The organism is Phaeobacter sp. G2, from assembly GCA_025163595.1.
Lineage (GTDB): Bacteria > Pseudomonadota > Alphaproteobacteria > Rhodobacterales > Rhodobacteraceae > Pseudophaeobacter.
In genome coordinates this window covers 457,587-685,534 of sequence record CP104100.1, presented here as the reverse complement: position 1 = coordinate 685,534, position 227,948 = coordinate 457,587, and the positions used below count along the sequence as shown (strand labels likewise).

At 59.2% G+C, this 227,948-nt stretch carries 229 protein-coding genes, 2 tRNA genes and 1 pseudogene (2 of these 232 cut by a window edge); 121 read left to right on the top strand and 111 right to left on the bottom strand.

Annotated features, from left to right (window positions below):
• From N1037_03305 to rpsL, 5 genes are all read right to left on the bottom strand, one after another.
• On the bottom strand, positions 1-419 hold the 5' portion of the coding sequence (locus N1037_03305; protein UWS80069.1) for a hypothetical protein. 181 nt of this gene lie to the left of the window's left edge; 419 of the gene's 600 nt are visible here — the first part of the coding sequence; it begins with the start codon at positions 417-419; its stop codon lies beyond the left edge, outside the window.
• Positions 420-680: 261 nt separating this feature from the next.
• Positions 681-1,856 (bottom strand): elongation factor Tu, encoded by a 1,176-nt coding sequence (gene tuf / locus N1037_03300; GenBank protein ID UWS80068.1) that lies wholly within the window; start codon positions 1,854-1,856, stop codon positions 681-683.
• A 63-nt stretch (positions 1,857-1,919) separates the two neighbouring features.
• Positions 1,920-4,037 carry an elongation factor G gene (gene fusA / locus N1037_03295; protein UWS80067.1) on the bottom strand — a complete coding sequence of 706 codons (2,118 nt, stop codon included), beginning with the start codon at positions 4,035-4,037 and terminating at the stop codon, positions 1,920-1,922.
• Between the two features lie 21 nt (positions 4,038-4,058).
• Positions 4,059-4,529, bottom strand: a complete 471-nt coding sequence (gene rpsG / locus N1037_03290; protein UWS80066.1) for a 30S ribosomal protein S7 — start codon at positions 4,527-4,529, stop codon at positions 4,059-4,061.
• A gap of 15 nt (positions 4,530-4,544) precedes the next feature.
• A complete protein-coding gene (gene rpsL, locus N1037_03285; GenBank protein UWS80065.1) occupies positions 4,545-4,916 on the bottom strand; it encodes a 30S ribosomal protein S12 in 372 nt (123 codons plus the stop codon).
• Positions 4,917-5,280: 364 nt separating this feature from the next.
• Between rpsL and N1037_03280 the strand changes: the two genes are divergently transcribed.
• Positions 5,281-6,090, top strand: a complete 810-nt coding sequence (locus N1037_03280; GenBank protein UWS80064.1) for a putative rhamnosyl transferase — start codon at positions 5,281-5,283, stop codon at positions 6,088-6,090.
• Between the two features lie 9 nt (positions 6,091-6,099).
• Here N1037_03280 and N1037_03275 read toward each other — a convergent pair whose 3' ends face one another.
• From N1037_03275 to rplK, 8 genes are all read right to left on the bottom strand, one after another.
• Positions 6,100-6,966, bottom strand: a complete 867-nt coding sequence (locus N1037_03275) for a DMT family transporter (protein ID UWS80063.1) — start codon at positions 6,964-6,966, stop codon at positions 6,100-6,102.
• 3 nt (positions 6,967-6,969) lie between these two features.
• Positions 6,970-7,776 carry a putative rhamnosyl transferase gene (locus tag N1037_03270; protein ID UWS80062.1) on the bottom strand — a complete coding sequence of 269 codons (807 nt, stop codon included), beginning with the start codon at positions 7,774-7,776 and terminating at the stop codon, positions 6,970-6,972.
• A 120-nt stretch (positions 7,777-7,896) separates the two neighbouring features.
• Complete coding sequence (rpoC, locus tag N1037_03265; protein UWS80061.1) at positions 7,897-12,138, bottom strand: DNA-directed RNA polymerase subunit beta'; 4,242 nt, start codon at positions 12,136-12,138, stop codon at positions 7,897-7,899.
• A 55-nt stretch (positions 12,139-12,193) separates the two neighbouring features.
• Entirely contained in the window at positions 12,194-16,330 is a 4,137-nt protein-coding gene (gene rpoB, locus N1037_03260; protein UWS80060.1) for a DNA-directed RNA polymerase subunit beta, read from the bottom strand.
• A 265-nt stretch (positions 16,331-16,595) separates the two neighbouring features.
• A complete protein-coding gene (gene rplL, locus N1037_03255; protein ID UWS80059.1) occupies positions 16,596-16,967 on the bottom strand; it encodes a 50S ribosomal protein L7/L12 in 372 nt (123 codons plus the stop codon).
• An 81-nt stretch (positions 16,968-17,048) separates the two neighbouring features.
• On the bottom strand, positions 17,049-17,567 hold the full coding sequence (gene rplJ / locus N1037_03250) for a 50S ribosomal protein L10 (GenBank protein ID UWS80058.1): 519 nt from the start codon (positions 17,565-17,567) through the stop codon (positions 17,049-17,051).
• 430 nt (positions 17,568-17,997) lie between these two features.
• Positions 17,998-18,696, bottom strand: coding sequence for a 50S ribosomal protein L1 (gene rplA / locus N1037_03245; protein UWS80057.1), 699 nt, complete (start codon positions 18,694-18,696; stop codon positions 17,998-18,000).
• Position 18,697: 1 nt separating this feature from the next.
• Positions 18,698-19,123: a 50S ribosomal protein L11 gene (gene rplK, locus N1037_03240; protein UWS80056.1), complete on the bottom strand. Its 426-nt coding sequence runs from the start codon at positions 19,121-19,123 to the stop codon at positions 18,698-18,700.
• 313 nt (positions 19,124-19,436) lie between these two features.
• Between rplK and N1037_03235 the strand changes: the two genes are divergently transcribed.
• The gene (locus N1037_03235; GenBank protein ID UWS80055.1) at positions 19,437-20,105 is read left to right on the top strand and encodes a MarC family protein; all 669 of its coding nucleotides are present in this window, start codon (positions 19,437-19,439) and stop codon (positions 20,103-20,105) included.
• A 110-nt stretch (positions 20,106-20,215) separates the two neighbouring features.
• On the opposite strand, the gene nusG is transcribed toward N1037_03235, so the two are convergent.
• The 4 genes from nusG to N1037_03215 all read right to left on the bottom strand — a co-directional run bounded on the left by nusG (position 20,216) and on the right by N1037_03215 (position 23,168).
• Positions 20,216-20,749: a transcription termination/antitermination protein NusG gene (gene nusG, locus N1037_03230; protein ID UWS80054.1), complete on the bottom strand. Its 534-nt coding sequence runs from the start codon at positions 20,747-20,749 to the stop codon at positions 20,216-20,218.
• Positions 20,750-21,028: 279 nt separating this feature from the next.
• The gene (gene secE / locus N1037_03225) at positions 21,029-21,226 is read right to left on the bottom strand and encodes a preprotein translocase subunit SecE (GenBank protein ID UWS80053.1); all 198 of its coding nucleotides are present in this window, start codon (positions 21,224-21,226) and stop codon (positions 21,029-21,031) included.
• A 72-nt stretch (positions 21,227-21,298) separates the two neighbouring features.
• Positions 21,299-22,099, bottom strand: a complete 801-nt coding sequence (locus N1037_03220; GenBank protein UWS80052.1) for a hypothetical protein — start codon at positions 22,097-22,099, stop codon at positions 21,299-21,301.
• Positions 22,086-23,168: a GSCFA domain-containing protein gene (locus N1037_03215; GenBank protein UWS80051.1), complete on the bottom strand. Its 1,083-nt coding sequence runs from the start codon at positions 23,166-23,168 to the stop codon at positions 22,086-22,088. The genes N1037_03220 and N1037_03215 overlap by 14 nt, the downstream gene beginning before the upstream one ends.
• Positions 23,169-23,425: 257 nt before the next feature.
• Between N1037_03215 and N1037_03210 the strand changes: the two genes are divergently transcribed.
• A complete protein-coding gene (locus N1037_03210) occupies positions 23,426-25,651 on the top strand; it encodes a tetratricopeptide repeat protein (protein UWS80050.1) in 2,226 nt (741 codons plus the stop codon).
• 42 nt (positions 25,652-25,693) lie between these two features.
• Here the strand turns inward: N1037_03210 and N1037_03205 are convergent, their stop codons facing one another.
• Entirely contained in the window at positions 25,694-26,857 is a 1,164-nt protein-coding gene (locus N1037_03205) for a hypothetical protein (GenBank protein UWS80049.1), read from the bottom strand.
• 98 nt (positions 26,858-26,955) lie between these two features.
• Between N1037_03205 and N1037_03200 the strand changes: the two genes are divergently transcribed.
• Positions 26,956-27,216, top strand: a complete 261-nt coding sequence (locus N1037_03200) for a hypothetical protein (GenBank protein UWS80048.1) — start codon at positions 26,956-26,958, stop codon at positions 27,214-27,216.
• Positions 27,217-27,284: 68 nt separating this feature from the next.
• Here the strand turns inward: N1037_03200 and N1037_03195 are convergent.
• A tRNA-Trp gene (locus N1037_03195) sits at positions 27,285-27,360 on the bottom strand.
• Between the two features lie 142 nt (positions 27,361-27,502).
• Here N1037_03195 and N1037_03190 point away from each other — a divergent pair.
• A complete protein-coding gene (locus N1037_03190; protein ID UWS80047.1) occupies positions 27,503-28,198 on the top strand; it encodes a DUF374 domain-containing protein in 696 nt (231 codons plus the stop codon).
• 49 nt (positions 28,199-28,247) lie between these two features.
• Here the strand turns inward: N1037_03190 and N1037_03185 are convergent, their stop codons facing one another.
• From N1037_03185 to parC, 4 genes are all read right to left on the bottom strand, one after another.
• Positions 28,248-28,988 carry a hypothetical protein gene (locus tag N1037_03185; protein ID UWS80046.1) on the bottom strand — a complete coding sequence of 247 codons (741 nt, stop codon included), beginning with the start codon at positions 28,986-28,988 and terminating at the stop codon, positions 28,248-28,250.
• Between the two features lie 197 nt (positions 28,989-29,185).
• Complete coding sequence (gene tuf / locus N1037_03180; protein ID UWS80045.1) at positions 29,186-30,361, bottom strand: elongation factor Tu; 1,176 nt, start codon at positions 30,359-30,361, stop codon at positions 29,186-29,188.
• 143 nt (positions 30,362-30,504) lie between these two features.
• Positions 30,505-31,125 (bottom strand): hypothetical protein, encoded by a 621-nt coding sequence (locus N1037_03175; GenBank protein ID UWS80044.1) that lies wholly within the window; start codon positions 31,123-31,125, stop codon positions 30,505-30,507.
• 140 nt (positions 31,126-31,265) lie between these two features.
• Positions 31,266-33,611, bottom strand: a complete 2,346-nt coding sequence (gene parC / locus N1037_03170) for a DNA topoisomerase IV subunit A (GenBank protein UWS80043.1) — start codon at positions 33,609-33,611, stop codon at positions 31,266-31,268.
• 313 nt (positions 33,612-33,924) lie between these two features.
• On the opposite strand from parC, the gene N1037_03165 reads away from it, so the two are divergent.
• From N1037_03165 to N1037_03140, 6 genes are all read left to right on the top strand, one after another.
• On the top strand, positions 33,925-34,668 hold the full coding sequence (locus N1037_03165) for an SH3 domain-containing protein (GenBank protein UWS80042.1): 744 nt from the start codon (positions 33,925-33,927) through the stop codon (positions 34,666-34,668).
• 53 nt (positions 34,669-34,721) lie between these two features.
• On the top strand, positions 34,722-35,552 hold the full coding sequence (locus N1037_03160; protein UWS80041.1) for an SDR family NAD(P)-dependent oxidoreductase: 831 nt from the start codon (positions 34,722-34,724) through the stop codon (positions 35,550-35,552).
• A gap of 71 nt (positions 35,553-35,623) precedes the next feature.
• Positions 35,624-35,830: a twin transmembrane helix small protein gene (locus tag N1037_03155; protein UWS80040.1), complete on the top strand. Its 207-nt coding sequence runs from the start codon at positions 35,624-35,626 to the stop codon at positions 35,828-35,830.
• A gap of 2 nt (positions 35,831-35,832) precedes the next feature.
• Positions 35,833-36,405 (top strand): cob(I)yrinic acid a,c-diamide adenosyltransferase, encoded by a 573-nt coding sequence (locus N1037_03150; protein ID UWS80039.1) that lies wholly within the window; start codon positions 35,833-35,835, stop codon positions 36,403-36,405.
• Between the two features lie 369 nt (positions 36,406-36,774).
• Entirely contained in the window at positions 36,775-37,533 is a 759-nt protein-coding gene (locus N1037_03145; GenBank protein UWS80038.1) for an electron transfer flavoprotein subunit beta/FixA family protein, read from the top strand.
• Entirely contained in the window at positions 37,533-38,462 is a 930-nt protein-coding gene (locus N1037_03140) for an FAD-binding protein (GenBank protein ID UWS80037.1), read from the top strand. Before N1037_03145 ends, N1037_03140 begins: the two co-directional genes overlap by 1 nt.
• Before the next feature lie 156 nt (positions 38,463-38,618).
• Here the strand turns inward: N1037_03140 and N1037_03135 are convergent, their stop codons facing one another.
• The gene (locus tag N1037_03135; protein UWS80036.1) at positions 38,619-39,434 is read right to left on the bottom strand and encodes a DUF6473 family protein; all 816 of its coding nucleotides are present in this window, start codon (positions 39,432-39,434) and stop codon (positions 38,619-38,621) included.
• A gap of 157 nt (positions 39,435-39,591) precedes the next feature.
• Here N1037_03135 and N1037_03130 point away from each other — a divergent pair, with 157 nt between their 5' ends.
• Positions 39,592-40,467: a 3-hydroxybutyryl-CoA dehydrogenase gene (locus N1037_03130; protein ID UWS80035.1), complete on the top strand. Its 876-nt coding sequence runs from the start codon at positions 39,592-39,594 to the stop codon at positions 40,465-40,467.
• Positions 40,468-40,710: 243 nt separating this feature from the next.
• On the opposite strand, the gene N1037_03125 is transcribed toward N1037_03130, so the two are convergent.
• From N1037_03125 to N1037_03095, 7 genes are read right to left on the bottom strand one after another with little or no spacing between them, the layout of a single operon-like run.
• On the bottom strand, positions 40,711-41,604 hold the full coding sequence (locus tag N1037_03125) for a lysophospholipid acyltransferase family protein (GenBank protein ID UWS80034.1): 894 nt from the start codon (positions 41,602-41,604) through the stop codon (positions 40,711-40,713).
• Positions 41,605-41,637: 33 nt separating this feature from the next.
• A complete protein-coding gene (locus tag N1037_03120) occupies positions 41,638-41,907 on the bottom strand; it encodes an HPr family phosphocarrier protein (protein UWS80033.1) in 270 nt (89 codons plus the stop codon).
• Complete coding sequence (locus tag N1037_03115; GenBank protein UWS80032.1) at positions 41,908-42,315, bottom strand: PTS fructose transporter subunit IIA; 408 nt, start codon at positions 42,313-42,315, stop codon at positions 41,908-41,910.
• A gap of 21 nt (positions 42,316-42,336) precedes the next feature.
• Positions 42,337-43,197, bottom strand: coding sequence for an RNase adapter RapZ (gene rapZ, locus N1037_03110; protein ID UWS80031.1), 861 nt, complete (start codon positions 43,195-43,197; stop codon positions 42,337-42,339).
• A 14-nt stretch (positions 43,198-43,211) separates the two neighbouring features.
• Positions 43,212-43,670 (bottom strand): HPr kinase/phosphatase C-terminal domain-containing protein, encoded by a 459-nt coding sequence (locus N1037_03105; protein UWS80030.1) that lies wholly within the window; start codon positions 43,668-43,670, stop codon positions 43,212-43,214.
• Positions 43,671-43,676: 6 nt separating this feature from the next.
• Complete coding sequence (locus N1037_03100; GenBank protein ID UWS80029.1) at positions 43,677-45,392, bottom strand: sensor histidine kinase; 1,716 nt, start codon at positions 45,390-45,392, stop codon at positions 43,677-43,679.
• A gap of 33 nt (positions 45,393-45,425) precedes the next feature.
• The gene (locus tag N1037_03095; GenBank protein UWS80028.1) at positions 45,426-46,130 is read right to left on the bottom strand and encodes a response regulator transcription factor; all 705 of its coding nucleotides are present in this window, start codon (positions 46,128-46,130) and stop codon (positions 45,426-45,428) included.
• A gap of 356 nt (positions 46,131-46,486) precedes the next feature.
• Here N1037_03095 and N1037_03090 point away from each other — a divergent pair, with 356 nt between their 5' ends.
• Entirely contained in the window at positions 46,487-48,085 is a 1,599-nt protein-coding gene (locus tag N1037_03090; GenBank protein UWS80027.1) for a phosphoenolpyruvate carboxykinase, read from the top strand.
• A gap of 86 nt (positions 48,086-48,171) precedes the next feature.
• Here the strand turns inward: N1037_03090 and dgt are convergent, their stop codons facing one another.
• The 3 genes from dgt to N1037_03075 all read right to left on the bottom strand — a co-directional run bounded on the left by dgt (position 48,172) and on the right by N1037_03075 (position 51,347).
• On the bottom strand, positions 48,172-49,518 hold the full coding sequence (dgt, locus tag N1037_03085) for a dNTP triphosphohydrolase (protein UWS81298.1): 1,347 nt from the start codon (positions 49,516-49,518) through the stop codon (positions 48,172-48,174).
• Between the two features lie 91 nt (positions 49,519-49,609).
• Positions 49,610-50,506: a cation diffusion facilitator family transporter gene (locus N1037_03080; protein ID UWS81297.1), complete on the bottom strand. Its 897-nt coding sequence runs from the start codon at positions 50,504-50,506 to the stop codon at positions 49,610-49,612.
• Between the two features lie 73 nt (positions 50,507-50,579).
• On the bottom strand, positions 50,580-51,347 hold the full coding sequence (locus N1037_03075) for a sulfite exporter TauE/SafE family protein (protein UWS80026.1): 768 nt from the start codon (positions 51,345-51,347) through the stop codon (positions 50,580-50,582).
• A 161-nt stretch (positions 51,348-51,508) separates the two neighbouring features.
• Between N1037_03075 and N1037_03070 the strand changes: the two genes are divergently transcribed.
• Both N1037_03070 and N1037_03065 read left to right on the top strand, forming a co-directional pair.
• The gene (locus N1037_03070) at positions 51,509-53,194 is read left to right on the top strand and encodes an acyl-CoA/acyl-ACP dehydrogenase (GenBank protein ID UWS80025.1); all 1,686 of its coding nucleotides are present in this window, start codon (positions 51,509-51,511) and stop codon (positions 53,192-53,194) included.
• A gap of 217 nt (positions 53,195-53,411) precedes the next feature.
• Positions 53,412-54,131, top strand: a complete 720-nt coding sequence (locus N1037_03065) for an SGNH/GDSL hydrolase family protein (protein UWS80024.1) — start codon at positions 53,412-53,414, stop codon at positions 54,129-54,131.
• A 2-nt stretch (positions 54,132-54,133) separates the two neighbouring features.
• Here N1037_03065 and recO read toward each other — a convergent pair whose 3' ends face one another.
• The 12 genes from recO to folK all read right to left on the bottom strand — a co-directional run bounded on the left by recO (position 54,134) and on the right by folK (position 63,762).
• Positions 54,134-54,868, bottom strand: a complete 735-nt coding sequence (gene recO / locus N1037_03060; protein ID UWS80023.1) for a DNA repair protein RecO — start codon at positions 54,866-54,868, stop codon at positions 54,134-54,136.
• Positions 54,869-54,975: 107 nt separating this feature from the next.
• On the bottom strand, positions 54,976-55,305 hold the full coding sequence (locus N1037_03055; protein ID UWS80022.1) for a DUF1491 family protein: 330 nt from the start codon (positions 55,303-55,305) through the stop codon (positions 54,976-54,978).
• 124 nt (positions 55,306-55,429) lie between these two features.
• Positions 55,430-56,335: a GTPase Era gene (era, locus tag N1037_03050; GenBank protein ID UWS80021.1), complete on the bottom strand. Its 906-nt coding sequence runs from the start codon at positions 56,333-56,335 to the stop codon at positions 55,430-55,432.
• On the bottom strand, positions 56,332-57,018 hold the full coding sequence (rnc, locus tag N1037_03045) for a ribonuclease III (GenBank protein UWS80020.1): 687 nt from the start codon (positions 57,016-57,018) through the stop codon (positions 56,332-56,334). The genes era and rnc overlap by 4 nt, the downstream gene beginning before the upstream one ends.
• Positions 57,015-57,851, bottom strand: coding sequence for a signal peptidase I (gene lepB, locus N1037_03040; protein UWS80019.1), 837 nt, complete (start codon positions 57,849-57,851; stop codon positions 57,015-57,017). Before lepB ends, rnc begins: the two co-directional genes overlap by 4 nt.
• A 61-nt stretch (positions 57,852-57,912) precedes the next feature.
• Positions 57,913-58,368 (bottom strand): holo-ACP synthase, encoded by a 456-nt coding sequence (acpS, locus tag N1037_03035; GenBank protein ID UWS80018.1) that lies wholly within the window; start codon positions 58,366-58,368, stop codon positions 57,913-57,915.
• 81 nt (positions 58,369-58,449) lie between these two features.
• Positions 58,450-58,980 (bottom strand): hypothetical protein, encoded by a 531-nt coding sequence (locus tag N1037_03030; GenBank protein UWS80017.1) that lies wholly within the window; start codon positions 58,978-58,980, stop codon positions 58,450-58,452.
• 17 nt (positions 58,981-58,997) lie between these two features.
• Positions 58,998-59,747 (bottom strand): pyridoxine 5'-phosphate synthase, encoded by a 750-nt coding sequence (locus N1037_03025; protein ID UWS80016.1) that lies wholly within the window; start codon positions 59,745-59,747, stop codon positions 58,998-59,000.
• Positions 59,748-59,831: 84 nt separating this feature from the next.
• Positions 59,832-60,539, bottom strand: coding sequence for a DUF2062 domain-containing protein (locus tag N1037_03020; protein ID UWS80015.1), 708 nt, complete (start codon positions 60,537-60,539; stop codon positions 59,832-59,834).
• Between the two features lie 32 nt (positions 60,540-60,571).
• Complete coding sequence (locus tag N1037_03015; GenBank protein UWS80014.1) at positions 60,572-62,704, bottom strand: bifunctional (p)ppGpp synthetase/guanosine-3',5'-bis(diphosphate) 3'-pyrophosphohydrolase; 2,133 nt, start codon at positions 62,702-62,704, stop codon at positions 60,572-60,574.
• A gap of 41 nt (positions 62,705-62,745) precedes the next feature.
• Entirely contained in the window at positions 62,746-63,099 is a 354-nt protein-coding gene (gene rpoZ / locus N1037_03010; protein UWS80013.1) for a DNA-directed RNA polymerase subunit omega, read from the bottom strand.
• 93 nt (positions 63,100-63,192) lie between these two features.
• On the bottom strand, positions 63,193-63,762 hold the full coding sequence (gene folK, locus N1037_03005; protein ID UWS80012.1) for a 2-amino-4-hydroxy-6-hydroxymethyldihydropteridine diphosphokinase: 570 nt from the start codon (positions 63,760-63,762) through the stop codon (positions 63,193-63,195).
• A 136-nt stretch (positions 63,763-63,898) separates the two neighbouring features.
• On the opposite strand from folK, the gene N1037_03000 reads away from it, so the two are divergent.
• Entirely contained in the window at positions 63,899-64,471 is a 573-nt protein-coding gene (locus N1037_03000; GenBank protein ID UWS80011.1) for an NYN domain-containing protein, read from the top strand.
• Between the two features lie 402 nt (positions 64,472-64,873).
• Here the strand turns inward: N1037_03000 and N1037_02995 are convergent, their stop codons facing one another.
• The gene (locus tag N1037_02995) at positions 64,874-67,087 is read right to left on the bottom strand and encodes an ATP-binding protein (protein UWS80010.1); all 2,214 of its coding nucleotides are present in this window, start codon (positions 67,085-67,087) and stop codon (positions 64,874-64,876) included.
• Positions 67,088-67,389: 302 nt separating this feature from the next.
• Here N1037_02995 and ispH point away from each other — a divergent pair, with 302 nt between their 5' ends.
• The 5 genes from ispH (at position 67,390) to N1037_02970 (ending at position 70,882) form a co-directional block, all read left to right on the top strand.
• Complete coding sequence (ispH, locus tag N1037_02990) at positions 67,390-68,364, top strand: 4-hydroxy-3-methylbut-2-enyl diphosphate reductase (GenBank protein UWS80009.1); 975 nt, start codon at positions 67,390-67,392, stop codon at positions 68,362-68,364.
• 150 nt (positions 68,365-68,514) lie between these two features.
• Positions 68,515-69,129 carry a LysE family translocator gene (locus tag N1037_02985; GenBank protein ID UWS80008.1) on the top strand — a complete coding sequence of 205 codons (615 nt, stop codon included), beginning with the start codon at positions 68,515-68,517 and terminating at the stop codon, positions 69,127-69,129.
• 44 nt (positions 69,130-69,173) lie between these two features.
• On the top strand, positions 69,174-69,767 hold the full coding sequence (locus tag N1037_02980; protein ID UWS80007.1) for a class I SAM-dependent methyltransferase: 594 nt from the start codon (positions 69,174-69,176) through the stop codon (positions 69,765-69,767).
• Positions 69,760-70,227 carry a ribonuclease HI gene (gene rnhA, locus N1037_02975; GenBank protein ID UWS80006.1) on the top strand — a complete coding sequence of 156 codons (468 nt, stop codon included), beginning with the start codon at positions 69,760-69,762 and terminating at the stop codon, positions 70,225-70,227. Before N1037_02980 ends, rnhA begins: the two co-directional genes overlap by 8 nt.
• 31 nt (positions 70,228-70,258) lie before the next feature.
• A complete protein-coding gene (locus N1037_02970; protein ID UWS80005.1) occupies positions 70,259-70,882 on the top strand; it encodes a trimeric intracellular cation channel family protein in 624 nt (207 codons plus the stop codon).
• 31 nt (positions 70,883-70,913) lie between these two features.
• Here the strand turns inward: N1037_02970 and N1037_02965 are convergent, their stop codons facing one another.
• The 7 genes from N1037_02965 to def (N1037_02935) form a co-directional block, all read right to left on the bottom strand.
• Positions 70,914-71,348, bottom strand: a complete 435-nt coding sequence (locus N1037_02965; GenBank protein UWS80004.1) for a hypothetical protein — start codon at positions 71,346-71,348, stop codon at positions 70,914-70,916.
• 96 nt (positions 71,349-71,444) lie between these two features.
• The gene (locus tag N1037_02960; GenBank protein UWS80003.1) at positions 71,445-71,681 is read right to left on the bottom strand and encodes a GlsB/YeaQ/YmgE family stress response membrane protein; all 237 of its coding nucleotides are present in this window, start codon (positions 71,679-71,681) and stop codon (positions 71,445-71,447) included.
• A 12-nt stretch (positions 71,682-71,693) separates the two neighbouring features.
• Positions 71,694-71,930, bottom strand: a complete 237-nt coding sequence (locus N1037_02955; GenBank protein UWS80002.1) for a hypothetical protein — start codon at positions 71,928-71,930, stop codon at positions 71,694-71,696.
• Positions 71,931-71,979: 49 nt separating this feature from the next.
• Complete coding sequence (gene fmt / locus N1037_02950) at positions 71,980-72,927, bottom strand: methionyl-tRNA formyltransferase (protein ID UWS80001.1); 948 nt, start codon at positions 72,925-72,927, stop codon at positions 71,980-71,982.
• 18 nt (positions 72,928-72,945) lie between these two features.
• Positions 72,946-73,443 (bottom strand): peptide deformylase, encoded by a 498-nt coding sequence (def, locus tag N1037_02945; protein ID UWS80000.1) that lies wholly within the window; start codon positions 73,441-73,443, stop codon positions 72,946-72,948.
• Positions 73,440-73,949, bottom strand: coding sequence for a peptide deformylase (def, locus tag N1037_02940; GenBank protein ID UWS79999.1), 510 nt, complete (start codon positions 73,947-73,949; stop codon positions 73,440-73,442). The genes def (N1037_02945) and def (N1037_02940) overlap by 4 nt, the downstream gene beginning before the upstream one ends.
• Positions 73,950-73,954: 5 nt before the next feature.
• On the bottom strand, positions 73,955-74,473 hold the full coding sequence (def, locus tag N1037_02935) for a peptide deformylase (protein ID UWS79998.1): 519 nt from the start codon (positions 74,471-74,473) through the stop codon (positions 73,955-73,957).
• Positions 74,474-74,679: 206 nt separating this feature from the next.
• Here def (N1037_02935) and N1037_02930 point away from each other — a divergent pair, with 206 nt between their 5' ends.
• Entirely contained in the window at positions 74,680-75,852 is a 1,173-nt protein-coding gene (locus N1037_02930) for a pyridoxal phosphate-dependent aminotransferase (protein ID UWS79997.1), read from the top strand.
• Positions 75,853-75,854: 2 nt separating this feature from the next.
• Positions 75,855-76,409 (top strand): L,D-transpeptidase family protein, encoded by a 555-nt coding sequence (locus N1037_02925; protein ID UWS79996.1) that lies wholly within the window; start codon positions 75,855-75,857, stop codon positions 76,407-76,409.
• 159 nt (positions 76,410-76,568) lie between these two features.
• Here the strand turns inward: N1037_02925 and N1037_02920 are convergent, their stop codons facing one another.
• Positions 76,569-76,937: a hypothetical protein gene (locus N1037_02920; GenBank protein ID UWS79995.1), complete on the bottom strand. Its 369-nt coding sequence runs from the start codon at positions 76,935-76,937 to the stop codon at positions 76,569-76,571.
• 331 nt (positions 76,938-77,268) lie between these two features.
• Here N1037_02920 and N1037_02915 point away from each other — a divergent pair, with 331 nt between their 5' ends.
• The 4 genes from N1037_02915 (at position 77,269) to N1037_02900 (ending at position 81,546) form a co-directional block, all read left to right on the top strand.
• Entirely contained in the window at positions 77,269-78,243 is a 975-nt protein-coding gene (locus N1037_02915; protein UWS79994.1) for a glutathione S-transferase family protein, read from the top strand.
• Between the two features lie 174 nt (positions 78,244-78,417).
• Positions 78,418-79,392: a threonine-phosphate decarboxylase CobD gene (gene cobD / locus N1037_02910; protein ID UWS79993.1), complete on the top strand. Its 975-nt coding sequence runs from the start codon at positions 78,418-78,420 to the stop codon at positions 79,390-79,392.
• Positions 79,389-80,336, top strand: coding sequence for an adenosylcobinamide-phosphate synthase CbiB (gene cbiB, locus N1037_02905; GenBank protein UWS79992.1), 948 nt, complete (start codon positions 79,389-79,391; stop codon positions 80,334-80,336). The genes cobD and cbiB overlap by 4 nt, the downstream gene beginning before the upstream one ends.
• Before the next feature lie 40 nt (positions 80,337-80,376).
• The gene (locus tag N1037_02900) at positions 80,377-81,546 is read left to right on the top strand and encodes a lytic murein transglycosylase (GenBank protein ID UWS79991.1); all 1,170 of its coding nucleotides are present in this window, start codon (positions 80,377-80,379) and stop codon (positions 81,544-81,546) included.
• 109 nt (positions 81,547-81,655) lie between these two features.
• On the opposite strand, the gene N1037_02895 is transcribed toward N1037_02900, so the two are convergent.
• The 3 genes from N1037_02895 to N1037_02885 form a co-directional block, all read right to left on the bottom strand.
• The gene (locus N1037_02895) at positions 81,656-82,123 is read right to left on the bottom strand and encodes a YbjN domain-containing protein (GenBank protein ID UWS79990.1); all 468 of its coding nucleotides are present in this window, start codon (positions 82,121-82,123) and stop codon (positions 81,656-81,658) included.
• 175 nt (positions 82,124-82,298) lie between these two features.
• Positions 82,299-85,754 carry an AAA family ATPase gene (locus N1037_02890; GenBank protein ID UWS79989.1) on the bottom strand — a complete coding sequence of 1,152 codons (3,456 nt, stop codon included), beginning with the start codon at positions 85,752-85,754 and terminating at the stop codon, positions 82,299-82,301.
• Positions 85,755-86,174: 420 nt separating this feature from the next.
• Positions 86,175-87,686, bottom strand: a complete 1,512-nt coding sequence (locus tag N1037_02885) for a PLP-dependent aminotransferase family protein (GenBank protein UWS79988.1) — start codon at positions 87,684-87,686, stop codon at positions 86,175-86,177.
• Between N1037_02885 and N1037_02880 the strand changes: the two genes are divergently transcribed.
• The 4 genes from N1037_02880 to N1037_02865 all read left to right on the top strand — a co-directional run bounded on the left by N1037_02880 (position 87,685) and on the right by N1037_02865 (position 91,907).
• Positions 87,685-88,935 (top strand): hydroxymethylglutaryl-CoA reductase, degradative, encoded by a 1,251-nt coding sequence (locus N1037_02880; GenBank protein ID UWS79987.1) that lies wholly within the window; start codon positions 87,685-87,687, stop codon positions 88,933-88,935. The genes N1037_02885 and N1037_02880 overlap by 2 nt on opposite strands.
• Positions 88,936-88,961: 26 nt before the next feature.
• A complete protein-coding gene (dctP, locus tag N1037_02875) occupies positions 88,962-89,999 on the top strand; it encodes a TRAP transporter substrate-binding protein DctP (GenBank protein ID UWS79986.1) in 1,038 nt (345 codons plus the stop codon).
• 94 nt (positions 90,000-90,093) lie between these two features.
• On the top strand, positions 90,094-90,585 hold the full coding sequence (locus tag N1037_02870; GenBank protein UWS79985.1) for a TRAP transporter small permease subunit: 492 nt from the start codon (positions 90,094-90,096) through the stop codon (positions 90,583-90,585).
• Complete coding sequence (locus tag N1037_02865; protein UWS79984.1) at positions 90,585-91,907, top strand: TRAP transporter large permease subunit; 1,323 nt, start codon at positions 90,585-90,587, stop codon at positions 91,905-91,907. Before N1037_02870 ends, N1037_02865 begins: the two co-directional genes overlap by 1 nt.
• 74 nt (positions 91,908-91,981) lie before the next feature.
• On the opposite strand, the gene N1037_02860 is transcribed toward N1037_02865, so the two are convergent.
• Both N1037_02860 and N1037_02855 read right to left on the bottom strand, forming a co-directional pair.
• Complete coding sequence (locus N1037_02860) at positions 91,982-93,523, bottom strand: alanine:cation symporter family protein (GenBank protein UWS79983.1); 1,542 nt, start codon at positions 93,521-93,523, stop codon at positions 91,982-91,984.
• A 9-nt stretch (positions 93,524-93,532) separates the two neighbouring features.
• On the bottom strand, positions 93,533-93,970 hold the full coding sequence (locus N1037_02855) for a universal stress protein (GenBank protein UWS79982.1): 438 nt from the start codon (positions 93,968-93,970) through the stop codon (positions 93,533-93,535).
• Positions 93,971-94,138: 168 nt separating this feature from the next.
• Between N1037_02855 and N1037_02850 the strand changes: the two genes are divergently transcribed.
• On the top strand, positions 94,139-94,588 hold the full coding sequence (locus N1037_02850; protein ID UWS79981.1) for an Lrp/AsnC ligand binding domain-containing protein: 450 nt from the start codon (positions 94,139-94,141) through the stop codon (positions 94,586-94,588).
• Between the two features lie 125 nt (positions 94,589-94,713).
• Here N1037_02850 and N1037_02845 read toward each other — a convergent pair whose 3' ends face one another.
• Positions 94,714-95,484: an FCD domain-containing protein gene (locus N1037_02845; GenBank protein UWS79980.1), complete on the bottom strand. Its 771-nt coding sequence runs from the start codon at positions 95,482-95,484 to the stop codon at positions 94,714-94,716.
• A 250-nt stretch (positions 95,485-95,734) separates the two neighbouring features.
• Between N1037_02845 and N1037_02840 the strand changes: the two genes are divergently transcribed.
• Positions 95,735-96,943 carry a PLP-dependent aminotransferase family protein gene (locus tag N1037_02840; GenBank protein UWS79979.1) on the top strand — a complete coding sequence of 403 codons (1,209 nt, stop codon included), beginning with the start codon at positions 95,735-95,737 and terminating at the stop codon, positions 96,941-96,943.
• Between the two features lie 9 nt (positions 96,944-96,952).
• Here N1037_02840 and N1037_02835 read toward each other — a convergent pair.
• Positions 96,953-97,075 (bottom strand): annotated as a pseudogene (locus N1037_02835) (IS5/IS1182 family transposase).
• Positions 97,076-97,169: 94 nt separating this feature from the next.
• Positions 97,170-98,102, bottom strand: a complete 933-nt coding sequence (locus N1037_02830; GenBank protein ID UWS79978.1) for an IS5 family transposase — start codon at positions 98,100-98,102, stop codon at positions 97,170-97,172.
• A gap of 83 nt (positions 98,103-98,185) precedes the next feature.
• Here N1037_02830 and N1037_02825 point away from each other — a divergent pair, with 83 nt between their 5' ends.
• Positions 98,186-98,965 (top strand): helicase RepA family protein, encoded by a 780-nt coding sequence (locus N1037_02825; GenBank protein ID UWS79977.1) that lies wholly within the window; start codon positions 98,186-98,188, stop codon positions 98,963-98,965.
• Between the two features lie 253 nt (positions 98,966-99,218).
• Positions 99,219-99,878 (top strand): DNA-packaging protein, encoded by a 660-nt coding sequence (locus tag N1037_02820; GenBank protein ID UWS79976.1) that lies wholly within the window; start codon positions 99,219-99,221, stop codon positions 99,876-99,878.
• Between the two features lie 111 nt (positions 99,879-99,989).
• On the opposite strand, the gene N1037_02815 is transcribed toward N1037_02820, so the two are convergent.
• The 10 genes from N1037_02815 to N1037_02770 form a co-directional block, all read right to left on the bottom strand.
• On the bottom strand, positions 99,990-100,442 hold the full coding sequence (locus N1037_02815; GenBank protein UWS79975.1) for a hypothetical protein: 453 nt from the start codon (positions 100,440-100,442) through the stop codon (positions 99,990-99,992).
• Positions 100,443-100,755: 313 nt separating this feature from the next.
• Positions 100,756-100,830 (bottom strand) — tRNA-Phe (locus tag N1037_02810).
• An 82-nt stretch (positions 100,831-100,912) separates the two neighbouring features.
• Positions 100,913-101,116, bottom strand: coding sequence for a DNA gyrase inhibitor YacG (gene yacG / locus N1037_02805; GenBank protein UWS79974.1), 204 nt, complete (start codon positions 101,114-101,116; stop codon positions 100,913-100,915).
• Positions 101,113-102,135, bottom strand: a complete 1,023-nt coding sequence (locus N1037_02800) for a ribonuclease E/G (protein UWS79973.1) — start codon at positions 102,133-102,135, stop codon at positions 101,113-101,115. The genes yacG and N1037_02800 overlap by 4 nt, the downstream gene beginning before the upstream one ends.
• Positions 102,132-102,713 (bottom strand): Maf family protein, encoded by a 582-nt coding sequence (locus N1037_02795; protein UWS79972.1) that lies wholly within the window; start codon positions 102,711-102,713, stop codon positions 102,132-102,134. Before N1037_02795 ends, N1037_02800 begins: the two co-directional genes overlap by 4 nt.
• A 177-nt stretch (positions 102,714-102,890) precedes the next feature.
• Complete coding sequence (infA, locus tag N1037_02790; protein ID UWS79971.1) at positions 102,891-103,109, bottom strand: translation initiation factor IF-1; 219 nt, start codon at positions 103,107-103,109, stop codon at positions 102,891-102,893.
• Between the two features lie 84 nt (positions 103,110-103,193).
• The gene (locus tag N1037_02785) at positions 103,194-104,072 is read right to left on the bottom strand and encodes a carbon-nitrogen hydrolase family protein (GenBank protein UWS79970.1); all 879 of its coding nucleotides are present in this window, start codon (positions 104,070-104,072) and stop codon (positions 103,194-103,196) included.
• Positions 104,073-104,597: 525 nt separating this feature from the next.
• The gene (locus tag N1037_02780) at positions 104,598-105,056 is read right to left on the bottom strand and encodes a low molecular weight phosphatase family protein (GenBank protein UWS79969.1); all 459 of its coding nucleotides are present in this window, start codon (positions 105,054-105,056) and stop codon (positions 104,598-104,600) included.
• Positions 105,057-105,059: 3 nt separating this feature from the next.
• A complete protein-coding gene (locus N1037_02775; GenBank protein ID UWS79968.1) occupies positions 105,060-105,539 on the bottom strand; it encodes a UPF0262 family protein in 480 nt (159 codons plus the stop codon).
• Positions 105,540-105,763: 224 nt separating this feature from the next.
• Positions 105,764-106,636: a LysR substrate-binding domain-containing protein gene (locus N1037_02770; protein UWS79967.1), complete on the bottom strand. Its 873-nt coding sequence runs from the start codon at positions 106,634-106,636 to the stop codon at positions 105,764-105,766.
• Between the two features lie 105 nt (positions 106,637-106,741).
• Between N1037_02770 and N1037_02765 the strand changes: the two genes are divergently transcribed.
• From N1037_02765 to N1037_02735, 7 genes are read left to right on the top strand one after another with little or no spacing between them, the layout of a single operon-like run.
• On the top strand, positions 106,742-107,857 hold the full coding sequence (locus tag N1037_02765; protein ID UWS79966.1) for a spermidine/putrescine ABC transporter substrate-binding protein: 1,116 nt from the start codon (positions 106,742-106,744) through the stop codon (positions 107,855-107,857).
• Positions 107,858-107,915: 58 nt separating this feature from the next.
• Positions 107,916-108,797 carry an ABC transporter permease gene (locus tag N1037_02760; GenBank protein ID UWS79965.1) on the top strand — a complete coding sequence of 294 codons (882 nt, stop codon included), beginning with the start codon at positions 107,916-107,918 and terminating at the stop codon, positions 108,795-108,797.
• A gap of 3 nt (positions 108,798-108,800) precedes the next feature.
• Positions 108,801-109,619, top strand: a complete 819-nt coding sequence (locus tag N1037_02755; GenBank protein ID UWS79964.1) for an ABC transporter permease — start codon at positions 108,801-108,803, stop codon at positions 109,617-109,619.
• The gene (locus tag N1037_02750) at positions 109,619-110,737 is read left to right on the top strand and encodes an ABC transporter ATP-binding protein (protein UWS79963.1); all 1,119 of its coding nucleotides are present in this window, start codon (positions 109,619-109,621) and stop codon (positions 110,735-110,737) included. The genes N1037_02755 and N1037_02750 overlap by 1 nt, the downstream gene beginning before the upstream one ends.
• The gene (locus tag N1037_02745; GenBank protein ID UWS79962.1) at positions 110,734-111,996 is read left to right on the top strand and encodes an amidase family protein; all 1,263 of its coding nucleotides are present in this window, start codon (positions 110,734-110,736) and stop codon (positions 111,994-111,996) included. The genes N1037_02750 and N1037_02745 overlap by 4 nt, the downstream gene beginning before the upstream one ends.
• Before the next feature lies 1 nt (position 111,997).
• Positions 111,998-112,897 (top strand): polysaccharide deacetylase family protein, encoded by a 900-nt coding sequence (locus N1037_02740; protein ID UWS79961.1) that lies wholly within the window; start codon positions 111,998-112,000, stop codon positions 112,895-112,897.
• Positions 112,894-113,586, top strand: coding sequence for an urea carboxylase-associated family protein (locus N1037_02735; protein UWS79960.1), 693 nt, complete (start codon positions 112,894-112,896; stop codon positions 113,584-113,586). The genes N1037_02740 and N1037_02735 overlap by 4 nt, the downstream gene beginning before the upstream one ends.
• A gap of 74 nt (positions 113,587-113,660) precedes the next feature.
• On the opposite strand, the gene N1037_02730 is transcribed toward N1037_02735, so the two are convergent.
• A complete protein-coding gene (locus N1037_02730) occupies positions 113,661-114,329 on the bottom strand; it encodes an NAD(P)H-dependent oxidoreductase (GenBank protein ID UWS79959.1) in 669 nt (222 codons plus the stop codon).
• Positions 114,330-114,463: 134 nt separating this feature from the next.
• Here N1037_02730 and N1037_02725 point away from each other — a divergent pair, with 134 nt between their 5' ends.
• A complete protein-coding gene (locus tag N1037_02725) occupies positions 114,464-115,363 on the top strand; it encodes a LysR substrate-binding domain-containing protein (GenBank protein UWS79958.1) in 900 nt (299 codons plus the stop codon).
• A gap of 67 nt (positions 115,364-115,430) precedes the next feature.
• Here N1037_02725 and N1037_02720 read toward each other — a convergent pair whose 3' ends face one another.
• Entirely contained in the window at positions 115,431-115,892 is a 462-nt protein-coding gene (locus N1037_02720; GenBank protein UWS79957.1) for an Rrf2 family transcriptional regulator, read from the bottom strand.
• A 123-nt stretch (positions 115,893-116,015) separates the two neighbouring features.
• On the opposite strand from N1037_02720, the gene N1037_02715 reads away from it, so the two are divergent.
• The 7 genes from N1037_02715 (at position 116,016) to N1037_02685 (ending at position 123,703) form a co-directional block, all read left to right on the top strand.
• Positions 116,016-117,635: an ATP-binding cassette domain-containing protein gene (locus tag N1037_02715; protein ID UWS79956.1), complete on the top strand. Its 1,620-nt coding sequence runs from the start codon at positions 116,016-116,018 to the stop codon at positions 117,633-117,635.
• A complete protein-coding gene (locus N1037_02710; protein UWS79955.1) occupies positions 117,632-119,281 on the top strand; it encodes an ATP-binding cassette domain-containing protein in 1,650 nt (549 codons plus the stop codon). The genes N1037_02715 and N1037_02710 overlap by 4 nt, the downstream gene beginning before the upstream one ends.
• Positions 119,282-119,413: 132 nt before the next feature.
• The gene (locus tag N1037_02705; protein UWS79954.1) at positions 119,414-121,027 is read left to right on the top strand and encodes a cytochrome ubiquinol oxidase subunit I; all 1,614 of its coding nucleotides are present in this window, start codon (positions 119,414-119,416) and stop codon (positions 121,025-121,027) included.
• Positions 121,028-121,032: 5 nt separating this feature from the next.
• On the top strand, positions 121,033-122,196 hold the full coding sequence (gene cydB, locus N1037_02700) for a cytochrome d ubiquinol oxidase subunit II (GenBank protein UWS79953.1): 1,164 nt from the start codon (positions 121,033-121,035) through the stop codon (positions 122,194-122,196).
• Between the two features lie 11 nt (positions 122,197-122,207).
• Positions 122,208-122,345: a cytochrome bd-I oxidase subunit CydX gene (gene cydX, locus N1037_02695; protein ID UWS79952.1), complete on the top strand. Its 138-nt coding sequence runs from the start codon at positions 122,208-122,210 to the stop codon at positions 122,343-122,345.
• Between the two features lie 105 nt (positions 122,346-122,450).
• On the top strand, positions 122,451-123,407 hold the full coding sequence (locus tag N1037_02690; protein UWS79951.1) for an SLAC1 anion channel family protein: 957 nt from the start codon (positions 122,451-122,453) through the stop codon (positions 123,405-123,407).
• Positions 123,404-123,703, top strand: coding sequence for a hypothetical protein (locus N1037_02685; GenBank protein UWS79950.1), 300 nt, complete (start codon positions 123,404-123,406; stop codon positions 123,701-123,703). Before N1037_02690 ends, N1037_02685 begins: the two co-directional genes overlap by 4 nt.
• Positions 123,704-123,777: 74 nt before the next feature.
• Here N1037_02685 and N1037_02680 read toward each other — a convergent pair whose 3' ends face one another.
• Positions 123,778-124,269 carry a MarR family transcriptional regulator gene (locus N1037_02680; GenBank protein ID UWS79949.1) on the bottom strand — a complete coding sequence of 164 codons (492 nt, stop codon included), beginning with the start codon at positions 124,267-124,269 and terminating at the stop codon, positions 123,778-123,780.
• A gap of 218 nt (positions 124,270-124,487) precedes the next feature.
• On the opposite strand from N1037_02680, the gene ectA reads away from it, so the two are divergent.
• From ectA to N1037_02660, 4 genes are all read left to right on the top strand, one after another.
• The gene (gene ectA / locus N1037_02675; protein UWS79948.1) at positions 124,488-125,018 is read left to right on the top strand and encodes a diaminobutyrate acetyltransferase; all 531 of its coding nucleotides are present in this window, start codon (positions 124,488-124,490) and stop codon (positions 125,016-125,018) included.
• Between the two features lie 66 nt (positions 125,019-125,084).
• Positions 125,085-126,371, top strand: a complete 1,287-nt coding sequence (gene ectB, locus N1037_02670; protein ID UWS79947.1) for a diaminobutyrate--2-oxoglutarate transaminase — start codon at positions 125,085-125,087, stop codon at positions 126,369-126,371.
• Positions 126,372-126,375: 4 nt separating this feature from the next.
• Entirely contained in the window at positions 126,376-126,774 is a 399-nt protein-coding gene (locus N1037_02665) for an ectoine synthase (GenBank protein ID UWS79946.1), read from the top strand.
• Positions 126,775-126,860: 86 nt separating this feature from the next.
• Positions 126,861-127,526 (top strand): GntR family transcriptional regulator, encoded by a 666-nt coding sequence (locus tag N1037_02660; protein UWS79945.1) that lies wholly within the window; start codon positions 126,861-126,863, stop codon positions 127,524-127,526.
• Between the two features lie 95 nt (positions 127,527-127,621).
• On the opposite strand, the gene N1037_02655 is transcribed toward N1037_02660, so the two are convergent.
• Positions 127,622-128,842, bottom strand: coding sequence for a helix-turn-helix domain-containing protein (locus N1037_02655; GenBank protein UWS79944.1), 1,221 nt, complete (start codon positions 128,840-128,842; stop codon positions 127,622-127,624).
• Here N1037_02655 and N1037_02650 point away from each other — a divergent pair.
• The 17 genes from N1037_02650 to N1037_02570 all read left to right on the top strand — a co-directional run bounded on the left by N1037_02650 (position 128,841) and on the right by N1037_02570 (position 148,466).
• Positions 128,841-129,911, top strand: a complete 1,071-nt coding sequence (locus N1037_02650) for an alpha/beta fold hydrolase (GenBank protein UWS79943.1) — start codon at positions 128,841-128,843, stop codon at positions 129,909-129,911. The genes N1037_02655 and N1037_02650 overlap by 2 nt on opposite strands.
• 236 nt (positions 129,912-130,147) lie before the next feature.
• Positions 130,148-130,732 (top strand): ANTAR domain-containing protein, encoded by a 585-nt coding sequence (locus N1037_02645; protein UWS79942.1) that lies wholly within the window; start codon positions 130,148-130,150, stop codon positions 130,730-130,732.
• Positions 130,729-131,907 carry an ABC transporter substrate-binding protein gene (locus N1037_02640; protein UWS79941.1) on the top strand — a complete coding sequence of 393 codons (1,179 nt, stop codon included), beginning with the start codon at positions 130,729-130,731 and terminating at the stop codon, positions 131,905-131,907. The genes N1037_02645 and N1037_02640 overlap by 4 nt, the downstream gene beginning before the upstream one ends.
• Positions 131,908-132,140: 233 nt before the next feature.
• Positions 132,141-133,508: an ABC transporter substrate-binding protein gene (locus tag N1037_02635; protein UWS79940.1), complete on the top strand. Its 1,368-nt coding sequence runs from the start codon at positions 132,141-132,143 to the stop codon at positions 133,506-133,508.
• Positions 133,509-133,583: 75 nt separating this feature from the next.
• The gene (locus N1037_02630) at positions 133,584-134,657 is read left to right on the top strand and encodes an ABC transporter permease (GenBank protein ID UWS79939.1); all 1,074 of its coding nucleotides are present in this window, start codon (positions 133,584-133,586) and stop codon (positions 134,655-134,657) included.
• A gap of 5 nt (positions 134,658-134,662) precedes the next feature.
• Positions 134,663-136,339, top strand: a complete 1,677-nt coding sequence (locus tag N1037_02625; GenBank protein ID UWS79938.1) for a nitrate ABC transporter ATP-binding protein — start codon at positions 134,663-134,665, stop codon at positions 136,337-136,339.
• A gap of 3 nt (positions 136,340-136,342) precedes the next feature.
• On the top strand, positions 136,343-138,769 hold the full coding sequence (gene nirB, locus N1037_02620; protein UWS79937.1) for a nitrite reductase large subunit NirB: 2,427 nt from the start codon (positions 136,343-136,345) through the stop codon (positions 138,767-138,769).
• On the top strand, positions 138,766-139,101 hold the full coding sequence (gene nirD / locus N1037_02615) for a nitrite reductase small subunit NirD (protein ID UWS79936.1): 336 nt from the start codon (positions 138,766-138,768) through the stop codon (positions 139,099-139,101). Before nirB ends, nirD begins: the two co-directional genes overlap by 4 nt.
• Positions 139,098-141,689, top strand: coding sequence for a molybdopterin-dependent oxidoreductase (locus N1037_02610; GenBank protein UWS79935.1), 2,592 nt, complete (start codon positions 139,098-139,100; stop codon positions 141,687-141,689). The genes nirD and N1037_02610 overlap by 4 nt, the downstream gene beginning before the upstream one ends.
• Positions 141,686-142,642, top strand: a complete 957-nt coding sequence (locus tag N1037_02605; protein ID UWS79934.1) for a glycosyl transferase family protein — start codon at positions 141,686-141,688, stop codon at positions 142,640-142,642. The genes N1037_02610 and N1037_02605 overlap by 4 nt, the downstream gene beginning before the upstream one ends.
• Before the next feature lie 164 nt (positions 142,643-142,806).
• Positions 142,807-143,616 carry a uroporphyrinogen-III C-methyltransferase gene (gene cobA, locus N1037_02600; GenBank protein ID UWS79933.1) on the top strand — a complete coding sequence of 270 codons (810 nt, stop codon included), beginning with the start codon at positions 142,807-142,809 and terminating at the stop codon, positions 143,614-143,616.
• 345 nt (positions 143,617-143,961) lie between these two features.
• Entirely contained in the window at positions 143,962-144,321 is a 360-nt protein-coding gene (locus N1037_02595) for a polyketide synthase (protein ID UWS79932.1), read from the top strand.
• Positions 144,322-144,384: 63 nt separating this feature from the next.
• On the top strand, positions 144,385-145,224 hold the full coding sequence (locus N1037_02590; GenBank protein ID UWS79931.1) for a metallo-mystery pair system four-Cys motif protein: 840 nt from the start codon (positions 144,385-144,387) through the stop codon (positions 145,222-145,224).
• On the top strand, positions 145,224-146,351 hold the full coding sequence (locus tag N1037_02585) for a di-heme enzyme (GenBank protein ID UWS79930.1): 1,128 nt from the start codon (positions 145,224-145,226) through the stop codon (positions 146,349-146,351). Before N1037_02590 ends, N1037_02585 begins: the two co-directional genes overlap by 1 nt.
• 9 nt (positions 146,352-146,360) lie before the next feature.
• Positions 146,361-146,828, top strand: a complete 468-nt coding sequence (locus N1037_02580; GenBank protein ID UWS79929.1) for a copper chaperone PCu(A)C — start codon at positions 146,361-146,363, stop codon at positions 146,826-146,828.
• A gap of 454 nt (positions 146,829-147,282) precedes the next feature.
• Complete coding sequence (locus tag N1037_02575) at positions 147,283-147,999, top strand: Crp/Fnr family transcriptional regulator (GenBank protein ID UWS79928.1); 717 nt, start codon at positions 147,283-147,285, stop codon at positions 147,997-147,999.
• A gap of 248 nt (positions 148,000-148,247) precedes the next feature.
• On the top strand, positions 148,248-148,466 hold the full coding sequence (locus tag N1037_02570) for an iron-containing alcohol dehydrogenase (GenBank protein ID UWS79927.1): 219 nt from the start codon (positions 148,248-148,250) through the stop codon (positions 148,464-148,466).
• Positions 148,467-148,551: 85 nt separating this feature from the next.
• Here N1037_02570 and N1037_02565 read toward each other — a convergent pair whose 3' ends face one another.
• From N1037_02565 to N1037_02555, 3 genes are all read right to left on the bottom strand, one after another.
• Positions 148,552-148,923 (bottom strand): hypothetical protein, encoded by a 372-nt coding sequence (locus N1037_02565; GenBank protein ID UWS79926.1) that lies wholly within the window; start codon positions 148,921-148,923, stop codon positions 148,552-148,554.
• A 70-nt stretch (positions 148,924-148,993) separates the two neighbouring features.
• The gene (locus N1037_02560; protein ID UWS79925.1) at positions 148,994-149,215 is read right to left on the bottom strand and encodes a TetR family transcriptional regulator; all 222 of its coding nucleotides are present in this window, start codon (positions 149,213-149,215) and stop codon (positions 148,994-148,996) included.
• An 87-nt stretch (positions 149,216-149,302) separates the two neighbouring features.
• Positions 149,303-150,265, bottom strand: a complete 963-nt coding sequence (locus N1037_02555; GenBank protein ID UWS79924.1) for a hypothetical protein — start codon at positions 150,263-150,265, stop codon at positions 149,303-149,305.
• 63 nt (positions 150,266-150,328) lie between these two features.
• Between N1037_02555 and N1037_02550 the strand changes: the two genes are divergently transcribed.
• The 6 genes from N1037_02550 (at position 150,329) to N1037_02525 (ending at position 156,448) form a co-directional block, all read left to right on the top strand.
• Positions 150,329-150,715, top strand: coding sequence for a hypothetical protein (locus tag N1037_02550; protein UWS79923.1), 387 nt, complete (start codon positions 150,329-150,331; stop codon positions 150,713-150,715).
• Positions 150,716-151,141: 426 nt separating this feature from the next.
• The gene (locus tag N1037_02545; protein UWS79922.1) at positions 151,142-152,263 is read left to right on the top strand and encodes an extracellular solute-binding protein; all 1,122 of its coding nucleotides are present in this window, start codon (positions 151,142-151,144) and stop codon (positions 152,261-152,263) included.
• A 75-nt stretch (positions 152,264-152,338) separates the two neighbouring features.
• A complete protein-coding gene (locus N1037_02540) occupies positions 152,339-153,439 on the top strand; it encodes an ABC transporter ATP-binding protein (protein ID UWS79921.1) in 1,101 nt (366 codons plus the stop codon).
• A complete protein-coding gene (locus tag N1037_02535) occupies positions 153,436-154,860 on the top strand; it encodes an ABC transporter permease (GenBank protein ID UWS79920.1) in 1,425 nt (474 codons plus the stop codon). The genes N1037_02540 and N1037_02535 overlap by 4 nt, the downstream gene beginning before the upstream one ends.
• Positions 154,857-155,744 (top strand): ABC transporter permease, encoded by an 888-nt coding sequence (locus N1037_02530; GenBank protein ID UWS79919.1) that lies wholly within the window; start codon positions 154,857-154,859, stop codon positions 155,742-155,744. Before N1037_02535 ends, N1037_02530 begins: the two co-directional genes overlap by 4 nt.
• On the top strand, positions 155,741-156,448 hold the full coding sequence (locus tag N1037_02525; protein UWS79918.1) for a hypothetical protein: 708 nt from the start codon (positions 155,741-155,743) through the stop codon (positions 156,446-156,448). Before N1037_02530 ends, N1037_02525 begins: the two co-directional genes overlap by 4 nt.
• Positions 156,449-156,559: 111 nt before the next feature.
• Here the strand turns inward: N1037_02525 and N1037_02520 are convergent, their stop codons facing one another.
• Positions 156,560-157,108, bottom strand: coding sequence for a tetratricopeptide repeat protein (locus N1037_02520; protein ID UWS79917.1), 549 nt, complete (start codon positions 157,106-157,108; stop codon positions 156,560-156,562).
• Positions 157,109-157,202: 94 nt separating this feature from the next.
• On the opposite strand from N1037_02520, the gene N1037_02515 reads away from it, so the two are divergent.
• Together N1037_02515 and N1037_02510 are read left to right on the top strand one after the other, a co-directional pair.
• On the top strand, positions 157,203-158,123 hold the full coding sequence (locus tag N1037_02515) for a CehA/McbA family metallohydrolase (GenBank protein ID UWS79916.1): 921 nt from the start codon (positions 157,203-157,205) through the stop codon (positions 158,121-158,123).
• A gap of 339 nt (positions 158,124-158,462) precedes the next feature.
• A complete protein-coding gene (locus N1037_02510; protein ID UWS79915.1) occupies positions 158,463-159,128 on the top strand; it encodes a metal-binding protein ZinT in 666 nt (221 codons plus the stop codon).
• A gap of 339 nt (positions 159,129-159,467) precedes the next feature.
• Here the strand turns inward: N1037_02510 and N1037_02505 are convergent, their stop codons facing one another.
• The 5 genes from N1037_02505 to N1037_02485 all read right to left on the bottom strand — a co-directional run bounded on the left by N1037_02505 (position 159,468) and on the right by N1037_02485 (position 162,175).
• Positions 159,468-160,028 (bottom strand): F0F1 ATP synthase subunit B, encoded by a 561-nt coding sequence (locus tag N1037_02505; GenBank protein ID UWS79914.1) that lies wholly within the window; start codon positions 160,026-160,028, stop codon positions 159,468-159,470.
• Positions 160,029-160,032: 4 nt separating this feature from the next.
• A complete protein-coding gene (locus N1037_02500) occupies positions 160,033-160,581 on the bottom strand; it encodes a F0F1 ATP synthase subunit B' (protein UWS79913.1) in 549 nt (182 codons plus the stop codon).
• 87 nt (positions 160,582-160,668) lie between these two features.
• Complete coding sequence (locus tag N1037_02495; protein UWS79912.1) at positions 160,669-160,905, bottom strand: F0F1 ATP synthase subunit C; 237 nt, start codon at positions 160,903-160,905, stop codon at positions 160,669-160,671.
• Between the two features lie 86 nt (positions 160,906-160,991).
• Positions 160,992-161,792, bottom strand: coding sequence for a F0F1 ATP synthase subunit A (locus tag N1037_02490; GenBank protein UWS79911.1), 801 nt, complete (start codon positions 161,790-161,792; stop codon positions 160,992-160,994).
• A 38-nt stretch (positions 161,793-161,830) separates the two neighbouring features.
• On the bottom strand, positions 161,831-162,175 hold the full coding sequence (locus N1037_02485; protein UWS79910.1) for an AtpZ/AtpI family protein: 345 nt from the start codon (positions 162,173-162,175) through the stop codon (positions 161,831-161,833).
• Between the two features lie 266 nt (positions 162,176-162,441).
• Between N1037_02485 and N1037_02480 the strand changes: the two genes are divergently transcribed.
• Entirely contained in the window at positions 162,442-162,810 is a 369-nt protein-coding gene (locus tag N1037_02480; protein UWS79909.1) for a metalloregulator ArsR/SmtB family transcription factor, read from the top strand.
• 10 nt (positions 162,811-162,820) lie between these two features.
• On the opposite strand, the gene N1037_02475 is transcribed toward N1037_02480, so the two are convergent.
• Both N1037_02475 and N1037_02470 read right to left on the bottom strand, forming a co-directional pair.
• Entirely contained in the window at positions 162,821-163,726 is a 906-nt protein-coding gene (locus tag N1037_02475) for a DMT family transporter (protein ID UWS79908.1), read from the bottom strand.
• On the bottom strand, positions 163,723-164,601 hold the full coding sequence (locus N1037_02470) for a LysR family transcriptional regulator (GenBank protein ID UWS79907.1): 879 nt from the start codon (positions 164,599-164,601) through the stop codon (positions 163,723-163,725). Before N1037_02470 ends, N1037_02475 begins: the two co-directional genes overlap by 4 nt.
• Before the next feature lie 152 nt (positions 164,602-164,753).
• Here N1037_02470 and N1037_02465 point away from each other — a divergent pair, with 152 nt between their 5' ends.
• Positions 164,754-165,335 carry an NAD(P)H-dependent oxidoreductase gene (locus N1037_02465; GenBank protein ID UWS79906.1) on the top strand — a complete coding sequence of 194 codons (582 nt, stop codon included), beginning with the start codon at positions 164,754-164,756 and terminating at the stop codon, positions 165,333-165,335.
• Between the two features lie 145 nt (positions 165,336-165,480).
• The gene (locus tag N1037_02460) at positions 165,481-166,242 is read left to right on the top strand and encodes an aspartate/glutamate racemase family protein (GenBank protein UWS79905.1); all 762 of its coding nucleotides are present in this window, start codon (positions 165,481-165,483) and stop codon (positions 166,240-166,242) included.
• Positions 166,243-166,251: 9 nt separating this feature from the next.
• Here the strand turns inward: N1037_02460 and N1037_02455 are convergent, their stop codons facing one another.
• Together N1037_02455 and N1037_02450 are read right to left on the bottom strand one after the other, a co-directional pair.
• On the bottom strand, positions 166,252-166,779 hold the full coding sequence (locus tag N1037_02455; GenBank protein ID UWS79904.1) for a prolyl-tRNA synthetase associated domain-containing protein: 528 nt from the start codon (positions 166,777-166,779) through the stop codon (positions 166,252-166,254).
• 263 nt (positions 166,780-167,042) lie between these two features.
• Positions 167,043-168,254, bottom strand: coding sequence for a hypothetical protein (locus tag N1037_02450; GenBank protein UWS79903.1), 1,212 nt, complete (start codon positions 168,252-168,254; stop codon positions 167,043-167,045).
• 234 nt (positions 168,255-168,488) lie between these two features.
• Between N1037_02450 and N1037_02445 the strand changes: the two genes are divergently transcribed.
• The 9 genes from N1037_02445 (at position 168,489) to rimM (ending at position 174,536) form a co-directional block, all read left to right on the top strand.
• On the top strand, positions 168,489-169,001 hold the full coding sequence (locus N1037_02445) for a hypothetical protein (GenBank protein ID UWS79902.1): 513 nt from the start codon (positions 168,489-168,491) through the stop codon (positions 168,999-169,001).
• Between the two features lie 269 nt (positions 169,002-169,270).
• On the top strand, positions 169,271-170,800 hold the full coding sequence (gene ffh / locus N1037_02440) for a signal recognition particle protein (protein UWS79901.1): 1,530 nt from the start codon (positions 169,271-169,273) through the stop codon (positions 170,798-170,800).
• A 1-nt stretch (position 170,801) separates the two neighbouring features.
• Positions 170,802-171,344: a GNAT family N-acetyltransferase gene (locus N1037_02435; GenBank protein ID UWS79900.1), complete on the top strand. Its 543-nt coding sequence runs from the start codon at positions 170,802-170,804 to the stop codon at positions 171,342-171,344.
• Positions 171,341-171,868, top strand: coding sequence for a GNAT family N-acetyltransferase (locus N1037_02430; GenBank protein UWS79899.1), 528 nt, complete (start codon positions 171,341-171,343; stop codon positions 171,866-171,868). The genes N1037_02435 and N1037_02430 overlap by 4 nt, the downstream gene beginning before the upstream one ends.
• Complete coding sequence (locus N1037_02425) at positions 171,865-172,470, top strand: GNAT family N-acetyltransferase (protein UWS79898.1); 606 nt, start codon at positions 171,865-171,867, stop codon at positions 172,468-172,470. The genes N1037_02430 and N1037_02425 overlap by 4 nt, the downstream gene beginning before the upstream one ends.
• 22 nt (positions 172,471-172,492) lie before the next feature.
• Positions 172,493-172,789 (top strand): chorismate mutase, encoded by a 297-nt coding sequence (locus tag N1037_02420; protein UWS81296.1) that lies wholly within the window; start codon positions 172,493-172,495, stop codon positions 172,787-172,789.
• Positions 172,790-172,829: 40 nt separating this feature from the next.
• The gene (gene rpsP / locus N1037_02415) at positions 172,830-173,189 is read left to right on the top strand and encodes a 30S ribosomal protein S16 (protein ID UWS79897.1); all 360 of its coding nucleotides are present in this window, start codon (positions 172,830-172,832) and stop codon (positions 173,187-173,189) included.
• Positions 173,190-173,235: 46 nt separating this feature from the next.
• The gene (gene bluB, locus N1037_02410) at positions 173,236-173,871 is read left to right on the top strand and encodes a 5,6-dimethylbenzimidazole synthase (GenBank protein UWS79896.1); all 636 of its coding nucleotides are present in this window, start codon (positions 173,236-173,238) and stop codon (positions 173,869-173,871) included.
• Positions 173,872-174,020: 149 nt separating this feature from the next.
• The gene (gene rimM, locus N1037_02405) at positions 174,021-174,536 is read left to right on the top strand and encodes a ribosome maturation factor RimM (GenBank protein UWS79895.1); all 516 of its coding nucleotides are present in this window, start codon (positions 174,021-174,023) and stop codon (positions 174,534-174,536) included.
• A 9-nt stretch (positions 174,537-174,545) separates the two neighbouring features.
• On the opposite strand, the gene N1037_02400 is transcribed toward rimM, so the two are convergent.
• The gene (locus tag N1037_02400; GenBank protein ID UWS79894.1) at positions 174,546-175,574 is read right to left on the bottom strand and encodes an aminoglycoside phosphotransferase family protein; all 1,029 of its coding nucleotides are present in this window, start codon (positions 175,572-175,574) and stop codon (positions 174,546-174,548) included.
• A gap of 68 nt (positions 175,575-175,642) precedes the next feature.
• On the opposite strand from N1037_02400, the gene trmD reads away from it, so the two are divergent.
• From trmD to N1037_02375, 5 genes are all read left to right on the top strand, one after another.
• Positions 175,643-176,476, top strand: coding sequence for a tRNA (guanosine(37)-N1)-methyltransferase TrmD (gene trmD, locus N1037_02395; GenBank protein UWS79893.1), 834 nt, complete (start codon positions 175,643-175,645; stop codon positions 176,474-176,476).
• A gap of 120 nt (positions 176,477-176,596) precedes the next feature.
• On the top strand, positions 176,597-178,054 hold the full coding sequence (locus N1037_02390) for a M20 family peptidase (protein UWS79892.1): 1,458 nt from the start codon (positions 176,597-176,599) through the stop codon (positions 178,052-178,054).
• Positions 178,055-178,385: 331 nt separating this feature from the next.
• Positions 178,386-178,760, top strand: a complete 375-nt coding sequence (gene rplS / locus N1037_02385) for a 50S ribosomal protein L19 (protein ID UWS79891.1) — start codon at positions 178,386-178,388, stop codon at positions 178,758-178,760.
• Positions 178,761-178,771: 11 nt separating this feature from the next.
• On the top strand, positions 178,772-178,993 hold the full coding sequence (gene rpmE / locus N1037_02380) for a 50S ribosomal protein L31 (protein ID UWS79890.1): 222 nt from the start codon (positions 178,772-178,774) through the stop codon (positions 178,991-178,993).
• Between the two features lie 239 nt (positions 178,994-179,232).
• Entirely contained in the window at positions 179,233-180,042 is an 810-nt protein-coding gene (locus N1037_02375) for a division plane positioning ATPase MipZ (protein UWS79889.1), read from the top strand.
• A gap of 152 nt (positions 180,043-180,194) precedes the next feature.
• Here N1037_02375 and N1037_02370 read toward each other — a convergent pair whose 3' ends face one another.
• Both N1037_02370 and N1037_02365 read right to left on the bottom strand, forming a co-directional pair.
• Positions 180,195-181,451: an adenylate/guanylate cyclase domain-containing protein gene (locus tag N1037_02370; GenBank protein UWS79888.1), complete on the bottom strand. Its 1,257-nt coding sequence runs from the start codon at positions 181,449-181,451 to the stop codon at positions 180,195-180,197.
• A gap of 20 nt (positions 181,452-181,471) precedes the next feature.
• On the bottom strand, positions 181,472-181,954 hold the full coding sequence (locus N1037_02365; protein UWS79887.1) for a MarR family winged helix-turn-helix transcriptional regulator: 483 nt from the start codon (positions 181,952-181,954) through the stop codon (positions 181,472-181,474).
• 70 nt (positions 181,955-182,024) lie between these two features.
• On the opposite strand from N1037_02365, the gene hmgA reads away from it, so the two are divergent.
• The 7 genes from hmgA to maiA all read left to right on the top strand — a co-directional run bounded on the left by hmgA (position 182,025) and on the right by maiA (position 189,130).
• Positions 182,025-183,380, top strand: a complete 1,356-nt coding sequence (gene hmgA / locus N1037_02360; protein UWS79886.1) for a homogentisate 1,2-dioxygenase — start codon at positions 182,025-182,027, stop codon at positions 183,378-183,380.
• 132 nt (positions 183,381-183,512) lie between these two features.
• Positions 183,513-184,775 (top strand): fumarylacetoacetase, encoded by a 1,263-nt coding sequence (gene fahA, locus N1037_02355; protein ID UWS79885.1) that lies wholly within the window; start codon positions 183,513-183,515, stop codon positions 184,773-184,775.
• Between the two features lie 68 nt (positions 184,776-184,843).
• On the top strand, positions 184,844-185,794 hold the full coding sequence (locus N1037_02350) for an MBL fold metallo-hydrolase (GenBank protein ID UWS79884.1): 951 nt from the start codon (positions 184,844-184,846) through the stop codon (positions 185,792-185,794).
• Positions 185,795-186,024: 230 nt separating this feature from the next.
• Positions 186,025-187,638 (top strand): FAD-dependent oxidoreductase, encoded by a 1,614-nt coding sequence (locus tag N1037_02345; GenBank protein UWS79883.1) that lies wholly within the window; start codon positions 186,025-186,027, stop codon positions 187,636-187,638.
• A 5-nt stretch (positions 187,639-187,643) separates the two neighbouring features.
• The gene (locus N1037_02340; GenBank protein ID UWS79882.1) at positions 187,644-187,856 is read left to right on the top strand and encodes a DUF2783 domain-containing protein; all 213 of its coding nucleotides are present in this window, start codon (positions 187,644-187,646) and stop codon (positions 187,854-187,856) included.
• A complete protein-coding gene (locus tag N1037_02335) occupies positions 187,853-188,395 on the top strand; it encodes a VOC family protein (GenBank protein ID UWS79881.1) in 543 nt (180 codons plus the stop codon). The genes N1037_02340 and N1037_02335 overlap by 4 nt, the downstream gene beginning before the upstream one ends.
• A gap of 93 nt (positions 188,396-188,488) precedes the next feature.
• Positions 188,489-189,130: a maleylacetoacetate isomerase gene (gene maiA, locus N1037_02330; protein ID UWS79880.1), complete on the top strand. Its 642-nt coding sequence runs from the start codon at positions 188,489-188,491 to the stop codon at positions 189,128-189,130.
• Between the two features lies 1 nt (position 189,131).
• Here the strand turns inward: maiA and N1037_02325 are convergent, their stop codons facing one another.
• A complete protein-coding gene (locus N1037_02325) occupies positions 189,132-190,055 on the bottom strand; it encodes a DMT family transporter (protein UWS79879.1) in 924 nt (307 codons plus the stop codon).
• Positions 190,056-190,257: 202 nt separating this feature from the next.
• On the opposite strand from N1037_02325, the gene N1037_02320 reads away from it, so the two are divergent.
• On the top strand, positions 190,258-191,025 hold the full coding sequence (locus tag N1037_02320; protein ID UWS79878.1) for an aspartate/glutamate racemase family protein: 768 nt from the start codon (positions 190,258-190,260) through the stop codon (positions 191,023-191,025).
• A gap of 75 nt (positions 191,026-191,100) precedes the next feature.
• Here the strand turns inward: N1037_02320 and N1037_02315 are convergent, their stop codons facing one another.
• The 7 genes from N1037_02315 to N1037_02285 all read right to left on the bottom strand — a co-directional run bounded on the left by N1037_02315 (position 191,101) and on the right by N1037_02285 (position 199,404).
• A complete protein-coding gene (locus N1037_02315) occupies positions 191,101-192,381 on the bottom strand; it encodes an ABC transporter permease (GenBank protein ID UWS79877.1) in 1,281 nt (426 codons plus the stop codon).
• Entirely contained in the window at positions 192,378-193,298 is a 921-nt protein-coding gene (locus N1037_02310; GenBank protein ID UWS79876.1) for an ABC transporter permease, read from the bottom strand. Before N1037_02310 ends, N1037_02315 begins: the two co-directional genes overlap by 4 nt.
• An 11-nt stretch (positions 193,299-193,309) precedes the next feature.
• Positions 193,310-194,422, bottom strand: a complete 1,113-nt coding sequence (locus tag N1037_02305) for an ABC transporter ATP-binding protein (GenBank protein UWS79875.1) — start codon at positions 194,420-194,422, stop codon at positions 193,310-193,312.
• Between the two features lie 161 nt (positions 194,423-194,583).
• Entirely contained in the window at positions 194,584-195,708 is a 1,125-nt protein-coding gene (locus N1037_02300; protein ID UWS79874.1) for an extracellular solute-binding protein, read from the bottom strand.
• A gap of 282 nt (positions 195,709-195,990) precedes the next feature.
• Entirely contained in the window at positions 195,991-196,830 is an 840-nt protein-coding gene (locus tag N1037_02295; GenBank protein UWS79873.1) for a hypothetical protein, read from the bottom strand.
• A gap of 62 nt (positions 196,831-196,892) precedes the next feature.
• Entirely contained in the window at positions 196,893-198,596 is a 1,704-nt protein-coding gene (locus tag N1037_02290; protein ID UWS79872.1) for a Na/Pi cotransporter family protein, read from the bottom strand.
• A 1-nt stretch (position 198,597) separates the two neighbouring features.
• Positions 198,598-199,404 (bottom strand): DeoR/GlpR family DNA-binding transcription regulator, encoded by an 807-nt coding sequence (locus N1037_02285; GenBank protein ID UWS79871.1) that lies wholly within the window; start codon positions 199,402-199,404, stop codon positions 198,598-198,600.
• A gap of 218 nt (positions 199,405-199,622) precedes the next feature.
• Here N1037_02285 and N1037_02280 point away from each other — a divergent pair, with 218 nt between their 5' ends.
• Both N1037_02280 and N1037_02275 read left to right on the top strand, forming a co-directional pair.
• A complete protein-coding gene (locus tag N1037_02280; protein ID UWS79870.1) occupies positions 199,623-201,179 on the top strand; it encodes a sulfatase-like hydrolase/transferase in 1,557 nt (518 codons plus the stop codon).
• Positions 201,180-201,317: 138 nt separating this feature from the next.
• Positions 201,318-202,583 (top strand): DUF4147 domain-containing protein, encoded by a 1,266-nt coding sequence (locus N1037_02275; protein ID UWS79869.1) that lies wholly within the window; start codon positions 201,318-201,320, stop codon positions 202,581-202,583.
• A 21-nt stretch (positions 202,584-202,604) separates the two neighbouring features.
• Here the strand turns inward: N1037_02275 and hpaR are convergent, their stop codons facing one another.
• Positions 202,605-203,039 (bottom strand): homoprotocatechuate degradation operon regulator HpaR, encoded by a 435-nt coding sequence (gene hpaR / locus N1037_02270; GenBank protein ID UWS79868.1) that lies wholly within the window; start codon positions 203,037-203,039, stop codon positions 202,605-202,607.
• Between the two features lie 143 nt (positions 203,040-203,182).
• On the opposite strand from hpaR, the gene hpaD reads away from it, so the two are divergent.
• From hpaD to N1037_02235, 7 genes are all read left to right on the top strand, one after another.
• The gene (hpaD, locus tag N1037_02265; GenBank protein UWS79867.1) at positions 203,183-204,163 is read left to right on the top strand and encodes a 3,4-dihydroxyphenylacetate 2,3-dioxygenase; all 981 of its coding nucleotides are present in this window, start codon (positions 203,183-203,185) and stop codon (positions 204,161-204,163) included.
• 74 nt (positions 204,164-204,237) lie between these two features.
• Positions 204,238-205,647, top strand: coding sequence for a pyridoxal-dependent decarboxylase (locus N1037_02260; GenBank protein UWS79866.1), 1,410 nt, complete (start codon positions 204,238-204,240; stop codon positions 205,645-205,647).
• 200 nt (positions 205,648-205,847) lie between these two features.
• Positions 205,848-207,023 (top strand): substrate-binding domain-containing protein, encoded by a 1,176-nt coding sequence (locus N1037_02255; GenBank protein ID UWS79865.1) that lies wholly within the window; start codon positions 205,848-205,850, stop codon positions 207,021-207,023.
• A 155-nt stretch (positions 207,024-207,178) separates the two neighbouring features.
• Positions 207,179-207,955 carry an ABC transporter ATP-binding protein gene (locus N1037_02250; protein ID UWS79864.1) on the top strand — a complete coding sequence of 259 codons (777 nt, stop codon included), beginning with the start codon at positions 207,179-207,181 and terminating at the stop codon, positions 207,953-207,955.
• The gene (locus N1037_02245) at positions 207,948-208,670 is read left to right on the top strand and encodes an ABC transporter ATP-binding protein (protein UWS79863.1); all 723 of its coding nucleotides are present in this window, start codon (positions 207,948-207,950) and stop codon (positions 208,668-208,670) included. The genes N1037_02250 and N1037_02245 overlap by 8 nt, the downstream gene beginning before the upstream one ends.
• An 86-nt stretch (positions 208,671-208,756) precedes the next feature.
• Positions 208,757-209,788 (top strand): branched-chain amino acid ABC transporter permease, encoded by a 1,032-nt coding sequence (locus tag N1037_02240; protein ID UWS79862.1) that lies wholly within the window; start codon positions 208,757-208,759, stop codon positions 209,786-209,788.
• On the top strand, positions 209,785-210,855 hold the full coding sequence (locus tag N1037_02235) for a branched-chain amino acid ABC transporter permease (GenBank protein UWS79861.1): 1,071 nt from the start codon (positions 209,785-209,787) through the stop codon (positions 210,853-210,855). Before N1037_02240 ends, N1037_02235 begins: the two co-directional genes overlap by 4 nt.
• Positions 210,856-211,190: 335 nt before the next feature.
• Here N1037_02235 and N1037_02230 read toward each other — a convergent pair whose 3' ends face one another.
• From N1037_02230 to N1037_02215, 4 genes are all read right to left on the bottom strand, one after another.
• Positions 211,191-212,855 (bottom strand): mucoidy inhibitor MuiA family protein, encoded by a 1,665-nt coding sequence (locus N1037_02230; protein UWS79860.1) that lies wholly within the window; start codon positions 212,853-212,855, stop codon positions 211,191-211,193.
• A gap of 278 nt (positions 212,856-213,133) precedes the next feature.
• Positions 213,134-213,511: an aspartate-semialdehyde dehydrogenase gene (locus tag N1037_02225; GenBank protein UWS79859.1), complete on the bottom strand. Its 378-nt coding sequence runs from the start codon at positions 213,509-213,511 to the stop codon at positions 213,134-213,136.
• A 128-nt stretch (positions 213,512-213,639) separates the two neighbouring features.
• Entirely contained in the window at positions 213,640-214,662 is a 1,023-nt protein-coding gene (locus N1037_02220) for an aspartate-semialdehyde dehydrogenase (protein UWS79858.1), read from the bottom strand.
• Between the two features lie 79 nt (positions 214,663-214,741).
• A complete protein-coding gene (locus N1037_02215; GenBank protein ID UWS79857.1) occupies positions 214,742-215,914 on the bottom strand; it encodes an MFS transporter in 1,173 nt (390 codons plus the stop codon).
• A gap of 140 nt (positions 215,915-216,054) precedes the next feature.
• On the opposite strand from N1037_02215, the gene N1037_02210 reads away from it, so the two are divergent.
• A complete protein-coding gene (locus tag N1037_02210) occupies positions 216,055-217,203 on the top strand; it encodes a DUF3095 domain-containing protein (protein UWS79856.1) in 1,149 nt (382 codons plus the stop codon).
• Positions 217,204-217,264: 61 nt separating this feature from the next.
• Here N1037_02210 and N1037_02205 read toward each other — a convergent pair whose 3' ends face one another.
• Positions 217,265-217,915 carry a carbonic anhydrase gene (locus N1037_02205; protein ID UWS79855.1) on the bottom strand — a complete coding sequence of 217 codons (651 nt, stop codon included), beginning with the start codon at positions 217,913-217,915 and terminating at the stop codon, positions 217,265-217,267.
• A 175-nt stretch (positions 217,916-218,090) separates the two neighbouring features.
• Here N1037_02205 and N1037_02200 point away from each other — a divergent pair, with 175 nt between their 5' ends.
• The 3 genes from N1037_02200 to N1037_02190 all read left to right on the top strand — a co-directional run bounded on the left by N1037_02200 (position 218,091) and on the right by N1037_02190 (position 220,949).
• Positions 218,091-218,450: a hypothetical protein gene (locus N1037_02200; GenBank protein UWS81295.1), complete on the top strand. Its 360-nt coding sequence runs from the start codon at positions 218,091-218,093 to the stop codon at positions 218,448-218,450.
• A 328-nt stretch (positions 218,451-218,778) separates the two neighbouring features.
• Positions 218,779-220,179, top strand: a complete 1,401-nt coding sequence (locus N1037_02195; GenBank protein ID UWS79854.1) for a leucyl aminopeptidase family protein — start codon at positions 218,779-218,781, stop codon at positions 220,177-220,179.
• Positions 220,180-220,184: 5 nt separating this feature from the next.
• Entirely contained in the window at positions 220,185-220,949 is a 765-nt protein-coding gene (locus N1037_02190) for a C40 family peptidase (GenBank protein UWS79853.1), read from the top strand.
• Between the two features lie 18 nt (positions 220,950-220,967).
• On the opposite strand, the gene N1037_02185 is transcribed toward N1037_02190, so the two are convergent.
• The 3 genes from N1037_02185 to N1037_02175 form a co-directional block, all read right to left on the bottom strand.
• Positions 220,968-221,306, bottom strand: coding sequence for a DUF2794 domain-containing protein (locus N1037_02185; GenBank protein UWS79852.1), 339 nt, complete (start codon positions 221,304-221,306; stop codon positions 220,968-220,970).
• Between the two features lie 84 nt (positions 221,307-221,390).
• Positions 221,391-221,816, bottom strand: coding sequence for a hypothetical protein (locus N1037_02180; GenBank protein ID UWS79851.1), 426 nt, complete (start codon positions 221,814-221,816; stop codon positions 221,391-221,393).
• Between the two features lie 279 nt (positions 221,817-222,095).
• Positions 222,096-222,797, bottom strand: a complete 702-nt coding sequence (locus tag N1037_02175; GenBank protein ID UWS79850.1) for a metalloregulator ArsR/SmtB family transcription factor — start codon at positions 222,795-222,797, stop codon at positions 222,096-222,098.
• A 309-nt stretch (positions 222,798-223,106) separates the two neighbouring features.
• Here N1037_02175 and N1037_02170 point away from each other — a divergent pair, with 309 nt between their 5' ends.
• The gene (locus tag N1037_02170) at positions 223,107-223,646 is read left to right on the top strand and encodes a cytochrome c (GenBank protein ID UWS79849.1); all 540 of its coding nucleotides are present in this window, start codon (positions 223,107-223,109) and stop codon (positions 223,644-223,646) included.
• A gap of 191 nt (positions 223,647-223,837) precedes the next feature.
• On the opposite strand, the gene N1037_02165 is transcribed toward N1037_02170, so the two are convergent.
• The gene (locus tag N1037_02165; GenBank protein UWS79848.1) at positions 223,838-224,464 is read right to left on the bottom strand and encodes a TetR/AcrR family transcriptional regulator; all 627 of its coding nucleotides are present in this window, start codon (positions 224,462-224,464) and stop codon (positions 223,838-223,840) included.
• 615 nt (positions 224,465-225,079) lie between these two features.
• Between N1037_02165 and N1037_02160 the strand changes: the two genes are divergently transcribed.
• From N1037_02160 to sthA, 3 genes are all read left to right on the top strand, one after another.
• A complete protein-coding gene (locus N1037_02160; protein ID UWS79847.1) occupies positions 225,080-226,009 on the top strand; it encodes an AEC family transporter in 930 nt (309 codons plus the stop codon).
• 136 nt (positions 226,010-226,145) lie between these two features.
• Positions 226,146-226,979, top strand: a complete 834-nt coding sequence (gene fghA / locus N1037_02155) for an S-formylglutathione hydrolase (protein UWS79846.1) — start codon at positions 226,146-226,148, stop codon at positions 226,977-226,979.
• A 27-nt stretch (positions 226,980-227,006) separates the two neighbouring features.
• A protein-coding gene (sthA, locus tag N1037_02150; GenBank protein UWS81294.1) for a Si-specific NAD(P)(+) transhydrogenase crosses the window boundary here: on the top strand, positions 227,007-227,948 show its 5' portion. It continues 588 nt past the right edge of the window; only the first 942 of its 1,530 coding nucleotides appear in the window; its start codon is at positions 227,007-227,009; its stop codon lies off the right edge, out of view.

The following is a 227,948-nucleotide window of genomic DNA, read 5'->3' as shown; positions in this document are numbered from 1 at the left end:
GCAATTCTTTGAGCGAGTTCCGGTTTTTGTGTCGCCCAAACTAGGTGCAGGTGGCTCTGGCCCTTTTCGAAGGTACGAAACCAAGGGTCAACTTTTAGCTCGATGTCAAAGTTGGGTGCAGAGTAGACCCGCTCTTGATCAACTACTTCTATATGTTTGGCCTTCCCAAACTTTGCCATAAAGTTCTCAAAAGCAGCTCTATTATACTTACGTTCCGCTTCTTTAGTTGGCGTCTCCAAAATTTCTTCGATTTCTTCAGGGGAAGCACCCTCAATATGTTGATGAATGGCCTTCTTCAAAGACCAATGGAAATTGTGACCAACACCTGGACTATTCAGCATGGTGTCAAGTGCACCTGCCAACTCGACCTGATCGAAATGGCAAAGCTTAATGAAGGTTTGAAGGCGCATCTTAAGCATTTCACTCTCCCATTAGATCAGTTCAGTATCACCCCAAAATTCGAAACAAGTAAAGGAAACTCGATTTCGTTCCTGAAAGGCCGGAGTAGCAATTGTTGAATTGGGTTATGTAAGGATTGGAAATTTAGGATTTCTCACAAGCAAAAAGGGCGCCCCTGGGGCGCCCTTTTGTCGAATTCACCTGTGTGATTTTCGGGACATTCGCGCCTTGGCGCGAATACCCTGTCACCGCGGGCCAGAGTTTCCTATGGAAACTCGGCCTTACTCGGTGATTTTGGACACAACGCCGGCACCAACGGTGCGGCCGCCTTCGCGGATGGCAAAGCGCAGACCGGCTTCCATCGCGATGGGGGCGATCAGTTCAACGTCGAACTTCAGGTTGTCGCCTGGCATAACCATTTCGGTGCCTTCGGGCAGGGTCACGGTGCCGGTGACGTCAGTTGTACGGAAGTAGAACTGAGGACGGTAGTTGGCGAAGAACGGCGTATGACGACCACCTTCATCCTTGGTCAGGATATAGGCTTCGGCTTCGAATTTGGTGTGTGGGTTCACCGACTTAGGTGCACACAGAACCTGGCCACGCTCAACAGCTTCACGGTCGATACCGCGCAGCAGGGCGCCGATGTTGTCGCCAGCTTCACCGCGATCCAGCAGCTTGCGGAACATTTCAACACCGGTACAGGTGGTGGTCTGGGTGTCTTTGATGCCAACGATTTCGATGCTGTCGCCAACATTGATCACGCCACGCTCAACACGGCCGGTCACAACGGTACCACGACCAGAGATCGAGAACACGTCTTCAACAGGCATCAGGAAGGGCTGGTCAACGGCACGTGCAGGAGTAGGGATATACTCGTCAACGGCTTTCATCAGCTCTTTGATTTTCTCTTCGCCGATTTCAGGGCTGGTGCCTTCCATCGCCGCCAGAGCGGAACCTGCGATGATAGGAATATCGTCGCCAGGATATTCGTAGCTGGACAGCAGCTCACGGATTTCCATTTCAACCAGCTCGAGCAGCTCTTCATCGTCGACCTGGTCAACTTTGTTCATGAAGACAACCATGTAAGGGATGCCAACCTGGCGACCCAGCAGGATGTGCTCACGGGTCTGAGGCATTGGGCCGTCAGCCGCGTTCACAACCAGGATGGCGCCATCCATCTGCGCCGCACCGGTGATCATGTTTTTCACATAGTCAGCGTGGCCGGGGCAGTCGACGTGCGCGTAGTGGCGAGTCTCGGTTTCATACTCAACGTGCGCCGTCGAGATGGTGATGCCGCGGGCTTTTTCTTCTGGTGCGCCGTCGATCTGGTCGTAGGCTTTGAAGTCACCAAAGTATTTGGTGATCGCTGCGGTCAGAGTGGTTTTACCGTGGTCAACGTGGCCGATGGTGCCGATGTTGACGTGTGGCTTATTACGTTCAAACTTTTCCTTAGCCATGATGGCCTCCTTTGTTATTGAGGAAGGCTCGCAATAATTGCGACCCTTCCAATGTCTTGTCGCTTACGCGAATTTTGCCTGGATTTCGTCCGAGATGTTCTGCGGTACGGGATCGTAATGCGAGAACTGCATGGTGAACTGGGCGCGGCCCGAGCTCATCGAACGCAGGGTGTTAATGTAGCCGAACATGTTCGCCAGCGGCACGTTTGCTTCGATCGCAATCGCGTTGCCACGGGGTTCCTGGCCGGACACCTGACCACGACGGGAGGTCAGATCACCAATGATACCACCAGTATACTCTTCTGGCGTGATCACTTCCACCTTCATGATAGGCTCAAGCAGCTTGGCGCCAGCAAGACGCATGCCTTCACGCATACACATCCGAGCGGCGATTTCAAAGGCCAGAACCGAGGAGTCCACATCGTGGAACTTACCGTCGATCAGAGCAACTTTGAAGTCGATCACAGGGAAGCCTGCAAGCGGGCCAGAATCCATCACCGAGTTGATGCCTTTTTCGACACCTGGGATGTATTCTTTTGGAACCGCGCCGCCAACGATGCGGGATTCGAAGGAATAGCCTTCGCCTGCTTCGGTGGGGGAGATGATCATCTTCACTTCGCCGAACTGACCCGAACCACCCGACTGTTTCTTGTGGGTGTAGGTATGTTCAACTTCGTGACCGATGGTTTCACTGTAGGCAACCTGAGGCGCACCAATGTTGGCTTCAACCTTGAATTCCCGCTTGAGACGGTCAACCAGGATGTCCAGGTGCAGTTCGCCCATGCCCTTCATGATGGTCTGACCGGACTCGATGTCGGTCTCCACACGGAAGGATGGATCTTCAGCAGCCAGACGACCCAGACCTTGAGACATTTTCTCTTGGTCGGCTTTGGTCTTGGGCTCAACCGCGATCTCGATAACCGGATCGGGGAAGGTCATGGTTTCCAGAACCACCGGATCGTTGACGGCGCAGAGCGTGTCACCTGTGGTGGTGTCTTTCAGACCTGCCAGCGCGATAATGTCGCCCGCGAATGCTTCCGTGATTTCCTCACGGTCATTCGAGTGCATCATCATCATCCGGCCAACCCGCTCTTTACGACCTTTGGTCGAGTTCAGCAGGGTGTCGCCTTTGTTCAGAACACCGGAATAGATCCGGGTGAAGGTCAGCGAGCCAACAAAGGGGTCGTTCATGATTTTGAACGCCAGGCCAGAGAAGGCCATGTCATCATCCGCGCGGCGGGGGATGTCACGGGTTTCTGTTTCGTCACCTGGTTTGAAGCCCATGTAATCAACAACGTCCAGCGGGCTGGGCAGATAGTCGATCACAGCATTCAGCAGCGGCTGAACACCTTTGTTTTTGAAGGCAGACCCACCCAGAACAGGCACAAATGCCAGCGCCAGAGTACCCTTGCGCAGCAGTTTACGCAGAGTTGGAACGTCGGGCTCTTCACCTTCCAGGTAGGCTTCCATGGCGTCGTCGTCTTGCTCGACGGCGTTCTCGATCATTTTCGCACGCCATTCGTCGGCCAGCTCTTTCAAGCTGTCGCGGATGGGGGCTTTGATCCAGGAGGCACCAAGGTCTTCACCCTGCCACAGCCATTCTTCCATGGTGACCAGGTCAACCAGGCCTTCCAGCTCGGTTTCTGCACCAATCGGGAAAGCAACCGGAACAGCAATTGCACCGGTACGGTCTTCGATCATGTGAACGCAGTTGAAGAAGTCCGCGCCGATTTTGTCCATCTTGTTGACAAAAACCATACGTGGAACCTTGTAGCGGTCAGCCTGACGCCACACGGTTTCGGTCTGGGGTTCAACACCGGCGTTGGCGTCCAGAACACAGACAGCACCATCGAGAACCGCCAGCGAACGCTCAACTTCAATGGTGAAGTCAACGTGGCCGGGGGTGTCGATGATGTTCAGACGGTGCTTGGCGCTGTCCGCATTTTCGCCGTCTTCGGTGCGTTCCCAGAAGGTGGTGGTCGCAGCCGAAGTAATGGTGATACCGCGTTCCTGCTCCTGCTCCATCCAGTCCATGGTGGCTGCACCGTCGTGCACCTCACCAATGTTGTGGGACTTGCCTGTGTAATACAGGATGCGCTCGGAACAGGTGGTTTTACCTGCATCGATATGCGCCATGATGCCGAAGTTACGGTAATGGTTGAGTGTATACTCGCGTGCCATTGGTCTAATGTCCTTTGGAAATTACCAACGATAGTGGCTGAACGCTTTGTTCGCTTCGGCCATCTTGTGGGTGTCTTCGCGCTTTTTAACAGCAGTACCACGCGATTGAACAGCATCCATCAGCTCGCCTGCGAGGCGCTCTTCCATGGTGTTCTCATTGCGCTTGCGTGCTGCAGTGATCAACCAGCGAATGGCCAATGCTTCGCGACGCTCAGGGCGAACTTCGACGGGAACCTGGTAAGTTGCACCACCCACACGGCGGGAGCGAACTTCGACCGAAGGTTTGATGTTATCAAGAGCTTCGTGGAAAACTTCCACTGGAGCGCGCTTGATCTTGCCTTCGACGCGGTCAAATGCGTTGTAGACAATTTTCTCTGCAACCGACTTCTTACCGTCGATCATCAGGTTGTTCATGAACTTGGTCAGAACGCGGTCACCAAACTTGGCGTCTGGCAGTACTTCGCGTTTTTCAGCGGCGTGACGACGTGACATATCAGCCTCTCCTTCTTACTTAGGACGCTTCGCGCCGTACTTCGAACGACGTTGTTTACGGTCTTTGACGCCCTGGGTATCCAGAACACCGCGCAGGATGTGGTAACGGACACCGGGAAGGTCTTTTACACGACCGCCACGGATCAGAACCACAGAGTGCTCCTGAAGGTTGTGGCTTTCCCCTGGGATGTAGGAGATCACTTCAAAACCGTTGGTCAGGCGAACCTTGGCAACTTTCCGCATCGCGGAGTTCGGTTTCTTAGGTGTGGTGGTGTAAACACGTGTGCATACGCCGCGTTTCTGCGGGCACTGCTCCAGGTGCATCGACTTGGAGCGTTTGATTTTTGGCTGGCGCGGCTTGCGGATCAGCTGTTGGATCGTTGGCATTCCGGTTCTTTCCCCGTTTCGCAACTTTGGTCATGCATGCCCGAATGAGCATACGGCTAGGTCTTCCTGCGCTTGAGCGTCCGCAAGCGCAAAAACCGCAATCGCTTCCATTCCGAGGTAAGCGACGCGGTGGTTTTTCAGAGGGTCCGGGTGATAAAAGTTCCCGGACCTTGGTCCACAACAATATAGATTTCGGCTATAGGGGCGACCCCCGAGTTGCCGGATAAGCGCGCGTATATGGGGAGTCGCGGGGCTTGTCAACTCCACCGCAGCCCCCGCTGCAGGAAGAGCCGCTTGCGCCACGGCCTTTGCCATGCATAGTTGTGCTGACTGCCAAAAAATACAGCCTTTCAGGACATCGCACATGCAGGTTATTGGTCTTTGCCGTTTTTCCTACCCTGCCATCGGCGGTTTTCAGGTGGAACACGACTCTATCGAAGAACGCATTGCCTTTCTCTACGCCGAAGCGCGTCTGGAAGAGCGGTTTCAGCTGATGGAGGCCATCGCCCTGCCCTGCCTGCGGACGCAGACCGATCAGGATTTTGAGCTGATCATCGTGATTGGCGACAGCCTGCCTGCCCATCACGTCTCGCGGCTGCGCGATCTTTGCGCTGATATACCCCAGATCACCATCCATGCCGAGCCCCCGCGCAGGCAGCGCCAGGTGATGAAAGAGATCCTGAATGCAGCGCGGCGCGACCCGCAGGCGCCATGCCTGCAGTTTCGCCATGATGACGATGATGCCATCTCGGTGGATTTTATCGAACGCCTGCGCCAGACCCTACAGGACTGTCCTGGCCTGGTTGCAAAAAGCAAAACCCTGGCCGTTGATTTTAATCGCGGCTATGTCGCCGAATTAGGCGCTGCCGGGATTGCGGCAACGGAAATTCACCGGCCCTATTATGTCGCCTCCTTGGGGATGTATGTGCAGGGGAACTGTCCGCTGACCATCATGAACTTTGCCCACGAAAAGATCCTGCGCTTCATGCCCACGGTCACCATTAGCGATGCGCCGATGTTTGTGCGCAGCCACAATGGCTTTAATGACTCGCGGCAAAAGAAGGTGAAGCCGGTTCCGGTCACCCCGATAGATGACGCGCTTGCAGCGGATTTTGAGGCCCGGTTTGCCCTGCGCCAGGATGATGTCCGCCGGATCTTTGCAGCCAAGAGCTAGCTGCCGGCCCTAGCCACTGGTCTGCTGCCGTTCCCGGTACAGGGTGAACAGGCCAGCTGCCACCACCAGGGTGGCACCCATCAGGGTCAACTGGTCCGGCCAGTCACCAAAGACCAGCCAGCCCAGGATCAGCGCCCACAACAACCCGGTGTAGCGAAACGGCGACACCACCGCGACATCGCCAACCCGCATTGCCATCACCGAGCCAAGATAGCCCAACAAAATGATGCAGGCCGCGCCGGCCAACAGACCCACCTGCCCGGTGGAAACAGGCACCCAGTCCTGAAAGAAACTATAGCCGATGCCAAATCCCAGCACCGAAAAGGAGGCCAGAACCGTCACCGTCATCGAGGGCACATTTGCAGACATCCGCCGCGTTGACAGATCCCGCAGGGTGACACAGGCCACCGCCCCCAGCGCATAGACCGAGGCCGGTTCAAAGCCGCCCGGTCCCGGCCGCACAATCATCAACATACCGCAAAAGCCAACCAGGATCGCCACCATGCGGCGCCAGCCCACTGGCTCTTGGAACAACAGGGATGCGCCTAGGGTGACGGTCAGGGGCAACATCTGCAAAACTGCGGTGATATTGGCAATTGGCATCTGCATCAGCGCCGTCAGGAACAGGAAGGTGGCGCCGCCTTCGGCCAGACAGCGCAGGCCCACCAGGCCCCAGTCCCGGCGGCTCAGCCGAAAACGCAGGCTGCCCTGGTAACGGGCAAAGGCATAGATCAACAGCGAGGCCATGGCGCCGCGCAGAACCAGGATCTGCGACAGCGGCAGCGCGTCTCCCACCCCCTTGACCAATGTGTCGTTAAAGGTAAAGGCCGCCATGGCCCCCATCATGAACAGCGCGCCTTTGTGATTGGGTGTCATGGCTCAAAGCCCCTTTAAGGCCGCGAGGCTCTGGCCAAAATGGGCCTGTAGACTGGCGTCGATTTCGTCGGGGTCCATCCGGCCAGTAATGCCGGTTTGCGCCGGTTCGGATTTGTTATCCCCATGGATCGTACGGATATAGGCAGGCACCTGCATATCCGAATAGAGATTATAGTGCCGCGCCAGTCTGCGGTGGTTGAACCTATAGGGATTGGCACCGCTCTCCACCGGGGTCACCAGCGCGGTGCCCGCTGACAGGGGCGCTTGCTCAATGGCATCAAACACCTGCGGGCCATCTGGGGTGGCTTGCAAATAAAACCCGCGATTATGGGCGATCACAAAAGAGGTCTCGGCTGGTTGCAACGGCAGCAGCCCCGCGGCCAACCGACGGGTGCGGCGGACAAAATCCAGGTCCACCGCGTCATCATCATCCAGGCGAAACAGAATGCGGTGGCTGGCGCCCTGTGACGGCACCGAGTCATAGCCCTGTTTCAACAACCGGTAGTGGTTGCGCGTCCCCACAGGGCGCAGGTGGATATTGTCATAAGGCGCCAAAAGATCAGCCAACCGATTGAGGTAGAGCTCGGGCATTGCCTTGGCGGTCAGCACCACCAGATCAAAATTCGGATCACTCTGGCGCACCAGCGATGGCAGGCAAAGGTTCTCAAAAACGCTGAAACGCAGCTCCATTCGGTCCGGGTTGAACAGATGCCGAGCGGTCTGTTTCAGGTTGGCAAACCGTTCAGAGTAATAGGTCGGCGTCAGCACTGAAAAACGCACCAGTCCCACCATGTTCATGCTCTGCATCATCGCGCCCCTTGCCCCTGCAGTGTCTAAATAGCCCATGGGGCTGGCAAGCACAAAAAGAAACCCCCGCACCAAAGCGCGGGGGTTTCAATCTCATTCGTCAGTGCCGTAGGGCGCCTGAGCTCAATCGCGGCTTTCCGGTGTCTCCACCAGATTGTCGAAGGTATCGCTTGCCAGGTCGCTTTCCGCCACAGGCGCTGCCAGTGCGGCGGCGGCTTCGGCTTCTTCGCGACGGGCCTCAAGAACCACATTGTCGCGACCCTGAGCGATCGTGCGAACGCGCTGGGTTGCCCCACCTGTCCCGGCTGGGATCAGACGGCCAACGATGACGTTCTCTTTCAGGCCAACCAGTTTATCCTTCTTACCCTGAACCGAAGCTTCGGTCAGAACCCGGGTGGTCTCCTGGAAGGAGGCCGCCGAGATGAAGGAACGTGTCTGCAACGATGCCTTGGTGATCCCAAGCAGGATCGGCGCGCCCTTGGCAGGACGCTTGTTGCGCGACAGCGCTTTTTCATTGGCTGCGATGAACTCTGCCTTATCCACATGTTCGCCTTTGAGCAGTGTGGTTTCACCCGAGTCCGAGATCTCCCATTTCTGCAGCATCTGGCGCACGATGACTTCGATGTGCTTATCGTTGATCTTCACACCCTGCAGGCGATACACGTCCTGCACTTCGTCGATCATGTAGTTCGCCAGGGCTTCGACACCCATGATGCCAAGGATGTCATGCGGTGCTGGGTTACCGTCCATGATGTAGTCACCCTTCTGGACAAAGTCACCTTCCTGAACAGGAATGTGCTTACCCTTGGGCACCATGTATTCGACGGCATCCAGCGACTCATCCGCAGGATCAATGGCGATGCGGCGCTTGTTCTTGTAGTCGCGGCCAAAGCGCACGTAACCATCCAGTTCGGCGATGATGGCGTGATCCTTGGGACGACGGGCTTCGAACAGTTCCGCAACCCGTGGCAGACCACCGGTAATGTCCTTGGTCTTGGCGCCTTCACGCGGGATACGCGCAACAACGTCACCAGCCTGAACCGCTTCGCCATCCTCAACCGAGAGAACCGCATCCACAGACATCGGGTAGGTCACAGGGTTGCCATTGTCGAGACGCATAGGCTCGCCATCGCTGTCCACCAGAATGATCTCAGGCTTGAGTTCGCTGCCTTTGGGGGCGGCGCGCCAGTCGATCACGATCTTCTGGGTCATACCTGTTGCTTCATCGGTTTCATCGCGCACAGCGATACCCGAAACCAGATCGACATATTTTGTCGTACCGGATTTTTCGGCGATGATTGGCAGAGTATAGGGATCCCATTCGAACAGTTTGTCACCACGGGCAATCTGCTGACCGGCCTTGACGAAGAGTTTGGAACCGTAGCTCAGCTTGTGGCTGGCGCGTTCTTCACCGTGTTCGTCCTGGATGATCATCTTCATGTTACGACCAACAATCAGAACGTCTCCATCGGAGTTCTTCAGAGTGTTTTCGTTTTCATAAACGATCTTACCGTCGTGGCTGGCTTCCTGGAAGGACTGCTGACCACCCTGAGCAACGCCGCCAATGTGGAAGGTCCGCATTGTCAGCTGTGTACCGGGTTCACCAATCGACTGCGCGGCGATAATGCCGACAGCTTCACCGGTGTTGACCATGGTACCACGTGCAAGGTCACGACCATAGCACATGGCGCAGACGCCCTCTTCGGCCTCACAGGTCAGAGGCGAACGAATGCGCATGGTCTGAACACCGGCTTCTTCGATGGTGTCGGCCAGACGTTCGTCGATCAGTTGACCGGACGCCGCAAGGATTTCCTCGGTGCCTGGACGTTTGACGTCTTCAGCAGTGACACGACCCAGGATGCGCTCACCAAGGCTGGCAACCACTTCACCGTCATTGACCGCAGCAGAGGCCGTGATCGAGTTTTCGGTGCCACAGTCCCGATCGCGCACGATGCAATCCTGTGCCACGTCAACCAGACGACGGGTCAGATAACCCGAGTTCGCAGTTTTCAGAGCCGTATCCGACAGACCTTTACGGGCACCGTGGGTGGAGTTGAAGTACTCCAGAACCGACAGGCCTTCTTTAAAGTTCGAGATGATCGGTGTCTCGATGATGTCGCCGTTTGGCTTGGCCATCAGGCCCCGCATACCGCCCAGCTGTTTCATCTGCGTAACCGAACCACGGGCACCGGAGTGGGCCATCATATAGACCGAGTTTGGTTCCGCCTCAGAGCCGTCGTCATGGCGCTTGGAGGTCGAAATCGTGGTCATCATGGCGTCCGTGACGCGGTCGTTACATTTAGACCAGGCATCCACAACTTTGTTGTACTTTTCACCCTGAGTGATCAGGCCGTCCATGTACTGTTGTTCAAAGTCTTTCACCAGACTGCGGGTCTCGTTGACGATGGGCCATTTGGTTTCAGGAACAACCATATCGTCCTTGCCGAACGAAATACCTGCCTTGAAGGCCTCGCGGAAACCCATGGTCATGATCTGGTCACAGAAGATAACCGACTCTTTCTGACCACAGTAGCGGTAGACAGTATCGATGACCTGCTGCACCTCTTTCTTCCGCAGAAGACGGTTCACCAGCTCAAACGGCGCCTTGGCGTTCTTGGGCAGCAATGCGCCCAGCAAAACACGACCCGGCGTGGTTTCAAAGCGCTGAAGCACTTCGTTGCCTTCGTCGTCAATCTGGGTGATCCGCGCAGTGACGCGGGAGTGCAGGTGAACTTCACCGGCGTCCAGCGCGTGCTGCACTTCTTCGATGGTGCCAAAGACCTTGCCTTCACCGATCATGCCTTCGCGGTCCAGGGTCACATAGTAGAGACCCAAGATCATATCCTGCGACGGAACGATGATTGGCGCGCCGTTTGCAGGCGACAGAACGTTGTTGGTCGACATCATCAAAACGCGTGCTTCCAGCTGGGCCTCAAGGCTCAGCGGCACGTGAACAGCCATCTGGTCACCGTCAAAGTCAGCGTTGAAAGCCGAGCAAACCAGCGGGTGCAGCTGGATGGCCTTGCCTTCGATCAGCGTGGGTTCAAACGCCTGGATACCAAGACGGTGCAGTGTTGGCGCCCGGTTCAGCATGACAGGGTGTTCGCGGATGACTTCGTCCAAGATATCCCACACTTCGGGACGCTCTTTTTCCACCAGCTTCTTCGCCTGCTTCACGGTTGAGGACAGACCTTTGGCCTCAAGACGCGAATAGATGAAGGGTTTGAACAGCTCCAGCGCCATCTTTTTGGGCAAGCCACACTGATGCAACTTCAGCTCGGGGCCGGTCACAATGACCGAACGACCGGAGAAGTCGACGCGCTTACCCAAAAGGTTCTGACGGAAGCGACCCTGTTTGCCTTTCAGCATATCGCTGAGCGATTTCAGCGGACGCTTGTTGGCACCGGTGATGACCCGGCCACGACGGCCGTTGTCAAACAGCGCATCCACAGATTCCTGCAACATCCGCTTTTCGTTACGAACGATGATGTCAGGGGCGCGCAGCTCGATCAGGCGCTTCAGACGGTTGTTCCGGTTGATTACCCGACGATACAGATCGTTGAGGTCAGAGGTCGCAAAACGGCCCCCGTCCAGCGGCACCAGCGGGCGCAGCTCTGGCGGAATAACCGGGATCACGGTCATGATCATCCATTCTGGGCGGTTGCCGGATTCCAGGAAGGATTCCACAACTTTCAGACGTTTGATGATCTTCTTGGGCTTCAGCTCACCAGTGGCCTCGGCCAGCTCGGCGCGCAGGTGCTCTGCCTCGGAATCCAGATCAATGGCCGCCAGCATTTCGCGGATTGCTTCGGCGCCGATATTGGCGGTGAAAGCATCCATGCCATAGGCATCCTGGGCGTCCATGTACTCTTCTTCGGTCATCATCTGGCCATAGGTCAGATCGGTCAGACCGGGTTCGATAACAACGTAGTTTTCAAAGTACAAAACCCGCTCCAGATCGCGCAGGGTCATGTCCAGCATCAGGCCGATCCGGGAAGGAAGCGACTTGAGGAACCAGATGTGCGCAACTGGGGCTGCCAGTTCGATATGGCCCATGCGCTCGCGGCGCACTTTCTGCAGGGTAACTTCAACACCACATTTCTCGCAGACAACGCCGCGATACTTCATGCGCTTATATTTACCACAGAGGCATTCGTAGTCTTTGATCGGGCCAAAGATACGGGCACAGAACAGCCCGTCGCGCTCGGGCTTGAAGGTCCGGTAGTTGATGGTTTCTGGCTTTTTGATTTCGCCATAAGACCAAGACAGGATCCGTTCCGGCGACGCCAGGGAGACTTTGATTTCATCAAAGACCTTGGTCGGCGTCAGCGGGTTGAACGGGTTGTTGGTGATTTCCTGGTTCATTTGTGTTTCCTCAAATTTGTGCGGAAGGGGGGAGTGGAAGTAAGGGCGGGCGCCCTTACTCCTCTTCCTCCGCATCCAGGAGTTCCATGTTCAGACCGAGGCCACGGACTTCTTTGACCAGAACGTTGAAGCTTTCGGGCACGCCCGCTTCAAAGTTGTCCTCGCCTTTGACGATCGATTCATAGACCTTGGTCCGACCGGCAACGTCATCCGATTTGACGGTGAGCATTTCCTGCAGGGTATAGGCGGCGCCATAGGCTTCCAGAGCCCAGACTTCCATTTCCCCGAAACGCTGACCACCAAACTGCGCCTTACCACCCAATGGCTGCTGGGTAACCAGCGAGTATGGGCCTGTGGAACGGGCGTGGATCTTGTCGTCAACCAGGTGATGCAGTTTCAGCAGATACTTCATGCCGACGGTCACAGGGCGGGCAAACTGCTCACCCGTACGACCATCATACAGAACCGACTGACCGGAGGTGTCGAACCCGGCACGCACCAGCGCGTCGTTCACGTCAGCCTCTTTGGCACCATCAAAGACAGGTGTCGCAATTGGCACACCACGGGTCACATTGCCTGCCGCCTCAAGAAGATCCTCTTCGGACATGTCCGCAAGGCCTTCTTCATAGACGTTTTCACCATAGGCATGTTTCATCGCATCACGCACGGGGGTCATATCGCCGGAGCGACGGTATTCCTGCAGCGCATCATCCACCTGGATGCCCAGACCGCGTGCGGCCCAGCCCATATGCGTTTCAAGAATCTGACCAACGTTCATCCGCGACGGAACACCAAGCGGGTTCAGACAGAAATCGACAGGGGTACCATCCTGAAGGAACGGCATGTCCTCCATGGGAACCACTTTCGAGATCACACCTTTGTTGCCGTGACGACCAGCCATTTTATCACCAGGCTGAAGCTTACGCTTCACGGCGATAAAGACTTTGACCATCTTCATCACACCGGGTGGCAGATCGTCACCACGGCGGACTTTTTCGACCTTGTCTTCAAAACGGGCGTCGAGCGCGCGTTTCTGCGCTTCGTACTGCTCGTTCAGGGCCTCAACAACCTTGGCGTCCTCTTCTTCTTCGAGGGCAACCATCCACCACTGGCCACGGCTCAGCTGTGACAGGGCATCTTCGTCAATGGGGGTCCCGGTACGGATACCTTTGGGGCCTTTGACGGCCACTTTACCCAGCAGCATGCTGCGCAGACGGGCGTAGATGTTGCGGTCCAGGATCGCCAGCTCATCGTCGCGGTCACGGGCCAGACGTTCGACCTCTTCCCGTTCGATCTGCAACGCACGTTCGTCTTTTTCGACGCCGTGACGGTTGAAGACGCGGACTTCGACGATTGTGCCGTAGTCACCAGGCTTCACCCGCAGCGAGGTGTCGCGAACATCCGAAGCTTTCTCACCAAAGATGGCGCGCAGCAGTTTTTCTTCTGGCGTCATCGGGCTTTCGCCCTTTGGTGTGATTTTGCCGACCAGGATATCACCGGGTTCAACATCAGCGCCGATGTACACGATGCCCGCCTCGTCGAGGTTGCGCAGCGCTTCTTCACCAACGTTGGGGATGTCACGGGTGATCTCTTCTGGGCCCAGCTTGGTATCACGGGCGGCGACTTCGAATTCCTCGATGTGGATCGAGGTAAAGACGTCGTCCCGGGCGATACGCTCGGAGATCAGAATGGAGTCTTCGTAGTTGTAGCCATTCCAGGGCATGAAGGCCACGACGACGTTTTTACCCAGCGCCAGTTCACCGATATCGGTGGAGGGGCCATCGGCAATAACTTCGCCCTTGCGGACTTCCTGACCCACACGCACCAGCGGACGCTGGTTGATGCAGGTGTTCTGGTTCGAGCGCTGGAACTTGCGCATGCGGTAGATGTCTACGCCTGCGTCGCCTAGTTCCAGGTCAGAGGTGGCACGGATAACGATACGCTGGGCATCGACCTGGTCGATGACGCCACCGCGTTTCGCCATGATCGCCGCACCAGAATCCCGCGCCACAACTTCTTCGATACCGGTGCCCACCAGTGGGGCCTCGGCACGCAGAAGTGGAACCGCCTGACGTTGCATGTTCGAGCCCATCAAGGCCCTGTTCGCATCGTCATTTTCCAGGAACGGGATCAAAGACGCCGCAACCGAGACCAGCTGTTTGGGCGACACGTCGATCAGATCAACGCTTTCGCTTGGCGCCAGCGTGTAGTCACCGGACTGACGGGTCGATACCAGATCATTGGTGAACTTGCCGTTTTCATCCAGCGAGGCGTTGGCCTGCGCCACAGTGTGGCGCATTTCTTCGGTCGCCGACATGTAGTGCACTTCGTCAGTGACCTGACCTTCGTTCACAACCCGGTAGGGTGTTTCGATAAAGCCATACTTGTTGACGCGGGCAAAGGTCGCCAGAGAGTTGATCAGACCAATGTTCGGGCCTTCCGGCGTTTCAATGGGACACATCCGGCCATAGTGGGTCGGGTGCACATCTCGCACTTCAAAACCGGCACGCTCACGGGTCAGACCGCCAGGCCCAAGCGCCGAGAGACGGCGTTTGTGGGTGACTTCCGACAGCGGGTTGGTTTGGTCCATGAACTGCGACAGCTGCGAGGAGCCAAAGAATTCACGTACCGCAGCCGCGGCGGGTTTGGCGTTGATCAGATCCTGTGGCATCACAGTGTCGATCTCAACAGAGGACATCCGCTCTTTGATCGCGCGCTCCATGCGCAACAGACCAACGCGGTACTGGTTTTCCATCAGTTCGCCAACAGAACGCACACGACGGTTGCCAAGGTGGTCAATGTCATCAATGCCGCCACGGCCGTCACGCAGATCAACCAGGGCCTTGATGCAGGAAACGATGTCTTCCTTGCGCAGGGTCCGCTGGGTGTCTTCGGCGTCCAGCGCCAGGCGCATGTTCATTTTCACCCGACCAACGGCCGAGAGATCATAGCGTTCGCTATCAAAGAACAAGGTGTCAAACAGCGCCGAGGCTGCTTCGACGGTGGGGGGTTCGCCCGGGCGCATCACACGGTAGATATCCATGAGCGCGGTGTCGCGACCCATGTTTTTATCCGCCGCCATGGTGTTGCGCATGTAGGGGCCGACATTGACGTTGTCGATGTCCAGAACAGGGATGTCGGTGATCCCGGCATCCATCAGTTCCTTGACGGTGCCACCAATGATGTCGCCGCCTTTGTCGTATTCCATGGTCAGCTCATCGCCGGCCTCAACGTAGATCGCACCGTTTTCTTCGTTGATGATATCCTTGGCGACAAACTTGCCGATGATATTTTCAAACGGAACCAGAAGATTTTTGATCGCGCCCTCGTCGATCATTTTCTTCACAGCGCGCGGCGTGACCTTTTTACCGGCTTCGGCAAAAACCTCACCCGAGGCCGCATCAACCAGATCATAGGTCGGACGGGTGCCACGGACACGATCGGGGAAGAAGGGGGTCACCCAACCACGGCTCGGATCGAGCGAGTAGTTCACCGTGTTGTAATAGGCATCCATGATGGCTTCCTGGTCCAGCCCCAGCGCATAAAGCAGGGTGGTCACAGGCAGTTTACGGCGACGGTCAATCCGGGCAAAGACGATGTCTTTGGCGTCGAATTCAAAGTCCAGCCAGGAGCCGCGGTACGGGATGATGCGGCAGGCAAACAGCAGCTTACCAGAGGAATGCGTCTTACCCTTGTCGTGGTCAAAGAACACGCCGGGCGACCGGTGCATCTGGGAGACGATAACACGCTCGGTGCCATTGACAACAAAGGTGCCGTTGGGGGTCATCAGAGGCATGTCGCCCATGAAGACGTCCTGCTCTTTGATGTCCTTGACCGACTTGGCGCCTGTATCTTCGTCGGTATCAAACACGATCAGACGCAGAGTAACCTTCAGCGGTGCTGAATAGGTCATGTCGCGCTGCATGCATTCTTCGACGTCGTACTTGGGTTTCTCAAACGCGTATTTCACGAACTCCAGAACGGAGGTTTCGTTGAAATCCTTGATCGGGAAAACCGACTGGAATACGCCCTTGATGCCCTCGCCGTCGAGCGGCTCTGGGGAATCTCCGGAACGGAGAAACAGGTCGTAGGACGATTTTTGAACCTCAATGAGGTTCGGCATATCCAGCACTTCGCGGATTTTGCCATAATATTTGCGTAGACGTTTCTGGCCAAGGAACGTTTGAGCCATGTCAGATGTCACCTTTCGAGTTCTCACCGGTCAAGACTGCTGCCGGGCCACAGCATCTTGCCCATACGAGACAGCGTGGTTGGATCTATTCATGGCCACCGTCCCGAATGGCGGCCTCCCGATCCGTTGAACCGCGCCTGAGAAAGGACCGTTAACAATGGCCCTTTCTAAGACAGATTCGGCTGGACCCGAATTTCTTCGGATCCAGCCTGAAATATATAAGGAAGGGTCAGGGAAACCTGACCAAATCCCCAGACAAAATGGCTTAGGCCACTTCGACTTCGGCGCCAGCTGCTTCCAGCTTGCCTTTGACGTCTTCGGCTTCGTCTTTCGACACGCCTTCTTTGATCTTGCCGCCAGCTTCAACCAGCTCTTTGGCTTCTTTCAGGCCAAGACCGGTGATGCCGCGAACTTCTTTGATCACGTTGATTTTGGATGCGCCGGCGTTCTTCAGAACGACGTCGAATTCAGTTTTTTCTTCTTCGGCAGCGGCGCCATCGGCGGGGCCTGCCATCATCACTGCGCCGCCAGCGGCGGGCTCGATGCCATACTCGTCTTTGAGGATGGTTTTCAGTTCTTGTGCTTCCAGCAGGGTCAGACCCACGATGCTTTCTGCGAGTGCTTTCAGATCAGCCATTGTATCAGCTCTTTCCGTGTTCAGTGTATGTGTTCCAACGCATGGGATATTTCCCCACGCCAGTCATTCAGTGCTAACCGCTTACGCAGCTTCCGCCTTCTCTTCGATGGTCGAAAGAATGCTTGCGATATTGCTTGCAGGTGCGCCAATGGCCCCAGCGATGTTGCTTGCAGGTGCGCCGATGCAGCTTGCGATCTGAGCAATAAGCTCGTCGCGCGAAGGCATTTTCGACACAGCTGTAACACCAGCCCGGTCCAGAGCGTTCTCACCCATTGCGCCGCCAAGAATTTCGAATTTCTTGTTCTCTTTGGCGAAATCTTCGGCCACTTTGGCAGCTGCCACAGGGTCCTCAGAATAGGTCAGAACGGTCATCCCCGTCAGCAGGTTAGAAATGCTTTCACATGACTTACCCTCGAGGGCGATTTTGGCGAGCCTGTTTTTGGCAACACGCACGGCACTACCAGCATCGCTTGCGCGCGCTCGTAGGTCCTGCATATCAGCAACTGTAAGACCGGCGTAGTGAGCAACCACCACGACGCCAGAGCTTTCGAAGATCTGGCCGAGTTCCTCGACCAATTTCTCTTTCTGGGCTCTATCCACAGTTCTCTCCAAATTTGGGGTGTAAACACCCCGGCTCATTGATGTGCCAGACAAAACTGCCTGACGTTCAAGTCCGTTTTACAGGGATAGCCAACGTCGCCCGAAGGTATAAAAGAACCCTCGATCTTTTTTGTCTCTCCCGTCTCAGGAGGGAAATTAAGACCCGATCGACAGGTCACCCACCATCTTGGACGAAATGAAATAAAGCGCACGACGAATCGCACGCTTTACCTCTTGGTCGTATTACTGCCAATTCGAGGGATTTCCAAGTGGTAAATCACACACCACGGGACAAGACCCATATAACCGCCAAACAAACCCTATCTTGCGCCGCCCCTCACACGGCACAGCGCGACAGAAGCGGCCCAATAGAAAATGGGCGGACCTTGCGGCACCGCCCATCTTCAATTCACATCGACAAAATGCGATCTCACTCAGAGACAGCAGCGTCCACGTCCAGGGTTACACCGGGGCCCATTGTCGAAGTCAGTACGATCTTCTTCATGTAGGCACCTTTGGCACCCGATGGGCGCGCCTTGGCAACTGCATCAATAAAGGCAGAGACGTTTTCGACCAGCTTGGCTTCATCAAAAGATGCTTTGCCAACACCGGCGTGTACAACGCCACCTTTTTCAGCTTTGAACTGAACTTCGCCGCCTTTGGCCGCTTCAACAGCGGTTTTGACGTCCATGGTCACGGTGCCAACTTTGGGGTTTGGCATCAGGTTGCGTGGGCCAAGGATCTTACCCAGACGACCAACGATGGGCATCATGTCAGGGGTGGCAATGCAACGATCGAAATCGAGGTTACCAGCCTGGATGCTTTCCATCAGGTCTTCTGCGCCGATCACATCTGCGCCAGCCGCTTTGGCTTCGTCAGCCTTGGGGCCACGTGCGAATACCGCAACGCGCATGGATTTGCCGGTGCCGTTTGGCAGACCAACAACGCCACGAACCATCTGGTCCGCGTGACGGGTGTCAACGCCCAGGTTCAGAGCAATCTCGATGGTCTCGTCGAACTTCGAGGTTGCGTTGGCTTTCACCAGAGCAACGGCTTCAGCAACGGTGAGGTTGGCTTTGCCAGCGACTGCTTCGCGCGCGGCGCGGGTACGTTTTCCGAGCTTTGCCATCTTACTTCACCTCGATGCCCATGGAGCGGGCGGAGCCCAGGATGATCTTCATCGCCGCTTCGATATCGTTGGCGTTCAGATCTTTCATTTTTGCTTCGGCGATTTCTTTCACCTGAGCAGCGGTCACGGTACCAACGGTTTCACGCGAAGGAGTCTTGGCGCCGGATTTAACTTTGGCAGCCTTCTTCAGGTAATAAGACGCAGGTGGCGTCTTGATGTCCATGGTGAAGGACTTGTCCTGATAGTAGGTGATCACGGTTGGGCAAGGCGCACCTGGCTCCATGTCTGCGGTCTTGGCGTTGAACGCCTTGCAGAATTCCATGATGTTGATGCCGCGCTGACCCAGTGCGGGGCCAACGGGTGGAGATGGGTTTGCCTGACCTGCAGGAACCTGCAGTTTCATCGAACCAACAAGCTTCTTAGCCATGTGGTTGTCCTTTCAACGGAGGATGAGACGCGTCCCATCCGGTTTGCTGTTGCGTGGTCCGACCGAAGATCGCGATCCCCGAATCTCCCACGAGAGAATCTCGCCCAAAGACGATAAGGGCGGCTCGTATAGCACAAAGCCCTGCGAGACAAGCACAGAAGTGCTATCGATGCGTCCAACGCCGCCCAAGCCTTCAGCATCCCCCGTCAGATCTTCACCACCAGGCACTGGACGCAGGCCGCGCCACTTGCCTTATGTGCCTGACCTCCCCCATATGCGCAGGAACCGCAGCACCGCAAAGGAAAACACCATAATGGACTGGACCTCCCTCGTCAGAGAATTTGTGACACTCTTTGTTGTCATCGATCCAGTGGGAACGATCCCGGTTTTCCTGTTTGCAGTGCAAGCCGTGCCAGCAAAACTTCACCGCCGATTTGCCATGCGGGCTGTGGCGATTGCCGCCCTAGTCTTGCTCCTGTTTCTCGTGGGTGGCCAATTCCTGCTAGAAACGCTGGGCCTCAGGCTGGGCTCCTTTCAGATCGCGGGTGGGATCGTTTTGTTCCTGTTTGCCCTCACGATGATTTTTGGCGAAGCCAAACCGGTGCATGAGATCCAGGAAGCCGAGCGCGATCACCTGGCCGGGGCGGTGTTCCCGCTGGCCATGCCCTCCATTGCCTCCCCCGGTGCGATGCTGGCCATTGTGATCCTCACGGACAACCACACCGAAACCATCGCCGATCAGGCGATCACCGCCGGATTGCTGCTGTTGGTTCTGTTGCTGACACTGGTCCTGCTGCTGATGGCGGGGGTCATCAACCGGATCATTGGCCGAACTGGCGCCAGCGTCATCAGTCGGGTGATGGGGATAGTTCTGGTGACCATCGCGGTGGATTCGATCATGGGCGGCATGGAAATGCTTGGCATTCTCGACCTTGCACCAGCCGGAACGGATTCCCCCCTCACACAGGCCACAGGCAGCTAAGGCCTACCAAATGCAAAACGCCGCGAGCCTTTGGGCACCGCGGCGTTTTCAATTCTGGATCACATCTGGATCGGCCCGTTCATATCAACCAGCCAAAATCAGTTGGACGATCAGCTCTGTTTGGTAACCTGAGTAAAGTCCAGCTCGACCGGGGTTTCGCGGCCAAAGATCGACACCGAAACTTTCAGCTTCTGGGTGCCGTCATCAACGCCTTCAACCATACCGTCGAAGTCTTCAAACGGACCATCGTTGACCTTGACCTTGTCGCCGATCTCAAAGGAAATCAGGGTACGTGGGGCTTCGATGCCCTCTTCGACGCGGCCCAGGATGCCCTGAACTTCGGCGTCACGCATTGGCATCGGACGGCCCTGCGGGCCAAGAAAGCCGGTGACCCGGTTGATCGAGGAAATCAGGTGATAGCCCCGGTCGGACATTTCCATATGCACCAGCACATAGCCGGGCATAAAGCGCCGCTCGGTCGAGACTTTCTTGCCGCGACGGATCTCGATCACCTCTTCGGTGGGGACCAGGACCTCGTCGATGTCATCCTCAAGCCCCTGCTCGGCAACCGAGGTGCGAATCTGCTCTGCGATTTTCTTTTCGAAGTTCGAAAGAACGCTGACCGAATACCACCGTTTCGCCATGAACTTGACCGTCCTTAGTTTTGCCGCGCGAAAGAAAATCAACGCCGTCAGTAAAAATTATTTCCGCCGTGGTCCTGTCAAACACATCAAGCGTTTTAACAAAAATCGGCGCGCAACACGATTCGCCGCACGCCCACGTCAGAGGTTCTGGCTCAACTACCCGCCAACGGGGGCAAGATCAAGAGCCGGGTCCGGTTTTGTGCAAACAGGGCTCCCACCTATCTGCGCACAGGCCTGGGGCGCATATCGCAGGCCCCCAGCCGGCACAGGTTTGACTGCTTAGCCAAACATGCCAAGCAGGTTTTGCAGGCCAAAGCGGATCACAATATCAACCAGGGCAAAAAACACGGCCGTCAAAGCCGCCATGATAAAGACCATCACTGTGGTCAGCAGAACTTCGCGACGGGTAGGCCAAACGACCTTGCTCACCTCGGCACGGACTTGCTGGATGAACTGAACGGGATTGAGTGTGGCCATGTGCCTTGTGTCTCTCTGCTAGCAGGGTCTGCGGCATTTAACGCCAACAGAGCCCGAATTCAAGCCCTAGGGTTACTTCTGCACCGCGCGCAACGCGCCCAGCGCCTGATTCAGGATCAAGGCCCCATAGGCGCCATTCTTATGAACGCTGTCATCGCCCTGATCGCCAAGGCTGGTTGCAAACGCGGCCCGGGTCAACCCACCGCGGGTCACGGTTTCCTCTGGCTGGCGGATCAGCTGGATGTTGTCCTCATTCATCGCTTTGGCAATCTGGTCCCAGAGCATGTCCCGCTCGGCCTCTGTTGCCGCGGTGTTGACCGTCCGGGCCACCTCGTCCTCGCTGACGATCCCGTCATTGAGAAACCCCGCCGGTGAAAAGAACACCGGGCGCTGTTTGGCAAATTCATGTGCTGCGCGGTACCAGCGGCAACCTTCCAGCCAACGTGTCAGCATCAGATCGCGCACCGCTTGGCTCAGATAGCCCAGCGCCCCTGGCTGACTGGCCAGCACGGGCACCAGGAAGTCAGAGGCGCGCAACCGGCAGCCAATGAACAAGAAGCCGTCAAACGCCTGCGGCTCCAGCCCTGCGCTGCGCGCCGGATTGATCTTCGCCAGGCTGTCGCGGGCTGCCGCACTGGTGCCGACAAAACGCCCGTCCTCCAGGTGCAGATCGCGAAACTGCGGCCCCGGTGCGCCCCAGAATTCCAGCTCAGCCCCTTCCAGGTCCAGCAGCCCCTCATCCAAGGCATGTTTGACACAGGCAATATGGCTGTCGCCAAAGACACAAAACCGCAGGTTCCGCCCTGGTGAGGTTTTGTTGGTCTTGCTGCTTTTGCTGGCTTTCTTGCCCGCGCTTGGCTTATCCAAAGGCATCCAGGAACTCCTCGTCGCATTTGACCGCCCGCGCCTTTGCGGCTGCGGCCTTACCGCCGCCCGACGGCTGTCCGCCCCGTTTCGATTTGCGCGCCAGCCAGGGGAAGGCCTCGCTCTGGCAGGCAAAGAAGCTTTCCATCACATGGTTGACCCCCTGGGCCACCACGCTGCGCTGATTGGGCGCGTAGAACATGCCGCGATAGGCGGGATGGGTAATGATTTCATAGGATGGGAAATAATCAACATGGCTGAACTCTACCGCCAGCTCCCCCGCCACCGCCCGCAACACCGATTTGGAATGGGATGTCGCCGTCAGCACGTGCTCGCCAGAGGCGGTTGCGGTCAGCGGCACTGGTGAGACGGTCAGCAGCACCTTCAGCTTGGGGTTGGCCTGGCGCAGAATTTTCAGCGCCGCCCGCATATCGCGGCGAATGCCGATGAAGCTTTGGTTTACAAACTCATGCTGGTCCGCATCAAAGCGGCCCGCCAGAGTGCCGGGACACATGGCATATTCCAGGCCACTTTCCCGGTCGCGCCAGCATTCCGTCAGCCCCATGGTAAAGACAAAGACATCCGCCTCCGTGACAGCGCGGCGAATCGCGGCCATCGTGGCCCTGCGGGAGGCCTCCAACTCGGCCGGATCAGCAAAGCCGTTTGGCTCAATCCCCGGGCGCAGCGGATCATAATACCGCCCCTCCGTCTGCCAGCATTCCGCTGGGGGCTCTTCGCCTTCAAACGCATAGCCCAACCATTGCCGCAGCATCCGTGCGGTGTAGATATTGCCAGTGCGAAACGAAAAGATCCCGTAGTGATAGGCCTGGGCCTGATCTTCGCTCAGCAGCTTTGGTGCGGGTTCCGCATCCAGCCAGCCATAGCCCCGCGCCACAAGCGCCCGGCTAAAATGCTGCGCAAAACAGGATCCCGCCGTGATCACCTTATGTTTGCGCGCCACCGGGAATTTCGGACGCCATAGTTGCGAAATCTCCAGCGGGTTTCGTGCCGCCACCGCCCGCTTCCAGAAAGCCGTTTCCGGCAAGCCCACATAAGGGTTTGAAGAGTGCTCGCTCATCGTGTCTGCCTGCTATCGTTTTTCTAAGCCTAGGCGGGCTGGAACGGGAAAACAATTCCCTTGCGCCAGGAAACCATTTTGCACTGTCCAGAAATGACCCCACCCCGGATGCAGATGCCGACGCCTGCCGCTGTGGAACACAACATCAATTTGTCGAAACTCAATCTTAATTCCCTTGCAATAGCGTCAGAACACGCAGCCTCAAAGTCTCAGAACGATGACCGGCTGCTCTGTGCGTGACTATGAGATAGGATTCCATGAATATCGCTGTATCCATGACCAAAGCAAACCGACTGGAACGGAAAAAGAAACATGAGGACGCCGCCAAGATCTATGGCGACATTCTTGCCAAGTTTCCCAAAAACGCCCGCGCTCAAGCGGCGTTGGCCAGCTTACAAAAGAAGATCGCGCAAGATCTCAACCCTCCACTGGAACAGCAAAAAGAACTGGCTGCTGCGTTTGAACGCGGCGATTACGCCAAGGTTGCAAGCGCCTGCACCACCCTTCTCACCACGCACAAAAGGTCTTCCTTTCTCTGGACCCTCCTTGGCAAATGCCATCTCCAGTCAAAAAATCTGGATGAGGCAGCAACCATTCTGAACATGGCTTGCGAACTGAATCCAAAGGATCCGTCCGCCCTCTCCGCCTTCGGCGATGTGCGCCGTGCACAGGGGGAAACTGACAATGCCCTGGAGCTCTATCACAAAGCCCTTTCGCTGGATGGCACCAATCTGGGCGCCCTGAATAATATGGCAAACACGCTTATGGATCTGGGCCGTATCGCCGAGGCGGAGCCACTGTTGGAAAAAGCCACCAAGCTGGCACCCGAAAACCCGGTAATTCTGTTCAACCACAGCACTGTATTGCTCAAAAGTGGTCGCATGGAGCAGGCAAAGGCCTTGCTGGAGAAGGCCACCAAACTGGCCCCAGAGCTACGGAGTGCTCAATACAACCTGGCGCAGCTGCAATCTCTGGATGGGGACAAACAGGCCGCCATCAAACGATTTGAGACCATCCTAAACGCCGATCCCGGCGACGATCGCACCCGGGCCGATAAATTGCACGTGCAGGCACATCTGAATGACTGGAGCTGGATTGAGGAATATCAACGGGTGCGTCGTCAGCTTGGGCTGACGAGCAAGGCTTGCTCTGCCTTTGCCTCACTCACCTTTGAGGACAACCCAGACCTCTTGCGCTTGCGCACCCAGGCCTATGCAAACACGCTCCTTCCCAAGGTCGCCCCTGCAAAGCCTCTGCCTGTTGAACTCATGGGGGCCGAGCGCCCCGACCGGCTGCGCATCGGTTATTTCTCTTCCGACTATCATGATCACGCTACGATGCGTCTGATGGCAGGACTGTTTGAGGCCCATGATCAAAGCCGTTTTGACATCATTGCCTATTCTTTTGACCCAGAACCCGAAGACGCCATGCGCCGCCGCGTCAGCCAGGCCGTCACCAGATTCAAGGACATCAGCAAACTCTCTGACGCCGCGGCAACTGAGCTGGTGATCGCAGATGGGTTGGACATCGCCATCGACCTGAAGGGGTTCACCGGCAACAACCGCACAACCCTGTTTGCCAATCGCCTGGCCCCAACCCACATATCCTATCTTGGCTTTCCAGGAACCCTGGGCAGCACCGCCATAGATTACTTTATTGGCGATCACGTCACCTGCCCTGTCGGCAGCGAGCGCTATTTCGAAGAACATCTCATCCGCCTGCCGCACAGCTATCAGGTCAATGATGACAAACGGCCGCTGTCGGGTCACCAGTACACCCGCAAGGACTGCGGCTTGCCAGACGGTGGCTTTGTGTTCTGCTCCTTCAACAGCAGCTACAAGATCACCCCAGTCGAATTTGACATCTGGATGCGCCTGCTTGACCAGGTTGAGGACAGTGTTCTTTGGCTGCTGGACTGCAGCGACAGCTCCAAACAGAATTTGCGCCGCGAAGCCGCAGCGCGCGGCCAGGATCCTGACCGTCTGATCTTTGCCCCCCGCATCGCCCAGGAAGAACACCTGGCCCGACACCAGGCCGCAGATCTGTTTCTCGATACCTTTGTGGTCAACGCCCATACAACAGCCAGTGATGCGCTCTGGGCCGGACTGCCAGTCCTGACCATGCCAGGGCGTCAGTTCGCCTCGCGGGTTGGGGCCAGCCTGGTCAGCGCCATGGGGCTGCCGGAGATGATCACCAAATCCGCCGCCGAATACGAGGCCCGCGCTCTGGAGCTGGCCAGAGACCCGGACGCACTGGCCGCTCTGCGCAGCAAGCTGCAGCGCAATCGCCGCTCTGCGCCCCTGTTTGACACCACAGGCTTCACCCGGAGTCTGGAGCAGGGGTTTGACATGGCCCATGAGCGCTATCTGCAGGGGCTTCCGCCTGCCCATATAGATGTGACAGACTCACCTGCCTTGGGTGCAACACCACCTCATTGGCCCTTGCGCACACCATCCGTCGCACCGGCTGTTTCCGCCCCCTGAGGGGAATACAGATAGACTTGTAGCCGCGCCTTTTGTTGCGCATTAGTCGGGCGCGAGCACACGCAACAGTTTGGGGCGAATAACACGCGCCGCCGGGACACAATCGCTGTCGCGCAACATCTGTTTCGTCAGGCGCAACTGCTTGCGGCGCCTTTCGGGATCGGATGAAAGCAGCGCCTCCAGCGCATTGCGCGCCTGAGCAGTCATGCCCTGATGCAACTCTGGCGAAAAATGCGGCATAAGGCTGGTCAGCTGCGAAACGGTTTCAGGCGAAGAATCCGCCAGGAGGTCTGCGACATCCGCCCCGCACTTCCACGTTGTGGCATCGCCCTCACGCAACACCATATCGACGCCAGGAAACAGGGCATTGAGACGCGCAACCATTCCCCGGTTCACCTTGGCCACTGCGCCGCAGGCTGCCCCTGACAGAGCCGGCTTGTGTCCAATCATCTCGACCTTATTCAACTGCAGAAACCAGCGAATGTAGCGCCCACTGATCGGGTGTAGCTTACCATCGTGATCAGGCAACACGGAACGTCTCAGGTTCTGCAGAACAATCATTTGCTCTGCTGAGAGGGACCGGTTGCGCGCCGTCTGCGGTAATGCAATCTCTCGCCCCGTGAGCTCCTGCAGAACGCCTGCGAAATCCTCGGTCACATCTCCTCCCGCCAGGCGTTTGCGATCAAATGGCCGCACCCAAAACTCCGAAACAAACGGAAAGTCACGCCATGCGCTCAGAAACCGGTCCAATGGCCGATGAAAGCTTTCAGGTTTCGGGAAATATCGATTCCCTTTCAGCGCCTGTTGCGCATAAGACAAATACATGTCCGTTGGTGCGCGCACGTAGGCGATCACCTTGATCTCAGGGTCTTCGGGGGAGATCTGCCTAAGAATGGGCAAAAACTCTTCGGGGGGCAGGGCCAGCAGGTTTTCAGCCGAGAGCAAAACCGTCTGATCCTTTTTCAAAGTGGCGCGAAGGCTTTCAACGATTTCTTTGCCACGCACGAGCGACTCTTCGAGGTTGCCCCGGGAGTGCGGACGGACAAGCCGGACCAAATCGATATGATTGGATCCAGAGCTGCCTGTTTCATAAACCAGCCCATTTTCCAACAACGACGCGCGCGCCTGCTTTAAGCTGCCTTGAATCGAAGTGCTGCCACATTTGGCATCGCCCACGTGAAGAATAAACTTGGCCATTTCGCCCACTTTCCAAGGTTTTGCCACCGAACGGCATCGCGTCATAACGCGTAATAGAACCCGATAAACCAATTTTCCCCAAGTAGAATGCCGCCGTTGTGAGGTTGATGACTGATTTCGTGGCAATCAAGCCTCGTTGGCGCGCCGCACCAGTTTCCGGGAGACTGGAGCGCAAGTGGAGCACGGTTTCTGGTTACGGCGTTGGGGGCTGCACAGATTTCGGTTTGATCAGAACATGTACCGACCATCAAATCGCTGCCATCACGGGGCACAAAATTTTGTCCATGATCCAGAAGAATTCACGCGGCGCGAGTCAAAAAATCCTAGCCAAGCAGGCTAAAGCACTGCGCGAACAGAACAAAACGTGACCGCGGGAAACTTTGTGGGAAGCTGTTTTTTAGGACAGATCGAAAAGGGCCGTAAGCCCTTATTTTACTGGCAGGGGCATCAGGGTTCGAACCCGAGACCTACGGTTTTGGAGACCGTCGCTCTACCAACTGAGCTATACCCCTGCAGTGCCGGTGTTCCTAAGCCACCTCTCGCTGACTCGCAAGAGGGAAATCAGCAGAAACCCTTGGCTTTTTGCCCCAATGCGCAACCAGACTGGCTCTTGCCGGTTCAGTATTCTATGACAGTCGAAAAAGGGATCGACTTTTGAGCCTACGAAAGAAAATTGCCGACAGCCCTCGTTTCAATCGGATGATTGAAGGGCTCTTTGCCCGCTATGTTAGCTTTGCCTTCCGGACATCGCGCTGGCAGCGCTCTGGCTGTGAAGACATGGATGCGGCTGTGGCCAGCGGCGCGCCGGTGATTTTTGTGCTTTGGCATCAGCGGTTGATTATGGCGCCCTTTATCTTTGACACCTCTTTGGGCCGCATCTGCGCCCTGACATCCGCGGCACGCGCCGGGCGGTTGGCCGGGCAGATCCTGGTGCGCCTGGGGTTTGAAACCATCCCGATGTCGAGCCACAAACGCCATGTTGCCCTGTCTCGCGAAGTGCTGCGCCGTACCAAAGAGGGCTGCTCCATCGGCATTGCCGCAGATGGCCCCCGTGGCCCTGCGCGTGTCAGCTCTGGGGTTCCCATCACCTGGGCGCGGATGACCGGCTGCCGGGTCTTTACCGTCGCTTTTGCCGAACGCCGGGTGCTGAAAATGCCCACCTGGGACAAACAGATGTTGCCCCTGCCCTTTTCGCGCGGCGTGTTGATCTGCCAGGAATGGACCGACCCGGTGCCGAAGAAGCCCAGCGAGGCCGAGGCCGAGGCCCTGCGGCTCAGCCTGCAAGCCGCGCTGGATGAGATCACCGATCGGGCCGATCTCGCAGTCGGGCGCCCCCCCGAACCAAGATAGCAGAGCAACCTCAGGAAGCCCCCTTAGCCTCAACCTAAGAGGTTCGACTTCAAGAGCTGCCAATGCTGACCTTGCCCGCGGCAGATCGGCGCTTTTGCACAAGCTTTACAGTGCCAAAGACAAGGCTGAGGCCCGCCAGGACCATCAACACACGCGCCCAGAATCTATTGGCTTCCGCTGCCCGCACCAATTCTGCGCGGCGCCCGTCCAGATAGGGGCTGATGAGGACCAGATGCTCCCCAATCTCGTAACCCAAGCGATTGAACCTGCTGCGATAGCGCTGTAACTCCTTTTGCACGCGCTGGTCGGTAAAAGGCACGTTGTCATAGCGCCCATGCAGCGGCAGCTGCGCCCCTGCCTCTAAACCTGCGCGAACCAGATGCAACAGCTGCTCGCGCTCGCTCTTTCCGGCAAAGGCGAGCCCCGCAATCCGATCCTCGGCGGTGGACAACAGTGGGAGCACTGTGAAGTCCATAACGGATACCCCATCAAAAGCGATGGCGGGCAGGTCCTCGGACCATCTGGCCTGAACCAAAATTTCATTCATCGGACCAAGATCTCGACTGGCGTCAAAGTCTTCGACCAATACAAGCGGCGCGCGTGGGGAATCGGTATCAGCGACGACATTCTCCATCGCAATTTGGTATTTTGCGTACTCTGGCCCCATGAGCCTTAGCAGGAAATAGGCCAGAAAAAAGAAGGCCCACCATGGCACACGTTTGAACAGCCAGATCACCAGGGCGCCTTGCCACCCCACCAGAATCCAGAACAGAAACTTTAAAACCTGCATTTAGTCTTCCCCTCGGGAACCGTCGACGTCCTGTTCCTGCTCCCTATGCTGCCCCCCACCTGCTGCGGTAGCAATGCAAAAGGGCGCCCCTTGGGGCGCCCTTTTGTAGAATTCACCTGTGTGGTTTTCGGGACATTCGCGCCTTGGCGCGAATACCCTGTCACCACTGGCCAGAGTTTCCTATGGAAACTCGACCTTTACTCGGTGATTTTGGACACAACGCCGGCACCAACGGTGCGGCCGCCTTCGCGGATGGCGAAGCGCAGACCGGCTTCCATCGCGATGGGGGCGATCAGTTCAACGTCGAACTTCAGGTTGTCGCCTGGCATAACCATTTCGGTGCCTTCGGGCAGTGTCACGGTGCCAGTGACGTCAGTAGTCCGGAAGTAGAACTGAGGACGGTAGTTGGCGAAGAACGGCGTGTGACGACCACCTTCATCCTTGGTCAGGATATAGGCTTCGGCTTCGAATTTGGTGTGTGGGTTCACCGACTTAGGTGCACACAGAACCTGGCCACGCTCAACAGCTTCACGGTCGATACCGCGCAGCAGGGCGCCGATGTTGTCGCCGGCTTCACCGCGATCCAGCAGCTTGCGGAACATTTCAACACCAGTACAGGTGGTGGTCTGAGTGTCTTTGATGCCAACGATTTCGATGCTGTCGCCAACATTGATCACGCCACGCTCAACACGGCCGGTCACAACGGTACCACGACCAGAGATCGAGAACACGTCTTCAACAGGCATCAGGAAGGGCTGGTCAACGGCACGTGCAGGAGTAGGGATGTACTCGTCAACGGCTTTCATCAGCTCTTTGATTTTCTCTTCGCCGATTTCAGGGCTGGTGCCTTCCATCGCCGCCAGAGCGGAACCTGCGATGATAGGAATATCGTCGCCTGGGTACTCATACGAGGACAGCAGCTCACGGATTTCCATTTCAACCAGCTCGAGCAGCTCTTCATCGTCGACCTGGTCAACTTTGTTCATGAAGACAACCATGTAAGGGATGCCAACCTGGCGACCCAGCAGGATGTGCTCACGGGTCTGAGGCATTGGGCCGTCAGCCGCGTTCACAACCAGGATGGCGCCATCCATCTGCGCCGCACCGGTGATCATGTTTTTCACATAGTCAGCGTGGCCGGGGCAGTCGACGTGCGCGTAGTGGCGGGTCTCGGTTTCATACTCAACGTGCGCCGTCGAGATGGTGATGCCGCGGGCTTTTTCTTCTGGTGCGCCGTCGATCTGGTCGTAGGCTTTGAAGTCACCAAAGTATTTGGTGATCGCTGCGGTCAGAGTGGTTTTACCGTGGTCAACGTGGCCGATGGTGCCGATGTTGACGTGCGGCTTATTACGTTCAAACTTTTCCTTAGCCATTCTCTAGGCGCCCTTTTGAAAGAGAGGGCCGACAACCGACCCAAAGATTTCCTCTGCGCGGGCCGCATATTTGGTTTGGAGAGGAAAATCAACCCGTACCTGATTGATCAAGCAGCTTTTGGCGATCTTCGGCTCGCCTGTTTTTACTCTGCAACAGGCGCTGTGTCAGGAGTAGCTTCAACCTGGTCTGGCACAGCTGCGGAATCGGTGTTTTCCTCAGCGGCACTGTCCCCGCCAAACCAGCCTTTTTCGACACGTTGCTTGGCCATGTATTCTTCCAGACCATCAACGATTTTGAGCGCCAGCCCGTCGATCTGCTCAGCCTTGGTGCGGCTGTAGCCCGATCCAATGATGGCGCTCTCGCCGGTGGTGTCCTCAAAGATCTTCATTTGATGCTCTTTCAGGAGATAGGTCTTGGTGCTGACATCATAGACAAAGACATTCACTACGGCGGCGCTTTTGGGGTTCACCAGCACCGGAATGCCGCCGGTGGCCAGCAAAAAGCCCTCAAGGGTGATGGCCACATCGTACTTTCCGCTGCCCGAGTAGCGCCCCAAACGGGCCTCAAGAGCGCGCTCGATGGGCTCATTCCATTCCGAAGGCTCGGCGGCGCGGGACAGCGGCCATTGCAGCGCCTTCTCGGTATAGACAAATGAGACCCGCATATTGAAGTCGCCAAGATCTTCTTTGGCCTCGTTCAATTGGGTTTCTTCGCAGGCAGCCAGCAGGACCATAGAGGCCAAAAGAGCAAGGATTCGGAACATCAAGGGCCTCATCAGGTAGGAACTATGGGTTTTGATCTAGCATCAGATAGACCAGAGCCGCCCAATCGGTAAACCGAAAGCGGCGGCTCTGGCAGGGTCGGTGGCCTAAGGGTCACAGATCATAGGCGAAAAACGTCCGATCATTTGAACTTGTAGTCCCGCGGGAAGCCATAGGGTGGGCGCTTGCCGATACCGGCACGTTTGCCCAGCCACTGGCTAAGGTCGGTTTCATGGCGCGTCTTGCCACCGCCCATTTCCCAGGAAATACCCTCGTCCCAGTTGAAGGTGGTGATATCGCTGAGCCCACCGTCCAGTTCAAGCGAGCCCTGCTTGCCGCGCGCCATATTGTATTTCTGCAACCGCACGCCCTTGCCACGGCTGAGTTCTGGCATCTCCTCCACCGAGAAGACCAGGAATTTGCCGTTTTCCGAGACAATCGCCACGTGATCGCCGGTCACCGGGATACAGATCTGCGCGCGATCGTCATCTTTGACGTTCAGCACCTGTTTGCCGCTGCGGGTCTGCGCCACGATCTCTTTTTCCGCGCAGATAAACCCATTGCCCGCCGAAGAGGCCACCAGCAGGCGTCCTTCGGGATTGTGGATCAGAATGTCGACGATCTCGACCTCATTGGGCAGATCCACAATCAGACGCAGGGGCTCGCCCATGCCACGTCCGCCGGGCAGATTGGCGGCGCTGACGGTGTAAAAGCGGCCATTGCTGCCAAAGACCAGCAGCCGATCGGTGGTTTCCGCATGAAAGATGAAGCGAGCACCATCGCCATCTTTGAACTTCAGCTCGCGATTGAGGTCGATATGGCCGGTCATCGCCCGGATCCAGCCCATCTGCGAACAGACAACGGTGATCGGTTCGCGGTCGATCATCGCCTCCAGCGGCACCTCTTCGACCTCGCCGGCCTCGCCAAACCGGGTGCGGCGGGCTCCACCGACATAGTCTTTGCCAAATTGCTTTTTGGTGGCGCGCAGCTGCTCGGTGATCTTGCTCCACTGCAGATCGTCGGAGCCCAACAGCTCAACCAGCCCAGCGCGCTCTTCGCGCAGGGCGTCGCGTTCCTTGGTCAGCTCCACCTCTTCGAGACGACGCAACGAGCGCAGCCGCATGTTGAGAATCGCCTCCGCCTGGACTTCGCTCAACTGGCCCTCCCCGGCGGCGGGGGTGACGTAATCCGACTCTTCATAGGCGCGCGGATGGTCCAGATCCCAGTTTTCCCGCATCAGGGCGGATTTGGGATCCTCGTCATAGCGGATGATATCAATCACCCGGTCCAGATTGAGGAAGGCGATGATAAAACCATCCAGCACTTCCAGCCGGTGATCGATCTTGCCCATGCGGTACTCGGACCGGCGCTGCAACACGTCGCGCCGGTGATCCAGGAAGGCGCGCAGCACCTCCTTCATCGAGCAGACCTTGGGGGTCACGCCGTCGATCAGAACATTCATGTTGAGGCTAAAGCGCAGCTCAAGATCCGAGTTGCGGAACATCATGTTCATCAGCACGTCCGGATCGACGTTCTTTGATTTGGGTTCCAGCACGATGCGGATGTCTTCGGCCGATTCGTCGCGCACATCCGCCAGGATGGGCACCTTCTTGGTCTGGATCAGCTCGGCGATCTTTTCGATCAGTTTGGACTTTTGCACCTGATAGGGGATTTCGGTGACAACAATCTGCCACTGGCCCCGGCCCAGATCCTCGACCTCATGGGTGCAGCGCAGCCGGAAGGAGCCGCGCCCGGTGCGATAGGCCTTGGCGATATTGTCGCGGGGTTCGACAATGATGCCACCAGTGGGGAAATCCGGTCCCGGCACATATTTCAGCAGGGTGTCATCATCGGCCCCTGGTGATTTGATCAGGTGGATACAGGCGTCAATCAGTTCCGCAATGTTATGCGGCGGAATATTGGTGGCCATGCCCACGGCAATCCCGGCGGCACCATTGGCCAGGATATTCGGGAAGGTTGCCGGTAGAACGGCGGGTTCCGTCAGGCGGCCATCATAGTTGTCGCGAAAATCAACCGAATCCTCAGCCAACCCTTCGAGCATCGCCTCGGCGACAAAGGTCATACGCGCCTCAGTATAGCGCGAGGCCGCCGGGTTATCGCCGTCGATATTGCCAAAGTTCCCCTGGCCATCGACCAGCGGGTAGCGGACGTTGAACTCCTGCGCCAGACGCGCCATGGCATCATAGATCGCCGCATCACCATGGGGGTGGAAATCGCCCATGGTATCGCCGGAAATCTTCGCCGATTTCAAAAATCCGCCGGTCGAGCTGAGCCGCAGCCGACTCATGGCGTAGAGGATCCGCCGGTGCACCGGCTTTAGCCCATCGCGCGCATCGGGCAAGGCCCGGTGCATGATGGTGCTCAGCGCATAGGTAAGATAGCGCTCACCAATGGCGCGGCGCAGGGGTTCAAGGATCTCGCCGTTTTGCGGCAGCGGGGCATTGGTATCATCTTGGGTGTCGCTCATGCTTTGGTGATACTTCTCCCATCTGCTGCGGTAAAGCGATGGTTCATATTTATCCACCGGCTTGCGCCAGGTGGTGCATTTCCAGCATGCCGCCCCCCTGCTCCCGCCCTGGTTTTGGGGTTGAGCGCACAAAAGGGGGAGAAGCCCCGGCAGTCTCCCCTGTGCTCCGTCGCGCTTTGAACTATATTAACGGGATCAGTTTAGGCTATGGCGGCCTTTGGTGCTGCCGCGGTGGTCCGATGTCTTGTTCCAGATCATTTGGACTCGCTGCCAATATTTGCCGCTATTGATTTATTGTTCAGGGGGATGCGCTATGTCGCGCTTGGTTATTGTGTCTTTTGCCTTTTTGGGCTGGGGGTTTTACGAGTTCAGCGGCGGCGGCGATTTTGTAGCGCCCGAACGCCCGCCTGAAAACCTGCTCAAAGTCGCCAGCACATCTGCGACCCTGGACACTCCCACACCGGCAGCCAGCACATTCCAACGCAGCGCAAAAATTCGCGCCGCAACTCTGGTCACAGCGCCTGTGCTGCAACCGGGCCTGCAGCAGGCAGCGGCCTCTCCCTCCCAGCCAGAGCCCAATTCCCGGCCCATACCGGATCCGGCCCATCGTCAGGCTGTTGCCCTGGACAAAATCGCCTCCGCCGGGGCTAGCCTGCACAGCTCTACCAGCGCCTTTGCTCCGACGGCTGAAACCGGCCTGTTGCACATGGACAATATCCAGGGTGGACTAGCCGCGATGACAACCCGCCCTGCCGCTGGTGGAAATCTTGGTGGCACCAATGGCGGGGTCGTGCTGAACACCGGGCTGACAGGAGCGGAACCCGCGCAGCCGTTGATCCCGGTTGAAAGCTATCTTGATATTCGCGAAATCCGCGCCTCGCGCGTCAACATGCGCCAGGGTCCGGGCACCATCTATCCTGTCACAGCGCGGCTCTTGGCTGGCGATGAGGTTCTCATCATGGAGGACAGCGGCACAGGCTGGCTGCAGCTCAGAAACCGTGCCGGCACCAAGGTGGGGTGGGTTGCCGCTTCCCTGGTGAGCAAGAAACGCTCATAACCCTCTGAACTGGGCCTGTCTCAAGGCCGGACATTCAGAAACAGGGTCACCAGATGCACAAATCAATTCTGATCACCGGCTGCTCCTCTGGGATTGGCCTGGACGCCGCCCGTGCCATGCGGGATCGCGGCTGGCGGGTCTTTGCCTCCTGCCGTCAACAGGCGGACTGCGACAGGTTGCAGGCCGAAGGCTTTGACAGCCCGCGCATCGACTACGCCGACGAACACAGCATCACCTCCGGGCTGGCAGAGGTCCTGCAGGCCACGGGTGGCACATTGGATGCACTGTTCAACAATGGCGCCCACGGCCTGCCGGGCGCGGTAGAAGATCTCGCCACCGAGGGTCTGCGCGAGATCTTTGAAACCAATGTCTTTGGCTGGCACGACCTGACCCGGCAGGTGCTGCCAGTGATGCGGGCGCAGGGCCATGGCCGCATCGTGCAGAACTCATCCATTCTGGGGCTGGTCTCTTTTCCCTGGCGCGGCGCCTATGTGGCGACAAAATTTGCCATTGAAGGGCTCACCGACACGCTGCGGGTGGAACTGCTCGACACGGATATCAAAGTCGCCCTGATTGAACCCGGCCCGGTGACCTCAAAATTCCGCGAAAATGCCATCCCCCATTTTGAACGCTTCATCGACTGGCAGAATTCGCCCTTTCGTCCCCTCTATGAGAAAAAGTTGCTCAAGCGGCTCTATGAGAGCACCGGGCCGGATCAGTTCGAACTGCCAGCGAGCGCGGTGACTGCCAAGCTGATCCACGCCTGCGAATCGCCGCGCCCCCGGCCGCGCTATTATGTAACCACCCCGACCTATGTCGCCGGTGTGCTGCGCCGTATCCTGACAACTCGGGCAATTGACCGCATCCTGGCGCGGCTTAAATAGGCAATTGGCTGTCGCCAAGGCTGGCGGCACAGGCTAGACCAGAGCCCAGGCAAACGCGAAGGAAAACATCAATGGGTGATCCGCTTTATATTCTGGCCGTGCTGGCGATAGCGGCTGTGGTTGTGGTGCTGATTCTCGGGCTTGGCGGCTTTGGCAAAGGCGGCGCCTTCAACCAGAAATACGCCAACAAGCTGATGCGGCTGCGGCTGTTGTTCCAATTCATCGCCGTGGCGCTTTTGGTGGCCTATGTTTACCTGCGCGGCCAGGGAGGGCAGTAATCATGGTTGTTCTGAACAAGATCTACACCCGCACGGGCGATAAGGGCGATACCGCGCTTGGCAATGGCGCACGCGTTGCCAAACATGATGCCCGGGTGAACGCCTATGGCACCTCGGATGAGCTAAACGCCTTTATCGGCGTCGCCCGTCTGGAGGCCAGCGGTGACATGGATGCCGCCCTGTCGCGCATTCAGAACGATCTTTTTGATCTGGGCGCCGACCTGTGCCGCCCCGAAATGGCAAAAGACGCCGAAGCCGAGTACCCGCCCCTGCGCGTTGTGCAATCCCAGGTCGATCGGCTCGAGAGCGAGATTGACGGAATGAACAAAGCACTGGCGCCACTGCGCAGCTTTGTGCTGCCCGGCGGCAGCGCCCTGGCGGCGCATCTGCATGTCTGTCGCACCGTGGCCCGCCGCGCCGAACGGCTGACAACAGAGCTGGCCATGGTCGAAGAGATCAACCCGGTGGTGGCGACCTATCTGAACCGCCTGTCTGACTGGTTCTTTGTTGCCTCCCGTCAGGCCAATGACAATGGCGCCAAGGATGTGCTTTGGGTGCCCGGCGCCAATCGCTGAGCCCCCCCCGGCGCGGGCTGCGGCCCGTCCTGCAGCAAAAGCACCCTGCGTCACATGCTGCGCCGCAGCGTCACCTTGGGGTAAACCCCATCGACAGCAGGGGCGATTCGCGCCTACCAAATCCCTGCTCCGGGACTGTCACACCGGAGCAAACCGCCAGCTTGGTTTCGGGCTATCTTGCAAAATGTAAGCCGCCATCACGAAACATTCTTGCAAGATTGTCGTGTCAAAAGACAAAACACGACGTCTGCGACCTGCAACGTGACGATTTTTCTCTGTTGTGCCCGGGACTGACCCGGTATCAACAGCGCGAGAGCATAGAGGGTGCCCGTTTCGGCGGCGTGCCGTTTGTTAAGGAGAGAACGCAAAATGAAGGTACTCGTGCCTGTCAAACGCGTGATTGACTATAACGTGAAAGTCCGCGTCAAAGCGGATGGAAGCGGTGTCGATCTCGCCAACGTCAAAATGTCGATGAACCCCTTCGACGAAATCGCTGTCGAAGAGGCCATCCGCCTCAAGGAAGCAGGAAAGGCTGAAGAAGTCATTGCTGTATCCATCGGCGTGAAGCAGGCTCAGGAAACCCTGCGCACGGCTCTGGCTATGGGTGCCGACCGCGCCATCCTGGTTGTTGCTGCTGACGATGTTCACAGCGACATCGAGCCGCTCGCGGTTGCCAAGATCCTCAAAGCCGTCGTCGAAGAAGAGCAGCCCGGCCTGGTTCTGGCTGGCAAGCAGGCGATCGACAACGACATGAACGCCACTGGTCAGATGCTCTCCGCCCTGCTGGGCTGGTCGCAGGGGACCTTTGCCTCTGAGCTGGACATCGATGGCGACAAGGCCGTTGTGACCCGCGAAGTGGACGGCGGTCTGCAGACCATCAAGGTGAACATGCCCGCCATCGTCACCGTTGACCTGCGCCTGAACGAGCCTCGCTATGCTTCGCTGCCAAACATCATGAAGGCGAAGAAAAAACCAATGGCCGAAAAGACTGCCGCCGATTACGGCGTCGATGTCACGCCGCGCCTGGAAGTGGTTTCCACCTCTGAGCCAGCGGCCCGTGCCGCCGGTATCATGGTTGGTTCTGTTGATGAACTGGTCGAGAAACTCAAAGAAGCGGGGGCTGTGTAATGGCTGTTCTTCTCCTTGCTGAAGTCACCGATGGCGCCCTGGCGCTGGACGCAACCGCAAAGGCTGTGACAGCTGCTGCGGCTCTGGGTGACGTGACCGTTCTGGCCGCTGGCGCATCTGCTGCCGCTGCCGGTGCCGAAGCTGCCAAAATCGCTGGCGTTTCACGCGTTCTGGTTGCCGAAGACGCATCCCTGGGCCACCGCCTGGCGGAACCCACAGCGGCGCTGATCGCCTCGCTGGCTGGTGACTACGAGCACATCGTTGCCCCTGCCACCACCGATGCCAAAAACGTTCTGCCCCGCGTCGCCGCACTGCTGGACGTGATGGTGATCTCGGATGTGACAGCTGTTGTTGACGGCTCCACCTTCGAGCGCCCCATCTACGCAGGCAACGCCATCCAGACCGTCAAATCCTCGGATGCAAAGAAAGTCATCTCTTTCCGCACCGCGACCTTTGACGCCGCTGGCGAGGGTGGCTCCGCCTCTGTTGACACCATCGGTGCTGCAGAAAACCCCGGCCTCTCTGAGTGGGTCGAAGACAAGGTTGCCGAATCCGACCGCCCCGAGCTGACCTCGGCTGGCGTTGTTGTGTCCGGCGGTCGTGGCGTTGGTTCCGAGGAAGACTTCAAACTGATCGAAGGTCTGGCTGACAAGCTGGGCGCTGCGGTTGGGGCCTCGCGGGCAGCGGTCGATTCCGGCTACGCGCCCAACGACTGGCAGGTTGGCCAGACCGGTAAGGTCGTGGCGCCTGATCTCTATGTCGCCATCGGTATCTCTGGTGCGATCCAGCACCTGGCCGGCATGAAAGACTCCAAAGTGATCGTCGCGATCAACAAGGACGAAGAAGCACCCATCTTCCAGGTTGCTGACTTTGGCCTGGTTGCCGACCTCTTTGCAGCCGTGCCTGAGCTGACCGAAAAACTCGGCTAAGCGAACAGTTGCAGTCTGGGGCGATCCCAGACTGCATCACCACAACAAACGGGGCCCGCACTGAGTGCTGGCCCCGTTTTTGTTTGCATGTTCTGAAACCCGGCCCCTGTCACCCACCGATGTCGCCCGCTGCTATCAGCACCCGCGCTCCAGAGATCAGCGCAGGCTCTGCAGCTTCTCAGCCAGGGCGCAGCCAATGCGCGCGTGTTCATTGGGGCCCAACATGTGCTGGGCCGCAGGAAAGTCCAGCGCGCCCATAGTCATCCCGTCAAAATCATCCAACAGACCAGCGGGCGCCACATCGACCTCCACCACGCCTTTGGTGCGGTCCTGCAGCGCCTGGATCATGCTGTTCTCCACCAGCACCGGCTCGTGGTTGAAGGTAGCATTGCCTTTCAGACGATAGCGCACCCAGAGCAGCACAACCCGCCCTTCCAGTGTCGCAATCACCTGCGCCATGCGATCAACCCAGGTGTCTTGAAGATGCCGACGCACCTCTGCAAACCGCTCCTCAGAAAGCGCTTGCAGGGTGGTGAGCAAATGTTTGTTAAAGTGGAACTCGGTATAGTCCACCTCAGGGAACAGCGTCTTGAGCGCAGGCTGCGCCTGCAAAAAGCGGTCATTGCGCCGTGGATGCACCCGGTAATAGCGGTTTGAGACATTCTGCGCCCCCAACACCTGCACCACAGAGAGGTCCGCCCCCCGCGCAACCTCCATCAGCACCTTGTCGCTGGCAAAGGTGTCCAACCCTGCGTTCACCGCAGCCAGATTGACACAGGGTGTTTTTAACAAAGATTCGCTAACGTCTGAAAAGGGAGTCTTCACAAACCGTCCAAATACCTCTGTCCCACCAAGAAAAGCGATATATGGACTGTCTAATTCTCTTTGGGGGCCACGTACTGGCAAGCGTGATCCCGCATAGCAGCACGTTCCACCCGAAAGCGCACCTGCGCTTTTGGCTTCGTAGCTCATAGTTCCCACCGTTTTATTCACCCAAGGATCACTTTGGGGGCGAAAGATTGCAAATTCCCTAAAGTTAAATTTCACCTAAAATTCCAGGCGTGCAGCCTTGTGTCTGCCCCAAGGCCACCGATAAGGTTGCCAAGCAGGCAAACTGGGAGCCACTGGCATGGATATCAAAAAGATCGGCATCATTGGCGCGGGCCAGATGGGAAATGGCATTGCACATGTCACCGCATTGGCAGGCTATGATGTTGTTTTGAATGACATTAACCAGCAATCTCTGGATGCTGCGGTTAGCGCGATTCACAAAAACATGGCGCGTCAGGCCAGCCGTGGAAAAATCTCCGAAACAGATGTCACCGAGGCTCTGGCCCGGATCACCACAACGCTGACACTGGCGGACGTCGGCGCCACCGATCTGGTGATCGAGGCCGCAACCGAGCGTGAAACCGTCAAGCAGGCGATTTTTGAGGACCTGCAGCCGCATTTGCTGCCGCATACGATTCTCACCTCCAACACCTCATCCATTTCGATTACCCGCCTGGCCAGCCGGACGGATCGCCCCGAACGCTTCATGGGCTTTCATTTCATGAACCCGGTGCCCGTGATGCAACTGGTGGAACTGATCCGCGGCATTGCCACCGATGAAGAGACCTTTGCCAGCTGCAGGACTGTGGTTGAACGCCTCGACAAAACTGCGGCCAGCGCCGAAGATTTCCCGGCCTTTATCGTCAACCGCATCCTGATGCCGATGATCAACGAGGCGGTCTATACGCTTTACGAAGGCGTTGGTTCGGTCAAATCTATCGATGAGTCGATGAAACTTGGCGCCAACCACCCGATGGGCCCGCTGGAACTGGCTGACTTCATCGGCCTGGACACCTGCCTTGCCATTATGAACGTCCTGCACGAAGGTCTGGCCGATACCAAATACCGGCCCTGCCCACTGCTCACCAAATATGTCGAAGCAGGCTGGCTGGGGCGCAAAACCCAACGCGGGTTCTATGACTATCGCGGTGAAACCCCCGTTCCAACCCGCTAATCCCCCGCCTGAGCTGCTGCTTCGGAGCCCTCATCGCCTGACACTCGCAGGACGGCGGCGCGGACAGGGCACAAGCCAAATTGCGGAGGCTCCGCGCCCTTTGGGCGTGGACACCGTCATTTTGCTTGGGACAGGGCCAAGCCGCTGTCACGCAGGGATCAGGCTATGGGGGCTTTGACGTTGCTGCTTTGGTGACTCAGAAGCTGAAAGGCCCCCGGCAAAGACAGACTAAGCTCTATGAGCTCAGCTCTTTTGACCAAGATCCAGCGTATACTCTCGCAGCCAGGCCATGAACCCACGCGGATCGCTTTGCAGCCGCTGCATCTGTTCCTCGGTCAAAGCCTCACCCACGACTGGCGCCTGGGGCTTGTTGCAAGAGCGCACAATCTCATGCAACAGCAGCCCCTGCCGTAAGATCGGCGAGATCTTATTGGCGATCTGATAGCTGCGTGAATTGCGCCCGGGGAAAAAGATCGGCACCACCCGGGCGCCAGAGCGGCGGATCAGCTGCGCGGTAAAGACATTCCATTCCTGCTCGATCGCAGGACCAAACCAGGTCTCGGATGACATCACCACTCCCGACGGGAACAGCGCCACAACCCCGCCGGCTTTTAGATGGGTCATGGTCTTGGCGCGCATCTCGACCATTTTCTTTTGCGCATCCGGGTCATGTGGAAAGGGCACCGGAATCATAAAGGAGGTCGCAGCCTCATCGAGACCAGTCAGCACTGACCGGGTCAAAATCCGGTAATCCTGGCGCACCCGACCGATCAGATCGGCAAAGATCATGCCGTCCACCATGCCATGGGGGTGATTGGCGACAATCACCACCGGGCCATCGCTGGGGATGCGTTTGATCTGCTCTTCCGGGGTCATCAGATCGATGCCCATGATATTGAGCGCCCCGCGCCAGAACTTCTGACCGCGATATTCCGCGTTTTGATTTTCGAACTTTTTGACCATGCGCAGAATGGTCAGCTTGCCGGTCACCCACTCGATGGCTTTGATGGCCAAAGAGGTCCAACGATCATCAAAAGAATTGGCATAGGTCAGGGTGCGGCGGTCATAGACCTCACCGATGTCCTTTTTGCTCTCCGGTGCAACACCGGTGTTCTGCTCATGTGCCGTATCCGCCACCGTGCCATTCCTGTCAATTGAGGGAAGCCGAGTTTAGAACCCCTCGCCGAATTTGTCAGCCACCAGGGCCTCTACCGCATCAGCCAGAGCACCAGCATCCGGCCCCGAAGTCTCGACGTCAATAGTCGTTCCTTTCGAGGCTGCCAACATCAAAAGCCCCATGATACTGTCCCCAGAGGCAGACATTCCGTCTTTTGAGACCTCAGCCGTTGCGTCAAAGCCTTCGACAACCTCTACCAGTTTGGCGGAGGCACGGGCATGCAGCCCCTTTTCATTTACGATTTTTAATGTCTTCAAAGCCATTTATTGCGCCTGCTCCCCGTCGGGATTGATGTTTAGAGAATTAATATACTTACGCCCCGCTTCCATCGCGTGGCGTACGGCTTCCCCCACCACAAGATCTCGGGATTTGGTGAGCTTGATCAAAAGCGGCAGATTTGCTCCGTACAATATGCGCCTGCCAGAAGGTTTACAGGCCCGCAAACTGAGGTTCGAGGGCGATCCACCATAGAGATCCGTCACCACGACAACGCCGTCACCAGTATCCACCTGGTCCGCTGCCGCGCAGATTTCGCGCTGCTTGTCTTCACGGTCATCATCAGGTGCGATGGCAATGGACAAAAGGTTGGGCTGAGGCCCTACGACATGCTCGACCGCGGCCAGGTATTCCCCGGCCAGCCCGCCATGTGCCACGATCACGATCCCGATCAATCCTGTAACTCCGTATCCCTGCTAGCTTTGCAGCTCGCGGTGTCTAATTGACACCTGCTGGCCCCGTTCTGCAAGGGCTTTTGCAAGGGTTTCTGCCAAGGTCACCGAGCGATGTTGCCCGCCCGTACAGCCAAAGGCGATCGACAGATGCGATTTCCCCTCCTCGCGGTAGGCCGGAAGCAAAAACTGGGTGATGTCCAGCACCCGCGCAAAGAAGCCCTCATAGCGCGGATCCGCCTGCACATGCGCCTGCACAGAGCCATCGCGCCCATCCTGCCCCCGCAGGCTCGGATCCCAGTAGGGGTTGTTCAGAAACCGGCAGTCAAACACCATATCAACACTGCGCGGCACCCCGCGTTTATAGGAAAAGCTCTGGATCGACAGCGCCAGGTTGCGGCCTGTGGGAACAAAGAGATGCTCGATCTCCGCCTTGAGCTGATGCACATTCATATCCGAAGTCTCCAGCAACAGGCTGGCCCTGTCGCGGATCGACCCCATCAGGCTCAGCTCTCGTTGCACCCCCAGTTCAGGCGTTTCCCCCGGCGACAGCGGATGGCGTCGCCGGGTTTCCGAATAGCGCCGCAACAGCACCTCAGGACGGGCATCCAGATAGAGCACCGACAGATCACAGCCCTCACGCGCTTCCAGCATATCAATGACTTCCAACAGCGCTGCCGGGGAAAAATCCCGGTTGCGACTGTCCAGCCCCAGAGCCATCGGCCCCGCACCGTCCGCCGCTGAAACCAGCCCCGGCAACAGCCGCAGAGGAAGGTTATCAATGGCCTCATAGCCAAGATCTTCGAGCACGTTAATCGCAGTTGTACGCCCGGCGCCCGAAGGCCCAGTTACCAGTACAATCGGGGTCACCTTGGGTTCAGGCATTGGTGTTCCGCCAGTCAGGGGTTTGCATCAGAAAGCTTGGCATCGGGATCCAAAGCGCCCGATTTGAGAAACTGTATCAGGGCTGCTGCGAAATGGCTGCACTCTCCGCGATGAAACACCTGGATCTGCTGCCCCAGCAGCGCCTGGTGCCGTTTGGGAGGCAGGCGCTCGGTCTCCACCTGATCCAAGTCGACGATCGCGCAGATCGCGGTCTCTTTGGCGGCGGCAACGGTCAAAATCCCAACAAATCGCGCCTCAATAAGGCCCTCAGCTGCCGGAGATCTGGCCCAGACGTCCCGCCCCTGCTGCCAGATCTGCACCTGGTCATCCGCCACCAGATCCGCCCCATAGGCCATCAACTGCAAAGCAAGGGCGGATTTTCCGCTGCCAGACGCGCCCCGGATCAACAGCCCGCGCGCGCCCCATGTCACACAACTGGCGTGCAGAGAGAGGCAGGGTTCGACCGGTGCCATCACAGCTCAGACGGGCAGGCCAACAACAAATCGTGCGCCCAATGGTTCAGAGGTGACATCGGCCTCGGTGGGTCGGATGTTTTCGGCCCAGACCACACCCCCATGGGCTTCGACGATCTGTTTGGAAATCGCCAGCCCAAGGCCGGAGTTATTGCCAAAATGCTCATCGGGGCGTTGCGAGTAGAACCGTTTGAAGATCTTTGCCAGCGCCTGTTCGGGAATGCCGGGGCCAGTGTCTTCGACCACGATCAGCACCCTGTTGTCGCGGCGGCGGGCCCAGACGCGGATCGCATCGCCTTCTTCACAAAAGGAGATCGCATTGGTGATCAGATTGACAAAGACCTGCGCCAGACGCGCCTCCAGGCCCTGGATCATCACCGGGCGCTGGGGCAGATCGGTGATATAGTCGATCTGCTTGGCCCGTGCGTCTTCGCCAAGATACTGATTGAGATTGGTGAGCATCTGCAAGAGATCGAATTCGTCCTCTTCCTCTTTCACCAGCTCGGCATCCAGACGCGACGCATTGGAGATGTCGCTCACCAAGCGGTCCAGGCGGCGCACATCATGTTCGATGACCTCCATCAGCTTTTCGCGCTGATCTTCACGTTTGACCATCCGCAGGGTGCCGACGGCAGATTGCAGACTGGCCAGCGGGTTTTTGATTTCATGGGCCACATCGGCTGCAAACTGTTCGTTGCTGTCGATCCGACTATACAACGCCGTGACCATACCGCGCAGCGCCCGGCTTAACCGGCCGATCTCATCGGGGCGCGCTGACAGGTCGGGAATACGAACACGACCCGCATGAGCCTTGCGAGAATTCCGTTCGCGGCCCAGCTCGGCAGCCTCAGCCAGATCCGCCAGCGGATTGGCGATGGTCGAGGCCAACACCAGGCTCAGCCCGACAGAAACCAACAGGGCAATAATGAAGATTTGCAAAACCCGTTCGCGTTCGCCGCGTACCAGGGCGTCGATTTCACCGGAGGGCGAGGCCAGCGCGACGACCCCGATGGCGGTGCCATTGCTGAGGATCGGTGCCACTGCCGACAGAACCGTTCCGCCGCTGGTCTCTCCGACCACTTCGATCTTGGCCCCTTCGGTCAAGGACTGTCGCACTAGGCTCTGCAGCTGATCACGCAGCGGCTTGATGGGGCCCCCTTCGACAGGTTCGGATTGGAACGCCCCCCCCAACGTCGTCCAGAGCCTCGACAATCCGTCGGAAATCAACGTGCGGTTCTTGGAGCCCTCGTTCAGCGCATTCAACGCGTCCGGCCGGTTGACCCCGGTCACCTGCGCCACCAACACGCCGGAGGTATCAAAGACAAAGGCTTCGACCCCGCCGCGCAGGGTCACCCCTTCCAGCACGTCCAGCGGGTCAATGCCATCGCCCGTTGTCAGGCTGACAGCCCCCGAGGAGGGCAGCACCGCTTCAAAAACATCGGCAATCAACGACACTTCGGCCACCAGAGCCCCGGCCCGCTGCTTTACCAGACTCTGACGCGAGGAGTTCAGGTAGAGAATGCCGGCAACCAGAATGATCAGAGCAATCAGGTTGAAGGTGATGATCTTTCGCGTCAGAGGCGAGCCTTTCAAAGAGAAAAACCCGCGACGCGCCCGTTTCACCTGCATTTCGGCCGCAACGGTCTGGTCTGGTGCGACCCAATCGTCGCCCAGAACCACATCTCCATCTTGCCGACTCGGTGTCAGGCCAGTGTCACGCATTGTTGCACGCCCCCCTGGGAAAGACTGCGGGTCTTACTCTTCATTATAGCGATACCCGATCCCGTAGAGGGTCTCGATCGCTGCAAAGTCACCATCGGCTGTCCGCATCTTCTTGCGCAGCCGTTTAATATGGCTGTCGATTGTCCGGTCATCCACATAGACCTGATCGTCATAGGCCACATCCATCAACTGATCGCGGCTTTTGACAAAACCCGGGCGCTGCGCCAGGGCCTGCAACAACAGGAATTCAGTCACCGTCAGCGACACGTCCTTGCCCTTCCAGCTGACCGCGTGACGCAGCGGGTCCATCCGCAGATTACCCCGGTCCATCACTTTAGTCTCTGGGGCCTCGGTTCCGGCCTCATCACTGTTGAGCGCCTCTTGGCGGCGCAACAATGCGCGGATGCGCTCTACCAGCAGGCGCTGCGAGAAGGGTTTTTTGACGTAATCATCCGCCCCCATGCGCAGCCCCAGAACCTCGTCGATTTCATCATCTTTGGAGGTGAGGAAAATCACCGGCATCTGGGTTTTCTGCCGCAGCCGCTGCAACAGATCCATCCCGTCCATGCGGGGCATTTTGATGTCCAGCACCGCCATGTCAGGCAGCTTCTTGTTAAAGGCATCCAGCGCGGCCTGCCCGTCGTTGTAGGTCTCCACCTCAAACCCTTCGGCTTCCAGCGTCATCGCCACAGAAGTCAAAATGTTGCGGTCATCATCCACCAAAGCAATCTTCGACATTGGATTTGCCCCTAAATCTGCTCTTTTATATTGTCAGTATTTTTTCCCTTTCATCGCCCGTCTTGCGCGACGAATCAATCCCCATTGGCGAATCAGGTCTCTCTTTGGCCACAATTAGGGCAAAAATGTCTTATCAACCGCTGAACAGTGAACAGCGATCCACCCTCGCGACAGATGGTTGCGCTAAACTCCGCCTTGATGGCGCTAACTGCGCCAAACCGTCCTGTTCAGTCATGGAAACGTCATGTTATGAGCTGCCTCACCGGTGTCGATACCGGACCCTATGCCCCGATCTGCCTTTGGGGCGCAGCTTTTAATCTATGCGGCACACCAAGCCGGCACAGGAGAGAGAACACATGGCATCTGGACGGGTTAACCCGAATTTCCGCCTCGAGGATCAAGGTATCGAGGGTCTGGGCAATGTCCATTACAACCTCATGGAGCCTGCCCTTGTCGAAGCAGCGGTAAAGCGCAACGAAGGCACCCTGGGCAATGGCGGCGCGTTCCTTGTGACCACCGGCAAGTTCACCGGTCGCTCCCCCAAGGATAAGCACGTCGTCAAATCTGACAGCGTCAAAGACACCATCTGGTGGGAAAACAACGCCGAGATGTCGCCCGAAGGGTTCGACAATCTCTATGTCGATATGCTGGAGCACATGAAAGGTGGCGACTACCACGTGCAGGATCTGGTTGGCGGCGCCGACCCCAAGCATTCGATCAATGTGCGCATGGTCACCGAGCTGGCCTGGCACGGGCTGTTCATCCGCACCATGTTGCGGCGCCCCGAGCGCGAAGACCTGAACGATTTTGTTGCAGACTTCACCGTCATCAACTGCCCCAGCTTCCAGGCCGCCCCCAAGCGTCACGATTGCCGTACCGAGACCGTCATTGCGATGAACTTTGATCGCAAGATGATCCTGATCGGTGGCACCGAATATGCCGGTGAAAACAAAAAATCCGTCTTTACCCTGCTGAACTACCTGCTGCCCGAAAAAGGCATCATGCCGATGCATTGCTCGGCCAACCACGCCAAGGGCAACCCTGTCGACACCGCCGTGTTCTTTGGCCTGTCCGGCACCGGCAAGACCACGCTTTCTGCTGACCCTGACCGCGTTCTGATCGGCGATGATGAGCACGGCTGGGCCGATAATGGCACCTTCAACTTTGAAGGCGGCTGCTACGCCAAGACCATCAGCCTCAACCCCGAGGCCGAGCCAGAGATCTACGCGACCACCACAAAGTTCGGCACCGTGATCGAAAACATGGTCTTTGACGAAGAGACCAAAGAGCTGGACTTTGAAGACGACAGCCTGACGGCAAACATGCGCTGCGCCTATCCGCTGCACTATATCTCCAACGCCTCGGAAACCGCGCTTGGCGGCCACCCCAAGAACATCATCATGCTGACCTGCGATGCCTTTGGTGTGCTGCCTCCGATTGCCCGTCTGACCCCGGCGCAGGCGATGTACCACTTCCTGTCTGGTTTCACCTCCAAGGTGGCAGGCACCGAGCGCGGCGTGACCGAGCCCGAGCCCACCTTCTCCACCTGCTTTGGCGCGCCGTTCATGCCACGCCGCCCCGAAGTCTACGGCAACCTGCTGCGTGAAAAGATCGCCGCCCATGGGGCAACCTGCTGGTTGGTCAACACCGGCTGGACCGGTGGCGCCTACGGCGTTGGCTCGCGGATGCCGATCCGCGCCACACGCGGGCTGCTGACCGCCGCCCTCGAAGGCACCCTGGCCGAGGTCGAGTTCCGCAAGGACAGTAACTTTGGCTTTGACGTGCCTGTTTCGGTGCCCGGCGTTGCCGAAGTCCTGCTGGACCCACGCCGCACCTGGGACGATCAGGCCGCCTATGACAAACAGGCCGCCAAACTGGTTGAAATGTTCTCCAACAACTTCGAACAGTATCTGCCCTATATCGACGAAGACGTAAAAGCCGCCGCGATCAGCTAAGGCCCGCGTCACCGCGAAATAGAAAACCCGGCCAGTGGCCGGGTTTTTTTGTGTCTATCCTGCTGGGGTGGAGCCTTTTGGCCAGCTTAGATCCGCCCTGCCACCATGTCGCGCACCTTCACCGCGTAGCGGTCGGTCATGCCAGAGACAAAATCCCCCAGGCTATGCATGGCGCTGTATTCATCCGTAATGCCGCGCAGATCCAGATCCACCGCCCGCACCAATTTGGCCCAATAGCCATGGCGCGCCAGAAACGCCTCAACATCCCAGTCACAGGCGCGCAGATCGCCATAAAGCCCGTGGAAATGATCCAGCACCGCAAAGATCACCTGACGCCCGGCAATCTCCAGCTCGGTCTTGCGCCGTGCCGTAAAGATCCGCGCGTTTGAAATCTCTTTCATCTGATCAAAGGCAGCCGCCTTGGAGGAGACCTCCATCAGACCGTCGTTGAACTCACCCGCCATGATAGCATCATAATTATCCATGAAGGCGGCAACTGCGGCTATGATCGCCTGATGGATGGCGCTGGCCCGGCGCATGGCGACAATTTCGCGCGCCGTCATCGCCGTATCATCCGCCCGGTTGGGCTTACCTGCGATCATTTCCAGACAGTCGATCACCTGGCCAGTGCTCAGGTCGCCCACCGTGGCGGCGTCTTCCAGATCCAGGATCCGATAGCAGATGTCATCTGCCGCCTCGACGAGGAAGGCCAGCGGGTGGCGCCGCCAGTATTTCCCCGGCCCGGCGCCATCATTGTGCAGCCCCGTTGCCTCGGCCACCTCGGCAAACAATGCCGCCTCTGAGCCAAAGACACCAAATTTCTTGAGCCCCACATAGCCGGGAGTGGCCAGGTGCCGGGCCTCGGCGGTGCAGGGGTATTTCATGAATGCCGCGAGCGTCGCATAGGACAGGCGCATGCCGCCATCGCGCCTAGCCATTTCCAGGGCCGCTGCAATGCGAAAGCCCTGGGCATTGCCCTCAAAGGCCTCAAACTCAGCCTGCTGGGCTGCAGGGACCGCTCCGGCAACACCGTTCTTCGTCTGAAACTGCGTCGCAAACCACTGGCCAATGCTGTCTTCGCCGGAATGGCCAAAGGGCGGGTTGCCAATGTCATGCACCAGACAGGCCGCCTGAACCGTGCCGGCAATCACATCGCGCTGCGCCTCGGTGATATAGCCCTGCTTGAGCATCGCCTGCCCCGCCAGCACCCCAAGCGAGCGCCCGGCGCTGGCGGTTTCCAGCGAATGGATCATCCGGTGGTGCACATGGTCATGTTCATAAAGGGGATGCACCTGGGTCTTTTGCGCCAGGCGACGGAAAGGCTCTGAGAACAGGATGCGATCATAGTCCTGCAGGTAGGCCGGACGGCCTGGATCCTCGGGATAGTCCGGGCGGCACAGACGCCCCGCATTCAACAACCTGTCCCATTCCATCGCCATCGCCCATCGCTCCCGTGACTGCCGCTATTGTTGCGGGTGGTTAAACGGGAGCGCGGGTCAAAATGCAATTGCTTCACCGGTGGGTTTACACCGGGGCGATGCCCGATGGTTCCAGTTTATGTTCCGGTTCGACATGAATGGTGACCTGCGCCTCTGGAAAGCTGGCCTGGATGCGGTCTTCGATGCGGTCACAGATCGTGTGAGAGGCCTGCACCGTCATCGTGCCTTCCACCACCATGTGGCATTCGACAAACAGGGCGACACCCGCGCGGCGGGTTTTCAACCCATGCACCTGCAGTGCCCCCGCAGCCGCATGATGCAGCAGCTCTTCGATCCGGGCGCGCTCTTCCTTGGGGGCGGCGGAATCCATCAGCCCATTCACCGAGGAGGCGACAACACCGTAGCCTTCGCGCAGGATATTCACCGCCACAAACAGCGCCAACAGCGGGTCCAATATGGCCCATCCGGTGACCATCGCCAGCACCAGCCCCAACAAAACCCCAACCGAGGTCCAGACGTCGCTCATCAAATGACGCCCGCCGGCGGTCAGCGCCGGAGAGTTCAGCGCCCCGCCCCGGCTAATCAGTAGCCGCGCCCACAGTAGGTTCAACACCAGGGCCGCCCCATTGACCAGCAGCCCGGCGCGCCCCCAGGTCACCGTCTCGTTCAGGTTGCCAAGCGCCTGTACCGACTGCTGAACAATCAGCAGCGCAGCAATAATGATCATGATGCCTTCAAGAACCGCCGAGAAATACTCGGCCTTATAGTGGCCAAAGGGGTGACCGGCATCTGCGGGCTTTTTGGCGTAATGCACCGCCATCCAGGCCATCACCGCCCCGCCGACATTGACCAGCGACTCCAGCGCGTCCGACAGCAAGGCCACCGAATCTGTCAGCCACCAGGCCACCAGTTTCAGGCCCAGCACCAATACGGCAATCAGGATGGTGCCCAGAGCCAGTCGTTCTGCGTTCATCCCCTGCATCGCGCTTTTGTGTTCCTTGGTTACGCCAGCTTGCCAGATTGGCCAGTCGTCCAACACAGCCAACTCGGCCAGCCTACAACATCAACCCGCGGCGCAACAGATTGAGCCCGGCCAGAAGCAGAACAATTAGCGTAGCTTGCTTAAAAACTCTTTGATCAATGCGGTCATGCAACATGCCGCCAATCCACATGCCCAGCACAGCCGGCACAATCAGCAGGATCGAAAACGGCAGGGTCGCGGGGCGCATCACGCCCGACCCAATATGGGCAAACAACAGCGCAAAGGCGCCCATGCCGTAGATCACCCCCTGCACCCGGATCTGTTCGCTCTTTTCAGTGCCTAGTGCGGTCAGATAGGCCACCGTTGGTGGCCCCCAAACACCAGAGATCCCGCCGATCAACCCGGCAAAAGCCCCGACCATGACTTCGACCCGTGGCGTCGGCTTGGCCAGAGTGAGAGGCACCCCCATCAGCTGCAGCAAGACAAACAGGGTCACCGGGCCACCAATCGCCAGGAACATCACCTGCTGCGGCAGCACCCGCACCATCTGGGCGCTGAGCAGCAAAAACACCAACCCCGCCAGCAGGAACAGGCGAAAGCGCTTGAGCGAGGCAAAGGCCGCGCCGCCGCCCTGTCGCAGCGCCTGCATCCAATTGGTCACCAGTGTCGGCAGGATCAACCCCGCCAGCGCCAGCTCGGGGGCGATAAACAGGCTCAACCCCGAGACCAGAATCATTGGCAGCGCAAAGCCAACCATGCCCTTCACCGTGCCGGCAAGCAGCGCGATCCCAAAGGCGATCGCCAAATCATTGGCGGAAATGAGTGAAAAAAATGCGTCCATGTAGTCTGCCCTATCATCCCATTCCCGCAAGGAGAACCACCGCAGAGCGCCAAATTCCGTCACGCAACTTTTTATCACTTTGCCGCAGCGCGGCGTATTTTTGTTGCGCTGCACCTGCAAAGTGATTTACCACCTTAGCGACCCAAGAAGGACGTGATTCAATGGCTCATGACGGACAGGACCTGCAAATGAAACCGATTGTGCTCCCCGAACTGCTAGCGCTCACTGGCGCAGCAATTGCCCCCCTCGAAGCGACCCTGGAGGCCGCCCGGGTTGCGGTGCGCAACCAGGTCACCCAGGAGGGTCGCGTTTCCGGCCAGTTGATCGAAGCCAACCAGACCGCAGCGCACGGGCTGTCCTGGCTTGCCACCTATGTCTATGCGCTGCGCCAGATGCAGGACTGGGCTGACAAGCTGCAAAGCGATGGCGGCTTCCATGAGATGGAGCAGCTGATCCACCAGATCGCCTTTGGCGAATATCTGGCGCAGGTTCAGGGCGGCATTCAGATGAACCAGGGTGAAATTCTGCGGCTGCAGGATCTTGGCCTGGGTCAGGACGCCATGGAGGCGCTGCGCACCGAGGCGGTTGTGACCCTCACAGAGGCTGGCAATACCCAGGCTGCACGCAGCCGCCTGGCCGAGCTGATGCAAGAGCAGGCCGGCGCCACCATGTTCGGCGCCTCGGGTCTGGAAGAAGAGCTGGAAATGATCCGCGATCAGTTCCGCCGCTATGCATCAGACAAGGTTGAGCCCCACGCCCATGACTGGCACCTGAAGGATGAGCTGATCCCGATGGAGGTCATCGAAGAGCTGGCCGAAATGGGCGTCTTTGGCCTGACCATCCCCGAAGAATTTGGCGGTTTTGGCCTCTCCAAGGCCTCGATGGTTGTGGTCTCCGAAGAGCTGTCGCGCGGCTACATCGGTGTCGGCTCCCTCGCCACCCGCTCGGAAATCGCCGCTGAACTGATCCTTTGTGGTGGCACCGATGAGCAAAAAGCCCAGTGGCTGCCCAAAATCGCCAGCGCCGAAATCCTGCCCACGGCTGTGTTCACCGAGCCAAACACCGGGTCCGACCTTGGCTCATTGCGCACCCGTGCGGTCAAAAACGAGGCCGGCGATTATGAGGTCACCGGCAACAAGACCTGGATCACCCATGCGGCCCGCACCCATGTGATGACCCTGCTGGCACGCACCGACCCCGACACCACCGATCACCGGGGCCTGTCGATGTTCCTGGCGGAAAAAACGCCTGGCACCGATGCCGAGCCCTTCCCCACCCCCGGCATGACCGGCGGCGAGATCGAAGTGCTGGGCTATCGCGGCATGAAGGAATACGAGCTGGGCTTTGACGGATTTGCCGTGAAACAGGCAAACCTGCTGGGCGGCGCCGAGGGCAAGGGCTTCAAACAGCTGATGGAGACCTTTGAAAGCGCCCGGATTCAGACCGCGGCCCGCGCCATCGGCGTGGCCCAGTCGGCGCTGGATATCTCCATGCAATACGCTCAGGATCGCAAACAATTCGGCAAGAGCCTGATCAACTTCCCCCGCGTATCCGGCAAGCTGGCGATGATGGTAGTCGAGATCATGGTGGCGCGTCAGCTCACGTATTTCTCGGCCTGGGAAAAGGATCACGGCCATCGCTGCGATCTGGAAGCCGGCATGGCAAAACTGCTGGGTGCCCGGGTGGCCTGGGCCGCTGCTGACAACGGTTTGCAGATCCACGGCGGCAATGGCTTTGCGCTGGAGTATAAAATCAGCCGGGTGCTGTGTGATGCGCGGATCCTGAACATCTTTGAAGGCGCCGCAGAAATTCAGGCACAGGTTATTGCCCGCCGCCTTCTGGCCTGATCCTTTTACAACAAGATCCCCAAAAGCCCGGCCATTGGTCGGGCTTTTTTGTTCCTGGTGTTAGCGCAGTCTTATCTCGGCATAAGCCCCGCATCAGGCCTGTTGCCCGATAATTCCCCGGCTTTGCCTTACCGCCTGCCCTGATGTTTATTGATTTACAACATCCGGTATAATTGCATTTAAAATTCGATTTACTCTCCAAGTGAGCCCTGTGCCCATGCTTCAATTTCTGCCCCGGTTATCTTGCATTTTCTGTGCTTTTCTTACCCTATTCGGCTGTGGCGAGCGCGCGCCCCAGAACCCGGAGGGCGGAGTTTTGGTAATGGGCGATTCGCTGATGGCCTGGAATGGCACCTCCCAGCGGGCGGTCTCAGACGTGATGGAGGAACACCTCCAAGTCGAGGTCACTGATCGCTCCCTTTCTGCGGCGCGCATGATCTATCGCCTGCCCGTCAGTGGCGCGGCCGGGTTGAGTATTCCCAAACAAATGCCCAAGGGCGACTGGAATGCGGGCGACTGGAACTGGGTGGTGTTGAATGGCGGCGGCAATGACCTGTGGCTGGGGTGCGGCTGCACCGCATGTGGGCGCAAAATGGACCGGTTGGCCACCAGAGATGGCAGCAGCGGCGCTATTCCCGATCTGGTGAACCGGCTGCGCAGCAAGGGGGCCAAGGTGATCTACACCGGCTATCTGCGCAGCCCCGGACTTGGCTCTCCCATTGAACACTGCAAGGACGAAGGCGAGAAGCTGGATCGACGCGCGGCCCGGATGGCAGCCCGAGACGAGGGCGTCTTTTTCCTGTCTCTGGCCGACCTGGTGCCACATGGGGATCGCAGCTACCACGCGTTTGATATGATCCACCCCTCGGTCAAGGCAAGCGATGCTATTGCAACCCGCATTGTGAATTTGATCACCGAAGAAACACAGGCGGAGTAGCCTCAGCTGTCCGGCAATCGCCGCATGAAGGCATCAACAAACCTGCTGCGGGCTTCGGGCAGCGGTTGATTTCCCAGACTGGGCGCCAACCGCTCTGCCAGAAAAAATCCGGTGGTCTGCAGCCCCTGCGCCACCTCATGGTCTGCAGCATCACCGATCCCGCGCAGGACCGGCGGCAACGGCAACAGGCGGCTGACCCATTGCCCCGCCTCCTGAACGGACACCGCCCGCCCCGTCCGAGGCGAAATATAGGCCAGATCTTCGTTGCGCCCGGACACCGCGCAGGCGCTGAGATCAAGCCCAAAGCCCATTTCTTTGAGCAGGGCCATTTCCCAGCGCAGATAGGCTAGGGGCCAGACCTCCGCATGCTCCAGCAGGTCCAGCAATTGTTCGGACTGTTTGTAAAGCACCGGGTAGGCTTCGCGCTCGGGCAGGCAAAACCCCAACAGCGCCGTCACCGCATTCAGCCCTGCCAAGGCCATACGACCGGAAAAGGCCGCCGCCGCGCGACTGCGCAGAGGTTCGGCCTGATAGCTGCCCAGGTGATCCTGCAGCCGGGCCCGCCACAACAGATCCAGCTGCGCACCGGGTTGTAGCACCGGCGCCTTTTTACGACTGGCGCCCCCATGCACGATACCGGCGTGGCGGCCGTGATGTTCAGTAAAAACATCAATAATTGCAGCCCCTTCGCCGTGACGCCGTCGGGACAACAGAATGCCATGATCACGCCATTCCACTGATGTTCCCCCCTGATTGCGCGCTGCGGCCCTGACTATCAGACCCTAACAGCCCCCCAACGGCAAGCCTTGCCTCAGCCCTTGGGGCTTGGGTCTTTAAACCAAGATCATTCCAGCCCTGGTTCATCCAGCAGGTGACGCCCGGCGCGGTCCTCAATCTCAATCACCCAGAGATCGGGGTCAAACTCTTGCTGGCGTCGGATCGCGGCGTCCACATCCGCCTCGACACCGCTGGCATGTTCGATCCATTTGCGTGCGCCGCTCATCAAATCGTAGGAGCGGTGAAACGACTGCGCCTGCCCGTCCAGGGTGTTCAGCTTGACCAGCACCGCGCCTGCAGTGTCATCGCCATGGGCGGTGACAAACCCCGGGATATCCTGAAACCGCAGGCGGGCAAGATAGGCATCAACCCAGAAGCGGGCGGTCAGTCGGGGCATTGCGGGGCCTCTGGTGTGATCCCCGCCGCAGGCCGCCGCATCTGTGGCAGCTGCCGGAGCCTCCGGCGGAGATATTTAGGGAAAGATGAAGGGTGGTACGCGCCCTGTGCACCGGGCGCTTCCCTTAGTTGCCGTCTTTGAAGTCCAGTCCCATTTCCGAGTAACGCTCGGCCTCTTCCAGCCAGTTGGGGCGCACTTTGACCTGCAGGAACAGATGCACCTTGCGGCCCAGGAACTCGGTCAGTTCTTCGCGGGAGGATTGCGACACGGATTTAATGGTTTCACCGCGCTTGCCCAGAACGATGCCTTTGTGACCATCGCGGACCACATAGATCACCTGGTCGATCTTGGCCGAGCCATCTTTGCGCTCTTCCCAGTTTTCGGTCTCGACCGTCATCTGATAGGGCAGTTCCTGGTGCAGGCGCAGGGTCAGCTTTTCGCGGGTGATTTCCGCCGCTATCATCCGCATTGGCAGATCAGCGATCTGGTCTTCAGGGTAAAGCCAGGGACCTTCGGGCAGTGTTTTGGCCAACCAGCTGCGCAGCACCTCGACCCCGTGGCCACGCTCGGCCGAGATCAAAAAGGTTTCGGCAAAATCAAAGCGATCGTTCAGATCCTTGGTGAGGCCAAGCAGCACCTCGGATTGCACCCGGTCGATTTTGTTGATCACCAGAGCCACGGTCCGGCCCTGAGCCACATCCGCGAGACCTTCGAGAATGCGCTCCACCCCTTCGGTGATGCCCCGGTGGGCCTCTATCAGCAGCAGCACAATTTCAGCATCGGCAGCGCCGCCCCAGGCGGCTGCCACCATGGCGCGATCCAGACGGCGGCGGGGCTGAAACAGGCCCGGCGTGTCGACAAAAACGATCTGGCTTTCGCCTTCCATCGCCACGCCGCGCACCCGGGCGCGGGTGGTCTGGACCTTATGGGTGACGATCGAGACCTTGGCCCCGACCATTCGGTTAAGAAGAGTGGATTTGCCCGCGTTGGGCTCTCCGATCAGGGCGACGAAACCGGCGCGTGTTGTCATGTTGAATGCTCCAAACGTGCCAAGAGCGCCTTGGCTGCGGCCTGTTCTGCGAGACGTTTTGAGCCCGCAGTTGCGCGCTCTTCGGTGCCATCTTCCAGCCGAACAGCAATGGTAAAAATAGGTTGGTGATCCGGACCTTCGCGTGCCACCTGCACGTAGTCCGGTGGATTCTGGCGGCGCGCCTGGACATATTCCTGTAACGCGGTTTTGGGATCTCGGGCGTCGGCCTCTACCTGATGAATGCGCGCGCCCCAGAGCCGCAGGATCATCGCCTGGGCGACTTCGAACCCGGCGTCTTTGTAGACGGCGGCAATCACCGCTTCCATGCCATCACCCAACAGGGCCAGCTTGCGGCGCCCGCCGGACATCATTTCCGAACGCCCCAGTTTCAGCACCTCACCCAGTTCGATCTCGCGGGCGACATCGGCGCAGGCTTCTTTGCGCACCAGCGCGTTAAAGCGTGGCGCCAACTGGCCTTCGCTGGCCTCTTTGTCATGCTCCAGCAGGGCTGTTGCCATGACCAGGCCAAGCACACGATCCCCGAGAAACTCCAGACGCTGGTTATCCTTGCGGTTTGGAGAAGACACCGAGGGGTGGGTCAAGGCGCGCACCAAAAGCTCCGGCCGGGCAAACTGGTGCCCGATCCGCTGCTCAAAGACGCGCATTTCTTTCGATAGTTTCACTCGATCCCCTTGAAGTAGCGGTCAGAACGCCAGGTCCAGAAAAACAACATTGAGCGGCCAGCAGACGAGAACATGATGCGATCCGCGCGCCCGATCAGATTTTTGAGTGGCACAAAGCCAACCCCGCCAGCGGTCTGTACCAGACGGCTGTCACTGGAATTATCGCGGTTGTCGCCCATGAAGAAAAAATGCCCCTCAGGCACCTTATAGACGCCCGTGTGATCCGCAGATTGGTTGCCAATATTGAGGATGGCATGGGTGTTGCCATTCGGGAAGGTCTCAATCTGGCGCGATTTGAGGCAGGCCCCACCCAGACCAACAGGCGCGTTTTCACAGCGGGGGCGAGAGCCCTGTGGCCCCTGCGGCGCCATGGCTTCCTCAAAGTTGCCCGCATCCTCCAGCCCAACGGCTGTGCCGTTGATGAACAGCACCCCATCTTTGACCTGGATACTGTCCCCCGGCAGGCCAACCAGCCGTTTGATAAAGTCGGTGCCAGTCACCGGGTGGCGGAAGACAACCACATCGCCGCGTTCGGGATCAGAGCCCAGCAAACGGGTGTTATCATTGTCGAGAAAGCCGCAGATGTCTTCGGCATCGATATTCAGCCCGATAGCGCCGATGCGCACACTGGGACAAGAGGCATAGGAATAGCCATAGGCCATCTTGTTGACGAAGAGGAAATCACCAATGAGCAGCGTCTCCTTCATCGACCCCGAGGGGATCCAGAAGGGTTGAAAAAACAGGGTCCGAAAGACCCCAGCAATCAAAAGGGCATAAACAATGGTCTTTACCGTTTCGAGGATCGATTGTCCGGCCGTGGGTTTTGCCGTCATCAGGCTCTCCGGGTTATGAATTTAAGGGTCCGGCGCTACATGAGCGCGTGAGGGGCGCGAGTCAAGCTTCACTGGCGGTTTCAGAGGGCTGATCCGCAGACTGATCCACGGGCTGAGCGTGAATTGGCCGGGCCTCAATGACCACAAAGGCCTGCGCCCAAGGGTGATCATCGGTCAATGTCACGTGGATAATCGCGCTGTGGCCAGCGGGTGTCATTTCAACCAGGCGCTCGGCGGCCCAGCCAGTGACCTGCATTACCGGCTGGCCACTGCGCAGATTGCTGACCGCCATGTCCTTCCAGGCGATGCCCATCCGCAGCCCGGTGCCCAGCGCCTTGGAACAGGCTTCTTTGGCGGCCCAGCGTTTGGCATAGGTGCCCGCCACATCGCGGCGTCGCTCTGCCTTGCGCTGCTCGACATCGGTAAACACCCGATTGCGGAACCGATCCCCAAACCGATCCAGGGTGCCCTGAATGCGTTCGATATTGGCAAGGTCGGTTCCGATACCAAGGATCATGGTAGGCCTCTCAGGAGTTCAAGGGCGATGCCCCGGGTGCAAGGCGACACAATTGTCCAAGGGCGCTCTTGCCAAAGGATGTTACTTCTTTGCCCCCTGAGCGCCAGATGAGGGGGCAGAAGTCGGCGCAGAAGTCGGGGCTGCAGAGGCCGCCTCCAGGGTCACTTGACCCGAGGCTTGATTGATCCGGATCGACAAAGGCCGGATGCCTGCCCTGTCCACGCCCCCGGTATCCGGGTCAAACCCGCCAACGGGAATGGTCACCAGCAGGCCCCTGCCAGCCTCATAGCGGCTGCTGCTCTCTTCCAGGAACACCTGGCGAAACCCGGTTCCAGGCTGGTTAGACAGGACATGACAGGCCTGGCCATATTCAGGGTCCGGCGACAGGATAAGTAAATGACTGGAACAACAGGCGGGCTCGCCGCCAGTGTCCAGCAGGGCGAGACGCACCGCACCATCCCCATAGGTGCGACTGGTCTCTTCCCAGGGTTCGACCAGATTGGCAGCTGAGGCCACCCAGTCGCAGCTTTGCAGGCTTTGCGCCCCAACAGCAGACGCCCCTGACACAGCGATCACCGCACTGCCAAAAAGTACTGAAAAGAAACGGCGCATCCTGGGTCTCCTCAGTTTCAATTCTGGCGTGCCAGATCCATCTGACGGCGCATTTCGGCCAGGGCGGCGGGCAGGCCGACAAACATCGCCTCTCCCATCAGGAAATGACCGATGTTGAGCTCCTTGACCTCTGGCAGGGCAGCAATCGGGCCAACGCTGTCATAGGTCAGACCATGGCCCACATGCACCTCCAAGCCCAGTTCACTGGCGTAGGCAACCATTTCGGTAATCTTGGCCAGTTCCGCGTCGCGCGCGTCCCAGCGGCCTTCGGCCCAGGCGTCGGCATAGGCGCCCGCATGCAGTTCGATCACCGGCGCGCCGATTCTGTGGCTGGCCTCGACCTGCGCCTTTTCGGCACCGATGAACATCGACACCCGGCTGCCGGCCTCGCGCAGAGGGGTGATATAGTCAGCAAGCGCATTGTCATTGCCCGCCACGTCCAGCCCACCCTCAGTCGTGCGTTCTTCACGTTTTTCCGGCACCAAACAAACCGCATGGGGTTTGTGGCGCAGGGCGATGGCCTGCATTTCTGCCGTGGCGGCCATCTCGAAATTCAGCGGAATGCGCAGGGCCGCCATCAAGCCGTCTATATCGGCGTCGACAATATGGCGGCGGTCTTCACGCAGATGGGCAGTGATGCCATCGGCGCCTGCGTTCTGTGCCAGGATCGCTGCCCGGACCGGATCCGGGTTATCGCCGCCCCGCGCATTTCGTACGGTGGCCACGTGGTCAATATTCACACCCAATCGCAACGCGTTCTGAGCCATGTCATCTATCCTGAGATCAGTATCTGTTGCCGCGAGATTAGACAGCAGACCGCCAAGAGCAACCCCCCGCGACGAGGCGGCGGGCTATTTCACTTTGCGCACCCGTGGCAGGGCCAGTTTGGGTTTGTTTTTTTTGGTCTCGGCAGCCGGTGTGATCCCGGCGGCCTCCATCTCGGCGCGTTTCTTGATCGCTTCAAATTTGGCCTTGATGCGCGACCGCCGGTGCTGCTGATAGGCGCGGATCACCGGCAGGCTGATCATGTAACAGATGGTTGCGGTGATGACACCGGGCAGAACACCACCAACCAGATAGGGAAAAAACACCTCATCGTAGAACAACGACAGCCCGTGCCAATCGGCCGGCTGATCATGGAACAGCGCAAAGAGATTGTCTTTCAGATCTTTGCCCGCATCCAGGAACTTACCGACCAGCGAGCGGTCTACCTCTTCGTATTCGGTGCCCAGCAGCCAGTGCCCGGTCTGCAAGGCAGCCACACCAATCGGCACATAGGTCAGCGGGTTGCCAAAAAAGGTTCCGCTCAGCGCCGCCAGAATATTGCCGTTCATCAAGCGGGCAATCAGTGCCGCAACGACAAAATGCATGGCATAAAACGGCGTAAAGGTGGTGAAGACCCCAGCCCAGACCCCGCGGGCGATGCGTTCAGGCGAATCAGGCAGACGGCGGACCCGGTGCTTTACGTATAGAAATGCCCGCTTCCAACCCCCACGGGGCCAGATGAAATCCGCAACCGCGCGATGAAGCGGGCGTCTATCACGGCGCCTGAATACCAAAGCCCTGCGTCCTTCCTAGTTCCAACCGAGCCTCAGCCCGAAATCAAACGTTTCTCCGGCTGCTCCCGGAAACGCGCAACCTCGGCGACGTTACTCTCGGCCTCCAATGTTAACATCAGAGAATGCAGTTGCTCTACATCCCGAAGTTCAACATTTATCATCAGCCGGTAAAAGTCTGGTTTCCGGTCGACAAATTCAAGATTGGAAATATTGGCCTTTTTTTCACCAATCAATGTGCAAATTCGTCCCAGCACACCAGCATCGTTGCCAATGGTCAACCCCAGGGTGACGCCGTAGGCCGCCGGGTGGGTGCCACTGTGCCAATGCACATCAACCCAGCGTTCCGGCTGTTCCTCAAACTCGCCCAACCGATCGCAATCAGCCGCATGAACCACAACACCGCGGCCCCGGTAAGTGATGCCGATGATCCGCTCCCCCGGCAGGGGCTGACAACAGGGTGCGCGCTCAAAACTCTGGCCCGCTTCCAGGCCAATAACCGCACGGCGGGGCGAAATCACCTCACCCTCTTGTGATGACAGTTCCGGGTAAACCGCCTGCACCACATCATGGGTGGTGATCTCGGCAGCGCCCAGGCGCGCCAACAACTCGTTCACCGATTCGATGCGTAATGCTCTCGCGGCGGTTTCCAGTGTCTTATCGGTGGATTTACGCCCCACATGTTCAAATGCAGAGCGCGCGAGTTCGCGCCCCAGTTTGACAAACCGCGCCCGGTCTGCTTCGCGCAGAGCGCGGCGAATAGCGGTGCGGGCCTTGCCGGTAGTGGCGATTTCCAGCCAGCTCACCTGTGGGGTCTGCCCCTCGGCGGTGATCACCTCGACCGATTGACCGTTGCGAATACGCGTCCACAGGGGCACCCGAATGCCGTCGATCTTGGCGCCAACGCAGGCATGGCCAATCCGGGTGTGAATGGCATAGGCAAAATCAATTGGAGTTGCGCCCTTGGGCAGCTTGGTTACATCGCCTTTGGGCGTGAAACAAAAGACTTGGTCGGAATACATCTCCAGCTTGACCGCTTCGAGGAACTCGTCGTGATCCTCCTCCGCGTCGAACTGCTCCGTGAGCGAGGCGATCCATTTTGCCGGATCCACCGCAAAGGGGTTCTGCGAGCGAACACCATCGCGATACGACCAGTGGGCAGCGACGCCGGTCTCTGCCACATCATGCATCTGGCGGGTGCGGATCTGCACCTCCACCCGTTTGCCGTCCCGGCCTGAAACCGTGGTATGGATCGAGCGATAACCATTGGATTTTGGCTGGCTGATATAGTCCTTGAACCGTCCCGGCACCGCCCGCCAGCGCTGGTGAATACAGCCCAGCGCCCGGTAGCTGTCTTCTTCGCATTTGGTGATGACACGGAACCCGTAGATATCTGACAGCCGCGAAAAGCCCTGATCCTTGGCCTGCATCTTGCGCCAGATCGAATAGGGTTTCTTGGCGCGGCCAAAGACTTCGGCCTCGATGCCGGCTTTTTCCAGCTCTATCCGCATATCACCGGTGATCCGGTGGATCACATCGCCGGTTTCCCGTTGCAAGGTCACAAAGCGGCGGATGATCGACTGGCGGCCCTCGGGGTTGAGCACCTTGAAAGCCAGGTCTTCCAGCTCTTCGCGCATCCATTGCATCCCCATGCGACCCGCAAGCGGCGCGTAGATATCCATGGTTTCACGGGCTTTTTGCGCCTGCTTTTCCGGCCGCATTGCCTTGATGGTGCGCATATTGTGCAGACGGTCAGCCAGTTTGACCAGAATGACCCGCAGATCCTTGGACATCGCCATGAACAGCTTGCGGAAGTTCTCCGCCTGTTTGGTCTCACGGCTGGACAGCTGTAGATTGGTCAGTTTGGTGACCCCATCCACCAACTCGGCCACCTCTGTACCAAAGCGGCTGACCACCTCTTCATAAGAGGCCTTGGTGTCTTCGATGGTGTCATGCAACAGCGCGGTGATGATGGTGGCATCATCCAGTCGCTGTTCCGTCAGCAGGGCCGCAACGGCCACGGGATGGGTGAAATAGGGCTCGCCCGAGTGACGGAACTGGCCTTCATGCATCTCTTCGCCATAGGCAAAGGCCTCGGCGAGTTTGTCTGCATTGGTTTTGGGATTGTAGTTGCGGACCAGAGCAATCAGGTCTTCTGGTGAAATCATATCCGGTCCGCAGCCTCAATATTGGGAGTGAATGGCTGATGTCAGCCCTGCCCCTGCGCCTCCATGAGTGCACGCAGCAGTTTCTCTTCTGACATATCGTCGTCAGCGGGCTTGTCGTTTTCGGCGCCCATCAACAGAGCCATCGAGTCTTCTTCGGGCTCATCGACTTCGATCTGGTTCTGATTGTTTTCGATCAGACGCTCGCGCAGATCATCCGCGCGCTGGGTCTCATCCGCAATTTCACGCAGCGATACGACAGGGTTCTTGTCGTTGTCACGATCAACCGTGATCTCTGCTCCGGCAGCAATTTCGCGGGCACGATGGGCCGCCAGCATGACCAACTCAAAGCGGTTTGGTACTTTATCTACGCAGTCTTCAACCGTTACGCGGGCCATAGGCGACTCTCCAAAATCAGTGTGGGTCCGGAAGAGCGACTTTTACGCCGATATCTTTTTGTTGACAAGCGCAGAAAGCGCTTCAACCGGGGATTACAGCGGCAGAACCGCCTCTAGGTCTGATTTTGGCAGTGCAGCACAGAGTTCCGCCGACGTTTTTCCCAAAATGGGGTGGCGCCACTCGGGGCAAATATCGCACATCGGCACCAGAACAAAGGCGCGGTCCTGCATCCGGGGATGCGGGAGAATCAGTTGTTCAGGTGTTTGTGACATTTGTTGTTCAAGGGGCAGGTCACGCCAATGTTGATGAATGGCAGGATCAGGGAACACTCTTTCGCCCAAAGAAATCAGATCCAGATCCAAAGTTCGCGTCCCCCAGCGCTGCTTTCGCACCCGCGAGAATTTCTGCTCAACACTATGTAAGCATTGCAATAATTCTTCGGGGTCTAGGGCAGTCTCAATCGCCATGGCCGCATTGACAAAATCGGGGCCGGCACCTGCCGGAAAACAAGGGGTTTGAAAAAGCCGAGAAACTTGGCATTGTTCACCTATAAGGCGAGAAACTTCCTGAGTTGCAGCCAATAGTGTTTTTCGTGGCGACATTTCGCCCAAGGGTAGGTTGCCACCCAAAGAAATGATCGCTTTTGATCGTATGTTGGTCACTTTTGACCCCACTTAGGAAAACCCGTACACTTGAAGCAGGTGCCAAAGTACTTACAATATGTCCACCCGTTTCGCCGCCCAAAATTCACTCACGGACTAAATGGCGCAAACGGACTTACCGGAAGGACACTTTAGGATGTTTTACAAAGACGAACGGCTTGCGCTGTTCATAGACGGTTCGAACCTATACGCCGCAGCCAAGGCGTTAGGGTTTGATATCGACTACAAGCTTCTGCGGCAGGAATTCATGCGCCGCGGAAAGCTCTTGCGGGCCTTTTATTATACGGCTCTGCTGGAAAATGATGAGTACTCCCCCATCCGCCCCCTTGTTGACTGGCTGCATTATAATGGTTTCACCATGGTGACCAAACCTGCCAAGGAATACACCGACAGCATGGGCCGCCGCAAAGTCAAAGGCAACATGGACATCGAACTTGCAGTCGATGCTATGGAACTGGCGCCACGCGTTGATCACATTGTTCTGTTTTCAGGCGATGGCGATTTCCGCCCGTTGATTGCCAGCTTGCAGCGGCAGGGTGTACGCGTCTCTGTGGTGTCCACCATTCGCAGCCAGCCGCCTATGATCTCTGATGAGTTGCGTCGTCAGGCCGACAACTTCATCGAGCTGGAAGAGCTGAAAGATGTGCTTGGGCGCCCCCCGCGGGAGCATCCCGCTGACACAAGGTCCGTGTCTGCCGTTCCGGGTTAAACAAATGTGCGACGGCGTGGCCTGTATTTGGGGCACACTGGTTGCATTCCCGAGGGACCTTCTGCCGGATCGGTCTGCTCTTTGCGCTTGTGTTAGGATTAAGCGTCAGAACCTGCCCGATCAATAACAGCACTCAGCTGTTCCCAGTCGTCTTCAAAGGGAACAGCTGTCAGCAGAAGTCCCGCCGACAGAAGACCTGATCGTGATGCCCCCTGCCCCGAGGCAACAGCGCCCCCAGGGTAGCAGCCTCTGGCAGTTGGTTAAAAAAAACAGACGGTTCAAAACGGGTAGCCACTCACTCAGCCCGTTTTGAACCCCTGCTACAAAGCCCAAAAGCGCAAAATCCAGCAGCCTCACCAGGTCTGGCCCTGTAGGTTCGCCCTACACTGCCTTGTGCTGCCCTTAACCTCGTTGAGCCGCAGCCCATCGCCGGGTTTCTGCACTAACATCGGAGGCAGGCAATTGCTGTCGGATCACCGCTTCCAAACCAGCTAATGTCACGGGTTTGGAAACAAAAGCATCCATTCCCTCGGCCAGGCATTTCCCAATCTCCCCCTCCAGTGCGTTTGCCGTAACTGCCACAATCGGCGTATGGCGCAGCCCCTGCTCGGTTTCGATCTGGCGAATAGCGCGTGTCAGCTCAAACCCATCCATCACCGGCATCTGGCAATCCGCCAGAACCATGTCAAAGTTACCGTTGTTCCAGGCCGAAAGACATTCTGCCCCGTCACGCGTCATGGTCACCGTGCACCCCAGCAGCCCCAGCTGGCTCTCAATAACCGCGCGGTTGATTTCATTGTCTTCAGCCACCAGGATCCGCCCCCCCGTCATATTCAGTGCGGTCGCGCGGTCTTTGGTTCCCGAATGGGTCTGGGGCTCTTTGTTGGTGCCATATCCCACCAAGTTTTCCAGGGCGTCCCACAGCTCGCTGGGCAGCACCGGCCCGGATTGCACCACAGCCCAGCGGTTGCTTGAGCTCAGCTGCAACATGTCAGCGCAGGATTTGAACTCAAGAACTTTCAGGTCTGGAAGCTCTTTTTCGATACGGGTGCGACACCAGCCGGACCGCTGATCATCTTCAATCTCATCCGGCAGCACAAAAATGGACTCCCGTCCAGCAAGACGGGCAAGCCCGATAAACTCTTCCCGGCTGGACACCCATTTCAGATCACAGTCAGCAGCCAGGACATAAGTGGGCCAGTTACACTCCCGTCCCTGCTCTGGCAGCATTGCCACAACTTTTGTCCCTGCCAACCGCGGCCCCTTAATCGGGCCGGAGGGTTCCAGAACGGGCAGCCGGACCGTGAAGGTGCTGCCTTCACCCAAGGTGCTGTCCACCGAAACAGTGCCCCCCATCTTGGAGACCAATTGCTGCACAATCGTCAATCCCAGGCCATTGCCCTTGATCATCCGCTTGGCCACCACTGCTGAACGTTCAAAGGGGGCAAAGATCGCCTCCTGGACCTCTGGCTCAATGCCGATGCCGTTGTCCTCAACGACAAAATCAATCCAGCCGGGCTCGCAGATCTCCACACGCAAACGCACCCGTCCGGCAGCTTCGCCGGCCAGCGGTTCAGAGAATTTGATCGCATTGCCAATGAGGTTGAGCAAAATCTGACGCAGGCGCCCCGCATCGCCCCTCAGCGTATCCGGCAGATCTGCCTGTATCGTCAGGGCCAGGTCCACATCCATCTGGCTGGCATGGGGCCGCAGGGTTGCCGCCGCCCCCTCGACCAGCGGTAACAGGCGCATGGGCGTTTCAAACAACTCCATTTTGCCTGCTTCGATACGAGAGACATCCAGGATGTCGTCAATAATCCACAAAAGCGAGGTCGAAGACTCTTTGATGGTGTTCAGAAGGCGCTGCTGTTCAGGGATGAGATCCGTTCTTTCAAGCACCTCAACCATCCCCAGCACCCCATTCATCGGCGTTCGGATTTCATGGCTCATGGCGGCAAGGAACTCGCTTTTGGCATGATTCGCCTGGCTTTCCTTTTGGTGCGCCTGCAACAGATCATCGCTATAGCTTTCCGCCAACTCGCCAAAAGCCATCATTTCGACAACGAGGACGGCAAAAACCGTGACCAACACACCGCCAGAAAGATAGCTGACGGGAATCGCCACCTCGACAAGCGGCGGGCCAAAATAATCATGTCCCAAAAACCGAAACATCACCCAGCTTGCAAAGACGATCCCCAACAGCGTAATGATCATCGCCTTTTCGCGACGCATCGAAAACGTCATAAAGGGCCCGCCGAGAAGGACAACAAAAAACAGTTCGATATAGCTTTCGGGGGGCATGGTGAAAACGGACGCCATGACCACAACCAAGCCCGTGAAATACCACAGCAGGCGGGCCAAAAGCGTATATTCCGTATTTATGAGCAAACGCGCGGCGATCGAACCCAAAATCGCAATTGTTGAGATGATCACCACGCTGGGCGCATTTATGGAGATGCCCAAAGCGATCCACAGAAGGCCCAGCACCACCACAAGATTGCAGCTGACGCTGACAGTGCGAAACCGGCGCTCCATCGTGACCGCATATTGCCGGGTGGCAAAATCGCCCTTTTCCTCCAACGCAAGGCACTCGGTTGGGCTCGTTTTTCCGTACACGGCGTTTTTATCCTCTACCCGACCAAAACTACATACTGTTCACCCCCAAAGAGGTATCGCGCGCAGCCCCCTTTGGCGCAGGAAAGGCCCCCGCTTTGCCCCAAACATGGAGCAGATCAGTTAACATATTCCTTTTTGCATAGACTTTATGCACCGTGAGAACACGGCGACCGCCGGGTGCCCCAGCGGTATTCTGCCCGGCCTGACCAAACAACCGGGGCTGTGCACAGCCTCATCCAGCGGGTTCATCAGGCTGGACCTTGGGCCGGCAAAGCCTTACTTCTGCCGCGAAGGAGACGCCGATGACCAAACCTGCCCTGACACTTTATCTGGCTGCGCCACGCGGTTTTTGTGCCGGCGTTGATCGCGCCATCAAGATTGTAGAACTGGCGCTCGAAAAATGGGGCGCCCCCGTCTACGTGCGCCACGAGATCGTCCACAACAAATTTGTGGTGGATGGGTTGCGGGCCAAAGGTGCGGTTTTTGTCGAAGAGCTGGAAGAATGCCCCCAAGATCGTCCGGTAATCTTCTCAGCCCATGGGGTGCCCAAATCGGTACCCGCCGCCGCTGAGGCGCGCCAGATGGTCTATGTGGATGCCACCTGCCCGCTGGTCAGCAAGGTCCATATCGAGGCGCAGCGCCACGCGGAACAGGGGCTGCAGATGATCATGATCGGCCATAAGGGCCACCCGGAAACCGTCGGCACCATGGGGCAATTGCCCGAGGGTGAGGTGATTTTGGTGGAAACCCCCGAAGATGTGGCAAAGGTGCAGGTGCGCGATCCGCAGCAACTGGCCTATGTCACCCAAACCACCCTGTCGGTGGATGACACCAAGGGCATCGTCGCGGCGCTGGAAGCACGGTTTCCGGCCATTGTCGGCCCCCATAAGGAAGACATCTGCTACGCCACCACCAACCGGCAAGAAGCGGTTAAGGCGGTTGCGCCCAAATCCGATGCCATGCTGGTTGTGGGCGCGCTAAATTCGTCAAATTCGCGCCGACTGGTTGAGGTCGGGGCAAAAGCGGGCTGCAAATATGCCCAGCTGGTGCAGCGGGCCGACAACATTGACTGGCGCGCCCTGGAGGGGATCTCTAGCATTGCCATCACCGCCGGTGCCTCAGCGCCTGAACTGCTGGTCAACGAGGTCATCGACGCCTTTCGCGCCCGCTATGATGTGACGGTTGAGGTGGTCGAAACCGCCGTGGAACGGGTGGAATTCAAAGTCCCACGAGTGCTGCGCCACCCCGCCAACAAATCGGCTGAGAGCTCGGCCTGACAGTATCCTGATGACAGCCGCCGGATGGCAATGACCTGACAGCAGTGGCCAAGAGCCAGCGCGTGGTGACCCTGGCTGTTTACGGCGCGCTCACTTGCTCTTAGGCTGAGATGTCAGACCAGATCGAGACCCCACCGAAAGGGCCAGCTAATGATTTCCATGCAGTTTCTCATCACCGCAATTGTTGTCGTTCTGGCCCCCGGAACCGGGGTTCTTTATACGCTGGCGCTGGGGCTTGGTCAGGGGGCACGGTCTGCGGTTTGGGCCGCTTTGGGCTGCACCCTTGGCATCCTGCCGCATCTCGCTGCGGCAACCCTGGGGCTGGCAGCGGTACTGCACAGCTCCGCGCTGCTGTTCCAAGTCGTGAAAACACTCGGGGTGCTTTACCTGCTCTATCTGGCCTGGCAGGCGCTGCGCTCTGGTGGGGCGCTGACGATCTCTTCGCAGACCAAACGGCAATCGGCTCTGCGCATCGCCCAACGCGGCGCGCTGATCAATATCCTCAACCCCAAGCTGTCGGTGTTTTTCCTGGCGCTGTTGCCGCCCTTCCTGTCCGGCGACCCGGCGCATGCCACCTCTGAAATGGCCCTGCTGGGCGCGGTGTTCATGGGGCTCACCTTTGTGGTCTTTGTGCTCTATGGGTATTTCGCAGCCCAGGCCCGGCAATTTGTGCTGGGATCCGAAACCGTGATAAAATGGCTCAACCGTGGCTTTGCTGGCATTTTTGCCGCCCTTGCCGCCCGACTGGCCATTGAACGCGCCTGACCGCCACGGCCCACCTCCAACACCCCCCATTGATAAGGCCTTCGATGAGCGACACAGAAACACTCAAAGTTTATGGTGACCGGGCCGCAGACTATGCAGCACTGAACCAGGACTATCTCAGCAATGACCCGCGATTGCTGGAGTTCATTACCGCCTGCCCTTCCGCAGGCCGGGTGCTGGATCTGGGCTGCGGCCCCGGCACCTCGGCTGCGGTGATGGCCAAAGCGGGCCTGCACGCCGATGCCACCGATGCCTCGCAGGAAATGGTTGCTCTTGCACAGGATATGCCAGGTGTTACCGCCTGGCGGGCGACCTTTGAGGAGATCCAGGGCGTCGCACTCTATGACGGGATCTGGGCCAATTACAGCCTGTTGCACGCCCCACGTGCCGCCATGCCCCACCATCTGGCTGCACTAAAACGCGCCCTGAAATCAAACGGCGTCTTTTATATCGCCCTCAAGCTGGGTAAAGGCGAAGCCCGCGACGCTCTCGGGCGGCTTTATACCTATTACGAGGAAGACGACTTGCAAGATTTGCTCAAGACCGCCGGATTTACCGTGCTGAACTGCGCGTTTGGGGAAAGCGAAGGCCTTGATGGCACCATGGCCCGCTGGATTTCGGTGGCCTGTCATGGCTGATCTCTATGCCTATACCGATGGCGCCTGCTCCGGCAATCCCGGCCCCGGCGGCTGGGGCGCCCTGTTGCAGGCCAAGGATGGCGACAACGTCATCAAGGAAAAGGAACTCAAGGGCGGCGAGGCCAATACCACCAACAACCGGATGGAGCTTCTGGCCGCGATCAATGCGCTGGAAAGCCTCGACCGGCCCTCAGCGCTAACCCTGGTGACCGATAGCAACTATGTGAAAAACGGCATCACCGGCTGGATCTTTGGCTGGAAGAAAAACGGCTGGAAAAACGCTGCCAAGAAGCCCGTCAAAAATGTCGAGCTGTGGCAGCGTCTGGATGCCGCCCAAAGCCGCCATCAGGTGACCTGGGAATGGGTCAAGGGCCATGCGGGCCACCCCGAAAACGAACGCGCCGATGAGCTGGCCCGCGCCGGTATGGCGCCGTTCAAGAAAAGCAAATCAAAGGCATGAGGCCCGCGCAGGGGATCAAGGAGAGATCACAATGACATTTGTCACCCTGCTCGACTATGCCGCTGTATTGGTCTTTGCCCTGACGGGCGCGCTGGTGGCGAGCCGCGCCCAACTGGATATCGTCGGCTTTGCCTTCATCTCGTGTCTGACTGCGGTGGGCGGCGGCACGGTGCGGGATCTGGTACTGAACCGCGAAGAGGTGTTCTGGGTTGCCGATCCCAACCACATCCTGCTGGCGGCGGGCGCGGCTGTTGTGGTGTTCTTTACCGCCCATCTGGTAGAGAGCCGTTTGCGCCTGCTGATCTGGCTCGACAGTTTTGCCCTGGCCGTTGCGGTCTCGGCTGGCACCGGTGTTGCACTGGCGCTGGACAAGCCCGCTGTCATCGTGGTGCTGATGGGCATGGCCACCGGCAGCATGGGCGGGTTGATGCGCGATGTGGTGGTGGGGGAAGTCCCCTTGGTGCTGAAACAGGGAGAGCTTTATATCACCTGCGCCATGAGCGGCGCCATTGTGGCGGTTGCGGCCAGCTCATTCGGCCTGGCCTCTGGCCTCGCTCTGGTCTTATGCGCCATGGTCTGTTGGGGGCTGCGGGCAGGCTCCATCGCCTTTGGCTGGCATCTACCCGTCTATAAAAGCCGCCCACCACGCAGTTAAGACCGTTCAAAAACACACCGGCTCTGGGTATTTAGTTAAACAATTGGTTCTCGCTCCAAGCCTCTAACAGGTCGGCATTCCTGTCTTTGAAACGCTGTATTTCCCGCCTATTCCCCGTTTCCGTGAAAGGAACTTCCGGATTCTCTAAGGCGCCGGTGATGCAGGTTTTTGAAAGTTGCTCACAGAGGGGCAGCGAAAGACTGTCATCTTGAAACTTCACACCAACCACGCAGACCAACGCATTTTCAACTCCTGCTTCCTGCAAGGCCGCCACCGCCCCTGCTCTCAGAGCCTGCCAGCGACCAAATTGATCGCGAAAAAGGGCGTTCATCTCCGGGCTTAACCCGTTCTCAAATTGCAGCCCGCCGCCCGTCAACCCCAGCTCTACCATTACTTTTAGCAGCAGAAACTCCCCCCGATCAGGAGGAACGGACTGCAGATGAAGGTGAGTGTGTTCAACAAGCATTTGTTACACCGAATTTTTAACAACTTGCGCTACCGAGCGGTCAAAGCTCAACGGCCTCAAACGTGCGACCACAGGTCGGGTAAAACCTGATCGACCTTAGCGCTTGATATATGTCTGCCACAGCCAGATCAGCGTCAGGGCGCCCAGCACCGCGCCGACCATGCCTGCGACCATGCCCATTACCGTCAACAAGGCACGCAGGACAAATCCGCCGATCAGGGCGCCGGCAATGCCAATCGCCATGGTGGTGATGATATCGGACTCAATCCCCATAATCCGCGTCGCCAGAAAACCAGCCGCAACGCCAATGATGATCAGAAACACAACACTCATAATATCTCTCCGCTAACGTCGCCAGTGAAACGGCACGATGATCAGTGCCCCTATTGAGGACACAATGGCATTAAGCCCCGGTGAGGCAAACCCGATGCCAAACATGATCCGTACAAAGAAGAACAAAAAGGCGCCGCCGATGCAGATGATGATCGAAGGCAGGTAGCCGTTTTGGGTAAAGCCGCTTTTCTCTGCCGCGTAGCCGGTGATCCCGGCAATCACCACGGTGCCCATCATGGTCAGAAACAATGCCCTACTCCCCGTTTACAGTGACGCCCAGTTTGAAACTGCCGCCCTGTTACAACTGTCGCCCTGTGGCAAGCGGGAAGCCCCGCACAAAGATGTCGCGATCCTGCGCGCCTTTGCCGGCCCGTTGCAAGCGCAGAATTTCAATCGCGCCAGCCTCCTCCCCGGCGCCACAGGCAATTGTCAGGCTGTCGCCATCCAGCACCTGCCCCGGCGCGCCGGTGCCCATGGTGCCGGTGCCCATAGTGCCTGTGGTGGCCAGCCGCGAGGCCAGGAGCTTTATCCGCTGGCCATCTATGTCGACCCAGGCGCCGGGAAAGGGCGATAGGGCGCGAATTTTGCGGTCCACCTCTTTCGCCGGTTGCGTCCAGTCGATCTGCGCCTCGCTTTTGTCGATCTTGGCGGCATAGGTCACGCCCTCGTCTGGCTGCACATCCGGTGTCAGCCCATCGAGATGGCGCAGCGCGGTGACAATCAAGGACGCGCCCATTTCCGACAGGCGATCATGCAGCTGGCTGGTGGTTTCCTCATCGCCAATCGGGGTGCCTTCGCGCAGCAGCACCGGCCCGGTATCCAACCCGGCCTCCATCTGCATGATGCAGACGCCGGTCTCGGCGTCGCCGGCCATGATGGCCCGGTGGATTGGCGCCGCGCCGCGCCAGCGCGGCAGCAGGCTGGCGTGAATGTTCAGACAGCCCTTGGCAGGCGCGTCCAGAATCGCCTGCGGCAGGATCAGGCCATAGGCCACCACCACCGCAATATCAGCGCCCAGCGAGGCAAATTCTTCCTGTTCGACGGCGCCCTTAAGCGACACCGGGTGGCGCACCTCCAAGCCCAGCTCAGCGGCGCGGGCATGCACCGGGGTGGGCCGGTCCTTTTTGCCACGACCAGCCGGACGGGGCGGCTGGCTATAGACCGCTGCGATCTCGTGACCGGCCGCAACCAGCGCATCCAAGACCGGTACTGAGAACTCCGGCGTTCCCATGAAAATGATACGCATGCTGTTGCCCCCTTGGGTTTACCCGTTCAGTTTCTTGGATTTCTTGATCAGCATATCGCGCTTCATCTTGCTGAGATGATCAAAGTACAGCTTACCATTCAGATGGTCGATCTGATGCTGCACGCTGGTGGCCTCGATGCCGACAAAATCGCGCTCGGTGATCGCGCCTGTTTCGTCCATATAGCGCACGGTAACGGCGCGGGGGCGTTTGATCTTGGCCGAGACCCCGGGCAGATTGGGGCTGGCCTCTTCGTGTTCGCGCAGCTGGGTCGAGGCATGCAGCACCTCGGGGTTGGCCATGCGCACGGCGCGACCGCGCTCTTTGGAGCCATCCACCACCGCAAGGCGCAGCATGACCCCGATCTGATTTGCACCCAGACCAACGCCGGGCATGGCCTCCATGGTGTCGATCATATCGGTCCAGACCGCGCGGATCTCATCGGTGATCTCGCTGACCTCAGCGGCGGCGGTGCGCAGGCGTTTGTCGGGCCAGGGCAGGCAAATACGTGCGGTCATGCGGGTCTCTCCAGATGTCGGCGATAGGTCTCTTCGGCTTCAACGCGGGCCTCGGGCACCAGACGGTCAAAAGTCACCAGACCATCGAGGTGGTCATATTCATGCTGTATGCACCGGGCGGCAAAGCCGTCGAATGTGCCAGTCTGCCAGCAGCGCGCCTCATCCTGCCAGCGCAGTGTCACGGTGCTGGGGCGCAGGACCGCTGCCATCACACCGGGGATCGACAAGCAGCCCTCATCGCCGGTTGCAAGCTCAGCCCCAAAGGTCAGGATTTCGGGGTTGATCATCACCAGGGGCGTGCCCGGCCCGTCCTTCCAGGTGGCATCCATCACAAACAGGCGCTTGAGTACACCAACCTGCGGTGCCGCCAAGCCCCGGCCCGGAGCCGCGTACATGGTCTGAAACATATCGGCGATCAGGGGGCCGAGATCCTCCTGCGGCGCAACCAAAGCGCAAGCGGTCGACAGGCCCGCGTCAGGCCATTGCAGGATGGGCAGCAGCGCCATGATCTCTAGTCCCGTGCCAGCTCACGTTTGAGCTTTTGCATTTTACGGGTGATCATCTGCCGCTTGAGCGGTTTCAGGTAATCAATGAACAGTTTGCCATCCAGATGGTCGATCTCATGCTGCACGCAGGTGGCCCAAAGCCCGTCAAAGGTCTGACGCTGCAGGTTACCGTCCCGGTCCAGCCACTGCACCTCGACGTCGCGCGGACGGGTGACTTCGGCATATTGATCGGGGATCGACAGGCAGCCTTCCTCGTAGACGTTGGTCTCATCAGAGGAGGAAATGATCTCAGGGTTGAACATCACCAGAGGCTTGGGCGCCACGCCCTCCTCTTTTTCGCAATCCAGCACGATGAGGCGATCCATCACACCAATCTGTGGCGCTGCCAGCCCGATACCGGGTGCGCCATACATGGTTTCCAGCATGTCATCGGCCAGAACGCGCAATTTATCCGACAGATCGGCAACCGGAGCGCAGACCTTTTTCAAACGGGGATCAGGATGGATCAGGATCGAATGTTTCATGGAGGTGATTTAGGCCATTGCCCCTGTCACTGCAACGCCCTGCTTGCGCATGCCTGCCCCCCTTGTCCTCGTTGCCGCCCTGTCGACCGATGAAAAGATGCCCAAAATTGCCGCGGCCGCAGCAGCTGGTGTCAACAGAGGAACAGATCCCCTTGCACCTCGCGCATTTGCCGCTAGCTTCGCTGGCAAAATAGCGGAGTATCCCCATGGATTTTGACAGCATCATCGACCGTCGCGGCACCCATTGCGCCAAATGGGATCTTATGGAGAGCCTATACGGTGTCTCACCCGACACTGGTCTGGCCATGTGGGTGGCCGATATGGATTTTGCCGTGCCATCCATGGTCACCGACAAGATGCGCGAAATGGCCGATCACGGGATCTATGGCTATGTGAACTGCGACACCCCCTACAAGGATGCAATTTGCTGGTGGATGCAGAATCGCCACGGCTGGACCGTGGATCCCGAGGCCATTTTCACCACCACGGGTCTGGTGAACGGTGTCGGCATGTGCCTGGACAGCTTTACCCAGCCGGGCGACGGTATTGTGCTGTTCACCCCGGTCTATCATGCCTTTGCCAAGGTCATTAACAACGCCGGCCGCGAGGTGGTGGAATGCCAGATGATCAACCGCGATGGCCGCTATGAAATGGATATGGCCACCTATGATGCACAGATGACCGGCAAGGAAAAGATGGTCATTCTCTGCTCGCCCCATAACCCCGGTGGCCGGGTCTGGAGCCAAGAGGAATTGCAGGCGGTGGCGGATTTTGCCAAGCGTCACGACCTGATCCTGCTGTCGGATGAGATCCACCATGATCTGGTCTTTGACGGGGCGACCCATATTCCGATGCAAAACGCCGTGCCAGAGATCACCGACCGGCTGTTGATGCTGACCGCGCCCTCCAAGACCTTCAACTTTGCCGGGCTGCACACCGGGCAGGTGATCATCCCTGACCCGGATCTGCGGGCAAAGTTCCAACGCCGCATGCTGGCCCTGGCGCTCTCGCCAAACTCCGCCGGTCAGTTTGCCACCGCTGCGGTCTATTCTCCCGAAGGTGCCAAATGGGCCGATGAGCTGGTCGCCTATATTGATGGCAACCGTCAGGTCTTTGATGCCGCCATCGCCGACATTCCCGGGCTCAGCTCGATGAAGCTGCAGGCCACCTATTTGTCCTGGATTGATTTCTCCGGCACCGGCATGAGCCGGGAAGAATTCACCAAGCGGGTGGAGCAGGATGCAGGCATTGCCGCCAACCATGGCACCACCTTTGGCACCGGCGGCGAAAGCTTCCTGCGCTTCAACATGGGCACCCAGCGCAGCCGGGTGATCGAAGCAGGGGAACGCCTGGCCAAGGCCTTTGCCGACCTGCAATAATCATGGCCAGACCTGGTATAAAACGGGCCGCGATCTTGGTGATCGCGGCCGTGGCTCTGGGTCTTGGCTGGGGGCTGTGGCAGCTCTACGGCCCCCGTCTTGCCAGTCCCGCCAGTCCTGAGCTGGCGATACAGGTCGACCGGGTTGACCACATCCTGATCGAAAAATCCGCCCGCCGCCTGACCGCCAGCCGCGCGGGGCAAAAGGTATTGCAATATGACATCGCGCTTGGCTTTGATCCCATCGGTGACAAAAGCCGCGAAGGCGACGGCAAAACCCCGGAAGGCCTGTTCACGGTCGACCGCCGCAATCCAAACAGCAGCTACCACCTGTCGCTGGGCATCACCTATCCGCAGCCAGAAGATATCCGCCGCGCGGCGGAGGCGGGCATAGATCCGGGCGGAGATATTTTCATCCACGGCCAACCCAACGCCTTGGGTAATCTGTTGCAGCTGCCGGGGGATTGGACCGCCGGCTGTATCGCCATCAGCAATGCTGAAATGGAGCAGCTGTGGCGGCTTGTTGATCTGGGCACCAAGGTCGAAATCAGACCCTAAATCAGAGCGTATCGGAGCCTAACGAGGATTCACACAGAAAAAGACCCGCAACCGATAGGTCTGCGGGTCCGCTATTCTGCAAGGTGTTTCCACTCGGAAAGCCCAGATTTTGGCAGCCTGCCGGAGGTCGCAGGCGAAGCTTTTTACAGGCGGAGCTTTTTACAGGCGGCTTTCAGCACCTTCATTGCCCAGCAGGCCAACCGGCGCATTTGGCGCCCGGTAGAAATCCAGCGGCGCCGTGTCAGAGGCGGCGGTTTCACGTTTGAACTCATAGCGCATTTCGCCACCCTCGGCCTCGGAGGCAACAATCAGGCACTGCGACACGTGACGTGATCCCTCATAGAGATCAACCAAGCCCCGCAGCTGCGGTACAAATTCCTCTTCCACCGAAAAGCCGTTTTCCCAGCTGCGCAGTACCGGGAAATAGCCACCCTCCACAGCCACCCGCAGACGGCTTTTCTTTTTCAGGCCGGAAACGCGTGCAGCATCCATCGCTTCTTGAACAGCTTTTGGCACATAGGTGGTCATAACAATCGCCCTTTTGGCAAGTGGTTGAGCGACGGGAATCGCATCAAGATCGGCTAGGTATCTACCTACAAAGGTGACCTAGAAATGGATAAAATCAAGTGAACATTTTGAGACATCTCCGGCGCAATCGTTCACATCGCTATTCGTTGGTAGCGTGAAGACAGGACCCGCCAAGACCGACCACCGCTGAAAGGCCTGCAGGCACAGGGTCGTGATGTGCAGCCATGCAGAGGCGCTGCGCGACAACACGGATAGGCCCAGACAGGAACTGCGCCTATTTGTCTCTGTAATCACTCATGCCGCGGACCTGCCGAGATAAGGAGAGAAATCAATGGGACTTTTGATTGACGGAATATGGAAAGACCAATGGTACGACACCAAATCCAACGGAGGAGCGTTCAAACGCTCTGAGGCACAGTTTCGCAATTGGGTAACCGCCGACGGAAGCGCCGGACCAACAGGACAAGACGGATTTAAGGCCGAAAGCGGTCGGTATCATCTTTATGTCTCGCTGGCCTGCCCCTGGGCCCACCGCACCCTGATCTTTCGCGCCCTCAAGGGGCTGGAGGATCACATCTCAATCTCAGTCGTGCACCCCGATATGCTGGGCGAAGGCTGGACCTTCAAGCGCGACTCCCATGGTGCCACCGGCGATCACCTGTTTGACAGCAGCCACGCGCATCAGATCTACATCCGTGCCGATGCCAAATACTCTGGCCGCGTCACCGTGCCCATTCTGTGGGACAAGACCCGTGAGACCATCGTCTCAAACGAGAGCGCCGACATCATCCGCATGTTCAATTCGGCCTTTGACGGCATCACCGGAAACGACCTTGATTTCTGGCCAGAAGAGCTGCGCGAACCCATCGAGGCGGTGAACAGTCGGGTCTATGACACGGTCAACAACGGCGTCTACAAATGCGGTTTTGCCACCTCACAAGACGCCTATGATGCCGCCGTGGGGCCGCTGTTTGACTCGCTGGACTGGTTGGAGGATCTGCTGTCGCAGCATCGGTATCTGATGGGCACCCAGCTGACCGAAGCCGACTGGCGCCTGTTCACCACATTGCTGCGGTTTGACCCGGTGTATCACCTGCATTTCAAATGCAACAAGAAGCGGATCATCGACTACCCCAACCTCTGGGCCTACTGCCGCGAGCTGTACCAGTATCCGGGTGTACAGGCGACCGTGGGCATGCAGCATATCGTGCGGCACTACCACTACAGCCATGACACCATTAACCCAAACCGCATCCTGCCCGTGAACCCGGACATCGACTGGCTGGAGCCCCACGGCCGCGGCTAAAGCCGCACAGCCAGCTCTGCCGGACCCGCCTGACACCTAAGGGTCCGGCCCCAGCCACCGAGGCAAGAACTCCTGCGCGATAAGGCAAAGCTCGCTTGCCTTATCGCGGCCCCTGTTTCATAGAAACACAGCCAGGCCAACGGCTGTGGCGGTGATAGCAGGTTGGGGGTTTCCATGTCGGCAGATGTTACTGAGAGCCTGGTTGAAACAGGCGCCACCCTGCGCGACCATGGCGGCAATCTGAGTGCTGCCATCCAGCACTACGGCGGCAACCGCGCCGATTGGATTGATCTGTCAACGGGGATAAACCCCTGTCCTTATCCGCTGCCTGCTTTTGACGCTTCGGACTGGACAGCGCTGCCGGATACCGCCGCCAGTGCAGAACTTGAACAAGCGGCGCGGCGGTTCTGGAACGTCCCCGCCGAGGCTGCTGTGTTGCCCGCGCCCGGGGCCTCGGCCCTGATTGCGCTGTTGCCGGGGGTTGCGGATCCACGTTGGGCCAGAATCGAAACCCCAACCTACAATGAACATGCCGCGGCCTTTGCCAATCACGGCTGGACCATCTCTGGCAGCGGTCCTGCCGAAGCCTGTGTTGCGGTGCATCCAAACAATCCGGATGGACGCCTGTGGCAGGCAGAAGAGATCACCGCGCCGCTGTGCATCATAGATGAGAGCTTTTGCGATATTTGCCCCGATCAAAGCCTCATCCATCTGGCTGCCAAACCCGGCGTTATCGTGCTCAAGAGTTTTGGCAAATTCTGGGGGCTGGCGGGAATGCGGTTGGGCTTTGCCATTGGCGATCCGGAACTGTTACAACGGCTGGCCCAACTGCAGGGGCCCTGGGCGGTTTCCGGCCCGGCGTTGAAAACCGGCCTGCAGGCGCTGCAGGACCAGGACTGGGCCGATCAGACCCGCCAGAGCCTAGCCCGTGATGCTCAGCGGCTTGATCGTTTGGCAACCACGCGCGGTGCCACAGTGGTGGGCGGCACTGATCTGTTTCGCCTGTACCAGGTCGAAGATGCCGCACAGTGGCAAGAGCGGCTTGCCAAGGCCCATATCTGGAGCCGTATCTTCCCCTATTCAACAACCTACATCCGCCTGGGCCTGCCACCGCAACAGGGCTGGGACCGGCTGGAGGCCGCCCTATGAACACCGCTGAGATCCTTTTGCTGGCCCTGGTGCTGGACGCCGCCCTGGGAGAGCCGGACTGGCTCTGGTCCCGCCTGCCCCATCCGGCTGTTTTGATGGGAAAGTCCGTATCCTGGCTGGAGGCGCGTCTCAATACAGGCGCTGATACGCCCCCCGAGACGCGCCTAGGCACAGACTGGGCCAAACGCGCCAAGGGCGTTGCTGCAATCACCCTGTTGGTCTGCCTCGGGCTGGGGGTTGGCTGGCTGTTGTCCCTGTTTGGCCCCCTGGTCGAGCTGCTGGTTGCTGCGATCCTGATCGCACAGCGTTCGCTGGTTGAGCACCTGCGCGCCGTCGCAGATGGGTTGTCGCAGTCGCTGGTACAGGGACGCCAGGCCGTTGCCATGATTGTCAGCCGCGACACCGATACGATGACCGGCCCCCAGGTCGCCCGCTCCGCCATCGAGAGCGGATCCGAGAATATGTCAGACGGGGTTATCGCCCCGGCCTTTTGGTTCCTGCTGGCCGGGCTGCCCGGATTGATTGCCTATAAGATGATCAACACCGGCGACAGCATGATTGGCTATCGCACCCCCCGCTACCAGGACTTTGGCTGGGCCACGGCGCGGCTGGATGATCTGGTCAATCTGATCCCGGCGCGGCTGACCGGTGTGATGATTGCGCTGGCTGGCGGCGTGCTGCGCGCCTGGCCTGCGATTGCCCGGGACGCGGCCAAACATCGCTCCCCCAATGCCGGCTGGCCCGAGGCGGCAATGGCGCGCGCGCTGGGGCTGTCCCTGGCGGGGCCACGGTCTTACGATGGGGAAATGCGCGATTTTGCCTGGGTCAACGCCCCCGGCACCAAAAGCATCACCGGCCCTGCAATTTTGCGCTGTTGTGATATTCTTTGGATGTCTTGGTCTATTGGGGTCGGGCTATTGGTTGCTTTTGCGGTCATCTTTTAGCACATACGATGTTTTAGAGCTTCATCAAGGACTGCCCGCCATGCGCATTTTGCCTCTCGCCCTTGCTGCCCTCATGGTGCCAGCAACCGCTTTTGCCCAATGTGGCGGCAGCTTTTCCGGCTTTGTCAAATCACTCAAGCAGGAAGCCCTGACTGCGGGATATGACAGGGCAACCGTCAACGGCTTTTTCAAAGGCGCCAGCCAGGACCCCAAGGTTCTGAGGGCGGATCGGGCGCAGGGGGTGTTCCAGAAACCCTTTATCGAGTTTTCCCGCCACCTGATATCGCAGAACCGCATCAACCGGGGCCGGACGATGGCCGAAAAATACGACAGCACCTTTCGCCGGATTGAAACCACCTATGGCATCAACCGTGGCGTCTTGCTGGCCTTTTGGGCCTTTGAGACCGACTACGGCAGCTTTCAGGGGGATTTCAACACCCGCAACGCGCTGATTACCCTGGCCCATGATTGCCGCCGCCCCGAGCTGTTCCGGCCGCAGATCTTTGCAGCACTTGAACTGTACAAACGCGGCAATTTTGACCCCGCCCGCACCACTGGGGCCTGGGCGGGTGAGATCGGCATGGTGCAGATGCTGCCGCAGGATATTCTTGATAATGGCGTCGATGCCGATGGCGATGGCCATGTCAGCCTCAAAACCTCTGCCCCGGATGCGCTGATGTCCGGCGGCAAGATGCTGTCGCATCTGGGCTGGCAAGCCGGGCAACCCTGGCTGCAAGAAGTCACCATTCCCGCTGATCTTGACCTGTCAAAATCCGGCACCGATACCAAACTCTCGGTCAAGGAGTGGCAGCGCATGGGGCTGCGCGCCAAAGACGGCTCCCTTGCGGCTGGCTCCCTGAAGGCCTCACTGCTTTTGCCCCAGGGGCACAAGGGACCAGCCTTCCTCGCCTATCCCAATTTCGACGTCTATTTTGAGTGGAATCAGAGCTTTACCTATGTTTTGACCGCTGCCTATTTTGCCAATCGGTTAGAGGGCGCATCGATCTACACCGCAGGCAAGCCCGATCAGGGGCTTGTCGGTGCCCAGATGAAACAGCTGCAGCAGAAACTGCAGCGCCTGGGCCATGATGTTGGCAAGATTGACGGTATTCTTGGTGCCAAGACACGCGCCGCAGTTCAAAGCGAGCAACAGCGCCTGGGTCTTCCAGCTGATGCCTGGCCAACACCTGCGCTGCTGAACCGTCTGTAACGCGGCAGCAGGTCTGCAAACGCCAGGTACTGATACAACAAGGGGCATGAGTATTCATGCCCCTTTCTGAATAACCTTCAAGCCGCGAACCCGGGCTTTTAGGCGTCACTCAATAGTCGATGAGCTCTTCAAAGTCGCCCATCAGGCGCGACCAGAGCCCCACCGTTGTGGCAAAATCATCGGCGCTGATGCCGCCGTCACCCAAATATACATCCATCTCAAGCTTGGTTGATCCGTCCTCGGCAACATAGGCGCGAACCCAGCGTTTTTCAGCGTTGAAGTCATTTACGGTCTTCAACCGGACAGACCCATCTGTGGCATAGCCGGAATAGAACTGGATGGAATCGCAATTGGTGTTGTCTTCACAGCCATAGTAAAAAATCGTGAATTCGCTGCCATAGTGCTCGACGTTCAGCTGCGGATCCCCCACATTATCGACCAGAACCTCAACGCTTGAGCCTTCATCCAGAAAGAACCCTTCGATGCTGCTGGACTGTCGGGCGGTCAGGTTTTCTGCCTGTACGGCAAGGGGGCTGATTGCAAGAGCTGCAACCGCAAAGAGATTTGTCAGTTTCATAGTTCTCTCCAATTGTGTTTGTTTAAATGCTGGCTCTAAGATCACAAGCCGTCATTCCCACCAGCTAGTTACGTAGACCTGTACCCGGCGTGCAAGGGTGGAATTATGAGTTGTTTTCCCCCGTAGCCCAAAACCAAAGTGTACATTTCATGGCCCATCGTTGCTCAATTTTCGCCTATGCGACAAGAGCTTCTGCCTTTTTCAGATCAACCGAGACCAATTGGCTAACGCCTTTTTCCTGCATGGTGACGCCGAACAACCGGTCCATTCGCGCCATGGTAACCGCATGGTGGGTGATAATCAAAAACCGTGTTTCAGTCTGGCGGCACATCTCGTCCAGCAAGTCACAGAACCGGGTGACATTGGCGTCATCCAGCGGCGCGTCCACCTCGTCCAGCACACAGATCGGCGCTGGGTTGGACAGGAAGACCGCAAAGATCAGCGCCATGGCGGTGAGGGTCTGCTCGCCACCGGACAACAGCGACAGCGTCGACAGCTTTTTGCCCGGCGGCTGGCACATGATCTCCAACCCGGCATCCAGCGGGTCATCGCTTTCCACCATCACCAGATTGGCCTCGCCGCCGCCGAACAGATGGGTAAAGAGATTTGCAAAGCTGGCGTTTACCTCTTCAAACGCGGTGAGCAACCGCTCGCGCCCCTCGCGGTTGAGACTGGCAATACCGCTGCGCAGGGTCTTGATCGCCTCTTCCAGGTCGGCTTTTTCCGAGACCAGCTCATCATGTTCGGTCTGGATTCCCCGTGCGTCTTCTTCGGCGCGCAGGTTCACCGCCCCCAACGCATCCCGTTGCCGCTTGTGTCGGTTGACTTCGGCCTCCAGCTCCTCTGCCCCTGGCATCTGGTCGGGGCTGACCTCCAGCTGTTCCAGCAGCGCCTGCGGGCTACAATTCTGGTCTTCGCTGATCCGTTCAGCCGCATGGGTCACGGTTTCACGCGCCGCCTCACATAGGGCTTCAGAGCGCGCCCGCGCTTCACGCCCTTCCGAGGCAAGCCGTTCAGACTCACGTTCGATCTGCACCAATTCGCGCAGTGCGGTCTCTGCTGCGATCAAGGCATCCGAGGCGGTGGTCTTGCGCGCTTCCGCATCCGCGATGGCTTCGTTCAGCTCTTCGCGTTTTTCAGCAATCTCCGCAGGCACCGCATGGGCCTCTTCCAGCTCCTCCTGCGAGGCTTCGCGGCGTTCGGCCAGTTCTTCGATGCGTCGCTCTGCGGTTTCCAACCGGTGCCGCCAGCCCGATAGGTCCTTGGTCACTTGCTGGGCCCGCTTGGTACGGGCCTCGCCGTCGCGGCGCAGCTCATCATGGGCTGAGCGATGGGTGAGCATGGTGATCCGGGCGGCTTCCACCCCCTGTTTGACGTCTTCGACCCCAGCCCGTGCCGCATCCAGATCGCCAAGATCCGCCTGCGCCGTCTCCGCCTCTGCCAGTTGCAGCCGGGCATTCATCGCATCTTCACTGTGGCGCGTCACCGCAATGCCTAGTGTCTCCAGCTTGCCCTCGGCCAGATTGCGCTCGGCCTCTGCCCGGCTGAGCGCGCGGGCGGCATCGGCAACCCGTTGATCCGCAACCCGGCGCGCCTGTCGCGCGTTCTGATCCGCCTGGGTCACCTCTTCCAGCCGACGGATCAGTGTTTCATGCGCCGCGCGGGTGCCATCGGCCTTGGCGCTGACCTGCTCCAGTTCTTGCTTCAGCGCCTCCAGCCGGTTCAGCTGTTCCAGCCTCAGCGCCGCGGCACTGGGCGCGTCCTCGGCCCAGGCCCGATACCCATCCCAGCGCCAGATATCACCTTCAAGCGTCACCAATCTCTGACCTGGCTGCAGCTGCGCCTGCATCCCACGGGCGGTATCACTGTCAACAAGGCCAATCTGACCAATCCGGCGCGCCAGGGCCTCAGGACCGGACACATGTTTGGCCAAAGGCTCCACCCCGTCAGGCAGCGGCACATCGCGGGCATAGGCCGGCAGCGCGACCCAGCCCGTTGGCCCGTCTACCGCCGCCAAAGGGGCGCGCAGATCATCCGCCAACGCCGCGCCCAGCGCCTTTTCATAGCCAGGGGCGACGCTCAGCGCGTCCAGAATTTGCCCCCGTTCAGCGGTGTCCCGCTCCAATAGCTTTGCCAGCGCTGTTACCTCGGCCCGGATCGCCCCCAACGCCCCTTCCGCCTCAGAGCGTTGCGCCCGTGCGGCGGATTCCAAGGCCTGGGTTTCGGTGCGCAGCTCATCCGCCGCAGCCAGGGCCTCCTCGGCCATCTCCACGGCTTCGCGGGCTTCTTCCTCGGTGGCCAAAGCCGCCTCAAACCCTTCCCCTGCCAGTTCCAGGGCCTCGCCGGCCTGATCCTGCGCCTGCTGCGCTGCCGCACCTTCGCTTTCAGCCCGCGCCAGGGTGCGCTTGCAATCCTCAACCAGACGCAGCGCCGATTGATACCGCGCCGACAGGCGCGCCACATCTTCGGTCAACTGGGTCAGGTGATCTTCGCGCGCCTCCAGGATCGTTGCCGCTTCCCGCGCCAAGGCGCCCGCCTCGCTTAACCGCTCATCATGGCCCTCACTGGCCTTGGCCAATTCCTTTTGTTCCCAATCCAGCCGCTCAATCGTCTCTCCGGCATCGCGGTTGAGTCCACCTTCACGGTCAATATCATTGCCCAGCTGCTGGATACGGCTGACCAACCGTTCGATGGTCTGGCGTGCCTGTGCCTCCTGATCGCCCAGCGAGTCGCGCTGCACCACCAATCGCTGCAAAATGGCGGCGGCAATGGCCTGTTCCTCGCGCAGCGGTGGCAGGCCTTCTTCGGCCTCGGCGCGATTGGCTGCCGCAGCCCGCGACAGGGCCTCGCCCTTGGCCGCCTGGGTCAGGCGAATGGTCAGGTCCTGCTCCGCAGTCAGCCGGGCATCATCCGCCTCGCGCCAGCGTCGGTACAGTAACATCCCCTCTGCCAGCCGCAGCTTTTCACCGATATCACGATAGCGCTGCGCCTGTCGGGCCTGACGCGCCAATTGCCCCAACTGGCCTGCCAGTTGCTCCACCACATCATCCACCCGCAACAGGTTCTGTTCGGTGTTTTTCAGCTTCAGCTCCGCCTCATGGCGCCGCTGATACAGGCCGGAGATACCCGCAGCCTCTTCCAGAATACGACGGCGCGCCTTGGGCTTGGCATTGATCAATTCCGAAATCTGACCCTGCCGCACCAAGGCCGGAGAATGCGCCCCGGTAGAGGCATCGGCAAAGAGCATCTGCACATCCCGCGCCCGCACATCTTTACCGTTGGATTTATAGGCACTGCCCACATCGCGGGTGATACGACGGACAATTTCCAACTGATCCGCCTCGTTGAACCCCGACGGTGCCAACCGGTCCGAGTTATCAATCAGCAGGTTCACCTCGGCAAAATTGCGGGCCGACCGCGAGGTGGTGCCGGCAAAGATCACGTCTTCCATGCCGCCGCCACGCATCGCCTTGGCACGGGTCTCGCCCATCACCCAGCGCAAAGCCTCCAGCAAGTTCGACTTGCCACAGCCATTGGGACCAACCACGCCAGTCAACCCGTCCCCGATGATCAGATCGGTCGGGTCAACAAAGCTTTTAAAGCCAGTAAGCCTGAGTTTTGAAAAGCGCAAAGCCGCCCCTGAGTGATTCTTATATCCAGCGAGTCCAGCAGCTTCCCAGCTGCCCTGTCAACGTAAACGACCCCATTGCGCGCGACAGCCGACCCGGGCCGCAGCATATCTTGTGGATAACTGCCCTGATTCACAGAATCCCATGGATCCCGCTTTCATCTTTTCAAAAATAGTCCGGGATTTACCTGTCGCAGACACAGAGAGGCTGGCCTCCTAACACCGCCTCGGCAGCCCCGTTGCAGCTGCAAGGATGGCAGACAACCCCAGCCATTCAGGCTCAGGCCTGCTACCCCAAACGGATACCCAGCCGCTCGCAAACTATCTTGCGCTCACATCGATACCTGCGCCAGAAGCGACACGCAGGCGATATGGCAGGTCGTGGAATTACCGTACTTTTGATGATCGACGCAAAAACCACGATCACAACGACTGACGCAGGAAAGCATAAAAGCGACTGTCATTTACGCGGCTCCAATTGAGCCTGAGTGCGGGGCAATCACTATGTTCTGCAATTCTGAAAAGAGCGCCGGGCGCCAGGAACACCCCGACCTCAGCAGCTTTTTGCGCCACATCAATATCAGAGGTTCCCGCAGGAAGTGGGAGCCAGCCGTAAAGCCCCTCTGCCTGTTCTGGCGCGATCTCAAACCCGATTTTCTTTAGCTGCTGCACCCCGATTTCGCGCTCCTGCTTCAACTTCCTGGCAAGACGCGCACACTGCTTTTCATACCGGCGCGTCCGCATGAGATCTGCGATCAGGCGTTCGGTGTGGCTAGAACTGTTGACGGTTAAAACCATCTTGAGTTCCGCGAGGCTGTGAGAAATTTCCGGATCGGCAATGATGTAGCCCGAGCGCAAAGTAGGCGTGAGAACTTTGGCAAAGGTGCCGATTTGTATAACCCTTTGAAGGCGGTCCAATGAGGCAAGACGTGTCCCGGATACGCCAGGCAAATCTATGAACGGGTCATCGTCAACAACAAGTATGTTGTGGCGCTCGGCGATTTGCAAAACGGTATGGGCCGTGGGGAGATCAATCGAACAGCCTGTCGGGTTCTGGGCAAGCGATTGGGTGAAGAACAGGCGGGCCTGGTAGTGATCGGCTGCGGCCTGAAGAGCGTCGCAATCGGGGCCATGTGGTCCGCGCGGAATACCAATGACATTGACGCCTGCCAGTTTCAGTTTGGCAAAAAGAGGATAATACCCCGGATCATCAACCAAAACGGTTTCACCAGCGCGGCAAAAGCGACGGATTACAAGATCAAGCGCATGGTTGGCGCCAAAGGTGGTCACAACTTGATCTGGCTGAACATGGATGCCCGCAGCGCCATGCGCGGCAGCGATGTATTCACGCAGAGCAAGCAACCCGTGTGGCGCGCCATACCCGCCTTCGCCCGATGCAAGCGTGACAGAGGGGGCTGCGTTCAACAGCCAGCTTTCCGGGGGACGGCCATCGCCAACGAGCACTTTGTAGGGACGATCCAGCTGAGCATGCAGCAAGGATACGCTGTCGCGCGCCTCCCGCAGATTGGCGGGTTCCGCCGTCGTTGCAACGCCATGGGCGACAAAAAAACCTGCGCCCTGGCGCGCGTACACAAGGCCGTTTGCCACCAGCTGATCGTAAACGGCGACCATGATATTTTTTGATGCGCCGTACTGTTCAGCCGCACGGCGAAGCGACATTAGTTTTGTCTCTTCAGCGAGTTCCCCCGACTTAATCCTGTCGTGCAGGCTTCTGTAGATGCGATCTGTCTTTGTCTGTGTCATCTGCGCAGTGTGTCCACGTTCCGATGGGTACAGTCCAGAAAAAATTGTCCAAACTGTACCAATACAACCTCGCTCAAATTTACAATCTTCCCGCTGGAGATCAGGAGGAGACACCATGACTGTTAGCGCGACTAAAACCCCGTCTGTTGTGAATTCACGGATTGAGGGCATGCGGGATATGGAGCCTGCTGACCGCCGCGATGCCATTGCCATCGCCGCAGGGCTTGATACCCCAGCCAAAGCTGCGCTTTCAGATGGCTCCGCACTGCCGGTTGCAGTGGCAAACGGTATGATCGAGAACGTCATCGGCACGTTTGAGCTGCCACTCGGGGTGGCTACAAATTTCGTCGTCAACGGTCAGGACTATCTCGTTCCTATGGTGGTCGAGGAACCTTCTGTGGTTGCTGCGGCCTCCTACATGGCCAAAATTGCGCGGGCCGGCGGCGGGTTCAAGGTGAGTTCTACCGCACCGATCATGCGGGCGCAGGTTCAGATCATTGGCCTGGATGATCCGTTCGGCGCGCGGGCCGCGTTGCTGGCTCAGCGGGACGCGTTGATTGAAAAAGCCAATTCCAAAGACACCGTGCTGACCGAGCTTGGCGGCGGCTGCAAAGATATCGAGGTTCATGTTTTCCCCAGTTCGGCCATTGGTCCGATGGTGGTCATGCATCTCTTGGTGGATGTGCGCGATGCGATGGGGGCCAACACGGTCAATACCATGGCGGAAATGCTGGCGCCACAGGTCGAGGAAATTACCGGCGGAACGGTGCGCTTGCGCATTTTGTCCAACTTGGCCGACAAACGTATGGTGACCGCAAATGTGCGTATTCCAACGGATGCCCTGACGACAAAAACACTGAGCGGGGCGCAGGTTGCACAGGGCATCGTCGAAGCCTGCGAACTGGCGATCATTGATCCCTATCGCGCCGCAACCCACAACAAAGGCATTATGAATGGCATTGACCCCGTTGTCGTCGCCACAGGCAACGACTGGCGCGCGATCGAAGCCGGCGCCCATGCCTATGCGGCCCGCAACGGCCATTACACGTCCCTCAGCCGCTGGGAGGTCGCCCGGGATGGCGCACTGGTCGGCACACTAGAATTGCCGATGGCGATGGGGATTGTTGGCGGCGCAACCCGCACCCATCCAGCCGCACAGGCTGCGCTCAAACTTATGGGAGTCACAAGCGCACAAGAGCTTGCGGAAGTGACAGTCGCCGTGGGCTTGGCGCAGAACATGGCCGCGCTGCGTGCGCTTGCAACCGAGGGCATTCAGCGCGGCCATATGACCCTACATGCCCGCAATATCGCCATTACCGCAGGCGCGCAGGGGAGTGATATCGACCGTGTGGCCAAAGCCATCGTCGAAGCGGGGGATGTTACCGTCGCCCGCGCCAAACAGATGCTGGAGGGCATCTGATTTCAATACTTCAGGGAGGAAAACCTATGACTAACGCTACACGGCGTACTCTTTTGCGTTTCGGCGCGGCAGCTCTTGCTGCACCTGCAATTCTAGCCTCGGGCACAACGGCCCGTGCGCAAAGCGTGACCAAATGGCGGATGCAGGCGCTTTGGGGCGGCGGTACGACGCCCATGCTGTATGAGGAAAAATTTTGCGCCCGCGTCGCCGAGCTTACCGGCGGTTCGCTTGAAATCACGCCTTTTGCGGGCGGGCAAATTGTCCCCTCCGCACAGGCCTTTGACGCCGTGCGCGGCGGCGCATTTGAACTGATGAAAACCTTTGACGGCTACACCGCAGGCAAAATCCCGGCGCATGGGTTTTCGTCGACTGTTCCGTTCGGCTTTCCCGAGCCGGACCAATACGAGGCCTGGTTCTATGAACGAGGCGGGCTGGAAATGGCGCGTGAAAGCTATGCACCTGCTGGGCTCACCTATGTTGCGCCTACGGTTTATGGCCAAGAACCGATCCATTCGCGGGTGCCGGTGCGGAAAATCGCCGATCTGAATGGTCTGAAGGGCCGTTTTGTCGGACTGGCCTCTGCTGTGATGGCCGATTTCGGCGTGTCAGTTTCGCCGCTTCCCACTTCCGAAGTCTATTCGGCGCTGGACAAGGGGTTGATCGACATCGCGGATCGCGGCGACATCAAAGCCAACTTTGAGGAGGGCCTGCACGAGGTCGCAAAATACCTTATCCTGCCGGGTGTGCATCAGCCGACCACTGCCACCTCTTATGTTGCAAATACGCGCGCATTTGACGCCTTGGACGCGCAACAAAAAGCCGCTCTTGCGGTGGCGGGTCGGGAAATTTCCGGGACCCTGCGCCAGAATATTCTCGTTGCGAATGGCGAATACATCAAGAAATTCCAAGACGCAGGTGTTGAGATCATTGATTTCGATCCTGAAGATGTCGCCCAAGCACGGGCCAAAGCCGTCGAGGCCTGGAAAAAGGCCGCAACGGATGACATCTCCAAGCGCATGATGGAGTCTCAGATCGCGTTGATGCAGGAATTGCGCCTGCTCTAAACTCAACCCATTTTGCACCTAAAATTGCATCATCCCGCGCCAACCATTCTAGGATAGGCTGGCGCGGGATGGTGCCGCATTCGCGGAGTTTCTTATGATAACACTGTCCCGGCGCATCACTGCGCTCAACCGAGGTTTGTTCGCCTGTGCGAAATGGCTGATCTACGCCATCGTCTTGTTGATGCTGTGGGAAGTGCTCTCGCGCTATGTGTTGTCGTCGCCCACTTCCTGGGCCCCGGAATTGGCGACCTTGATCTTTGGTCCCTTCTTTCTGTTGGGAGGACCATATCTGCTCCACCTCGGCGGCCATGTCGCGGTGGATGTCGCCTCGGCAAAGGCGACGGGACGGCTCGCCGTGGGGCTGAAACTGATCGGTCTGGTCTTGGCTGCAGTCTTTGGCGCGATCCTGTTGTGGTTCAGTGTGCCTTTGGTGATGCAGTCTTTCAGCTATGGGGAGACCAGCTACTCCGCATGGAATCCAATTATATGGCCCGCCAAGGCCTTTTTGCCGCTCAGTGCAGTGCTGTTGATGCTTCAGGCCCTCGCCGAGGCGATCGACGTGCTGTTTGAGCCGGAGGCCGTGTGATGGAAAGCTCTTTTGTTCTGCTGTTTATGTTCACCTCTCTCATCGCTTTCATGTTGAGCGGGGCGGGGCTTGCTTTTGTCCTGGGCGCGATTGCCTTTATTTCGACCATTCTGTTGTGGGGCCCATCCGCTCTGATCGTGGCGGTTCTCAACACATTCGAGACCATGACGTCAGAGTCACTTATGGCGATCCCGCTCTATGTGCTGATGGCCTCGATCCTCCAAAAATCTGCCATCATTGATGCGCTTTATGATGCCATGGAAACATGGTCGGCGCGTCTCAATGGTGGTTTGGCCGTGGGCACGATCATCATCTGCACCATCCTTGCGGCGATGACCGGGGTTGTCGGCGCTGCGGTGGCTGCGATGGGGATCCTGGCTTTGCCGTCGATGCTGTCGCGCGGCTACCATCCGCCGCTTGCCTTGGGGGCGATCTGTGCGGGGGGGACCTTGGGGATTTTGATCCCACCATCTGTCGTGACAATCGTCTATGCCATCACAGCGCAAATTTCGATCGGGCAGATGTTTGCGGCAGGGATCGTGCCGGGTCTCATCTTGGCAGGCAGCTACATCGCCTACATCCTCATTCGAACCTGGATTAATCCGGCGCTCGCACCAAAACCAGAACAGGTGGATGATCTGCCGCTGGGCGTAAAGCTGGCCAAACTGAAAAGCCTCATCTTGCCTGCCTTCGTGGTTCTGGGGGTGCTTGGATCTATTTACACAGGGATCGCGACCCCAACCGAAGCCGCCGCTGTCGGCGTGTTAGGAGCGGCAATGTCTGCGATGGTCACCCGCCGCCTGTCCTTCACCATGCTGTCAGGCGCCGCGACAGAAACTCTGCGCGTTACGGCCATGATACTCTGGATCACCATTGGTGCGCGTGCATTTATTTCGGTTTTTGTAGCCACAGGCGGTGCAGATTCGATCCTTGGCTTTGTTGAAAGCTTTGAGGCATCACGTTGGATTATCTTAGGCGTGATGGTTCTGGTGCTGATCTTCTTGGGGCTGTTTCTGGATGAAATCGGGATCATCTTGCTCTGTGTGCCAGTGTTCCTGCCGATCATCACCACGCTTGATTTTGATCCGCTCTGGTTCGGTGTGCTTTTCATGATCACCGCGCAGATGGCCTATATCACTCCCCCCTTTGGCTACACCTTGTTCTACCTGAAAGGCGTTCTTCCCGACGGGATCGGCATCGGACAAGTATACCGGGGGGTTATTCCGTTCTTCCTGATCCAGGTGGGTGTATTGATCCTGTTCGCGGTCTTTCCGGACCTGGTCACCTGGCTTCCCGAAGCGCTGAGCCAAGTCGGAAAATAGGCCAGAAAGGCTTATGCGCCAAGCCCACAGCGTTAAAGTCCCCGACGCACTAAGGTGCATCGGGGATTTGGTACCTAGTGGTTGAACTTCTTAATTTCCCCTTTCGCCAACCGTTCCGAGTAGCTGTTGAGCTCCACCCGAACGAGCTTCATCAAGAAATACAGAGCCAGAATGTTCACAACAGCCATCGCAAAGATCGCGGCATCAGAGAAATCGATGACCGGACCAAGTGAGGCAGAGGCACCGATCACAATGAAGATGCAGAAGATCACCTTGAACACCAGCTCGGTCACTTTTCCTTCTCCAAAGAGGTAGGTCCATGCCTTGAGACCGTAGTAGCTCCAGGAAATCATGGTGGAGAAGGCAAAGAGGACCACCGCGAGTGCCAGTACAAAGGGGAACCAGCTAATCGTCGATCCAAAGGCCGCAGATGTCAGAGCAACGCCTGTGTTCCCATCGACCGTGGCGATCGCCGAGCCCGCCTCGTTGAGCATGTAAACGCCGGTCGCCTCATCAATGATCAATTGTTGTGAAATCACGATAACCAAGGCGGTCATTGTACAGATGACAACAGTATCGATCAGCGGTTCGAGCAAAGACACAAAACCTTCGGTAATCGGTTCTTTTGTCTTCACGGCCGAATGGGCAATCGCCGCCGAGCCAACCCCGGCTTCGTTGGAAAATGCCGCCCGTTTGAAGCCTTGGATCAGGGCCCCAACCATGCCGCCAGCGACGCCCAAACCAGTGAAGGCACCTGCAAAGATCTGGCCGAAGGCCCAACCGATCATGTCATAGTTCATGATCAGGATGATCAGCGCAGCACCAACATACAGGATACCCATCAACGGGACGACTTTCTCGGTCACGTTGGCGATGGATTTGATACCGCCCACGATCACCGCAAAGACAACACCCGCAAAAATGAGACCCGTGATCCAGCCGGGATAGTCCCCAACAATCCCAGAAATCTGGGCGTGGGCCTGGTTGGCTTGGAACATGTTGCCACCACCCAATGCGCCCAAGATACAAAAGATCGAGAACAGAACGGCCAGGATTTTCCCACCAGGCAACCCAAGCTCAGTAAAGCCTTTGGAGATGTAGTACATCGGGCCACCAGAGACGGTGCCATCGTCGTATTCATTGCGGTACTTTACGCCCAGCGTACATTCGGTGAATTTCGACGCCATGCCCAACAAACCCGCGAGGATCATCCAGAAGGTTGCCCCCGGTCCGCCAATGCCGACGGCGACCGCCACACCTGCAATATTCCCAAGCCCCACTGTCCCGGACAAAGCCGTCGCAAGCGCCTGGAAGTGACTGACTTCACCGGCATCATTGGGATCGGAATAGTCCCCTTTCACCAATCCAATAGCATGGCTGAAAAAGCGGAACTGAACCGCGCCAAAGTAGATGGTGAAAACCGTGGCCGCAATAACCAGCCACATAACGATCCAGGGAAAGCTGGTCCCAGGAACAGGGGCAAAAATGAAGCTGACAAATGGGCCTGTCACTGTGGCAAAGGCCTGATTTACCTGTTCGTCAATGCCTTGGGCAAAGGCTGCAGGTGCTGCACTGCTGGCGATAAGCGCCGACATAAGTGTTTTAAATGATTTCATGACTGACCTCTATCCAACAACCGTAACCGGCACGTCTGCGTGCATGACCAAGTTCTGTGTCGAACTACCAAAAATACGCTTTGTGAACCCATCATTGGACACGCGGCCGACAATGATCTGGGAGGCACCATGTTCGGTGGCGATCCGGTTCAGAGTCTCGGCAACATCGCCATGCTGGACCAGCCCTTGCGCCTGAATCCCAGCGTCGTTCAGTTTTTCGACGGCGGGTGTCACCACCCGTGTTGTCGCGATCTTGATCTCTTCTTCACGCCTTTTGTGACGTTTTTCGTTCTCTTCCGCAGTCTGGAAAGTGAAAGGGGACCATTCGATAACATAGGCAACGATCAACGCGCTGTTTTCGAGACGGGACGCAATGTCCCGAGCAAAGGTTAGAGCGCGTTCACCGGTTTCTGTGCCATCCAGTCCAACTACTATTTTAACGGTCATTGGTCAGGCTCCGTGTTGGTTTTTTTATGCCACTACCGTTTTCAGCGGAGTGAAAAACGGTACTAACAATTTTAAGGACAAGTGATTATCACTAGATAATGGTGATGAAAGCAGGGTAAAAGCTGAGAAAAAGCCTATGCTGTGGCAATTTTCTAGGGAAAAACACTAATGAGTAGAGAAATCGACAACATAGATATCAAAATTCTACAAGAGCTCGAATCGGATGGACGGCTTTCTATTGTTGACCTTGCTCAACGGGTAAACCTGACCAACACACCCTGCTCAGAGCGGGTCAAACGGTTGGAAAGGTCCGGCTATATCACCGGGTATCGCGCGACGTTGGATTTGGACAAAATGGGTCTCAGCCACCTCACCGTGGTGCAAGTTTCGCTGACAGCAACGGGGGGAGACAACTCGCTTGATGCCTTCAACAAGGCGGTCCGTGCCATCCCCGAGGTCGAACGGTGCCTCATGCTGGCGGGGGCCTTTGATTATCTTTTGACGGTGCGTACCAAAGATATGCGGCACTTTCGGGAGGTTCTGGGGGACAGCATCAACAAGCTGCCGGGCATCCTGCAGACAAATTCCTTCGCTGTGATGGAAGTCGTTAAAAACTAAGGAGCCATTGGCAACCCAAGCAAGGGTGGCTCAAGACAGGCGGCAGGCTGCGGGTGCAGTTCTGAGCTTGGGGCGCGACAGGAGAGGCGCCCAATGCCTGGGAGGCCGTACAGGGCGGCGGGCTGCTACCCCTTTCCGCTTTCATGCTCGAGCCTCTGCTGGGCGATCTCGGCATTGCGGAGGCTGCGCTGGTGGTCGATCAGTGACTGTTTCACATAGTCCAGATGGGCCTCGACGGCCGTACGCGCGGCGACGGGATCTCGGGCCTGGAGGGCGGCATTGATGGCGCTGTGCTGGGCCAGAAGCACCTCAAAGGTGGTGTGGCGGCTGAACATGATGCGGCGGTTGTAGAACACGCCTTCGTGCAGCAGGTCAAACATCGACCGCATCATATGCAGCATCACCACATTGTGGCTGGCGTCCATGATGGCGGAATGGAACTGGGCGTCCAGACTGGCGGCAGCATCCGACAGCGACGGATCACCGGCCGCAACCATTTTATCGAATATGGTCTGGATCAGTTTCAGATCCGCATCCGAGCCAAATTTGGCGGCGCGCTCGGCTGCCAGTCCTTCCATGTCACGGCGAAAGCTCAGGTAATCAAACACCGCCTCATCATGGCGGGCAAACAGCCGGATGAGCGCAGGCGAGAAGGCAGAGCCCAGCACATCAGCCACAAAGACCCCCGATCCGGCCTTGGCCTCCAGCAGTCCAACCTCCTGCAGCTCGGCAATGGCATCACGCAACGAAGGCCGTGAAACGCCCAGACGTTCGGCCAGTTCCCGCTCCGAAGGCAGACGTTCTCCCGGCGACAGGATGCCCCGCAGGATCAGCTGTTCGATCTGGCGCACCACAGAGGCTGAAAGTTTCTCGGGTTGGACTTTTTGAAACGGCATGGGGGTCTCGGGTTGAACTTGGGCGGGACGTGAACGGGGTCGGACGGGGCTGGTGCAGGTAGGACCAGTTTAAGAGCGACTGGCCGCTGCAATTGGTAAAAACATATGACCGCACCTAGTGCAAGGCAACAAGCAGTACGCAGGATTTGCAAAGTATGATCACATCTTTTGAAATATTAGGTCAGTATTATTGACTAGTTTTGAAACTTTCCTACCTTCCCCCACAAGCTAAACCCAAAAGGAAGTCGCCATGTTGCTGAAACAGCTCTTTGCCACCCGCACGCACCGTATGGAGGCTTCCGAAATTCGCGAACTGCTGAAACTGTTGAACCGGCCTGGGCTCTTGTCCTTTGCCGGCGGTATCCCTGACCCGGATCTGTTCCCCGCGGCAGCGTTTTCCGCAGCCTTTCAGGCCGCACTGGAACCGGAGTATCAGGCCCAGGCGCTGCAGTATTCGGTCAGCGAGGGCTACCTGCCGCTGCGCCAGTGGATCCAACGGGAAATGACACGCATGGGTGTGCCCTGTGACACGGATAATATCCTGATCACCTCTGGCTCGCAGCAGGCTCTGGATTACCTGGGAAAACTATTCCTCTCTCCCAATGATACTGCGCTTGTGGGCTGGCCGACCTACCTGGGTGCCTTAGCGGCTTTTAACGCCTATGAACCGCGCTACGATCAGCTCAACCCGGGCGGCAACCGATCCCCAGCCAGCTACCGCGATGCCGCAGCTGAGGCCAACAGCCGGGTGAAGTTTGCCTATCTGTCGCCGGATTTTGCCAATCCCACCGGCGAGACTCTATCGCTGTCGGGGCGCAAGGCTTTGCTGGACCTGACCGAGGAGCTGGGCTGCGCGGTGATCGAAGATGGCGCCTATCATGCCCTGCGCTATGAAGGGGAAACAATCCCACCCGTTTTGGCGCTGGAGATTGCACAGAAGGGCAGCCTTGAGCAGTGTCGGACGGTCTATTGCGGGTCTTTCTCCAAAACCCTGTCGCCTGGCCTGCGCCTGGGCTGGGTGGTGGCCAGCAAGCCGGTCATCGCGCAGCTGGTTTTGATGAAACAAGCGGCAGACCTGCATTCTCCAACGTTGAACCAGATGGCGGTACATCAGGTGGCGGAGGCCTGCTTTGACGCCCATGTCGCCGGGCTAAGACAGGCCTATGGAGCACGTCGTGATGCAATGCTTTCCGCCCTGCAGACCTATATGCCCAAAGGGGTGACTTGGACCCGCCCCAAAGGCGGCATGTTTGTCTGGCTCACGCTGCCCCAACATGTGGACACCGCCGAAGTGCTGGTTCGCGCTCTGGATCAGGAGAATATTGCCTTTGTTCCGGGACAGGCCTTCTTTGCCGATGGCGCGGGCTGCAACACACTGAGGTTGAGCTTTTCGGCGCTGGATGAGGCGGAAATCCGGACCGGCATCGAGCGGCTTGGACGGTTACTATCAGACGCCTAGGGTCAGGACTCATAGCCAATAGATGACGGTTGCTGCGAGCGCGATCACTGAGAGGAACACCTTTGGGCATCTATCGTATCGGGTCGCCACACGCCGCCAATCCTTCAGCCTGCCAAACATGATCTCTATTCTCCCCCACCATCGCACCCGTCGAAGATGGGTAGTCCATATGGGCTTTGTTGCACAAATCGGGGTCTGAGCGCATTTCCCCTTTCCCTGGACGGATTTACCCTACGGGCTCTGTGACGGGTATGCCAAGAGCGGTGTAGCGGTTTAGGACCGCGATGCGGACTTGGATTTCCGCTACCTGCCGGTCGAAGTCCCAGGCCATCAGCGATTGGTCGAGCAGCTTCACACAGTGCATCTTGGTTTCAACGCGGCTTCGGCGGTGGTATCCGCTCCATCGTCGCCACAGCGCGCGCCCTAGGTATCGTGAGGCATTGACCGCTTCGTTTCTTGCGATGGCTCCGGCGCGTGTGGGTTTCCACGGTTTGGCGTTCTTGCGCGGCGGAATGACTGCATGAGCGCCCCGTGCTGCAATCACGTCATGGCATCTGCGCGTGTCGTAGGCACCATCGGCGGTCACTGACCCAAGGTCCTGATCTGGTGGGATTTGGTTGAGCAGTTCAGGCAACATGGGCGCATCACCGATGTTGCTGGTGGTGACCTCTACCGCGCGAACCTCCAGCGTTTCCTCATCAATCCCGATATGTATCTTGCGCCAAATACGTCGCTTGGGGCCGCCATGCTTGCGGGCGTTCCATTCACCTTCGCCCTCTGCCTTGATGCCTGTGCTATCGATCAGAAGGTTCAGTGGGCCAGTCCCACCGAAATACGGCAAGCTCACGTTCAGCGTCTTCTGGCGGCGCCACAGCGTACTGAAATCGGGCACGGACCAATCCAGTCCGACCAGCCGCAACAGACTCTCAACGAACCCAGCCGTCTGCCTCAGTGGCATACCGAAAAGGACTTTCATGGTCAGACAGGTCTGGATCGCGGCATCGCTGAACTTGCATTGACGACCGCGCCTGCCGGTCGGTGGCGGTGTCCAAACCATCTCGGGATCAAACCAGATCGCCAACGATCCACGCTGCTTCAGCGCGTCATTGGAAGACGACCAATTCGTGGTCTTATACTTCGTAGGGGCCCAACTGCTCATGCATCCCAGCTATCACGCTGGATTCATACAGTGAATCCCCGTCACGATTTGTGCAACAAAGCCGTTCAGGCATCAAGAACAGGTTGTCCGCGATCAAGGTGGCGAAACCCGCACTGGATGCCCGCGAGGGCTTCTACCTGCTGCCAACGCAACTCGACCTGCACGGGGCGGATGACGCTGCCGCCCTGTGCATGGCGATGCCAGTCATGGCGGCGTCTCTTGTCGTGGTGGATACCATGGCCCGCTCCATGGGTGGCGGCGACGAGAACAGTTCCCGTGACGTGTCGCAATTCGTGGCGAACATCGATGCAATCCGCACCCAAACCGGGGCGCATGTTCTGGTGATCCACCATTCGGGAAAGAATGCCGAGGCCGGGGCACGGGGATCATCTGCACTGCGGGCTGCGATTGATACCGAAATCGCAATCACTGACCGGCAGATCACATGCGCGAAGCAGCGGGACATGGAGTTCCCCAACCGGCTGTTCTTTAACCTCGAGTCGGTTGAACTCGGGCGCGACCGCGATGGCGAGCCTGTCACCAGCGCCGTAGTCGTGGAGGCCAGCGCCACGGCCAGAACCGCGAAGCCCTTAAGGGGCCGGGAAGAGGTCGCCGCGCAAGCCTTGGCCGAAGCCCTGCGTTTGTATGGCGAGAAGCACAACAGGGAGAACATCCCCAACAACCGCGATGCTGTGGCCTTGGTCCGATGGCGGGATCAGTGCGAGGCGTTCGGGCTGACCGAGAAGGACGCGACCAAGGACGCGAAGCGCAAGGCATTCGACCGGGCAAAGCAGCGCCTCATGGATCACGATCATATCCGCGTTTGGGGTGATTTCGTGTGGAAGGTGCAGGCCGATGACTAGGATCTTCAACCTCGAACCGGACACCCGGACAAAACGGACACCCCTAAAGGGGGGTGTCCTGTCCGTCCGGTCTGGAATGTCGCGTGGACAAAATGGACACGCCGGGATTTGTCCGGTCTACCAAAAGTAAAATCAAATACTTACGGGAAACCTCCCTTCTTCTTCGCGGACAACTCCCCGGACTTTTTGGACGTTTGTCCCGTCCAGCCTGGACAAAGCGTTTTGTCCGCCTCGAAAACCGTCAGGAGATAGCATGACAGCGGGTAACCAAGAGACCGAAAAACGGGGCGGCGATGGTCGCTTCAAGGAGGGCAACCGCTTCTGGAAGGCCCGCGCGTCTCACGGCAGGCCACCGCTCTACAACGACCCCGACCACCTATGGCGGGACTGCTGCGGCTACTTCGAGTGGACCGTCGATAACCCGCTCTGCGAACAAAAGGCATTCGTCCATCAAGGCGAGGCAGTCTTCGCCCAGGTGTCGAAAATGCGGGCCATGACGATTGCCGGACTGTGCAACTTTCTCGGCATTACCCGCGAAACGTGGATCGACTGGCGCAACAAGCGCGCGGATTTATCTGAGGTCATCTCCTGCGTCGAGGCCGTCATCTGGCGCCAGAAGTTCGAGGGCGCTGCCGCCGGGTTACTCAACGCAAACCTTATCTCGCGCGACCTCGGGCTTGTTGACCGGCAAGAACACACCGGAGAGGGCGGCGGGCCGATCAAGGCGCCAAATGTAACGGACCTCGAACTCGCTCGGCGAGTCGCGTTCCTGCTCGCCAAGGGGGCGAGGGAATCGGATGCACAAGAATCCCAGAACGGGCCATCAACTTCACAAAGGAACAACGAACATGAAGGCCGACACGCTGGAACAGGAGTTGGAGCGCAAAGAGCGCGCGGGGAACGAAGCGGCTAAAGTCTAGGGCCAAACCTGCAACAAGTCAGAGGCCGGGGGCGATGGTTCCCGGCTTTTCTGTGCGGTGCGCACCGCGTTTTGGGTCTGTAACGTAGAAACACTGTTTGGTTCTCAACTCGCCTCACCGGCATGGCCGGGTTCAGTTCTGAACCACACGACTCCGTTTTCCATCAAGGTACGCAGAACCTTGGGGTCAGAGATTGCAGCTTTCCTAACGTCGGCAATGGTTAAACTTCGACCTGCTCGGAACGCTATGACTGCGCCCAGAAAGCACAACAACCCGATTTTCCAGGACACAAAAATGAAAGCCGGAATCGACGCAATCGCAAAGATAGGTACAAGAAAAACAAGCATCTGGGATAGAGAGGATACCTTTAGGCCCCTGCTTGCCGCCGCAAGGGCACGGGTACGGTCAACAAAGATTCTTGCTTCGCCCTCCTGAAAGATTTCCAAGATTTTCGCAGGTGGAAAGCGGTTCAAAACCTTATCGCGCTCCGACATAATATTCTCAAGGTGTTCGGGCAGGATGCGAGGCATCTTGTGTACATCGTAGATATTGAGCATTTTCCACCTCCAAGCCATTTCAAAACCACCACACTCTCATCTATCTGGGAAGACTTTTCTCCCAGACGTCTCAGCCTGAGGCGGCGCATGGCGCTAACCAGCATACAAAATCAGGAGTGGAAAAGTTTTCCGCTCCTACATTCTCGGACGATCAAGCCGAAAAGACTGGCATGAGCAGGCGAGCCGTACAACGGGATGCCGAGCACGGGGAGAAAATCACACTACCCGGTGGAATTAGGGTGTACAGGGGGGTGGTCAGAAAACGCCGAATTCCACTCAAGTGATTGAAATTAAATGAATTTACTGAAGTAAATGGTGCCCGGGGGCGGAATCGAACCACCGACACGAGGATTTTCAATCCACTGCTCTACCCCTGAGCTACCCGGGCACGGGAAAGGCTTCAAACCTTGGGTGTGGGCCTTCTATGATGTCCACGCGGTGGTGTCCAGAGGGTTTTTGAAAGAAAAATGCTAATGCTGCGTTGGCGGAGTATTTGCCGTATTGAGTTCCGTATCCTCTGCTTCTTTCATTGCGTTTTCAATGTCTTCTGGATCATTGCTCGGAACGGCATAGCTGCCATTCATCCAGTTGGCCAAATCCAGATTAGCGCAGCGCTTTGAGCAAAAGGGGCGATGGGCCTGATTGGTTGCAAGTCCGCAAATCGGGCAACTCATGACAACAGCTCCGACAGGACAACGCGAGCGCGTTTGCGTTGCAGCTCATAGTTGCCCAGATTGGTCCATCCCACCATGGTCGTTTCTTCGCTATCTGCGCGCAGAGCCGCGCGCAATGCGCTCTCGAAGGTGCTGCGGTCCTTTTTGGGCATGGGGGCAACATCAATCACAATCTGGCCCGCAAGGCCACGCAGGCGCAGGGCGCGGGGCAGAAGTTTGGCGCAGGCGATATTTGTTTTGGTTCCGGCCGCCAGAGAGGTGTCGCTGCCGGTATTAACATCTACGGCCACCAGGGCGCGTGTTGGTTCGATAAACAGATGGCCACCGCCGGGCAGCGATTCGCGAATGGTGAGCGTAACATCCAGCGCATCAAGAACACCGTGGTGTTCAAAATCGCCAGCTTCCCGGAATACTTCGGCTGGTTGCGACCATTCTCGCCAGGCGCGTAGGTGGGGGCCGTCTCCTTCTGTCAGGACCTCCATCTCGCCCTCTGCATCCGCAAGCACCTGGGAGGCCAGATCCGCCATGGCGGCGATGTCTTCAGCCACCTCATCCGCATCCGCCCCTGCACAGGCTGACCGCAGGATCATGCCATAGTCCGCCCCCTCCAGGGCACCATGGGCAATTTCCAACAGCCTGTCGCGTTCCTCTTCATCCCGAATGGCGCGAGAAATATTGATCCCCGGCGCCCCGGGAGTGGCAATGGCATAGCGGCTTTTGAACAGTAGCTTTTGGGTCACGGGGATGGCTTTGCCAGGCTCTGCATAGCCGGACACCTGCACCAACAGCATCTGACCAGGCGCCAACCCTTTGACCTGTCGCAAAAATGCAGGGCCATCCGGGGTGGAGAGGAACATGCCGCCCTGGCCTTTGACCGGGCGGTCGGCCCTGGCCCGGTAGATGGTGCCCGGCAGCGGTGCATCGCCATCGATCAGAAAGTCATCAAGTTTTCCGTCCACCATAAGAGCGGCGGCTTCGCGGCCTTGGATATGGTCTAGAATGATTGAGCGGCCCTTCATGCGGCGGCCTCCTTGTAAAGCTTGCAGCCAGCGGCTTGCAGCATATTTGCGGTCTCTGCCAAGGGCAGGCCAACGATTCCGGTAAAAGACCCGCTGATCCAGGGAATAAAGGCCCCAGCCGGGCCTTGAATACCATACCCTCCGGCCTTGCCCTGCCAGTCATTACTCGCGAGGTAGGCGTTCAATTCGGCGTCGGACAGGCGCTTCATTTTGACCTGGCTCACCACCGAACGCTGCCAAAGCTTGTCGCCGCGACGCAGGGCGACTGCAGTGATCACCTGGTGGCGGCGTCCCGCAAGGGCCAGCAAAAACTCAGCGGCCTGTCCGGCATCAGCGGGCTTTCCCAATATGCGACGTCCCAAGGCAACCGTAGTATCCGCACATAGCACAACGTCATCGGCCTCTGCCGGGACAGCACTGACTTTTTCGCGGGTGACCCGGGTGCAATAGGCGCGGGGGAGCTCTCGTGCCAGAGGTGTTTCATCGATATCCGGCGGCCGCACAGCATCGGGTACAACACCCAGCTGCGCCAAAAGCTCTAGCCGCCGCGGACTGCCTGATCCCAGAATAAATGCCATTGCTTTGGCCCCTTTTCCATTTCACCCCGTCATAAAGCGGAATAGTCAAACAAGAAAGAGCAGCCCCTGGCTTCATCTTTCCGCAAATATTCCTGCCAGAGGCTGCGACCTGCAGGGCCGCACATACAAAAGCCCGGCACAATGGCCGGGCTTTGGTTCAATTGGCGGATCAACAGCTTACTTAAAGCGGTAGTTGATCCGGCCCTTGGTCAGGTCATAGGGGGTCATTTCCACCTGTACCCTGTCGCCAGCCAGAACACGGATGCGGTTCTTGCGCATCTTGCCCGCCGTATGTGCGATGATCTCATGGCCGTTTTCCAGCTCGACCCGAAACGTCGCATTAGGCAGGAGTTCCTTCACGACACCGGGAAATTCGAGCGTATCTTCCTTGGCCATGTTGTCTCCATATTCATATTACCCCGCCCAGCTGCGGGAACTGGGACTAAATGAGCCTATTCTCCCAATATTTCAAGGGCGCAATCACGGCTTGAGAAGGATTCTAGAGGTTTTTATCCTCTGCTCCTGTTCTGGCCAATGGCTGCGATTGCGCACCACCCCTGCGGCACGCACATCTGCAATGGTTTTCAGGTCAACCTCCGCCAGAGTCCAGCCTGGCTGCCCAAGGGTTCCTTCGGCGATAACACCGGTTGCAGGAAAGCCGGTATCAGGTGGCCCAAAGACCCCCCCCATGCCGAGATTGACCTCCACCGACGTCGACCAGGGCGCGGTGCCAACAACCGAGGCATGCGCCGTAACACATTGCCCTTCAAGTGCCCGTGACATGGCGCCAATGCGGACCCGCCAATACCCAGCCAGGGCCTCGGTGCAGGAAGGCACCAGGATGATATCCGCCTCCGTCAAAGCGCGCCCCAAAAGCGGAAACTCGCTGTCATAGCAGATCAAAACACCAATCTTGCCGAGGGCGGTATCAAACAGTTTCAATGGCCCGCCCGCGCCGATCTGCCAGGGATCACGCTCAAACATGGTCATGATCTGCTTATCCTGATGGTCCCGGGCGCCACAGGGGCTGTAAAACTCAGCCCGGTTCACCGGCAGATCAAAACCAGCCTTTACCGGGGCAGAAGCCCCTAGAATATATACATTATATTCGGCAGCGAGCTTTTGATGCAGTGCCGCCACATCGTCCATGCGGTCGGATACGGCGGTGATAGACCCTTGCAAATCCGCAGCCACACCTGGGCCATCCAGGGTGGACAGCTCCATCGCGCCGTATTCGGGGAAAACCAAAAGATCAGCGCCCTGACCTGCGGCATCTGCCACCCAGGCTGCTAGCTTGTCTTCATACTGTGCCCAGCTGTCGAGCCAATCAAGCGGGTAGGCAGCGGTTGCGATTTTCATAAGCTCAGATCCTTACTTATTTTGGCTTGCCACAACAGGCCAGACCAATAGAGAAATGGCAACTCTTCCTTTGGCCTATCTGAACCTCAAGCCCTTGCCGTCAGAGCGCGCGCCCAGAATTATAACGCCTTATCTGGGACACAAGATTTGCGAAATCCCTGCACGCAAACCGCGTCATTGCCCTAGCAATCAGCGCATGGCCTTAGCAGGCCCTATACGCGTTCCAGCGGCCTGTGTGGTGGCTTGGCCTCAGGCTGTGTGCTGAGGGGCTAAAGGCTGCAGAAGGCCAAAACTGAATGGCAGCGCGCCAGCATGGAAGGCACGAGGATAAAAAAAAAGCCATCCCCAGGGGCCTCCTCCGGTCGCGAAGCGACAAAACCGATTCGGCGCGGGCGACAACCTGGCCCGGATCAAAGCCACTGCAGGATGCGTAGCATGGTATTGAGACAGGGTTTCGCACAGCCCCACCCGGCAGGTTGATGGTTTCACCTGCAGTACCGCAATTACGGCGGGCACAGGGCCGGGTTATATGATTTCGCTTGCTTCGCCCCAGCGCGCCGTCAGCTGCTGGATAATCTGATCACGCGTTTGCCGATAGCTGTCCAGCTTGGCTTCACGTGTCTCGCCCAGGCCGGTGGGATCCATGATTGGCCAGTATTCAACATCCAAGTGAAAGACCCGCGTCAATTCCAAGGCACGGCGCTGGCTGGCAGGCGACAGCGCGATGACCAGATCAAAGGATGACAGATCATCGCCCCATTGCTCCATCTCGTCAAATGAGCGCGACCGATGGCGCGACAGTTCCACATCAATCTCTTGGCAGACCGCGACGCAAAACCCATCGATCTCAAGATCATTTTTGACGCCGACAGACTGCACATAGGTGCCAGTGCCATAGAACTTCTTCATGATCCCCTCAGCCATAGGCGAGCGGACCGCATTATGATCACAGCAGAACAATACGGACTGCGGTAACGCGCTCACCCATCACCCCCCAAAATGCAGCACACAAATAAGCGTAAAGAGGCGGCGGGCAGTATCGGTATCGACCTCCGCCTTACCTTCCAGGCGTTCTTGCAGCACCCGGCTGCCCTCGTTGTGAATGCCGCGCCGCGCCATATCAATGGTCTCGATTTGGCTGGGAGGAAGCGTTTTTACAGCGGAAAAGTAGCTCTCGCAGATCTGATAATAATCTTTCACCACCTGCCGGAAAGGGGAGAGCGACAGGTGAAATTCTGCAGCCTTTTCCCCAGTTTCGGTTTGCAGGTCAAACACGAGACGTTTTTCACGAATGGCAAGACCCAGATGGTAGGGGCCATCCACAACTGGTCGGTCCCCACGCGAAGGGAGTGTAAAAGAGTTTTCCTCGATTAGATCAAAAATCGCAACTTTTCGTTCCTGCTCGATCTCCGCTGTCGGCGGTGGCAGATTGCGGTCATCCAACTCGATTTGACTGATGCGGCTCATGGGCTTTGGTCTCTGTCGGGAAAGCGGTTCAACATTCTCTCTAATCCATGGTGCAGCCCGGAGCAAATGCACAGTTGCCCCAATAGGTGCCTGGACAACAAAATCGACCTATAATGACTACAAAAAACAGCAGCAAAAATGTCTTTGTACCTTGGGCGAGGATATTTTGGGCCAAATGAAGCTGGAACAAACACAGGCGCAAGATGCTGCCAGAGGCTTGGTATTCACACCTGTTGGGCGGCGTGCATGATCCAATCGGCGAATATCTTAACGCCTCTCTTGTTGCGCGACAGTGGGTTGAGCACGAGGCTATAGGCAAAGCCGCTCAGCTCGGGACCGGGTATCTGCCGGTAGCGGCCTGAGCTCAGACCGTCCGCGACAAGCGCACTGCTGGACAGAAGCGACCCCAACCCCTGATCCAGCGCATTGAAAGCGGCACTTTCATCACTGAAACGGGTGATCTGGTCCGTTGGGAATGCCTCCCCGGCTTCCTTGAACCATTCCTCCCAGGTCGGGCCGCCCATCTCCGGATTGCGCCAGCGAAACCCCAGCAAGCGAGTATCTTGCAAACCGGTGTCCGGGCACTCGGCCAGGCTGACGGGGATATAGCGGTCTGAAAGCAAAACCTCGGCTTGCTCACTCACAGCGGTGTGCGGGCCATACCGGATCGCCAGGTCCAGCCGGTCAGCTCGCAGGTCCAGCACATCGTCATCGGTCTCGACCTCGACCCTGATGTCGCCGTGCTGGTCGAAAAAGTCCCCGAGGCGCGGCACCAGCCAGCGTTCTGCAAAAGCATAGGTGGTTGTGACCCGGACCAGCGATTGTTCGACATCCTTGTCGAGCATTGCGAAGGCCTCGCCCAAGGTATCAAAGGCCGTCTGCAGTTTGGGAAACAGCTCCTGCCCGGCCGGCGTGAGGGCGATCTGGCGGGGGCGGCGTTCGACCAGCTGGAACCCGAGATAGGCTTCCAAATGCCTGATCTGGTGACTGATAGCCGTCGCGGTGACGCCGAGTTCACCCCCCGCATCAGCAAAACTGAGCCTTCGGGCGACCGCTTCGAAGGCACGAATTGCGTTTAACGGCGGGAGCTTACGCATGGCGTCCATCCCTGGGGAAAAGAAAACTCAGCATGGCCTGAAGAATGGTCATTTGTTTTTAAGCCTCCTCTTTCTGAAGCTTGTGGAATGAAAAGGGAGGACAAAATGACACGCAACATTATTACCACTCGGCGCCAATTGATCAAGGGGGGGCTCGCGGCAACCGCCGTCCTCGCCTCCCCGGCCGTTCTGCGAGCGCAGGGCCGCCGCGACCTGTCAATGCTCACCTGGGCAGGCCATGCCGACCCCGACGCGATCGGTGCATTCGAGGAAACGCACAACGTGCGGATCCGCGCCAAGGAGTACGTCGGTGGCGACCAGATGCTGGCGCAAATCGCCCAGTCTCCGGCCGGAACTTACGATGTGATCCTGTCGGACGCGGAATACGTGGTGCAATTGCAGCAGGCCGGCTTCATCGCCCCCCTGGCACCAGAAGACTATCCGTTTGACGACTTTTTTCCGGAGTTTCAGAATTTCCGTGGCCACTGGTTTGACGGTGATCCCTATGCGGTCTTTCTGCGGTTCGGGTTCCTCGGGCTGTCCCATAATCGCGCCGCGATGAGCGAGGCCGAAGCCCGCAGCTATCGCAGCATGTGGGACGCTCAGCATGAGGGGCGGATTGGCCATTTTGACTGGCATCTGCCCAACCTTGGAACGTTGAGCCTGGTGAACGGAAATGAGACGCCTTTCGACCTTGATGAGAGCCGCTGGTCAAAACTGACAGAAACGATGATGTCACTCCGGCCTCAGGTGCGCGGTTTTTATGACTACGGCGGGATGTTGTCGGCGCTGCGCTCCGGCGAGGTCGCTGCGATCCCCGGTATCGGCGACTGGATCACCGGCGTACTGGCCCGCGATGGTGCTGATGTCACCACCACCATCCCCGAGGAAGGTGGCCTGCAATGGACCGAGTCCCTGTCAATTGGTGCCGGGTCCAAAAATCAGGATCTGGCCCGGACATTTATCCAATACATGCTGTCACCCGAAGGCCAGGTCAAAACCGCCACGCTCAAGGCCTATCCAGCGATGATCCCGACGCGGTCGGGCTGGGCCCGGCTGAATGATGAACTGCCAGGAGAGGCACAGCGTCAAAACATGGTGCTGAACGGCCCAAACGCGCTCGATGAGATCCGCGCCGGACGTATCCGCCTGCGGGAGCTTCCAGTGCAACAACCATTGGAAACCTGGAACGACGCCTGGACCCGCTACAAGAACGCCTGATGCCCGGTCCGGTCCCGGCACTGCAAGCCGGGACCGCAACCCGATGGGAGATACCGACATGACTTCCCCTGCTATACCGGCCCGCACCTCGTTGCGCCGGTTCCTTTTTAACCGCGCCTGGCAGGCGCTCTGGGTCCTGCCGCTGCCGGTCTGGCTGCTGCTGTTCTTTGCCGTGCCGCTTGGCTTGCTGGTGGCGATTTCCTTCTGGTCGGTGGTGAACTACCGGCTGACACCGGACGCTACATTGTCGGCCTGGCGCTATGTTCTGGGCCTTGATTTTCTCTGGGCCAGTTTCTGGCGCAGCTACAGCCTGTCGATGGCCAGCGCTGTCGCGATTTCGCTCCTGGCCTTTCCGGCGTCCTACGCGATGGCCTTTGTTGCTGCGCCACGTCAGCGGCTGATCCTTCTGGGGCTCGCGATCGCGCCGTTTTTCACAAGCTATCTTGTCCGCATCTATTCCTGGCAGGTTTTCCTGACAGAGGGCGGCGTGATCTCTTCGGTTGTTCAGGCATTAGGTGGCAAAGGCGAAAGCCTTCTCAACACCTATTTCGCGCTGTTTCTCGGTCATGCAACCCTGGCGTTGCCGGTCGTGCTGATCCTGCAGACCATCGCCCTTGCCAATGTGGACAGAACGGGGATTTCGGCAGCCGCCAACCTTGGGGCGCGGCCCGCAGCAATCCTGTTCCGTGTGATCCTGCCCGCGGCCCGGCCCGGTCTGGCACTGGGGCTGCTGTTTGCCTTTCTGCTGTCCTACGCCGAGTTCGTCAGCGCTGCCTATCTTGGTGGTGGCGCCTTCCAGACCCTGCCGATCCTGGTGACGGATCTTGTTCGGGCGGGTCAGCAATGGCCGCGCGCCGCCGTGGTGGCGCTGCTGATGATCGCAAGCCTGCTGGTCACCGCCTTCCTAACCGTCCTCTGGGCTTATCGTGAGAAAGGATAAGACATGCCTCCGCATCTGAAACATTCCTTGCCCAAAGCCTTCTGGATCGCCGGGCTGGCATTGGTTTTCCTGCTGCTCTATGCGCCGATCCTGTCGGCAGTGCTGTTTTCCTTTAGCGCTGACCGTTTCCCGAGCCTTGATATGTCCGGGTTCAGCACCCAATGGTATGCCCAGGTCCTGACCGACCGCGCGATGCTGGAGGCCCTTGGCAACAGCCTGACGGTTGCTGCGATCACCGCGCTGATCGCCACCGCGCTGGGATTTGCCGCCGCCTATGCAGACTATCGATTTCGGTTCTTTGGCCAGAAGGCCGTGCTGGCGCTGGCCTTGCTGCCGCCAACGGTGCCACTGGTCATCCTTGGCCTCGCCATGCTGGCCTTTTTCTCCCGCATCGGTATCGCCGGTACGCTGATGGCTGTGGTTGCCGCCCATGTGGTGATTGCCGCGCCCTTTGCGATGGCGATATGCCGGTTGCGGCTGGCCCAGCTGGACGAGACACTGGAAACAGCTGCGCAGAACCTCGGCGCCCAGCCGCATTCCGCGCTCGCCCGGATCGTGCTGCCGCACACGCTGCCGGCCATTCTCGCAGCCTTCCTCATCACCTTTGCGGTGTCGTTCGACGAATACGTAATCGCCTGGTTCACCGGCGGGTTGAACGAAACCATTCCCGTTGCGGTTCTGACTACGCTTCAGGGACAGGTCGACCCGACGATCCATGTCATCGGCACAATGAGTTTTTCCGTCACGCTCACACTGGTTCTGATCGCGCTTGCCGTGGTTCTGAGCCAGAGCGGCGGCGCCATGTCCAAGGAGGAGACATAATGACCAACGCGCATTTGAAAATGGACGGGCTTGCCAAGTCCTATGGCAGCTTCATCGCCGTCGAAGAGTTTTCGCTTGATATTGCCCAGGGGGAGTTCATTGCGATCATGGGGCCGTCTGGCTGCGGCAAGACCACGACCCTGCGCATGCTTGCCGGTCTTGAAACTGCCGACCGTGGCCAGATCACGCTTGCGGGAGACCGGATCGACCAACTGCCGGTCTGGGAGCGGGAAACCCCCATGGTCTGGCAAAGCCTGGCCTTGTTTCCCTTCATGACCGTGCGGGAAAACGTCGAGTTCGGACTGAAGATGCGCGGCATTTCCGGGCCCGAGCGCAAGCGCCGCGTCGATGACTGGCTGGAGCGTTTGGGCATTTCCACCTACGCAGAGCGCAATGTCGCGCGTCTGTCAGGCGGTCAGCGCCAGCGCGTCGCCCTGGCCCGCAGCCTCGTGCTGAAACCCAAAGTTCTACTTTTGGACGAGCCGCTTTCGGCGCTGGACGCCCATATGGCGATCAAAATGCAGGGCGAGTTGAAGACGCTCCAGCGCGAGCTCGGCATCACCTTTGTCTATGTCACCCACAGCCATTCCGAAGCCTTTTCGCTGGCTGACCGGGTTGTCATCATGAACGGCGGCCGGGTGGAACAAATTGGCAGCCCGCAGGACATCTTTTTGCGTCCCCGCAGCAAATTTGTCGCTCAGTTTGTTGGCGGCATCAGCCTGCTGGAAGGAAAGGTCCGGGGCAAAGAGGACGGCAATCGCTTTCTGGAAACACGCGACGGCAAAGTCCGGCTGGCCAACTGCACCGGGCTCTCCCAAGGCGAGACTGTGGATCTGGCTATACGGGCTGACAGAATATCCGTGACCGTCACCCCGGGTTGGGGCGAAAACGAAATCGCCTGCACACTGATATCAGAGGAGTTTGCCGGTGCGGTTGTCAATCTGCATCTGGAAACCACATCTGGCCATAGCCTGGTGGCACAGGTTCAGCAACGCGAGCTTGATCAGCTGGACGCAAGCACCGGGGCGCGGGTCTATGCCTCCTGGCACCCAGACGACGGTTTTGTGTTGGAAGAGGCGCGACAAACACGGGGAGCCCCCAAGGTGAGGGCTGCATGAGCTCAGCTCTCGACACCACCATGGACGCCCTACGACGGGCCGGGCAGGAAGGCGAGGTTTTTCTCTCTCTGCTGCCCGACCGTGCCCACGCCCAAGCCCGCCAGAGCGACGGCCGCAGCAACAAACTGGGCCCGCTTGATGGGGCAACAGTGTCCTGGAAAGACATGATCGCGGTAAAGGGCGTCACAGCGACCGCCGGATCCTTGCTGAGACGCGAGGCCGCGCCCGCCAAGGCAGATGCGGAGGTGGTCCAGCGTGCCAGCCAGGCTGGGCTGGTCAGCATCGGCATGACCAATCTATCGGAACTGGCGTTTTCCGGGATCGGATATAATCCGCATTTCGGGACGCCGATGTCAGAGGGGCGTGTTCCGGGCGGCTCTTCCTCGGGGGCTGCGGTGTCTGTCGCGCGGGGGATCACCCGGCTGGCTGTTGGCACTGATACGGCAGGCTCCTGCCGGGTGCCTGCGGCGTTTCAGGGCGTGGTGGGTTTTCGGCCCACGCGCGGGCGGTATCCCATGGGCGGTGTGATGCCACTGGCCCCCAGTTTTGACACGGTTGGCAGCTTTGCCCGCACGGTTACCGATATCACCGCACTGGATGCCATTTTATCCAGCGACACAACCAGCCCGGACGCAGCCAGCTGCCTGGCGGTTGCCATCGACCTGCTCGACGGTGACGGGGTGGCCGCGCCGGTCTCGCTGCGCTGCAAACAGGCGGTAAAGGCCCTGGAACAGGCCGGTGTGCGAACGGAGTATAGCAGACAGTCGGTGCTGGATGAGGCGCTGACACTAATCGACGCGGGTGGCTGGCCGGGAGCCTTCGAGGCGGCGCAGACCCATCACAACCTTATTGAGACGGCAGAATCCTGTCGTCTCGACCCGTTTGTCGCGGCGCGGTTGCGTGCCTCAGCCAAACTGGATCCAGGCAAGATCGCCGAGGTCGTGCATGGAGCCAAAGCGCTGCGCGAAACCATCCGCAGGGCCGATACCCTTTACCTTCTGCCCACCGCCGCAATCGAGGCGCCCTTGCTCGCGCCACTGCTGGCAAACCCCAAAACCTTTGCCACAACTAATGCTGCGGCTCTGCGCCTGACCATGCCCGCCAGCCTGCTGGATCTGCCCGCTATTTCCCTGCCCGTCGGACAAACCGACACGGGTTGCTGGGTGGGCCTGCAGCTGGTCGGCCCACCGGACAGCGACCGCACCCTGCTCGCCACGGCAGCAATGGTCGAAACGCTGCTGATGAAAAAGGAAACCTGACATGATCCGAAACCCGATAAAATGGCCAAACGGCGCCCGCTGTGCCTGTGCGATCACCTTTGACGTTGATGCCGACAGCCTGATCCACATCGCCCGTCCCGACGACGGGTACCGCCGCCTCTACCCGATCAGCATGGGCCGCTATGGGCCGAATTCCGGTGTGCCGCGCATTCTTGAGACCTACCGACGGCTGGGGCTCAAACAGTCCTTTTTCATGCCCGGCTGGGTGATGGAACAATACCCCGAAACCGTCGAGGCGATCCTCGCGGGCGGGCATGAGATCGGCCACCATGGGCATCTGCACGAAGATCCTGCCGAACAGAGCGCCGAGGAACAAACCTATTGGTTCGAGCGCGCACTTGAAGTTCACCGCCGCCTGACCGGCAGCACGCCGCGCGGCTATCGCGCTCCGGTCTATAATGTCACCCCCGAGGTGCTGTCGCTCGCAGTGCAGCACGGGTTCACCTATGACAGCTCGATGATGGCGGACGATCTGCCCTATCGCATCGACACTACATCCGGGTCTCTCTATGAGCTGCCGGTGCATTGGGGCAGTGATGACTGGCCGCCTTTCGCGCATTTTGATGAGATCGGCTACAAGATGCCGGTGATGTCGCCGCGCCGCGGGCTGGAAGCCTCCTTTGAGGAGTTCGAGGCACAATACGAGGCCGGTGGGCTCTGGATCGGTATCTGGCATCCGTTCCTGACCGGGCGGCTGGCCCGCTGGCGGGTGGTAGAGCACTGGCTCGAAGAGGTGCTGTCACGCGGTGACGTCTGGTTCGCACCGCTGGAAGAGATCGCCGCCTACGCCGCAAGCCAGGAAGCCGAAGGCACCTGGCAGCCGCACCGTGAACCCGCAGCCCCCTACACTCATCCCGTCCTGATGGAGAAAAAACAATGACCCCCCCCTTTGAGCCTGCACGGCCCGACGGTGAAAACCCGAGCGCGCATCACACCCTTGCAGAGAATGGCCGCCTGAGCCCCGATACCACATATACCATTCCTGCCCGCCAGGGCCGGGCTATGCGGCTGAAACAGGGCGAGCTGCTGTCGGTTATGAACCGCGACGGCAACCAGATCGGCGATTTCTGGGCCTTTGCCGAGGGCGACTGCAACGAATACCTGTCGATGGAACACCTGCGCCCGACGCTGCGGCGGGTCTCTCCACGCCCTGGTGATGCTCTGGTGACCAACCGGCGGCGCCCGATTCTGACCCTGGTTGAGGACACTTCACCCGGCGTTCACGACACGCTGGTCGCGTCCTGCGATATTCACCGCTATGCCCAATTGGGCCATGAGGGCTATCACGACAATTGCACCGACAACCTGCGCATGGCGCTGGCGGCCATCGGCCTGCGTCCAACATCGGTGCCTTGCCCGCTGAACCTCTGGATGAATACGCCAGTGGTCGAAGACGGCGCGATGGAGTGGCGCCCCCCTGTCTCGAGCAAAGGCGACCACGTGCTGCTGCGCGCTGAAATGGACGCTGTGGTGGTGATTTCCTGCTGTCCGATGGATCTTCTGCCGATCAATGGCGAAGAGGCGGAGCCAAGCGCGCTGGAAGTCAAGCTGCACCGCCCCTCCGCGTGAGCCTGGCCACACAACAAATTGGGGGCGCGGAGCAAAACCCGCGCCCCCGGATGTTACCGTCTCAGACGGGTATCTCAGGCGGCCTGCGCCGCCGCACCCGCCAATTTTGCGGCCAGCGCACGGGTACGGGTCTCTGCCGTGTCAACCGACGCCTCGTGACGCGCGTCCTTGAACTCCTGATATTCGATCGCGATCGTCTCGATGTCTGCCTGCGCGACGCCAAAGTAATGGGCGCAAGCCGCCAGCGCCGGGTCAAGCGCGTTGAGATGTGCCCGCACACCGCCCGGAGCAAAACCGAACTCCCCGCGCGAGGACAGCACAACCAGCCGTTTGCCCGACAGGATCGGCTCGATCGGGGTGTCGCCACGGGCCAGATCAAAAGAAAAGGTCCGACCAATCCGCGCGATGTGGTCGATCCAGCCTTTCAGGGCGGTCGGCATGCCATAGTTATACATCGGCGCCCCAAGAACGACGATATCCGCCGCGATCACCTCATCGACCAGCGCGTCGGACAGTGCCAGACGCTCGGCCATCCACGGCTCGTGCTCCTCAGGCGGGGTGAACGCCGCGTGAATGAATTTATGATCGATCGCGGGGATCGGGTTCAAACCGACATCCCGGGTGATCACTTTCGTATCTGGCGCCTGTTCCAGAAAGTTCCGGGTGAACAGCCCGGTCAGATGACGCGTGAGAGAGCGTTCTTCAAGCTGGGCGCTTGCATCAATTCGCAACAGAGTGGGCATGGGAAATCTCCTGTGTCTATGCACTACACCCCCTGCCTACCAAGCGGCCAAGCCTCTGGCGAAAGCGAATTTCTCATGGCCTGGGTGAATGAAATTCATCCAGGATTCCCCCCCGAACAAAAAGGATAAAACCCATGCGGCGCCTGCCCCCGCTCCACGCGCTTCGCGCCTTTGAAGCCGCCGCCCGGCATCTGCATTTTGCCCGCGCCGCAGCCGAATTACACCTGACGCCCACTGCGATCAGCCATCAGATCCGCCAGCTCGAAGAGATTCTGGAGGTGAAACTCTTTCATCGCTACCCGCGTCCGATCCGCCTGTCGGCAGAAGGAGAGGCCTTGTACCCGGTCCTGCGGGAGAATTTTGACCGCATGGCCGATGCCATCTCGGGGATTTCAGAGTTGCAGACGGACCGCCCCCTGACGGTTTCCGTCACCGTGGCCTTCGCCAGCCTCTGGCTTATGCGGCGGCTGCCCGCATTGCGCAGCGAAGCCGGGCTAAATCTGAAGGTCGAGGCCGACAACCAACCGGTGGACCTGTCCGGCAGCGCTGTCGACTTTGCGGTGCGCTATGCTGTCCAGCCGGAGCCGGAAGGTGAATGGTTGCCACTGTTCCAAGACCGTTTGATCCCGCTCTGCGCGCCGGACCTGCTGGGTCGGAACCCGGTCCGCGACGACGCCGCTATTCTGCGCCTGCCGCTGATCGAATACCGCTGGAGCGGCGGCGCGGAGGCCTCGCCGAGCTGGCAGCGCTGGTCGCGCACCGCCGGGCTTGGGAAGGCGGTGCCAAAGGTCACACAGCATTTTTCCGAGGAAATAAACGCCATGGACTCGGCGCTTGCAGGTCAGGGCGTGGTGCTCGCCTCCAGCGTGTTGGCCGGTGCCGCTATTGCCGCCGGGCAGCTGGTCCGCCTGTCAGAGACAGAATTGCCCGGCAGAACGTTCTGGGCGGTGAGCCGCAGCGACCATCCGCGTCTTGCCGAAATGGAACGCTTTGCGTCATGGGCGCGTGCCTGTCACACCAAGCTTCACCATTGAACACCGCGCCGATCAGTGCGTTGTTGGGCCGTCGGAGGTCAGACCTCGGTGCAGCACGGCGACGGGCTCATGGTGCGCAAGAAGCAGGCAACTCGGGCCTCAGCGTCAACAGGGCGCTCAGACCGCAATTGCCCTGCACCAGGTCCCGCAGCGTCACCAGGTCAAGTTCGTGATAAAAGGCGTCCAGCGCGCGTTCGATATAGCGTTGCAGACGACAGCTGCCGCGCAGCGGGCAGGTGTTGCTGGCCTCGTCAAAACACTCCGCAAAAGGAATGTCTGCCTCAAATAGGCGAAAGATGTCCCCCATTGAGACGTCCTCGGCCCGGCGGGAAAGCGAAAAGCCACCAGAACGGCCTCGCAGCGTGGACACATAGCCTTCGGCCTGCAGGCGCTGAACCACATGGGCTGCGTGATTGGTGGAGCAATTGCACAGCGCCGCGACCTCCGCGGTCTTGAGCAGGAGCTCAGGGTTTTCGGCGCAGACCATCAGGATCCGCGCGGCAAGGTTCGTCCTGATGGTTAGTCGCATGGTGATCCCCTGGATGTTTGCTCAACTTGCAGCAAAAATGTGAAATAGACCTTGCGCCAGATCAAGTCGCCCGGATGGCAATGCCCATAATATGTATCCAAGATACCAAATAAATGGCGCGCCATGACGATTCTCACCCCCCACCCCCTGGACAGGGAAACCCTTGGCGGCCTGCTGTCGGTGGTCTCCAGCCTCGTTTGGTTGGCTGTTGCCGCCGTTATCGCCGGGGTCTTCGGCAGGCTCATGGCGGGGGAGCCCGTCTCCCCTCTGCGTACCGGCGTCGCGATCCTGCTGCTGTGGGGGCTGCGCGCCCTGATCGACATGGCAGCACAGGCGCTGCTGGGCCTGGCGGCGGAGGCAAAGATTGGCGCGCTCAGGGAGGAGATCGTGGCGGCGGAGGCGAGAGCGGCCACACCATCTGCGCTTGGCGGAGCAGGTGCCCTGGCAGCGCTGACCGCCGAGAAGCCGGAAGCCATGCGCCTCGCCCTGCTGCGGTATCGTCCCGCCAAGATGCGGGTAATGGTGCTGCCGTCGGTGATCCTGGGCATCGCGCTTTGGCACAGTTGGGCGGTGGCGCTGGTGCTGCTGCTGGCCGGGCCGTTGATTCCGCTTTTCATGGCATTGGTGGGCTGGGTAGCCAAGGAGGCCAGCGCACGTCAAATGAAGGACGTCGGGCAAATGAACGACGTGCTGGTCGACCGGCTTGCGGCTCTGTCCGATTTGAGGCTGATCGGCGCCGGACCAGCAACGGTTGAAAACTTCACCCGTGCGAGCGAAGACCTGCGCGAGCGGACCATGGCGGTGCTGCGCATTGCCTTCCTATCGTCGACGGTACTGGAGCTGTTCTCGGCTCTCGGCGTGGCCATGGTTGCGATCTGGGTGGGGTTCTCGCTGCTCGGAGAGCTGAGCTGGGGCGGCTGGGGCACGCCGCTGACCCCGACGGCAGGTCTGTACCTGCTGCTGCTCGCGCCAGAGTTTTTCCAACCTCTGCGCGACCTGGCCGCCGCTTGGCATGACCGGTCCGGCGCCGATGCGGTGATGGATGAAATCACCGCCTGGCGAGATGAGCCGCGATCGCAGCGGCTGGGGCACGGAGGGCTGGCAGCTCCCCTGGCCAAGATGCCGCGGCTCGCGACCTGTGATCTGCAACATCACGGCATTGCCTATCCGGATTTCCGGCTGGAACCAGGTGACAGCCTCGCCGTCATAGGGGCCAGCGGTGCGGGCAAGACCACGCTATTGCGCCTGATCGCGGGGCTGGAACGGCCTGACAGCGGCGTCATCCTGGTTGATGGCCTGCCGTTGTCGAACGACAATGCTGATGCCTGGCGGGCCTCTATCGGGTGGATGCCGCAATCGCCCCATTTCCTGAACGGATCCCTGCGCTCCAACATCGGTTTTGGCGATGCGATCTCGGACGACACCCTGCGCGCCGCTGGATTGGGCAGTGTGATCAATACCTTGCCACGTGGAGACCTAACCCGTCTGGGCGCGCGGGGCGCGGGCCTGTCCGGTGGTGAAGGGCGGCGCGTGACGCTGGCCCGTGCTTTGCACGGGGGGCCGGGGCTGGTCATCGCGGACGAACCCACAGCGGATCTTGATATGGAAACGGCGCGTTTGGTGGGCGACAGCCTGGTGCGCTTTGCCCAGGCCGGCGGGACGCTGCTGGTCGCCACCCATGACGTGTCTTTAGCCGCGCGGATGGCGCAGCGCCTCCCCCTCACTGGGAGGGCGACACCATGAACGATCTGATCGCCATCGTCCTTGGCATTCTGCGCGCCGAACGCGTCGCCCTGGCCCGTGGCTTTGCTCTTGCCGTTACCGTGTTGGTCATGGGCGTTGCCCTATTGGCCCTGTCGGGTTGGTTCATCATGGCCACCGCCGCAGCCGGGATCGCGGGACTTGGCATCGTTTTCAACGTCTTCGCCCCCTCGGCCATGGTGAGGTTTCTCGCACTTGGGCGCACGGCGGCCCGGTATGGCGAGCGGGTCTTGACCCATGACGCCACTTTGCGGGCGATTTCGCAGCTACGGATCGCAATGCTGCGCGGGCTGCTGACCCGCCCCCACAGGGCCTTGGAACAGTTGCGCGCCACTTCGGAACTCAACCGGATCGCCGCCGATACCGAAGCCTTGGATGGCGCGCTTTTGCGGCTGGTCATCCCGGCGATAGCGGGGGCTATCACCATCCTTGCCGTGTCGCTGTTGCTGGCGTGGCTGGTTCATCCCAGCGTGGCGGGTATCCTTGCCGGGGGGTATCTTTTGTTGCCGACAGCCGTGTTCATCATCGGGCAGCGTATCGCAAGACGGCCCGCACGTTTGGCCGAAGCAGGGCTTCAGGCCGGGCGCAGTCGCATGGTTGACCTTGTGGCCGGGCGCGATGATTTGACCGTCTATGGGCAATTGCCACATGTGGCGGTGCAGACCTGTTGCGCCTTTGACAGAGCAGCACAGGCGCGCCGCCAATTGGACCAGATCGAGCGGCTGATGGGGCTTCTGCTGGACATGGTGGGGGGGGGGCTTGTGACGGCTGGCTGTCTCATATCCGGGATTGTTTTGGTGCAGGGCGGCACGATTGATGTGGCCACCGCCGCCATCGGCGTTTTTGCAGCCCTTGCACTGGGCGAAGCCGTCGCTCCGGTACGGCGTGCCCTGTCCGAGATCGGACGGATGACCCATGCCGCCCGCCGGGTGCGCCCGGCGATAGAGGCCGCAGAGCCCACATCCGAGGCAGCGAGACCGGTTGCAACTGGGACCGGGGTTCTGATGCAAGATGTGACATTTGATGTGGCGAATAACAGCCTTTTTGCGCCGGTTTCACTGTCGGTCGCACCAGGTGAGACTGTTGTGCTCGAAGGCATCAGCGGCAGTGGTAAAAGCACGGTTTTGTTGCTGGCCATCGGCGCGCTAAAGCCCGCGCAGGGCCGTGTTCGATTTGCCGGGCGTGATCCGGCACTTTTACCACCCCAAGCCATGACGGATGCTGCTGTTTTGGTGACGCAGCGGTCTGCCCTTGTTACTGACACCATAGCGGCGAATCTGCGGCTGGCCGAGCCCGAAGCAAGTGATGCAGACCTGTGGTCTGCGCTGGAGGCCGTTTGCCTTGCGGATACCCTGCGCCCGCGTGGTGGGTTGAGCTTGCCCATCGGCCCCCGTGCTGCGGGGCTGTCGGGGGGCGAAGCTCGCCGACTGGTTTTGGCCCGCGCGATCCTGCGTCGCCCTGCGCTCATGCTGTTGGACGAACCCACCGAGGGGCTGGACTATGACACGGCCTGCGCGGTGATGCGTGGCCTGCGGCGAGCTTGCCCCCAGGCTGCTATTTTGATCGCAGCCCATCGCCAGGCTGAACGGGATCAGGCGGATCGGATCGTGCCGATCACCAAAGAGTAACACCAAGAGGCAAATAAAATCCGCATCTACGATATGAATTTGATCCAGATCATACTCATATATGAAAATGAGAATATTAAGGTCTAAAATTCGCAAATCAGATGTGAATTATCAACCGAAGGAACCACGCTAATGGAGATCGGACTGGTCGAGCTGTCACGCCTGCAATTTGCGATGACGGCCATGTATCACTTTCTCTTCGTGCCGCTGACGCTGGGTCTGTCGATTCTCGTCGCGATCATGGAGACCGTCTACGTCATGACAAATCGCCCCATCTGGCGCCAGATGACCAAGTTTTGGGGCACGCTGTTTGGCATCAACTTTGTCCTTGGGGTGGCAACCGGCATCACCATGGAATTCCAGTTTGGCATGAACTGGTCATATTATTCGCACTATGTTGGCGACATCTTTGGCGCGCCGCTGGCGATCGAAGGTCTTATGGCCTTCTTCTTGGAGGCAACATTCGTCGGGCTGTTCTTCTTTGGCTGGGACAAGCTGTCCAAGGTGCAACACATGGTTGTCGCTTGGCTGGTGGCCATTGGGTCCAACTTTTCCGCCCTGTGGATCTTGATCGCCAACGGCTGGATGCAAAACCCCGTGGGTGCGGAATTCAACCCAGACACCATGCGGATGGAGATGACCTCGTTTTTCGACGTGGTGTTCAATCAGGTGGCGCAGGCGAAGTTCGTTCATACAGTTTCGGCCGGCTATGTAACGGCTGCGGTTTTTGTGTTGGGCGTTTCAGCCCTGTACCTGATCCAGGACCGGCACAAAGACCTGGCGCAGCGTTCCATCGCTGTGGCCTCGTCTTTTGGCCTGGCGGCGGCGCTGTCCGTCGTCGTGCTGGGCGATGAGTCTGGCTATTCCGCCAGCCATACGCAAAAGATGAAGCTCGCAGCAATCGAGGCGATGTGGGAAACCGAGCCGGCACCGGCCTCTTTCACGCTCATCGGTCTACCTGACCAAGAGGCGCGCGAGACCCATTACGCGGTCCATGTTCCTTGGGCCATGGGCCTGATCGGGACCCGAAGCCTGACGCAAGAGATCCCCGGCATCAATGATCTGGTGGCCGAAGCCGAAGACAAGATCCGTCGCGGTATCATTGCCTATGACGCGCTGATGACGATCCGCGAAAACCGGGGCAACGTTCCGTCCGAGGCGCGCTTTGTCTTCGAACAGAACTCTGATGATCTGGGCTTTGCCTTCCTGCTGAAGCGTTACGTCGAAGATCCGCGTGACGCGACCGAAGAGCAAATCGCACAAGCCGCCGAAGACACCGTGCCCGGCGTCTTCCCGCTGTTCTGGGCCTTCCGCCTGATGGTCGGGCTTGGGTTCAGCTTCATCGCGGTGATGGCCTATTTTTTCTACCGCGCCTCGTTCAAGAACATGCAGTTCCCACGCTGGTCGCTTTATGCCGCCGTGGCGATCATTCCGACGCCTTGGATCGCAGCCGAGCTGGGCTGGTTTGTTGCCGAGTTTGGCCGCCAGCCCTGGACCGTGGACGGGGTGCTGCCGACAGCGATGTCGGCCTCGCACCTGTCCATCGCCGACCTACTGATCACACTGGCGGGCTTTGTCCTCTTCTACACGGTGCTCTTTGTGATCGAGATCAGGCTGATGGTGAAATACATCCGCAAAGGCCCGTTCCAGGACGTCGAAGAAACCAAACAATGGCAGGCCCGCCACGAAGCGCGGCTGCGCGGGTTCCCGAATGAGTCCCCTGCGTCTACCACCCCTGCGGAGTAACGGACATGATCCTTTATGAACTGATCGACTACGACACACTGCGTGTCATCTGGTGGGCGCTGCTGGGCGTGCTGCTGATCGGGTTTGCCCTGACGGACGGGTTCGACATGGGCGTGGGCGCTCTGCTGCCCTTTGTCGCCAAGACCGATGTGGAGCGCCGGGTTGTTATCAACACCGTCGGCCCGGTCTGGGAGGGCAACCAAGTCTGGTTCATCCTCGGCGGCGGTGCAATTTTTGCAGCTTGGCCACCGCTCTATGCGGTGTCTTTCAGCGGTTTCTACCTGGCGATGTTTGTGGTCTTGGCGGCCTTTATCGTGCGCCCGGTGGCGTTCAAGTACCGCTCCAAGCGCGAAGGCGCCGCTTGGCGCGCGCGCTGGGATTGGGCACTGTTTGCCGGGGGCGCGGTGCCCGCACTGTTGTTTGGCGTGGCGGTTGGCAACGTCCTGCTGGGTGTTCCGTTCTATCTGACCGAAGACCTGATGCCGATGTATGACGGCAGCTTCTACGGTAAGTTCCTTGGCCTGCTGCGCCCCTTCGCAATCCTGGTGGGCATCGTATCTTTCTCCATGCTGCTGATGCACGGCGCGGCCTGGCTGACGCTGAAGACCGAAGGCGTGATCGCCGAGCGCGCCCGCCGCATCGGCAGCACTGCCGGGATGATCGCCGCCGGGGGCTATGCGCTGGCAGGTCTGTGGCTGGCCGTCGGCATTGACGGTTTTGCGCTGGCAAACGAAGTGGCGCCGAGTGGCCCGTCCAATCCGCTCTATTCCGAGGTCATTCGGGAAGGATCGTGGCTCGCCGCCTATGCGGCGCGTCCCTGGATCATTGTTGCCCCGATGATGGGCTTCCTCGGGATTGCGCTGGCGGTCAGGGGGCTCCGGGCCGGACACGAGGTCTCGACCCTGCTGTGGTCGAAGATGGCGATTACCGGCATCATCGCCTCGGTTGGGCTGACGATGTTTCCCTTCATCCTGCCGTCGACGGTTGATCCGAACAGCTCGCTCACCGTCTGGGACGCCTCAAGCTCGCACCAGACCCTCTTCATCATGCTGGTCTGCGCGGTGATCTTTATGCCGCTAATCCTTGCTTACACCGCCTGGGTCTACAAAGTACTGTGGGGCAAGGTCACCGAAGCCGATGTCACCAATAACACCGACACTGTTTACTAAGGAGAACCGCGATGTGGTATTTTGCCTGGCTTCTTGGCCTGCCGCTTGCCGCCCTGTTTGCCGTTCTGAACGCCATGTGGTTGGAACTGCGTACCGATGCCTGCTTTGCCGAAGAAGGTGACTGCCCAGTGGGAGAGCACAAGCATTGACAATATGGCCGGGGCTTTGCGTCCTTTCTGCCCCGGCCCTCTCGGACCCGGCCCCATGTGTCGGGTCCGCCCCTGTTATCTTCCCCTCATTTCGCGGATCATCCCATGTCTGAAACTACTGGTTCCGAACCCCGGCTGGTACATTTTCCCGTGCCGTTCTTTGCCTCCGTCATGGGGCTGTCCGGCCTGACCACGGCGCTGCATGCCGCCAATTGGGAGGCCGCGAGCCTCACCGCTTTGGCCCTGACGATCGCGGTTTTCTTGGCGCTTGTCGCGACCTATGCCCTGAAAGCCATACGCCATCCACAAGCGGTCGCGGCTGAATGGCAGCATCCGGTGAAACTGGCCTTCTTTCCCGCCTTCTCCATTTCCCTCTTGCTGATTGCCACGGCCCTGGCACCGACCCTGCCGGAGGTGGCCAGCACCGTGTGGCTGGTGGGGGCCTGCGGCCAAGGCGGCCTGACGCTGGCGGTGCTGTCGAACTGGATTGGCCACCGGGCGTTTCAGACCATCCACATCTCGCCCGCGTGGTTCATTCCGGCTGTGGGCAACGTGGTGGCGCCGATCGCGGGGGTCGGCCTTGGTTTCCCCGAGACCTCTTGGGTATTCTTTTCTGCCGGGATGATCTTTTGGATCGTGCTGCTGGTGCTGGTGATGAACCGGCTGATTTTTCATGATCCGTTGCCGGGGCGCATGGTGCCAACACTGGCCATCCTGATCGCGCCGCCCGCCGTGGGCTTCCTGGCCTGGCTGCAGTTGAATGGCGGCGTGCTGGATGGGTTTGCCCGCTTCCTGTATGGCGCGACACTGGTTTTCCTCGCTCTTGCGCTGACGCAAGTGGGCAAGCTGCGCCGCTTGCCGTTCGGCCTGTCCCACTGGGCGCTGAGTTTTCCCGTCGCAGCGCTGACCCTTGCGACACTGCGCTTTGCTGCGCTGACGGGTAGCAAAGCGCATTTCTGGGCCGGGCAGACCGCATTGATCGCCCTCTGCCTTATCATTGCGACACTGGTCGTTGCCACCCTGCGCGCCATGATGCGTGGCGAGATCTGCCGCCCGGAGTGACCAGTGCCGCCAATGCCGCAAAGCAGGGCGTCGCACAGCACATCATGCTCTGCGGCCCGGCCGCCGATATGGCGCTGCAGGACGCTCCGGTAACCGCGACCGCCCTGCAGCCACCGCGCGACATGAGCCCGCAAGGCTTGATACGCAAAATCATGGCCGGCCCGAACAACCTCGTTGAGGTCTGCGCGATTTACCTGCCGGGTAAAGGCGCGGACCAATCGGTGCTGATCGAGGGCGTGGGCGTCGCCAATCCGCAGTCCATGGTCGCCGCCAATGCGCGGACCACATCCTACTGATAGGCACCCAAATCCCCCGCGCGGCCTTCACCGCGTGGGGGATTTCGCAATCAGATCTACATCTGTTGATGGGTTCACGGCGCGCCTGCGGGACGAATCTCACCCGTCGCCAGAACAGGAGACGCGTCCAGATCTTCAGCGTCCAACATGGCGGCGACCCGTTCCAAGCTGGCAACCAGCATGGCCTGTTCCCAATCATTCAGCGCCGAGAACTTACGCACAAACCGCTGCTGCAATGGGTCGGGCGCATCCGCAAGCGTTTCACGACCTGCATCCGTCAGTGTGATATGAATTTGCCGCCGGTCTTCACGGGATTTTTCACGCAAGGCCAGCCCATCTCGAACCAGCTTGTCGACGAGTGAGGTCACCGTGCCTTGCGAGACCTGCATACGAAGCGAGATTGCCTTTGCCGTGGCAAAGCCATGTTCAGAAATGATCTGAAGCACTCTAAACTGGGCGGGGGTAACGCCGGTCGCTTGACGAATTTCGCGTCCAAACAACTCGGTTGTACGAATGATGCGCCGAAGCGCGATCAGGCTGCTGTCAATGCGGTCCGTGCGGTCCATGAAATCTCCGGTACTTCAGGCATCAAAGTTTACAGCCTAGACCAGCAGCATGCAATTCCCAAATCCCTTCTATAGATGAAGCAAATAAGGGCCTGTTTGCGACATATTGAGAATATATTTGCCATTTATTGCCAAAACCCAAGCTATTTTACTTTGACAGTTGAAGTTTTGGCCATCGCCTGATACTTCGACATCCAAAGCGATAGGAGAAGTTCAGAATGCAACATCCCATTGACCCACGGCGCATAGACCTCCCCGCGGTCCGCAAACCCGTAGCCGAAGACGGTGCCAAGGTTTGGGAGCTGGTCCAGGCCTGCAAGCCGCTTGATGAAAATTCCATGTACTGCAACCTCTTGCAGAGCGACCATTTTGCCGACACCTGTTGCCTGGCGGAATTGTCTCACGAGACGGTCGGCTGGGTATCAGCCTATGTCTTGCCAAATGATCCTAAGACACTGTTTGTCTGGCAGGTCGCAGTGGCAGAAAAGGCGCGCGGTCGCGGCTTGGGCTCGATGATGCTGCAAGCCATTCTGCGCCGCCGCCAGTGTGAGGACGTAAATCGCCTGCAAACCACCATCACCGCTGACAATAACGCGTCTTGGTCATTGTTCCGCAGGTTCGCAAGTTTTCAAGACAGCCAGATGGACATTCAGCCCTACTACACCCAAGCGCTACATTTTCAGGAACGGCACAAGACTGAAAACCTCGTGACCATTCCTTTGGCCCGGCAACAGGCGCTTGCCGCCTGAGCAATGCGCATGCCCTTTTTTGCCAGCCAATTTTTCCTGCCCCCTCTTAAATCTGAAAGAAACCCCATGTCCAAACAGCTTACCAACAAAGCCATTTTCGGGCGTCGAGAATCTGAAGCCCGCAGCTATTGTCGCGGGTTTGATACGGTCTTTGCCTCTGCCAAAGGGGCTGAGATGATCGACCAGAGCGGAAAGCGGTACATCGACTTTCTCGCCGGATGTTCATCTTTGAACTACGGACACAATGATCCGGATATGAAACAAGCCCTGATCGCACATATCGACACCGACGGTGTGGCCCATGGCCTGGATATGCACACGGCTGTGAAGGCCCGGTTCCTGGAAACTTTTGAGCAGCATATCCTGCAGCCACGCGACATGAACCACAGGGTGATGTTTACCGGGCCGACAGGTGCAAATGCTGTCGAAGCGGCGATGAAAATTGCCCGCAAGGTCACCGGTCGCAGCAATGTCATCTGCTTCACCAACGGCTTTCACGGCGTCACCCAGGGTGCCCTGGCCGCAACCGGCAACAGCTACCATCGAGGTGGCGCGGGTGTGACGCTAAACAATGTGACGCGGATGCCGTACGATGGGTATTTAGGTCAATCCTGTGACACCACAGATTTTCTCGAAGCCATGCTCAGGGATCGGTCTTCAGGCATGGATGCGCCTGCCGCCATTTTGCTGGAAACCGTTCAAGGTGAAGGCGGGCTGAATGCAGCCAGCACAAGCTGGTTAAAGCGGGTAGCGGAGCTGGCGCAGGAGGCCGGCGCGCTGTTGATCATCGATGACATTCAGGCGGGCTGTGGACGCACCGGTAGCTTCTTTTCCTTTGAAGAAGCCGGCATTAGCCCCGACATCGTGACCCTGGCCAAATCGATCTCCGGCTTTGGGTTGCCGATGGGTTTGGTGCTGGTGAAGCCAGAACATGACATCATGGGGCCGGCAGAGCACAATGGGACCTTTCGGGGCAATACCCATGCCTTTGTGACTGCGACTGTTGCCATTGAGAAATTTTGGTCTGACGACAGTTTGCAGCAGGATATTTTGCGGCGCTCCAACATCATTTCCCAGGGCTTGCAATCCCTCGCGGCGATGGTTCCAGAGGCGCGCCTGAAGGGCCGTGGCATGATGCAAGGCGTGGACGTGGGATGCGGCGATCTGGCCGGCAAAATCTGCGCCAGAGCATTTGAGCAGGGCCTCATTATTGAGACCTCGGGCTCCGAAGATCAGGTGGTCAAGATCCTTGCACCGCTGACAACGACGGACAGCATGCTTCAGCGCGGGCTTTCTATTCTCATCAACGCCGCACAGGATGTGATCGGCGGCCATAAATTTGCAGCGGAGTAAGTACATGATTGTACGGGATTTTAACGAGATCGTCAAAAGCGAACGTGATCGCGTGGTATCTGATGCCAAATGGAGCAGCGTGCGCATGCTTCTGGCAGAAGACAAAATGGGCTTCTCGTTCCATATCACCTTTCTCGAGGCCGGGTCCGAACACACTTTTGAGTACAAAAACCACTTTGAGAGTGTCTATTGCATGCAGGGAACCGGATCGATCACTGATCTTGCGACAGGTGAAACCCACATGATCCGCCCGGGCGTTATGTATGCTTTGGACAAACACGACCGCCATACGCTTGTTGCTGACGAAGAACTGGTTATGGCCTGCTGTTTCAATCCGCCCGTAACCGGTAATGAAACGCACCAAGAAGACGGATCCTACGCCTTAGAGCTTGAAACCGCCTAACCTATCACAAGTGGGGCAGAGGGTGTTTTTTGCACCCCCTGCCCCCGCCACGTGGCAACAGGCGAACCATCGCCAGAGGGCTGGGCATGAATAAGCTGGTCAAAGCACTTGAGGCTGCCGAGGGTGTTCAAGACCGATTGAGCATCATGTACGATACTCTTCGGCATCGCATTTGCACCCTGCACTACCCACCAGGAATGCGCCTGTCGGAAACGGATCTGGCAAAGGAATTCGCCTGTAGCCGCACGCCTTTGCGTCGCGTTTTGGCCTGGTTAGAGCGCGAAGAGCTCATCACATCGCGCCAGGGTGTTGGGACCTTTGTGACGACGCTGAACGCCGCCTCACTTGCGCAAAACTTTGTTGTGCGTGCCACACTGGAACGCGCGATTGTTGAAATTGATCCGACGACCGAACTGGACGCAGCCTCATTGCGCTTTGAAGCCTTGAATGAGCGTTGTGCTGAGTTGAAAGAAAAACCAAACATGGTCGGCTTTGCACAGCTTGATATGGAGGCATTTGATGCCTTTGTAGAAATCACCGAAAACGCCGCCCTGCGGGACAGCGGCAAGAGCTACTACGGCCGAACCACGCGCCATCAGCTGCACAGTCTGGCAAAAGACACCGAATGGTGCAGTGCTGCTTGTGAAAATCTTGACGCCCATGTCACCAATATCCATTCAGCCTTAGCCGTGCAGAATTTAGAAGCCGCAGCCCATTACCAAATCGCCTACACCAGAATGCTGGCCCCCTAATACAGGCGCCCTAAGCCCTGGATCTCATCCGGTCTTGTCCGGGTATCCGAAGTTTCAGGGGGCTTTGCTGGGCTGCGATTGTCAGAGAGCAGATGTCACGCCCCCTGCCCCGCACAGAGTTGCGTCCGAAAGGCTGCCGGCGTCATACCTGTGCGCCGCTTGAACTGCGTATAGAAGTTGGATTTTGATCCAAATCCTGCGGCGTACATGACATCCAACAGCGAACAGTCCGGATCTTCCTCCATGAGGCGTGTGGCCAGAGCGATCCTTCTGTCGTTGAGCAAATCAGAAAAACTCTGCCCGGTAATCCTGTTCACGGCAACGCTGACCGCGCGCGCGGGGACGCCCAGCCGTTTGCTCAAGCGGCTGAGCGTCAAGCGATCGTCTGCCAGGATCGCGGGGTCTTCGAGGAAGGCATTGATGCGCTGGAGAAGCGCATAGTCGGCAGGCTCGGCGGTCACGCTATCTTCTGTCTCCGTCGGCAGCGTCGCCCGATCAACCACTAGGCCATAGACATGCTCAAAAAGAGAAGGACGCCCCATTGCCCCAAGCAAGGCATAAGAAACGAGGCCGAAGAAGAGCATCGTGGAGAGCAGGAGAGGCCGCGACGTCTCGATTGCCCCACCCCAAAGCAGTTCGGAAAAGATTGCCACCTCAAGCGCCAAGCTGGCGCAAAGCACCCCAATCACGATGCGCAACCAGAGAAGCGTCGTTGCCACCTCGGGGCCGAGACCACAAAAATGCTGTGCGCCGCGACCATGCAGACGCACCAAGGCCCAGAGATAGCCGCCATAAGTGACGAGCAAAATCGGGTCAATTACCCAGAATGCGTTGAGCAGAAGGCACGCAGCGACAGCCACCATCGGGGCTAGGTGAAAAATTTCTGCCGCACCCGGACGACGGTCGGGGGCGGAACCGAAGGCAAAATGCAAATACAGCGTGGGCAGAGCCGCGGCGCCAAGAACAGCGCGCCATTGTCGCAGTGACGTGTCCGGCCAAAGAAGCGTTGCCAGAAGAAGGCCCGCAGAGAGTGTTGTGAGCCCAAAAAAGACACTGAGCGCCGCCGAGGAGGCACCGTAGCGCCCCGCCACGGCAATGCGGGCCAGGAAAAGGCTCATCACCGCACTGAGTGACATTGTCGCCGCAAGAATAGCGATGTGCAGCACCATAGGCCTCCTTTGGGCTAGCCCAGTCCCGCTGCGTCCCGGATCGCAAAACAGAACCACGATGTGCCGTCCTTGATCGCGTTTCAGGACGCCGGGTGATCGCAGTTCCTCATAGGCTACCTGTGTTGCAAATAAAAGGACGCCACCCATGAAACGCACCTGTTCACTGACCCTTCTAACCCTTCTGGCCCTTGGCCTCACGGCTGTGACCGTGCAAGCACAAGAGACTGCTCCAGTCGCCGCCCATACTTATGAGGCCGGATTAAGCACTCTCGTTGTCCTAGACGAGCGCAGCGACCGGGAGCTCGAAGGGCTGATTTGGTATCCGACCGACTCAGCAGAGCCGACGCAGCCGGATTTCAAGAGCGCGGTTTGGGTCGGCGCCCAGGTCATCCGGGATGCAAAGGCGGCACCGGGCGCCTTTCCGTTGATTGTGCTGTCCCATGGCATGTTCGGCAACGCGCGAAACCAGGCTTGGCTCGCGGCAGAGATGGCCCGCAGAGGCTTTGTTGTCGCCGCAGTTGATCATCCGGGAACATCAACCTGGCAACGCGACACGGACCAGCGGCGGGCGCTTTGGCAGCGCCCGGGCGACATCACCCGACTGATAGATTTTGCGGTTTTGCCGGGGACATTGCCGGTGCAGGTCGATCCTGATCAGGTCTTTATGGCGGGGCATTCACTTGGTGGTTTTACCGCGCTGGCGCTGGCCGGGGCCCGCTACGACGCAGAGCGCCTTGAACGGTTCTGTGAAACAATGCCAAGCGAGTTGGCCTGCGGCATCTTTGCGGATTGGCAGATCGCACAAACACCCAAAGATCGAGTGCGGATGCAGGCCGATCTGGCGGACAAGCGAATTCGCGCATTTGCTGTCTTTGATCTCGGCGGAACCCAGAGCTTTTCGGACGCAAGCCTGACCAGGATTGACAGGCCGTTGCTGGTATTCGGCGCCCCGATTATGAACTCTGGTTTGACGCTGGATATCGAGTCCCGCGCGCTGATCAAGGCGCTGCCCTCAGGGAGCTTTCGGTACATTGAGCCAGCCAGGTTGAGCCATTTTGATTTCTTCAATCTGTGCAAACCAGCTGGCTACGAAATTCTGGCCAAGGAACTGCCGGGAGACGAAGTTATCTGCGAAGATGGCGGCGCCCACCGGGCGGCGATGCATGATCTGATCCTTGATGAGGTGACGGCATTCTTTGCGCAGGGCCTGGACTGATTTTGTCATGAGCCAACGGGCACGTCCCGCGAACACAGCCTTTCATCGACGCATTTGGCCATTGATGCGCCCAGGTGGACAGGGCTACTGGACAGGGCTGCGCCTCGCTTTCAAAGCGCCTGTTTTTTGCGCACCCTTGTGGCCAACTGCCCACCTGACAGGCACTATTCTAAGCCCAGCCCAATACGTCCCTTTGTGGCTGGTCTTTAGGTGGCGATGGTCACTATCCAGCTCATATGCAGACGGATCTAACCATACTTGTGGTCGAGCGGGACAAAACCACAGCGCATGAAATTATTGGCGCTCTCAAGGAGGGCGGCTGGACCGACGTAACCGTCATTTCGTCCCCCACCGCACTTGAACACGCAGTGCAGCAGCACGACCCCGACATTATCTTGATCGACCTCGCCGACCCAGATCGCGATACGCTTGAACACCTCAGCCTTGTCTCCAACGCACGCAACCGGCCAGTTGCCATGTTTGTGGATCATTCGGATGAAAAAATGACCCAGGCGGCGATCTCGGCCGGATTAAGTGCCTATGTGGTAAATGGTTTGCAAAAGGACCGTATCAAACCAGTGCTTGAAACGGCAATTGCCCGGTTTCGGATGATTGCAAAAATGCAGACGGAATTGGACGCCGCAAAACAGGCGCTGTCGGATCGCAAGATGATCGAGCGCGCCAAGGGCTTGCTCATCCAGGCGCGCAATATTTCCGAGGAAGAGGCCTATGTGCTGCTGCGAAAAACAGCGATGGGCCAGGGCCGCAAAGTCATTGATGTCGCGACCTCTCTCGTGACGGCGGCGGAGCTTTTGAGATGAAGATGACAGAAGTACGCTGCGGTTATCTTCCGCTTGTGGATTGTGCGCCGCTGGTTGTTGCCAAAGAGCTGAAATTCGCCGCCCAGGAGGGGCTTGATCTCACCTTGGTCAAACAACCCTCGTGGTCGGCTCTGCGGGATATGCTGGCGTTTGGGCAGCTTGATTTTGCGCATATGCTGTCGCCCATGCCGGTTGCAATGTCATTGGGTTTGGGTGGCTTCGCCTGCGATATCGATGTTCTGATGGTGCTGTCCGTCAACGGCACCATAATAGGTGTCTCCGATGCTTTGGATCGCGAGATGCAGCAAACAGGATGGACCAACACCTTCGACGATCCTCTGGGCAGCGCAGAGGCGATTTTTTCGGCAAGCTCCAAGCGGCTTCGCATTGGTGTGCCCTTTCCGTTTTCCATGCACCGTATGTTGCTGGAGGCCTGGCTGTCGCAAGCTACAGGCTTCGCTGCCGATCGCATAGAGATCGTGACCGTTCCTCCGCCCAAAATGGCCGATGCCGTGCGCGGGGGCACATTGGATATGTTTTGTGTGGGTGAGCCCTGGGGATCTGTCGCCGTGCAGCAAAGCAATGCAACGCTGATACTGCCCGGCGCTAAGCTCTGGGGGTTCTCGCCGGAAAAGGTGCTGGGGGTGCAACGCAAATGGGCTTCTGAACATCCTGCCCTCTGCCGTGCAATGATCCGGGCCATCTACAAGGCTGCTTGTTGGCTGGACCAACCGGAAAACACGCCACTCGCTGTCGAAATTCTGACGCGAAGCCAGCATTTGGATCTCCCTGACCAGGCAATTGATCCGGCGCTCAGTGGTAGGTTCATCACCAAACATGGACAACGGCCCAAACAAACAGATCAGTTTATGAGTTTTCACAAAGGATCCGCCAATTTCCCATGGCGTCGCCAGGCCCACTGGATCGCGGATGTATTATCGCGCTGGCATCACCTTGATGAAACTGAGTCACGCCGGATTGCCCAGGCCTGTTTTCGCAGCGACATCTATCGTGAAGCCCTGACAGCGTTTGGCGAGGATGTGGCCCAACCTCCTGCTCATAGCGAAGACAAAAACCCAAATGCAACACCTCTCCCATCCTCCCAGGAGCAGGTGATTCCAGCCCCGGATCGCTTTTTTAACGGCGCAATTTTCGACTTTGCCGGATCAAATTAGCCCGATTAATAGGCAAATGCTGCATTGCAGAAAAAATCGCACTCTTCACCAAACCATAGGATGGCAAAAATTGGTCTGAAGCATCATGATCAATCCCAAGGCAACGATGCCTGTACCGGCTGACAACGTTGCCAGCTAAAAAATTCAAGAGCAAAGCCGCTCGATTGTGCATGCACCTCCTCCCGCATGTATCAGTCGTGCGGTTTTTTGCGTTTTTGACAGGGACCAAAACAATGAACACATTAAAATGGCTACTCGCGTCGACAGCTTTTTGCGCCAGTCCCGTTATGGCTGATATTCTGGATCTCGAAAAAGACGAACTGACGCTTGGGTTTATCAAACTCACCGATATGGCACCTTTGGCCGTGGCCTATGAAAACGGCTACTTTGAAGATGAAGGCCTGTTTGTCACGCTGGAAGCGCAGGCGAACTGGAAGGTCCTTCTCGACGGGGTGATCGACGGACAGCTGGACGGGGCCCATATGCTGGCAGGCCAACCGCTGGCGGCAACCATCGGATATGGCACCCAAGCCCATATTATCACGCCTTTCTCCATGGATCTCAACGGCAACGGCATCACCGTTTCCAACGAAATTTGGGAGCAGATGAAACCGCATATTCCGCTGATGGAGGATGGTCGCCCACAGCATCCGATCAGCGCCAGCGCCCTTGCGCCCGTTGTGGAAGACTACAAAGACCAGGGCGTGCCCTTCAAGATGGGCATGGTGTTCCCGGTTTCCACCCATAACTACGAGCTGCGTTACTGGCTTGCCGCCGGTGGCTTGGAGCCCGGCTTCTACTCTCCCGAAGACGTCAGCGGCCAGATTGGCGCCGATGTTTTCCTCAGCGTCACCCCGCCGCCGCAGATGCCCTCCACCATGGAAGCCGGCACCATCTTTGGCTACTGCGTTGGTGAACCCTGGAACCAGCAGGCCGTGTTCAAGGGGATCGGTGTGCCCGTGATCACCGATTATGAGCTGTGGAAGAACAACCCTGAAAAGGTCTTTGGCATCTCGGCGGAGTTCGCCGCAGAAAACCCCAATACCACCATCGCCCTGACCAAGGCCCTGATCCGCGCCGCGATCTGGCTGGACGCAGACAATAACGCCAACCGCCCCGCAGCGGTCGATATTCTGTCGCGATCCGAATATGTGGGTGCAGACGCGGCCGTTATCGCCAATTCGATGACGGGCACCTTTGAATATGAAGAAGGCGACATCCGCGAGGTCCCCGATTTCAACGTCTTCTTCCGCTACAACGCCACCTACCCCTTCTATTCCGATGCAATCTGGTACCTGAGCCAGATGCGCCGCTGGGGTCAGATCGCCGAAGCAAAGACCGATGAGTGGTTCTTTGACACCGCTAAATCTGTCTACCGCCCCGACATCTATCTGCAGGCCGCCCGCATGTTGGTGGATGAAGACCTGGCCAATGAGGCCGATTTCCCCTGGGACAGCGATGGCTTCAAAGCACCGACCCCGGCAGCAGATATCATCGACGGCATTGCCTACGACGGGCGCACGCCCAATGCCTATCTCGAAAGCCTGCCGATCGGGCTCAAAGGCAGCCAGACAGTCTCAGGATCCGAAATCCTGGATTAACGCCACAGCCCGCTGCACCACGCGCTGCGGCGGGCCTCTCTTTTGCACATTCCTCCAGATCATAGGCCCCCTGTTATGACCGCCATTGACCCAGATACACTCGCCGCAGAAGCCCGCCGCGCCCGCCTTTTTACGCGGATCAACAAGGCAGACGCCTGGTTCCAAGTGCTGGGGCTCGCCTGGCTGACACCGGTTCTGAAAGCCGCCGCCGGGGACAACCCGCGGGCGCAGATCACCGAGATCTGGCGCCTGCTGGGGGTTCCGCTGCTGGCCATTGCCATCTTTATCGGCGCCTGGGCTACCCTGGCCCCTAAGGTGCAAACCTCGCTTGGCGCTATTCCCGGCCCGGCACAGGTCTGGGAACAGGTCGGCAACCTGCATGCGGATGCCCTGCGCGAAGGCGAAAAGGCCGAGGCCTTTTATGACCGCCAGGATGCCCGCAACGCCAAACTGATCGCTGCGGGGAAATCCGACAAGGTGCGCCAGCGAAGCTATACCGGCAAACCCACCTATTACCAGCAGATCTGGACCTCGATCAAAACCGTGTTTTTTGGCTTTCTGATCGGGTCGGTGATTGCCATTCCCCTAGGGATCATGGCCGGGCTGTCGCCCACCGCCAATGCCGCCATCAACCCGATCATCCAGATTTTTAAACCCGTCAGCCCGCTGGCCTGGCTGCCGATTGTCACCATGGTGGTCTCTGCCGTCTACGCCACCAATGACGGTATGTTTTCAAAATCCTTCCTGGTTTCGGCGATCACCGTGACGCTCTGTTCGCTCTGGCCCACCCTGATCAACACTGCCCTTGGGGTGGCCTCCATCGACAAGGACCTGATCAGCGTTTCCAAAGTGCTGAAAATGAGCACCTATGCCAAGATCACCAAGCTGGTACTGCCCTCGGCGCTGCCGCTGATCTTCACCGGGCTGCGCCTGTCTTTGGGTGTGGGTTGGATGGTGCTGATCGCCGCTGAAATGCTGGCGCAGAACCCCGGCCTTGGCAAATTTGTCTGGGATGAATTCCAGAACGGCTCGTCGCAATCGCTGGCCAAGATCATGGTCGCTGTCTTTACCATCGGCATCATCGGCTTCCTGCTCGATCGCGTCATGTTTGCGCTGCAGTCCATGTTCACCTTTACAGAAAACCGGTGAGATCCATGAGTATTCTCAAGTTCGAAAACGTTTCCAAAGGCTTTGGCCAAGGAACTGATCGCGTCGAAGTGTTGAAAGACATCAACCTCGACGTCAGTGAGGGCGAGTTTGTCGCCATCCTCGGGTTTTCCGGCACCGGGAAATCCACCCTGATGAACCTGGTTGCAGGTCTGGAGATGCCCGATAACGGCCGCGTCACCTTCAAAGGCGCGCCCATCACCGCCCCCGGTCCCGAACGCGGGCTGGTGTTCCAAAGCTACTCGCTGATGCCCTGGCTCACGGTGGGTGGCAATATCGGCCTGGCGGTGGATGCTGTCTTCCCCAAGCTGTCGGCCTCTGAACGTCAGGCCAAGATCGACCACTACGTCGCCATGGTTGGCCTGTCCCATGCCATCGCCCGCCGCCCGGCCGAGCTGTCCGGCGGCATGCGCCAACGGGTTTCGGTGGCCCGCGCCCTGGCAATGAACCCGGAAATGCTGCTGCTGGATGAACCGTTAAGTGCGCTGGACGCGCTGACCCGCGCCAATCTGGCGGATGAGATCCTGGATATCTGGGAGCAGGAGAAAAAGACCTGCATCCTGATCACCAATGACGTCGACGAAGCCATCCTGCTGGCCGACCGGATCATCCCGCTGAACCCGGATGGCACCCTGGCCGATCCGGTCACCGTCAACATTCCGCGCCCCCGTGATCGTGGTGCCATGAATGACGACGAGATGTTCAAAGCCCTGCGCGCCCAGGTCACCAAATACCTGATGGATGTGGGCATCGCCGCAAAGATTGAAGAAACCCGGCAACTGCCCGATGCAACCCCCATCCATAGTGTTCCTGCCGCCCTGTCCAAAGCGCAAAAAACCATGCTGGAAGAGCGCTATCTGGTCTTCTCCCAACTGCACAAAGTCTACCCAACCCCCAAGGGACCGCTGACTGTGGTGGAGGATTTTGACCTCAAGGTGAAGAAGGGCGAATTCATCAGTCTGATCGGCCATTCGGGCTGCGGTAAATCCACGGTTTTGACCATGGCGGCGGGGCTTAACCCGATCTCCAAGGGCGGCATCCGGCTGGATGGCAAACACATCGAAGGCGCCAATCCAGAACGCGCAGTGGTGTTTCAATCGCCCAATCTGTTTCCCTGGCTCACCGCCAAAGAAAACGTCTCTATTGGCGTAGATAGGGTCTATCCCAGTGCCAGCCAGGCGGAGCGCCAGGATGTGGTGGAATACTATCTCGAACGGGTTGGTCTGGCTGACAGCATGGACAAGCAAGCCTCAGGCCTGTCCAACGGCATGCGCCAGCGGGTTGGCATCGCCCGGGCCTTTGCCCTGTCCCCCAAACTGCTGCTGCTGGATGAACCCTTTGGCATGCTCGACAGCCTGACCCGCTGGGAGCTGCAAGAGGTGCTGATGGAGGTCTGGTCGCGGACCAAAGTAACCGCGATCTGCGTCACCCATGATGTGGATGAGGCAATTCTGCTGGCCGACCGGGTGGTGATGATGACCAATGGCCCCCAGGCCACGATCGGCAAGATCACCGATGTGAAACTGCCGCGCCCCCGCAGCCGTAAGGCGCTGCTGGAACATCCTGATTACTACAGCTACCGGGCCGAGGTTCTCGACTTTTTGGAAGAATACGAGCACGGCGCCAAACCCAAACCGAAACCCACACATATTGCGGCGGAGTAAGACATGACACAGAAACTTGTTGTTATCGGTGCGGGCATGGCATCTGGCCGCGTGTTGGAACATCTTTTCGATGCAGAGGCTGATTTTGAGGTCACCCTGTTCAACGCCGAGGAGCGCGGCAACTACAATCGCATCATGCTGTCGCCAGTGCTGTCGGGTGACAAAACCTATGAGGATATCGTCACCCATGACGCGGACTGGTACGCGACCAACGCTGTGACCTGCCACTTTGGTACCCATGTCACCGCCATTGACCGCGCCGCCAAAACCGTGACCAGCAGCAAGGGCACGACCTCCTATGACAAGCTGCTGATCGCCACCGGCTCGGCGCCCTTTATCATTCCGGTACAGGGCAAGGATCTGCCCGGCGTCATCACCTACCGCGATCTGGATGATACCAATGCCATGATCGAAGCCTCAAAATCAGGCGGCAAGGCCGTGGTCATCGGTGGCGGGCTGCTGGGGCTAGAGGCCGCAGCCGGTCTGGCGGAACGCGGCATGGATGTGACCGTGTTGCACCTGATGGGCCACCTGATGGAGCGCCAGTTGGATGAGGCCGCAGGGTTTCTGCTGCGCCGCGATCTGGAAAAACGCGGTATCACGGTGAAATGCCGTGCCTCCACCACCGCGATCCTGGGCACCGACAAGGTCGAAGCTGTGCTGCTGGAAGGGGATGAGAAACTTGAAGCTGATCTGGTGGTCATGGCCGTGGGCATCCGCCCCGAAACCCGTCTGGCCACCGACGCCGGGCTGGAGGTCGCGCGCGGTATCGAGGTGGGCGCCCAGCTGCAGACCTCGGACCCGGATATTTTTGCGGTTGGCGAATGTGTTGAATTTGACGGTCAGCTTTTTGGTCTGGTGGCGCCGCTGTATGATCAGGCCAAGGTTCTGGCCAATAGCCTGATGGATGAACCCGCCGTTTTCACCCCCAAGGAACTGTCGACCAAGCTGAAAGTCACCGGCTGCGATCTGTTCAGCGCCGGCGATTTTGCCGAAGGTGAAGGGCGCGAAGACATCGTTTTCCGTGATCCCGCCCGGGGCGTCTACCGCCGTCTGGTGATCGAAGACGACTGCATCATCGGCGCGGTGATGTATGGCGACACCGCAGATGGCAACTGGTTCTTTGGCCTGATCCGCGACAAGACCGATATCTCGGATATGCGCGACACGGTGATCTTTGGCCCCGCCTATCAGGGAGGCGCCCCCTCGGACCCGCTCTCAGCCGTTGCAGCCTTACCGCGTGACGCGGAAATCTGTGGCTGCAACGGCATTTGCAAAGGTCAGATCGAAGATGCCATCGCCGCCGGGGCCACAGATATCGCAGCCCTGCGCAGCCAGACCAAGGCCTCGGCCTCTTGCGGGACCTGCACCGGGCTGGTGGAGCAGGTACTTGCGGTCACTCTGGGGGATGATTTTGTCCTGCCAACGGCGCAGCCCGTCTGTGGCTGCACCGATATGACCCACGAAGATCTGCGGCGCATGATCAAAGCCCAGGAGTTGAAATCCCTGCCTGCGGTCTGGCAGGCCTGCAATTGGAAAACCCCCTGCGGCTGTCATACCTGCCGCCCAGCGCTGAACTTCTACCTGCTGGCCGACTGGCCGCTGGACTACGAGGACGATCCCCAATCGCGGTTTGTCAACGAACGCAAACACGCCAATATCCAGAAAGACGGCACCTTTAGCGTGGTACCGCGCATGTGGGGGGGGATCACCACCCCGGATGAGCTGCGTGCCATTGCCGATGCGGCAGATAAATACGCGGTGCCCACGGTCAAGGTCACCGGCGGGCAGCGCATTGATCTCTTGGGGGTCAAAAACGAAGACCTGCCCGCGATCTGGGATGATCTGAACCAGGCGGGAATGGTCTCGGGCCATGCCTATTCCAAGGGGCTGCGCACGGTGAAAACCTGCGTTGGCACTGATCATTGCCGCTTTGGCACCCAGGACAGCACTGGCCTGGGCATCCAGCTGGAAAAGGCGCTTTGGGGCTCCTGGACGCCGCATAAGCTGAAACTCGGTGTCTCTGGTTGCCCGCGCAACTGCGCCGAGGCCACCTGCAAAGACATTGGCATTGTCTGCGTCGACAGTGGCTATCAGATCAGCATCGGCGGCGCTGCCGGCATGGATGTGCGCGAAACATCACTACTATGTCAGGTGGCAACCGAAGAAGAGGTCATGGATGTGGTCAAGGCCGTCACGCAGAGCTACCGCGAGAACGCCAAATATCTGGATCGCATCTACAAATGGATGGACAAAGTGGGTCTTGAGTGGATCCAGGCGCAGATCGGTGACCTGGCCACCCGCGCGGCGCTGGTGGCCAGGTTCGACCTGTCCCAAACCATCTACCGCAAGGATCCCTGGGCTCAGCATGTGGCCAAGCCAGCCCCCTACGAGCCCCTCGCCACTCTCACCCTGGAGGCCGCCGAATGAGCACCTGGATTGATATCGCCGCCCTTGAGGCCGTGCCCCAGCGCGGCGCCCGGCTGATCAAAACCCGACATGGCTGCGTCGCAGTGTTTCGCACCGCCGTGGATGAGGTCTTTGCGCTCGACAATGCCTGCCCCCACAAAAACGGCCCGCTGGCCGATGGCATTGTGCACGGCAAGGCGGTGACCTGCCCCCTGCACAACTGGGTTATTTCCCTGGAAACGGGGCAAGCCCAGGGCGCTGACGAGGGTAAGGTTGCAACCTACCCGGCCAAGGTCAGTGAGGGCCGCATCCTGCTGGACGCCGATTTCCTGCAACAAAGAGCCGTCGCATGAGCGCGCCCCAGACCTTGACACGCACCACCTGTCCCTATTGCGGCGTCGGCTGTGGTCTGCTTGCGGGCGCAGATGGCTCCATCAAGGGCGATCCTGACCATCCCGCCAACTACGGGCGGCTGTGCTCCAAAGGGGCGGCCCTGGGGCAAACCATTGATCTGGCGGGGCGCCTGTTGGCACCGCAGATCAACGGCCAGGAGGCCAGTTGGGATGAGACGCTCGGTTTAATGGCAGAGACGTTCAGTACTGCCATTCGTGACCACGGACCGGATAGCGTCGCCTTTTACATCTCCGGGCAGCTGCTGACCGAAGACTACTATGTCGCCAACAAACTGATGAAGGGCTTTATCGGTTCCGCCAATATCGACACCAATTCGCGGCTCTGCATGGCCTCCTCTGTGGCCGGGCACAAACGCGCCTTTGGCAGCGACACCGTGCCCGGCACCTATGCCGATCTGGAAGAGGCCGATCTGATCGTGCTGGTGGGATCGAACCTGGCCTGGTGCCATCCGGTGCTGCACCAGCGCATTGCCGCAGCCAAAACCACAAATCCGAACATGAAAGTGGTCAACATCGACCCGCGCAAAACCGCGACCACGGATCTGGCGGATCACCACCTGCGGATTGTCCCAGATGGCGATACGGCGCTGTTTAACGGATTGCTGGCGCATCTGGCCGACACTGGGCAGCTTGACGATGATTACCTGAAAAAGCACGTCACCGGTCGCCGCCCCGCGATCACCCAGGCACGTCTGGGGGATCCACTGGAAAGCGGGCTCACCGAGGCAGAACTGGCGCAGTTCTACCAGCTTTGGGCTGGTACAGAAAAGGTGGTGACGGTCTATTCCCAGGGCGTCAATCAGTCCAAATGCGGCACCGACAAAGTCAACGCGATTCTAAATTGCCACCTTGCCACCGGACGCATCGGCAAGCCGGGCTGCGGCCCGTTTTCGGTGACTGGCCAGCCCAATGCCATGGGCGGGCGCGAGGTTGGCGGATTGTCCAATATGCTGGCCAATCATCTGGATATCGAGAACCCGGATCACCGCGCCAGCGTTCAGGGTTTCTGGCAAAGCCCGACCATCTGCACCCAGCCGGGCCTAAAGGCCGTTGATCTGTTTCAGGCCTGCGCCGATGGCAAGATCAAGGCGCTTTGGGTGATGTCGACGAACCCGGCGGTAAGCCTGCCGGATGCCGATGGCGTGGCCGCCGCGATTGCCAAGGTGCCCTTTGTGGCGGTGTCTGACATCATGGCGCGCACAGATACTGGTGATTTGGCCGATGTGCTGCTGCCTGCCACGGGGTGGGGCGAAAAGGACGGCACCGTGACCAATTCAGAACGCCGGATCTCGCGCCAGCGCGCCTTTCTCCCGGCCCCCGGCGCCAGCCGCCCGGATTGGAAGATCATCTGCGATCTTGCCGCCCGCATGGGCTGGGCAGAGTCTTTTGATTTTTCCGCCCCGGCAGAGGTTTTTGCCGAATATGTCGCCCTGTCCGGTGCAACTCAGGATTTTCACCGCGACCTGGATCTCAGCATTTTTGCCGATGTGGACTACGCCAAGCTGCTGCCAACCCAATGGCCGCAGAACGGGACACGATTTTTCGCCGATGGCGGCTTTTTTCATGGCAACGGCAAGGCCCGGATGCTTCCGGTCACTGCCCCCGCGCCCATCCAGCGCGACGCATTTACGCTGAATACCGGACGCAACCGGGACCAGTGGCACACCATGAGCCGCAGCGGCAAAGCCCCGCGCCTGGGCGCGCATCTGGCGGAACCCTATGTGGAAATCCACCCGGTGGACGCAACTTCCCTGGGTCTGTCGGCTGGCGATCTCCTTGCCCTGCGTAACCGGTACGGCCAGGCGGTTCTGCGCGCCCTGATCACCGATCGCAGCGCCCCAGGCCAGTTGTTTGCCCCCATGCACTGGACCCGCCAACAAAGTACCTCTGGCTGTATCAACACCCTGACCGCACCGGTGGTTGACCCGGTCTCTGGGCAACCCGCCTCCAAATACATCCCGGTTGCCGCCCAAAAGTTCAATGCCGCCTGGTTTGGCTTTGCCGCCGCGCTGTCCCCGTTGCAAGCCGCTGGAGCCTATGGCGCTGTCGCCCGTTCGCTGACGGGCTGGCAGGGCGAATACGCCGGAACCAAAACGCCAGAGAACTGGCAAGAGTTTGCAGCTGACCTGCTGGGGCTGGACAACTGCCAGATCACCGAACTGACCGATCTAAACCAACGCCTGACCCGGCTTGCCTTTTATCAGGGCGACAGGCTTGTTGGTCTGTTCTTTGCCAGTCCAGAACCGGTATCATTGGCGCGCAGCTTTGCAGTCTCGCTGATTGGAACCACCACCCCGCCGCTACAGGCGCTGGCGGGCCGCAGTGGCGCAGATCAACCCGACCCTGGCGCCACAGTCTGCGCCTGTCTCAATGTCGGGATCAATACGTTGCGTACCGCCATCACCGCTGGTGCCACCACTGTAGAAAGCCTGGGTGCAGCCACCTGTGCCGGGACAAGTTGCGGCTCCTGCAAGCCAGAGCTCGCCAGTCTTATCGCGCAGCATCACATAGGGATGGCGGCGGAATGACACTCGCGCCTTTTGTCCGCATTGTTGCGCAAGGCAAGGGCCGTGCCCGCCCGCTGACCCAAGGCGAAGCGCAGGAAGCCATGACCCTGATGCTGACAGGTGACGCCGCCCCAGAGGCGCAGGGAGCCCTGTTGATGGTGCTGCGGTTGCGCGGGGAGACCGATGCAGAAATTGCCGGCTTTACCGCCGCCTTGCGCGCCGCGACGCCAGCTGGCCCCAGCGGCATTGGCGACAGGGTTGACCTTGATTGGCCCTGCTATGCGGCGGGGCGTACACGCGGCGCTCCGCTGTTTGCACTGGCTGCCAAACTGGTCGCACAGGCGGGTTACAGGGTCGCTCTGCATGGCTGGAATTCCCATCAGGGTACTGCAGCTGATCTGCGCGGCGCGCTCCAGGCAGCCGATCTCATCGGCAACGGCTTGTCCTACAACCCATTGGAAACTCTCAACCCCATGGCCTTTAGGCTGTTGAAACTGCGCGACACCCTGGGGCTCAGGAGCTGTATCAACACGGTGCTGCGCATGTGGAACCCACATGGGGCGCGGGCCTCGGTGCAGGGGGTTTTTCATCCCTCATATCGCGGCCTGCAATCGCGTGCAGCCGCTTTGCTGGGGGATCGAAACCTCACTGTGATCAAAGGTGGCGGCGGTGAGTTTGAACGCCATCCGGCGAAGGACACCGCCATCTTTGGCCTGCAAAACGGCACCGAGATCAACACCCAGGCCTCAGCGCTCTTGTCGGACACACGGCGCCTGCATGAGCCCGATCACCCCATCGAGATTGCGGCGCTCTGGCGCGGTGCCCAGGACGATCCATTTGCCAGCGCCACAGTGATCGGCACCGCAGCTTTGGCGCTTTGGACCGTTCAGGCTGAACGCTCGATCACGCATTGCACGGCCCTGGCAACCGAGCTTTGGGACAATCGCCATAACCAGGACCGGAGAACCCAATGAAGACCTTCCCCCTTTTGCAGCCCCTGACAGGTCGTTCCCTTGCTGGAGCCGAAACCCCTAGATCAGCAGCCCCCCTGCGGGGGCTTCGACGGTTTGCCGCGCGTCTGGCAGAGTCTACACCTGCTGTTGTGGAGCTTTCTGTCCTCGCCCGCAGGAGCGCGAGCTTGCGCCAATTACGCCAGATGGCATCCGGGCTGTGGCACGCCACTGACAGATCCATTCCCAGAAATCAGCAGGTGGGGTCAGTGGCGCTGGTTGGCGCCGGCCCCGGTTGCAAGGATCTGATCACCCTGCGCGGGGCACAGCGCCTGCAAGAGGCCGATGTGATCTTTTTTGACCGCTTGATTGACCCCGAAGTGCTGGATTTGGCCCCTGCAAATGCAAAACGCATTTATGTGGGCAAGGCCCCAGGCTGCCACCACTGGCCACAAGAAAAGATCTCGCAGGCGCTGGTGGCCATTGCCGGTCAGGGGCAACGGGTCGTGCGGTTGAAGTGCGGCGACCCTGGCGTCTTTGCCCGGGGGGCCGAAGAGATTGATGCCCTGGATGCGGCAGATATTCCCTATGAAATCATCCCCGGTGTCACCGCAGCCAGCGCAGCCTCAGCTGCATTGGGTGGGTTCCTGACAGAACGCGGCACCTGTGACACCCTGGTTCTGGCCACCGGCCAGACAGCAAAGGATGCGGGCAATGCCAATTGGATTGCCCAGCTGCAACCTGGAACCCGTATGGCGATCTACATGGGGGTTGGGGCCGCCGCAAATACCGCCAAGGCCCTGATTGAGGCCGGTCTGGAAAAACAGGTCTCCATCGACATCGTTTCCCGTGCCCAGCAAAGTGATCAGGTAATCGCCAAGTGTCGCGCCTCGACCCTGCTCGAGACAATCGAAACCTCTGGGATCTCAAATCCGGCGATCATGTTCCTGACTTGGCCCCAGTCCGCGACAGAAGTTAACTCCCCACAGCGAGGCTAAAGGTCAGGCCGCATACCAGGCGAAACGCCTGCTTCAGAAACGACCTGCGGAATGGACCATGAACCGAAACAGGTTGCTTGGGCGACTGGGAACCCCAAGAGAACGGTAGCGAACTTGATGTGTGGTCCACTTTCAACACCGGCACCCAAGAGTTTTTCTAATCAAACAGCGCTCTGATGTTGCGAACAAAGGGCAACCAAGAGCGCGCCGGTCCAAATATCAACCATGGGGCCGCCCTGCTGATTGCAGACAAACAGGCTGCAAAGGAACATCGCGCTGGACCACAGGGGATGCGACCCTATGAACGCTTGCGGATCCGGCAGTGTGTGCTAGCCAGCTGTGGCGATGAAGATTTGGCAAATCATATTCCCTCTGCGCGCGCTGGTCGTGCTGCTGACCGTTGCTTTGGCAACCACCGGATTTGCACATCGTGCGCCATCGCAAACAGACCAAGCAGTGCTGGACTATGCGGCGCTCTTTGGCATTGACGCCGCTTCGATCTGTGGTGGCTCGGATGACCCGGGCGCCACGCAGGAGTGTGAAGCCTGCCGCTTGCAGGCGGCCATGGCTCTGCCAGAGCCGCCGCTGGTTGCCTCCGTTGCCGAACTGTCCTTCTCCCCGCCCCACTGGGTGCCACAATCCCACGTTCTGGAAACCCTCTCCGCCGAGGCGACCCGTCCGGCGCGTGCGCCTCCTATCGTCTGAACTTTGCGAATCTATTTGTGAAACACCCGGCCCGCGCGCCGGATCAGACCTCTGGAGACTTCCATGAAACTCGCTCTTCAAGCGGCCCTTGCCGCCCTGCTTCCCGCGACCGCTGCCTTTGCAGATCAGGACGTTAAGATCAATTTTGCCGCCGAAATCGGCGGGCACCCCTTTGCCTGCGACGCGACCTTCACCGACATCGGAAGCACGGGTGCTGCGGTGCGCGGCACGGATTTCCGCCTCTATGTCAGCGATGTGGCGATGATCGCGGCTGACGGCACACGCAACCCTGTGACTTTGACCGAAAGCGCCTTTCAGCATGACGGCGTCGCCCTGCTGGATTTTGAAGATGGCAGTGCCGCTTGCGCCAATGGCACCGCGCCCCTGAACACCCAGCTGGCTGGCACTGCTGCTGAGGGCAGCTATACTGGTGTGGCTTTCAACGTCGGTGTGCCGTTTGAGATGAACCACGGCGACCCCACCACCGCCCCCACGCCGCTCAACCTGACCTCGATGTTCTGGAACTGGCGCGGCGGCTACAAGTTCGTGCGTATCGATATGGTGCCGACAGACAAAGCAGCAAGCGGGCCAAAAGGCTGGTTCCTGCACCTTGGCTCGACCATGTGCAAATCCGGTGGCAAGACAGACGCCCCCGCCGCCCCCTGCAAGAACCCCAACCTGATGGCGGTCAGCTTTGATGGGTTTGATCCGGCGAAACAAACGCTGGTCATCGATCCGGCGCCAGTGGTTGCAGAGGCTGACATGCGCTCCAACACGCCCCAGACTTCGCCCGGCTGCATGTCCTTCCTGAACGATCCCGACTGCGATACGGTCATGACCAAGCTTGGCTTGCCGTTTAAAGACATCGCAGCGGGTGAACAGCAGTTGATCGCGGTTCGGTGATGCGTAGCGCCGCGCGTAGTGCGGCGGTGAGCGTGATCCTGTCAGGTTTACTATCCGGGGCGGGTTTCGCCCTGGATGCGGCAGAGGCCTATGACTGGCCCCTGCCGGACTGGATGCCGCGCCCCTCCGTACCAGAAGACAACCCCATGAGCGCCGCCAAGGTCGAGCTTGGCCGCCATCTGTTCTACGATGCCCGCCTGTCCGGCGATGGTACTGTGGCCTGCGCCTCGTGCCACGACCAGGGCCGTGCTTTTACGGATGGGCGCCAGGTGGCTGTGGGCATCCACGGCACCCATGGCAAGCTGAACGCGCCCAGCCTTGCAAACGTGGCCTACCTGCCGGTGAATTCCTGGGCCAACCCGCATATGACCTCGCTCGAGTTTCAAGCGCTTGTGCCTTTGTTTGGCGAAGCACCCGATGAAATGGGCGCAACCGGACAGGAGGCGCGTATCTTTGCGACGCTGGCCGAGGATCCATATTACGCGCAGGCTTTTGCACAGGCATTCCCGCAGCAGCCCAGGCCAGAGCTGTTCACAGTGACCCGCGCGCTGGGGGCCTTTCAGCGCAGCCTGATGTCCTTTGACAGTGCCTATGACCGTTTCAAATACGGCGGCGAACTGGATGCGCTTTCGGATGCCGCCAAACGGGGTGAGCAGCTGTTCTTTGACCACCGGTTCGAATGCTATCACTGTCATCAGGGCGTGTTGTTCACCGACAATTTCAAACGCGAGGGCAGCCCCTGGGTGGAGACCGGCTTTCATAACACCGGGCTATACGCTGACTACCCCGTCAGTGCGCCGGGCCGGATCGAATTCACCGCAGAGCCGGGCGACGCCGGTTTGTTCCGCACCCCATCCCTGCGCAATGTGGCCGTGACAGCGCCCTACATGCATGACGGATCAATCCCTGATCTGCGCGGCGTGCTGGCCCATTACGCCAAGGGTGGCCGCGAAGGCCACAGCAATCAGGACGGCATGATCGTGGGGTTCACCGCCACCGAAGCGGAAATTGCCGATCTCATCGCCTTTCTCGAAAGCCTCACCGACAAGCGCTTACTGACGAACCCGGATCACGCCGACCCGTGGCCAAAAGATCATCCCGCCCGCCTCAAACGGGCCCAACCCTAGGAGACAGAAATGAAACGCGCGATACTTGCCCTTATGCTGCTGGCTGCGCCCGCTGTGGCCCACGACCAAATGACTGGCGATTTGCATATCATCCACCCGTCGATCCCGGCGCCCAACGCCACGGCCAAGTCGGCTGCGGGGTATATCACCATCTCAAACGAAGGTGAGACCCCCGAAGAGCTTCTTGGTGTGCGCTCGCCCTTTGCGGCCTCGACAACCTTGCACACCACAATTTTTGAGGACGGGATCGCCAAGATGCGGCCGCTGATCGGTGTTCCCCTTGCGCCAGGTGACGTCGTCAACCTGGAACCGGGCGGGATGCATGTGATGTTCATGGGGCTGACGGGCACCGCAAAAGAGGGCGACATGATCCCGGCCACGCTGATTTTCCGCAAGGCTGGCGAGGTCGAGGTGGAATTCATGGTCGACCCGGCCGACGGGGCGGATCATTCCCAGATGGACCATTCGGGCCACTAGTCCTTGTTCCTCCCGGGCCTCATAACACGCGCGCTGCTTTTGCTGGCGCTGATCGGGTCGGCCACCGTGCCGGACGGGTTTATGCGTGCATCTGGCCCCCAGGGTCTGCGGCTGGTTCTGTGCACGAGCGCAGGCAAGCAAGAGGTTTGGCTGACTGACACAGGCGATATCATCCCTGTTGAAGACACCACGCCCAGCCATGACGCTCCCGCGTCTCACCACGATGCGTCCTGCGTTCAGGTCAGCGTTGCAGGCACCGATGCCCCGCCCTACGTCGGGGAATGGATCCGCTTGCGGTTGATCGCAACGACGACGCTGCGCAGCGCCGCACCCCTGCCGACCTCTTCCCATTCTCCCAGACGTCATCGAACACGCGCACCTCCCCTCCCGGCTTGACCCTTTCGCCGGGGGCGACCTGCCCCTTGTCCACCCTTTCACGACAAGGACGTTCAAGATGAACGCGATGAACCACGACTGGGCAGAGGCCTCCCTCCGTCCAAACAACACTTGCCCTGCACTCCTGCGGGGGCTGAACGCCGATGAAATGAGCCGGGTTTGGAACCGGTTCGAGGAAGACTGTCTCGCCGATGGGGAGGTGCTGCTGCGCGACAGAGCAGAACCGCTGCCCATCGGGTTGGTGCTGAAAGGCGCCCTGCGCGAAGACGTATCGGTGCCACAGGGTGGCACGCGCTTGTTTGCCCTGACCTTTGCCGGTGAGGCGCTTTCGCCACTTGGCCCGCGCCAAAAAGGCGGACGTCTCAGCGCCATCGGAGACACCCGTCTGCTGACCTGCGACCACGAGGGGTTTGCGGATCTCAGCAGAGAAATCCCACGCCTGCAACTCAACCTGTTTGGTGTATTGCAGGACCAGATCGAAGACGCGCACCGCTGGCAGCTGCTGCTCGGGCGTAAGACCGCAGCAGAACGCGTGGCCTCCATTCTGGCCTGGTTTCATATGCGTCAGGGTACGCCAGAAGAAATGGACTTACCAGTGACCAGAGCCGAACTTGGTGAGATGTCCAGCCTGACGCTGGAAACCGTTTCTCGCCAGGTCCGCGCCCTGGAAAAGGTCGGCGTGATCAGCCTCCCAAAGCCGAGCCAGGTCCGCGTTCTTGACAGTAAAGCGTTGCTGGAACGCTCCTGTACTTCACCGATACTTCGTGCTGCCTGAATAGGCTCTACAACGGGGAAATATCGCGTATTTCTGCCTGACATGGCCTGTGCTCAACAGGCCATGTCCGCCCGACGTCGCGTGTCCTATATGGTAAATCCAAATGGGATCGCAGGCTTTGAAAAGGCTTACCGTTGTCGCAACAGCCCTGGGGTCACGGCTCATTCACCCAGCTTGTTCAGTCTAACCAGTTTTTGGCTGCAGCGGCAGGTCTGCGTAAAATAGCCACTCTATTTTAATCGGATGTAATGCCATCAGCGGGCAGAACCCTCACCGCAGCCTCCAAGCAGGTCGATCAGTTCATCGCGGACCTTGGCATGCCGCGCAGCCTGACGGCTGTAGGTGTGAAAGCCGAACAGCTGCAAAAGATCGCGGAATACACCATGGATGACATCTGGGGCAAAACCAATCCGCGCCAGATCAGCGAACCCTCTGGTGTGATGCAGATCCTCGAACTGGCCCGCTGATCCCAGCCTAACGCCAAACCCAAGCCACGAAAAACGCCGCCCTGTCCGTGGCGGCGTTTCCTGTTTTGGCCGGATCAAAACCCGCTCAGGCCAGGTGGCCAGGGCAAATCAGGCCTGCCGTGAGGCTATCAATTAGATTTTCCAGCGCGTTCGGATCGCTCCACAGCTTGCCGCCATCTTTTGTCTGCACAAAAGCCGCCTCGCGCGCCGACAAAGAGGCCTGCGCGAACTGATGGAAAAAGACGATACGCTGGTTCAGCACCGCGCGCGGCACCTCGGTCAAGGCCTTGGCGATATGCGCGATGCAGCGTTCAAAACTGTCGTCCCCTTCGGCCTCAACCGCCTGGGTGAACTTGTCGCGGTGGTTCAGCTGCATCACCGAGATGAACCGCATATGACCAAACCCGATGGGCAAATCGGTCCGCGCTTCGGGATCGTTGGTTTCCGTGGTTTCCACCTTGCAGATCAGATTAACAACGTCGCGTACGGAAATCGGCGCCCCCGAGGCCTCAAGCGCATCAAGAGCATCAAGAGCTGCGCCGCGTCCGTGTCAAAGCATCCGATACCAGCTCTCCAATCAGGACGTCCTTGGTGCGAAAATAGTAATGGATGCCCGCCGAGTTCTTGACGTCGGCCGCCGTGAGGATCGCCCGCACCGACACGCCATCAATACCCTGCCGCGCAAACAACCGGATCGCCGCGCGTTTGATGCGTTCGCGGGTGTCGTCATCAGCGGTATCCAGGGTCATGCGAACATCCTACTATTTTCAGTATTGGGTCCGCCGATAGCTCAGACAATGCCCCAAGGTCAAAACCATTCCGGCCAAACCTGCGGATCAGGTTTCGAATGTGAAAGCCTCCGGATCGGCATCCCGGGTCAGCGACCAGAAGTAATCGTTGCGCCAGGGCGAAATCGCCACCACCCGCCCGCGACTGTTGCGATACCCGTTTTCGGTGCCCTGATGGGTCCAGACCATTTTGTTATGTGCCGCGTCGATACGAGCATTGTAGCTTTCATGGGCCTGCACGGTCACCGCGACGGTCTGCGCTTTCCGCTCGAACATCCGGCTGATGATCGACAAAATGAACGAGGTTTGCAGCTCGATTGCCTTAATCATGCTGCCGCCATGTCTCAGCCCGGCATTCGGCCCAAGGATGGTGAGAAAGTTCGGAAATCCCGGCACCATCGAGCCGATATAGGCCGAGGGATTGTCCGTCTCCCAGGCGTCCTTCAGATGCTGGCCGCCCTGTCCGATGATCTCATAGGAGGACTGTATCTCAGCCGCCTTAAAGCCCGTGGCATAAACCAAAACATCCGCCTCTGAGGTTGACCCGTCTGCTGCGATCAGCGTGCTGCCCTCGATCCGCGACAGCCGCGCGGGCACCAGCTCGGCGTTTGGCTTGGTCAGGGTCCGGTACCAGCCATTGTCCAAAAGGATGCGCTTACCGTAGGGCGGGAAATCGGGAAGCATCTCCTGCAGAAGATCCTGACGGTCCCCCAACTCTGCCTTCACATACGCGGTAAAGATCTGACGGTGTCGGTCATTTGTTGCGTTCAAGGCCTTGTCAGGTTCGGGCCAGGTCGGATCCTTCTGCAGCGATTCATGGATACGGTCATTGAATGTCCAGAATTGCCGGATGCGATACCACTGCTGATACAGCGGCACCGTCATCAAGAGATAGCGCACCGGATCAGGCACCTTTTTCTGAAACTGCGGAAACGGCGCGGCCCATTGCTTGGAGCGGGCAAAAACCGTCAGCTTTTCGACCTTGTCGATAATGGCCGGGGCGACCTGCATGCCCGAGGCGCCATTGCCCACCAAAGCGACACGCTTGCCCGTGACATCCAGATCCTCGGGCCATTGAGCCGTGTGGGTCGCGACGCCAGCAAAGGTCTCTGCCCCCGCCTTGGCCTCACCCAGGACACCTGCGATCGCTTTACCCGGACCACATCAGCTACCCATTGCGATGGCATGTTGCTGCAGCCGACGCGGTTCGGTAGCGGCTTCATGCATCGAATGGACAATCGCAGCAGCGCTGAAAGGCCGGCACGCGGCGACAGCTTCCTGATCCCAGACCAGGCTTTTGGCCATGTCGGCGCCGGCGGCAGCTTTGCCTTTTGCGACCCCTCCCGTGAGCTCGCCATCGGTTACGCGATGACGCAGATGGGCGAGGGTTTTCTGGTCAACGACCGTGGGGCGGCTCTGATTGCTGCTCTCAATGCGTGTGATCTGGGAGTGTCCACATGACCGGAGCCGCCTCGCCTCTGCTTATCCGGATCGAGACTGCGCTTGGCCATGGGCAAACCGAAGAGTATCGGCCGAAGCCTCCGTGACCGTTGAACACAGAACAGCACTTGCGGCGATGGCCGCAGCAAACTTGGTTTTCATTTCTTCCTCCCTCTTCAAACCGGCAGAAGATCGGCCCGCAATGACCTGGAAACGGGCCTTTGCACCGCCCCCATTGGCGCAAAGCCGAGGGCGGCTCTTGGACCCTGCAACTGCGTTCTGGGGGGGGCGCACCCGGACCATTTCTCCATGGCGTGCGGCGGTGATCAGCTGCGGCGCCATCAGGATCACAGGAATGCAACAAAAGCGTCACCGGGCTGTTTCACTCGCACGGTAGCGACGCGCAGAGCCCGCGCCGGGTGAAATATATGACATGAGGGTGCTTTTATGAAAACGACTCGCCGTTCCGCGATTAAGTTGGGGGCCGCCGCTGTTGCGGCGCCGCTGGTCCTGCGCGCCACCGATGCGCTTGCCTCTTCGGGCAGCGTCAAGGTGCTGGCCTGGCAGGACTATATCCAGCCCAATATCAGAGAAAAATTCGAAGCCGACACCGGCATCAAACTGGAATTGACCACATTCGGCTCGAATGACGAAGCCGAGTCGACCATCCGCGCCAATGGCGGCAAGGGGTTTGACATCGTCTTCCCGTCGATCACCAACGCATCGGGCTATATCGACGACAACGGCGACAGTTTCTTCGCAGAAGTCCCCGCCGACGTGAAAATCGACAACGTGATCCCGTCGTTCCTGCGCGACAGCGCCAGCTTGGGCGGCATGCAGGCCGGCAAACAAGTCCTGTTGCCATTCGACTGGGGCACCGAAGGTTTGACCCTGAACCGTGGCAAGCTCGACATCTCGGATGCCGATCTCAGCTTTGGGGACCTGTGGCGTCCCGAGGCCAAAGGCGCTGCGGCCTTCCGTCAAAAGTCGGTCATCATGGGCACCGGCCTCTACCTTGATGCCATTGGCGAAGTTCCGTCCAACCGCATGCTTGACGTTTACAAATCCGAAGAGGATGCACGCCGGGTTTGGGGCGCTATTGCTGGCTGGATCATCGAACGCAAAGGCAACTTTGGCGCCTTCTGGAACAATGCAACCGAAGCCACCGCCGCCTTCAAGGACGCGGGCTGCGTCATCGGCCAGACCTGGGACACCACTGGCCTGCTGCTGAACCGCGAAGACGAGAACTTTGTCTACCGCGCGCCAAAAGAAGGCATCATCACCTGGCTCGACAGCTTCGGCATGCTGAAACAGGCGATGAACCCCGAACAGGCTGTGGCCTTCATGAACTTCATGCTGCAGCCAGAAGTGGGTGGCATGTTCGCCAACAACACGGGCTACAACTCGGCTGTGATGGGGGCGGCAGACCATGCCTCCGAGAACTTCAAGCGCCAGTTCAACGACGTCTACACTGCGGACGTTCTGGGCAACATGTGGTGGTGGCAGGCGGATACGCCTTTCTTTGCCCCAATCCGCAACGAGTTTGTGGAAATCATCACCAACGCCTGATCGGCAGGGTGGGTTTTCGAAACAACTTGGGGGGAGGCGTCCGCGCCTCTCCCACTCTTTTTTCCGGGGGCAATCATGCGCGGCAAGGACGTCACACTCGACAATATGTCGATCACCTATCCCAATGGGTTCAGGGCGGTGCAGCCCACCAACCTGACCATTCAGGCGGGTGAGTTTTTTTCGATCCTCGGGCCGTCGGGCTGTGGCAAGACGACGATTTTGCGCGCCGTCTCCGGGTTTATTGAGCCTTCCGAGGGGGAAGTGCGGATCGGCGGGCAGAACATGGCCGGGATCGGCCCGAACACACGTCCAACCGCGCTGATCTTTCAGAACCTCGCACTGTTTCCGCTGATGCCAGTGTGGGAGAACGTGGCCTTTGGTCTGGAATCCCGCGGCTTGTCCAAACGCGACCGCCGCGCCCAAGCGCAAAAGCTGCTTGATCTGGTCGCTCTGGGCGATCAGGCGGAGAAGAAACCGGGAGAGCTGTCGGGCGGTCAACGCCAGCGGGTGGCAATTGCCAGGGCACTGGCCGTAGAACCCGCTGTGTTGCTGCTGGATGAGCCGCTGTCGGCTTTGGATTTGAAGCTGCGTCAGCACATGCGGGCCGAGTTGCGGGCCATCCAGAAACAGACCGGTGTGACCTTCATCTACATCACCCACGACCAGGGTGAGGCCCTGACAATGTCCGACAGGATTGCCGTGATGAACGAAGGCCGGATCGAACAGGTTGGCACCGGCGACGAGATCTATTCGGCCCCGCAAACCGCGTTCACGGCCTCCTTCGTGGGCGAAGCCAACCGCCTGGAGGGGCGGGTAATGGCGGCCAGCGAGGGCATGGCGGACATAGAAACTCCGATGGGCCGGTTCCGCGCCCGCAACCCGCGCGACCTTGCCCCCGGAGCCGAGGCGATGCTGTTCGTTCGACCCGAAGCGATGCTGCTGGGCCATGGGGAAAACCAGCTATTGGCCCGGATGCAACGCCGCGATCTGGAGGGCGCCTTTCTCAATCTGTTTTTTGATGCCCAGGGCACTGAACTGGCGGTGCACATCACCAACGACGGACAGGTCCATGTGCCCACGGAAGGTGATACCAAAATCGGGTTCCGCGCCGAGAGTGCCGTGATCTTACCCTCTGGCCCCCTTGCGCGCACCGGGCAAGAGCTGGCCGCGCAATGAAGGGTTTGCTGAAAGGCTATGGGGCCGCTCTCTCCGCCTTCTTCTTTGGTGCGGTGCTGGTCTGGGGATTGATCCTGATCATCCTGCCGCAGCTGACCATGCTGGAACGTGCCATCACCGCGCCCAAACGCGGGCTTGATAGTTCGGTGGCGCTGAGCCTGTCACGCGACGCCCAGACCTGTATCTCGGTGCTGAAAACCTATGAAATGCAGCCCGATGCCGAAGCAGCCTCCGCAGGCGGGATGGGAATTCCATCGGCCTCCGGCATGGCTGTTCCATCAGCCTCCGGCATGGCTGTTCCGTCTTCCTCCGGTATGGCCGTACCCTCGGCAACAGGCCAAACCCCTGCCCAGGCAACGCGACCCTATATCCTGCAATGCGACAGGGCCAATACACATAAATCTCTTGTGCGGGCGAGCGGGGAGCCATCGCAGTATCTAGATACGCTATATGGCCTGCCAGTGATGGCTGTCTCGGATGCCGGCACCGTTGAAAAACAAATCGCAACCGCAGAAAAAATCTCCGAACGGGCGAAAGCGCTGTTTGTCGATCTCAAGGCCCGTGAAGCCCGCGCCACCCCCTACACCCTGGCCAATTTTGGCTGGCTGACACAGGCCCGGATGATCCCCCTGTCGGAGACGCAAAAGACCATCGAAGATGCCAAGCTGTCCAAAAAGCTGATCGGCCTGATCGGCCTGCGCTTTGAACGCGACGGCAAAGTCTACGAACGCATCGGCCTCATCACTCTGGCGCGCACGCTCAGCTTTGCGATTGCCGCCACCGCGCTGGCCTTACTGCTGTGCTATCCGATGGCCTACAAAGTGGCCCTGGCCACCACGCCGGAACGGGCCGTATGGCTGTTTCTTGGCCTTGTCATTCCCTATGCCATTGTCGAGCTGATGCGGATCTATGCCTGGACTGTGATCATCGACAACAACGGGCTGCTCAACGGGGTGTTGCAGTGGCTGCATGTTGTCGACGACCCGATCCAGTTCAAACGCTTTCCTGGCACCGTCTTTGTAGTGATCGTCTACACCTATGTGCTGTTCATGGTGTTCCCGATCTACAACGTGATGAATACGCTGGACCGCAATCAGATCGAGGCCGCCAAGGATCTGGGAGCCTCGACCTGGCGCGTCCACTGGCGGATCATCATCCCCCATTCCAAGCCCGGCATCGCTGTGGGAGCAATTGCCACCTTCATGTTATCGGCCGGGGCCTTTTCCGTGCCCCGCATCATCAGTCGCGGGCTACAGGCCGAATGGTTCAGCCAGACGATCTACAATAAGTTCTTTGAATCCGAGAACTCGAATGTCGGGGCGGCCTACAGCTTTGCCTATACCATGGTTTGTTTCGTGCTTGTGGGCCTGTTCATGTGGCTCATGCGTACGCGGCTCAAAGATTTCGCGAGGGTGCAATGACCGATTTGACTCAGACCCCGGCTGTGCCGCCAACCACCCCGGTGCGCTTTGGGATTAGCTCTACTGGCCTGCTGAACGCCTATACCTGGGCGTTCCTCGCCTTCATGTTCGCGCCGCTCCTGCTCATGGTGCTGTCCTCCTTCAACGATACCTCGCCCCCCTCGGTCACCCAGTGGGAAGGCTTCACCGGCAAGTGGTATGCCTATTTCTGGATGTCCGAGGCCGAGATGCGCGCCGACCCGGTGTTGCGGGCACTGGATCGCGACCGTTTTGTCGGCTGTTTTGGAAATTCGCTCTATGTGGCGGCCTTTGTGGTGCCTCTGTCGCTGATCCTTGGCTTGTCCGGGGCCGTGCTGCTGACCCGCTGGCGTTCGCGTGCCAACGGAGTGCTGTGGTGGATCCTGCTGTCGCCGATGCTGGCACCAGGCATCGTGCTGGGGCTGTCGGCGCTGGTCTTTTGGGGCCGCTTGGGCGTGAATGCCGGGCTTTTTACCATCATCATGGCGCAGACCACATTTGTCGCCGGCTACCCGATGCTGATCCTGATGGCGCGCCTGCAACGTCAGCCGATCGAACTGGAAGAGGCCGCGCTGGATCTCGGCGCTTCGCCCTTCCGGGTGTTTCGCCGTCTGACCTTGCCCTACCTGTTCCCGGCGCTGGTCTCGGCGGCGGTGATCGGCTTTATGGCCAGTATCGAGAATTACAACACCACCATGTTCGCCAAGGGCGGGTCCTGTACCTTTGCCACCGAAATTGGAGCGATGGCGCGCAATCCCAATGGCCACCCTCCTGTGATCAACGCCGTCGGCACGATCATCATCGCGTTGACCGTTCTGGCGGCCACCGCCCATGCGTTTATGTCCCGGCGCGAGGCGCAAAAGTGATCCGCGCCCGCTGTCATCCAAAACTGCGCCCGCTTTTGCCCGAACCGGTGCCAGCGGCCCAGACCCTGCCCGACTGGCTGAAATCCATGCCCTCGGAGGTTGCGGCCCCCAGTCTTGGCGGCGAAGTGGTGCGTACACTGAAGCACTGCCCGCCCATTATTGATGCGCTGTCGTCCGGTGTCATCATCCCGCTGGCCACGGATCTGCACATCAGCAACGGTGAGATCGCCTGGGATTGGGATCCGCCGATCCTACAGGATGCGCTGATTTCGCGCGCGCCGGTTGGGCTGCATGTGCCGGAACAGGCCAGTGGCGCCCCGTTCAAGTTGGCCAGCAATGCGGTGGTAAAGTTCATCAACTTCTGGACACTCGAGACGCCACCGGGCTGGTCGCTGCTGTTCACCCATCCGCTAAACCGGGAAGACCTGCCCTTCCGGGCGCTATCCGGTGTTGTTGACTGTGATCTGTTCAAAGACGGCTACGTCCATTTCCCAGCGCTTTGGACCGACCCCAAATTCGAAGGCACACTGGCCAAAGGAACACCTGTCGCACAGGTCTTTGCAATCCAGCGCGAGGTGCCTGCGCTGGATGTTGGTGACATGACGGAGAACGAAATCGCCCGCAACCGTGAGGTTCAGCATGCACTGGGCCAGGAACGCGGCGTGTATCGCAAGAGCTTCCGGCAGCGGCACCGCCCCGGTTAGGGGGCACGCAGGTCATTTTGCCATGTGATCGTAGTGCAGCCAGACAAATCGCAACAGTTGTATCGCGTGTTTAACCCGCCGAAACAGACGCCAATGGCCTAGGTGCTGCCCCTACAGGCTCAGTGGTACCGAGCCCTTTGACACACGCACCAAGGTGCGGATCACCGCCGCCTTGTCCGGGTGGTTGTCCAGCAGGTCTCGCCGCAGATCCGACGTATTGGCCGCGCCGGTCTCCGCCGCTATCCGGTACAGGGCCAGGTCCGCCTCGGGATCGCCACGCAGCGCGCTCCAAGCCGCCTGCGCCGCGCCAAACCGCCCCAATCGCACCCCAACCCGTCCCAGATTGCGCCGCGCATCGGTGTCTGTGGGTTCAAGAACCAGCGCGCGGCTAAAGGCCTCAAACCCGGTCTCGAAATCTTCCGCACTCAGCGCCGCGCGGCCAAGTTCAAACCAGGCGGCCGAATGCTGCGGCATGACCTGAACCGTGCGCCGCAACATCGCCTGCGCCTGCGCCATCCGGCCAAGTTCGATCAGGACCTTGCCGTAGTTGTACATCATTGATGGATGCGGATCAGCACCCGCCACCAAAGGGGCAAGTATATCTGCGGCCTGCCCCCAGTTTCCGGTCTGAAGGGCGCGCTGAAGTCGGTCCAGTTTCATGGCGCCACCCTATCCCGATTCCGCAACAGATTTGTCACAAATCCGTTTCCCGGAGCGCCTATTCAGGCATCAGAATTTCTAGGGGGAAATCACAATGGTCTTGTCAGCATTTTCAACTCCCGGCCGTTTCTGGCGAGGCAATCTGCACACCCACTCGACCCTGTCGGACGGCTGCCTTGAGCCCGCAGAAGTGTGCCGCCGGTACAAGGCCGAAGGCTATGATTTCCTGGCGCTGACAGATCATTTCATCGGCGCCTATGACTATCCCCTTGCGGATACAAAACCATTTCGCGACGACAGGTTCACCACGCTTCTCGGGGCGGAGCTGCATTCCGGCGCCATGGGAAACGGTGAACTGTGGCACATCCTTGCGGTTGGCCTGCCCGAAGGGTTTGCAGCGCCCAACGCTCCGGGCTTTCATCCGGTGGACGATCAGGAAACAGGCCCGGAGCTTGCGGCGCGCGCCCGGGACGCCGGCGCATTTGTCGCCATCGCCCATCCGCACTGGTCCGGCCTGACTCTTGCTGATGCGCGTTCAATCGAAGCGGCGCATGCGGTCGAGATCTATAATCACGGCTGTGCCATCGGTTGCGACCGCGAGGGTGGCGGGCATGTGCTCGACCTGTTGCTGTCAGAAGGCCGTGATATGACGCTTATCGCCACCGATGACGCCCATTTCACTGAACCAGACCATTTTGGCGGTTGGGTCATGGTCAAGGCAGAGGCCAACGATCCTGAGCTTCTGCTGCAAGCCCTGAAACAAGGCGATTTCTACAGCTCGCAAGGGCCAGAAATTCGCAATGTGACACTCACCAGCGACACAATCGAGATCGAAAGCACCGCCGCGTCAACGATGATCCTGCAAGGCCACGGCCAGGCGGCGACTGCCATCCATGGTGCCTCAATGACCCGCGGCCAGATCCCTCTACACCGGTTCCGCAATTCGCCCTGGCTGCGGGTAACAGTGGTGGACGCTGCAGGCAAACGCGCCTGGACCAATCCCTTTCGCTTGTGATGGCGCGGCCTATCACAGGCGGCCAATGGGAAGGAAGGCACCGCAAATGCAGCCCTGTCCCCCCATTGGCACCGCTCATTAGGTAAATTCTGGTTTCCTCACGATAGAACCCAATGCGGCTCTGGCCTTTCTGTAAATCATGCTTGTCGACTACGCGGGGCAGAGCTTTCATTTGCTCTTGCCAGGTCACTGATCGCTTTCACTTGTTCTGTGCGGACTCCGCTTAAACCTTGCGGTTAGGGGCAGTGCGTCTTGCCAAATTAATCAGGGAGAGATACTGACTGGATTTGTTATGATATATCATAACAAATCCATCATAGCAAAGGCAGGAAGCTTCACATGAAACAGACAATCCTCAAACGCGTTGGCGTCATTGCGCTTGGCGCGCTGATCGTTAGTTCGGCGCAGGTAATGGCGCAAACAGCGGAAAATTCCGCCACCACTCACACCCATACCCATACACACTCACATAAGGAAGAGGGGCCATCCCTGGTCGACGCCGCTGCGGTTAAAGCCCGCAACCTGTCTGACTGGGGTGGCGACTGGCAGTCGCTTTACCCGCTCCTGCAAGACGGCACTTTGGATGCAGTGATGGAACACAAAGCTGAACATGGAGAAAAATCCGCTGAGGAGTACCGTGCCTACTACGAGGTCGGCTACAAAACAGATGTGGAGCGTATCCTGATCGACGGCCCCAGCGTGACTTTTTTCCGGGACGGCCAACCTGTGCAGGGGCAGTACGCCGAAGACGGATATGAAATCCTGACCTACAAATCCGGCAATCAGGGTGTGCGCTTCATTTTTGAAAAATCCGGCGGCGACGCGGCCGCGCCTCGGTTCATTCAGTTCAGCGACCACAAGATTGCACCAACCAAGGCCGACCACTACCATCTTTACTGGGGTAATGACCGCGCTGAGTTGCTGACAGAAGTCACCAACTGGCCAACATATTTCCCAGCCGTGTTGAGCGGTGCAGAGATCGCATCTGAAATGATGGCCCACTAACTTGGTGCATTCCTGAACAGGAAAAATGCACGCATTCTACATAGCGGACTTTGGCCGCTATGTAGAATGTTGATAAGATAGCGTCAAAGCAGACATCTGACGACATCTGACGACCTCAGCACCCAGTCTGTGCCACCGGAAAAACCCCTGCCCGTTGCATCACTTCCAGTCGGACCGCCCGCCAGCGGATATGGGGTGCGTGTGCATTGGCTGGCGCGGCGTCACGCGCAGGTATCCCCCTTCGAACCGCGCGAATGCGGCCTGGAACAAAAGCAAAGACAAAAAAACCCGGCCACAAGGGCCGGGTTTTGAACACTCAGATACAGTGATCGTTGTGATTTAGTGCAGCTTGTCGTTGACGTCGGTGATCGCCGCATCGATCAGTTTGTTTGCCTCAGTCGCTGTCATCTGCTTGGCGATCACTTGATCGGCAGCAGCAACAGCGATGGAGATCGCCTGATCGCGTACTTCTTTCACTGCCGAAGCTTCGGCAGATGCGATCTGCTCTTCTGCAGCCACAAGACGGCGGGCGATGGAAGTTTCCAGATCCGCCTTGGCCTCTTCGGCAGCAGCCGCCGCATCCTCACGGGCCGCAGCCACGATACGATCGGCCTGTGCCTGAACTTCCTGCTGCTTGCGCTCGTAGGAGGCCAGAATGGTCTGAGCTTCTTCCCGCAGGGCGCGGGCTTCGTTCAGTTCCTTCTGGATACCTTCGGCGCGGGCGTCCAATTGGCCACCCAGCAGGCTAGGCACTTTGACAAACAGAAGAATGCCAACAAACAGAAGAAAGCCGAGCAGAACAACAAAGTTGGTGTTGCTCATCGACAGGAAGGGACCAGAGGCGGCAAACGCCGGGCTGGTGGCCCCAAGGGTGAGGGCAATTGCCAGAACTGTGCGCATGTCCTTAACCTTTCATCCGGTCGGCAACCGCTGTCGCGACTGCTTTTGCATCTGCTTTGCCACCCAGCGCTGTTACCAGAGCTTCGGCGGTGTCGGCGGCCACAACTTTCACGCTTTCCAGCGCGCCAGCTTTGATCTCGCCAATGGCTTTTTCAGACTCAGCCGCTTTGGCTGCAATCTGTTCGTCCGCCTTGGCAATCGCTTCGTCCAGGCCAACCTGGATTTCGGCGCGTGTTTCGGCGGCGATACGCTGTGCCTCAGCGCGGGCGTCTGCCAGGGCCTTGTTATAAGCGTCTTCGGCCTCAACTGCCTTGGCTTTCAGATCTTCAGCCGCAGCAAGGTCGTTGGTGATGGTCCCCTGACGCTCTGCCAGAACCGCAGCAATGCGGGGCAGCGCGACACGCGACAAAATGAGATAGATCGCGACCAGCGCGATTGCCAGCCAGAAGATCTGGTTCCCGAAGGTCGAGAAATCCAGCTGCGGCATGCCCGGAGCAGAGCCGTGCGCGGCCTCGGCGGCGCCGTGAGCTGCGTCTTGCGTATTAGATGCCATGTCGTCCTCCTAGGGAACTTGCCGTTACATCGGGCGGTGGGCCATTGGGCCTACCGCCCGACCGTAAGGATAAAGTGTCCTAAGGTCTTAGACTGCGAACATCAGCAGCAGAGCAACCAGGAACGAGAAGATGCCCAGGGCTTCTGCAAAGGCGATGCCGATGAAGAGAGTAGCTGTCTGGCCGGCGGCTGCCGATGGGTTGCGCAGTGCGCCTGCCAGGAAGTTGCCGGCTACGTGGCCAACACCGATTGCGGCTGCGCCGGAACCGATTGCTGCCAGGCCTGCGCCGATGAACTGACCGAGTTGTGCGATATCGCCTTCCATGGGTATTCTCCTTACGATGGAATGTGGTGATTTGGGACCCGAATGACCCAGGAACGGATCATCCGGTAACTTGTTGGATCTAGACCTTAGTGGCTCGGATGCAGGGCATCTTTCAGATACACACAGGTCAGGATGGTAAAGACATAGGCCTGGATAAAGGCCACCAGAACTTCGAGAGCGTAGACTGCGGTGATGGCAAAGATCGGCAGGAAGCTGAACAGGCCCAGAGCGCCCGCAAAACCTGCAAAAACCTTCAGAACCGCGTGGCCCGCCATGACGTTGCCAGCCAGACGAATGCTGTGGCTCACGGGGCGTACAAAGTAGGAAATGAGTTCGATGATGGCCAGGATGGGGCGCAGGGCCAGAGGCGCGCTGGATACCCAGAAGAGACCAAGGAAACCGGCGCCATTTTTGACAAAGCCAACGATGGTGACGGTAAAGAACACCAGACCCGCCAGGATCGCGGTAACAGCGATATGCGAGGTGGTGGTAAAGGACATCGGGATCAGGCCCAAGAAGTTGGCCATGAGGATGAACATGAACAGGGTCATGATATAGGGGAAGAACTTGACGCCATCTTTGCCCGCCACGTCTTCAACCATTTTGTAGATGAACCCATAGGTCAGTTCCGCAACCGACTGGGCGCGGCCAGGCACGATGGCGCGGCGCGAAGAGCCAACAACCATCAGCAAGAAGACGCAGACAACCGCCAGGGCAAGCCAGAGGGTGACATTGGTAATTGCGAAGGTGTTTACTGCGCCACCAGTGAGCGAGGCGACGTTGAACTGATCCATCGGGTGGATCGCCAGAGCCGCGTGCTCAGGTGCAAAAAGCACGCCAGACACCACTACCAGTGCCAATGCTACGTAAAAGAACAGCTTGCCCATCGTTCCGCTTCTCCTGTCGTCAGGTGTTGATCACGCGATCAGTCCTGAGCCTTTGCATTTTCATCGGCCTGTTCGGCCAGTTTCTGTTCCTGGATCTCCTGCGCGGTGCGAAGCATCACCTTCACCCCTGCGACAAGTCCCAGCAGTATAAACAGCACCATAAAGATAGGCAGGGTCCCAAAAAGGTGATCCAACCCAAATCCGATGCCAAAGCCGATCCCGAGACCGACCACCAATTCTATCACCATCCGCCAGGCCTGATTGGCCAGAGAGTAGTGTTCATCCGCGCGCGGCTTGGGCTCTTGGGCCTTACGCGCCGCTGCCAGTTTGGCCTCCAGCTGCGCCATGCGCTGCTTTTGGTCATCATCTGTCACAGGCGCCATCCTCACGCGATTTCTATGTGAGGTGCTAAGGCGCTGGGGCCACAGAGTCAATTGCAGAGTCCACAGCCCCAGAAATACTGTATGTATTTGATATTAAATATTTTTTTCAAAAATCACCTACCCTGCGCGCTTCTGTCACTTGGCGTCTTTCGCCCTGAAGCCGCGAATTGGCATATTCAACCAAAAGGTTGATTTTGGTTTCACCCTGCTTTTGGCAAACCAAGCGCGGCTTTCCTTTAACGAAACAGGCGCCTAATGTGCGCGGTATGTCCAGTGAACTTGATACCGTCTTTGCCGCCCTGGCCGACCCGACCCGTCGGGCGATCCTCACCATGTTGTTGGAGGATGATATGGCCGTAACGGATGTGGCGGACCCTTTTGAGATGTCGCTGGCGGCAATTTCCAAACACCTCACCATCCTGAGCCGCGCGGGTCTTATCGCGCAGGAAAAGCGCGGGCGGGTGAAATGGTGCAAACTACAGCCCGACGCCATGCGGGCGGCTTCGGTCTGGATGCAGGGGTTTGGCCAGTTTGAACCGGTGCACCTGGACGCGTTTGAACGCTTCCTGGCCAGCGAGTTGGACGACCAGCCCCCAGTCGCTCAGGCCCCGGCTATTCAGAACAGCGAAATCTGAGCAAGTCTGCTCAGGCTTTGACAGGGCGCGCGGGCTTGGCCGCATCTTCGAGCAACAACACCAGGGCCACCACCGTCAGCGCAATCCCCACCAGAATCAGCCCGCTTGGGGCCGGGTTGCCCAGCGCGACCTGCCAGACAATCACCCAACTGGGAGTCAGATAGGTATAGGCCATGACCTTGGCCGCAGGCAGGTGAAGGCTGGCAAACTGCAGCAACACAAAGGTGACAGCGCTGGCAAATATCGCCACATAAAAAATTCCAACCCAAACCAGCATCGGCAGGGCGTTCCACTGGGTCGCGCGGATGTCCCCCCAGCCAACGACCAGCAATACCAGTGCCCCGGCAATCAGGGTGCCAAAGGTAAAGGCAATCGCCGGCTCACCCCGGTTCAGTTTACGCACCACCGGCGTATAGATCGCATGGGCAACACAGCCGACAAAATAGATCATCTCTCCGCGGCCAATATCAAAGGCCCGCAGCGCCGCCAGGTCGGCCCGGAAGATCACCCAAAGCGCCCCCGCCGCGCCGATGCCCAAGGCCAGCGCCATGCGCGGCGTGGTAATCTGGCGCAGCAGCAGATAGCCAAAGACCCCGCTGAGCACCGGGGTCAGGGTAAAGACCGCCGAGGCGCTGACCGGATCTGCCGTCTGCAAGCCATAAAACATCAGCACAAAGTAGCTGGCAAACAGCGCCCCCATTACCAGATAGCGCCAGGGCGCCCGAAAATGATGCCGTCGCAGTTTGCCGCTTAGCCCGGCGACCGCGCCAATCACCACCGCCGCGATGCCAAAACGCACCGCATTCAGCGCCATCGGCGCGATATCATTGGCGATCAAAACCCCCAGCGAAAACGATCCCGCCACCAGAATCGAAAACAGCAGCATGGCGCCATGGGCGCGCTGAACCGGGCTCATTGCTGCCAGGCCTTGGCGCGCTCTTTCAAAAAGCTGAGGAAACTCTGCACCTTGTTGGTGCGGTGCAGGTCCACATGGGTCACCAACCAAAGACTGCCTTCCCAATCGGCCTGAGGATCCATCATCTTGACCAAAGCCGGGCGGCGCGAGGCCTCCCACATCGACATAAAGCCAATGCCGGCCCCTGCCATAACCGCCTCTTGCATTGCCACACCGTCGGAGCAGCGGAAGATAATTGTCTCTTCCGTGGTGTGTTCGCGCAGCCATTTGTTGAAAGGTGCGCGGCTGTCTGGATTGTCGGTGCCAACAAACTGATGGTTCTTCAGGTCATCGACACCTTTCAGCATGCCGTGCTGGTCTACATAGCCTTGGGAGGCAAACAGACCGATCTTCTGCTTGAGAAAGGGCTGCACCACATTGTCCGGCTGATCCGGTGCATTGCCTGCCCGCAGCGCCACATGGGCCTCGCCGTACTCCAGCCTGAACAGGCGCTCACCGGTGAGGTAGCGAATAACCAGGCCCGGATGCATCTGCTGGAACTCGGTCAGCACTGGCACCAGTAGATGCGACATCGACGACAGTGAGGTCACCACCAATTCGCCTGAGACCTCTTCCCCCTGGCCTTTCAACCGGCCAACCAACTGGCTGAACTGGTCATCTGTGGCCTGCGCCACCCGCAACAGGTCCTGACCGGATTCCGTTGGCGTATAGCCACGGGCATGACGCTGGAACAGCTTCACCCCCAGGCGTGTTTCAATTGCATCAATATGGCGGATCACCGTCGCATGATGCACCCCCAGAACCTCGGCGGCGCCACTGACAGTCCCCATGCGGGCCACCTGATAGGCGGTGCGAACTTCGTCCCAATTCTCCATCACACTGTCCTTGCTTCAAATCCGCTTTGTGAAATCTGCCCCTCAAGCCCCACCGCAAATTTGCACAAAACCTGTGCCGACACGGCGATTGAGTTCATTTTTGCTATAACCCATGTGTGATGCAGACGAAACAAAAAATAGGAATTCAGATCATGACCTCCACAGTTCTGCATATCGACTCCTCCGCCCGCGCCGAGAACTCCGTCACCCGCTCGCTGAGCGCCGAGATCACCGGGCGGCTGGCACCTGAAACTGTCATCCGTCGGGATCTGGCGACCCCACTGCCGCTGCTCGACGAGGCCTGGGTCGGTGCCAACTTCACCCCTGCGGACCAACGCAGCGATGAGCAGAAGGCGCTTCTTGCGCAGTCTGACGCGCTGATTGCCGAGCTGAAACAGGCCGATACCATTGTCATCGGCACGCCGATCTACAATTTCTCAGTGCCCTCGACGCTGAAGGCCTGGATTGATCTGGTTGCCCGCGTTGGGGTAACCTTCAATTACACCGAAACCGGCCCCGTTGGTCTGCTGGAGGGCAAACGCGCCATCATCGCGGTGGCCTCTGGCGGGACGCAGGCCGGATCGGATATCGATTTTGCCACCACCTACCTGCGCCATGTGCTTGGCTTTATCGGCATCACCGATGTTGAACTGGTCGCCGCAGATCAGCTGTCTATGGATGAGGAAGGTTCAATGCAACGCGCCAAGTCCGCAATCGAGGCGCTTGCCGCCTAAGCTTTGCCCGCTAAATTTGGCAAACCAAACCTGAACACCGCCTCCCCCCCGGGGGGAGGTGCTTTTGTTCAACGCCCCTGTTGCACCATGCCAATCTGTTGCACCATGCTACCCGGACGGGAACGCAAGACAGGGCGCAGCAGATATGAAGAAAATCGGTATTCTCGGCGGCGTCGGCTGGGCCTCAACCCTGGACTACTATCGCGGTATTTGCGCGGGCAGCTGGCAGCGGCAAATCGAGACTGGCGCAGAGTCCCACAACGGCCCGCTCCCCTGCCCAAAGATCACCATAGAATCGGTCAATCAAGCCGAGACCCGCAGCCTGCGCGGGCGCCCCGAGGATGAGGCCAGCTGGGCCGCCTTTGATGCGGTGTTTCGCAATGGCCTGCTGGTGCTGCAAGCGGCCGGATGTGATTTTGCGGTGATCGCCAGCAACACGCCCCATGCGCGCCTACACGCCATCCGCCAGGGGGTAGAGATGCCGGTGCTGTCCATTTTTGATGCAACCGCACAGGCGGTTGCCAAAACCAAGGCCGCCTCTGCCCTGGTGATCGGCACTGCGGTCACCATGCAGGCCCGCAACTACGCCGAGGTTTTGGCCCCCTATGGAATTCAGGCCAATCCAACGCTGCCCACAGCGGAGATCGCCGAAGCCCAGTCGATGATCGACGAAGACTTTCACGGCGGCGCCTCGCCAGAGGCGCAGGCACGGCTGCTGCGGTTTTGCCAGAAACACGCCAACGCCGGGGAGGCGGTGATCCTTGCCTGTACCGAACTGCCGCTGGCCTTCCCGGACCATATTGATGAGCCCTGTTTTGAGGCCGCCGGGGTCTTGTTTATCAATCCCTCCGCAGCCCATGTCGCAGCAGCGCTGGAGCTGGCATTGGGGGAACCCCAAAATGCCTAGGGGCGCGCGTCAGATCCAGTGGGGCTCACACCCGATGCGAGCGAGAAAGGCAAGAAAATCCTCCCGTGCCATCACCACGGTGCGATCATTCACCAGCGGGTGCATATTGATCACATCCACCTCCTGCACCGCTGCATCCATATAAAAGGTCACCCCCTGCGCAACACCGGTGATCATTGCCAGTGGGCTCACTGCGCCCGGGCGAATGCCCAGGTTCTGCATCAGGCGATCAGCAGAGCCAAAGCTCAGGCCTGCGGCACCAATCTCCTTCCCCAGCGCCTTGAGGTCGATCTCGCGGTCCTGTTCGACAGAAATGAGGTAATTACGCTTCTTGCGATCCCGCAGATAGAGGTTCTTGATCTTCAGGCTGCTGACGCCGGGCTGCTGCATCTCTGCTTCAACCTGCTTGGCTTCCTCCACGGTCCGCAGCGGCACATGGGTAAACAGGGTATAGGGCAAATCCCATGCATCAAGCTGTGCCAACAGCGCATCTGAGCTGACCGGCAAGGCGTCCTGTTGAGCGGCGGCTGCATCCATGAATCAAGTCTCCCAAAAGCGGTATTTTACGTCGCCTTCAGATCACGCAAAAAAACCCAAAGACGCAAGAGACGATGCGCCCTCTGGAGACAAAACTGCGCCACAGCCGCTCAGGCACACAGTCACTCAGGTAGGCGAGCACACTGGCAGGCGAGCACACAGGCAGGCCGGCACACAGGCAGGCCGGCCCCCTGTCAGGCGGACACACAGCTGGGCAGCCAGTTAGGGGAGCAGGTAGGTGCGGCAGGTGGTCAGCCGAGCCCTCAAACCGCTGCGAGTTCGTCTTGTCTGACCTCCTCATAGTGGTCAAACGCAGTCTCAAACCAGCCGGTGCCGCGGCTGGCGCTGGCCAAGCTGTGACACAGGCCATCCTGTGCGACCAGCGGAATCAGGGCCTCCAGAACAACCCAACCCGCTTTGCCGTCTTCTGCAGCAAAGCCCAGAACCTGTCCCTTCCGGTTGCTAATCACCGGGATCACCCGGCCTGAAAACACCGAAGGCACATGAATGGCCACCTTCATAATGGGTTGCAATAGCACCAGATCGGCCTGATCCAAAGCGCTCCGCACCGCATTTCTGGCCGCCGTGCGAAAAGCAAAATCAGAGCTGTCCACGGCGTGGTGCTTGCCATCTTTCAAGACCACCGCGGCATCCACCACCGGGTGGCTGTTGTAGCCTTCCCGCAGGGCTTCGCGCACCCCGGCCTCAACCGAGGGAATATAGGCCTTTGGCACCGCTCCGCCCTTGATCCTGTCGTGAAACTGAAAACCGCTGCCCCGGGGCAGCGGGCGCATTTCGATCAGAACATCGGCAAACTGCCCCGCCCCGCCGGACTGCTTGCGGTGACGGTAGCGCAGCTCAATCGGTTTTCTGAGGGTTTCACAAAAGGCCGGCGGCACCTGCTCGCCAATGGCTTCGACGCCAAACTCCCTTTCCAGCGTGGCCAGCACCCTGCGCAGATGCAACGGCCCCTGCAGATGCAACAGGGCGCGCCCGGAAATCGGGTCCTGTTCCAGCTTCACAGCCGGGTCGATCCCCACCAGACGGTCCAACGCCGCCGAGAGCCGCGCCTCGTCGCCTTGTTGCACCGGAACAACCAAGCGCCGGTAGGTCGACGGCGGCGGCTGTGCCCAGCCGGGCAGCCCGGCACTGCCATCAGCAGAATAACAGTAGCCGAGGTTCGGATGGTCGGATTTTATCGCCTGACCGATATCGCCGGACTGCAGACCGCTGCGCGAGGCGCCAGTGTCTAGCCCGCCCAACGCGGCGAGAGTGCGCCCCCCCACCGGATTGCCATCCCCCAGGCCTGCGTCCAGGGCACGCAGCAAGACGGCTTTATCAAGATGTTTGGCCTGATCGGCCATACAGCCGACCGCCACCACATCCGCCACCCCCTCCCCGAGTTTGCCCAGCCGCGCCCTTGTCAGGGTCGTTTTGCCAGATTGCGATGGCCCCAGTATCGTGAATACACGCATCCCTCTTGGTCCTTCCCTCAGCCAGATGGCTGCCCGGTTGGCCGCACGAACGCTTGCCCCGTTCGCCTGTGTTACCTGATGCTGTTGCTGCCTCACGGCGCCCGATGGATCGCTCAGATCCGTTAAGCCGATGAGGCACCTATAGTCCCGATGTTGCGAGCCTCTCACTGTTTGAGTCAAGCCGTGGTCGGCAGCTGACCTTCTCAGGCGTGCTAATTTCACTAGGATATAACTATGCGAATCACGCGAGACACCCCAGAGCAGCTGATCATCGCAAATACGCCCTGGCTGATCGGCATCATGCTCATCTTGTTTATCCTGGTCTTCATCGGCGCAGGTCTTCTCGTTGCCAGCGGCGAACAGGGTGATCTCTGGTTTGGCGTCTTGTTTGGCAGCCTGGGCGGCGGCATCGGCATAGTGGCTTTTTGCGCCTTTGTGCGACGCGTGCAGATCATTTTTGACCGCGTCGCCGGCAGGATTTTTATTCGCCGCCAGTCGGTTTTTGGCTACAGCAGCGAGGATCACCCACTGGATCAGCTGTCCCATGTGGAAATAGAACAGACCACCACGCTTCGGGATGGGCGCAGTTCAACCCTGTATCGCCCGACGCTGGTTCTAACGGCAGAGCCTGCGGCCCCCGGCAGCAAAACCCGCATCCCGATTGTTGCGGCCTATACCAACGGGGCAGGATCCGACCGGATTGCCAGGGCCGTGAACCGCTGGCTGCCGGCAAAAACCGTGATCTGAAACAGGCTGGACCTTGGCCAAACCCTGTCATCGCTTGACTCTGTCAGCCAATCCACGTAACGCAGGGCCCATATCCGGAAGCATCTATGTCTTCCGGTCCCTGACGTGTCGGGGATCGCCCTCCACCAGCGTGTTACGCCCGTGGGGGCAATTCTGTTTGGATTGCTCTCACAAGCCGGCATTCGACCTGAAGGGCATTTGCGCATGGGCATCCCGCTCACTACATAGGGGCTGTCTGGTTTTGAAGTCGGCAAAGGAGGCCGTAAGCCATGTTTGAAAATCTATCCGAACGGCTTTCCGGGGTCTTTGACCGGCTGACCAAACAGGGCGCCCTGTCCGAGGAAGATGTCAAAACCGCCCTGCGCGAAGTCCGCGTTGCCCTGCTAGAGGCCGATGTCTCGCTGCCGGTGGCACGTGATTTTGTCAAAAAGGTTCAGGACCAGGCCACCGGACAGTCGGTGACCAAATCGGTCACCCCCGGCCAGCAGGTCGTCAAAATCGTGCATGATGCACTGGTTGACGTGCTGCGCGGCGACGAAGATCTCGGCACGCTCAAGGTGGACAACCCGCCTGCGCCGATCCTGATGGTCGGTCTGCAGGGCTCTGGTAAAACCACCACCACCGGTAAACTGGCCAAGCGGCTGAAGGACAAAGAAGGCAAGCGGGTGCTGATGGCCTCGCTCGATGTCTATCGCCCGGCTGCGATGGATCAGCTGGCAGTTCTGGGCGCCCAAATTGGCGTCGACACCCTGCCGATCGTCGCCGGCCAGAAACCCGTTGATATCGCCAAGCGCGCCAAACAGCAGGCCGCGCTGGGGGGCTATGACGTCTACATGCTGGACACCGCCGGTCGCTTGCAGATCGACGAAGTCCTGATGCAGGAAGTCGAGGATGTCGCGGCGGTGGTCTCCCCCCGTGAGACCCTGCTGGTGGTCGATGGTCTGACGGGTCAGGTCGCGGTTGAAGTGGCTGAAGAATTTGACGCCAAGATCGGCATCTCCGGCGTGGTGCTGACCCGGATGGATGGCGACGGCCGTGGCGGTGCCGCCCTGTCGATGCGCGCGGTGACCGGCAAGCCGATCCGCTTTGTCGGTCTGGGCGAAAAGATGGACGCCATCGAGACCTTCGAGCCAGAGCGCGTCGCAGGCCGTATCCTGGGCATGGGCGACATTGTTGCCCTGGTTGAAAAGGCGCAGGAAACCATCGAGGCCGAACAGGCCGAGCGCATGATGAAGCGCATGATGAAGGGTCATTTCAATATGAATGACCTGAAAATGCAGCTGGAACAGATGCAGCAGATGGGCGGCATGGAAGGCATGATGTCGATGATGCCCGGCATGGGCAAAATGGCCAAGCAGGTGCAGGACGCCGGCATGGACGACAAGGTCATCAAACGCCAGATCGCCATGATCCAGTCGATGACCAAGAAAGAGCGCGCCAATCCCGGCCTACTGCAGGCCAGCCGCAAAAAGCGTATCGTGGCCGGCGCGGGTATGCAGGTCTCTGACCTGAACAAGCTTCTGAAAATGCACCGGCAGATGTCGGACATGATGAAGAAGATGGGCAAGATGGGCAAAGGCAAGATGCTGAAGCAGGCCATGAAGGGCATGCTCGGCAAAGGCGGCGGTATGGGCGACATGGCGGGTATGGATCCCAGCCAGATGGACCCCAAAGCGCTGGAAGCAGCGGCCAAAGCCATGGGCGGCGGCAAGGGTATGCCCGGCGGTCTGCCCGGTCTTGGTGGCATGGGCGGCATGGGTCTGCCCGGCGGTCTTTCTGGCTTTGGTAAAAAGAAATAACATGATCCAGGTTCCCACCATAGAAACTCAGCGCCTGATGCTGCGCCAGCCTGCGTTGAGCGATTTTGAGCCGCTCTGCGCCTTCTATGCCTCGCCCCGCGCCGATTTTGTCGGTGGTCAGATGGAGCCGGACAAGGTCTGGCGTCATCTGGCGCTGGAAATCGGTCACTGGCAATTGCGGGGCTATGGTCGCTGGACGCTAGAGGAAAAGGACAGCGGCAAACCGGCGGGCATCATCGGCTTGTGGAACCCCGAAGGCTGGCCCGAGCCGGAAATCGGCTGGGACCTGTTTGAAGGATTTGGCGGCAAGGGCTACGCCACCGAGGCCGCCACCGCCGCCCGCACCTATGCCTATGAGACCCTGGGCTGGACAACCGCGATCAGCCTGGTCGCGCCTGAAAATCACGGCTCGCGCGCGGTGGCGCAGCGCCTGGGTGCAACCCGCGATGGTGACTTTGCCCATGTGCGCCTGGGCGCGCTGGAGGTCTGGCGCCACATGAGCCCCGATGATCTGGCCGCTGGCGGCATGGAGGGCTACGCATGACCGCAATGAGCCTGCCCATCCCGGTCCTTGAGACCGCGCGCCTGACCCTGCGCGCGCCGCACCTGGATGATCTGAAACCAATGGCGGCTTTCTTTGAGACAGAGCGCAGCCATATTGTTGGCGGTCCGCGCGATGCCATGGGCAGCTATACCTCGCTGGTTTCCCGCCTGGGGCATTGGGTGCTCAATGGCTACGGGCTGTGGCATATCGTCGAAAAAGCCTCTGGGCGCTTCATCGGCTGGACCGGTCTGATCTTTGCCCCTGCCTGGTCTGAGCCAGAGTTGGGCTGGACCCTGTTTGAAGAGGCCGAGGGTAAGGGGTACGGTTTTGAAGCCGCGACCGCTGCCCGCAACTACGGTGCGCATCAACAGGGCCTGAACGGTGTGATCAGCTATATTGCGCCGCACAACAATCGCTCTATTGCACTTGCGGAACGCTTGGGCGCACGTTTTGAATCTGACGCTGCGCTGCTGGGCAAGCCCTGTCAGATCTGGCGGCACCCCACTCTGGAGGCCGCAGCATGAGCCGCCAGAACATCCCGGTTCTTGAAACCAAACGCCTGGTACTGCGCGGCCCCGAGGCCGAGGATTACCCCGATTTTGAGGCGACCTTCTCCTCTTATCGGGCGCGGTTCATGGGCGGGCCTTTGAATGCCTATGAGGCCTGGATGCTCTATGCCGCTGAAATCGGCCATTGGCAGATTCACGGCTTTGGCATGTGGATGATCCACGACAAGGTCACGGATGAAACCTACGGCATGGCCGGCGGCTGGATGCCTGCGGGCTGGCCAGAACGGGAAATCGCCTGGATCATCTGGCCCGACGCCGCAGGGCGCGGCTATGCGCTGGAGGCCACCAATGCCGCCCGCGCCTATTTCTACGAAACCCAGGGCTGGGAAACCGCTGTCAGCTATCTCGACCCCAAGAACCTCGACTCCATCCGCCTGGCAGAACGGCTTGGCGCGGTGAAAGATCACGATGCGGCAACCATTGATGGCAACGATGCGGTCTATCGCCACCCGGCCCCTGCGGCGCTGAAGGGCAGCCAGATTGCCCATGGTATCGAGATGGAAATCAGCCACTACGCTGACCCGCTGTTCAAACCAAAAGGATGGGCTCTTGACTGATCACATCACCCCAGCCGAGCACATGCAGGACGACGTGGCCCGCGCCGCCGAAATCCTGCAAGGGCACCGCGAAAGCATCGACCGGCTTGATGCGATCCTCGTCTACACCTTGGGCGAGCGGTTCAAACACACACAGGCCGTGGGTCAGCTGAAAGCTGAACATGCGCTGCCGCCCTCGGATCCCACCCGAGAGGCCGCGCAGATTGCACGGCTCGAAGATTTGGCGAAACGGGCCAACCTGGACCCCGATTTTGCCAAGGCTTTCCTGAATTTCATCATTCAGGAAGTCATCAGACACCACAAGAAACACCAGGAATAACAGGGCAATCCCTGTCAACGCCATCAAAGGAGACTACCCAATGGCTATCAAACTTCGTCTGGCCCGTGGCGGCTCGAAAAAACGCCCCTTCTACCGCATCGTGGCTGCTGACAGCCGCATGCCACGTGACGGCCGTTTTGTTGAAAAGCTCGGCACCTATAACCCGCTGCTGCCAAAAGACAGCGAAGAGCGCGTGAAAATGGACATGGAACGCGTTCAGTACTGGCTCGGCCAGGGCGCCCAGGTTACCGACCGTATCGCCCGTATGCTCGAAGCTGCTGGCGTGCGCGAAAAGGCCGACCGCTCCAACCCCAAAAAGGGTACCCCTGGCAAGAAAGCCCAGGAGCGCGCTGAACAGAAAGCCGCCAAGGCCGCCGAGCCAGCCGCAGACGCGGAATAAGACAGTGGGGTCGCGGGACCTGCCCCTTTCGGGGTCCGAGGGGGATATGCCGGAAGGTGCTTTCCCCGCGGCGTTCCGCACCCAGCTTGATCTGTTGATGCAGATGCGGCGCGACGTGCGCCGCTTCCGCAGGGATCCGGTGGATGAGGCAGTGCTGGCGCGCTGCCTCAACGCCATCCAGCTGGCCCCCTCGGTGGGGTTGAGCGAACCCTGGCGCCTCCTGCGTATCGAAAGCGATGCCGCCCGTGAGGCCGCCCTGAAGAATTTTGAAACCGCCAATGCAGAGGCTCTGGCCGGCTATTCCGGTGCGCGCGCCAATCGCTATGCAGGCCTGAAACTGTCAGGCATGCGCGAAGCCCCGGTGCAACTGGCGATTTACTGCGATGATGACACCGTGCAGGGTCATGGGCTGGGCGCTGGCACCATGCCTGAAATGCGCCGCTATTCGGTGGTCACCGCCATCACCCTGTTCTGGCTTGCCCTGCGCGCCGAAGGGCTGGGACTGGGCTGGGTCTCGGTGCTGGACCCGGATCAGCTCAACCGTGATTTGCAGGTGCCGACGAGCTGGAAATTGATCGGATATTTCTGCATCGGCCTGCCCGAAGAGCTGCACGACAGCCCCGAACTGGAACGCCAGGGCTGGGAAAACCGGCAGAACGCGTTGTCGATCGAGACACGGTAAAGCGATGGGACGTTTGATCCGCCTTGTAATTTTTGTTGCGATCGCCTTTACCTCGGGCATTCTATTCGAGCGCAGCCATCAAAAGGACCTATGCGCACAATCTGGCGGCCAATGGATGCGCGCCGGGTTCTGCGCCGGAGAGTGAACTCATGAGTGCCCCCCAAAGTGATCTGATTTGCGTCGGCGCCATTGCTGGATCTTATGGCGTGCGCGGCGAAGTGCGGCTGAAAAGCTTTTGCGCCCAGCCGGAAGAAATCGAAACCTACTCGCCGCTCAGCAATGAAGACGGCAGCCAGAGCTACAGCATTGCCCTGACCCGCGCCGTAAAGGGCGGCTTTTGCGGCCGCATCGCAGGTGTTGAGACAAAAGAACAGGCCGACGCGCTGAAAGGCCTGCGCCTGTTCACCTCGCGCGATCAACTGCCAACCCTGCCCAGCGACGAATATTACCACGCCGACCTGATCGGGGTCGAAGTCTTTGACACCGGCGGCGCATTGCTGGGCACGGTGAAATCAGTGCAAAACCACGGCGCCAGCGATCTGCTGGAATTGATGGGCGAGGGCCTGAAAGGCACCGTATTCCTGCCCTTCACCCTGGCGGCGGTGCCCACGGTTGACCTGGAACAGGGACGCATCATCGCAGATCCGCCAGAGGGTTTGTTTTAGACCGAGAGGTCAGCCAGCTTCCTCAGCGCGCAATGCATCCAGAACCCGGACAACTGATACCACCGTCAATGAACTCCGCTGCAACTCCGGCAGCTTTCGCCCCAGGCTGACCCAAAACCGGAACAGGCGCCACGCAAAGACGAACCGGAATACCGGGTCATCCGTCAGCTTGGTTCCGTAGCCCCCTTCAAACGCTGCCCAATCTGCCTGAGCGACGCAACCGAAGCCAGGCCTGTCGCCATCAGAGGCAAGGTGCTCCGGGCAATTTGCCAGCCAGATATCGGCAATATCGCGCTGCGGAAAAACAGCCCCATGATTGAGAAAATCAATAAACGACACCTCCCTGTCCGACATGATAATATTGCGCAGATGCAAGTCACCATGCGCCAATGCGCTGCGGAACTCCTTCCCCCGCGCCAACCGGGCGGCCCGATGCAAATGCGCACATAATCCCAGAAAGCTATTGGGTTTGGGCAGCGAGAGCCTTCCTTCGCGCACCGCTAGCGCCCGATCAGAGACCATTTTCAGAAACGGTTTAGGCCAAAACTGCCTTAGCCCAGTATCCGACACCCGGTGCAGCTCGGCCACAGCCTTACCGATCCGGCGCAAGACCTCGTCTCTGGCCCCAAAGCCATAGTCCGTCAGAGCCAATGTGCGGTAGGCGGTGTCACCCTGGACAAAATCCATCAATGCATAGGGGTGCTGCGGATCCTGCCACAACAACCCCGGAGCAGACACGCCTGACACAGGTTTCAGGCTTTGGGCGGCTTTCCTCTGCCGCTCCAGTTGCCGGATCAACGGTCGTGGGTTCGCCGTATCAAAATCAGCCCGCAGCACAAAGCTCTGCCCAGCTGCTGTCTTGACCTCCAGAACACAGCGGCGATGCTCAAGCAAACGGTTGGACCCCAGCCTGCGAAAGACAGCTCCTTCTTCGGCCAGACCGGCAGCGGATGCGGCACGGGGCCAAAGCGTCTGAGCACGCGCCTGAACCTCCTCAAGGGCCGCATCGGGATCAAGGCTCTGTACCTTGGGCCGCATTTCTGAATTCATCCAAACACCAATGCTTTCTATTGCGCAAAAACCTGAGTGCACTAAACAGCAACTTTATGACGACTCCAAACAAATCCCACGGCCGCAAAGCCATCCGCCCGAGCCTGAAGCCGCGTGAGCTGATGACGCCAACGCCCGAACTGGTCGGCGTTTGGAAGGCAAAGATCCTGACGCTGTTTCCCACCGCCTTTCCCGGCGTGCTGGGCGAAAGCCTGACGGGCAAGGCCCTGCAGGAAGGCCTGTGGCAGCTGGAGACTGTAGATCTGCGTGAATTTGGCGTTGGCAAACACCGCAATGTGGATGACACCCCAGCGGGTGGCGGCGCCGGGATGGTGTTGCGGGCAGATGTGCTGGGCAACGCCATAGACCAGGCCATGCAGGACACCACCGCACCCCAGGGGGGAAACTGGCCCCTGATCTACCTCACCCCGCGCGGCAAGCCGATGGATCAGGCCATGATGCAGAACCTGGCGCGCTGCGATGGCATTACGCTGCTCTGTGGCCGGTTTGAAGGCGTCGATGAGCGGGTCTTGGAGCACTACAACATTCAGGAAGTCTCATTGGGGGATTTTGTCATGACCGGCGGTGAGCTGGCAGCGCAGGCGCTGATTGACGCCACCGTGCGGCTGATCCCCGGCGTGCTGGGCAATCAGGCCTCAACCGAGGAAGAGAGCTTTTCCTCTGGCCTGCTGGAGCATCCGCAATATACCCGCCCGGCAGAGTGGCAGGGCCGCAAGATCCCCGAGGTGCTGATGTCCGGCCACCACGGCAAGGTGGCAGAGTGGCGCCAAGAGATGGCGGAACAGATCACACAGGCGCGCCGCCCCGACCTGTGGCAGGCCTATGAGGCCAGCAGACCGCCGCAAAAGCCCAAGCGCAAAAAGAAGTGACGCCTAGTCAACCACGACAGGCACCTCGCTTCCATGCATCATGTGGGTAATCATTTGACAGTGTAATTGCGGCTGCGCCCTGCAACAACCAGCGCCCAGCCCGGACCGGGGAGAGAATTGATGGGTCGCGTATTGCTACGCCTTTTGGCGGGACTGGTATTGGTAGTCGTGGTTCTGCTGGCGGTGCTGATCTTCAACACCCTGCGCTATACGCCAGAGGCAACCGCCGACTCCGGCACCCCCTATGAGCTAGGGGCCGATATCGAGCAGGCAACCAAAGATTTGTCCGCAGCGGTCAAGTTCCGAACCGTTTCCACCGATTTAAAGCACCCGGATTTCGCCGCCTTTCTGACCTTTCTGCAAGACAGCTACCCGCTGGTGCACAATACCATGAGCCGCGAAGTGCTGGCCCGGCAGACTCCCCTGTACAAATGGCAAGGCAGCGATCCAAGCCTCGCGCCCATCCTGCTGGCCGGCCATTATGACGTCGTGCCCATTGCCCCCGGTTCCCATCATCTATGGGAGCACGAGCCCTTTTCTGGCGTGATTGACGACGAATTTGTCTGGGGGCGCGGCACTTTGGATGACAAAGGCGCCGTCATCGCCATGCTCACCGCAGCCGAAAAGATGATCGCCGATGGCTTCACCCCCAAACGCACGGTCTATTTCAGCTTTGGCGGCGATGAAGAGATCGGCGGGCTTGGCGCCATGGCCGTCGCTGTTCACCTGAATGAGCAGGACATCGAGCTGGACTGGATGCTGGATGAAGGCTCCTTTGTGCTCGATAAGGTCATCCCCGGCCTGGACCAACCAGTGGCCAGCATCAACCTGTCGGAAAAAGGCTATGTCACCCTGGAGCTGGTGGCTAAATCCGCCGGGGGGCACTCCTCCATGCCGCCGCGCGTCACCGCCGTGGGACGCATCGCCAGGGCCATCACCCGACTGCAGGACAATCCCGTCCCCGGCGGGCTGACCGGCATTTCAGAGGAGTTCTTTGACGGCCTTGGACGTCATTTCTCTTTTGGACAACGGGTGGTCTTTGCCAATCGCTGGCTGTTCAAGCCGTTGCTGGAAACCATCCTTGCGGGCTCTCCTACCACAGATGCGATGCTGCGCAGCACCACCGCGCCCACCATGCTGACAGGATCCAGCAAGGACAACGTGCTGGCCGCCGAGGCCTCTGCCAAGATCAACTTTCGCATCCATCCCCGCGATTCCGTCGCTGACATCGTGGCACATGTGCGCCAAACCATCGACGATCCGGAGATCGAAATTCGCTATGACGAAAGCCTGGCCAACCCGGCTTCGCCGGTGTCTTCCGCGCAGGCCACGGGCTATTTGGATATCAAAACCTCGATTCTGGATGCCTTTGGGCCCTTGGCAACTGTCCCTGGCCTGACCATTGCCGCAACGGACGCGCGCCACTACGGCAAAGCCGCCAAAGACGCCTATCGGATCAACCCGTTCAAGATCGAAGGCTCTGACCTGGCGCGTTTTCATGGCACCAATGAACGCCTGTCAATCGAGAACCTGGAGACCGGCATCAACTTCTTTGGCGCGCTGCTGCAAAAGCAGTAACCCGTCGATATCAGCTGCAGTCAAATGTCTCCCTATTGGCCGCCAGGTCCGTCGATGGGACGCATGATGGGCTGTTTGCCCTTGACCGAATAGGACAACCCGCCTAGGAAACCTCAGTCTGTAATTGCTGAGTCGGTTGCGGGCTGTTTGACGTTGGGACAATGCCTCGGAAGCTTTCTTCGGTTTTGCTGCAGCACCCCGGCGCAACACTCAAATGAACAGACGATCTAACCTCTGGCGGGCTGCAAAGGCGGGACCCGGTGAAGACCAAGAGCTCTGAGGACGCGCAAATACGTCGTGGAAAACCACGAGCAAAATAGGAGAAGATCAGATGGACCTGATCGCACAGCTGGAGGCGGAACAAGTTGCCGCCCTGGGGAAAGACATCCCTGACTTCAAAGCCGGTGACACCATCCGTGTTGGCTTTAAAGTAACCGAAGGTTCGCGTTCGCGCGTTCAGAACTACGAAGGCGTATGCATCAGCCGTAAAAACGGCGCGAGCATTGCGGGTTCCTTCACCGTTCGCAAGATTTCTTTTGGTGAAGGCGTGGAACGTGTGTTCCCACTGCACTCCACCAACATCGACAGCATCACCGTTGTGCGTCGTGGCCGCGTTCGTCGCGCCAAACTGTACTACCTGCGTGCCCTGCGCGGTAAGTCCGCACGGATCGCTGAAGATTCACATTACAAAGCCAAAAAGGCCTGAGGAGCGGTATCATGAAAAAAGATATTCACCCCGATTACCACTTCATCGACGTCAAAATGACCGATGGCACCGTTCTGAAGATGCGCTCCACCTGGGGCAAAGAAGGCGACCAGATGTCGCTGGACATCGACCCCACAGTGCACCCTGCCTGGACCGGTGGTAACACCCGTCTGATGGATGCCGGCGGCCGCGTCTCCAAGTTCAAAAAGAAATACGAAGGCCTGGGCTTCTAAGCTTAGTCCCCTTTTGGATTTCGAAATGCCGCTCCTTTTGGGGGCGGCATTTTTTGTTGGCACCTCGGAATTTGCAGATCTGTAACAGGGCCTGCCAGAGGTCGGTCAAATGAGAGCAATACAGAGCCTAACTAGGGTCTTTTCCTGCAATTTGCATGCTTTCCATTGATTCGCCCCAGCTCTATAGTCAGGACAACACAACAGGCGCGCGCAGCGCAGCGAACCAAAGGGACCAATAGATGGCGCATATCATAGTCGTCGGCAACGAAAAGGGCGGCGCAGGGAAATCCACCGTCTCGATCCATGTGGCCACAACCCTGGCCCGGCTTGGCCACAAGGTGGCAGCGCTTGATCTCGACCTGCGGCAGCGCTCCCTGGGTCGCTATATTGAGAACCGCAAAGAGTTCATGGCGAAGGCAGCGCTGGATCTGCCCTTGGTCGAATTGCACGAGCTGCCCGAGATCGACGCCGAGAGTCTGCAACCGGGCGAAAACATCTATGATCATCGCCTGTCTGCTGCGGTCTCCAGTCTGGAGCCGGACAATGATTTCATCCTGATCGACTGCCCCGGCTCGCACACTCGGTTGAGCCAGGTGGCGCATTCCCTGGCCGATACCCTGATCACACCGTTGAACGACAGCTTTGTGGATTTTGACCTGCTGGCCCATACCGACCAGAAGGGCGAAAAGATCACCGGCCCGTCCGTCTATTCCGAAATGGTATGGAACGCCCGCCAGCTGCGCGCTCAGGCCGGGCTGAAACCCATCGACTGGGTGGTGATCCGCAACCGCGTCGGCACCCAACGCATGGTCAACAAGGAAAAGATGGAACGCGCCATCAACATGCTGTCCAAACGCATCGGCTTTCGCGTTGCCCCAGGTTTTTCCGAGCGAGTGATTTTCCGCGAGCTGTTCCCGCGCGGCCTGACCCTGCTGGACCTCAAGGACATCGGTATCAAGCAGCTGAACATCTCCAACATCGCTGCCCGCCAGGAATTGCGCGACATGATGAAGGCCGTGAACCTGCCCGGCGTCGAGATCGACATTTAAACACGCCCAGCCAACAAAACGGCGGTTGCTCCCCGCGCGGGAGAACCGCCTGGCCTAGCTGTGCCTGGGCCTGGGGCACCATGGCCCGCACAGACAAATGCCACTTTGAAGGCCTCAGTTGCAAAGGCCTTCGGCTCTAGTGTCAGGCCCCATCAATCCTCAACATAGGGGGAGAGATTTGGCATTGCCCCGTTGGGTCGGTAAACGGTGAACAGCTCTAGCGGATCAGCCACGCCACGCAGCATGTAGCGCCCCAATGACACCATGTCATGCTTGCCCGCCGTGACCGCACGCTGGACCACCGAGGAAAAAATCATGTTTTGCCCAACCGAGCGATGCATGTCGGCAATCCGCGCGGTTTGATTGACCGCCGGGCCAATCACGGTGAAATCCAGCCGGTTTTCCGCGCCGATGTTGCCATAGAGAATTTTTCCGGCGTGCAGGGCAAGGGTCCAATCGGTGATTGGCAGGCCAAGCGCCAAACGCTGTTCATTGCGCAGGCTGATATTGCGGCACAGCTCTGCAGCAGCATCCAGGGCCGCCTGCGCGTCCTTTTCGATACTTCCCAGATTGAACATCACCAACATACCGTCGCCCAGAAACTTGAGGATATTGCCCCCGTGACCATGGGTGGCGGCCACGGCGATGCCAAAGTAATCGTTCAGCATCTCGATCAGCTCGGGCCCCGGCAGCTCACCCGCGAGGCTGGTGAAGCCCTTGAGGTCGAACAGGCCAATCACCGCGTCAATCTCGGTGGAAGAGCCACGCTGGAATTCACCAGAAAGCACTCGCTGTCCGGGGTCTCGCCCCAGATAGGTCTGCAACAGATCCGTGGCCATCTGGCGGTTTGACATGGATTTCAACGCCAGCCCCAGCGCCGGGTAGAGCGCCTGAATCAAGGCCTTGTCCTCGCTCGAGAACCCCTCAGCGCCATCAGAGGTCCAGGAGCATAACACCCCCTCGGACGGGTTGTTGGGATCAAAAGGGGGCTCGTCTTCAGTAAACCGCAAAGCCATGGCAAGATACTCGGTGCCGCCCTGATCTTTCAGATCCCGCAGCAAGGGAAACCGGGTCAGGTCGTCGCCTGTCAGATCCGATTGAAAAACCTCCATGTTCTGTTCCAACAGAACATAGAAGGGGCTTTGCAACCAGGCCTCCAGCGGTGTTTCACGGCGCTCATAGTGTTCGTGGCTGATGCCGTCCATGCGGGTCCAGTTGTAGCCAATGCCACCGAATTTGGGGTAATAGGCACGCTGCGCCAGATGGAACCGCCACAGCGGCACCCCCAGCTCCACCAGTTTCTCACAAAAACTGTTGAGCAGATCCTGACGACTGTTGCTGCGCAGCCCCTTGCCGATCAGCCAAGGAATTACTGCCGCTGCCCTGCTCTCCAAGCCTTCCATTGCCATCCGGCCTTTCTGTATCAGCTCTACCCGCCCTGCGCCTGGCTTTGCGGCATATCTTTTGGCAGGGGATACTCGATCCCAGCCAGCTGCCGCAACATGCGCCGCAGCAGTGCCACCTCTTCTGGCGTGAAACGCTCCGCGAGCATCCCATCATAGCTTTGCGCTTCGGCGCGCAGATCACGATAGGCTGCTTCGCCCGCCGGGGTAAGCCGCAAATGTTCCGAGCGGCGGTCCTTTTCATCCCGGCTGCGGGACACGAATCGACGTTCCGCCAGCTTGGCCACGGCTCGGCTGATCTTGGTTTTATGGATCTTGGCCCGCTCACCGATATCGCGGGCGGTCATTTGCCCAAAGATGCCCAGATGAAACAGCACCCGCCATTCATTGCGCAGCATACCATAGCGGTTTTTGTAATGGGCCTGAAAGGCCAGCGAAGATTCCTCTGCCGCCCGGTTCAATAAAAAGGGCAGAAAATCTTGCAGCGAAAAATCATCTTTTTCAGTCATGGGGCTCTCCTTGCCCTTGTTAGTTACAAAAACAACTATTAATTCCGCAAGTAGAAAAGGAGCGCGCGACATGAACAAAGCTGCTGATCCCCACCAGATGATCCAGGCCCCCTCTCTTGCCGGCCCGCACGAAGGCTATATGCCCGGCTTTGGCAATGATTTTGAATCAGAGGTCCTGCCCGGTGCCATGCCACAGGGTATGAACAGCCCGCAGAAATGTAACTACGGTCTTTATGGCGAGCAGCTGTCAGGCACCGCCTTTACCGCCGATCCCCCCGAGCGCACCTGGTGCTATCGTATCCGTCCCTCGGTGAAGCATTCGCATCGCTACAGCAAAATCGACCTGCCCTACTGGAAATCGGCGCCGCATGTGGACCCTGATGTGGCCAGCCTGGGCCAGTATCGCTGGGACCCGGTGGCCCATGATGGCGCGGCCCTGACCTGGCTCACCGGGATGAAGACCATGACCACCGCCGGGGATGTGAACACCCAGGTCGGCATGGCCAGCCATGTCTATCTGGTCACCGAAAGCATGGTCGACAGCTATTTCTTTTCCGCCGATTCCGAGCTCTTGGTGGTGCCACAGGAGGGCCGTCTGCGCTTTGCCACCGAGCTGGGCATTATTGATCTGGAACCGCAGGAAATCGCCATCATTCCCCGAGGCCTGGTCTACCGGGTCGAGGTTCTGGAAGGCCCGGCCCGTGGCTTTGTCTGCGAAAACTACGGTCAGAAATTTGAACTGCCCGGCCGTGGCCCCATTGGCGCCAACTGCATGGCCAATCCGCGAGATTTCAAAGCGCCGGTGGCGGCCTATGAGGACCGCGAGGTAGCTTCGACCCTGACGGTGAAATGGTGTGGTCAGTTCCATGAGACCAAGATCGGCCAGTCGCCGCTGGATGTGGTGGCCTGGCACGGCAACTATGCGCCCTATAAATATGACCTAAGGACCTACTGCCCGGTCGGCGCCATTCTGTTTGATCACCCGGATCCGTCGATCTTTACCGTGCTGACAGCGCCATCGGGGGTGCCCGGAACCGCCAATATCGACTTTGTCCTGTTCCGCGACCGCTGGATGGTGGCTGAAAACACCTTCCGTCCGCCCTGGTATCACAAGAACATCATGTCCGAGCTGATGGGCAACATCTACGGGCAGTATGACGCCAAGCCAAAGGGGTTTGTCCCCGGCGGCATGTCGCTGCACAATATGATGATCCCGCACGGACCGGACAAGAACGCCTTTGAAGGCGCCTCGAACTCCAACCTTGGGCCGGAGAAGCTGGAAAACACCATGTCCTTCATGTTTGAGACCCGCTTTCCGCAGCATCTGACCGCCTTTGCCGCCAAGGAAGCGCCGCTGCAGGACGATTACATCGATTGCTGGAGTGACATTGAGAAGAAATTCGACGGCACCCCCGGCTTGAAATAGGCTGCGGGTAGAGCAAGTAAAAACAGAAGGGGGCGCTGCCCCCCTCTGGGCCCTTTGGGCCCATTCACCCCCGGAGGTATTTCCGGAAAGATGAAATGAGATCTGCGGATCTTGCAACCGACTGGAGGCTTTATGCCGCTTCTGAAATCCTGGGTGAGCTCGGCCAATGACGCCGCGCATCCCTTTCCCCTGAACAACCTGCCCTATGGCGTTTTCTCTACCGCCGATAGCGATCCGCGCTGTGGTGTGGCGATTGGTGATATGATCCTCGACTGCCAGGCCGCCGAAGAGGCGGGTCTGTTGCAGCTGGCGGATTATCCGCTGTTTGAAATGCCCTTCTGGAACGAGATGATGGAAGAAGGGCCTGCCGTTTGGGCCGCCCTGCGCGCACGCCTGACGGCGCTGTTGGCCGAAGGCGCGGCTGAGCAAGCCAAGCTGGAGCCGCTGTTGACGGCCCAGGCAGAGGCCGAGCTGCACATGCCCATGGCAGTGGCAGAATATACCGATTTTTATGCCGGCATGCAGCACGCCAAAAACATGGGGGCGATCCTGCGGGGCTCGCCGGATCTGCCTGCCAACTGGCTGCATATTCCTATTGGCTACAATGGCCGCGCCTCCTCTGTTGTGGTTTCTGGCACGCCAATTCATCGCCCCAATGGCCAAACCAAGGCGCCGGACGCTGAGATGCCCTCCTTTGGGCCCAGCAAACGTCTGGATATCGAGCTGGAAATGGGCGCCATTGTTGGCACCGGATCCGAATTTGGCCAGCCCATCACCGTGGATGAAGCCGATGCGATGATCTTTGGCTATGTGCTGCTGAACGACTGGTCGGCCCGCGACATTCAGGGCTGGGAATACCAGCCGCTGGGGCCGTTCCAGGGCAAAGCCTTTGGCACCTCGATTTCGCCCTGGATCGTCACCGCGGCGGCGCTGGAAAGCTTCCGTGCCCCTACCCCTGCCCGCGAGAAAGAGCTGCTGCCCTATCTGGAGGGCAGCAAGGATGGCTTGTATGATATCGAGCTAGAGGTGCTGATGCAGCCCGAAGGCGCGGCGACGGCCACGGCGATCTCCAAGACCAACTACAACCGGATGTATTTCTCAGCAGCGGAGCAGCTGTGCCATCATGCCATTGGTGGCTGCGAGATGAACACCGGGGATCTGTTGGGGTCTGGCACCATTTCCGGCGCGGAGCGGTCTGAGTATGGATCGTTGATGGAGTTGAGCTGGGCCGGGCGTGAGCCCTTTACCCTGGAGACCGGCGAGAGCCGTGGCTTTATCGAGGATGGCGACACCCTGACCCTGCGCGGCAATGCCCGTGGCGATGGTTTCACCATTGGCTTTGGTGATTGTACCGGCAAGATCCTGCCCGCCAAGGTCTGGCCCGCAGCCAAATAACCCCGTCGTTCGAAACATTTCTACCAGAGGCGGTTTGAAGCCTCTGGCACCCGAAAAAGGATAATAACATGGCCAAGGCATTTGCGTCCCAAGGGGACATGAGCGAAAAGAAAATCACCTTTAGCGAAGTGGGCAAGGATATCTATGCCTTCACCGCCGAGGGCGACCCCAACTCTGGTGTTATCGTCGGCGATGACTCTGTGATGATTATTGAGGCTCAGGCGACACCCCGTCTGGCCAACAAGGTGATCGAATGCGTGCGCTCGGTGACCGACAAACCCATCAGCCATGTGGTGCTGACCCATTATCACGCTGTGCGGGTGCTGGGGGCCTCGGCCTTTGGTGCTGGTCAGGTGATCATGGGCGACGCCGCCCGCGCCATGGTGGTGGAACGGGGCCAGGAAGACTGGGACAGCGAATTCCAGCGTTTCCCGCGCCTGTTTGAAGGCCACGAGAGCATTCCCGGCCTGACCTTCCCCACCACCACCTTTAGCGAGGACATGACCGTCTATCTGGGCAACCGCCGCGTCGACCTGATGCATCTGGGCCGCGCCCATACGGCGGGTGACATCGTTGTGCATGTGCCGGATGAAAACGTGATGTTCACCGGTGACATCGTTGAATACCACTCTGCCTGCTATTGCGGGGACGGTCACTTCAGCGACTGGGGGGACACCCTGGACAATATCGCCGCCTTTGACGTGGACGCCATTGCCCCCGGTCGCGGCGACGCGCTGGTTGGCAAGGAAATGGTCAACGCGGCGATCGAAAACACCCGCGATTTTGTCGAAAGCACCTATCGCCCCGCCGCCCGTGTCGCGGCCCGCAACGGCACCCTGAAAGAGGCCTGGGATGCGGTGCGCGCCGAGTGTGACCCCAAGTTCAAGGACTATGCAATCTACGAGCATTGCCTGCCCTTCAACGTCGCCCGCGCCTTTGACGAAGCCCGTGGCATTGATACCCCTCGCATCTGGACCGCCGAACGCGATCTGGAAATGTGGGCTGCACTGCAAGGCTGATCCCCACCTTTTGAAAGCCCCCAAACAGCGGGGGCTTTCAAGATCGCACCCACTGGCAGCTCAGGCCAAGCCGGTCCGATTACGAACTCCGGGCGCTTTGATCCAGATCGTGCCGCCCAACAAAAACATGTGAAACGATACTCACATCCTCCCGGCACTGCACTGCCGGGAAACAGAGAAGCTGTGCCGATCAGATCCTCCGGTTGGCACCCCCTTTGGGAGGAGACCAGATGAACAAGATCTTTGAAGTCCCGATGTATCCTTATGCCCGCCATGAGGATCAGGATGCCGGGGCGCCAGTGCGCCGCAAAGTGGTGGTGATTGGCGCCGGCCCCGTTGGCCTGGCGGCAGCAATTGAACTGGCGCAGGAAGGCATCGAGGTGGTGGTCCTTGATGAGAATGACAAGGTAAGCTTTGGCTCCCGCGCCATCTGCTTTGCCAAACGCCCGCTAGAGATCCTGGACCGGCTCGGCTGTGGCCAGCCGATGGTCGATAAGGGGGTTTTGTGGAACAAGGGCAAGGTCTTCTTTGATGACCGCCAGGTCTATGATTTTGACCTGCTGCCAGAGGAGGGCCACAAACGCCCGGCCTTCATCAATTTGCAGCAATATTATTTCGAAGAGTATCTCGTTGACCGGGTGCGCGAGCTGCAGGCCCAGGGTGCGCCGATCGAAATCCGCGGCCGCAACAAGGTCTCGGCAATCGGTACCCATCCCGATCATGTGACGCTGGAGGTCGACACCCCCGAAGGCTCCTATAACCTGGAAGCGGATTGGATGATCGCCTGTGACGGTGCCAACTCGCCCACCCGCCGGATGCTGGGGCTGGATTTTGTCGGACGCGTCTTTGAGGACAACTTCCTGATCGCCGATGTGGTGATGGAGGCCGATTTCCCCACCGAGCGCTGGTTCTGGTTCGATCCGCCCTTCAACAAAGGCCAGTCGGCGCTGCTGCACAAGCAACCCGACGGCGTCTGGCGCATTGATCTGCAGCTGGGCTGGGACATCGACAAAGAACGGGAAAAACGCCCCGAGAATGTCATTCCGCGCCTCAAGGCGATGCTGGGCGAAGAGGTGGAGTTTGAGCTGGAGTGGGTCTCGATCTACACCTTCCAGTGCCGCCGGATGGAACAGTTCCGCCATGGCCGCGTGTTGTTTGCCGGTGACGCCGCGCATCAGGTCTCGCCCTTTGGGGCCCGTGGGGCCAACTCTGGCCTGCAGGACACCGACAACCTGATCTGGAAGCTAAAACTAGTGATGGAGGGCAAAGCCCCCGACAGCCTGCTCGACAGCTACGACCAGGAGCGGGTGCATGGGGCCGAGGAAAATATCCTCAACTCCAGCCGCTCCACCGATTTCATCACGCCAAAATCGGAAATGTCCCGCCTGCTGCGCGACGCGGTTCTGGATCTGAGCGAACACCACGAATTTGCCCGCCCGCTGGTGAATTCTGGCCGCCTGTCAGTGCCCTGCACCTATGATGGCTCAACGCTGAACTCAGCCGATGCGCTGATGGATGGGCCTGCGCGCAGCCGCCCTGGATCGGCATGCCCGGATGCGCCGTTGGGGGAGGGCTTCCTGCTGTCAAAACTGGGCAATGACTTTGTTCTGCTAACCATTGATGCCGATGCCCCCGATGAAATCGAAGAGGCAGGCATTACCGTCAAACGTCTGGCGCTGTCAGTGAAGGACGACAAGACCCTGGCCCTGAAAGAGCGCTATCTGGGCGATAATGACAGCGGCGTCTATCTGATCCGCCCGGATCAGCATGTCGCCGCCCGCCGCCCCTCGTTTGATGACAACCAGTTCCGCGCCGCCATCCGCCGCGCGGTGGGCAAGGAGTGACCCCTATGTCTGATACCCTGATCCTGACCCCAAATATCAACGGCGCCGATGATTTCTATGCAGATCTTCTGGCCGCCCATGAGGGGCGCGACACCGCCGACAGCGAGGCATTCAACGCCCGTCTGCTGTTGGTGCTGGCCAACCACATCGGAGACCGCGCGATCCTGAAACAGGCGCTGGCTGCGGCCGCGCTCACCAAAGAGGAGGACCCCTCGTGAAAATCGAACAAATCCACCACGTCGCCTATCGCTGCAAAGACGCCAAACAGACTGTCGAGTGGTACAACCAGATGCTCAAGATGGACTTTGTGCTGGCCATCGCCGAGGACCACGTGCCCTCCACCCACGAGCCCGACCCCTACATGCATATCTTCATGGATGCAGGCAACGGCAACGTGCTGGCGTTTTTTGAGCTGCCCACCAAACCCGAAATGGGCCGCGACCCCAACACGCCGATCTGGGTTCAGCACATCGCCTTCAAGGTCAAGGACCGCGAGACCCTGATCGAATTCAAAGACCATCTGGAAGCCAATGGCGTTGAGGTTCTGGGCGTCACCGATCACTCGATCTTCCACTCGATCTACTTCTTTGATCCCAATGGTCATCGGGTGGAACTGGCCTGCCCAGACCCCAAAGAAGAGGCGCTGCTGGCAAAACTCGACGCGGTGAAATGGGACATGCTGGAGGAATGGTCCAAGACCAAGAAAGCCCCCAAACACGCCGACTGGCTGCATGCCAAAGAGCTGAACGACGTCTGAGCGCCCAGCTAAAGATTGACTTACAATGGGCAACCGGAAACTCTTCGGCTGCCCATTTTCCCTTGTTAGACCCTTTTTCAGGAAAGATCAGTGATGCACGACACCGTTCTCTTCGACTATTGGCGCTCCTCTGCCAGCTACCGTTTGCGCATTGCGCTGAACCTTGCAGGCATCGACTATCAGTCGATCACCGTGGATCTGGTCAAGGGGGAGCACAAAAGCCCCGAACACCTGGCCCGCAACCCGCAGGGCTTTGTTCCGGTGCTGGAAATCGACGGTCTGCGGATGACTCAGTCGCTGGCCATTCTGGACTACCTGGATCAGACGCGTGATCTTGGCCTCTTGCCCAAAGACCCCGCCGCACGGGTGCAGGCCCAGGCGCTGGCACATTCGATTGCGGTGGATCTGCATCCGGTCTGCAACCTGCAGGTGGCCAAACACGCGACCCAGCTGTCAGGTGGCGCCCCGGGCATGCCCGCTGACTGGATGGTGCATTTCATCCGCCCCGGTCTGCAGGCCTTTGAGACCCTGTTAGGGGCCTATGAACAGACCCCCTATTGCACCGGCACCACGCCCGGCCTGGCCGATATCTGCCTGATGCCGCAGCTTTACAATGCCCGGCGCTGGGGGGCAGACTTTTCCGACATGCCGCGCATTCTGGCGGCCGAGGCTGCCTGCGCGGCGCATCCCGCCTTTGCCGGGGCCCACCCCGATGCGGTACACGCCGCCAGCTAGATCATGCCTGCCGCCTGCCCAGCACCCTTCTGGGCAGGCGGCCATCGGTGACAATCAGCCCCAGCCCGATAATGCCAAAGCCAAGCACAGCTTCGGGACTGATTTGTTCCCCCAGAACTCCGGCCCCCAGGCTGACCGCCACCGGCGGGATCAGCAGCGTCACCAACATCAGATTGGCCGATCCCGCCCGGCGCAGGATCTCGAAATACATCAGATAGGCCAGTGCCGTCGACAGCACCGAAACCCCGATCACCGCGCCCCAGACCTCAACGGACAGGTCCAACTGAGGCACGCCCTCGACGTATAGGGCCACAGGCAGCATCAGCACGGTGCTGCCAGTCACCATCCCCAGCGCATTCATTAGCGGCGGCTGCCCGCCCAGGAACCGCTTGCCCCAGACGCTGGCCAAAGCATAGGAACAGGCCGCCGCCAGGACCGCCAACTGCGCCAGATTGCGCGGATCCAACGAGGTCAGGGCTGTTGGCCCCATAATCACCGCTACCCCCAGAAGGCCCAGGCCAGCTCCAACCAGTTTTTGCGGCGTCAGCGGCTCATCCTTGAGCAGCACACCCGCCGCCACCGCGCCAAACATCGCCGTGGTGCCGTTGAGGATCGAGGCCAAGCCGCTGTCAATTTGGGTCTGTCCCCAAAAGATCAGCGAAAAAGGAATGGCATTGTTCAAGGCCCCCATGCCCAGGTAGGCTCCCCAGATCCTGGCGCCACGCGGGATTCCAATGCCTTTGAGCCGCACCACGACAAACAGCACCGGCAGGGCCAGTGCGACCCGAACCAGGGTCACAGTCAGGGGGGGCAGCTCGCGCAACGCAATTTCGGCGAAAAAGAACGAGCCTCCCCAGACAAGCGCCAGAGAGGCCAAGAGCAGGCCCGCGGTGAGATCAATTGCAGGGGACGATGGGCTGGACATGGGAGGCTCCTTGAAACGCTACCCCAGCCTAGATTGCCCCCTGTTCTGCGGCGACCCGTTTCCTGCGCCATCGTTTTGCCGGGCCGTCAATGTCCATCCAGCCTTTCTCCTTTGCCAACCAGGTTCTGCTGCTTCTCTCTTGCAGAGCCAGGCATTGGCGGTAAAGGTCACAGCAGATGTCCCCCGCCAGGAGCCTATCCACATGCCCCATTTCCCCTATCGCCTCACCGGCCCCATCGGCTCTGCGGCGACGCTTGGGCTGATTGTCCTGCAGGTGGATGAAACCATCGAACAGGATTTTCGCCGCCTGTTCGTGGCGCCTGATGTGGCGCTCTATATCAACCGAATTCCGTCGGGGGCGGCGCTGACGCCGGACACCATTGCCCAGATGGGGCGCGACCTGCCCGCCGCAGCCGCCTTGTTGCCACAGGGCGCCGCGTTTGACGCCGTGGCCTACGGCTGCACTTCGGGCACCACCATGATCGGAGTGGACCGGGTGCGTGATCTGGTGCAGGGCGCAGTACATACGCGCCACGTTGCCCAGCCGCTGAGCGCAACTCTCGCCGCCTTTGCCGCACTAGAGGCCGCCACGATTGGGCTGGTTTCCCCTTATATAGACACTGTTTCCGGGCCTATGCGGCAGACATTTGAAGCCGCAGGTTATGCGGTGCCCGCCATGGTGTCCTTTGGCGAGGAGGTCGAGGCAAATGTCGCCCGCATTGATCCCGCCTCTATCCACACTGCAGCGCTGGAGGTCGGATCAAACCCAGAGGTGGAGGCGGTGTTTCTCAGCTGCACCAACCTGCGGACACTGGATATTATCGCGGATCTGGAACAGCGCCTTGGCAAACCCGTGATCAGCAGCAATCAGGCACTGGCCTGGCAAATGGCGCGCCTGTCCGGCGCACCGCTGGCGGCGGATGCGCCGGGTGTTTTGTTCTCCAAACCGCTGCCACGGGACAAAACCTAGGGACAGTCACAAAAGAAAACCCCGCCCAGCAGCTTTGGCCGGGCGGGGTTTGTGTGTCTAGCAACTGGCAAGAGATCAGTTGTCGGATCCCTCGCTAGCGTCATCACCGCCCAAGGCACTGGGAGCAAAAACACCGCCAAAGCCGGAGTTGTTGCCCTCACTTTCGGTCTCGGCCTCTGCCCCGTCGCCGCTCAGGGTGCCGGGGGCAAAGACGCCACCAAAACCTGAGTTATTACCGGTAGCAGGCTGGGACTGAACCGGCGCGGTTTCGCCCTGCTCTTCCTGTTGCTGCTGACGGCGCAGCTCACGCTGTCGCAGCAGTTCCTGGATCCGCAGTTCGGACTCCATGCGCTTTTGCTCCTGCACATCCGCGATACATTGCTGCGGACTATAGACAGTCGCCGTGCCAACCACGGTCACCGTGGCACAGGCCACAATCACCAGGGCAACAGCCGCCCAGTTGGAGCTGAGAAAGCCGGGCAGTTTGAACTGGCCTGAGCTCAGCTCTTCCACCGTGGCATCCTTGCGGGCCTCGGCCACCAGTTCCTTGCGGCGAATATTGGCCTCGTTGAACAGGGCAGCAAACACCGTGAGCAAAACGATAATAAAGGCCAGCGCCGAAATGGCGGGGGTGATCCCGTAGCGGACCTTTTGTGCCAGCTCGATGGTCAGGGTTGGGTATTCCCCAAAGGTGAAGGTGGTGGTGTTGTAGTTTTCAAAGCTCGCCAGAAAGGCCAGCACTGCGGCTGAGGCAATGGCGGGCTTCATGAAGGGCAACAACACCTTGCGAAAGGCCTGCGCATGGGTGGCGCCCAGATCCAGCGCTGCCTCGGTCAGGGCGATGTCATAGCGCTGCAGTCGTGCCACCAGCACCAGCATGCAATAGCTGGCGATGAATGTAGACTGACCAATGACCGTCAGGAACAAGCCGTTGGACAGGAAGCTGTCCGCCCCCAGGCCCACCATTCGGTTGATCCGGTCCCAGAACACCAGCGTCGAGATACCAATAACCACACCCGGCACCAGAATTGGCGCAATGATGATGGTGTAGTAGGTCGCCCGCAGCTTGGGCCAGATCTGGGTCAGCATCAATGCGCCCGCCAGCCCCATGGCCACCGACAGCACAACAGTGCCTGCGCCCACCAGGATGGAGTTCTTGATCCCATTCAGGATCCGTTCGTCCTGAAACAGAGCCGAAAACCACTCAAAGGTCAGGCATTCCCAGGGCGTCGCCCGCGGGAACTCCGGTGAGTTGAAAGCGGTGATCGACATGATCACCAGCGGCCCAAGCAGATAGGCAAAGAAGATTGCCAGATAGGCCCAGATGCTGAGGCGCATAAGAGAAAGGTTCTTCATTTGCCGATATCCCCCATGTTCACCTTGAAGACCCGCATCAGAGCAAGCACCAAGAGGATACAGGTGACCAGCAGCACCACCGCATAGGCCGCGCCCTGTGGCCAGTCAGAGTTGTCGTTGAATTGCTGGTAGATCAACTGCGTGAACCACAGCGACGAAGGCCCGCCCAGGATCTGCGGTGCCGCCAGCGCCCCGGCTGACAACATGAACACCATGGTACAGCCCGAACTGATGCCCGGTTTGGCATAGGGAATGACAACCCGGCGGTGGATCATTGACCAGCTGGCGCCCATATCGCGCGCCGCTTCGATCTGGTTTCGGTCCAGGCTTTCGATCACATTGTAGATCGGGAAGATCATCAACAAGATATAGGCATAGCCCAGGCCCGCATAGAGCGCGATATCGTTGCGGACAAAGTCAAAGGGCGTATCAAATATCCCGGCCGCCACCAGCAGATTGTTCAGCACGCCGGTCTCGCCAAAGATGATGCGCAGGGCAAAGGCGCGCAGGATCTCGTTGATCCAGTAAGGGATGATCAGCATCAACGCAAAGATACGGATGTGATTGCCCTTGGTCTGGGCCAGGTAATAGGCGATCGGGTAACACAGGATCAGGTTGAAAATGGTGACAAAAATCGCCGCGATCAGGGTGCGGTAAAACACCTTGAGATCCACCGCGTTGTAGTCCTGGCTGCCGCCTTCGGGGCCAAAGACCAGATATTTGTAGTTCTCCATCGTATAGACGTCTTTTGGCCCGCCGATCTCAGGCGGTGGCAGGTTGGGACGGAAGGAGAAATCCAGCATCGACAGCTGCGGCAGGATGATCAGACCAATGGTCCAGAACAGCACCAGCCCCAGCATCAGTGAGCCAATGCCCAGACCATTGCGGTCAAAAAACTCTTTTAGGAAACGAGGCATTGCCGCTCTCCCTATTCGGTGGCCAGATCGCCAGCGGGCAGGGCCACAGCGTTCTGGACATCATATTGCAGGGTCATCGGTTGCCCCTTGTGGCTGTCAAAAGACTGGCCAAGGTTCGGCAACGAGACCTTCATTTCCTTGCCGCCTTCGCCTTCCATGAAGATATTGAAACTATTGCCTTCAAATTCTTCGTTGGTGACGGTGGCGGTGACAAAGTGATCGCCTTCGGTGCCGACCGGTGCCAGGGCAAAGGCTTCGGGACGGATGAACATCATCGCGTCATCCCCCGGTTTCATCTTGCCCTGATTGGCCGAAGAAACCCGCGCCAGCAGATCCCCTGACCGGTTGGTGCTGATCATTGCGGTGTCGCCCGTCACCTGTTTCACCTTGCCCCGGAATACGTTGTTTTCGCCGACAAAAGACGCAGCAAAGGCGGTGGCCGGGTCATTGTAGATGGTCTTGCCATCACCAATTTGATCAATGACACCTGCGCGCATCACCGCGATATTATCGGACATGGTCAGCGCCTCGCCCTGATCATGGGTGATGTAGATAAAGGTGATGCCAACGCGTTTTTGAATTTCCCGCAGCTCGGTGCGCATGTGCTGGCGCAGTTTCAAGTCCAGCGCCGAAAGTGGCTCATCCAGCAGCAAAACATCCGGTTCCGCACAAAGAGCACGGGCAATGGCCACCCGCTGGCGCTGGCCGCCTGACAGCTCCGAGGGCAGTTTGTCGCCCTGCCCCGGCAGCGCGATCATGTCCAGCAGCTCATCTGCGCGCTTGCGACGGTCCCGCGCCGACACACCTTTAATTTCCAGGGAAAAGGTTATGTTCTCCCAGACCTTCATCAGCGGAAACAGCGCCAGATTCTGAAAGATCAGCGCAGTGGGACGTTTGTTCGGGCCGATGCCCTTCATATCCTTGCCGCCAATCAACACCTGACCTTCGCTAGGGTCTAAAAACCCCGAAACAGCGCGCAAAATCGTGGTTTTGCCGCAGCCAGAAGGCCCAAGGAAGGAAAAGAAATCGCCTCCGTTGATATGCACATTTGCGTCGCGCACGGCGACAAAATCTCCAAAGCGGATCCAGAGGTTTTCAAGATCTACGCCGACCCCAGCACTCATGTGGTCTCTCCTCAGCTCACAGCTCCTTTGCCCGGTGGAGAATACCCCCGGCGCAAACAGGCTGCTCTGTTCATTCAGATGTGTGTGATGCGTCCATGGGACATGCATGGCGCCCAGGCTGGCCCCTGGACGATCCAGGGGCCAGTTGGCTCAAAAACGGATCAGGCGCTTTTGAACTTATTGACGAACTCGGTCCGCACTTCAGCATACCAAGGCGCTTCGGCAGGCCAGGGGTTCAGATTGGCCAGGCTGTCGCCAGGATAGGCTTCGGCAAAGTTCTTTTTGTAGACATCCCCCGAGAAGGTATCTGCACCCAGAACCGGCGAGTTGTAGCCGTGGCTGTCGATCGCCTTACCAGCAGCTTCCTTGCCAAAGGCGTAGTCGATGAAGGCATAGACCTGCTCTTCGTTCTTGGCACCAACGGGCATGGACATGCCGTCAACCCAGGCCATCGCGCCTTCAACAGGCGCTTGATAATGCACTGGCTCACCTGCTGCTTTCAGCGCCAGTGGTGGGCCATCCCAGGTCTGACCAACCACAACACCTTCGTTCAGCAGACCGTTTTTCTGGGTGTCGGCATCGTTCCAGATCAGCTTGATCCGGTCTTTGCGCGCCATACACCAGTCGGTGATCTTGCCCCAAACTTCGCGCATGGTGTCTTCGTCACCATAAGCCGCCCAGACGGAGCCAGGCTCCATTGCGCCAGAGGCTTCCATGTAGAGCCCCGCGCCCAGCATCATCGAATGGGCACGGCCCATGGTTTTGCCGGCGTTTTCTTCCGACCAGACATCGCCATAGGACGGCGCGTCGCCGGCTGGCAGCCATTTGTCGGTGCGGTAGGCGACACCTTCGGTGCCCCAGATATGAGGCAGCCAATGCACGCCGGCGCCGTCAAAGTTCCATGCCGATGTGCCGATTTTTGCCATCGCCGGGTTCACCGCGTCGATGTTGACTTTGTTCATGTCAAAGGGTTTCAGCAGCTCCAGTGGTCCCCACTGCAGCGACCGGTTGTTGGTGGGCGAGACGATGTCAAAGCCCTGACCCTTGGTGGCCTTCATCTTGTTGATGATTTCCTCGTTGGAACCAATACCGGTGTAATTCACCTTGATGCCGGTCTTTGCCTCAAAGCCTTCGATAAAGGCTGGGGGCAGGTAGTCCGACCACATCAGAATGTTGACTTCACCCGAAGACGCCAGCGCGCTTTTGGAATAGAGCGGCGCTGCAAGAGCAGCCGCACCGGCACTTTTCAGCAGGGTCCGGCGAGTGACGCTAGATTTGGTAGTCATATTCAAATTTCTCCCTAGTGGGTTTGTTGGTATCGTTTTTTATTGTTTTTGGTACATTAAAGAGTGCGAGGCATTGCGCCCAACAAACAGTGACAGTTTCAAAAACTGATAAGGCCAAAATGCCGCAGCGGCAAAAAAATGGCTCCAGTTTTCAGGTGACATCGCCCGATTCTCCTTAACCCTTGCAGAATAAGGTGGTGTCGTAACAGGAGTTTGCGCCTCCCAAGCCGTTCCGTCAATGTAAACAGCCTTGCAACCCGGCTTGGACAGGGCGAGTGCCTGTCAAACAGACAGCCCGATCATGGCCACGCCCAGCGCCATCACCACAGCCGCCCCGAGACGGCGCATCCAGTTGCCTTCCCGCAGGAAAACAAAGCCAATCAGGGCGGCAAAAATGACCGAGGTTTCGCGCAGGGCCGAGACCGCCCCCAGCGGTGCGAAGTTTTTCGCAAAGAGCACAAGACCATAGGCCGTCATCGAGACAAAGCCACCCAGAATGCCGATCAACCAACTGCGCGCCGGGATCTGCGCCAGCACCTGCCGTCGGCGCAGGCCAATAAAGGCGGCAATAAACAGATGCCCAAAGGCGCCCCAGGCCCAATAGCTGAGCGTATTGCCCGACAGGCGGACCCCGAGACCGTCGACCAGAGAATAGAGCGAAATACAGACCCCAGTGCCCAGCGCATACCGCAACGCAGTGCTGCCCACCCCCGATTTCAGCGCCTGCCAGCTGCTCAGCTGGATCCCCAGGCCAATCAGGCCAATGCCGAACCAGGCCTGCAGCGGCAGGAACTCCCCGGCAAAAACCATCGCCCACAGCGCCACCAGCGCAGGGACAACGCCACGGGCGATGGGGTAAACCACGCTCAGGTCGCCATGGCGATAGGCCTGTCCCAGCATGTAAAAATAGCCAAAATGGATCAGTGTCGACAGCGCCACATAGCCCAGGCTTTCCAATTCCGGCAGCGGCAAATAGGCCACCATGACCGCGCCGGGAATGACGTGACCCAGCGCCACCAGCCCCAGCGTCGTGGTGCGATCCGCCGCCGTTTTAACAATCGCGTTCCAAACCGCATGCAGCAGCGCGGCTGACAGAATGATGGCAACAACAAAGGGCGTCATGTTCCGAGAAACCTTTTTAATTCTGGCGATAAAACGCCCCGTTTAGAGCCTGTTTCACGCGGTCAACTGGCTTCCATCTCTTCGATCAATCGGGTCTCCAGCAGCTGGCCATTCTGATACAGCAACGGATAAGAGACCGCCGCCACGTGGCTGTTGAACTCGCGCAGGGCTCGCAGGGTTTCCAGATGAATATCCGAGGTTTCAAAACTGTGCCCGGTGCCCCGCTGCAGCCGCTTCAGGTGGCGCTTGCGGCTGTCGCGCTCCATCCGTTTTAGTTCGGTCTTTTCCAGGTTGAGCAACCGGGCGCTTTCCAGATCGTTTGAAATCAGCACATTCGAGGCAAGCCGCAGATTGGCCATGATCGCCTCATGCATATGCAGGATTTCATCCCAGCCCTCTTTGGAGAACCGCAGGTGTTTTTTGTTCAGCTCCCCCGCCAGTACCGCCAAACGCCGCGCCGCCACATCGCCGGCGCTTTCCAGGCGGATGGCATATTCCACCATTTCACGGGCTTGTTTCAGCTCAGCCGGGGTAAAGTCCTGTTCGGGAATATCTGCCACATAGGAACGGATCCCTGACAGGCAGGCATCGACCTCGGGGTCCAGCTCCTGAACTGCCTTGATCTGCGCGCCGTCACCGGTTTTATACAGGTCCGAGAGCGGGCGAAACATGGTCTCGACCAGATCAGACATCCGCAACAGTTCCCGTTTCAAATTGGCCAGAACCTGCGCCGGTGGGCCATAGTGCCCCGGCTCCAAAGCGCTCGGTGGTCGTCCTGTCAGGCCAGCTTCCGGCACCGGGGGTTCTGCCATCAGGCGTGTCATCAAGGGCTCGAGTCGGCGGCAGATCGGCAGCGCCAGCAGCAACAGCGTGCCGTTGAAGGCAAGATGCAGATAGACCAGCATCTGCCCACCCATCGCCCCAACCTGCGGCCCGATCTGCAGCGCGGCCGCCAGGCTCGCACTTAGGCTGTCACCCAGGCCAGAATTCACCACCAGCAGGCAGGTCACCGCCCAGGTGCCGCGCAGGCCGAGGTTGGCATAGGGGATGCGCCGCGCGCTGTGTCTCATCCCGCGGCTCAGCCAGACAGGGATAAAGCCAGAGCCAAAATTTGCGCCCAACACCAGCGACAGACCTGCCTCAAAGGGGATGGCGCCGATCTGCACCAGGGTCACGCACATCAGAATGGCCGCCACCGAGGAATGCATCACAAAGGCAAGCCCCGCCCCCACCAGAAAGGCAGTGATATAGTCCCGCGCTAGATAGCCTGCCACGGCGGGCAAAAAGGCGCTGTCACGGATAGGGTCCATTGCCTCGCGCAAAAAGCGCAGCGAAATCAGAATAAAGGCGATCCCCATAAGGATCCGCCCCGCCTGCCGGGTTTTCTTGCCCTCGGTTTTGACAAAAAGATAGCCGCCCACCGCCAATAGCACCGGCACCAGCCAGTCCAGATCGAAGGACAGGATCTGAATAATCAGAGCCGAACCCAGATCGCCCCCCAGCACGATGGCCAACCCGGTGGGAAAGGCCAGATACCCACCAGAGGCAAAGCCCGTCACCAGCAGCGTGACCGCCGCAGAGCTTTGCAGGACCAGCGCCATCCCAACGCCGACACCACCCGCATGCAACTGGCTGCCGGTTCCGGTCAAAAGCCGCTGAAACGAGGCGCCATAGCTGCGCTCGATGCCGGTGCGCACCATACGCACGGCAAACAACAAAAACATCGTCGCCCCAGCCAGGCTGATGAGAAACGTCAAAATGGCCATATCATGCCTCTTCGGATATTGCGGTGGCCAGGGTGAACTCCACCCCCCAGTCCAGCAGCGACCGCGCCAGTTTCTTTCCCGGCTCCCGGTCACTGACCAGATGCGTCAGTTGCTGCGGGTCTGGCCCACGATGTGGGGCGCTCTCGGAGAATTTTGCATGGGTGGTCACCACCATGATCTGCTCAGCCGCAGCAGTGACAGCAAGGGTCAGCTCTGCCTCGGCGGCGTTGTGAAACAACAGCCCGTATTTTGGTGACAATGCATCGGCAGATAAAATCGCCACATCAAAGGCAAACCGGGCAGCTTGCATTTCGGCTACCGGGCCAAAGGTGCCGCGATCGTCGCGACACATCTCACCACCCAGCAGATGCAGCCGGTTGCCATTGTGGTTGGCCAACAGCTGCGCCACCCCGATGGAATTGGTCACCACCGTCAGATTACGACGCTGCCGCAGGGCCTCTGCCACAAAGGAGGTGGTGGATCCCACATCCAGAAACACCGTCATGCCATCGGTGATCCTGGGCAAAACCGCTGTCGCAATCTGCGCCTTCTCTGTTGGGTTCTCCCCCATGCGCCGGAAAAAGCTGGGGCCTGCCTCGCCCGTGCCGCGCGGCCCCACCAGATAGGCTCCGCCATGGACCCGCTCAACCGAGCCCGCCTTGGCCAGGGCCTTGATGGTGCGGCGCACGGTTTCTTCCGACACATGCAGCATCATCGCCAGCTCGGCGCTGCGCCCGGATCCGCCCAACCGCCGCAGGGTTTCAAGCAGTTCAACCTCCCGGTGGGACGGCGCTGTAGGACGGGGCATCGGGCAAAACTCCACAAAGACGGCAGATACAGTTCACAGTTTTGCGGCAAAATGTCAGGTTAGCGCCAACATGGCAAGGCAAACCCCACAAATTCCCAAAATTACTCTCGATAGCGGTCAATATCGGTCAAAACCGTCAAGAAACCCTCTTCCCAAATCACAAATGACAGGCTTATCTGGCGCCAATGAGGCCCCCAGCTGACAAAGGACTCCAGCCTATGAGCACCGATCAAGCCCAGAAAAAGAACGTGCTGTTCATTCTGATCGACCAGCTGCGGGCCGATTGCCTGACAGGCGCGCTCGCCGCGCATGTCGCCCTGCCCAACCTGCGGTCCCTGATGGCAGAGGCGGTAACGTTTGAGCAAAATTATACCGTGGTGAACCCCTGTGGCCCCTCGCGCGCGTCAATCCTCACCGGGCAATATGCGATGAACCATCGCTCGGTGCGCAACGGCACCCCGCTGCGCCATGACACCCCCACCCTGCCCGGCGAGATGCGCAAGGCGGGATACACTCCGATGCTGTTTGGTTATACCGATACCGCCCGTGACCCCCGCACCCATCACCCCAATGATCCAGCCATCCGCACCTATGAACAGCATATGGACGGCTTTCAGGAGATGTTGGAGATGCGGCTGGAGATGTCCTATCCTTGGCGCGCCGATCTGCTCTCCAAGGGCTATACATTTGACAATTACTGGGATCTGCACAGGCCGGTCTCGCCCACTGGTGGCCCGGCCCGGCTGAACGATCCGGCGCCCTATTCGGCAGACGACAGCGACACCGCCTTTTTGACCAATCGGTTTCTGGCCACCATGCCCGCCTATGGCGACCAGAGCTGGTTTGCCCATCTCACCTATATTCGCCCGCACCCGCCGCTGGTGGCGCCTGCGCCCTATAATGCGATGTATGATCCTGCCGATCTGCCGCTGCCTCTGCGCCATGGCACGGCGGCGGAGGAATGCGCGATGCATCCGTTCTTTACCCCCACAACCCAGGCCTCTCCCCCGGCTTCTACGGTTTTGGGCTTTCCTGATCTGCAGCCAACGGATGAAAATATTCAAACCCTGCGGGCGCTTTATCTGGGGCTGGCAAGCGAAGTGGACGCCCATATCGGCCGGGTGATGCAGTTCCTCAAAGACAGCGGTCAGGACGACAACACCCTGGTGGTGCTGAGCGCCGACCACGGTGAGATGCTGGGCGACCGCCACAGCTGGGGCAAGTTCACCGTCTATGACGCCGCCTATAAAACTCCGCTGATCATCCGCATGCCCGGCAATGGCGCACGGGCCGGATCTGTGGTGCAGCAGATGACCGAATCCATCGACCTCACTCCGACCATTCTGGACTGGGTGGGGCAGGAGATTCCCAATTCAATGGATGGTGCCTCGCTGGTGCCGTTGCTGCGCGGTGAAATCCCCTCTGACTGGCGGCAATACACCTATTCCGAGCTGGATTTTGGCGACCCGCAGGGGCAGACGATCTGGCAACAGATGCTTGCCACCCCGACATCCCAGTCCAGCCTCGCCATTCTGCGCGATGGGCGGTTCAGCCTGGTGGAGTTTGCCGCCGACCTGCCACCGCTGCTGTTTGACCATCAGGGCGCCGGCGAAATGGAAAACCTGGCGCAGGCCCCGGCGCTGCAGGCGGATCTGGCACGGATGACCCGGCAGATGCTGCGCCACCGGATGCGCAACGCCGATCACAGCCTGTCGCTGCATAGCATCACAACCGATGGGCCACGCCAGCAAAAGCGCCACAGGCCGGGAACCTAGCCCCGCCAGCGCTTTGCGTCCCGCATCAACTGCGATCCGCCCCCTTGACCTAACCCCTGGCGCTCAGGCAAAACCGCCATAGATTTAGCGGTAACACGGCGCGGGTTCGCCCGCTGGCAACGCAAGGTAAAGATCAAGATGACCTCCCTTCCCCAAGACGCCCGCACCCTGTTTGACGCCGCCGTGACCCGCGCCGATCCGGCAAAAGCGCTCAGCCAGGCGCTGCTCGCAACGCCGCTCCCTGCCTTGGAACCCGGCGGGCAGGACTATATCCTGGCGCTCGGCAAAGCGGCGGTTCCGATGATGCAGGAAATGCTGCGCCATATCCCAGAGCCGCGTCAGGCGCTGGTGATCACCAACCCGGAAAACCTGACAGAGGTCCCCGGCGCCAGGGTTCTGGCCGGGTCACATCCGGTGCCCGATCAGGCCAGCGCCGATGCCGGCGCAGCGGTCATAGATCTGGTGTCGCAAACCACCGCGCAGGACCGCATCACCGTGCTGGTCTCGGGTGGGGGGTCGTCGCTGATGGTGGCGCCTGCGGCGGGGATCAGCCTAGCAGACAAGGCCGCTGTTGGTGCGGCGCTGCTGTCTTCCGGGTTGGACATTAATGAGATGAACCTGGTGCGCCAGCACCTGTCCGAGCTGAAAGGTGGCGGGTTGCTGCGCCATGCGGCCCCGGCATCGGTGCAGGCCTATATCCTGTCGGATGTGATTGGCGATGATCTGCGCGCCATTGCCTCGGGACCGACCGTTTCGCCATTGGGGGATCGCGCGGCGGCGCGCGCCCTGTTGCAGCGGGCCGGGATCTGGCAGGATCTGCCCGAGACAGTCAAAACCCATCTGTCACAGCAGCCGCCCACCAGCCCCCTGCCGGAGGCACAAAACAGCCTCATCGGCTCCAACCGTCACAGCCTGGCTGCGATGATGGAGCGCGCCCGCGCCCTGGGATGGCAGCCGCAGCTGGTCAGCGATCATCTGACTGGCGATGTCTGTGAAGCGGTTGAAGAAATCCTGCACGCGGCCAAGGCCGCGCCAGCGGACCAGCCCGTCGCGCTGATCTTTGGCGGGGAGACCACCGTGCGCCTGCAGGGCGATGGGCGCGGTGGCCGCAACCAGGAACTGGCCCTGCGCATGGCCCAGCGCGGCGCCTCCGAGCTGAGCGGAGACTGGCTGTTCCTATCCGCAGGCACCGATGGCCGCGACGGCCCAACCGATGCGGCCGGCGGCTTTGCCACCCCGCAGACCTGGCAGGCTATTGCCGAGGCGGGCCAAGACCCTGCCGCTTTGCTGGCCAATAACGACAGCTACGCCGCGCTCAAAGCCGCCGAGGCCCTGCTGATCTGCGGCGGCACTGGCACCAATGTGGCGGATGTTCAGGTTTTTCTGCGGCGGGCAGCTGACTAGGGTCCTGCCCCTCAAGCCCGCTCACAGATCAATCGCATCAAGCTCATTGAGAAGATCCAGCAGCGCCTCATAGCGCTCCTCTCCCATTTTTTCACGGGTGCGCTCGACGATGGCGATGCTGGCGGCAATATTGGCCTCGATGATTTCGGCCCCTGCCGCGGTGATGCGGATCACCTGGCGGCGGCGGTCCACCTGGTCGCGCTCGCGGCTGATCAGGCCTTTTTCGTCCAGCTTTTGCAGGATCCGCGTCAGGCTGGGCAGCAGCAGGCAGGCCTGATCGGCGATCTCGGTTGGATCAATGCCGTTGCTTTCCTGCACCACCCGCAGCACCCGCCATTGCTGCTCCGTGAGATCCACATCGCTCAGCAGATGCCGGATCGGTCCCATGACTCGTTCACGCGCCCGTAAAAGGGCGATCGGCAAGGAGCGGGCGGTAGAGGGCAATCTGTTCTTCATATCTGCTTATCACTCATAATCCTGCCTAAAGGCAATTGCGGTCGCGATTTTTCACTGTTTGACAAACCACCCCCCAAAAGCTACACATGTTAACAACAAATGTGAAGCCTTTCGGCTTTCCGGTCCCCAACAGGAGCCCAGCCATGCCAGTTCCCGCCCCCGTGCTTTATCCCCCTTTCAACATCGTTCGGCTGTCCCATGTGGAGTACCGCGTCACCGATCTGGCCGCCTCTCGCAAATTCTATGTCGAGATTCTCGGTCTTCAAGTCACCGAAGAAGACAACACCCACATCTATCTGCGGGCTATGGAGGAGCGCGGCCATCACTGCATCGTGCTGGTCCAGGCGGACACGGCCGAAGTCGGCGTGCTGGGCTTTAAGCTTTACGATGCGCCCGATCTTGAAAAGGCCGCCGCATTCTTTGCCGACAAAGGCCTGCCGGTGGACTGGGTTGAACGCCCCCACATGGGGCGCACCCTGCGCACCCGTGACCCCTGGGGCATTCCGCTGGAGTTCTACGTCAAGATGGAGCGCATGGCACCGATCCATCAGGAATATCGGCTCTATAACGGGGTAAAACCCCTGCGGATTGATCATTTCAACATGTTCTCGGCGGATGTGGATGCCTCTGTCGCCTTTTACAACGAGATCGGTTTCCGGGTGACGGAGTACACAGAGGACGACGAAAGCGGCAAGGTCTGGGCTGCCTGGATGCACCGCAAGGGCGGCGTGCATGATGTTGCCTTTACCAATGGCACCGGGCCGCGCCTGCATCACAGCGCGTTCTGGGTGCCGACGCCGCTCAACATCATTGATCTGCTCGATCTGATGTCCACCACCGGCTATGTCGACAATATCGAACGTGGCCCGGGCCGCCATGGTATCTCCAACGCCTTCTTTCTGTATGTGCGCGACCCTGACGGCCATCGGATCGAGATCTATTGCTCGGATTATCAAACCGTTGATCCCGACCACGAGGCCATCAAATGGTCCCTGAAAGACCCACAGCGCCAAACGCTTTGGGGGGCACCGGCGCCGCGCAGCTGGTTCGAGGAGGGCTCCACCTTCGAAGGCGCCACCACCCAAGACAGCGCCCTGACCGCACAGCCAATTATCGCCCCTTAGTATAGCAATTAGGACAGCACCCTCCCCTTGGGGGCGGCTATCCGGGCCAAGGCCCGAACACTGGAGTTTTGACAATGAAATGGGATGAATTCTCAGGCTGGGGCCGCCGCATTGCGGATTGGGCGCAGGACTATCACCTGACCGTTGGCGACAAGCCGGTGCGCGCCCGCACCGAACCCGGCGAGGTGCTGAACGCCCTGCCAGCAACACCCCCCGAGGGCGGCGAGGGCATGGAGGCGATCTTTGCCGATTTTGAAGAGATCGTGATGCCGGGGATCACCCATTGGCAGCACCCGCGTTTCTTTGCCTATTTCACTTCCAATGCCGCTGCGCCCTCGGTGCTGGCGGAATTCCTGACCTCTGCCATCGCGCCACAATGTATGCTCTGGCAGACCTCTCCGGCGGCCACAGAGATGGAAACCCGGATGATGGACTGGCTGCGCCAGGCGCTGGATCTGCCCGAGGAGTTTCAGGGTGTCATTCAGGACAGCGCCTCCTCGGCGACCCTGGCTGCGGTCCTCACCATGCGGGAAAAGGCGCTGAACTGGCAGGGCAACCAACAGGGGCTGTTTGCGCAGAAACCACTGCGGATCTATTGCTCGAGCGAAGTGCATACTTCGGTGGATCGCGCCATCTGGGTCGCCGGGATTGGCCAGCAAAACCTGGTGCGCGTGCCGATCAAAGGCGACTGGCGCGGCATGGACCCTGCCGCCCTGCGCCAAGCAATCGAGGCCGACATCGCCGCCGGGATGCAGCCTGCCGGGCTGATCCTCTGTGTTGGCGGCACCGGCACCGGCGCCACCGATCCGGTGGATGAATGCCTGCAAATCGCCGAAGACTACGGGCTCTACAGCCATATCGACGCCGCCTGGGCGGGATCGGCGATGATCTGCCCCGAATACCGCCATTACTGGCCCGGGGTCGAGCGCGCCGACAGTATTGTCTTTAACCCGCATAAATGGCTGGGCGTGCAGTTTGATTGCTCGGCGCATTTTTTGAAAAACCCCGACGATCTGGTGCAGACTCTGGCGATCAGTCCCGAGTATCTGAAAACCCACGGCAAAGACGGTATCATCAACTACTCGGAATGGTCAGTGCCGCTGGGGCGGCGTTTCCGCGCGCTCAAGATCTGGTTCCTGATCCGCACCTATGGGCTGGAGGGCCTGCGGCAGCGCCTGCGCAACCACATCACCTGGTCCGAAGCCCTGCATGACAAGCTGGCAGCGACACCGGATTTTGAGATCGTCACCCCGCCGATGTGGTCGCTTTGGACCTTTCGTTATGCCCCCAAAGGCGCCTCCGATCTGGATGAGTTGAACCTGAAATTGGTCAATGCAATCAATGATGACGGGCGGATTTACCTCACTCAGACGCGGGTGGATGGCGATCTGGTGATCCGCTTTCAGGCCGGTCAGTTTGAAACCACCCAGGCCGACGTGATGATGGCCCACGGTGTCATCACCGAAATCGCAGCAACGCTCTAACGCGCCTGCCGCTCCTTGCCTGGCTCCTCTGGCTGTCGCTTGCAGCCGGGGGAGAGGCACAGTAAGCCTGCGGGGCGGGAGAGAGGCGACATACGTATTTCCCTGCAATTGACCAAAATGCGAGGCCGCCGTTAGCCTGAAGGCACAGGAGCGAGACTGCGCCAGCCCTACACATTGGCGCGCCCTCAGGGAGGAACGACATGACACGCACTTTGCTAGCAGGAATGGTCTCTGCACTGGCACTGGCTTCGGCCGCCACTGCAGATATCAAGATTGCCCATATCTATGGCAAGACCGGCCCGTTTGAGGCCTATGCCAAACAAAGCCACGACGGGCTGATGCTGGGGCTGGAATATGCCACCGGCGGCACCATGGAGATCAATGGTGAGCCAATCGTGGTGATCGAAAAAGACACCCAGCTGAAACCAGAGAACGGCAAGGCCCTGCTGGAAGAGGCTTACGGCGACGACGAAGTTGATCTCGCCATTGGTCCGGTCAGCTCGGGCGTGGCCCTGGCAATGCTGCCGGTTGCCGAAGAATACGAAAAGATCCTGATTGTTGAGCCCGCCGTGGCCGACAGCATCACCGGCGCCAACTGGAACCGCTATATCTTCCGCACCTCGCGCAATTCATCGCAGGACGCGGTATCCAGCGCCATCGCGCTGGCGGCTGACAACGTCAAGATCGCCACTCTGGCGCAGGACTATGCCTTTGGCCGCGACGGGGTCGCCGCCTTCCGCGAGGCCCTGGCCACTCAGGGCATCGAACTGGTTCACGAAGAATACGCCCCCACCGACACCACCGACTTTACCGCCGCGGGTGAGCGCATTTTTAACGCCATGAAGGACCTGGACGGCCCCAAAAAGCTGTTTGTGATCTGGGCCGGGGGTGGCAACCCGCTGGGCAAGATCAACGCCATGGATCCGGGCCGCTTTGGCATCGAATTTGCCGGGGTTGGCAATATCCTCGCCGCGCTGAAAGGTTTCAAAGACTATGAAGGCATGGAGGGCGGCACCTATTACTACTACGAGCTGCCCGACAATGAGGTAAACGACTGGCTGGTCAAAACCCATTTTGAGCGTTTTGATGGGCCGCCTGATTTCTTCACTGCCGGGGGCATGGCCGCAGGCATCGCCGCAGTTGAGGCGATCCGCAAGGCGGGCTCCACCGATACCGAGGAGCTGATCACCACGATGGAAGGCATGGAATGGGAAACCCCCAAAGGCACCATGCGATTCCGGGCGGAGGATCACCAGGCACTGCAGACCATGTACCACTTCAAACTGACCGTGCAGGACGGTGTGGAATGGGCGGTGCCAGAACTGGTACGCGAACTGCCGATCGACGAGATGCCAATCCCGATCCGCAACCAGTAAGCCTGTAAACAGTCAATCTCCATGGCCCAGGGATCTCATCTTTGGGCCATGGTTTTTCAGCAGCGGGCCGCGCGGCCCCAGTCTGCCCCTTTTCTCAGACCGGGCGCGCAGCCAGTTGCGCGGCACGTGCCTGCAGAGAACACTCCGAGATCAAAATGACCCAACCCATTCTGAAGACCCGTGACCTGACCGTCCGCTTTGGTGGCCATGTGGCTGTTGATGCCGTCAGCTGCGCGTTTAACGCCGGTGAGCTCACCGCGATTGTCGGCCCCAATGGCGCCGGAAAAACCACCTATTTCAACTTGATATCAGGCCAGATCCCGGCCTCCGCCGGTCAGGTGTCACTGCGCGGTCGCGACATCACCCGCGCCTCGGTCTCTGCCCGCACCAAGGCCGGCATCGGCCGCGCCTTTCAGCTGACCAATCTGTTTCCAGGGCTGAGCGTGCTGGAAAACCTGCGGTTGGTGGTGCAGGCAAAACTGGGGCGTGGTTTTAACCTGTGGTCCATGGTGTCGCGCCACCAGGACCTGACGGATCAGGCCGAAGAGATCCTCGCCCGGGTGCATCTGCTGGATCAACGGGATCAGGTGGTCTCGGAGCTGTCCCATGGCAACCAGCGCAAACTGGAGGTCGCCCTGCTGATCGCTCAGGACCCGGATGTCTATATGTTTGACGAACCCACCGCCGGCATGAGCGTCGATGAGGCCCCGGTGGTGCTGGATCTGATTGCCGAGCTGAAACAGCAAAAAGACCGCAGCATTCTGCTGGTCGAACACAAGATGGACGTGATCCGCAGCCTCGCGGATCGCATTATCGTGTTGCACAATGGTGCCCTGGCCGCAGATGGCGCCCCGGCTGAGGTCATGGCCTCGGATGTGGTACAAGAAGCCTATATGGGCCGTGGTCTCGAAGGAATTCTCGCAGATGTCTGATGCCATCCTGACGCTGGAGGGCGTCTATACCAATATCGCTCAGTACCATATTCTACAGGGCGTCGATCTGGCGGTGCCCCGTGGCGGTGTCACCATGCTGTTGGGCCGCAACGGTGTTGGCAAAACCACCACCCTGCGCAGCATCATCGGCCACTGGCGCGCCCATCAGGGCCGCATCCTGTTTGACGGCACCGACATCACCAAGCTGCCCACCCCGGCCATAGCCCGTCTTGGTATCGGATTTGTGCCCGAAGACATGGGCATCTTTGCCGATCTCACGGTTGAAGAAAACATGACCCTCGCCGCGGTCAGCGGCCCGATCAACTCGGCCCGGCTCGACTGGATCTTCACCGCCTTCCCGCCGCTGAAAACATTCTGGAAATCCGATGCCGGCACGCTGTCAGGCGGGCAAAAACAGATGCTGTCGATTGCCCGCGCGATGATCGAAGAACGTAAGCTATACTTGATTGATGAACCCACCAAAGGCCTGGCGCCCGCAATCATCTCGACCATGGCCAAGGCTCTGAAAGATCTCAAAGATCAGGGTGCTTCGGTGTTATTGGTGGAGCAGAATTTTGCCGTCGCCAAAGCCCTTGGCGACAGCGCCAACGTGATGGATGATGGCCGGATGATCTGGTCCGGCGAGATGGCGGACCTTGGCCGCGATGCTGCCCTGCAGGAACGGCTGATGGGCCTCAGCATGGAGACCCACTGAATGTCCCGGTTCCAAAGCTTCTCCCCCAGCCCGTTCCTGGCTGGAAACTCCGCCCCCGCGCCCTATAAACTGATGGAGGCTCTGATATGAGTGCCGCCCCCGAACATGCGCCCACGATGGCCCAGGCCACCCTGTCTGAGCGCATCGGCCCCTATATGCCCGTCCTGCTGGTGCCGCTGCTGGCCATCGCCGGATTTCTCGCGATCCTGAATCCTGCCAGCTGGCTGACCCTCACAGTTTCCGGCCTCGCCATGGGCATGATGATCTTCATCATGGCCTCGGGACTGACGCTGGTTTTTGGCCTGATGGATGTGATCAACTTTGGCCATGGTGCCTTTGTCTCTGTCGGCGCCTTTGTCGGCATCACCGTGCTGATGGGACTGGGCCACCTGACCGAAGCCCCCTCGCTGATGCTCAACCTCGGCGCGGTGCTGCTGGCTGTCATCGGGGCCATGCTGGCCACTGGCGCCATGGGCTATGCCTTTGAAAAAGTCATTGTCGCCCCCGTTTATGGCCATCACCTGAAACAGATCCTGGTCACCATGGGCGGGCTCATCGTGGTGGAACAGCTGATCATCGTGCTTTGGGGTCCGGAAGAGATCTATTTCAACCGCCCCGAAGCCCTGAAAGGTGCCGTGACCTTTGCCGGCGCCGCGATCGAAAAATACCGGCTGGTGGCGGTGGCCGTGGGCCTTGCGGTCTTTGCCACCATGCGCTGGGTGCTTCGCCGCACCAAAATTGGCCTGATTGTGCGCGCCGGTGTCGAAAACGGTGAAATGGTGCAGGCGCTTGGCTACCGGCTCAAGCTGGTCTTTGTCGGTGTCTTTATTGCCGGCTCTGCCCTTGCGGGGCTCGGGGGCGTCATGTGGGCGCTCTACCAAGAGGTGATCACCGCCCATATGGGCAATCACGCGATGATCCTGATCTTTATCGTGGTGATCATCGGCGGGCTTGGCTCGGTTGAGGGCTGCTTCATCGGCGCGCTCCTGGTTGGGCTGATGCAGAACTACATCGCCTTTATCGAGCCCAAAGCCGCCCTCATTTCCAATATTGCCCTGATGGTCACCATTCTGATGTGGCGCCCTATGGGTATGATTCCGGTGGTAAAAGCAAAATGATCCGCTCTCTTCTCTCTGGCGATATGCCGCGTTCCTTGCCACTGGCGCTGATCCTTGGCGGCATTCTGTTCTGCCTGGCGCTGGCCCCCTTCTTGTTTCCCGGCGTGCGCACAGTTGATACCGCGGCGCGGATCTGCATCTTTATCGTGCTGGTGGCCAGCTATGATCTGCTGCTGGGCTATGGCGGTATCGTCAGTTTTGCCCATACCATGTTCTTTGGCATCGGTGCTTACGGCGTTGCCCTGACCTCTGCCCATATGGGACGCGGCTTTGATGCCATCGCCATCGGCGCCCTGGCAGGCGCAGGTCTGGCAGCGGCTCTGGCGCTGCTGATCGGGCTGTTTTCGCTCCGCGTCAGGGCTATCTTCTTTGCCATGATCACCCTCGCGGTGGCCTCCGCGGTGGCGGTGCTTGTCAGCCAGCTCTCGGGCCTGACGGGCGGCGAGGATGGCCTCACCTTCAAAACCCCGCGCGAACTTGGCCCTGCCTTCAAATTTGGCAAAGACACCTTTGGCGGCACCCTCTTTGGCGTCAAACTGAACGGCAAACTGCTCGCCTACTACTTTGTTTTCATTGGCGCCACCCTGCTGTTTCTGGCGCTGCTGCGCGTGGTGAACTCCCCCTTTGGCCGGGTGCTGCAGGCAATCCGCGAAAATGACTTTCGCGCCGAATCCATTGGCTACCGGGTAGTCTACTACCGCGTGGCCGCCACCTGCCTTTCAGCGGCAATTGCGGCACTGGCGGGCTCTCTTTATGCGGTCTGGCTGCGCTATGTGGGCCCCGACACCGTGCTGTCGATGGAGCTGATGATTGATATCCTCCTGATGGTGGTCATCGGCGGCATGGGCACGCTCTATGGTGCGATGATCGGCGCCACCCTGTTTGTGCTGGCGCAGAACTACCTGCAAAACCTGATGGGCGCCGCCTCTCATCTGGTCGAGGGACTGCCGCTGCTGCCGGAACTGCTCAGCGCCGACCGTTGGCTGCTCTGGCTGGGTGTGCTGTTTATCCTCAGCGTCTACTTCTTCCCAACCGGCGTTGTGGGGCGGCTGCGCGAAAACCGCTAGCCCGGCCCCTTACGAGCTGCCACCTACGGGTCGCTGTGTTTCGCGGGTCAAGGGCCGCTGCAAGCGGCCGCGCGCCAGCGCGGTTCACCCTTGACGCGCAGCCCTTTCACAAACTTAAAACAGGCGCCTCAGGGCAGACCTGCCCCTGAGAGCCTTCTCAGCAGACTTTCTTTTTTGCACCGCGCCAGCGGTGCCCCCTCACAAAACCAGCACCGCGACAGCGGTGCTGGGCCCAACGGGAACGGGTGGATCTTTGATCCATTCCCGTTCCGGGCGGGAGCCCCCCCTTTATGCGCAAGGCCTGATGGAGGTATATGGCCTGGACAAAATCTGGCTCAGCGCAGCAGCTTGCCCTCAGGCCAGCTCAAGGTGGTTTCCAGACGGATCAGCCGGTCCGCTCCCGGAGCCAGATCAAACTCCCAGGCCAGAATACCGCGCTGTTTGTCGACATTCTCCTCGCTGACACTGGGCGCGGCACTCCAGCTGATTTCCAGCTCTTCCTGCTCGCTATAGGGCACCCGGTCCATCAGGCGCAGCGGCCAGGTCTCCCCTGTCAGGTTCTCCACAGAAATCTCGACCACTTCCTGCTGCTGGTTGCTGCGCGAGATCATCCCACGCTCACCTTCGCTTTTCTGCAACACATCCCGTGTCAGGCGCAGGCCGTGCAGCGCGCCAAAGCCCAGTTCAGCCTCTTGCCCAACGGCCAGTCTTTCGAACTTCGAAAAGGTCACCAGTTTGCCATCCACAAACATCGGCACCCGAGCACTTCCCAGCAAGTCACCGTCAAAATCATTGGTAAACTTCGCCACCCGATAGGCGGTTTCATCCCGCATCGGTACCGCAACTGCCAGTACTTCGGCCTCTGTGGTCAGACTGTCCATCTCAAGCTTCAGAATATCCGGGCCAGAGGCAATGGAAACAGGATGGGAAAAATGATAGCTGGCCCCGGGTCCGCTGGTATCCGCCCCCCATTGCACACCGCCAGCGCCCTCTTCCATGATCATGGGCTCGACGATTGGCTGCGCCAGCAAACCAACTCCGGAATCATCGGATGCTGCAAAATCCTGGTTGCGCATTTTTGGTTCCGGGCGCGGGTCCTGCAGCCACCGTTGTAGGGCGTTGATGTGGGAAGGTGTCCCGCGCTCCCCCGGTTGCAGGGTTGATATCGTCAGATCAACGCCGTTCCAGTTCTCGCCGGTTGCTTGCCAGACGTCAAAGCCGCGCTTCAGTTCCAACTCGGGGGTCTCCCCCGTGGTCAAATGCCACTCATAGCTTGGCTGCGAGGACGCGTATCCACTGGTGAAATAGTTCAGCTCCAGCGCGCCGGGTCCGGCTTGGGTCACATCCACCGCAACCACCAGATAGAACCGATTTGCATCCTGAACCGCGACGGCTGCCAGGGCCTGTTCAGCATCTTTCAGCTCCTCTGCAAGGTCCTCCAGCTGATCCTCGATGGCGCGGGCGCGGATCTGGGCCTCCAACGCCTGCTTGCCTGCGGCACCGGCCTCCGTCGCGATCATCCGGGTGATATCGCGCAGGGCCTCCGCGCCAGCCTCTGCCAGGCCCTCATTGCTGCCCAGCTGCTGCAAAAAACCAATCGCCGTTTGCGCCGCCGCCGCGTCGCTCTCGGCCCGGCTTGCCTCATCGCGAACCGCCTGAATACGGGCCTCAACCTCTTTGATCACCGCCTCAGCCGCCAGAACCTCTGGATCGTCAGCCCGTCGAGGCGGCGCGCCATCCTCACGGAACAACAGCGCAGTCTGTCGCGCCCCGGTCAGATCCAGTTGCAGCGTTTCCAAATCCGCCGAATAGGGAATATTGCTCAGGATCAGACGATGTTGACCGATTGGCAGGTCAAACTCCGCACGGCGGGTGATCGCAGCCACCTCTGGGTAGACCGTGACCTCGGTCACCTGGCTGTTGACGGTAATGTCATCGGCCCAGGCAAGGCTGGCGACCGAACTGGCCAGCAACGACAGCAAGGAGAGGGAAAAACGCATGAATATCTCACAATCAGGTTTGGAGTGCAGGCCCTGTCCCACCGCCCCTGAGTGAAACAGCAGTCGACCCGCTCAATAGTCCTGACAGTAGAGTATCAAGTCGCAGCTAAAAGCAGAAGTTGCCAAGCAGTTGCGATCTGGCGCAAATTTGCCGAAGCTTCGCCACCTCAAGAAAGCAAAAACGGCGCCGTTCTGGCACCGTTTTGAACCTCATTGGCTGCGCGACGCAGACTGCACGCGGGCAGCGCCAATGGGAAGAGCATAGTCCCTGGATCAGATCAGTGCTGCGCCACAGGGGCAGCTGCCATCATGCGGGTTGGCGCCTTGCGCACCGGACGCACCCGTTTGAACCGCTGTTCCAGATCTGCGGCAGGAAAGCCCAAGAAGGCACAGGTGCAGATTTTGACATGGCTCTGCGCGTCATAAAGATGCATATGGCCCTTGGCACGTTTCATGTAAAAGCCCTTGCCCTGCAGCCCCGAGCGCAGCTCTGACCAGGTTTTGGCCTCTTGGAAATGTGGCGTCAGCATGATCCGCAACTGGATGGCCATTTCGGTATCCATACGGTCCTGATCACTGGCGCTTGACCAGGCCGTCTGTTGCATGGCTGCGTCGCCGGTTGTCTGTGTTTCGCGTTCAAAATCTTTCGAGTACATGGCTCAAACCCCGTTTTCATATCCCACCCTCAGGATATTGCGTTATGTGGCCAGATTTGGGCAGCCCTGCAAAAGTTTAAGGGCCGCCTCTTGCGAAGCAGCCCCCCTAACCTAAAGTGTAAAAAGCTTTAGCCTTTTTTGAGCACTTCCCGGCCCAGTAGTTCGGCAATCTGTACCGCGTTCAGGGCGGCGCCTTTGCGCAGGTTGTCGCTGACACACCAGAAGTTCAGGCCGTTATCAATGGTGGAATCCTGGCGTATGCGGCTGATAAACGTGGCAAAATCACCAACGCATTCAACCGGGGTCACATAGCCACCGTCTTCGCGCTTATCAATCACCATGATGCCAGGTGCCTCGCGCAGGATGTCGCGGGCCTCGTCTTCGTCGAGGAAGTCTTCTGTTTCAATATTGATCGATTCAGAGTGGCCAACAAAGACAGGGACTCGCACACAAGTGGCTGTGACCTTGATGGATTTGTCGATGATCTTCTTGGTTTCGGCGACCATTTTCCACTCTTCCTTGGTGGAACCGTCGTCAAGAAAGACGTCAATATGCGGAATCACATTGAAGGCAATCTGCTTGGGGTAGACCTTTGGCGGTACTTCTTTGGTCGGGTTGTAAATCGCCTTGGTCTGCTCCCACAGCTCGTCGATCGCCTCTTTGCCCGATCCTGACACAGACTGATAGGTCGAGACCACGACGCGTTTGATCTTGGCCCGGTCATGCAAAGGCTTCAGCGCCACAACCATCTGCGCGGTCGAGCAGTTGGGGTTGGCGATGATGTTCTTCTTGGCATAGCCATGCACCGCCTCGGGGTTCACCTCGGGCACGATCAGCGGCACATCGGGGTCGTAGCGGTAGAGCGACGAGTTATCAATCACCACACAGCCCGCTTTGGCGGCCTTGGGGGCGTAGATCTTGGTCGCGTCAGAGCCCACGGCAAACAGCGCCATGTCCCAGCCGGTGAAATCAAAGGTGTCGAGATCCTGGGTCTTCAACGTCTTCTCGCCGAACGTCACCTCGGTTCCCAGCGATTTACGGCTGGCCAGAACGGCAACCTCATCCGCAGGAAACTGGCGCTCTGCCAGGATGTTCAACATTTCGTGGCCCACATTGCCTGTGGCGCCAACGACGACGACGCGATAACCCATTTTGTTTCTCCAGTATCATCCGGCCTCATGGCCGGCTGGGGTCTCATATAGGCAATTGCCCTGCATTTAAAGGGCTTGGTCAGTCCAGCCGGTCGCGGCTGAACAGATAAATCACACATCCCACCGCCAGAGACAGCGCAAAGAAGCCAAAAATCGCCAGATAGGGCGCTGCCGGGGCTGCTCCGGCCATGTTCGAATGCAGCCTACCAGAGGCAAACTGCATGATTCCAACGCCGCCGATGCCAAAGAAGTTGAGCAGCGTCACCCCCCGCCCCACCAGATGCGGCGGCACAAAGGCGCGGCCATGGGCAATGATCACTGGGAAAGAGCCGCCCACAAAGCCCACAAAGGCCATCACCGCGATGGGCATCCAGATCGGCGCGCCCGTCACGGACATCAGGGCAACCATTGCCAGCACACCTAGCGCGTTACCGGTAAAGATCACCCATTTGCGGCTGCCAAAGATCCGGTCCAGCGGCCCATAGGCAAAGGTGCCCGCCACCATGGCCACGCCCATGACCAGCGCCGCCAGCCCGACCTCGCCGGTGCTCAGCCCGTAGACATCGGTTAAGTAGGGGCCGATCCACAGTCCCCGCAGCGCGCCAGAGGGCGCATAGCAGACAAACATCAAAGGGAAAATCGCCCAGAGCACCGGCATCTTCAGCAGCTCCAGCACCGATCCTTTCTGGCCGCCCTCAGGTTTGGCCGGATCCTGCACCGTCAGGAAAATACCCGCAGCCACCAACCACGAGGCCAGCGCCAGGGTCCAGAGCGTCGCCCGCCAGCCAAGGTGCTCCACCGCAAAGGCCGTCGGGTAAGAGGCCACCAGATTGCCCACCGACCCCATGCCCAGCATCAGGGCCGCCAAAGTGGCAAAGCGGGCCGCCGGGTATTGGCGCGCAAAGATGTAATATGACGCCATCAGAACCGGCGAACAGCCGATGCCGATAAAGAACATCGCCATGCTGACATGAAAAGGCGATGTCGCCAGTGCAAAGACCGCCGCGCCGCCAGAGCCGCCCAGAAACAACAGCCAGGCAGAGGTCCGGCGTGGTCCCAGATGGTCCAGCGCCCAGCCCACCGGCAGCTGCATCGCCGCAAAGGACAAAAACCACATACCAGACGCATCCGCGAGATCACTGGGCGTGGCGCCAATATCCTGTCCCAGCACCGTGGTCAGAACCCCAAGAAAGGCGCGGAAAAACTGGCTCAGCACATAGGCCAGGCACAACATGATCAATCCAGCCTGCATCTTGAACGCTCCCTTTGGGTAGATCTCTTGCTTTGCGCGTCCATTGAGCATTTGTTGTCACATGTTCGCGACGCGAGCTTGCATGTTTGCAGCCTGGGTACAATTGTTTTGATACCTGACAGCAGAGATTGAGACGGATGATGCATACCGCCAAATTTTACGAATCTCTGCCCCGGCAGAGGCATTTTTCCAGCCTGACAAAGCCAGCAGCCTTTACCCCGCTTCCGGATGACTGGGTGATCTGCTGCAGCGATATCGTCGATTCCACCGGGCTGATTGCCGCCGGGAAGTACAAGACCGTCAACATGGTTGGGGCCTCGGTGATTGCAGCCATGCTGAACGCGCTCGACGGCGCCGCCTTTCCCTATGTCTTTGGCGGCGACGGGACCTCGTTTGCGGTCTCCGCTGCGCAGGCTGCGACGGCACGGCGCACTCTGGCCCGTCTGCGCCGCTGGGTGAAACAGGAGTTTGGCATTGCCCTGCGGGTGGCGATGATCCCCGTGCACGAGGTGCGGGCGCAGGGGCTGGATGTCACCGTGGCCCGCCATGCGGTCTCGGATAATGCCGACTACGCGATGTTTTCAGGCGGCGGCCTCGCCTGGGCCGAAGATCAGATGAAGCAGGGCCATTACGTCATCCCCGAAAACACAGACGAGACACCACCAGATCTGACCGGCTTGTCCTGCCGCTGGAACACGATTCCCGCACGCAATGGGCTGATCCTGTCGCTGGTGATGGTGCCAGGGCCGACGGCAACAGCGTCGCAGTTTTCCAGGGTGGCGGCAGAAATCCTGACCCGGACAGCAGCTTTGGCGCGGGGCGGCCACCCGGTCGCCGCCGAAGGACCGGGGATCGCCCTGCTGCCACGGGGGCTCGGTCTGGAAGCCAAACTGACCCATGGCACCGGATCAGTGCTGCGCAAGTGGCTTAGTCTGATGGTCGGCACCATGCTGACGAGCTGGTTGTTCCGCCACAAAAAGCCCATGGGCCAATTTGATCCAACCCACTACCTTGCGGTGATGAGCGACAATGCCGACTATCGAAAGTTCGACGACGGGCTCAAAATGACCATTGATTGCACCCCAGATCTGCAGAGCGAGATCACGGCGATCCTGCAAAAGGCCCAGACCGCCGGGCATATCCGGTTTGGCCTGCATGCGCAGGATGAGGCCCGACTCACCTGTATCGTGCCCTCCGCAAGCAGCGATGATCACGTCCATTTTGTCGATGGCGCCGCAGGGGGATACACCCGCGCCGCCAGCAATATGGGTAAAATTCAAAGAGAATAAGCCGGAGTATCTGCTCCTGGCGCATCCCCCAATGACGGGCTTTGGGGGGCCAGGCTTGCAATCAGACTTTCTGAAACAGACCCGCCTTAGGATCGTAGCATTCCAACCCGCCTTCTCCGATGTCGGTCCACAACCCATGCAGGCTGAGACTGTCGCCTTTGACAGCCTCCGAGATAAAGGGAAAGGTCATCAGATTTTCCAGCGATGCCACAACCGCCTGACGTTCAAACTGGCGCGCCTGGTGGTCGTCGTCCTCGATTTCGGCAACCAGATCGAACTTGGGCTTAAGGATATCCATCCAACGCCCGACAAAGCTATCCTTGGCTTCCAGGGTTGGCGCATGGCCTTTGCACATATCAATACAGCCCTGCACGCCGCCACATTGCGAATGGCCCAGAACGATAAGATGCGAGACTTTCAGCACGGTTACAGCATATTCCACCGTCGCACTGGTGCCGTGGTAATCGCCATCGGGCGCATAGGGCGGGACCAGATTGGCAATATTACGGTGGATAAAGAACTCCCCCTGATCGGCGCCAAAGATCGAGGTCACATGGACCCGGCTGTCACAACAGGAAATCACCATCGCCCGAGGCCGCTGTCCTTCGGTCGCGAGCCGGCGATACCACCCCTGGTTCTCCGCATAGGAGGTGGCCTTCCAGCCGTGATAGCGGGTGACCAGATAGCTGGGTAGAGGTTTGGCAAATTCCATTGAGAGCATCCTCTTGTGAGTGTTCGTGGCGCTAATATCCTAAATTGATCGCAAATTCGAGGGATTTGAACAGTCCGGTGGAAACCTTTTGACAACCACTGGCAGGCAAATTGGCCTCGTGCCGTGGGGGTACAATAAATTTAGGGTGAATGTGGTGGCTAATATACTCACTGTCATGCAAGCAGAGAACGTGCATCTTGATCCAGACAAACTGGGCGAGCTGTACGCGCAACTGGGCGAAGCCGGAGCCGAAGATGTCGTTTGTCGCGCCATCGAGGAACTGGCTGTGCGCCTGACGCATTGCGAACGACTTTGGCGTCAGAACAACATGGTTGATCTGCGCAAAAACGCGCGATCCTTGATCGCAATCGCGGAACAGATCGGGATGAGCGCCATGGCGTCCATTGCCCGCGATGTCACCGCGGCAATTGATAACGAGGACGCACCCGCCGTGGCCGCGATCCTGTTCCGGCTCCTTCGGGTCGGCGAGCGCTCCCTGACAGCTGTCTGGGATCAGCAAGACATTACCGTTTGAACGCCTAGATCAAACGCCAAGACCAAACGCACTTTCTGAACGGCTTGACCCAACAGGAAGACAGACCACTAGAACTGTAGTGTAAAATGCCTACATGCCAGGCCGCCCTGGAGACCTAAATGGTCTCCGGCGGCCTTGGCCTGTTTGAGGGCCTGTTTTGATGTCCTGCACCAAGGCTGAGTATCGCCGCGCAGATTTCCCTAGAATTCTGGCAGCACCAAAACTCTGGCAACACCTAAAACTCTGACAACAAATGACAGGCGGCACTTGCAGGCAGCGGGCAGGCAGATACTCTGACGTCACCTGACGCCCAACCGGAGTATCCTTTATGGCCCATTGCTTTGCACCAGTCTCTGACACTGCTGTCCCCCTCTCTCTGATGGAGCAGGATCAGCTGCAAGGCTGGCTACAGAATCAGCCCGCGTCACTCCAGGATTGGGTCACGACCAATGGCTTCACCGCAGGCAGCGGGCAGGCGCTGTTGGTTCCGGGAATCGATGGTGCTGCGCCCTTTGCTCTGGCGGGCTATGGCACAGCCACGCAGCGCAGGCGCCAACGCTTTACCCTGGCCGCCGCCGCAGAAAAACTGCCTGCAGGCTGCTATCAGCTACAGACCAAGACACCGGGCCTGGCCCAGCTGGACACCGAAACACTGTCGACGGAATGCCTTGGCTGGCTGCTGAGCCAATACCGTTTTGGCCGCTACAAAAGCACCACACCGATGGCGGCAAGCCTGATCGCCCCGGCGACGGTTGATGCCGCCGCGATCGAATCGCTGGCCGCTGCCGAATGGCTGACACGGGATCTGATCAACACCCCCGCCGCCGACATGGGGCCTGCCGAATTGGAGGCCGCAGTTGAGGCCCTGGCGGCTGAGTTTGACGCCTCCGTCGGGGTGATCACCGGCGCTGATCTGCTGGAGGCGAATCTGCCGCTGATCCATACGGTTGGCCGCGCCGCAGATCAGGCACCACGGCTGATTGACCTGCACTGGGGCAGTTCCGGGCCAAAGCTGACCCTGGTGGGCAAGGGCGTCTGCTTTGACACCGGCGGGCTGAACCTGAAACCCGGCGCCAGCATGGGATTGATGAAAAAGGACATGGGTGGGGCTGCAAATGTTTTGGGTCTGGCGCGGATGATCATGGCAGCCGGGCTGCCAATTCAGCTGCGGGTGCTGATCCCCGCAGTGGAGAACGCCGTCTCTGGCAATGCCTTCCGTCCCGGTGATGTACTGCCCTCGCGCAAGGGGCTGACGGTTGAGATCAACAACACCGATGCCGAGGGCCGCCTGGTGCTGGCCGATGCCCTGACCCTGGCGGATGAGGGCGATCCTGATCTGGTGATCTCGATGGCAACCCTGACCGGGGCTGCACGGGTGGCGGTTGGCCCGGATCTGGCGCCGTTTTACACTGATCACGACGCGGATGCCGCCGCGCTGGCGACCCAGGCAGCCCCGCAGGCGGACCCGGTCTGGCGGATGCCCTTTCACGCCCCCTATGAGAGCATGATCGAGCCCGGTATTGCCGATCTCGACAATGCACCTGCGGGTGGGTTTGCCGGCTCAATCACCGCCGCCCTGTTCCTGCGCCGCTTTGTCGGCGAAAGCCGCTATATGCATTTTGACATCTACGGCTGGACCCCCAACGCCGCGCCGGCCCGGCCCAAGGGCGGCACCGGCCAGGGCTGCCGGGCACTGTTTGCCGCACTGCCCGACCTGCTGGGATTGTAAGCACCATGTCAGAGAGTGGCTCAGAATGTGCACGTATTGCCCTGCCTGTTGTTGACCTGTTGCGCGCCCCCGACGGGCCGCGTGATCGGCAACTTTTGTGTGGTGAGGCGGTAGAGATCCTGGATCAGAATCAGGGCTGGGCCCATATTCGCGCCACCAAGGATGGCTACCACGGCTATCTGCCCGATGCGGCCCTGGCCCCGGCGCAAACCAACAGCCATTGGATCAGCGCCCCAGCCAGCCACGCCTATAGCGCTGCCGATTTCAAATCCCCCGACCTGGCCGCGCTCAGCTTTGGCAGTCAGGTCCTGGTCTCAGGCTTTGAGGGCAGATTTGCAAAAACCGATCAGGGCTATATCCCAAGGGTGCATCTTACCCCGATGGAGCAGCAGCTGCGCGATCCGCTGTCTGTGGCCATGGGGTTCCTTGGCACACCTTACCTTTGGGGCGGCAACAGCCGCTTTGGCATTGATTGCTCGGGGCTGGTGCAACTGGCCTGCCTCGCCTGTGGCATTGCCTGCCCCGGCGACAGCGGCCCACAAGAGCGCCAATTGGGAACACTTCTGCCCCCCGGCAGCGCCTATCAACCTGGAGATCTGTTGTTCTGGAAGGGCCATGTTGCCTGGGTTCACGACCCCGACACCCTGCTACATGCCAATGTCCATGCCATGGCTGTGGCGCTGGAACCGTTGCAGCAGGCGATTGCCCGCATTGCCGACCAGGGCGACGGCCCAGTAACGGCACACCGGCGGTTGCCGCAGATCGGCTGAGCCACACCGGAGCGCTGGCTATTTAACCGCCCGGATGAGTTTGCGTTCCAACACCCGCAGCACCGCCTTCAGGTCGCTGCCGCGTTTCAGGATCTGGCCATCCATCCCCACCACCGCATAAAGCCCCTGACGATTGCGCAGTTTGGGGTGTTTTTCGATCCGGTACAGCGGATTTTCAGCGGTGCGGCGAAACACTGAAAACACCGCAAGCTCCCGCAGGCAGGAAATCCCGTAATCACGCCACTCTCCGGCGGCCACCATACGGCCATAGAGCGACATGATCACCGACATCTCACGTCGGTCAAAGGCCACTTGCTGCGGGATAGGCACGCCCGGCTTGGGCGGAATGGGATCCATAGTCATATCCTGAGAATCGCCGCAACGACGAGATTAATCAAGGTGTTTTGCACCTGCCCGACCTCAGCCTACGCAGGCCCTGCCTCAACGATGCGCCTCCGGCACCCAATCGGCGGTCTCCTGGTTCCAAAACCGGTTTGGGTTTGCCTCATCCTGGCCGCGTCGATGCAGGCTGCGCGCTGCCGCAATCAGCTGGATCACCGGTTCTTCATAGGGGTGGGCGTGGTAAATGGCACAGAGCAGCGGCTCCAACGCTTGCCCCTGCTTGGGCACAAAGATCTGCAGCTCGACACAGGCCACCGCGACGGCCTGATCCGTGGCCCGGTTGCGGGCCTGTGGCAGGGTGCGAAACTGCTGCACCCCGGCGCGGGTGGTAAATGCCACTTGATCGTAGTCCCCCCAGTGCAATGGCTCCTGAGACAGCACCGCCTGCAAAACCCGCCCGGCGGCCTCCTGTGGCACCTGAACCAGCACCCGTGTGCCCTGTTCGATGCTAGGCTCTGGACCCATTAATCTTACATGCTCAGCGGCTATTTCACGAGATTTCAGGGGCTTGGGGTGCGCAGCCAATAGTGGTTCTATTTGCAAGCGATCCGAGACATTGAAATGAAGTGAAATCGTTGCCCTTCGGGTTTGACGGATTTTCCCGCTGGACGCGTCACATCTGATTGAAATAGAACCACTATTCCTGCGCAGATGCTCCTAACCAGCGAAAAATCTGTCAAACTGAGCACGTAAGATGAATGGGTCCAGAGCCTAAAGCGGTCGCAGTGGATTGTGTCAAAGACCTCAGGCATTGGTCAGTTCCTCACAGCGTAGTCCAAGAATGTTCTCCAGCGCCCGTGCCCCGACGCCGGTCATCTGCAGCCCGCGTTTGTGGCTGTTGCGCGTCACCCAGCCCTGATCAAAGAAATGAGCAAGGATCTGTTTTCCCAGCGGACCTGCTACATGCAGCTTGCGCTCGGTCCAATCCATGCAGGGGCGGGCAAAGGGCTGGCGCGCCTGCGCAGATGCAGGCATTTGCGGCGGGTGCACGCCCAGCTTTTGCCAGGTCTCGTGGCCACAGACGCGAAAGCCGCCGTTTTCCTCGACCAGCATGCCTCGGTCCAGAACTTGCCCGGTGATAGCCACCGCCAGAGGGCCCGCGAGGTGGTCATAGCAACTGCGCAGCGGGGCAATATCGCCCGCCTTGCGCCGCTGGGCCAGATGCAGATGAGAACTGGGCGCGATGGCCGCCAGCTGCTCCAGCACCCCGGCCACCTCGCTATTGGCGAGGCGGTGAAACACGCAGCGCCCGCGTTTCTCGGCCAGGACCAGCCCGGCGTTTTGCAACATGCGCAGATGCGCCGTGGCGGTCTGGGCGGTGATGCCCGCCGCCGATGCCAGTTCCTTGTTGGTGAAAGACCGACCCTCCATCAGCTCACAGAGCATCCGGGTGCGGCTGGCATCGCTCAGGGCCTGGCCAATGATATCAAAGCGTGGTGTTGTCATGTCCCAAGGCTAGCCCTTTGCGGCCCCCCTGCCCATAGAATTCCCTTCGCTGCAGAGCGAACAATGCGTGAGGGGGTGCGCCCATAGGCACAGGCTCTCTTGTTGGCAGCCCGAAGCCCATCGCAGTACCATCCAGCCGCTGCCGCGCAAGTTTAACGCAGAAATAACCTGAGTGGTGGAGACTGCTCCGACCATGGCCAGGCAAGCAGCCAGCAGGCGCCCGGCACCCTGCCCGCTTTTTGGTCTCAGCTTTCGTTTTGGTCAAACGCTCCCTGTTTGGCCATGCCCACTCTTGGTGGAGAAAATATAATGACCTCTGGTTCCAACCCCCGTCACAAGGGGACACGCCACCGTTTTTCCGCGCTTGCCAAGCGGGTCTGTCGGCGGATGATCGGCGCTTTCAGTGCTCTCGGCCTGTGCTTAGGCTTGCTCAGCGCTGATCTATATGCCGGCAGCGCGGTGATCACCGATAAACAGATTCAGGCCCGTCTGGCCTTGATGCGTCAACAAAAAGAAGCGCTCCTCAGCCTCAGCGAAATGATGGCGGGGCGGCGGGTCTTCACCCCCCAGACGGCCAAGGCCGCGCGGCGGGTCCTGATGAACAACACTCGCAAGATCCCCAAACGTTTTTCCAAGCAGCGCATGGACCCCAATTCCTATGCCCGCCCCGAAATCTGGGTCCAGTGGCAGGATTTTGAGGCCCGCGCCGAGGTCGCACAACAGGCAGCAAAACAGATCAGCGCCAATTCTGTGAACGGGCTGCGCCGCAGCCTGCCAACGATGATACGGGCCTGCCACAGCTGCCATCAAACCTATCGCACGACGCCCAATCAGGCGATCACGCATTAACCCGGTTGGCAAGACATAGGGCGGGATGGCCCGGCAGTGAAGCCGGAGAGGCGAGCCTGCCAGGCGTGGCTCCAACTGACGGGGCTTTCGCTGTAGGGTTACACTGGAGGGCCTGCCGAAATACGCAGTAAGCCGACCTATCCGTGTCCACGGCAGGCACTGGCAAGGCCCGCAGATAGCCCCCGCGGCGGTTAGATCGAAAACACAGCATAGCGGGCGAGAAATGTATCAACCGCGCCTTCAATAATCCTGCTGCGTTCTTCCTCTGTAAAGCTCGCGTCGATGTTGAACAGAAAACGCGGCACAAGATCGGCGCGGCAAAGTTCGGCAAACTGATCGGCAGCGAGGTCAAAATCCTCGATCTGCAACTCGCCCCTTGCGGTGGCGCTGCGCAGGTAATCGCGAATTTTGCCGCGAATCAACAATGGACCGCTCTCATAAAACTGGCGTCCAAGGTCAGGAAAGCGATCAGCCTCAGCCACGCAGATACGAAACATCCGCAGGCCAAAGTCAGACAGGCTGATGGACAAGATATGCCCAGCTGCAGCTCGCAAAATTTGACGCGGAGTACTGGAACAAGTCGCCAGATCCATCGGCGCGTCCGCCTGTCGAGCACATTCGCTGCGGGCGACCTCCATGAACAACAGACGTTTATCCGGAAAATAGCTGTAAAGCGTCGCCTTGGAGACCCCGGCCGCGCGTGCAATATCGTCAACGCTGGCGCCTTCAAACCCATCTGCCAAAAACACCTCACGCGCGCCCTTGAGAACCTGATCAAACTTCCGTCCGGTTCGCAGAATGCTGGCGTGTTTGTTCATGGCTGACCTCGTGGCACTGGCGGGATGGAACCACCACTCTAACCGAGAGAACGGTAGCGCAACACCATTCTCTTTGCTCTCGTTTCGCGCCTGTCCAAGAGGCCAAGCTCAAGCGCTTCTTAAGTGACCTGCAGGGCCAAGCGCTCCCGCCCACCCTTCAGCCTTCTGGCGAAGGCTGGGGCCGTTGGGGGTGGCGCCGCGCTGCCGCGCGGCGCGGTCGCGCGTACCAAAGCCCGTCCCGTCTCTCGCAGACCTGCCATCCGGGCCTGCCGCCCCGTCTGTCCCCGCTCTGTCACCCCCATCCGTCACCCGCGTCTATCCCCCTCTGTTACCCAGACTGCCTTCCGCTTTCCCGAGCCAAAACACCACAGTGGGCCGCTTGTTTGGTCCAGATCTCAAACGGGAAAATCTCAAATCGGACGAGCCCCTCCTGGGGCGGATCAGGGCTGGATCACCCACGCCGCGCGGCAGCGCGGCGCCCGGCCCAACGGGAGGCGGGCATCTGTGATGCCCAAACGACGGGCGGGAGCCCCCCTTTGCTTTTCCCTGCTCCTTTGCAAACAACGCCCAGCTTTCCATCTTGCCTTTTTACCAAAAGCCGCTACCACTCTGGCAATGGCCGATATTTTCTTCAGAACACTACCCTTCTTTGCAATCATCGGCCTCGGCTATTGGGCGGGTCGAACGCGGTTCTTCACCGAAGAGGCCACCGCCTATCTCACCAAATTCATCTTTTTCTTCCCGCTCTCGGCGATGATCTTTCGCTTTTCCGCCAATCTCTCCTTTGCCGAGATCTTTGATCCCGACCTGGTTCTGGCCTACCTGGCAGGCACTATGGCGGTCTATCTGCTGGTCACGCTTGTTGCTCTGCTGCGCCGCCTGGACATGCCCACCGCCGCCGTCGAGGCCCAATGCGCCGCCATCGGCAATGTTGGCTTTTTGGGCCTGCCAATGATGGCCATCCTTTTTGGTGAGGCCTCCATAGCGCCGATGATGCTGGTGCTCAGCGTTGATCTGGTGGTGTTTTCCTCACTGATCGTCATCCTGATCAACCTTGGGCGCGGTTCTGGCCTGGGGGTGGCAACGCTCAAGCTGGTGCTGCTCGGACTGCTGCGCAATCCGATGATTCTGGCCATCTGTGCCGGCCTCGCCTGGTCCGCCTCTGAGCTCCCGATCCCGGAACCGATGAACGATTTTCTGTCGATTTTGGGTGGGGCTGCCACTCCCGGAGCACTGTTTGCCATTGGTGCTTCGCTGGCGTCAAAATCGGCGGAGCGGATGCAGATCGCCGTCTGGATCAGCTTTGCCAAACTGGTGCTGCACCCGCTCTGTGTCGCGCTTTGCGTCATCCTCCTGTTTCCGGTCAACAGCTACTCTGCCATGGTGGCCATTGCAGCGGCCTCTCTGCCGGTGGCGGGCAACGTCTATATGCTGGCACAGCATTATGGCGTGGCACCACACCGGGCCTCGGCGGCCATTTTGATTTCCACCCTCGTCTCCATCTTCACCGTGCCCATGGTGATCGCCTGGGTCACGCAGCTGTAGTCACCCGCTTTTTGCCCCCACAATTCAGGTTATTGTAACGCGATTGCCGCATTAACTGGTCCAGCTGTCGCGCCTCTACTGGACCCGCGCCGTCCTGACAGGTAGCGATAGGGCAACCATAGATAGGAGCGGCTCCATGGAAACCATTTCGCAAAACAAAGCCTTTGGTGGCAATCAGGGCGTCTACCGCCACAAAAGCACTGCCACCAACTGCGACATGACCTTTGGCCTGTTCCTTCCAGAAGAAGCCAAGGACGGGCCAGTGCCAATCCTGTGGTATCTCTCGGGCCTGACCTGCACCCATGAAAACGCCATGACCAAGGCCGGCGCCCAGGCCTGGTGCGCCGAACAGGGCATCGCCATCGTGTTTCCCGACACCAGCCCCCGTGGGGAAGGGGTCGCCGATGACGCCGCCTATGACCTGGGCCAGGGCGCAGGCTTTTACGTCAACGCCACCCAAGAGCCCTGGGCGGCGCACTACCAGATGTGGGACTATATCGCCGAAGAGCTGCCCGCGCTGCTGGCGGAAAACTTTGCCATCGACCTTGACCGCCAGGCCATCACCGGCCACTCCATGGGGGGCCACGGCGCACTGACCTTGGCAATGAACCTGCCGGGCCGGTTCAAATCGGTCTCGGCCTTTGCGCCGATCTGCAATCCAACCGGCGCCGACTGGGGCCGCAAGCAGCTCACCGCCTATCTGGGCGAGGATGAGTCCACCTGGACCAAGCATGATGCCTCATTGATGATGCGGGAGACAGGGTTTGACGGACCGGTGCTGATTGATACCGGCACCACCGACCAGTTCATCGACCTGTTGCGTCCCGAAGCCCTGGCCGCCGCCTTGGCTGAAAAGCGGCAAGAGGCCACCCTGCGCCTGCAGCCGGGCTATGATCACAGCTATTTCTTTGTCTCCAGCTTCATGGAAGATCACGTCACCTTCCACGCCGAAGCCCTGTACCGGGATTAAACCATGAACACTGCCGCCTCCCCTACGATGACCGATTTCGACTACGACCTGGTGATTATCGGCTCCGGCCCCTCGGGGCGGACCGCTGCCATCCAGGCCGGCAAGCTCAAACGCCGGGTGCTGGTCATCGACCGGGCAGACCGGCTGGGCGGGGTTTCGGTCCATACCGGCACTGTGCCCTCCAAAACCCTGCGCGAAACCGTGCTGAACCTTTCTGGCTGGCGCGAGCGCAGCTTTTATGGCCGCTCCTACCGGGTCAAAGACCAAATTGCCGCTGAAGACCTGAAGGCCCGGCTGCATATGACCCTGGACCACGAGGTCGATGTGCTGGAGCACCAGTTCAACCGCAACCACGTGGAATGGCTGGCCGGTCTGGCCAAATTCATTGGCCCAAATGAGGTCGAAGTCGCCACCGAGGCCGGGGACACCAGCCGGATCACCGCAGAGAAGTTCCTGATTGCCACCGGCACCCGCACCTACCGGCCAAAGGATGTGCCTTTTAACGGTAAAACCGTTGTCGACGGCGATGAGTTCCTGGATATGGCTGCGATCCCGCGCTCGCTGGTAGTTGTTGGAGCCGGCGTCATCGGGGTGGAATATGCCACCATGTTTTCGACCTTGGACGTGCGCGTTACGCTGATTGAACCCCGCGACAGCTTTCTGGATTTCATCGACAGCACCCTGATCCAGGATTTCACCCATCAGATCCGTGAAAACGGTGTTGATCTGCGCCTTGGCTCTGCCATCGACACGATCGAGGACGCGGGCAGCCATATCGAGGTCTCGCTGGACAATGGCCGTCATGTCCGCGGTGAAATGCTGCTGTTTGCCGCCGGGCGCATGGGCAATACCGATGGGCTGAACCTTGAGGCCGTTGGGCTGGAAACCGATCACCGGGGCCGTCTTAGCGTCGAGCGCAAGACCTATCAAACCGCCGTGCCGCATATCTATGCCACTGGCGATGTCATC

Bases quoted from the DNA above. Each gene is read 5' to 3' on its own strand.
- tuf (UWS80068.1), bottom strand. From the start codon at position 1,856: ATGGCTAAGGAAAAGTTTGAACGTAATAAGCCACACGTCAACATCGGC.
- fusA (UWS80067.1), bottom strand. From the start codon at position 4,037: ATGGCACGCGAGTATACACTCAACCATTACCGTAACTTCGGCATCATG.
- rpsG (UWS80066.1), bottom strand. From the start codon at position 4,529: ATGTCACGTCGTCACGCCGCTGAAAAACGCGAAGTACTGCCAGACGCC.
- rpsL (UWS80065.1), bottom strand. From the start codon at position 4,916: ATGCCAACGATCCAACAGCTGATCCGCAAGCCGCGCCAGCCAAAAATC.
- N1037_03280 (UWS80064.1), top strand. From the start codon at position 5,281: ATGCAGGTTATTGGTCTTTGCCGTTTTTCCTACCCTGCCATCGGCGGT.
- N1037_03275 (UWS80063.1), bottom strand. From the start codon at position 6,966: ATGACACCCAATCACAAAGGCGCGCTGTTCATGATGGGGGCCATGGCG.
- N1037_03270 (UWS80062.1), bottom strand. From the start codon at position 7,776: ATGATGCAGAGCATGAACATGGTGGGACTGGTGCGTTTTTCAGTGCTG.
- rpoC (UWS80061.1), bottom strand. From the start codon at position 12,138: ATGAACCAGGAAATCACCAACAACCCGTTCAACCCGCTGACGCCGACC.
- rpoB (UWS80060.1), bottom strand. From the start codon at position 16,330: ATGGCTCAAACGTTCCTTGGCCAGAAACGTCTACGCAAATATTATGGC.
- rplL (UWS80059.1), bottom strand. From the start codon at position 16,967: ATGGCTGATCTGAAAGCACTCGCAGAAAGCATCGTGGGTCTGACCCTG.
- rplA (UWS80057.1), bottom strand. From the start codon at position 18,696: ATGGCAAAGCTCGGAAAACGTACCCGCGCCGCGCGCGAAGCAGTCGCT.
- rplK (UWS80056.1), bottom strand. From the start codon at position 19,123: ATGGCTAAGAAGCTTGTTGGTTCGATGAAACTGCAGGTTCCTGCAGGT.
- N1037_03235 (UWS80055.1), top strand. From the start codon at position 19,437: ATGGACTGGACCTCCCTCGTCAGAGAATTTGTGACACTCTTTGTTGTC.
- nusG (UWS80054.1), bottom strand. From the start codon at position 20,749: ATGGCGAAACGGTGGTATTCGGTCAGCGTTCTTTCGAACTTCGAAAAG.
- secE (UWS80053.1), bottom strand. From the start codon at position 21,226: ATGGCCACACTCAATCCCGTTCAGTTCATCCAGCAAGTCCGTGCCGAG.
- N1037_03220 (UWS80052.1), bottom strand. From the start codon at position 22,099: ATGCCTTTGGATAAGCCAAGCGCGGGCAAGAAAGCCAGCAAAAGCAGC.
- N1037_03215 (UWS80051.1), bottom strand. From the start codon at position 23,168: ATGAGCGAGCACTCTTCAAACCCTTATGTGGGCTTGCCGGAAACGGCT.
- N1037_03210 (UWS80050.1), top strand. From the start codon at position 23,426: ATGAATATCGCTGTATCCATGACCAAAGCAAACCGACTGGAACGGAAA.
- N1037_03200 (UWS80048.1), top strand. From the start codon at position 26,956: ATGACTGATTTCGTGGCAATCAAGCCTCGTTGGCGCGCCGCACCAGTT.
- N1037_03185 (UWS80046.1), bottom strand. From the start codon at position 28,988: ATGCAGGTTTTAAAGTTTCTGTTCTGGATTCTGGTGGGGTGGCAAGGC.
- tuf (UWS80045.1), bottom strand. From the start codon at position 30,361: ATGGCTAAGGAAAAGTTTGAACGTAATAAGCCGCACGTCAACATCGGC.
- N1037_03175 (UWS80044.1), bottom strand. From the start codon at position 31,125: ATGTTCCGAATCCTTGCTCTTTTGGCCTCTATGGTCCTGCTGGCTGCC.
- parC (UWS80043.1), bottom strand. From the start codon at position 33,611: ATGAGCGACACCCAAGATGATACCAATGCCCCGCTGCCGCAAAACGGC.
- N1037_03165 (UWS80042.1), top strand. From the start codon at position 33,925: ATGTCGCGCTTGGTTATTGTGTCTTTTGCCTTTTTGGGCTGGGGGTTT.
- N1037_03160 (UWS80041.1), top strand. From the start codon at position 34,722: ATGCACAAATCAATTCTGATCACCGGCTGCTCCTCTGGGATTGGCCTG.
- N1037_03155 (UWS80040.1), top strand. From the start codon at position 35,624: ATGGGTGATCCGCTTTATATTCTGGCCGTGCTGGCGATAGCGGCTGTG.
- N1037_03150 (UWS80039.1), top strand. From the start codon at position 35,833: ATGGTTGTTCTGAACAAGATCTACACCCGCACGGGCGATAAGGGCGAT.
- N1037_03145 (UWS80038.1), top strand. From the start codon at position 36,775: ATGAAGGTACTCGTGCCTGTCAAACGCGTGATTGACTATAACGTGAAA.
- N1037_03140 (UWS80037.1), top strand. From the start codon at position 37,533: ATGGCTGTTCTTCTCCTTGCTGAAGTCACCGATGGCGCCCTGGCGCTG.
- N1037_03135 (UWS80036.1), bottom strand. From the start codon at position 39,434: ATGAGCTACGAAGCCAAAAGCGCAGGTGCGCTTTCGGGTGGAACGTGC.
- N1037_03130 (UWS80035.1), top strand. From the start codon at position 39,592: ATGGATATCAAAAAGATCGGCATCATTGGCGCGGGCCAGATGGGAAAT.
- N1037_03120 (UWS80033.1), bottom strand. From the start codon at position 41,907: ATGGCTTTGAAGACATTAAAAATCGTAAATGAAAAGGGGCTGCATGCC.
- rapZ (UWS80031.1), bottom strand. From the start codon at position 43,197: ATGCCTGAACCCAAGGTGACCCCGATTGTACTGGTAACTGGGCCTTCG.
- N1037_03105 (UWS80030.1), bottom strand. From the start codon at position 43,670: ATGGCACCGGTCGAACCCTGCCTCTCTCTGCACGCCAGTTGTGTGACA.
- N1037_03100 (UWS80029.1), bottom strand. From the start codon at position 45,392: ATGCGTGACACTGGCCTGACACCGAGTCGGCAAGATGGAGATGTGGTT.
- N1037_03095 (UWS80028.1), bottom strand. From the start codon at position 46,130: ATGTCGAAGATTGCTTTGGTGGATGATGACCGCAACATTTTGACTTCT.
- N1037_03090 (UWS80027.1), top strand. From the start codon at position 46,487: ATGGCATCTGGACGGGTTAACCCGAATTTCCGCCTCGAGGATCAAGGT.
- dgt (UWS81298.1), bottom strand. From the start codon at position 49,518: ATGGAATGGGACAGGTTGTTGAATGCGGGGCGTCTGTGCCGCCCGGAC.
- N1037_03080 (UWS81297.1), bottom strand. From the start codon at position 50,506: ATGCAGGGGATGAACGCAGAACGACTGGCTCTGGGCACCATCCTGATT.
- N1037_03075 (UWS80026.1), bottom strand. From the start codon at position 51,347: ATGGACGCATTTTTTTCACTCATTTCCGCCAATGATTTGGCGATCGCC.
- N1037_03070 (UWS80025.1), top strand. From the start codon at position 51,509: ATGGCTCATGACGGACAGGACCTGCAAATGAAACCGATTGTGCTCCCC.
- N1037_03065 (UWS80024.1), top strand. From the start codon at position 53,412: ATGCTTCAATTTCTGCCCCGGTTATCTTGCATTTTCTGTGCTTTTCTT.
- N1037_03055 (UWS80022.1), bottom strand. From the start codon at position 55,305: ATGCCCCGACTGACCGCCCGCTTCTGGGTTGATGCCTATCTTGCCCGC.
- era (UWS80021.1), bottom strand. From the start codon at position 56,335: ATGACAACACGCGCCGGTTTCGTCGCCCTGATCGGAGAGCCCAACGCG.
- lepB (UWS80019.1), bottom strand. From the start codon at position 57,851: ATGACGGCAAAACCCACGGCCGGACAATCGATCCTCGAAACGGTAAAG.
- acpS (UWS80018.1), bottom strand. From the start codon at position 58,368: ATGATCCTTGGTATCGGAACCGACCTTGCCAATATCGAACGCATTCAG.
- N1037_03030 (UWS80017.1), bottom strand. From the start codon at position 58,980: ATGCGCCGTTTCTTTTCAGTACTTTTTGGCAGTGCGGTGATCGCTGTG.
- N1037_03025 (UWS80016.1), bottom strand. From the start codon at position 59,747: ATGGCTCAGAACGCGTTGCGATTGGGTGTGAATATTGACCACGTGGCC.
- N1037_03015 (UWS80014.1), bottom strand. From the start codon at position 62,704: ATGATTTCACCAGAAGACCTGATTGCTCTGGTCCGCAACTACAATCCC.
- rpoZ (UWS80013.1), bottom strand. From the start codon at position 63,099: ATGGCCCGCGTAACGGTTGAAGACTGCGTAGATAAAGTACCAAACCGC.
- N1037_03000 (UWS80011.1), top strand. From the start codon at position 63,899: ATGTTTTACAAAGACGAACGGCTTGCGCTGTTCATAGACGGTTCGAAC.
- ispH (UWS80009.1), top strand. From the start codon at position 67,390: ATGACCAAACCTGCCCTGACACTTTATCTGGCTGCGCCACGCGGTTTT.
- N1037_02985 (UWS80008.1), top strand. From the start codon at position 68,515: ATGATTTCCATGCAGTTTCTCATCACCGCAATTGTTGTCGTTCTGGCC.
- N1037_02980 (UWS80007.1), top strand. From the start codon at position 69,174: ATGAGCGACACAGAAACACTCAAAGTTTATGGTGACCGGGCCGCAGAC.
- rnhA (UWS80006.1), top strand. From the start codon at position 69,760: ATGGCTGATCTCTATGCCTATACCGATGGCGCCTGCTCCGGCAATCCC.
- N1037_02970 (UWS80005.1), top strand. From the start codon at position 70,259: ATGACATTTGTCACCCTGCTCGACTATGCCGCTGTATTGGTCTTTGCC.
- N1037_02965 (UWS80004.1), bottom strand. From the start codon at position 71,348: ATGCTTGTTGAACACACTCACCTTCATCTGCAGTCCGTTCCTCCTGAT.
- N1037_02960 (UWS80003.1), bottom strand. From the start codon at position 71,681: ATGAGTGTTGTGTTTCTGATCATCATTGGCGTTGCGGCTGGTTTTCTG.
- fmt (UWS80001.1), bottom strand. From the start codon at position 72,927: ATGCGTATCATTTTCATGGGAACGCCGGAGTTCTCAGTACCGGTCTTG.
- def (UWS80000.1), bottom strand. From the start codon at position 73,443: ATGACCGCACGTATTTGCCTGCCCTGGCCCGACAAACGCCTGCGCACC.
- def (UWS79999.1), bottom strand. From the start codon at position 73,949: ATGGCGCTGCTGCCCATCCTGCAATGGCCTGACGCGGGCCTGTCGACC.
- def (UWS79998.1), bottom strand. From the start codon at position 74,473: ATGAAACATTCGATCCTGATCCATCCTGATCCCCGTTTGAAAAAGGTC.
- N1037_02930 (UWS79997.1), top strand. From the start codon at position 74,680: ATGGATTTTGACAGCATCATCGACCGTCGCGGCACCCATTGCGCCAAA.
- N1037_02925 (UWS79996.1), top strand. From the start codon at position 75,855: ATGGCCAGACCTGGTATAAAACGGGCCGCGATCTTGGTGATCGCGGCC.
- N1037_02920 (UWS79995.1), bottom strand. From the start codon at position 76,937: ATGACCACCTATGTGCCAAAAGCTGTTCAAGAAGCGATGGATGCTGCA.
- N1037_02915 (UWS79994.1), top strand. From the start codon at position 77,269: ATGGGACTTTTGATTGACGGAATATGGAAAGACCAATGGTACGACACC.
- cobD (UWS79993.1), top strand. From the start codon at position 78,418: ATGTCGGCAGATGTTACTGAGAGCCTGGTTGAAACAGGCGCCACCCTG.
- cbiB (UWS79992.1), top strand. From the start codon at position 79,389: ATGAACACCGCTGAGATCCTTTTGCTGGCCCTGGTGCTGGACGCCGCC.
- N1037_02900 (UWS79991.1), top strand. From the start codon at position 80,377: ATGCGCATTTTGCCTCTCGCCCTTGCTGCCCTCATGGTGCCAGCAACC.
- N1037_02895 (UWS79990.1), bottom strand. From the start codon at position 82,123: ATGAAACTGACAAATCTCTTTGCGGTTGCAGCTCTTGCAATCAGCCCC.
- N1037_02880 (UWS79987.1), top strand. From the start codon at position 87,685: ATGCGGGATATGGAGCCTGCTGACCGCCGCGATGCCATTGCCATCGCC.
- N1037_02885 (UWS79988.1), bottom strand. From the start codon at position 87,686: ATGCCCTCAATCCGTGAATTCACAACAGACGGGGTTTTAGTCGCGCTA.
- dctP (UWS79986.1), top strand. From the start codon at position 88,962: ATGACTAACGCTACACGGCGTACTCTTTTGCGTTTCGGCGCGGCAGCT.
- N1037_02870 (UWS79985.1), top strand. From the start codon at position 90,094: ATGATAACACTGTCCCGGCGCATCACTGCGCTCAACCGAGGTTTGTTC.
- N1037_02865 (UWS79984.1), top strand. From the start codon at position 90,585: ATGGAAAGCTCTTTTGTTCTGCTGTTTATGTTCACCTCTCTCATCGCT.
- N1037_02860 (UWS79983.1), bottom strand. From the start codon at position 93,523: ATGAAATCATTTAAAACACTTATGTCGGCGCTTATCGCCAGCAGTGCA.
- N1037_02855 (UWS79982.1), bottom strand. From the start codon at position 93,970: ATGACCGTTAAAATAGTAGTTGGACTGGATGGCACAGAAACCGGTGAA.
- N1037_02850 (UWS79981.1), top strand. From the start codon at position 94,139: ATGAGTAGAGAAATCGACAACATAGATATCAAAATTCTACAAGAGCTC.
- N1037_02845 (UWS79980.1), bottom strand. From the start codon at position 95,484: ATGCCGTTTCAAAAAGTCCAACCCGAGAAACTTTCAGCCTCTGTGGTG.
- N1037_02840 (UWS79979.1), top strand. From the start codon at position 95,735: ATGTTGCTGAAACAGCTCTTTGCCACCCGCACGCACCGTATGGAGGCT.
- N1037_02830 (UWS79978.1), bottom strand. From the start codon at position 98,102: ATGAGCAGTTGGGCCCCTACGAAGTATAAGACCACGAATTGGTCGTCT.
- N1037_02820 (UWS79976.1), top strand. From the start codon at position 99,219: ATGACAGCGGGTAACCAAGAGACCGAAAAACGGGGCGGCGATGGTCGC.
- N1037_02815 (UWS79975.1), bottom strand. From the start codon at position 100,442: ATGCTCAATATCTACGATGTACACAAGATGCCTCGCATCCTGCCCGAA.
- yacG (UWS79974.1), bottom strand. From the start codon at position 101,116: ATGAGTTGCCCGATTTGCGGACTTGCAACCAATCAGGCCCATCGCCCC.
- N1037_02800 (UWS79973.1), bottom strand. From the start codon at position 102,135: ATGAAGGGCCGCTCAATCATTCTAGACCATATCCAAGGCCGCGAAGCC.
- N1037_02795 (UWS79972.1), bottom strand. From the start codon at position 102,713: ATGGCATTTATTCTGGGATCAGGCAGTCCGCGGCGGCTAGAGCTTTTG.
- infA (UWS79971.1), bottom strand. From the start codon at position 103,109: ATGGCCAAGGAAGATACGCTCGAATTTCCCGGTGTCGTGAAGGAACTC.
- N1037_02785 (UWS79970.1), bottom strand. From the start codon at position 104,072: ATGAAAATCGCAACCGCTGCCTACCCGCTTGATTGGCTCGACAGCTGG.
- N1037_02775 (UWS79968.1), bottom strand. From the start codon at position 105,539: ATGAGCCGCATCAGTCAAATCGAGTTGGATGACCGCAATCTGCCACCG.
- N1037_02770 (UWS79967.1), bottom strand. From the start codon at position 106,636: ATGCGTAAGCTCCCGCCGTTAAACGCAATTCGTGCCTTCGAAGCGGTC.
- N1037_02765 (UWS79966.1), top strand. From the start codon at position 106,742: ATGACACGCAACATTATTACCACTCGGCGCCAATTGATCAAGGGGGGG.
- N1037_02760 (UWS79965.1), top strand. From the start codon at position 107,916: ATGACTTCCCCTGCTATACCGGCCCGCACCTCGTTGCGCCGGTTCCTT.
- N1037_02755 (UWS79964.1), top strand. From the start codon at position 108,801: ATGCCTCCGCATCTGAAACATTCCTTGCCCAAAGCCTTCTGGATCGCC.
- N1037_02750 (UWS79963.1), top strand. From the start codon at position 109,619: ATGACCAACGCGCATTTGAAAATGGACGGGCTTGCCAAGTCCTATGGC.
- N1037_02745 (UWS79962.1), top strand. From the start codon at position 110,734: ATGAGCTCAGCTCTCGACACCACCATGGACGCCCTACGACGGGCCGGG.
- N1037_02740 (UWS79961.1), top strand. From the start codon at position 111,998: ATGATCCGAAACCCGATAAAATGGCCAAACGGCGCCCGCTGTGCCTGT.
- N1037_02735 (UWS79960.1), top strand. From the start codon at position 112,894: ATGACCCCCCCCTTTGAGCCTGCACGGCCCGACGGTGAAAACCCGAGC.
- N1037_02730 (UWS79959.1), bottom strand. From the start codon at position 114,329: ATGCCCACTCTGTTGCGAATTGATGCAAGCGCCCAGCTTGAAGAACGC.
- N1037_02725 (UWS79958.1), top strand. From the start codon at position 114,464: ATGCGGCGCCTGCCCCCGCTCCACGCGCTTCGCGCCTTTGAAGCCGCC.
- N1037_02720 (UWS79957.1), bottom strand. From the start codon at position 115,892: ATGCGACTAACCATCAGGACGAACCTTGCCGCGCGGATCCTGATGGTC.
- N1037_02715 (UWS79956.1), top strand. From the start codon at position 116,016: ATGACGATTCTCACCCCCCACCCCCTGGACAGGGAAACCCTTGGCGGC.
- N1037_02710 (UWS79955.1), top strand. From the start codon at position 117,632: ATGAACGATCTGATCGCCATCGTCCTTGGCATTCTGCGCGCCGAACGC.
- N1037_02705 (UWS79954.1), top strand. From the start codon at position 119,414: ATGGAGATCGGACTGGTCGAGCTGTCACGCCTGCAATTTGCGATGACG.
- cydB (UWS79953.1), top strand. From the start codon at position 121,033: ATGATCCTTTATGAACTGATCGACTACGACACACTGCGTGTCATCTGG.
- cydX (UWS79952.1), top strand. From the start codon at position 122,208: ATGTGGTATTTTGCCTGGCTTCTTGGCCTGCCGCTTGCCGCCCTGTTT.
- N1037_02690 (UWS79951.1), top strand. From the start codon at position 122,451: ATGTCTGAAACTACTGGTTCCGAACCCCGGCTGGTACATTTTCCCGTG.
- N1037_02680 (UWS79949.1), bottom strand. From the start codon at position 124,269: ATGGACCGCACGGACCGCATTGACAGCAGCCTGATCGCGCTTCGGCGC.
- ectA (UWS79948.1), top strand. From the start codon at position 124,488: ATGCAACATCCCATTGACCCACGGCGCATAGACCTCCCCGCGGTCCGC.
- ectB (UWS79947.1), top strand. From the start codon at position 125,085: ATGTCCAAACAGCTTACCAACAAAGCCATTTTCGGGCGTCGAGAATCT.
- N1037_02665 (UWS79946.1), top strand. From the start codon at position 126,376: ATGATTGTACGGGATTTTAACGAGATCGTCAAAAGCGAACGTGATCGC.
- N1037_02660 (UWS79945.1), top strand. From the start codon at position 126,861: ATGAATAAGCTGGTCAAAGCACTTGAGGCTGCCGAGGGTGTTCAAGAC.
- N1037_02650 (UWS79943.1), top strand. From the start codon at position 128,841: ATGAAACGCACCTGTTCACTGACCCTTCTAACCCTTCTGGCCCTTGGC.
- N1037_02655 (UWS79944.1), bottom strand. From the start codon at position 128,842: ATGGGTGGCGTCCTTTTATTTGCAACACAGGTAGCCTATGAGGAACTG.
- N1037_02645 (UWS79942.1), top strand. From the start codon at position 130,148: ATGCAGACGGATCTAACCATACTTGTGGTCGAGCGGGACAAAACCACA.
- N1037_02640 (UWS79941.1), top strand. From the start codon at position 130,729: ATGAAGATGACAGAAGTACGCTGCGGTTATCTTCCGCTTGTGGATTGT.
- N1037_02635 (UWS79940.1), top strand. From the start codon at position 132,141: ATGAACACATTAAAATGGCTACTCGCGTCGACAGCTTTTTGCGCCAGT.
- N1037_02630 (UWS79939.1), top strand. From the start codon at position 133,584: ATGACCGCCATTGACCCAGATACACTCGCCGCAGAAGCCCGCCGCGCC.
- N1037_02625 (UWS79938.1), top strand. From the start codon at position 134,663: ATGAGTATTCTCAAGTTCGAAAACGTTTCCAAAGGCTTTGGCCAAGGA.
- nirB (UWS79937.1), top strand. From the start codon at position 136,343: ATGACACAGAAACTTGTTGTTATCGGTGCGGGCATGGCATCTGGCCGC.
- nirD (UWS79936.1), top strand. From the start codon at position 138,766: ATGAGCACCTGGATTGATATCGCCGCCCTTGAGGCCGTGCCCCAGCGC.
- N1037_02610 (UWS79935.1), top strand. From the start codon at position 139,098: ATGAGCGCGCCCCAGACCTTGACACGCACCACCTGTCCCTATTGCGGC.
- N1037_02605 (UWS79934.1), top strand. From the start codon at position 141,686: ATGACACTCGCGCCTTTTGTCCGCATTGTTGCGCAAGGCAAGGGCCGT.
- N1037_02595 (UWS79932.1), top strand. From the start codon at position 143,962: ATGAAGATTTGGCAAATCATATTCCCTCTGCGCGCGCTGGTCGTGCTG.
- N1037_02590 (UWS79931.1), top strand. From the start codon at position 144,385: ATGAAACTCGCTCTTCAAGCGGCCCTTGCCGCCCTGCTTCCCGCGACC.
- N1037_02585 (UWS79930.1), top strand. From the start codon at position 145,224: ATGCGTAGCGCCGCGCGTAGTGCGGCGGTGAGCGTGATCCTGTCAGGT.
- N1037_02580 (UWS79929.1), top strand. From the start codon at position 146,361: ATGAAACGCGCGATACTTGCCCTTATGCTGCTGGCTGCGCCCGCTGTG.
- N1037_02575 (UWS79928.1), top strand. From the start codon at position 147,283: ATGAACGCGATGAACCACGACTGGGCAGAGGCCTCCCTCCGTCCAAAC.
- N1037_02570 (UWS79927.1), top strand. From the start codon at position 148,248: ATGCCATCAGCGGGCAGAACCCTCACCGCAGCCTCCAAGCAGGTCGAT.
- N1037_02560 (UWS79925.1), bottom strand. From the start codon at position 149,215: ATGACCCTGGATACCGCTGATGACGACACCCGCGAACGCATCAAACGC.
- N1037_02555 (UWS79924.1), bottom strand. From the start codon at position 150,265: ATGCAGGTCGCCCCGGCCATTATCGACAAGGTCGAAAAGCTGACGGTT.
- N1037_02545 (UWS79922.1), top strand. From the start codon at position 151,142: ATGAAAACGACTCGCCGTTCCGCGATTAAGTTGGGGGCCGCCGCTGTT.
- N1037_02540 (UWS79921.1), top strand. From the start codon at position 152,339: ATGCGCGGCAAGGACGTCACACTCGACAATATGTCGATCACCTATCCC.
- N1037_02535 (UWS79920.1), top strand. From the start codon at position 153,436: ATGAAGGGTTTGCTGAAAGGCTATGGGGCCGCTCTCTCCGCCTTCTTC.
- N1037_02530 (UWS79919.1), top strand. From the start codon at position 154,857: ATGACCGATTTGACTCAGACCCCGGCTGTGCCGCCAACCACCCCGGTG.
- N1037_02520 (UWS79917.1), bottom strand. From the start codon at position 157,108: ATGAAACTGGACCGACTTCAGCGCGCCCTTCAGACCGGAAACTGGGGG.
- N1037_02515 (UWS79916.1), top strand. From the start codon at position 157,203: ATGGTCTTGTCAGCATTTTCAACTCCCGGCCGTTTCTGGCGAGGCAAT.
- N1037_02510 (UWS79915.1), top strand. From the start codon at position 158,463: ATGAAACAGACAATCCTCAAACGCGTTGGCGTCATTGCGCTTGGCGCG.
- N1037_02505 (UWS79914.1), bottom strand. From the start codon at position 160,028: ATGCGCACAGTTCTGGCAATTGCCCTCACCCTTGGGGCCACCAGCCCG.
- N1037_02500 (UWS79913.1), bottom strand. From the start codon at position 160,581: ATGGCATCTAATACGCAAGACGCAGCTCACGGCGCCGCCGAGGCCGCG.
- N1037_02495 (UWS79912.1), bottom strand. From the start codon at position 160,905: ATGGAAGGCGATATCGCACAACTCGGTCAGTTCATCGGCGCAGGCCTG.
- N1037_02490 (UWS79911.1), bottom strand. From the start codon at position 161,792: ATGGGCAAGCTGTTCTTTTACGTAGCATTGGCACTGGTAGTGGTGTCT.
- N1037_02485 (UWS79910.1), bottom strand. From the start codon at position 162,175: ATGGCGCCTGTGACAGATGATGACCAAAAGCAGCGCATGGCGCAGCTG.
- N1037_02480 (UWS79909.1), top strand. From the start codon at position 162,442: ATGTCCAGTGAACTTGATACCGTCTTTGCCGCCCTGGCCGACCCGACC.
- N1037_02475 (UWS79908.1), bottom strand. From the start codon at position 163,726: ATGAGCCCGGTTCAGCGCGCCCATGGCGCCATGCTGCTGTTTTCGATT.
- N1037_02470 (UWS79907.1), bottom strand. From the start codon at position 164,601: ATGGAGAATTGGGACGAAGTTCGCACCGCCTATCAGGTGGCCCGCATG.
- N1037_02465 (UWS79906.1), top strand. From the start codon at position 164,754: ATGACCTCCACAGTTCTGCATATCGACTCCTCCGCCCGCGCCGAGAAC.
- N1037_02460 (UWS79905.1), top strand. From the start codon at position 165,481: ATGAAGAAAATCGGTATTCTCGGCGGCGTCGGCTGGGCCTCAACCCTG.
- N1037_02455 (UWS79904.1), bottom strand. From the start codon at position 166,779: ATGGATGCAGCCGCCGCTCAACAGGACGCCTTGCCGGTCAGCTCAGAT.
- N1037_02450 (UWS79903.1), bottom strand. From the start codon at position 168,254: ATGCGTGTATTCACGATACTGGGGCCATCGCAATCTGGCAAAACGACC.
- N1037_02445 (UWS79902.1), top strand. From the start codon at position 168,489: ATGCGAATCACGCGAGACACCCCAGAGCAGCTGATCATCGCAAATACG.
- ffh (UWS79901.1), top strand. From the start codon at position 169,271: ATGTTTGAAAATCTATCCGAACGGCTTTCCGGGGTCTTTGACCGGCTG.
- N1037_02435 (UWS79900.1), top strand. From the start codon at position 170,802: ATGATCCAGGTTCCCACCATAGAAACTCAGCGCCTGATGCTGCGCCAG.
- N1037_02430 (UWS79899.1), top strand. From the start codon at position 171,341: ATGACCGCAATGAGCCTGCCCATCCCGGTCCTTGAGACCGCGCGCCTG.
- N1037_02425 (UWS79898.1), top strand. From the start codon at position 171,865: ATGAGCCGCCAGAACATCCCGGTTCTTGAAACCAAACGCCTGGTACTG.
- N1037_02420 (UWS81296.1), top strand. From the start codon at position 172,493: ATGCAGGACGACGTGGCCCGCGCCGCCGAAATCCTGCAAGGGCACCGC.
- rpsP (UWS79897.1), top strand. From the start codon at position 172,830: ATGGCTATCAAACTTCGTCTGGCCCGTGGCGGCTCGAAAAAACGCCCC.
- bluB (UWS79896.1), top strand. From the start codon at position 173,236: ATGCCGGAAGGTGCTTTCCCCGCGGCGTTCCGCACCCAGCTTGATCTG.
- rimM (UWS79895.1), top strand. From the start codon at position 174,021: ATGAGTGCCCCCCAAAGTGATCTGATTTGCGTCGGCGCCATTGCTGGA.
- N1037_02400 (UWS79894.1), bottom strand. From the start codon at position 175,574: ATGCGGCCCAAGGTACAGAGCCTTGATCCCGATGCGGCCCTTGAGGAG.
- trmD (UWS79893.1), top strand. From the start codon at position 175,643: ATGACGACTCCAAACAAATCCCACGGCCGCAAAGCCATCCGCCCGAGC.
- N1037_02390 (UWS79892.1), top strand. From the start codon at position 176,597: ATGGGTCGCGTATTGCTACGCCTTTTGGCGGGACTGGTATTGGTAGTC.
- rplS (UWS79891.1), top strand. From the start codon at position 178,386: ATGGACCTGATCGCACAGCTGGAGGCGGAACAAGTTGCCGCCCTGGGG.
- rpmE (UWS79890.1), top strand. From the start codon at position 178,772: ATGAAAAAAGATATTCACCCCGATTACCACTTCATCGACGTCAAAATG.
- N1037_02375 (UWS79889.1), top strand. From the start codon at position 179,233: ATGGCGCATATCATAGTCGTCGGCAACGAAAAGGGCGGCGCAGGGAAA.
- N1037_02370 (UWS79888.1), bottom strand. From the start codon at position 181,451: ATGGCAATGGAAGGCTTGGAGAGCAGGGCAGCGGCAGTAATTCCTTGG.
- N1037_02365 (UWS79887.1), bottom strand. From the start codon at position 181,954: ATGACTGAAAAAGATGATTTTTCGCTGCAAGATTTTCTGCCCTTTTTA.
- hmgA (UWS79886.1), top strand. From the start codon at position 182,025: ATGAACAAAGCTGCTGATCCCCACCAGATGATCCAGGCCCCCTCTCTT.
- fahA (UWS79885.1), top strand. From the start codon at position 183,513: ATGCCGCTTCTGAAATCCTGGGTGAGCTCGGCCAATGACGCCGCGCAT.
- N1037_02350 (UWS79884.1), top strand. From the start codon at position 184,844: ATGGCCAAGGCATTTGCGTCCCAAGGGGACATGAGCGAAAAGAAAATC.
- N1037_02345 (UWS79883.1), top strand. From the start codon at position 186,025: ATGAACAAGATCTTTGAAGTCCCGATGTATCCTTATGCCCGCCATGAG.
- N1037_02340 (UWS79882.1), top strand. From the start codon at position 187,644: ATGTCTGATACCCTGATCCTGACCCCAAATATCAACGGCGCCGATGAT.
- maiA (UWS79880.1), top strand. From the start codon at position 188,489: ATGCACGACACCGTTCTCTTCGACTATTGGCGCTCCTCTGCCAGCTAC.
- N1037_02325 (UWS79879.1), bottom strand. From the start codon at position 190,055: ATGTCCAGCCCATCGTCCCCTGCAATTGATCTCACCGCGGGCCTGCTC.
- N1037_02320 (UWS79878.1), top strand. From the start codon at position 190,258: ATGCCCCATTTCCCCTATCGCCTCACCGGCCCCATCGGCTCTGCGGCG.
- N1037_02315 (UWS79877.1), bottom strand. From the start codon at position 192,381: ATGAAGAACCTTTCTCTTATGCGCCTCAGCATCTGGGCCTATCTGGCA.
- N1037_02310 (UWS79876.1), bottom strand. From the start codon at position 193,298: ATGCCTCGTTTCCTAAAAGAGTTTTTTGACCGCAATGGTCTGGGCATT.
- N1037_02305 (UWS79875.1), bottom strand. From the start codon at position 194,422: ATGAGTGCTGGGGTCGGCGTAGATCTTGAAAACCTCTGGATCCGCTTT.
- N1037_02300 (UWS79874.1), bottom strand. From the start codon at position 195,708: ATGACTACCAAATCTAGCGTCACTCGCCGGACCCTGCTGAAAAGTGCC.
- N1037_02295 (UWS79873.1), bottom strand. From the start codon at position 196,830: ATGACGCCCTTTGTTGTTGCCATCATTCTGTCAGCCGCGCTGCTGCAT.
- N1037_02290 (UWS79872.1), bottom strand. From the start codon at position 198,596: ATGGCCATTTTGACGTTTCTCATCAGCCTGGCTGGGGCGACGATGTTT.
- N1037_02285 (UWS79871.1), bottom strand. From the start codon at position 199,404: ATGCCCCGTCCTACAGCGCCGTCCCACCGGGAGGTTGAACTGCTTGAA.
- N1037_02280 (UWS79870.1), top strand. From the start codon at position 199,623: ATGAGCACCGATCAAGCCCAGAAAAAGAACGTGCTGTTCATTCTGATC.
- N1037_02275 (UWS79869.1), top strand. From the start codon at position 201,318: ATGACCTCCCTTCCCCAAGACGCCCGCACCCTGTTTGACGCCGCCGTG.
- hpaR (UWS79868.1), bottom strand. From the start codon at position 203,039: ATGAAGAACAGATTGCCCTCTACCGCCCGCTCCTTGCCGATCGCCCTT.
- hpaD (UWS79867.1), top strand. From the start codon at position 203,183: ATGCCAGTTCCCGCCCCCGTGCTTTATCCCCCTTTCAACATCGTTCGG.
- N1037_02260 (UWS79866.1), top strand. From the start codon at position 204,238: ATGAAATGGGATGAATTCTCAGGCTGGGGCCGCCGCATTGCGGATTGG.
- N1037_02255 (UWS79865.1), top strand. From the start codon at position 205,848: ATGACACGCACTTTGCTAGCAGGAATGGTCTCTGCACTGGCACTGGCT.
- N1037_02250 (UWS79864.1), top strand. From the start codon at position 207,179: ATGACCCAACCCATTCTGAAGACCCGTGACCTGACCGTCCGCTTTGGT.
- N1037_02245 (UWS79863.1), top strand. From the start codon at position 207,948: ATGTCTGATGCCATCCTGACGCTGGAGGGCGTCTATACCAATATCGCT.
- N1037_02240 (UWS79862.1), top strand. From the start codon at position 208,757: ATGAGTGCCGCCCCCGAACATGCGCCCACGATGGCCCAGGCCACCCTG.
- N1037_02235 (UWS79861.1), top strand. From the start codon at position 209,785: ATGATCCGCTCTCTTCTCTCTGGCGATATGCCGCGTTCCTTGCCACTG.
- N1037_02230 (UWS79860.1), bottom strand. From the start codon at position 212,855: ATGCGTTTTTCCCTCTCCTTGCTGTCGTTGCTGGCCAGTTCGGTCGCC.
- N1037_02225 (UWS79859.1), bottom strand. From the start codon at position 213,511: ATGTACTCGAAAGATTTTGAACGCGAAACACAGACAACCGGCGACGCA.
- N1037_02220 (UWS79858.1), bottom strand. From the start codon at position 214,662: ATGGGTTATCGCGTCGTCGTCGTTGGCGCCACAGGCAATGTGGGCCAC.
- N1037_02215 (UWS79857.1), bottom strand. From the start codon at position 215,914: ATGCAGGCTGGATTGATCATGTTGTGCCTGGCCTATGTGCTGAGCCAG.
- N1037_02210 (UWS79856.1), top strand. From the start codon at position 216,055: ATGCATACCGCCAAATTTTACGAATCTCTGCCCCGGCAGAGGCATTTT.
- N1037_02205 (UWS79855.1), bottom strand. From the start codon at position 217,915: ATGGAATTTGCCAAACCTCTACCCAGCTATCTGGTCACCCGCTATCAC.
- N1037_02200 (UWS81295.1), top strand. From the start codon at position 218,091: ATGCAAGCAGAGAACGTGCATCTTGATCCAGACAAACTGGGCGAGCTG.
- N1037_02195 (UWS79854.1), top strand. From the start codon at position 218,779: ATGGCCCATTGCTTTGCACCAGTCTCTGACACTGCTGTCCCCCTCTCT.
- N1037_02190 (UWS79853.1), top strand. From the start codon at position 220,185: ATGTCAGAGAGTGGCTCAGAATGTGCACGTATTGCCCTGCCTGTTGTT.
- N1037_02185 (UWS79852.1), bottom strand. From the start codon at position 221,306: ATGGATCCCATTCCGCCCAAGCCGGGCGTGCCTATCCCGCAGCAAGTG.
- N1037_02180 (UWS79851.1), bottom strand. From the start codon at position 221,816: ATGGGTCCAGAGCCTAGCATCGAACAGGGCACACGGGTGCTGGTTCAG.
- N1037_02175 (UWS79850.1), bottom strand. From the start codon at position 222,797: ATGACAACACCACGCTTTGATATCATTGGCCAGGCCCTGAGCGATGCC.
- N1037_02170 (UWS79849.1), top strand. From the start codon at position 223,107: ATGACCTCTGGTTCCAACCCCCGTCACAAGGGGACACGCCACCGTTTT.
- N1037_02165 (UWS79848.1), bottom strand. From the start codon at position 224,464: ATGAACAAACACGCCAGCATTCTGCGAACCGGACGGAAGTTTGATCAG.
- N1037_02160 (UWS79847.1), top strand. From the start codon at position 225,080: ATGGCCGATATTTTCTTCAGAACACTACCCTTCTTTGCAATCATCGGC.
- fghA (UWS79846.1), top strand. From the start codon at position 226,146: ATGGAAACCATTTCGCAAAACAAAGCCTTTGGTGGCAATCAGGGCGTC.